This window comes from Qipengyuania sp. ASV99, from assembly GCF_047872805.1.
Taxonomy (GTDB): Bacteria; Pseudomonadota; Alphaproteobacteria; order Sphingomonadales; family Sphingomonadaceae; genus Erythrobacter.
The window spans coordinates 113,827-336,919 of sequence record NZ_JBLQUK010000001.1 but is presented as its reverse complement, the minus strand read 5'-3'; the positions used below and the strand labels follow the sequence as shown (position 1 = coordinate 336,919).

The window sequence follows — 223,093 nt, the reverse complement described above, 5'->3', positions numbered from 1 at the left end:
CAGCCGGGGATCGAGGTGACACCGATCCATTCGATGTCGGGCGATCATGAGGTCAACGCGGTGTTCTTCACCGATGCCCGCACTCGGGCGGAAAACCGCATCGGCGACGAAGGCGCAGGCTGGTCGATCGCCAAATTCCTGCTGGAAAATGAGCGCGGCGGGTCGTGCTTTGCCCCGCGCCTGTTGCAAAGCATCGACCGGCTGGCTGAGCTGGCTGAAACCCAGCCTTCGGGCGTGAACGGCGCGATTGCCCACGATCCGCGCTTCCGCGACCGGCTTTCCCGCGCCCGGCTCGAAGCCGAAGCGCTGGAGTTTACCGAATTGCGGATCCTTGCCGAACTGGCGAAAGGCCGCGCGCCGGGCCCGCAAACCTCGCTGGTCAAATTGCTGGGCGCCAATATCGGGCAAGAAGTTGATACGCTGCGGCTTGAACTGCTGGGCCATGATGCGCTGCAATTGCCGTTGGAGCGTCCGCTTTACGGCAATGAAGCGCCCGAACCCGTCGGCAGTGAATATGCGCAGACCGCGATGGGCCGATATCTCAACAACCGCGCCTCAACCATTTTTGGCGGGTCGGATGAAGTGCAGAAGAACATAATTGCAAAGACCGTGCTGGGTCTGTGATTGGTCGTCATTGCGAGGAGCCGGAGGCTCCGCGGCAATCCAGTGCGCCAGGCGGGCGGCGTTGGATTGCTTCGCTTCGCTCGCAATGACGAGAACCTAGAGGAAACTAAAATGGACATTTCAAAGCTCATGTTCCGCGACGGCCTGATGCAGGGCGAACGCATCCTTGTCACCGGCGGCGGCACTGGCTTGGGGCGCGAAATGGCCGAAGGCTTCCTGAAACTGGGCGCAGAGGTTTACATCTGCGGTCGGCGGCAGAACAAACTGGATGAAACCGCTGCCGAATTGATGGGCCTTCACGCCCAAACTTCAGGGGGCAAAGTCGTCGCCCATGCCTGCGACATCCGTGATGCTGACGCGATCCATGCCATGATCGACGCAATCTGGGCCGACGGCGGTGCGCTGACCGGCGTGGTCAACAATGCGGCGGGCAATTTCATCAGCCGGACCGAAGATCTGTCGGTCAATGGATTCAACGCGATTGCCGACATCGTGATGCGCGGCACTTTCTATGTGACGCTCGACGTGGGCAAAAGGTTGATAGCGGAGAAGAAACGCGCCAGCTTCCTCTCGATCCTCACCACCTGGGTATGGTCGGGCAGCGCGTTTGTCGTCCCCTCTGCCATGTCCAAGACCGCGATCAACGCCATGACGCAAAGCCTGGCGACCGAATGGGGCCGCTATGGCCTGCGGTTTAACGCAATTGCGCCCGGACTTTTCCCGACCAAGGGGATGAGCGCGCGGCTGAACCCCGGCGGGTCGGGCGGCAATTCGAACAATTCGATGAACCCAATGGGCCGCGCAGGCGAAATGCACGAACTCGCCAATCTCGCGGTGTTCCTGATGGGACCGGGGGCGGAATATGTGAACGGTCAGACGATCGCGATCGATGGCGCAGGCTTTCAGGCGACCGGCGGCACATTCTACCCCATGCTCCACGCGCTGGGCGATGCCGAATGGGACCAGATGCGGGCGATGATCAAGGGCACAAACGAAAAAGACAAAGCCGACCGCGCGACGAGCTAAATGCCTGAAACGGGGCCAACATTCTGGGGGTGAGGACAATGGCGCTGAACGATTTTGCGGGGAAAATCGCTGTCATCACCGGCGGTGGGACAGGAATGGGACGCGAGCTGGCGCTGGCCTTGGCGGCGGAGGGCTGTTCCGTTGCGATGTGCGATGTGTCAGCGGCCAACATGGCAGAGACGGAGCGCCTTTGCCGCGCCGCCGCGCCGCAAGGCACCATGGTGCATTGCACGCGCGCCGATGTCTCGATCGAAGCGGAGATGAATGCATGGGCCGATGAAGTGCGAACCGCGTTTGATACCGACAAGATCCATCTTTTGTTCAACAATGCCGGGATCGCCGGTGGCGGCAGTTTTGTTGCGGGCGAGCGCGCGGCGTGGGAGCGGACGTTCAATATCTGCTTTTACGGGGTCATCCACGGCGTGCGCGCATTTCTGCCGCTGCTGAAAAACGCGGATGCGGGCCACATCGTCAACACGTCGAGCGTCAATGGCTTCTGGGCAACGCTGGGTCCGCAGCGTCCGCACACTGCCTATTCGGCGGCGAAATTCGCGGTGAAAGGTTTTACCGAGGCGCTGATCGTCGATCTGGCGAACAACGCGCCGCACATCACCTGCTCGGTTGTTATGCCCGGCCATATCGGCACCGACATTGCGGGCAATTCGATGCGCATACAGGGCGGGGTCGAAAAGGAGCTCAAATTCATTCTGGAATCGCAAGGTGTCGATCCGGCAAGTTTGAGCGAGGATCAGATCATCGAACTCGCCAATTCGGGCTTTCGCGATAACGCGCCCATGTCCTCAGCCGAGGCGGCAAAGGTGATATTGGACGGAGTGCAGGCCGGACAATGGCGCATACTGGTTGGCAAGGATGCCGAAGCGCTCGACCAAGCGGTCCGCGAACGTCCGGAACAGGCCTACACTCAGAGTTTCATGGATGAGTTGAAGGCCAGCGGCCATTTTCAAACCATTTAGGGCGGTTTCCTACACCGAGGCGGGGTGATACCACGGCATCCGCTCTTTCTCATCGTCAGCTGCGCTAGGAACGCGAAGGCGCTCTGCCAAAACGCATTTTTGTTGGACAAGTGTCAACCGGTGCCCGCACCGGTAAAATCAATAATTTCCGATGTTTACACCAAATCTCCCGGTTGACACCATGGCCGATGTGTCAACCGTATTGTCAATATAATACACTGCCTCACTAACCCGCCGCGCCATCCGCCGCACCATCCGCCAGAGCCTGCGCGGTCTTGTAATCGGGTTTGCCATTGTTGAGCCTCAGCGACTGATCTGTGAAGACATAGAGGCGCGGAATTTTATAGCCTGCCAGTGCGGCGCGGGCATGGGTGTCGAGCGCGTCTTTTGCCGCGTCGCCCTGCACCACTGCCACCACCTTTCGCCCGAACCGCGGATCGGGCAGGCTGACCACCCGCGCATCCTTGACGCCGGGATGATCGAGCAAGACCGCCTCAACCTCCTCGGGAAACACTTTTTCGCCGCCAGTGTTGATGCACATATTGTCGCGGCCGATGAATTCCATGCTGCCGTCGGGTGCCCAGCGCGCGCGGTCGCCGGTCATCAACCAGCGCTTGCCGCCAATTTCCGGAAAGGTCGCCGCGTTCTTTGCGTCCTCACCCAGATAGCCCAGCGGCAGCGGCCCGGTGCGCGCGACGATGCCCACGCCTTCGTGACCCTTGGGAATCTCTTGGAGATTTTCGTCGAACAGTTTGGTCTCGCGACCCGGCAAAGGCTGAAACTTGCCGCCTCCGGTGGAGCCTTGCGCCGTAGTGATGACGACGCCCGTGCCCGAGCTTTCCGACGATCCCAGCGCGTCAATCACCACCAGCGCAGAATTGTGCGCGATCAACCGCTTTTTGAGGTGCTCGGAAAACACCGCACCCGAAGAGATCACCGAACGAAGGCTGGCCAAGACCTCCTCGCCATCCCCGCGCGCGTCCAGCCGGTCGGCCAGCGGCAAGGCAAAAGCGTCGCCGACGATAAAGACGCCGCGCGCGCCGATCCGCTTGATTTCATCAAGCGCCAGATCAGCGTCAAACTTGTCCGCCGGAAGCAGCGCCAGCGTGCCGCCTTTCAGCAGATGGATCACGCCGGTGAATTGCCCCGCTCCGTGCATCAAAGGCGATAGCAGCAGCATGGGAGAGGCGCTCGCCGGATGATCGGGGCCGATTTTCGCGGCTTCCTCTGCCTGCGCCTCCAGCGAGGTTGCGACGAACGGTGGCTCGCCAAACCCGCGCTGCCAGACCGAAATGCTGAAGGCTTGCCAGGCCTCTTCCATTGGCCACATCACCGCCTTGGGCATGCCGGTGGTGCCGCCGGTTGCGGTGAGGAACAAGGCGCGGCGGTCATCATGGACCGCGAAATCGGCGGGCAGTTCGTGGTTGCACAGCGCTTTCCACTCGGCGCCCTCGACATCAATGGTGAGCGTTCCCTCGGCCATTGCCCGTGCCCCGGCATCCACAAAGTCGCTGTGGGTGAACAGAGCTTTCAGCCCGAACCGGGCGAAGATGTCGGCAAGTTCGCGGTTCCGGTAATGGTAATTGACATTGACCGGCACCACTCCCGCCTTGATGCACCCGAAATAGGCGAGCAGATAATCGGGAGTGTTGCGCAGCATCTGTCCGGCAATGTCACCCGGTCTCAACCCGCGCGAGAGCAGACCCGCGGCAATGGCGTCGCTTTGTGCGTCAAGCTCGGCCCAAGTGACAACGCGCGCACCGTGGATCAATGCGGGCCGGTCAGATTCGATTCGCTGCGCCAGCGCTTTCAATGCTGCGCCGAAATTTTCGCCCCGCCAAGCCTCGATTTGCGTCGCCATGATCATTTTCTCCGCCAATATGCCCGCCTAGCCAGCCGAAACCCCCGATGCCCCTGCGTAAAGTATGAGGTGAATCTCACAAAATAGGGTAGTCTTGTGACAAACAATAATCAGGAGAGGAGTGAGCCCTACAATGGCCGCCAATGTCGTCGAACTTCGCACGCCCAACGGAACCGAAAATCTTGAGCAATTGCTCGACCAGGTCACGATACGATGTCCTGAGGATATTCATGATGCCGCCGTCAACCTTGCGCGGATAGCCCAGGAACGCGGAATGCAGATCGCGGTTTGTGACGACATTTCCTCCAAAGAACCGATGATCGATGCCGATGGCACGATTCTCAACGCGGATATTTTCCGCTGGCTCGATGATGGCGCGCGGTGGTGGGAAGATCACCGTCTGGCGCTGCATTCGCCGCTGCCGCGCGCATGCCGTTATGAAAGCGAGCCGTTCTGGGTGAACCGCCACGGGTTCAACCTCAAATGGCCCAATTCCTATCTCGATGAGCTTGACCTTGGCGATTTTGAAAAGCGTTCACTGTGCAAGGCCGCAATCGTGATCCCCGTGCATCTGCCGTTTGGTCAGATTTCGGCCAGCAGTTTGATCAGTATGGACCGGGACCGGGAAGATTTGAGCGAGGAATTTGCGAAATATGGCTCGCTGTTTGCGCAGCTCGTTCGCAGGTTCGTCGCCGGTTATGTGCAATCGATCCGGACCAAACGGCGCATCCCGTCAGACTGCGTTCTGTCAAAACGCGAGGTTGAATGTCTGCGCTGGGCGGCGATTGGCAAGACTGACAAGGAGATCAGCATGATCCTTGATCGCAGCCACGCCACCATCCGTTATCACATCCACCGCGCGGGTGAGAAACTGGACAGTGTGAACCGCGCACAGACGATCTTCAAAGCGGGACAATTGGGGTATCTGGGCGCAAGCTCCTAATGCCGCATAGGCGCAGCCGCTGCGAAAACTGGCGCTAACCCAGTTTCCGCAGCGGCTCGCTGCCGTCCCATCCCGCGCCAGCTGCCTTGATCATGGCGAACAGGCCGGGGCCGCCTTCGCCTTGCTGGAGTATTTCCACCAGGCTGCCCGGCCCTTGCCCTGGATCGACATAGATCACGCGGCTGTCGCCCAGCGATCCTTCGATCACGATCTCTGCGTTTTGTTCAGCGCAAGTGCGGTATGCTGCCTCGATATCGTCCACCAGAATGCAGACATGGTGCAGCCCCTCCACCGCACCATATTCGCCGGAATAGATCGACGGGTGGCTGTCGCGCGGGCGAATCAGCTCAATCTGAATATCGCCCCAGTACGCCAGCGCAAGGTCGAACGCGGCATCGGTCGGTTCGCCCTTGTATTTCATCCCTTCAAGATGGATGCCTTCCATCAGGAAAAACGGCCCAACGCCCATTGTTTGGGTCCAGTGCTTCACCGCAGCGTCAAAGTCATCCGGGACAAAGGCAAGCTGCATCACCTCACCAAGGGCTGAAATACCGTTATTGAGCGCCATGATCCTCTCCAATCCGCTAGGGTGACCCGGCGGCAAACCTGTGTGATATTCTCAGCTACGAACACTGCGTAAAATGCGAGTAACGGGAACGAGGCCGCAGATGAACGAGATCAAGACCATGACACAAGACGGCCGGTGCCCCGGCATCAGCTACACCGATATGCTGAACGGGGACACGCGCACGCCGCCCGATTACCTGTTTGAAGAAAGCACGATCGACATGGGCAATGAGCCACTGTCGGTTGAACCTTATATCAGTGAAGAATTCGCCGCACTCGAACGCGAGAAAATGTGGCCGAATGTGTGGCTGTTTGCTGCACGTGAGGATGAAATGCCCGATCCCGGCGACACCGTGGTGTTCGAGATTGCCGGTAAGAGCTTTCTGCTGATCCGGCAGAAGGATGGCTCGGTTCGCGGATTCTACAACGCCTGCCTCCACCGCGGGCGCAAGCTGCGCACCGAATGCGGGCCCTCGGTACAATTGCGCTGCCCATTCCATGGCTTCACTTGGCGCAATGATGGCGGTCTGAAGGAAATTCCGTCCGAATGGGATTTCGAGCATCTAAAAGACAAGAACATGAACCTGCCCGAAGCCCGGATCGAGCTGTGGCAGGGTTTCGTCATGCTGACCGAAAACCACGATCTGCCTGATTTCAAATCTTGGTTGGGTCCGGCTGCTTCGCATTACGAACGCTATGATTTCGAGAATCGCTACACCGGCATGTGGGTGCAGAAACGCATCCCGGCCAATTGGAAAGCCACCGCAGAGGCGTTCATGGAGGCATGGCATTCAATCGTCACGCATCCTCAATTGCTGCCGTTTCTGGGCGACGCCAACACGCGTTACGATCTGATTGGCGATCATTTCAACCGGGCGATCACCCCTTCCGGGGTTCTCAGCCCGCATATGAAGGGCAAGGATTCGAACTATGTCTTGAGCAAGATGAACGAATTTTCCGGCGGCGCGGATGCGGACACCAATCGCCGCTTTGCCGCGGGTGACAATCCGGGCGACTTTGATGCTGCTGATCCGCTGGGCGCGCGCAAAGTGCTGGCCGAAGCAGGGCGCAAAGGCTTTGCTGAACAATATGGCTATGATTATTCGGAAGCCTCGGACAGCGAGATTCTGGACAATTTTACTTACAATATCTTCCCCAACTTTGCCCCGTGGATTGGATTCCTGCCGACCCTCGTCTATCGCTGGCTGCCCGATGAGACGCCCGATTCCTGCGTCATGGAAATCCGATTGCTGTTCCCCACACCCAAAGGCGAAAAACGCCCGCGCGCGGTTGAGAAGACCTTTATTCCCGATGATGAACCGTTTGCCTGGGCCGCGAATATAATGGGGCCGCAGCTCGCCAATGTGTTCGATCAGGACATGGCCAATTTGCCACATGTCCAGACCGGCATGAAGTCGATGAAGGACGGTCTGATGGAACTTGGTTCGTATCAGGACAGCCGGGTGCGCCATTTCCAGACGACATTGAAGAAATATATCGACGGCGAACTTCCCGCCGCTACTTAGCTGCCGTCATGACCCTTTCTGTCGATCTTTCGGGGCGCACCGCGCTCATTACCGGCGCGTCCTCCGGCTTGGGGGCGCGTTTTGGGCGCATCCTTGCCGCGAATGGAGCGCGCGTGGCGCTCGGCGCGCGGCGTAAGGACCGGCTGGATGCATTGGCGCAGGAAATTGGCGACAATGCCTCCGCGATCACCATGGACGTAGCGCGGGAGGCTGACATCATTGCCGGCTTCGACGCTGCCGAAGCGGCATTTGACAGACCAGTCGACACTGTGATTGCCAATGCCGGGATCGACGGCGCGGGCATGATCACCGCCATGTCGGAAGAGGACATCGAACACACACTGGCAATCAATCTCAAGGGCGCAATGCTGACCGCGCGTGAGGGGGCCAAGCGGATGATGACGCAGGGGGTGACCAAGGGACGAATAGTAATGGTCGCCTCGATCACTGCGTTCGAACCCTCTCCCGGCCTTGTCGCCTATGCCGCAAGCAAGGCAGGCGTTGTGCAGGCGGCACGCAGCATGGCACGCGAATGGGCGCGCGCAGGCATCTGCGTCAACACCATCTCCCCCGGATATATCCGCACCGCCATCAACGACGCGTGGTTCGATACCGAACCGGGTAGGAAACAGATCGCGCGCTTCCCCAAACGGCGATTGATGGGAGAAGAAGGGCTCGACGGCCCGCTGCTGTTCCTATGTTCTGATGCGGCGGAGTTTGTCACGGGCAGCAATTTCGTGCTCGATGATGGGCAGACACTGTGAGGTATCGGCAGTGAACCGCCGCCAAATCTCTCTCGCCGCGGGGATTTTGCCAGAGGCAACCCCGGCGCAGCTCATCGAAGCCGCAGCAGCGAGCGATTTCGATTTTGGCGGGATGTGGGCCGAGCGGGAGACCTGGACACCTGCGACCACCCGCGTGATTCGCAAACAAGCGCAAGAAGCGGGCGTAGAATTGCTCGATCTCGAAGTCGCATGGATCATGCCAGGCGCAAGCGATCCGTGGCTAGTTGAATTGGTTGACATCGCCGCTGAGCTCGGCGCGCGCAATCTGCTCTGCGTTTCCAGCGACCCGGACCTTGCTGCCACAACCGCCAAGTTTCAAGCCATGGTTGACCGGGCTGAAGGCACCGGCGTGCGCATCAATCTTGAGTTTGGCATGTTCACCGAGGTCAAGACGATCCACATGGCCCGCGCTATTCTCGAAGCTGTAGAGGGTGAGGCAAAGGCGCTGCTGATCGATACGCTCCACTGGGCACGCTCGGGCGGGACGGCAGAGGATCTCGCGGCGATCCCGCGCACATGGCTGAGTTACTGCCAGCCCTGCGATGCGCCTATGGATGGGCCTGACCTTACCAATTTCGACGCCATAATCGACGACGCGATCAACCGCCGGATGCCCTTGGGGAAAGGCGGACTGCCGCTCGCCGCGATGGTCGATGCGCTGCCGGACACCTTGCCGATGGCGGTCGAGGAGCGCTCTGCTGTGTTGCGCGATGCCTTCCCCGACCTCAACGAACGCGCCCGCGAAGTCGCCCGCACCAGCCGAGCATGGCTGGATGCACGAGGTTGACGGTTTCGAGCGTCTCGCCAAAGCAGCCAAGAATTATTGCAGCGTCATGATCTCTTCGCTGCCGTCGCTGCGGCCAAAGAACTGCATCAGCTGAACCAAGAGCTCGCACCGGGCGGTCAGAGTGTGCGCTTCAAGCAAAGCCTGTTTTGATGCCGGATCAAATGGAGCAATTTGAGAAACGCCATTGATCAGCGACTGGTCATCCAGCCGTGCCACCGAATCCCAATCGACGCTGTAACCCTGCGCATCGGCAAATTCGCGTGCCTCGCGTTCGAAACCGCCGCGCTGCGCATGGCTAAGCACTTCAGTGTTATCATCCTCGATCAATTCTCCTTCGACCTGCCGGAAAGCGGTGGTGACGTCGAGTTCTTGCAGCAGGCGGAAACGCGATCGGCCCTCAAGGATCAAATTGTAACGGCCGTCCTCCATCGCCTCAATCTCGCCAATTCGGCCAACGCAGCCAATTGTGTATAGCGGTGAGCCCTCAACCGGGCGCTGCGGCTGGATCATCGCAATCTGGCGGTCGCGCGCCAGTGCATCGCTGACCAATGCGCGGTAGCGCGGCTCAAAGATATGCAGCGGCAATTGCAGGCCGGGAAACAGCACGGCACCGGGTAGCGGAAATATCGACAGGCGAGTGGGCATCAGGGCTGCGTCCTAACCGAACAGGATCTTTGACAGGCGGCGGCGAACAGCGATCACCCATTCATCCTCTAGCCCGGTGGCCTCAAAAATCTGGACCAGCTTCGCCCGCGCCGCGCCCTCATTCCAGCCTCGGTCGGCGGCGACCATGGCAAGCAAGACATCCGCCGCCTCGTCACGCGATGCGGCGGCAAAGGCAGCTTCAGCAAAGGCCATCTGGGCCTCCATGTCTTCGGGATTGGCGCTGGCCGTGTCGCGCAATTGCGAAAGCTCCCCATCATCGACCCGGTTTGCGGCGAGGTCGAGCGCGCTTCTGGCAGCGGCAATGGCCGGGTCGCTGGCCAATCTCGGGTCGGCGTCGATCGCAGCCATCACCTGGCGGGCTTCATCGGGCTGGCCCAGCGCAATGAGTGCGCGAACAAGCCCAGCATGAGCCGGGGCGTTCTCGCTCGCAAATTCAGTAACCTGCGCAAAAATGCCAGCCGCGCGCTGGGCATCGCCGCCCGCCAACGCATCCTCGCCCATTTTGACGAATTGCGCGATTTCTTCTGCCGTCGGGCCTTGCGGCGCGCCCCCATCCAGCGCCCCAGGCTGAACGGGCAATTGTGCCAGCAACTGGTCGAGAACTTCTTTCAGCTGGCTTTCGGTTCGCGCGTTGGTCAGGTCGGCGACGGGCTGCCCCTGAAACATGGCATAGACCGTAGGTATGGATCGCACCTGAAACTGACCGGCGATGAATTTTTCCTCATCGACGTTGATCTTGGCCAGAATGACGCCCTTGTCTGCATATTCTGCCGCAATCTTCTCAAGCGTCGGGGTAAGCGCCTTGCACGGCCCGCACCATTCTGCCCAGAAATCGAGGATGACGAGTTTGGTCTGCGAGGGGTCGACAACGTCCTTGCGAAATCGCTCCACTGCTTTTTGCTCTTCGAGATTAAGACCCATGCTGGCCAAGGAAACGCTCCTGCTGCTGATTGCGATTGCACCGCGTGATTGCGATGTAAGCCCCTATGTGGGGCACCTTGAGCTATTGTGAACCTTGGCGCGAGTGCTGACTAGACGATGCTAAGGCTTCGCGCGAAAAAGAGCACGAATTTTACACTTGCAGGGTGCTCACCCCCCTGCTAATCGCCCGCCTCTCCAGCAGCGATGCGCGGCTTTCGCCATCCTGCAAGACGTCATTGAGCGGGCGTAGCTCAGGGGTAGAGCACAACCTTGCCAAGGTTGGGGTCGGGCGTTCGAATCGCCTCGCCCGCTCCAGTATTTTCAGGAAGCAGTTGAATTTTGCAGGCCCGGCGAGGTGTGCAATCAGCTGGGGGTGTCCAGCGATGCCGAGCCCCTGTGTCAGGCTTTCGCCGCCACCTCGGCTGCGTCGAAGTAATGGATGCGCAGTTCCTTCAGCAAGCCGTCCTCAAAACTCCCGCATTCATTGACAGTCTGGCTGAAAGTTTCACCGGTTCGCTTTGACGTCATGGTTAGTGTTAGAACCGTCACAGCATGCGTTGTCCCGCCGGCTATGTCGTGAATATCGACCTTGGCCTCGGCCCAGGTGCCGTACATCGCCATGGCGCAGCGTTGCAGCGCGTCACGGCCGCGCCATTCACCGCCAAACGGCAGGCATTCTGCCTCGTAAAGCACGAAATCGGGGTGGAGCAGGCTTTCGACCTTATCCCAGTCGCGCGCGCCCGCCGCCGCATAGACCGCCGACAATAGCTCGCGCGGAGTTGCCATCGGACTACGAGGCCCCCATCATTCTATCGTCCCGATGACGTCGCCGACCTTATAGCGCGCGCCCTCTTCGCCGGTGGGGCGAATCACGCCGCTCTCTTGCGCCTCAATCTCGACCGTCGTCTTGTCGGTTTCGGCGGTGTATATTATGTCCCCTTTGGCGACCTGTTCGCCGTCACCGAACATCCATTCGGCCAGCGTCACTTCGGTCGCGCTCATGCCCAGTTTGGGGATGCGGATTTCAGCAGCCATTTACGCCTTCCCCACCGATGCCTTGATCTGCTCGACAATCTCTGACTTGTTCGGGATCCATGCCTGCTCAAGGTGGCTGGCAAACGGCACGGCGGAAAACGTGCCGCCAATCCGGCGCACCGGCCCTTTGAGATTGTCCCAGCATTTTTCCTGAATGTTCGCGGCAATCTCAGCCCCTGTTCCGAATGGCCGAACCGCCTCATGCAGGGTCAACGCGCGGCCCGTCTTGCGCACCGAAGCCAGCACAGTCGCCTCATCATAAGGGGCGATGGTGCGCAGGTCGATCACCTCGACGCTGACGCCTTCCTTATCCATTTCGCCCGCCACTTCGAGCGCGTCGAGCACAGTGCGGCCATAGGTGATAAGGCTAATGTCACTGCCTTCGCGCGCAACTGCCGCCTTGCCGAGCGGGACGCGATAACCTGGGCCGGGATCTTCCGCTTTGAGGCCGTAACACAGGATGTTCTCGATAAAGATAACCGGGTCATTGGCATCGATGGCAGCGCGCATCAGCCCGCGCGCGTCAGCAGGGTTGCTGGGCGTGACGACGTGAATGCCTGCGACATGAGCAAACCACGCTTCGAGCATGTCCGAATGCTGGCCGCCAAAGCCCACGCCAACGCCGGTTGTAGTGCGGATCACGATTGGACACGGGGTCTGCCCGCCCGACATAAACCGCAGCTTGGCAGCATGATTGACGATCTGATCCATGCACACACCGACGAAATTCATCAGCATGATCTCGGCAATCGGTCGCTGGCCAGCAAGCGCCGCACCCACTGCCGCGCCAATGATTGCAGTTTCGGAGATTGGTGTCGCGCGGATGCGGTTCTCGCCATATTTCTCCGTCAGGCCAGAGGTAACCTTGAACACCCCGCCCCCCTGCTTGGCCGAGACATCTTCACCGAGGCAGAATACGCCGTCATCTTCGGCCATTGCCTCGTCAATTGCGAGGTTCAGCGCCTGCGTCATGGTAATCTCGGCCATCAGGAGACCTCCTCCAGCACATCCTTGTAGATTTCATCGGTATCCGGCAGCGGCGCATCGAGTGCATGCCGAACCGCGGCGTCGATTTCGGCGTCGATTTCGGCCACGATCTTGTCCAGTTCTTCTTCGGTAAATTGCCGTTCAAGCATTACTGCGCGCAGTTTGGGCAGCGGGTCTTCGGCCTGCATTTCGGCAATGTGTTCTTGCGGCATATAGGAGAAGTCGGAACCGAAGAAGTGCCCCATCATGCGGTAACACATGGCTTCGACCAGCACCGGGCCCTTGCCGGAACGGGCGTGCTCCACAGCATCGACCATTGCAGGATAGACCTGGTTCACATCATTGCCGTCAACTTTGACCCCCTTCATCCCGTAGCCCGCAGCACGGCTTGAGATGTCAAGGCTGTCAGTGTGGTCGGCATAGGCGGTGTGTTCGCCGTAACGATTATTCTGGCACAGAAAGATCACCGGCAACTTGTACAGCTGGGCCATATTCATCGCTTCGTGAAAACCACCGATATTGGCCGCGCCGTCGCCAAAGCTGACCAGCGTTACTCGGCCATCCCCGTTGTTCTGGCTCGCCATGGCAAGTCCGTTGGCGATCGGCAGGCCAGATCCGACCACCCCGGTCGTCACCATGATCCCGGTTTCCGGGTCGGTGATATGCATGGTGCCGCCCTTGCCCTTGCAGGTGCCGGTTGCCTTGCCAAGGCATTCACCCCACCATTTCTCGATCGGAATGCCCTTGGCAGTCTGTTCTCCCTGCCCGCGATAGGTGCAGACGACGTAATCCTCTTTTTCAAGCGCCGCCATCGCCGCTGCCGACACCAGTTCCTGCCCGCGCACACAGTAATACATTACGGCGACTTTGCCCTGCATCAACAATGCTCGGAATTTCTCGTCCGTTCGGTTCACCTTCATGGTGCGCGTGTAAATATCGAGCAGCTTGTCGCGGTCGATCTCTTTGGCAATTTCAGCCATGGGAAAGGGCCTTCCTTTGAGGGGTCTGAATTGAAATTAATTGCAACTTAGAACTGCACCCTTTGCGTGAACCCGCCGTCGACCACGATGTTGGAACCGGTCATATAGGGCACTGCGGGGCTGGCGGTGAAGACGATAGCCTTGGCCACTTCGCCGTCGTTGCCGAACCGGCCCATCGGCATTTTTGCCAGCGTTGCCTCGAACAATTCCGGCATGACGCCTTCTATCACTTCCCAATTACCGCCCGGATAGTAGATCGCACCGGGCGAAACGGTGTTCACGCGAATGCCCTGCGAGGCAAGCGCCTGGCTAAGCTGCGAACCGTAAGTGATCAGCGCCGCCTTCATGGCGTTGAAGGCTTGCGGCGCGATGAAGGTTTCAAGCGCGGCGGTTGAACTCATGAACACAATCGAACCGCTGTCTGACTTTGCGAGATGCGGGGTCAGTGCCTCGACACCGTTGACTGCGCCCATGATGTCAAAATCGAGCGTTGCCTGCCAATCGCCGGTACCGCCGGTGCCAGAGGTCGAGGCAGTGTGGATGAAAATGTCGCATCCGCCCAGCTCGCCAGCGGCTTTTTCCAGCCAGGCTTTATAAGCATCCCCGCCAGAGGCCATGTCGAACACTTCGGCAAACACCTTGCCATCGCCCTCGGCATCAATGGCCGCTTTTGCGGCTTCGATCTTGTCTTCCTTGCGGCTGAAGAACGCGACGTCGGCGCCTTCGGCGGCGAACAATTTGAGCGAAGCGAGGCCGAGCCCATGCGCGCCGCCGTTCATGATGACTTTCTTGCCCTTAAGTCCCAGATCCATCTTCCGCTCTCCCAGCTGGTTGTGTGCTGGCACAGGGATAGCCGAGCAAGCAGTGCAGGCGTATCGTCAAAAGTGTGGGGAGTTGGCACCTTGGCTAGGCATCTGGTGCGGTCGGGCGATAAATCAGCCACTATGAATGGTGCCACGAGAGAGAATTGAACTCTCGGCCTCGTCATTACCAATGACGCGCTCTACCACTGAGCTACCGCGGCGCCGGATCAAGACGCGCGCCTATCGATGGGCGCGCGGGCAATGTCAAGCCAAGCTTGAACGATTGCCTGCATAGCGGCAAGGCGTTTCGCATGAGTGAAGAGACAGGCAAGAATATGTCGCGCGAAGAGCGATTGGCGGCGAAACTGCGCGAAAACCTGCGACGGCGAAAAGCGCAATCGCGCGAATTGGGCGATTCGCAGCCGACGAAGCTTTCCAAACCGGACGAGCCCAGCTAACCCGCTGCGCTTCTGATGTCTTGCGCAGGGCTCACCGCGCTGCCCGCGTTTCGGAGTAACGATGCCAAAGCTTATTCTTGTTCGCCACGGCCAGAGCCAGTGGAACCTCGAAAACCGCTTTACCGGCTGGTGGGATGTGGACCTGACCGATAAAGGCGTTGCAGAAGCCAAGGCCGCGGGCGTGCTGATGGCGGAAAAGAGCGTCGTACCAACGGTCTGCTTCACCAGTGTTCAAACCCGTGCGATCAAGACGCTCAATCTGGCGCTCGAAGAAATGAACCGCCTGTGGCTGCCGGTGACTAAGGATTGGCGCCTGAATGAGCGGCATTATGGCGGCCTTACCGGGCTCAACAAACAGGAAACCCGCGACCGGCATGGGGATGAGCAGGTGCACATCTGGCGGCGCAGTTTTGACGTGCCTCCGCCCCCAATGGAACCCGGCAGCCCATTCGATCCCGGTGCCGACCCGCGTTACAAGGGCATTGCGGTTCCCAATACCGAAAGCCTGAAACTGACGATTGAGCGCGTGTTGCCCTATTGGCAAAGCGACATCCTCCCGGTGCTGGCCAGCGGCGAGACCGTGATCATCTCTGCACACGGCAATTCGCTGCGCGCGTTGGTCAAACATCTTTCGCAAATCTCGGATGCGGACATCACGGGTCTGGAGATTCCCACAGGGCAACCAATCATCTATGACTTTGACAATGCTATGGTGCCGGGTGAACGGTATTTTTTGAAAGACGCGTGAGGGGGCTGCGCATGGCCAGGGAAAACAGTGGCAAAATCGCCATCGTGATGGGCAGCCAGTCAGACTGGCCAACCATGCGGCTGGCCGCTGAAATTCTCGACCTGCTCGAAGTGGAACACGAAGCGCGGATTGTATCCGCACACCGCACCCCCGACCGGATGAGCGCCTTTGCCAAGGGTGCCGAGGGAGAGGGTTTTGATGTGATTATCGCAGGCGCGGGCGGCGCGGCGCACCTACCCGGCATGATCGCGGCGATGACACATCTGCCGGTGCTGGGCGTGCCGGTGCAATCGAAAGCCTTGAGCGGTATGGATAGCCTGCTCTCAATCGTGCAAATGCCCGCAGGTGTCCCGGTCGGAACGCTGGCAATTGGCGATGCAGGGGCCAAGAACGCAGCGTTGATGGCGGCGGCGATACTCGCCCTGTCAGACGAGGGCCTTTCGGAGCGACTGCAAGATTGGCGCGCAGCGCGAACCGCCGATGTTGACGAAGCGCCGGTGGATTAGTGGAAGTTTCAATCCCCCTTGCCCCCGGCTCGACAATCGGGATCCTCGGCGGCGGACAGCTTGGCCGGATGCTTGCCGTGGCAGCTCTCCAGCTTGGCTATCGCTGCATTGGCTATGCTCCCGCAGGCGACAATGTTGCGGCAGATGCCTGCGTGGATTTCTTCGAAAATGGCTGGGGCGATACCGCAGCGCTGGCAGCATTTGCCAGCCAGTGTGATGTCGTGACCTGGGAATTTGAGAATGTCCCGCTCAGCGCGATCAACGCCATTCCTGATTCTATGCTCGCCCCCAATCCAAAAGCGCTGGAGATTGCGCAAGACCGGCTGAGCGAAAAGCGCTTCGTCGAAGAATTGGGGGCAAAATGCGCACCCTACATGAGGGTTGAAGGCGACGCGGATTTTGCCCGTGCGATTGAGCATCTGGGCACGCCCGGCATCCTAAAGACCGCGCGCGACGGCTATGATGGCAAAGGGCAATGGCGGGTAGCATCGGCGCGTGAGGCCGAAGGGGTGCGCTTCCCCGGCAGGCCGTGCATTTACGAAAGCATGGTCGATTTCGTGGCCGAATTTTCGGTTATTCTGGCGCGTGCGAAAGATGGCACAATGCGCATCTGGGATTCGACCGCCAACGAACATGATGGCGGAATTCTGGTTCATTCGGTCCTGCCAGCCGGTCCGGCGGTCGAAAGCCAGGTCGAGGCCGCGCGTGCTATCGCCCGGCAGACGGCGGATGCGTTGGACTATGTCGGGGTGTTGACGCTGGAGTTTTTTGCCACAGAGGGCGGCCCGATATTCAATGAAATGGCCCCGCGAGTGCATAATTCGGGGCACTGGACCATCGAAGGCGCGGCCACCAGCCAGTTTGAAAACCACATTCGCGCGATATGCGGCCTGCCTTTAGGCGGCACTGAAACCCGCTTTGCCAGCGTCGACATGCGCAATATCGTGGGTGACGATGCGACCGGCGCTCACCGCATTCTGCTCGAAGCCGGCGAGCCGCACCTCCATCTCTATGGCAAACGCGAGGCCCGCGAAGGCCGCAAGATGGGGCACGTCACTCGGGTCGCGCACAAATATCCGTGAGACATGAAGTCGTCCTTATCTACGCCCGCGCTGCCAATGGTGCGATTGGCCATGAAGGGCGGCTGCCATGGCAGCTTCCCGCTGATCTCAGGCGGTTCAAGGCGCTAACGCTGGGCAAACCCATGATTATGGGACGCAAGACCTTTGAAAGTCTGCCCGGCTTGCTGCCCGGACGCCGACACATAGTGCTTACTAGACGCGAAAGGTGGAACAGCGAGGGCGCAAAAGTCGTGCAAACCGCAGCCGAGGCGCTTTCAAAAGCGGCGGAAGGCAACGAGTCCGGTGAAATAGCAATTGTCGGCGGCGCTGCGATCTATGACGTGTTCCGCCCCATGGCGCACCGCATCGAAGTCACCGAAATTCACGCCGACTATCCCGGTGACACCTTCATGAAGCCGCTGGGCGATGACTGGCGCGAATGCGCGCGCGCGGATCATCCGGCCGAGGATGGCAAGCCCGCCTATTCCTTTGTCACCTATCGCCGCGCCGATGATGCCAACGCAGATAGGCCCGCCTGATGCGCTGGCTCGATCACCGCGATACCGTGACCGAAGCGCTGCGCGGAGCGGTGATCGCGCTGGGCAATTTCGACGGCTTCCATCGCGGGCATCAGGCTGTGGCTGGCGAAGCGATCCGCTGGGCGCACGCTGAGGGCCGTCCTTCGATCATCGCGACCTTTGACCCCCATCCTGTGCGGTTCTTCCGCCCGGATGTGCCGCCGTTCCGCCTGACGACGCTCGAACAGCGGCAAGAGCTCTATCTGGCGGCGGGCGCCACCGCGATGCTGGTGTTCCACTTCGATGCGGAACTGGCAGGGACGAGCGCGGAGGATTTCATCACACAAATCCTGATCGGCCGTTTCGGCGCGCATGGCGTGGTGACGGGCGGCGATTTCACTTTCGGCAAGATGGCCAAGGGCAATGTCGATCTGCTGCGCACCTTCGGAGCCGAAAACGGCCTCGAATCGCGCGTGGTCGAAGCGGTGGAGGAAGCGGGCGTCATCTCCTCCAGCCGCATCCGCGAGGCGCTGCGTGAAGGCGATCCGCAGCTCGCCGCGCAGCTTTTGTCGCGCCCCTTCGCAATCCGCGGGATCGTGGAACACGGGGACAAGCGCGGGCGCACCATCGGCTATCCCACCGCCAACCTTTCGGTCGAGAATTACCTGCGCCCCCGATACGGCGTCTATGCCGTGACGGGCAAGGTGCTTGCCACGGGTCAGGTGCTGAAAGGCGCGGCTAATATCGGCATCCGTCCGCAATTCGAACCGCCCAAGGAGCTGCTCGAGCCGTATTTCTTCGACTTCTCCGGCGATCTTTACGGGCAGGAAATCGAGGTCGCATTCCACCATTTCCTGCGCGGCGAGGCGAAGTTTGACAGCCTCGATGCTTTGATGGCGCAGATGGAGAAGGATTGCGACGAAGCGCGAAGGCTTCTAAGCGCGCCCCGAAAGTGATTTTGGCCTGATGAGCAACGACACCGCGAAACGCGACTACAAGGACACCGTCTTCCTGCCGAAGACGGACTTCCCGATGAAAGCCGGCCTTCCGCAGAAGGAACCGGGCATTGCGGCGCGCTGGCGCGAGATTGGTCTTTACGAAAAACTGCGCGAGGCCCGCCAGGGGCGCGAGAAGTTCATCCTCCACGATGGCCCGCCCTATGCCAATGGCGATATGCATATCGGCCATGCGCTGAACCATATCCTCAAGGACATGGTATGCCGCACGCAGAACCTGATGGGCAAGGACGCGCCCTATGTTCCCGGCTGGGACTGCCACGGCCTGCCAATCGAATGGAAGGTTGAGGAGCAATACCGCAAGAAGAAGCTCAACAAGGACGAGGTTCCGGCCAAGGAGTTCCGCGCCGAATGCCGCGCCTATGCGCAAGCGTGGGTGGATGTGCAGCGCGAGCAGCTGAAGCGGCTGGGCATCATGGGCGATTGGGACAATCCCTATCTCACCATGGATTTTCAGGCCGAGGCGACGATCGTTGCCGAGCTGTGTAAGTTCGCCGAAGCCGGAAACCTCTATCGCGGGTCCAAGCCGGTGATGTGGTCCCCGGTCGAAAAGACCGCGCTGGCCGAGGCCGAGGTCGAATATGAGGACATCACCTCGACCCAGATCGACGTGGCGTTCGAGATTGTTGAGTCGCCGATCCCCGAACTGGTCGGCGCCCACGCGGTGATCTGGACGACGACGCCTTGGACGATCCCGGTGAACCAGGCTTTGGCTTATGGGCCGGAGGTTGAATATGTTTTGGTCGAAACGCTCAGCACTGGGGTTGTCGGCTGGGGCGATCAAAAAGAAGCGGCCGATGCGAACCTGAATCGCGGCTACTTCAACCGGAAGTTTATCGTCGCAAGCGCACTGCTAGAGGATTTCGAGCAAAGGATAGGTAGATACCTGACTACGATACTTGCCTCCGAAGGGCATGAGGCTACCGCGCGGATGAAGTTCCTTAAGCACCAAAACTTCAAGGGCTCCGACCTCGCCGGCACCCTCGCCCGACATCCGATGCACCACCTCGGCGGGTTCTACGCCGCCTCGCGCCCGCTGCTGCCCGGCGACTTCGTCACCACCGACTCTGGCACCGGCCTCGTCCACATGGCGCCCGATCATGGCGAGGACGACTTCGACCTGTGCAAATCGGCCGGCATCGCCCCCGTTTTCGCGGTGATGGACGACGGGCGCTACCGCGACGACTGGCCATGGCTGGGCGGCGCGGATGAGCGGCGCATGAGCGTCATCAACCCCAAGTTCAACGCACCTGACGGGCCGATCTGTTCGGACCTGCGCGAAACCGGCGCGTTGCTAGCGGCGAGCGCGGATTACGCGCATTCCTACCCGCACTCGTGGCGCTCCAAGGCCAAGGTCATCTTCCGCTGCACGCCGCAATGGTTCGTGCCGATGGACAAACCGCTTCCCGTCACCCCAGCAAAAGCTGGGGTCTCAGGCGGCAGCGCTCCAACGCCCGAGATGCCAGCTTCCGCTGGCACGACGTTGAGAGAAGTTGCGACGTCCGAAATCGCCCGCGTCGAATTCATCCCCGGAAAGGGCCGCAACCGCATCGGCGCGATGGTCGAGGGGCGGCCCGACTGGGTGCTCTCCCGCCAACGCGCATGGGGCGTGCCGATCACTTTGTTCGTGCGGCCCGATGGCTCGTACCTGCAAGACCCCGAAGTCAACGCCCGCATTGTCGCAGCGGTGATGCAGGAGGGCGTCGATGCGTGGGAGGAAGCGCGCAAGGCGGAATATCTCGGCGCGGGCTACAACCCCGACGAATACGAGATGGTCACCGACATTCTCGACGTGTGGTTCGATTCTGGCTGCACCCATGCCTTCGTGCTCGAATCCGGGCGCTGGCCGGACCTCACATGGCCCGCCAATCTCTACCTCGAAGGCTCCGACCAGCATCGCGGCTGGTTCCAGTCCTCGCTGCTGCAATCCAGCGCCACGCGGGGCCGTGCGCCCTACGATCAGGTCTTGACCCACGGTTTCACCATGGATTCCAAGGGCCGCAAGATGTCCAAGAGCGAGGGCAACACCATCAGCCCGGTCACGATGATGGAGCAGACCGGCGCGGACATCATCCGCCTGTGGGCGCTGAGCGTCGATTTCACCGAGGATCACCGCATCGGTGATGAAATTCTCAAAGGCGTGGGCGATCAATATCGGCGGTTGCGCAACACTTTTCGCTACCTGCTCGGAGCGCTCGATGGCTTTGTCGGCGATATGTCCGACACCGGTGAGATCCCGGAGTTGGAGCGGTATGTCCTGTCGCTCCTCTCCGAACTCGACGGAAAGCTGCGCAAGGCGGCCACCGAGTACGATTTCAACAGCTACACCCGCCTGCTGGTCGATTTCTGCAACGAAGACCTCAGCGCGTTCTATTTCGATATCCGCAAGGACACGCTCTATTGCGAAGGGCCGGACAGCGATCTGCGCAATTCCTATCGCGTGGTGCTCGATCTGCTGTTCCATGCGCTGGTGCGCTATGCCGCGCCGGTGGTGGTCTTCACCGCCGAGGAAGTATGGGCTGCGCGCTATCCCGAGGACGGGGAACAGGGCGGCAGCGTCCACCTGCTCGAATGGCCGGTCGTGCCGAGTGTGAGTGCAGACCGCGGCAAGTGGGACGCTCTGCGAGTTTTGCGCGAACGCGTGACCGAAGCAATCGAGCCGCTGCGCCGCGACAAGGTGATCCGTTCGAGCAATGAAGCCGTTGTTATCGTCCCCGCTGGTGCGGTGCCCGATGGCGTAACTGACAATGAACTCGCCGAATTGTTCATCACGGGGACAGTCACACGTGGCAATGGAGTAGCGGTGAGCGTCACCAAATCCTCCGACCACAAATGCGGCCGCTGCTGGCGCCTGCTGCCTGACGTGTCCGAAGACGGCGCGCTGTGCGGGCGCTGCGATGATGTCGTCGGCGCAATGGATGCCGCCCAATGAGCGGCCCCTTTACCCGCATCCGGCTGATCGGGCTGGGAATTGCCGCTTTGATCGCCGCGATCGATCAGATCGTAAAGTGGTATGTGGTCGGCCCGCTCAATCTGCGCAGTGTGCAAAAGATTGACCTGCTGCCATTCTTCGATCTCACCTATACCGAGAACCGGGGCATTTCGCTCGGCATGTTGCAGGCAACCAATATGGAAATGCGCTGGCTGTTGGTTGGCCTAACTGCAGTCATCGCGCTGATTGTGTTGGTGTGGTTGATGCGCGAACGCAAATTGGGCGACATTGTGGGTCTGGCGCTGATCCTCGGCGGGGCGATTGGCAATATCCGCGATCGCTACGTGCTGGGCTATGTCATAGATTATGCCGACCTGCATATCGGCTCGTTTCGCCCCTTCCTTGTTTTCAACATCGCCGATGCCGCTATCACCATCGGCGTCGTCATTATCCTTGCCCGAAGCCTTTTCCTGCGCGAAAAGGATGAAAATTCGGATGGCAACACCGTCCCTGCGGAGAATTGATCATGCGTAATCTCAAATCGGCCATTCTGCTCGCATCGGGCTGCGCCATGCTCGCAGCTTGCGGGGGCAGCGGCATTTTCAACCGCGAACGCCCTGATGAATTCGCGGTTCAGCGACAGGCCCCGCTGGTGGTGCCGCCTGACTTTTCTTTGACCCCGCCGGCTCCCGGCGCACCGCGCCCATCAGAAGGCACCGCGGCAGAGCAAGCGCTTGAAGCCTTGTTTGGCGGCCCTGCGCCGCGCAGTCAGGTCGAAACCAGCGCGCTTGATCGTGCAGGCAGCGCCGCTCCCGGTATCCGTTCGCAGGTGGGCGATTCAGGCACCAATGTCGTCGCCAAAGGCAGCGTAACCCGCGACATCATCGCCGCTCCCGAAGGCGACGGCGCATCGGCACAGACACTGATCCCTTCGTAACAGCGTCCTGCCAAACCCGCTCAATCCTGCGCCATTTCCGGTTCGAGCTTGCTGACGAGGATCTTGTCGATACGGCGGTTGTCCATATCGACGATTTCAAAGCTCCAGCCCTGATCGACGAAGCTTTCGCCTTCCTGCGGCAGTTTTTTCATGACGGACAGCACATAACCTGCCGCCGTGCCGAATTCACGCGATTCGCCATATTCCAGTCCCAGCCGGTCGGCGAGCGCATCCGCATTGAACGCGCCTGAGACCAACAAGGATCCGTCCTTGCGCTCGATAATCTGCGGCGCATCACCCTGATCCTTGTCGCTGGCGAAATTCCCGGCAATCGCGGTCAGCAGGTCGACCGGCGTCACGATTCCTTCGAAATGGCCATATTCGTCATGCACCACGGCCATGGCGATACCCGCCGATTGCAGCACGCGCAGAGCGTCCATCGCGTCTAGCTGATCGGGCACAACTTCGGCCTTGTGCATCATCGCGCGGATCGACACCGGCTTGCCCGCCACGAGCGCGGCGAGAACTTCGCGCACTTTTACTATGCCGAGGATCGTATCGGGAGAACCTTCTGCCACCGGCAGCAAGGAATGCGGGCTTCCCTCGATGGTTTGTTTTATCTGCTCAGCATCAGCGTCGGCCTCAATCCAGTCAATCTCGGTGCGCGGCGTCATCATTTCGCGCACCGGACGTTCAGCCAGCCGGACCACCCCGGTCAGGATCTGATGCTGATCTGCTTCGATCACGCCCGACCGTGTCGCATCGGCAAAGATCATCTGCAATTCCTGCGCCGTTAACGAAGGCTGGCCCTTTGCCGATATCCCGATCAGCGCAATGATCGCGGCGGATGATTTATCGAGCGTCCAGACAAGCGGCGCAGCGGCCCGTGCTAGCAGCGCCATGGGGCGCGCCATCAACAGCGAGATTGGCACCGCGTTGCGCAAAGCCAGCTGTTTGGGGACCAGTTCGCCGACCACCACGCTGAAATAAGTGGTCAGCGCGATCACCGAAACGAACGCCGCCTGACGCGCAGTGTCCGGTTCAACACCCAGCAAGGCGATGCGTTCGCCAATGGGGGCCTCCAGGCTGGCGCCAGATAGAGCGCCCGTAATGATCGCGATCAGAGTTATGCCGATCTGCACGGTCGACAGAAACCGCCCCGGATCGCTCGCCAGCGCAAGCGCTGTCATGGCGCTGGCTGAACCACTATCAGCCTTGGCCTGAAGCTTGGACGTTTTGGCCGAAACGATAGCAAGCTCTGACATCGAAAAGACGCCATTGAGCACAATGAGGCCCGCGATGATCACGATGTCTGGCCAAGGGAAAGGTGTCACGATCGCATCGCTAGCAGAATTGTTGCCGCTTGCCAGCCGCCGCGCAGTCAGTTTTCGCAGATCTGAACCGACTACAGCAATTTACAATCCGTTCATGTCTGCGCAAATCGCGGACATGCATGCGCTATTCAGGAACATTTGGGCGACAGCGCCGCTTGATTTTGTGTATGCTGTTTCCATCAGGAGGACTGAACAATGAAGACATCTCGTATCCTGCTTTCGAGCACCGCCGCATTTGCGCTACTTGGGACAAGCGCCTGTGTCACCGACCCCAACACTGGCGAACAGAAAGTATCGCGCACCGCAATCGGCGCAGGGCTGGGCGGCACGCTCGGCTATTTGCTGGGCGGCGCAATTGGCGGCGATGCTGCGCGAATCATTGGCGCAGGGCTGGGCGGCTCGGCCGGTGCCGTTCTGGGCAAACAGTTCGACGATCAAATCCGCGAGCTTGACGAAGAGCTCGAAGGAACCGGCGTCGATGTCGAAGAAGTCGGCGATCAGGACGCGATTCTCGTCCGCCTGCCCGATGGTGTGACCTTTGCGCGCGGATCGGCTGACATCAATCCTGGTTTTTACGATTCGCTCAATTCCGTGGCGAACAGCCTGATCAACTATCCCAACAGCCTGGTCGATGTGTATGGCTTTACCGACACGACCGGATCAGACGCTCTCAATCAGCGGTTATCCGAACAGCGTGCGCAAGCGGTGGCGAATTACCTGGCCGCGCGCGGTGTTGCCCGCAGCCGGCTTGAAACGCGCGGCTACGGGGAAAGCTATGACTATCTGCGGGTCAAAACCGCAGACGGCGTTAACGAACCGCTTAACCGCCGCGTTGAGATCAAGATCATCCCGATCAGCCAGGATGACGTCAACGCAGCTCGCGCAAATTGACGTTACGGGGGCGCCAGTGAGCGCCCCCGAACATCCCGCAGGTAAATTGCCTTAACGCAGGGCTTTGGCGCGCTCAGCCAAGCGATCGACCGCTGCGGCATGGATGCCCGGAGCGCAGACCAGCACGCCGAAATCGCGCGGATCGTGCTTGTTGTAGGCCAGCGGCTGACCAAAGGCGTCGGATACTCGCGCCCCGGCCTCGCGCGCAATCAGCGTCGCTGCGGCAATGTCCCATTCAAAGCCCCACCGCAATGTGGCCAACAGGTCGGCGCGGTTGTCGGCAACCATGGCGATCCTGAGCGCGATCGAATTGGGTTTGTCCACCAGAACCAGATCGGAATCCGCGCTCGGCAATTGATCGGCAGGCACGCGCGCGCCCGCGAACACACTTCGCGCACTCGCTTTGAGCGGCACATCGTTGAGCCACGCGCCTTTCCCGGCGACGGCAAACCACTCCTCTGAGCGGGCGGGTGCGGCCAGCATTCCGATCAACGGGCGACCGCTGCTGATGAGAGCGACGGATACCGCCCAGCCAGAGCGCCCGCGCACATAATCGCGGGTGCCGTCAATCGGATCGACCAACCAGATGAGATCGCTGGCGGTGCGCGCCTTGTCGTCGGCGGTTTCTTCGGAAAGCCATGCGGCGGATGGCAGCAACAGGGACAATTCGCGGCGCAGAAACACATCGACGGCAATATCTGCCTCGCTGACGGGGTCCCCGGGAGTTTTGTCCCAGCTTTCCAGAATATAGCCGCCGCCGGGCCAGCGCGCATGGGCGATACGGCCCGCCTCGCGGATAATTTCCTGAAACCGGCCCTGATCTATCATTTTTGGTTATTCCTGCGCTGCGCCCTCCTGAAGCGCTCTTCTGCACTTTTCAAGTGCGCCGAGACGTGCTTAGGCGCTCCGCAACCAACCTCTCCCCAGGACGCCTGTCCGCCGACAGAGTGGCCGGGGCCTGACAGATTAAAGGGATCATCGCTCATGAACGTCCATGAATATCAGGCCAAGGAATTGCTCAAGGAACATGGCATCGCGGTTCCGGCAGGTCATGCCGCACTCACCGTCGAAGAGGCGCTTGCCGGGGCAAAGGCGCTTCCTGGCCCGCTCTATGTCGTCAAGGCACAGATCCACGCGGGCGGGCGCGGCAAGGGCAAGTTCAAGGAGCTGCCAGCGGACGCCAAGGGCGGCGTTCGCCTCGCCTTTTCGCTCGATGAGGTGGAAAGTCACGCCAAGGAAATGCTCGGCAACACGCTGGTGACGATCCAGACCGGTGCGGATGGAAAGCAGGTAAACCGCCTGTATGTGACCGACGGCGTTGACATCGAAAGCGAATATTACCTGGCCATGCTAGTCGATCGTGCCTCAGGCCGGGTTGCAATGGTCGCCTCTACCGAAGGCGGCATGGATATTGAGGATGTGGCGCACAACACGCCTGAGAAAATCACCACGATCACGATTGATCCCGCGCAGGGCTTTATGGCGCATCATGGCCGCGCGGTGGCTTTCGCGCTCGGCCTGACGGGCGATCTCAACAAGAAATGTCAGAAACTCGCCGCGCAGCTTTACGCCGCCTTTGTTGCAAGCGATTGCGAAATGCTCGAAATCAATCCGCTGGTTGAAACCAAGCCTGATGCCGATGGCAATGCCGATCTGCTGGTGCTGGACACCAAGATGAGCTTTGATGGCAACGCGCTGTATCGTCATCCCGCGATTGAAGCGATGCGCGACGAGACCGAAGAAGATCCCGCCGAAGTCGAAGCGAGCGAGTTTGACCTCGCCTATATCAAGCTTGACGGCAATATCGGCTGCATGGTCAATGGCGCAGGCCTTGCCATGGCGACGATGGACATCATCAAACTGAACGGGGCGTTCCCGGCCAATTTCCTTGACGTTGGCGGCGGCGCGACCACGGAGAAAGTAACCGCAGCGTTCAAGATCATTCTGAAAGACCCGGCTGTCGAAGGCATTCTCGTCAACATCTTTGGCGGGATTATGAAATGCGACGTGATCGCCAACGGCATTGTTCAGGCGGCGAAAGATGTGAACCTCTCGGTTCCGCTGGTCGTGCGCCTCGAAGGCACCAATGTGCAGCAGGGCAAGGAAATCCTCGCCAATTCAGGCCTGCCGATTGTCGCCGCAGATGATCTGGGCGACGCCGCACGCAAGATTGTCGCCGAGGTGAAGAAGGCCGCGTAGGCGCCTATTTTTCTGACTGTCGCATGGCGGCGAACTGAAACAAAAGCTCGCCGCCATTGCTCATCCGCACCGCTGCGACAAGGCCTTCGCCCGGCGCATCTGGATCGGCGCAGCGGAGTGTCAGCGCGTGAAAATAGGCCGCGCAGGGTTCTATCGCCACAAGCCGAAAGGTGAGCATGTCGGCTTTTTCTTCCCACCCGGTAAGGTCGGCGTTGAAGTGCTTGAGGCGCAGCACCAACGTGCCCTCTTCCTCCAACAGGTACATATGCTCGGTAAAGCGGATCGCGCCTTCATCCGTTTGCTGAACGAAGGTCCCGACCATGGTGGTGCCCCTTGGCGGGAGCCAGCTTTCCATCGCAGGCGCGCCGCCAATGCCGTCGCCGGTCCATTGCCCGACCAGCCAATCCACCTGATCAAGCGTTGCGGGCGGTGATACGAACCCGGTTTCGCCAACCCGCGTCTCTTGCGCCGATGCAGCAAACGAGGATGCACCCAAGCAAGCGCACGCAAGCACCCTGATCGCTGCTATGAAAGCGCTATGAACCATCGCAAATCTCCCTTGCATTAAAGATGATGGACGAGACGGCCTGATCTTGGCAAGGCTCGGCAAGAATTCGAAATCGGATGGCGCGCACTCTGCTTGACGTTTACGTAAACGCGAGATAGGGCGCAAGCCGAGAGTTTAGACAGGAAGGACAACCCATGAAAATCCTCGTCCCCGTCAAACGGGTGATCGATTACAACGTGAAGCCCCGCGTCAAGGCGGATGGCACCGGCGTTGATCTTGCCAACGTCAAGATGAGCATGAACCCGTTCGACGAAATCGCTGTCGAAGAGGCGATTCGCATCAAGGAAGCGGGCAAGGCCGAGGAAATCATCGCGGTTTCGGTTGGTCCGGCCAAGGCGCAGGAAACGTTGCGCACCGCGCTCGCCATGGGTGCAGACCGCGCCATCCTGGTGGAAAGCGATGAAGAAGTTGAACCACTGGCAGTGGCCAAGATCCTCAAGGCAATCGCCGATGAAGAACAGCCCGGACTGGTATTGCTCGGCAAGCAGTCGATCAGCGACGACTCTAACCAGACCGGACAGATGCTCGCCGCGCTGATGGGCCGCCCGCAAGGCACCTTTGCCAACACTGTTGAAGTCGATGGGAGTAGCGTAACAGTAAAGCGCGAGATCGATGGCGGGCTTGAAACGGTTAAGTTGTCGCTTCCGGCGATTGTAACCACAGACCTGCGCCTGAACGAACCGCGCTATGCTTCGCTGCCGAACATCATGAAGGCCAAGAAGAAGCAGCTCGATGTCAAGACGCCCGGCGACTACGGGGTCGACATCACCCCGCGCCTTACCACCACCAATGTCAGCGAACCACCGGTTCGTCAGGCCGGAGTGAAGGTCGAGGACGTTGCTGCGCTGGTTGAGAAAATCAAGGCGCTGGGCATCGCCTGATCGGCGGCCCGGTGAAAGAAGGATTTAGGACATGAAAACTCTGGTTCTGGTCGAACACGACAACACCAAAGTGAACGATGCGACCCTCGCGGTCGTGACCGCTGCGGGCAAATTGGGCGAAGTCACTGCGCTAGTTGCTGGCGAGAATTGCGGCTCGGTTGCCGAAGCCGCAGCCAGGATTGCAGGCGTTTCAAAGGTCGTGAAGGCCGATGACGCCGCCTATGGCGCGTTTCTGGCTGAAAACGTCGCGCCACTGATTGCCGGTTTGATGGCGGATTATGACGCCTTCCTCTCGCCAGCAACAACCTCGGGCAAGAACATCGCCCCGTGCGTTGCTGCGCATCTCGATGTGATGCAGATTTCGGACATTCTTTCGGTTGAAGGGCCCAAGACCTTCACCCGGCCGATCTATGCTGGCAACGCCATCGCCACCGTCGAATCCTCCGATCCCAAGCTGGTTATCACCGTGCGCGGCACCGCTTTTGAAAAAGCCGAGCCCGAAGGCGGTTCGGCTGCAATCGAGGACGCAAGCGGCCCCGGAGACGCCGGCATTTCGAGCTTCGTCAGCCGCGAAGTCGCCAAGAGCGAGCGCCCCGAACTCGCCAGCGCCAAGATCATCGTATCGGGCGGACGCGCGCTGAAGGACAGCGAGACTTTCGAAGCCGTGATCAACCCGCTCGCCGATAAACTGGGCGCAGCCATCGGTGCATCGCGCGCCGCCGTCGACGCGGGCTATGTCCCCAATGATTACCAGGTAGGCCAGACCGGCAAGATCGTCGCCCCCGAAGTCTATATCGCAATCGGCATTTCCGGCGCGATCCAGCACCTTGCGGGCATGAAGGATTCAAAGGTCATCATCGCGATCAACAAGGACGAAGACGCCCCGATCTTTCAGGTCGCTGACATCGGCCTGGTTGCGGACCTGTTCAACGCTGTGCCGGAATTGACCGGGGCGCTGTAAGGCTTTCGAATTTCTGAAGGTTGCAGAAAACCTCCGCCGAGCTAACCTGTACGGCGGAGGTCTTGTTATGGGTCGCATACTTTCTTGGGACAATACGGGCTGGATAGCAGTTGTCGCTACGCTCACTGCTTTCCCGGCTAACCTTGTGGCGCAAAATGGGCCTGACAGGGTCGAGCGACTCATGCCGAACTCAGATTGGAATATCGATTTCGGCGAAGACTACTGTCGCCTAGCGCGCACTTTTTCGGACCGCGAGGATCAGTACCTCCTCTACATCGAGCAAGCCGGGCCTGCAACTGGGTTTGGCATGACGCTAGCCGGTCCGAAGATCCGCCAATTCAGACAGGTCATCACACGCCTTAAGCTCGAAGAGGATGAAGGTTTTCCGCAAACTGATAGCCAGCGCGGAGAGGTGGTTGGCTTTGGCCCTGCGGCCATATTCTCAAGGATCGAAATCAATGACGTAACGGAAACTGAACCAGAAGGCGCGCTGCGCACACTTCCCCAGATCGATCTCGAGGAAGCTTCTTCCATAACCCGCGTACAGTTCGGGCATGGCGGATATGCTTTGTCATTCGAGACTGGCGACATGGGGCCGCCCTTACAGGCGCTTGACGTGTGCTCTGCCGACTTCGTACGTGCATGGGGACTTGATGTTGAGCAGCACAAGCAGTTCACCCGATTAGCGCGCTGGACAAACGAGCAAGAGGTCGCCCGCGAGATTCAGAAGTACTACACGCGCTCAGCACTTAACCGTGGCGAACAAGCAATCATTAGGATGCGCGTCATCGTCGATGAAGATGGAAGTGTATCAGAGTGCAAGCTGTTCGAATCCACCGAGACCGAGCGGCTCGAAAGTAAAGCGTGCGAGGAAATGGAAGATGCGGAGTTCGAGCCTGCACTCGATGCCAGCGGACAGCCGATGCGCTCCTTTTATACTACCAACATCATTTACCGCATCACCGAGGCGAACGCTCACGGCTGAATTGCAGTCGCCTCAAAGAAGCGTCGTAATAAAATGCAGCGTCATCCCCACCAGCCCGCCCACCAGCGTACCGTTGATGCGGATAAACTGCAGGTCGCGGCCCACCGCATTCTCGATCCTGCCGGTGATGGTCGTCGCATCCCAGCGCTTCACTGTCTCTGAAACCAAAGTCACGATGCCGCTGCCATAGCGGGTCGCAACGCCCACCGCGGTGCGCCGGGCAAAGCGGTTTATCTGGGTTTGCAAGCGTTCATCCTGCTTCAAAGCGCGTCCCAAATCCGCCAATCCGCTGCGCATTTCCGCGCCCAGCCCGGTATCGGCCTCTCGCGCGCGCCGAATCAGAGATTGCCGGATGCGTTCCCACACCCCCATCCACCATTCCGCGACCGCCGGATTTTCTATGAGGTCGCGCTTCATCTCTTCCACCCGCTCGCGCGTTTCGGGATCGTGCTGCAAATCATGCGCCAGCTTTTCGAGGCCTTCTTCGACCTTGGCGCGCAGGGGATGTTCGGGGTCGACCAGCACCTCGGCGAGCAATTTGTAGAGCCCGTCAAGGACATTGCCCGAAATCGTCTTGTCCAGCCCGGCCCAGCGCAGCACCCCTGCAACCCGCGCATGGATGATATCGCGGATCGTGTCTTCATTGTCCTCCAGCGTCAGCCCGGCCCAGCGGATCATACCGTCGATCAGCGGCAAATGACGCCGATCCGTCATCGCACTTTCCAGCATCCTTCCGGCCAAGGGCGAAACGTCGATCTTCGCCAATTGAGCGCCCAGTCCCGATCGCACCTGCGTGCCGAGCCTGTCCGGATCAAGCGATTCGAGCACTTCGGCAAGCAATTCCGCTGCGCCGCCAGTGATCCGCGAGCGCGCATCGGGGCCGGCTCCCTCAGGGCTCGCGACCAGGAAATCGCCAATCGCGCGGGCAACATTCATGTCCGACATGCGCCGCGCCACCACCGCGGGCGTGAGGAAATTCTCGCGCAGGAACTGCGCCATGGTGTCTGCAATCCGGTCCTTGTTCATTGGGATGATTGCGGTGTGCGGGATCGGCAGGCCGAGCGGGTGGCGGAACAGTGCGGTCACCGCGAACCAGTCGGCTAGTCCGCCCACCATCGCCGCTTCAGCAAAGGCGTTGACATAACCCCATGCGGGGTGATCGCCGACCAGGCCGTGAGTGGTGAAGAACAGCACCGCCATCGCCGCCAGCATACCGGTCGCGGTCCAGCGCATCCGCCGTGCACGATCAGCGGTGAGCGGCTCTCCGCCAAACATCAGGGGAACAGGTCGCGGTTTGGCCATGCTCGCGCCTATCTGCCCCAATTGGCACGAAAGGTCACGCGCTTGCTCAGCCTTGGCGTGCTACTATTCGGCAGGCTCGGCCCCCGGTGGCAGGCGGGTTGCCGGTGTCGCGGCGGGTTGCGGCTGACCTGGGAACGGCACATTGGGCCCGCGTTCTGCTTCGCCCGGGACCGGATTGCCATCATCGCCGGGCTTGTAGGTAAGCAATGTCCGTCGCAGCCACGGCCCCACGCGCCGCTCAAACCCGTCGGCAAGGCTGAAACCAGCCGGCACGATGACCAGCGTCAACAGAGTCGACATGACCAGCCCGCCGATCACGACCCAGCCCATCGGTTCACGCCATGCACCGTCGCCGCCGCCCAGATAGCCATTGACCACCACCGGCACCATGCCTGCGGTCATCGCAATAGTGGTCATGACAATCGGCTGCGCGCGCTTGTGCCCGGCCTCCATGATCGCTTCAAACTTGTCTGTTCCGCGCGCCATCTCTTCAATCGCGAAATCGATCAGCAGAATGGAGTTTTTGGAGACAATGCCTAGCAGCAGCAGAATGCCGATATAGACGGGCATCGACTGCGCCATTCCCAGCAACCATATCAGCAGGATGCCGCCCAAAGGCGCGAGCGCCAACGAGGTCATGTTGACCAGCGGGCTCATCAGCCGCTTGTAAAGCAGCACAAGGCACGCAAACACCAAAAGGACGCCGGTGATGATCGCGATGATAAGGTTCTGGACCAGCTCAAGCTGCCATTCATCCTCGCCCACCACGTCGCGAATCACGCCGGTGGGCAATTCCTGAAGGATCGGCAGAGCATCCACCTGGGTCTGCGCCTCACCTTTCAAGACACCGCTCGCGAGATCAGCGCCAACCAACACGCGGCGGTTCTGGTTGTAGCGCTGGATCGAGGTCGGGCCGGAACCAAAGGTAATATCGGCCACCCGCCCCAGCGGAACGGTCGCTCCGCTGATCGTTTGAACGGGCAAATTCTCGATCGTGGTAAGCTGGCTCCGCGCATCCTCGGACAATTTGACCCGGATCGGGATCTGACGGTCGGACAGCGAGAAACGCGCCGCGTTCTGTTCGATCTCGCCCAAAGTGGCGATGCGGATTGTTTGCGACAGCGCAATCGTGCTGACCCCCAGCTCCGCCGCTATTTGTTCGCGCGGGGTAATGATGATTTCAGGCCGGTTGATATCAGCGCTGATCCGCGGCGCAACAAGCGTGTCGAGCCCGCGCATCTGTTCCACCAGAGCAGCCGCCGTTTGGTCGAGCAATTCGGGGTTGGACCCGGCGAGCATAACCGTGAGATCGCGGCCCGATCCGAAACCGCCACTTTGCGAACGAAACCGCACACGCGCGTCGGCAATTTGCGCAAGCTGAGGTGCGAGTTCGCGCTCGAACTCGATCGACGTGCGCTCCCGATCATCGGTCAGCTTGATGAAAATGGTCGAATTGCCCAGCCGGATTCGCTGAAGGGTGCGCTCGACTTCGGACTGTTCGTTCAGCAAGGCATCGACCTGGTCCGACACCCGCTTGGTCGTCGCCAGAGTTGTGCCGGGGACCATTTCGATTTCAACGGCGGAATTCTCATCATCAATGGTAGGCTGAAACTGCGCCGGAATCTGACCGAACAACAGCACCGTCACGAGTAGCGAGAACCAGCCCACGCCGAGCATCCAAACGCGGTGATCGTAAAAACGCGCGGTGAGATATTTCGCCGAATCGCCAATTCTGCCGCCAGACCGGCCCAGCAATTCAATCAGCTTAAGCATCAGCCAGCCAGCAGCAAAGGCAATTGCCGACACGAGCAAGACCTGCACAATCTCGAATATCTTGGCGACGATCTTGTAGATGCTTGAATTGGGATCGCTTGAAACCGCCACCGCCATGGTTTTAGGCACTTCGAGTCCGCTCAGCGCACCAAAGCTTGCAAACATGGCAAAGCCGGATGCTGCGAGGATCGCAATAACAGCTAACAACAGCGCAAAAACATAGAGCACGCGCGAACGCGGTCCCTCAATCCCGGCACGGCGCGCCTGCAACTTGCCGGTGTCGAGCGTCCAGGTGAGCATCGCCATATAGCGGTCCATCATCGGACCTTCGCCATGTGCGCCGGCGCCTTTTGCGGAAAGGAAATAGGCCGCCATCAGCGGGGTAATCATCCGCGCCACCGCAAGGCTCATCAACACCGCGATCACCACAGTCAGCCCGAAATTCTGGAAAAACTGCCCCGACACGCCCGGCATCAGGCCGACCGGCAGGAACACTGCGACAATACAGAAACTGGTGGCGACGACCGGCAGGCCGATCTCGTCGGCGGCGTCGATGCTCGCCTGATAGGCGGTCTTGCCCATTCGCATGTGCCTGACGATGTTTTCAATCTCAACGATCGCATCGTCCACCAGCACCCCCGCGACCAGAGCCAGCGCGAGCAGCGAGAGAAAGTTCAGGTTGAACCCGAGCAGGTCCATAAAAAAGAACGTGGGGATCGCAGAAAGCGGAATGGCGACCGCGCTGATAAAGGTCGCGCGCCAATCGCGCAGAAACAGGAACACGATCACCACGGCCAGCAGCGCGCCTTCGAACAGCGCTTCCATCGAGCTTTTGTACTGGTTGTCGGTATAGGTCGTGCTGGTGAACATCTTGACGAAGCGGACGCCTTCGGTCTCGGCTTCGATCTTTTCCATTTCGGCAATCGCTGCATTATAGACCGCCACGTCAGAGGCACCCCGCGCGCGGTTCATGAAGAAATTGACGACTTCGCGGTCCCTTACTTCACTAATCGAGGTCCGCTCACCATGACCGTCGCGCACCGTTGCAACATCGGCCAGGCGAACCGTGCGCCCACCACCAAGCTGGATCTGGCGCTGCGACAGTTCATAGGCGGTGTCGTCATTGCCCAGCACGCGCAAAGATTGGCGCGTGCCGCCAATCTCTGTGACGCCGCCCGCAGCATCGACATTGGCCTGACGCAGCACCGAATTGATTTGCGAAGCGGTCACGCCCAGCGCCTGCATCTTGGCCGGGTCAAGAATCACTTCAATCTCACGGTCGACCCCGCCAAACCGCTGAACCTCCGCCATGCCGTCGATCGCCAGCAGCCGTTTGGCTACCGTATCGTCGATGAACCAGCTTAGCTGTTCGATGGTCATGTCGTCGGCTTCGACCGCGATATAACCAATCGCTTCGCCAACCACATTGACCTTGGAGATTTGCGGTTCGAGGATGCCGTCGGGCAGGCTGGCACGAACGGTGTTAACCGCGGTTTCAACCTCGTTGACAGCCTCGATGATATCGGTGCCGATTTCAAATTCGACAAAGGTGTTCGAGTTGCCTTCACTCGCGGTCGACTGAATTGAATTAACCCCGTTGATCGACCGAACCGCGCTTTCAATGCGCTGTGTGATCTGGTTCTCGATCTCGGTTGGGGCCGCGCCGGGCTGCGAGATATTCACGTTTACCGCAGGAAATTCCACGTCGGGATTGTTCGTTACGTCCATCCGCGAAAAGCTGATGATGCCGGCGAACAACAGCGCGGTGAAAAGCACCAACGGGATCACGGGATTGCGGATCGACCAGGCTGAAATGTTGCGGAAATTCATAAATGTCTCGCCTGTATTGTTCCTGCGCGCCTGATTAGGCGGCGCTAATCGCTTTGCCGGCTCGGCTGGACGGTCTCACCTGGATTGAGGAAGCCGCCAGCGCGCAGCACCACCAGTTCGGTGCCGCTCAATCCTTCGGTAATGGCGATGCCATCTGCGGTGACCATGCCGGTCGTCACCGAGGTGCGGACAGCCTTATTTTCCGCGTCAACGACATAGACAAAGCTGCCTTCGTCATCTGCGAGTACCGCGCTTTCGGGAACCACCGTCGCTTCAATCGTGCCGCTGTTGATCCGCGCGGTGGCAAAACCGCCGGGTCGCAATTCGGGAGCATAGCTGAGCGCAATGCGCGCCGTGCCTTGCCGGGTTTGCGGGTCGATCACCGGCGAAAGCTGCCAGACCTGCCCGACGAATGTCTTGGGCGATCCGGTCGGCACAACATTCGCGCTGACACCCTGCGACAGGCTTGCGAGCTGGGTTTCACTCAGCTGGGCCATCATCTCCATTTCTCCGCCGCTGGCAATCGTGAACAGCGCGGGCGAGCCGGCGCTAACGGTCTGGCCCGGCTCGACATTGCGTTCGAGCACATAGCCCGAAGCCGGAGCGACAATGTTCAGCCGCGCGGTGCGCGCGCGCAGTTCGGCGAGCTGCGCCTCGGCCACCCTAACCCGCGCCACCGCAGCGTCGCGGGTCGCGGTCAAGCGGTCAACATCCGCTTTTGATACAAAGCCGCGCTCAACCAATTGCAGCGAGCGATCAAGATTGGCCTGCGCCAATTGCGCATCGGCGCGTGACACTTCGATCTGTGCCGATTGAGCGGCGGCCTGTTGATTCTGGACCGATCGATCGATCACAGCAAGGACCTGCCCCTGCTGGACCCAATCGCCGGCATCGACCCGCACCGACACAACCTGACCCCCTTCGCCGACCACTCCGACCGGCATCGGACGGCGCGCCGCCAGAGTGCCCGGCGCCTCAATCACGCCGCTTATGGTTGTCTTGCCAGGGGCAATTACAGTGACCACGGGAGCCTGCGTGCCATCATCGACGGCCGCCACTGGCTCACCGCCGGACATGACAAAATAGGCTGCGATGGCGGCCAACAATGCTACCAACCCGATCCCGGCAATCATCAGGATCTTTGGCGTGGACGACGAAAGCTTCTGCTCTTGGCGAGCGCCCACATCCGCAGGAATATCATCCTGCGTCTCTGCCGTGATTGACGTCTCGTAATTCATTGCGGTTCCCTTGTGCGGGGTGGCCTGGACAGCCGTATGAACCCCAACCGATCGACTATTGAAGCCATGCCAGCTTCAAAATGAGTGTATTATAGATATAAGTCACCCTTCGCAATCCCTCATAGGCTCGGGGCCTGAAAGGGGCAATGCGCGGTTCGACTGATGACTTTGAGCATAGACGAATAACCGATGCCGTAATTCGGGCACGGCGCCCTGTTGCAAGCAAAAGGCGGCACCGCCCGTCGGGCAGCGCCGCCTCATTTCATGCTGTTTTCAGCCGTGGCGTAGTCAGCCGCGCACTTTGCCGCGCTGAATCAGATTGAGCACGCCAAGCAGCACAATCGCCCCGATCAGGGCTGACACAATGCCCATCACGTCAGGTGGCCAGCCGCCGATCGAACCATTGCCGAGAACAAACGAAAAGACGGAATTGCCAATGAATGATCCGACAATACCGACCACGACATTCCAGAATTTGCCCATTGCGGCGTCGCGGTTCATCACCATGCTGGCGACCCAGCCGATGATACCGCCCATGATAATGAACCAGATAAAACCAAAGATTGCAGACATATGCGTTCCCCTACTCGCCCGCACATCACGCATTTTTGCGCGAATCCCAATGCGGGTCTGTATTCCGGCTAGCGCAAAACCGCTGGCGAGAGAACCTTGACAGAGATTTTCGGGATTGGCGAAGCGGTGCTCAGCCGCACTCAGGCGACCTCAGCGGCCCAGGGTCAGCGTCTAATATTTGAGCTGTCGTTCATACAGGTCGCGGTAATGCTGAATGCGAGTGACACGCAGACCCTGCATCCCAGAACGATCAACCGCGCGCTGCCAGGACGCAAACTCTTCGAGCGTCAGCCCATAGCGTTCGAGCACTTCGTCGATGGTGAGCAGTCCGCCATTGACCGCCGCCACAACCTCAGCCTTGCGGCGCACGACCCAGCGCTTTGTCTTGGGCGAAGGAAGGTCGTCCACGGTCAGGGGTTCACCGAGGGGGCCGATGACCTGTGCGGGGCGGATATTCTGGTTCTCAATCATTCAGTGTCTCTCGCATCACCTGTTAACGCATGCCCCCTGCCGCGCAGCTCTTCCTGAGGATAAGGAAGAAGTTCGCTAGGCGGGATTATGCAGGGCGAGCCTTTGCCGTGCTCTAAAGCATCAGGGTTAACGTCTGGTTCGTTACAGTCACGGGTCCGGAAATAGCGGGCGGCAGCCTCAGAAAAGCTCTCCACATTGCCATTGCCTCTTGCATCGTCGCGCAACACCCGGCGCAGATCACGCGCGGCATTCAGCCGGGCTGTCACTTCGCGCCAATCGATGCAGCGCAGGGCATCTTCGTCAGAGAATCGGGTGCTCTGCGGTATGCCAAGGGGTTTGGACTGTTCGAACATGCAGCACGGTATATCGAGAGGTCGTCAAGATGTGGTAAAACCGGGATTTACCTGCGATTAGGAATACTGCCTGCGGAAAGTGCATTCCTGGGCATGCCCCGCCCTATGTGTTGACCCCTCAAGCGCTCCGTCCCCACATGCTGGCGAAATGTCTTCTCATCGCCTATATCACGCGGCACTATGACCAGCGCTGCCACTTTAGAACCCAACACTGCCTTCGGGATTGATGCCGCTGCGCTGTTTGATCTGCCGCGCGCCGCAGCCGATTGCCGAATCGTCGTCGCCATGAGCGGCGGGGTCGATTCGTCCGTAGTCGCCGCGCTCGCTGCCGATACTGGAGCCGAAGTGATTGGCATCACGCTGCAATTGTATGATTACGGCGCCGCGACAGGCCGCAAGGGCGCGTGCTGTGCGGGCGATGACATTGCTGATGCCCGCGCAGTGTCAGACCGGCTCGGCATTGCTCATTACGTGTTCGACCATGAAAGCGCCTTCCGCGAAGATGTGGTCGAACAGTTTGCCGATGAATATCTCGCCGGGCGCACGCCTGTGCCCTGCATTCGCTGCAATATGGGGCCGAAATTTACCGATCTGTTCCGCATGGCGCGCGAACTAGGCGCGGATTGCCTTGCAACCGGGCATTATGTCCGGCGGGTGGAGGCGCCCGGCGGACCGCATCTGTACCGCGCGGCGGATCCGGCGCGCGATCAGTCATACTTCCTTTATGCCACGACGCAGGAACAGCTCCGCTATATCCGCTTCCCACTCGGCGGATTGCCCAAGACCCAAGTGCGCGATCTGGCTGAGGCTGCGGGCCTGCGCAATGCGGCAAAGCCTGACAGTCAGGACATCTGCTTTGTGCCGGATGGCAATTACGCACGCATCGTAACGAAGCTGCGCCCCGAAGGCGGGGTACCCGGCGCGATTGTCCATGCCGCGAGCGGCGAGGTCTTGGGCACCCACAAGGGAATCGTTCATTACACCGTCGGCCAGCGCAAGGGCCTCGACATCGGCGGCCAGAGCGAGCCACTCTATGTTACCGCGCTGGATGCAGAAAGGCGCGAAGTGCGCGTCGGGCCAAAGCGGATGCTGGCGGTGGAAAGCGCTGTGATTACCGAGACGAACCGGATCGGCGAATTGACGGCGGATGAACCATTGACCGCCAAGGTCCGCTCTTTGGCAAAGCCGGTACCGATTGCACTCGAGGGGCCACTGGGAGGCGGCGCTTCGGTGACCATGCGCTTTGCCTCACCCGAATTCGGCGTTGCACCGGGTCAGGCGGCGGTGATCTATGCAGGCGAACGCGTGATTGGTGGCGGCTGGATTGATTCGACCGTTTCCGTAGCAGACTAGGCGCGGCGCCTAACCTTCCCACTTTTCCAGAACGCAGCCATAGCCTTCGCGGTAAGTGGCGGTGTTCGCAGTAACCAGCGGGAAAGTCGCGGTGACGCTGCGGGCCTCTGCGTCATCGCTGAGCGAGACCAGTTCCATTCCGCCAAGCTTGTCTTTCTCGCAATCTTCAAGACTGCGCCCCGCGACAAAGCGGCATGAACACGCGACCCGCGCGGCATAGGACGTGCCGACATTGGCATAGCCGGTGATCGGCGCGCGGTTGAACCACAAAGCTGCGGCAATCGCGGCAATCGCCGCCACCAGAACAAACACCGCAATCCGCGAGGTGCGCGAGGGTTTTGTGACGTTATTAGCCATTGCTTTGTTGGAACCCTTGTAGAATTGACAGCCGGATGACCTTGCGCCTGCCCCCCCATATCGCTGCCGCCGCGCTCCTGCCAGCCCTTGCCGCAATTGCTGTGTCCTGTTCCGAGGCCCCAGACCCCGCGCCGCCGCCGCTGAGCGCAGAGGCGCTTGCCGCTGTGTCGGAGGACGCGGGCGCGCCAAAGGATCAGCTGGCGCGCGAAGTTGATGATCTGTTCACTGCGGAAGGGCTGGGCGAAACCCGCGCGGTGCTGCTCTTGGCCGATGGCAAGGTCGCCGCCGAACGTTACAGCGCAGGCTATGACGCCGACACGAGATTTGTCAGCTGGTCGATGGCCAAGACGGTCACTTCGGTGCTGATCGGTATGCTGGTCGCGGACGGGTTGCTCAGTGTGGATGAGCCTGCGCCGGTCCCGCTGTGGCAGCGCAGCGGCGATCCGCGTGCCGACATCACTCTGCGCCATTTGCTCCAGATGCGATCCGGCCTGCGCCACACCGAAGCGGGCGATCCACCTTACGATTCGTCCGAGGTGCGGATGCTGTTCCTCGACGGGCGCGACGATATGGCGAAATGGGCGAAAGAACAGCCGCTGGAGGCAGAGCCGGGGGAAAGGTTCGAATATTCCTCCAACACCACCGTGATCCTCGCCGATATCGCCGTGCGCGCGCTGACCGAAAGCGATGATCCCGGCGCGCGCAGGCAAGCGCTCTCCGGCTATTTGCAAGAGCGGCTCTTCGGACCGCTGGGCATGACCTCGATCGTAGCCGAATTCGATGCCTCGGGCACTCTGATCGGCGGCAGTCTGATGCACGCCACGGCGCTCGATTATGCTCGGTTTGGCGAGTTTCTTCGCGGCGGTGGCCGCGCGCCAGGCGGCGAGCAATTGGTGCCAAGCCGCTGGATCGAGGCGATGGTCACGCCCAGCCCCGTCAGCCCGCATTATGGCTATCAGACCTGGCTCAACCGGCCGATCCCCGGCGCCGGACTGGGCGAGCATCCCCTGTTCCCCGACCGCGCGCCCGATAGCCTGTTCGCGCTGATCGGACATATGGGCCAATATGTCCTCGTTTCGCCCGATCAACGGCTGACGCTGGTCCGACTCGGCCATTCGACCAGTGCCGAGCGTCCGCCAATGCTCGATCAGGCAGCGGATATTCTGGCGCTTTACCCTCAGAGGTAGAATATCCCTTCAACCACCGTCACGCATGGCCCGCCGAGCCACGCGCGATCGCCGTCGAGCCTGAGCGTCAGGTCGCCGCCGCGTTGGCTGGCCTGATAGGCGGTGAAGCTCTCGCGCCCCAATCTCTTGGCCCAATAGGGGGTAAGGACGGCATGGGCAGAGCCGGTCACGCTGTCTTCATCCACTCCGCCGCCGGGCACGAACACGCGGCTGACCACATCACTCGCATCGCCGGGAGCGGTGGCGATGAACTGATCCGCGCCGAGTCTTTCAAGCCCGCGAATATCGGGGGCTAGGCTGCGCACTACGGCTTCACTTTCGTAGAGGAACACATTGTAGCCGAGCGCGGATCGGTGAACCGCCTGCGGCGTTGCTCCCATCAGCGCGACCGCCTCGGCATGTTCGGCTGGTTCAGTCACAATCGCGGGCAGCGCCAGCGCATAACCCGCCCCATCGCGGCGCACTTCGAGTATTCCGGATTTGCGCGTGCGAAAGGTGATCCCGTCACCCCCATCGCGGTTCAGCAGCACATGCCCACTCGCCAGCGTCGCGTGGCCGCACAGCGCGATTTCATAGGTCGGCGTGCACCAGCGCAGTTCCCAATCCGCCGCGCCAGTCGCATCGCGCACCACAAAGGCCGTCTCGGCGAACAGGTTCTCCGCGCCAATCGTCACCAGCACATCGTCGGGCAGCCATTCGTCGAGCACCATCACCGCCGCCTGATTGCCGCCAAAGGGCCGCGCGCTGAAGGCATCGACGTGCCAGTATGGGATCTTTTGCGTCATGGTTGGCCTTTACGGATAGAGCAGCGTGTCGGTCCACTTCAGGGCGTCAGCGGCACCCTCCAGCGTGAACAGACGACGATCGTGTAACCGGTTGTCGCGGTCCATCCAGAATTCAATTCTTTGCGGGGCCAAAGTGAAACCTGTCCAATGCGCCGGACGCGGCACTGCACCCGCTGCTTCATACTGTGCGGTCAACGCAGCCACACGGTCGAGATAGCTCTGCCGGTCGGGCATCGGGCGCGACTGGTCACTTGCCGCCGATCCGACCTGGCTCTTGAACGGGCGCGAGTGGAAATAGGCATCGGCGCGCTGCGGCGTCACCTCAGTCAACGGACCTTCGATGCGGATCTGGCGGCGCAGGCTTTTCCAGTGAAACAGCAGCGCGGCTTGGCAGTTGGCGCGAATCTCTTCGCCCTTGCGGCTGTGGGCATTGGTGAAGAAGGTGAAGCCGCCCGCACCGCTTTCTGAAGGGCCGTGCCCTTTCAGCAGCACCATCCGCACTGACGGCATGCCAACGGACGTGGCGGTGGCCAGCGCCATGGCGTTGGGATCGTTGGGCTCGCTCCCCTGCGCCAGCCCAAACCACGCATCGAACAGCGCGTAGGGGTCAGCGCCCGACATGATTGCGCTATCGGCGGGCTGATGGCCGGTCTGGCCAGAGCTATCGATCACTCTATCGATCACTGGGGCGCTCCTGTTGCTGACACACCTGACACACTGTCCAGAGCGCGAAAATGCCGTTCGCGAAAATTGCCGCGTGGACACAGGGTTCTTGCCCAATTGGCACCAGAAATAGCTGAGCGGTGTTCTATCATGCGCGGCGAAATACGCCTTTACTCCGTTGTAGGAAAGCCCGCGATCTCTTGCAAAGAACACAAGCAATCTTGCTCTATCGGAGCGCCTCACCTAGCTAACACACCATGGCTGATCCTTATCAAACCCTCGGCGTGCCGCGCACCGCTTCTGAAAAAGAGATCAAGAGCGCCTATCGCAAACTCGCCAAAGAGCTGCATCCTGACCGGAACAAGGACAATCCGAAAGCCTCGGAGAAATTCTCTGACGCGACCAAGGCCTATGATCTGCTGTCAGACAGGGACAAGCGCGCCCAGTTTGACCGGGGGGAAATCGACGGCGAAGGCAATCCGGCAAACCCCTTCGCCGGGATGGGCGCGGGCCGCGGATTCGGCCGCAATGCTTACGGCGGCGCGGGCAGGCCGGGGGCTGGCGGATACCGCGATCAGGAATTTGGCGGCTTTGGCGCAGACGAAATGGACCTCGGCGATCTGTTCGAAGGGTTGTTCGGCGGCCGCGCGCGCCAACAGGAACCCCCGCGGCCGCGCGGTTTCGGCCAGCGCCCACCTCCGCCGCCGCCCAGACGCGGCGCGGATATTCAATACCGGCTGGCAGTCCCGTTCGTCGAAGCAGCCTCTGGCCGGGATCAGCGGATCACGCTGGCCGATGGCAAAGCGATCAATCTGAAACTGCCCGCCGGGGTCGAGGACGGCACGCAGATGCGATTGAAAGACAAAGGCCACACTGGCCCCGGCGGCCATGGCGATGGAATCGTGATGGTCGAAATTGCCCCGCATCCCTTCTTTCGCCGCGACGGCGACAATATCCGCATGGACTTGCCGATCACGCTCGATGAAGCGGTCAACGGCGGCAAGATCAAATGCCCGACCGTCGATGGGCCGGTGATGCTGACGCTCAAACCGGGCGTCAGCGGAGGAACGGTCATGCGCCTGTCGGGCAAGGGCTGGACCCGCAAACCGGGCGCAGGATCGGCTGCGGCAAAGGGCGCTGGCCCGGCGCGCGGCGATCAACTGGTCACGCTGGAAATTCAGATGCCGGTGGACATTGGGGCGCTGAAGGAAAAACTGGGCGACTGGACCGATCCGGCGCGGCCGCGTGAAAAATTCGGGCTATAGGGCAAGGGTCCGGGGATCGAACGACGCATTGAGCGAACAAGAGGACATTCCGCCGCCGACCAACCGGCCGCCGCCGTTCAATCGGCCGTATTCCTCGCAACAGGTGCAGCCCTCAGATGCCTTGCGCTCATATTCGCCAGAGGCGCGGCGGAGGCGCGCGCAGTCGCAGCCTTTCCATTTCGCAGGCCAAGGCGAGGACAATGCGCCGCCGGGGGTGCTGGGGTTCATCGCGCATTACACCGGGCCGGGCACGCGGGTGTTTGAAACGATCCGCCGGGTGCTGGTCGGCACTTACAATGATGGGTTTATCCACGCCGGGAACCTGGCCTATCTGTCGATGCTGGCGATTTTCCCGTTCTTCATCGTCGGGGCAGCCTTGTTCGAATTGGTCGGCGGACGGACGCGCGCACTCGAATTGGTCACGACAGTGCTGACCGCCATGCCGGGCGCGGTCAGCAATGCCATCCGCCCCGTGGCCGAGGAAATCATCTTTGCCCGCGACGGATGGCTGTTGTGGCTTGGCGCGGGCTTTGCATTGTGGACAGTGTCGAGCCTGGTCGAAACGATCCGCGATATTCTGCGCCGCGCCTATGGAACGCAGGCGCTCTATGCATTCTGGCGCAACCGGCTATTTTCCGCTGGGCTGATCGTTGGCGCCGTGGTGCTGCTGATGGTATCGCTGTTTGCACAAGTCGCCATCGGCGCGGTTCAGCAGGTCATTATGGCCAATTTTCCTCAGCTTTCCGATGCTGCCGGGGCCCTGCGATTGTCGCGGATCGTGCCCGCGCTGGGCCTTGCCGGATCGCTTTATCTGTTGTTCTTCACGCTGACCCCGGCGGAATATCGCGCAAAGGCCTATCCCAAATGGCCCGGCGCGCTGTTCACTGCGCTGTGGTGGCTCGGCGTGTCGACCGCCTTGCCTCCGGTCCTGCGCAGCTTCTTTTCCTATAGCCTGACCTATGGCAGCATGGCCGGGATCATGATTACGTTGTTCTTTTTCTGGCTCGTCGGGCTTGGCCTCGTTATCGGGGCGGAATTGAACGCAGCGCTGGCCGAACCGGAACGCGAGTTGGGCATCGGCGCGCAGAGACAGACAAAGGAGACGGCGACATGACGCAGCTGATGCCGGGATTGATGGCAGGAAAGCGCGGGCTGATCATGGGGCTTGCCAATGACAAGTCGCTGGCATGGGGTATCGCCCGGCAGCTTGCCGATCATGGGGCGGAGCTGGCGTTCTCCTATCAGGGGGAAGCTTTGGCAAAACGCGTCAAACCGCTGGCCGAGCAGCTGGGCAGCGATTTCACGTTTGAATGTGATGTATCCGATATGGAGTCATTGGATTCAGCTTTCGAAACGCTCAAGGCGCGCTGGGACACGCTCGATTTCGTGGTCCATGCGATCGGTTTTTCGGACAAAAACGAACTGCGCGGCAAATATGTCGACACCAGCCTCGACAATTTCCTGATGACGATGAACATATCGGCCTATTCGCTGGTCGCGGTCACACAGCGCGCGGCGGCAATGATGCCGCCTCTGCGTGAAGACGGCGGCGGCGGCGGCAGCATCCTGACGCTGACCTATTACGGCGCGGAGAAAGTTGTGCCGCATTACAACGTCATGGGGGTCGCCAAGGCCGCGCTGGAAGCGAGCGTGCGCTATCTCGCCAACGATCTCGGCCCCGCAGGTATTCGCGTCAACGCGATCAGCGCCGGACCGGTAAAGACGCTTGCGGCGAGCGGGATCGGGGATTTCCGCTATATCCTCAAATGGAACGAATTGAACGCACCGCTGCGGCGGAATATCACTATCGAGGATGTCGGCGGAGCGGGTCTATATTTCCTCTCCGGCCTTGCCTCAGGCGTGACCGGAGAGGTCCATCATGTCGACGGCGGATACCACATTGTCGGCATGAAACAGGAAGATGCGCCCGATATCGCGCTTTCTTAACGGCTACTTTCTTGTGTAACTCCGGCACTGCGTGTAGGCGGACGGTCTCTGGTGGAGGCGGCGACACATGCGTGTGCGCCTGTGCTTCATCTTTTGGTTCGGTGGTCGCTCATGCTGGACAATACCTCGGCGTCAATGCCGTTCGCTCTGCGTGCCAGAGCGGCGGTTGATCGTTTGGATGAATTTTCGCGCAGCCAGAAGCGGATTCTGGTTGGTGCCGGTGATGCCGTGCTTTGTGTGCTGGCCGTCTGGATCGCCTATTACCTGCGGCTCAACGAATGGCGCCTGTTCACGGAGGACGTTGCAAAATTAACAGTGGGCGCGCTGGTTTTCTGGTTCGCCGCGGCATTCGCGAGTGGCGTTTATCGCGAGTTCTTCCGCTTCTCCGGCAGCGGCACTATGATGCGAATCGCCGGAGCCGTCGGCATCATGTTGGCCCCGATGGTGATTGTCTTTCTGATCGTTCTTATCCCCGGAGTGCCGCGTACGCTCTCAGTGCTGCAACCCATCATTTTTTTCCTGCTGCTCGTGCTCAGCCGGATTATGATCCGCTATGTCATCATGGACTTGGCCGCATTTGGCGGGGTTCACGGCAATGCCCGGCGAATCCTGATTTACGGCGCCGGTGCACCGGGCATGCGCCTGGCCAGCGCGATGCGGCATGAGCCGGGGTTCAGGATCGAAGGTTATGTCGACGATGACGTGTTGATGCGCGGTCAACGGCTGGACCGTCTCAAGGTCTATCATTCCAGCGATTTGCCGACACTGGTGCGGGACAAGGAGATCAGCGATATCTACCTCGCTCTCCCTCGCCTGACGCACAGCGCCAAACAGCAAATCATGGAAGGCCTTGGCGAACAACCGGTACAGATCATGGCGCTGCCCAATGTGCGCGACATCATCGAAGGCGGTGTTTCGATCAACGAATTCCGGGAAATCGATATTGCCGATCTGCTCGGGCGGTCACCAATCGCTCCCGACAAAAGGCTTATGGCGCAAACCATTACGGAGAAAACCGTAATGGTTTCGGGGGCAGGCGGCTCGATAGGCAGTGAGCTTTGCAACCAGATCGCGCAGCTTTCTCCGAGCAAGCTGGTGCTGGTGGAGCTAAGCGAATTTGCGCTATATTCGGTTGATAATGCCATCCGCGATTTGGCCAAGTCCATCAGGGCAGATTTCGAAATTGTGCCGGAACTTTGCAACATTTCTGACCGAGCTTCAATCAATCGCATTTTGGAACGGCACAGTCCGGATACCATTTTCCACGCGGCGGCCTACAAGCATGTCCCGCTTGTAGAAGCCAATGTGATCGGCGGCGCACGCAACAACATCATTGGCACTCTCAATATCATGCAGGCGGCACTGGCGCGCGAAGTTTCCAATTTCATCCTGATAAGCACGGACAAAGCTGTGCGTCCCACAAACATCATGGGTGCGACCAAAAGGGTGTGCGAACAGATCCTTCAAGCGCATGCGGCCCGGCCTGAGATTTCCGGCAAGACAGTGATGACGATGGTAAGGTTCGGTAATGTCTTGGGGTCATCGGGATCGGTCGTGCCCCTGTTCAAAAGACAAATTAGGCAAGGCGGGCCGCTGACCATCACTGACAAGCGCATCAACCGCTATTTCATGACAATCCCCGAAGCGGCGGAGTTGGTCATTCAAGCTGGCGCCATGGCCGAGGGCGGAGAGGTCTACGTGCTCGACATGGGTAATCCGATCAAGATAATCGACCTTGCCCGGACGATGATCCGCTTGTCGGGATTGCAGGAAATATCCGATGAGCGGCCGGATGGCGACATCGCGATTACCGAGATCGGATTGCGGCCGGGAGAGAAGCTCTATGAAGAGCTCCTGATTGGCGATGACCCTTTGCCAACATCGCATCCGCGCATCATGCAGGCACGCGAGAAGCACATGCCATATGATGCCTTGATGGAGGCGCTTTCACATTTGGCTAAGGCGCTCGACGATGGCCGTGCTGCAGATGTCCGCAAGATCATCGCCGAAATGGTGCCTGAATACGTTGCAGCCCAGAATTGACCCTTTCATGCCAGATGGCAATCGCGCAAAAGCCCCTCTACCGATCAAACCGAATTCGCCGGAGAATTAGTCGTTGAATTTCCACCCACCTTTTGCCGCGCTGGCATTGGCAACCTTGCTGCTGGCCGGCTGTGCAAAGCCTGTGCCCTTGCAAAGCACTGAGTTTGTATCGGTTCTCGAATCCAACGAACTGCCGACACCGGTAGAAACCACCGCGAAGCTGGGCGCACTCGACAAGGTGCGAATTGAAGTTTTCGGAGTCGAGGAGCTCACCCGCGAGGTTCAGATCGATGGTAGTGGACGGATGTCCTATCCCTTCATCGGATCGATCGAAGTCAAGGGCCAGGCCCCGGCAGATGTGGAGCGCCTAATCGCACAGCGATTGAGCGAGGGCTACGTTCTCAATCCTCAGGTTTCGGTGAATCTGGTCGATACCGTAAGCCAGACCATCGCGATCGAAGGCGAAGTGAAAAGCCCCGGCATTTATCCTGCCGCGGGCGAACTTACTCTGCTGCGAACGCTGGCTTTGGCAGGAGGGCCAACCCAATTTGCCGAGCGCGAACAGGTCGTCATTTTCCGTGAAGTGGGCGCGGACCGGTATGCCGGCGTCTATGATCTTGACGCTGTGCGCCGCGGACAGGTCGCAGACCCGCAAATATTTGCCAATGACACGATCGTCCTGGGCGATAGCCCTCGCCGACGCACCATCGATCAACTGGTCACCATCGCACCGGCGCTCGCCTCGCCGCTCGTCATCCTTTTCACGCGAAATTAAGCTGCCACCATGAACACACCTTTCGCCTCGCTTTCACAGGACAAGGCCGCCGTGCGGCTGAATGCCGATCAGGTAACCGCAGAACCGATCTTGCTGCGCTATTGGGATATCGTTTTCCGGCGGCGCTGGTTGGTGGTCGTTATTGTTGCAGCAGCGGTTGCAGCCGGATTGCTGGTGACATTGCTGCAAACGCCCGCTTTCACCGCAGAAGCTCGGGTCGAAATTCGCCGTTCGCAGGACAACGTCACCAATGTAGAAGCGGTGACGCCGCAAGAGGCGGACCAGGATCTTGAATTCTACCAGACCCAATATGCTCTGCTCGAAGCGCGCTCGCTCGCTGCGCGCGTGATCCGTCGCCTCAATCTGACCAGAACCGATGATTTCTTCGATACTTTTGGAGTAGAGCTCGAAGAGGGGTTGATGCTCAGTGATTCCGGTGTCGCCGCACTGTCTCGTGAACAGGTGGAAAAGCGCAACCGTGAAGCGGTGGAGCTTTTCCTGAGTCACGTCGGTATTTCACCCATTCGCGGCTCGGCGCTTGTTGATCTGCGCTTTACATCGCCCGATCCGGCGCTGTCGCGCGATATCACCAACGCCTGGGCCGACGAATATATTCAATCCAATCTCGACCGCCGCTTCGCCTCCTCGGTAGAAGCGCGCGAATTCTTGAGCGAGCAACTGCAAACGTTACGCGGACGCCTGGAAACTTCGGAACGTGATTTGGTGAATTATGCCGCCAATTCGGGCATCGTGACACTCTCTCAGCAGCGCACTGCCGAAGGCAGAACGGAAACCGAAAGAACGCTGACGATCGCCGATATCGAGGCGCTCAACACCGAATTGGCGATGGCGATTGCGGACCGGATTCGCGCCCAAAGCCGGTTACAGCGCGGTGTCGACACCGCGATTGTCGAAAACGCCACACTGAGCAGTCTGCGCCGCGAACAAGCGGAGGTGGCGGCTGGTCTCTCTAGCCTTGAGGCGCGTTTTGGGCCGGAATACCCGCCGCTGCAATCGCTTGAAGCGCAGCTGGCCCAACTGCAACTGTCTATTTCCCAAGAGGAAGACCGCATCAGCGCAGCGGCCCGAACCGACTTTTCGCAAGCGCAGCAGCGCGAGCAAGAATTGCTTGGCCGAATTGACGGGCTCAAGCGGGATCTGGTGACCGAACAACAGGCATCCATCCAATACAATATCTACCAGCGCGAAGTGGATACCAATCGGCAATTGTATGATGGCCTGCTGCAGCGCTTCAAGGAGATTGGCGTGGCAGGCGTGGGCACCAACAATGTGTCGATCGTCGATCGCGCCGAATTGCCTCAGGCTCCCTCAAGCCCGAATTTGCTGATCAACCTGCTCGCATCGTTGATAGGCGGGCTCGCGATTGCTGCTGGCGTGGTGTTCGCGCTGGAACAGATCGACAAATCCTTGCGCGATCCGACTGCGGTGCGCGAATTGGGCATGACCTTGCTCGGTGTAATACCCAAGACCGATGGCGATGATGTCGTGGAGGCGGTGCTTGATCGGAAATCGGCAATAAGCGAAGCCTATGTCGCGGCTCAGACAAATCTTGGCCTGCTGACCGACCATGGCCTGCCTGATTCGTTTATCCTCACCAGCACCCGCCCCGGCGAAGGCAAGAGCAGTTCCGCAGTCGCGCTTGCGATCACGCTGGCGCGGACTGGCAACAAGACGGTGCTGGTCGATGCTGACATTCGATCCCCATCGGTGGCCTCTTATCTCAACATTCAATCTGAAACCGGGCTGACCAACTACCTGACCGGCGGCGGCGATCTGGATTCGCTGCTAATCGAAACTGAACATGGCAATCTTTCGGTCATTGCTGGCGGACCACGTCCGCCGAACGCAGCTGAGCTGTTCTCTACCCGCAAATTCAGCGAACTGATCGACGAACTTAAGCGCAGGTTTGATGTTGTGGTGGTCGACGCGCCGCCGATGTTAGGACTGGCAGACGTCCCCCTCATCAGCAATTCGGTTGATGGTATTGTTTACACAATCGAGGCCGACGGCGTGCAAATGCGCGGGATTCGCAATTCGATCGAAAGACTGCGGATCGTCAATGCCAATGTCTTTGGCGCCCTCGTCACCAAATACAAGCAAGAGGGCCGCTCCGGATTCGGGTATGGTTACGGGTACGGCTATGGCTACGACTATGGCTATGGTGACAATGAAGCGGACAAGAAAGCCTGATCTGTCATGTCCGACCGACTGCACAATCGCTGGTTGATCGGCAGCCTGACAGCTGCGCTGGCGGCGGTGATGCTGCTGTCTGCGGCGTCCAAAGTGACGGAACGGGCCGACCCTGATCTGTCACGAAGCTTGTTTCCGCTTAATTCAAATGCACTTGTGGCTTCGGCAGACCGCGATTTCATCAATGGGGCCAATGCCCGCAATCAAGCAGTCGAAAAAGGCGGCGCTGACCTCCTCAGCGCTTCCACCAAGGCTAGGCAATCGCTGGCGAACTGGCCGCTTAACCCACGCGCCCTGCGCATATTGGCGCTGGCTGAGGATTGGACCGCGCCCGAAGCCGAATTGTTACTGGCCGGGGATGCGCTAAGTCGGCGCGATACACAGACTCAGATATTCCTGATCGAACATGCGGCACGAAACGGCGAGATCAAACAAGCGATGGAACATTACGACGCCGTTCTCAGGCGACGCAGCGGCTTTCGTGATCCGGCGGCTCGTAATCTCGTCCGAGGGATGTCCGAGCGTGAGATCCGTGATGAAGTCGCTCAGCAATTGAGGCTCAGCCCTCCATGGGAAAGCCTGCTGTATTTCCACGCATTGCGCACCCCGGAAAGCCATTCGGGCTTTGTCGAATTGCACCGCATGCTTGCAGGTCAGGACGTAATCCCGGCGGAATTCAGCGCAGATTTCGCCGCTGCGTTGGCCGCGCATGGTCGCTTCGATGATGCCGTAACCATTGCAGAACTGGTCGGCGAAAGTCGTCTTGAGGTCACCCCCCGCTTAACCGACGATGATTTTATCATGGAGCCCAGATATCCCGGATCGTGGGCCACCGGCGACGATGGTGCGGTATTCCTCCAACCGCTCAACGGAGGCACCGCGCTGTTGAGCCTGTCAAGCGGAGCCACAGGGACCGTCGCCTACCGGCTCGTGGCGCTCCCTTCTGGAAAGTACTCCGCAGCGCTGGCCATCGAACCCCAGAATGGCAGCGGCTTGACAGCCGCCGCCCCGCCTGAGGCCCGTTTGGCCTGCGCACAGGCTGGCCCGGTTCCAACGGGCTCGCTCGATTTGACAGTCACGGAAAGCTGTCGTTTCCAATGGCTTTCCATCTATCTTCCCGAAACGCAGGCTCGACCTTCTGATGTTCTCCTCAAAACCATCACAATCACTCCCGAGGGATAAGTCTGGCTGGCTGACCCGGTTTGATCGGGCGTCAGTTGTGTCCCTGCTGGTAATGGGTTTCACCACTTTGATTTTCCTGACCGGCGGCAGCGCCCGTGCTGACACAGCTTCGCTGGTGTTGCTAAGACCAATGGTGGTGCTGGCATTAGGATATGCGATTTACCAATGGCTCGGTTCTGAGCGCACCGGGTTTGCTGTTCCGGTCGGCGCTCTGCTGGCACTGGCTGGCTTTGCCTTGGTTCAGCTTATTCCGCTGCCGCCTATGATCTGGACATCTCTTCCCGGTCGAGAGCCGCTTGCTGAAGCGCAGGACGCGGCTCAGATTGCCCTTACATGGCAGCCTGTTTCAGTGGTTCCGATGGCCACCATCAATTCCTTTGGGGCGGTTCTGGTGCCGCTAGCGGGCCTGATTTTGCTAGCGATAAGTCCTGAAAAAGTGCGCAGCAACACGCTTAAACTGGTGACCGGATTGATGCTTATCTCTGCGGCTCTCGGCCTGCTTCAAGCGCTCGCACCGTCACAAGCGATACTATATTTCTACCGAATTACCAATGAGGGCTTTCCCGTCGGCTTGTTTGCGAACCGTAATCATCATGCAGTAATGTTAGCAGCCACCATTCCATTCGTGCTCGCCTATGGTGAAAAATTTGCGAGGGATAGAGCTGGGCCTTTCGATTGGATTGGGCGAGGGCTGGGTCTGGGCCTCGTCGCACTGGCCGTGATGACCGGGTCACGTATCGGCACGCTGTTGGCGATGGGAGCGTTTCTGGTTACGGTTACGATCTTCGCCAATGCGCGCCTGTCTAGCACCTCGCGGCCAGCAAATCGTTCCAAGAGAATTGCAGTAACCTTGATCCCCTTGGGGCTAATCCTGACGGCGACCTTGCTGTTTCTAACCGGGGTTGGTGCCGGGTTCGAAAGGCTGGCGGATAAGGACAGCTTTGACGATCTGCGGTTTCAAATTCTGCCAGAAATTTCCGCCATGTTAGGTCAAGCGCTTCCGTTTGGCTGGGGGCTTGGCACCTTTCCAGAAGTGTTTGAAGTTTACGAAAGAAACGAACTAATCCAGCCTGCCTACATCAATCACGCGCATAATGATTGGCTGGAAATCATTATCGAAGGTGGATTGGTCATTCCGCTAATTCTTGCGGTGATTGCGCGCTGGATTGCCCGGATCGCGTGGGCTAACCGAAAGCAGATCGCGCACCCAATTGCCGCAGCGAGCCAGATGCGTTTCTGCGCGCTACTGGCGATACTGGTGCTGGTTGCGGGCAGTTTGTTCGATTACCCTCTGCGGACCCCAGCGGCGGCGCTGGCCTTTGTGGTGTTTCTTGTGACCTTTACCGCCCCGCCATCGGCCGCCGAAGGACGTGGCCGCAGGTGACGTTGGCGCTTGCCTTTGTAGCGGTTTTTGCCAGCCTGCTGATGCCAGCCCTCTATTCGGGCGCCATTCTGGTGCAGGCAGGATTCCTCATCTCGTATCGCGGCATAAGGGTAAGCCCAAAACTGCCAGACGGATCCGGTTCAATTCTGATGCTGTTTCTCGTATTTGCAGGCCTTGCTGTTTTGGGCCCAATCCTCAGCTACGGTGTTGGCTGGGGCAATTTGGACGCGCTAAAGTTTCTGTTTGCCACCGCTAGCTTGGCTATTGGCCTGATGCTGGGGGTTGAAAAAGATGACCTTTCGCGCGCAATCCCGATCTTTCTAGGGGTGATGACGGCAATCTATGCTGGGCTGTATTTCACCGATGCACAGCTTAGTCAGGAAGCGCTGCTCTACCCACCAGATAACAACCACTCGGCATCGATGCTGGCAGTATTCCTGCCCTTGATCGTAATGCGAATGAAGCGTGGCGTGCGATTGTTTTGCTTTGCTCTATTGTTTGCGTTTGCCATTTTTGTCGCATCGCGATCGCTGCTGGCCTTGACTTTAATTGCATCCGCGCTGTCGTTTGAAAAAGTCCGCAAGCAGCGATTTCTGATAATGGTGACCGTGGCGCTCGCCTTGGCAGTGCTGTTTTTGCGCACGTTTAGCCTCGACAATTTTTCGGACCGTTTGCGTCTGCAAATCATCGAAGTCAGCTTGCATTTTGTCCAGACGCGCGGTGCCTATGCGTTCAATTTTGGCGAGGCAGCCTTCGCGGATTTTCTGAACATTTATCCGATCTATCAGAGACTGGAAATTCAACACGCCCACAATCTGTTGCTGCAGGTGTGGGCCGCCTATGGATATGTCCCGCTTTTCGCCTTTATATTATTCCTTACCGCGTTCGGGACTCTCGGCTGGCGCCAGCGAAACTATCTGTTTTTATTCAGTTTCATGATTTTTCTTGCGATTGGGATGATGGAAGCAATCATCACCGATATCCGCGCCTTTGGCACGATCATGTTCGCGTTGGGTTATACTTATTCGCGCGGTACGCAATTCGGCACTGCCGACATTGAAACAAGTGTTCCGGAAATAGATGACGGGATGAAATTCCACGCCAGCGCAGCGCCAGACCGCCGATAGCGGCTTCAATAGGCATTCATTTTTGCGAGCAATTCCGGGCCAAAGTTGATGGACCGCAGCGCCTCAACCAATTTCTTGTCTGCAGTGCCATCGCCATAGATGTTCATGGCCGAAGTGTCGGCCTTCAACGCTTTTGCAATGCCTTGCGCCAATTCACCCGGCTCCGTGCCTTCGCAATCCACGGTGTTGGCGTTGCGCTCGCGGCCGTTTTGCCTCGAACCGATGTTGAGAAACGGTGTGGCCAAGCTGGCGGATTCTATAATGCCTGATGATGAATTGCCGACCAGAATGTCTGCCTCACGGATAGCGGCCAGATAATCGGCGCGCGGGAGATGGTCGATCACCCTTACTTCGGGATCGCCGCCAAATTGATCGAGCATCGCGCCGATCGCCTTGCCCCCTGCATCGGAATTCGGGCGAAGCACCAATTGGCAAAAGCCAGCCTTACGGACCGCTTCGATGACCGCGTGCGCCTGTTCGGCCGCTCGGTGCGCTTCTTGAACAACGGGATGGTAGATCACCAGCGCAGCATTGCGATCTTTCGGAAAGCCGCAGCGGTCAGAAAAATCGAATTCGCGTGCAGCCAATTCGCAAATTCCAACTAGCCCGGGCGCGCCTATCGTCATGACATTGTCGGAATGCTCCCCCATGCGAATGATGCGCTCTGCGGCAAACGCGGTGGAGCACAGGTGAATATGCGAAAGCTTGGTAATGGCGTGTCGGAAACTCTCATCCAGAGTTCCGGACCGCTCTCCGCCGCCGACATGAATGATCGGGATGGAAAGGTGCATCGCCGCCAATGCGCCCGCCAGCATTTCGCCCCTGTCACCCAACAGCATGACCGCATCGGGCCGGTGGCCGCTCCAGAATTTGGTCAGCTCTGAAAGCTCTGTCGCCATAGCCAGAGCCATCTCTCCGCCATCCTCCCCGCTCAGTGGCACAGCGATCCGTGCCGCGATTTTCAGACCTGTCTTCTCCACATCGGCGACGGTTTCGCCATATCCCGGCGCGAGATGCTGAGCTGTGGCGACAATCCGACACTCGAAATCGGGCGCATTATCCAGCGATTTGAGGCAAGGCAGCATAAGGCCGAAATCAGCACGGCTTCCCGTAAGATAATCGATCAGCATCGCATTATCGGACCATGGCTTTGGCCGGGTTCCCAACCACCACGGCGCCCGGTTCAACATTGCTGGTGACAACGGCACCCATGCCTATGACAGCCTTCGCGCCAATTTTCAGCCGGTTGCCCGGCTGACCCGGACGGATCAAAGCGCCGGTACCAACATAGACGTCGTCGCCAATTTCAACATTGCCGTTCACTTTTGCTCCAGGGGCAAGCGTCACGCGGTCGCCAACAATGCAATCATGCGCAACATAGGCATAAATATTGGCCTGAAACAGATCGCCGATCACTGTATCGGACGTGACCATGGAAAACGGGCACAACACCGCGCCTTGGCCAAAAGTCACATTATCAAGAACCATGGCATTGGGGGCGGTGAGAGCGCCAATGGCAACACCGGTATCGGTGCATTTATCCGCCAACTTCTGACGCAGCTCTCCGCTGCCTACAGCGAGAACAATCTCGCGCGATTGTGCCTCTGCCTTGGCAAATTCACCAAGCGTCATCACGGAATACTGCCCGTTTGCGTCGCCCGCAGCGGCGTCATCAACGAAAACCGTGCGCCAGGTTCCGATGGGATAGCTTTGTGCGGCGAAACGCGAGAGGATGGGCATCACCTCGCGGCCAAAGCCCCCGGCACCGTAGACGCCGAAGAGATTGGTGTTGGTCATTCGCCGCTCCCTCCCAAATCACTCAAATTGACAAAAGCGTCCGCCAGAACTCTCCTCGTCAGCCCCCGACCAATCACGAGATCTACAAGATCGGGGGCAAGCCCCGTGCCCGGTCGTTTGGCGCAGAGATCGCCAGCGGTGAGTGTATGGCCTTCAGCCAGGTCGCGAGCATAGACAAGGCTCTTGCGGGCAACTGCGCGCGTTGAAAGTTCGGCATCGACCGGGCGCTTTATCCCGTTGCCCAAACCAATTTCCAGAGCCCGTAGCGTCTCAACCATCGCTTTGAATTCCATTGGCTCCATCGAAGCCGCATGATCCGGACCCGCGCCAGAGGCATCGAGCGTAAAGTGCTTCTCCAGTACCGACATTCCCAAGGCTCGCGCGGCAATTGCTGCGCATTGGCCAAGCGTGTGATCGGACAGGCCGACCGGGCAATTGAACGCAGCAGCAAAGGTCTGCAGCACGCGCAGATTCTGATCTTCAAGCCGCGCCGGATAGTCGGAAACGCATTGCATCACGGCAAAATCACACGCTCCGCGCAATTCATCAAGCGCCCGATCCACCTCCGCCAAACTCGCCATCCCGGTCGAAAGCAGGACTGGCAATTGTGACTTTGCAGCTTGTCTAAGCAGCATCAGATTGTTGATTTCTCCAGAAGGCCATTTGAGGCATGACGGAGCGAGCGAAATTACGAAATCCAGCGATTCGGCGTCAAATGCCGTTGTCAGAAACTCTATGCCGACCGTATTGCAATGCTGTTTGAGGTTCGCAAAATCAGCAAAATCCAATTCTAACTTTTGCACCATTTCAAATTGTGTGCCGTCACCGGTCTGCCGTTTCTGGTAATCGGCTTTGGGCGCATCGCGCAGGATGTTTGCATCGGTTTTGAATGTCTGGAACTTGACCGCATCGGCGCCGCATTCATGCGCCGCGTCTATCATCTTATGCGCGATATCAAGATCGCCATCATGGTTGACGCCAATTTCGGCGATGATGAAGCAAGGATCGCAATCAGACAGGGTTCGCTTGCCAATGGTGATGGCGCGATCAGGCTGGGGCATTGGAATGGCTCGCTTCGTATTTGGTGGCTGAAAGGTTGAGTCGCGAAACAATCACGCAGGCGGCAATTGCGCCGAGACCACCCGCAATCGCTGGCGAGAGTGCGAGCAGGGGCGCAGATCCGGTGGCAAGTGCGATGCCCTGTGCGGCCAATCCACCGATCAAAATGGACGCAGCAATTGCCAGAACGGTCAATTGGTGCTGGACCGTTGCCAGCAGGCGCTGGCTCATCTCAATCAGGGGAGTCAGCGCTATGAGAGGCAAGAAAGGCGCGCTAGCGAGCAGAATTTGCATCAATTGCGATGACGCCAGAATCTCCGGCAAATCAGCCAGCTGGCCGAGCAAAAGCGTGCCCGCCATGATGGCGGCGAAAATTGCAAAATTGAATGCGGTGTAGATAGCAATCTGCCGCTTACTGCCATGCGTGCCGCGAGTGACGATCTGCGCGAAAAACCCTGTTCCAAGCACAAACCAGATCGACGTAATGATCAGCTGCGGAACCTTGAGCCCATATGCGATTACCGTCGCCTGACCTTCGCCCAACTCGCGGGCAGCCATTGGCGCGGATATAGCGATTGCAGAAATTGCCAGCATGGCGGAACCTCCGGCTAGCGTTCGGCCCAACCGCGCACCAAACAGCGATGTTGAGGCCGCAGCGATTCCCGTTTCCTCCCCTTCGCTCGATCCCATCAGTAACGCGGCGAAAATCACCGCTCGGAAGATAAAACTGGCGGCGAGCCCGATGGCATAGGTGACAATGCCAAGATCAAAGATCAGCAGTGCGGCAACCAGCGGCAGCGAAATAATGAGATTGCCCGCAATCACCGGCATACGTTGATTGCGCGAAAGGAAAAGAGCGACCTGATATTCCGCGAGCAGGGAAAAAGGCACAATGAACGGCACGACAAGGGCGACTTGCCATGCGCTTGATGTTCCTCCTGTGCCCAGTACAGCGACATAAATCAGGCAAAGCGCCAGCGCCGCAGCGCCCGCTGCCATACCAGCGCGGAGCCCTTCCGCCATCAGCCCAATGGTGTTCGCGCGTGTTCGGAACTTCCCAGCTATCGGGGTAAGGCTGGTGACGATGCAGATGCCCAAGGCTCCCGACATCAGGCCGACCAGGCCGTAGAGAATGACAAACACGTCGAGCTCAGCTCCGATGCCAAGCGATTCAAGCAGGATCAATTCCCGCACAAATCCAATCAGCTTGGACGCGAAGGTGATCGCCAACAAGATCGCCGTTGAACCAAGAAACCGTGTCATCGGTGAATGCCCTTGCTCAGTGCAAGGTGCGCCTCGGCGCGATCGAAATCGGTGGGCCAGTCGATATCGATCCCTTCGCCCGGCCCATCACATACCAAGGGCAGGCAATGCGCCGGCAGAAAAGACCGTTGCTCACGCAGAACTGCGGAGCGGATTGCATAGAATGAGCCTGTTAGCGCCCATGCCCGGGGCAGATCCTGACTGCGTTGCGAAGCGACCGGCGCGCCAGCCGTTTCGATCAGCGATACATTGCCATTGTTGTCCTCTATCAGGCAATGCAGCGGGTGATGGGATGGTGCGGCGACGCCCACCACCGCCGCGGTGGCTGGGTTGCCCAGCAACAGCCCAAGTCCAGCGTCGATCCGGCCCTCTGCACGAAAGGGAGAGGTCGGCTGCAACAGGCACAATGCCGCCCAGTCTCGCCCCTCGGAACGTTCACTTTCCAGCGCATGTGTGGCGACATCGACGCTGCTCGCATGATCCCCCGCCAGATCCTGAGGCCGTTCGAGCACAGCGATCCCCTGCGCCTGTGCAAGCGCCATCAATTCCTTGTCATCGGTTGACAGCAACACCTTTCCCACCGCGCGCGATGCCAGCGCGGCCTCGAATGTCCAAACGGCCAAAGGCTTGCCGCCAAGGAGGCGCGTGTTCTTGCCCGGAACCCTGCGGGAACCCGCTCGCGCCGGAATCAGGGCAAGCACATCATGCTGCATCGGACAGCTTCTTCTGTGGTTTTGCCTCGCCCAGAAATTGGCGCGCCCAAATTTCAATGGCCATCAATGCACGAATTTCGCGGGTGCGATTCTCGGTTCCGGCGATGTGCGCATCGAGATAAGATGCCATAACGGTGGGATCAAAGATGTTGCGCGTCAATGAATTCTGGCCAAGCAAGGTCTCCCGCGCAGCAGTGGCCAACCGATCCTTGAACCATTCCCCGATCGGCACGGTGAACATCTGTTTTTTGCGATAGGCAAGATCAGCTCCGATCATCGGGGCCACAGCTTTCTTGAAAAGATATTTGGTTTCACCATCGCGCAGCTTGAAACCTTCGGGCATGGTGAAGGCAAATTCCATCATCCGATAGTCCAGCATAGGCGTCCGGGCTTCAACCCCGACAGCCATGCCCATCCGGTCCGGCTTTACCAGATTGTTGCCCGGTAACAGCAATTGCATATCGATGTTCAGTGCCTGGTTAAGACGGTCCCAGTGCCGACTGTCGTCAAAATGCCCGGCAACCAGGTCGCGCGCGGCGTTTTCGTCAACCTTTTGTGCGAAGGCAGGCAGATAAAGCCGACGTTTCTCTGCCGCATTGAATAACGAGATATTGTTGAGATAGGCTGCGCGGAATTCCCCTTCATTCTCGTTTTCAGGGCGAGATGCGAAGAAACTGCGGTATTTGTCATAGCCAGCAAACAATTCATCACCGCCATCACCGGTCAGCACAACTTTCACATGACGCGAGGCCAGTTCGGAAACCCGCCGGGTCGGCATGAAGGATACATCTCCGTGGGGTTGATCGAGGTGCCAGATGACATTCGGCCATTGGCTGACCATGTCGGATTCGACGATTTCGGCGATGTGATCTGTACCAAACCTTTGCGCAGCCAGTCGGGCGCTAGCGGTTTCATCAAATCGCGGATCATCAAAGCCAATCGAAAATGTGCGAACCGGGCGATCCATATTGCGCGCCATGAAACCGACGACCGATGTGGAATCGACCCCGCCCGAAAGAAAAGCGCCAAATGGTACATCCGAACGCAGGCGGAGACGAACTGCATCTTCGAAAAGATCAAGGAACTCACCCGTCCAAGCCGCTTCGCTACGCTCCGCCAGATCGCGCTGAGTAAGTGACCACCAACGCTTGATCCGCAAGTCTTCTCCGGCCCGCAATTCTGCCATGCAGCCCGGCGGCAAGTGCTGGATGCCAGCGAAGGCAGTGTAGGGGGGCGGGACGTAATTGAAGGTCAGAAATAGGTCGAGTGCCTGCAAATCGAGCTGCGGCTCGATCCCGGCAGCAAGGATTGCCTTGATCTCAGATGCAAACACGAAACCTTCGGCCGACTGTGTATAAAACAGTGGCTTGACCCCAATTCGATCCCGATAAAGGCGCAGGGTCCGATCCCGATTGTCCCAAATCGCGATCGCGAACATCCCGTTGAGGCGGCTAACAAAATCCGCACCCCAGTGAAGATAGGCGCGGAGCAGAACCTCGGTATCGGAATGGGTGTCGATCCGAACACCCTGCGCGCGCAGCTCCCTCGCCAGCTCAATATAATTGAATATCTCGCCGTTCTGGACGACTGCCACGCAGCCGTCGTCAGAGACAAACGGCTGATCGCCGCGCTCAACATCGATAATTGCAAGCCTCTGGTTGGCCAAGGCAACCCGTCCGTTGCAGTAAACGCCATCACCATCGGGGCCGCGATGCCCCTGCGAACGCGACATTGCCGCGATCCGATCAATTGGGACGCTACGGCCAGAAAAGGACCAATATCCTGAAATTCCGCACATCGTCAGTAGGTCTTTCGGAAAATCACGGTGCGAACCGTTTCAAGCAGAATTGCCAGATCGCGCGGCAAGCTTGCCGTGGAGACATATTCAAGATCGAGCGCCAGACGATCCTGCGCACTGGCGGTTGACCGCAGCCGTGCCTGGGCAAGCCCGGTGATGCCGGGCCGAACCAGATGGCGGCGGCCCCAGTCTTCAGCGGAGTAATTATCCCGCTGCATTGGCGTGTCAGGTCGCGGTCCGACCAGGCTCATATCTCCGCGCAGGACATTGAACAGCTGAGGAAGTTCATCGAGGCTGGTGCGCCTGACGAAATGGCCCGCTCTCGTAATGCGCGCGTCCCCCCGACTGGTCGAGTAACCGCCGCGCTGCGCTGCGTCCTGAACCATGCTGCGAAGTTTGAAGATTGTGAAGGGTTCGCCCATTTGACCGATGCGTGTCTGTCGGAACAGCGCCGGACCGGGGCTATCCAACCTGATCCAGATCATCAATCCGATCAACACAGGCAAGAGCAGGATCAAGGCCGTCGCGCTGACAAGAATGTCCATCAAGCGCTTCACACCGCATGCTCCCGCGCTGTGCGAATCTTATCGACAATTGCATCAACCCTATTGCCGAGTTCGGCCGTATTGGCAGCCCGCTGTGCCGAGGTGGCGCGATGCGCGGCATCATACAGATCGAACAGCTTGCGAATTTCGCGCTGCATGGTCTCCGCATTTCCGGTAGTCGTATCGCCGGGCGCAATGCCGGGGCGGGCGAACGTGCGGGAAAGATTCACCCGAGTCGAGCCAAGCCGCGCATGTTCGCGGATGATGTACTCTGCGGGCAAATCACCCTCGCCAACGCGGGCAATGCCGCCAAAGCCGAATGGCTTGCCAATTTCGCGCAGGCATTCGCAGCCACGTTCGAGCATCCCGTTGGTGAGCGGCTCAAACATGAAATCGAGCCCTAACGAGATGTGTAGGTCATTGAGCCCAACGAAGGTTTCATCCACCGCATCGCAGCCCGCGACCTGACCAAGAATTTCAAAGGCCTCCGCCGTTTCCACCAAGGGAATAAAGCGGCATCGCCTAGCAATCAAGGCGCCGACCCTTTCGATTTCGTCAAGACCCCGAAACATTGGCAGCATGATCGAACGTGCGCCTTGCGCGATTGCAATATCGATTTCCTCCCTGCTGCCGTCAAATAGCGGGTTGATACGGACCATCAGATCGGCATTTGATAGCGCCGCTGCTACCGGCGCAATGTCCTCGAATGTGTGTTTGCTGATCCATGTGTCGCGGAATTTTTGCCGCTCGAATTTGCCGTTGCGCTCAAGATCAACCATCACTCTGCCCACGCCAGATTGCTCGGCAAGTTGGGCCAATTGCGGCGATGCGGTGATCAGAACAGGGCAAAGCTTGGTCACTGCACTGCTATCCTGCGATCAGATAGCGAAGCTGTTCGGCAATCCGGGTAACCGTCGCATCGGCCATGCTCGAGCCTGATGGGAGGCACACTCCGCATTCAAACAACTCGTCGCTGACCGAATGGTTCTCTCCGTGCGGTACATATTCGCAATCTGCGAAGAGCGGCTGACGGTGCATCGGTTTCCACAGCGGGCGCGCTTCGATACCGACGACCTTCAAGGCCTCAACAAGATCTCCTGGGCAGGTGCCGCATTCCCGGTTGATCGTTGCAGCCGTAAGCCAACGCGTCGAGAAGTAGCCTTCGGGCTCTGGCATCCACTCTATGCCTCGAACACCGGCCAGCACGGATTGATAAATTGAAAATATTTCCCTCCGGCGGCGCACGCGTTCGTCCAGCACCTTAAGCTGGCCGCGCCCAATCCCGGCCAGAACATTGCTGAGGCGGTAATTGTAGCCAATCACCTTATGTTCGTAATGGGCAGCCGGTTCGCGCGCTTGCGTGGACAGGAAACGCGCGCGCGCAATCAGTTCTTCATCATCCGAACAAAGCGCCCCGCCACCCGATGTCGTGATGATCTTGTTGCCGTTGAAGGAATAGGCCGAGAGCTTGCCAAAACTGCCGGATTTGCGCCCGCGATACGTCGCGCCCAGCGATTCCGCTGCGTCTTCGAGCACCGGTATGCCATAGGCGTCACAAAGCTGCGTGAGCGGGTCCATATCGGCCGATTGCCCATATAAATTCGCGATGACCACCGCGCGGGGGAGCCGCCCGGCAGCCTTGTCACGCGAAAGCGCCCGTTCAAGCGCGGCGGGCGACATATTCCAGGTTGCGGTTTCTGAATCGATGAAAACCGGCTCTGCGCGCTCATAGCGGATCGGGTTTGCCGAGGCAGCGAAGGTGAAGCTGGGACAATAAACCCGGTCGCCATCTTTCACGCCGAGCAAGATCAGACCCAGATGCAGCGCGGCGGTTCCCGAACTCAGCGCGGCAACGTGACCGTTCTCGCTGTAATCGGCAAGCTCACGTTCAAATCCTTCGACCTGCGGGCCAAGCGGGGCAATCCAGTTTGTATCGAAAGCTTGTTGGACAAACTGCTGTTCAAGATCGCCAAGATGCGGGGTCGAAAGCAGCACTGGCCCGCCAAAGTCGCGTCGTTCAAGCAACCACGGCCTGCCTTCGGCATCGAGCCTGGGTATCGCGGAGACCTTGTGAGCGGCGAAAAGCGATTGCAGGCCGGCAAGCGGCGTGTTCATTTGCGCCGTCACAGGAACAATCGCTGGCAGACTGGCAAGCAGCGCATTCTGATCGCTTCCGTCAAGGATCATGCGGCGCAGATCGCCATCGGTGACGAGGCGTTTAAGACGTCCTTCGTCGTCAAGCAGCAACAACGGTCCGCCACCCGTCTCGTTCAGCCGGCGCATCGCCTCGCCCAATGAACAATCGACCGTAACGCAAAGGGCGGCGAGCGAGGCGGTCATATGTGCTGACATCGGTCCGGTCACTGGCGAATGTCCCATTGCTGCGCAACACTGGCGCCCCAAAAATCGTCACGGCTTGGCGTAGGCGCATCACAGTGCAGCATAAACAGCCTCTGTTCGTGCGCCCAGAGTGTCGCGCATAAACAGGCGGCGGGTGCGCTCCAGCCCGTGCCAACCCATAGTTTCGCAGGTGTCGAGATCACAACTCAAGTCATGCAGTGCGTGGGCGACCTTGCCAATCTCGCCCAAGGGCAAGAGAACACCACCCTCTAAATCAAGAACAACCTCCGGGATGCCGCCGATCGCAAAGGAAACCGCTGGCAAGCCCCTAGCCTGTGCTTCGGCCAGAACGATACCAAATGTCTCTTGCGGCGAAAGGTGCAGAAAGACGTGCGCCCGGTCCAGTTCCGGGAAAACATCGTTCAGTGCCCCTGCAAACCTCACCCTGTCACCCACGCCGGAACTTTCCGCAAGAGCTTCCAGCGCCGCCCGCCGGCTCCCGTCACCGATCAGGACCAATTCCAGTTCCTTTTGGGGTTCAAGCGCGGCAAGTGCGGCAAATGCCTGAATCGAGGCGCGCTGACCCTTGTCACCATTCATCATGGCGATTCCGGCAATCCGGAACACTTTGTCCTTGCGCCGGCTCTGCCAGAGCGCCTCAAACTGCTCCTTGCCCGCCAGCAAATGTGCGGATGTGAGAACGCCGTTATGGACCGTTGTGATCCGGCCTTCGGGGACACCATGCGCAATCAGATCACGTTTCACAAAATCAGATACAGCGATCAGGTGAAACGGCATGAGCCTCAGCAGCGCCTCCTTGCCAGCCCCCAGCACCGTATTCACCACTTTGACCCCGAAGCCGCGTGTCGCGGCCCAGCCCAGCAGCCCGGCCTGCGCGTTAAAGCTGTGCAGTACAGATATCCCGTTCTGGCGAACGATGCGGCGCATGGCGACCGCGCCTTTGCCCATGCTAATGGGAGAGCGATCACCCAGATTCAGGCCAGGGACAATATGGACCGGGAAATCGGCCGATGTGAACCTATCGATCATCGCATCGCTGCCAACCGCGATTTCGACGTGCCAGCCACGCTCACGCAAAGCGCCAGCAACGCCAAACATCAACACCCCCGGTCCGGCCAAACGCACATCGGACCGCGTCAGCAAGACGCGCTTAGGCTTGATCGATCATCTCCTCGAGCACGGCAATAATATTGCCAATACTGTTTTCAGGCATCGAAAACTGGGATGCGACCCCCAGCGCCAAGGCGCGGTCGATAACCATTTCCAGCCCGGTAACGTGTTCATTGGCCATGGCAATGCCATAATCCTCAAACCGGCAAAGCTCTGCAATGGTTGTGCCTTTTTGCAAGACGACCGGAATACCTGCGAGCGCCGCTTCGATGCCGACTGTCGATCCATGTGTGACCACCACGTCGCAGGCCAACAAATCCTCTGCCAGCGAAGTGCCTGCGGAGATTTCCGGACCAACTGCGTCCGCCTCTACCTCGTTCGGATGTAAGCGAATTCGCAGTTTCAGGTCGGCTCGATCCGCAGCTATCAGGCGCAATTGGGCCATCACCTGCTCTTTGTGCTGCGCATCTTCAGGCGGAAGCGGTTGAGAGGCGTAGAGTATTGTGCGAACTCCCCTGAACCCGATCTGATCTCGACGAATACGAAGGTCAGCCATTGCGTCAAACGCAGGGTTCCCCGTTACGACCACTTTGCCTGGAGCATGGCCAGACTGGATCAGGATGGTTCGTACCGCCTCGCTAAGCACGCAGATGCGATCAGCGTAATGGGGCTGATGCAGCCAGTGGTTCGATGCGCTCGCCAGCGTATCATTCAGCACAGCCGCCGCAATACCGCGCGATTGCGCACCATCGATCAACGCCTTTTCCGCGCGGGGCGAATTCGTGGTCATAACGATATCGGGCTGCACAATATCAAGCAGCCTCGCCGCCATTTCGCCATGCGCAAAAGCGGCACGGCCGTGCGCTCGATAAAGCGCCTTTGCCTTGTCCGATCCATGCTCTGCCACCAGAGCAAAATAGCCAAGTCCGTGATATGCATAGGTTTCATTGACTGACACCGGGCCGCCTGGTGTCACATTCCCCGCGATAGCCGCCCCCAACTCGATAATCTCCGCTTCGTCGGCGTGAACAAGGTCTGCGGCCTGCCAGACGGTGAAGCCGGAAGCAGCAACTTTGGTGTAAGCGGTCGTCAGCGCGAGGAAATGAACATCCCAGCCTTTTGCATGCAATTCCTGCGCGACAGGGAGGCATGTGTTCACATGGCCTCCACCGTAAGCTGCGCACAAAATGGTGGGTTTAGACCGGATCACTTGCTCACATCGTTGTAAAATCAGGGACCGTTGCGCATCGCACTAATGCAAAAGGCTGTGCCCCGCCGACTTAGCTTTGCCATCTGTGATAGGAAAGGGCTACTGGCTCCGGATCAGTGGTATCCGGGCAGGTTGATTGGCAAGATAACAGGTCAAATGGCAGGAGAGCGAGTGCGGACAGTTTTCATCACCGGGACGGCCGGGTTCATCGGGTACCACCTTGCTCAGCTTTTGCTGGAGGAAGGGTTTCGGGTCGTCGGTTATGACGGGATGACCGATTATTACGACGTCCGGTTGAAACAGCGGCGGCATCAGATGCTGCTGCAACACCCGCATTTTCAATGCACTACCGGGATGCTCGAAGATTTCGAGGCATTGCATGCGCTGACGATCGAGACACAGCCCGATGTGATCGTTCACCTCGCGGCGCAGGCGGGGGTGCGCTACAGTCTCGAAAACCCGCGCGCCTATGTCGATGCCAATCTGGTGGGAACCTTCAACGTGATGGAATGCGCGCGCGAGCTGGGCGTGGGTCACTTGCTGATGGCGTCGACCAGCTCGGTTTACGGCGCGAACACCGACATGCCCTTTGCCGAGACGCAGAAATGCGACACGCCGCTGACGCTGTATGCTGCGACCAAGAAAGCGAATGAGGCGATGGCGCATTCCTATGCCCATCTGTGGGACTTGCCGGTCACCATGTTCCGGTTCTTCACCGTCTATGGGCCGTGGGGCCGGCCCGATATGGCGCTGTTCAAATTCACCCGCGGGATCCTCGAAGGGACGCCCATCGATATTTACAATCACGGCGAAATGTTCCGCGATTTCACTTTTGTCAGCGATCTGGTGCGCGCCATTCGGCTGTTGATCGACGCCGCGCCGGTGCGGCCTGAAAGCCCGGACGATATACCCGCGTGGGATTCGTTGTCCCCCGCCGCGCCGTGGCGAGTGGTGAATATTGGCAACAATGACAAGGTGCGGCTGATGGATTTCGTCTCCGCGATCGAAGCCGAATGCGGGCGCGAGGCGGTGCTCAATCTCATGCCAATGCAAAAAGGCGATGTGCCCGCGACCTGGGCCGATGCGAGCCTGCTGCGCGAATTAACCGGCTATGCTCCGCAAACCGGCGTGCGCGAGGGGATCCGCCAATTTGTCGCCTGGTACCGCGACTATTACCAAGTCTAACCGGCTAACCTACGGTCGACGAAGCTGTAAATCGCTGGCGGCGTTTCCCAGATTCCGCGCGTATCGACAATCTCTCCCTGCGGCCGGGTGCTGCCTTTGAACATCTGGTGATCGACCAGCATCACGTGAATATCGGCCCGCGCAGCTTCGGCGAAAGGCACCAGCCGCGCCGCGTTTAGCGATGTGGGCAGCGCCTCGATATTGGGCTCCACCACCGCCAAGGGCCCGGCGTGCCACTGGGCCAGTTCCTTCGCAATTTCGAGCGCGGGGCTTTCGCGCAAATCGTCAATATCGGGCTTGAAGGTCAGACCGTAAACGGCGATTTCGACCTCGGATGCGGACTTGGCCGGATGCGCGGCCAGATGCGCACCGAGCGCCGCCTTGATCTGCTCCAGCACCCATTCCGGCTTGGCCGAATTGACCCCGCGCGCAGCCTGAATCAGCGGCGAGACAGCAGGCGCACTGGATACGATGAACCAGGGATCAACCGCGATGCAATGCCCGCCCACCCCCGGACCGGGTTGCAGGATATTGACGCGCGGGTGGCGGTTCGCCAGCGCGATCAATTCCCACACATTGATGTCCAGTTCGTCGCAGATCAGCGACAATTCATTGGCAAAAGCGATGTTGACGTCGCGGAAACTGTTCTCGGTCAGCTTGGCCATTTCTGCCGCACGCGGCCCCGATGCGATGACGCAGTCGCCCGTCACAAACAATTTATAGAGCGCCGCCGCCTTGGCCGAACAACGCGGCGTCATGCCTCCGATGACCCTGTCGTTGGAGATCAGTTCCTGCATCACTTTGCCCGGTAACACCCGTTCAGGGCAATGCGCGATGCGGATATCGGCATCCTCGCCTGCCTGCTGCGGAAAGCTGAGGTCGCGGCGCGCCTCTGCCAGCCAACCCGCCATCGCCTCAGTCGCGCCCACCGGTGAAGTCGATTCGAGGATCACCAGATCGCCGCGCTTCAAAACCGGCGCAATCGCGGTGCAGGCGGCGTGGATATAGGACAGATCGGGGGCATGGTCATCGCCGGTGAAGGGGGTTGGCACCGCGATCAGAAACGCATCGGCGGGTTCGGGAACAGTGACGGCGCGCAGATATCCCTTGGTCACCGCTGCGCTCACAACCATATCGAGATCGGGTTCGATAATGTGAATTTCGCCGCGATTGATCGTGTCCACCGTGTGCGCGTTCACATCGACGCCGACGACTTCGATCTTGCGCGAGGCAAACATGGCCGCGGTCGGCAGTCCGATATAGCCGAGCCCGATGACCGAAACCTTGGTGATGGGTTTTCTCATGATCTCACCGATTGCTGCCCGCCGAAGGGCCGTCAAAGAACTGCACGATGGCGTCGCTGATCCGGCCAGCGGCCCGGCCATCGCCATAGGGATTGTGTGCCTGTGCCATCGCCGCATAGGCCGCGGTATCATCAAGCAAGGCGCTGGCCTCGCGCACAATCAGATTGCTGTCGGTCCCCACCAGCCGGACCGTGCCCGCGCTCACCGCCTCGGGACGTTCGGTGGTGTCGCGCATCACCAGCACTGGCTTGCCGAGCGAAGGCGCCTCTTCCTGCACCCCGCCCGAATCGGTCAGGATGATGTCGGCGCGGCGCATCAGATGGACAAACGGGAGATAATCCTGCGGTGCGATCAATCTGACCGTGTCCAGCGCGCCCAGCCGCTGTTCGACCGGGCCTTTTACATTGGGATTGAGATGCACCGGATAGACAATCTGCGTGTCGCCGCGCTGCGCCAGAGCGGTCAGCGCATCGCAAATCCGTTCAAACCCTCCGCCAAAACTTTCGCGGCGGTGGCCCGTGACCAGCACCACCCGCTTGTTCGGATCAAGTCCAAGAACGGTGTCCAGCGCGCGGGTTTGTTCAGGGTCGCGGTCAAGTTTGCCGACCACATCGAGCAGGGCGTCGATCACCGTGTTGCCGGTCACTGTGATATGATCCGCAGGCACATTTTCGGCCAAGAGATGCGCGCGCGCGCCCTCGGTCGGGGCAAAATGCAGCCGTGCAATGGTGCCAGCGACCTTGCGATTGATCTCCTCGGGCCAGGGGGAATAGATGTCGCCGGTGCGCAGCCCTGCCTCGACATGGCCGACCGGAATGCGCGCGTAATGGGCGGCGAGCGAGGCTGCCAGCGTCGTGGTCGTATCACCGTGGACCAACACCAGATCGGGCCGTTCCGCCTCCAGCACCGGCTTTAGCCCGGTCAACACCCCGCCGGTAATCTCATACAGGCCCTGACCCGGCCGCATCAGGTCGAGATCGTGATCGGGGACAATTTCGAACAGCGCCAACACCTGATCGAGCATTTGCCGGTGCTGCGCGGTCACGCAAACCCTCGCTTCGAAGCGCGTATCGGCCTGCAACGCCTTGACCACCGGAGCCATCTTGATGGCTTCGGGGCGGGTGCCGAAAATCAGGAGCGTCTTGATCGGTTTTCCCATGCGCTTTCAATTCCATGTGCCACGCCGGAGAACGGCGCAGCAGCGACGGCGTATGGCAGCGCGCTAACAGGGATCGGTGGGGGAAGGGTTAATGCGGCGGTTATAATGACCGTTCCGCCGCATTCGCCATGCCTCAGATGGATTTATTCGCCGGGGTCAGGGGTAACGACGCTGGGCAATTCGCCTTCGCCGGGCAGCGGGCCGTCGCGCTCGCGCTCCAGCCGTTCGAGATATTCACGCTCAATCTGTTCGACGCGCGACTGCTCGGCGGCGGCAGTGCTGTCGATGGTCGAAAGCCGTTCTTGCCGGGCGGCTTCGATCAATTGGCCAAAGCGGACGCTTTCTGCCCCTTCGCGTTCGGCATAGGCGCGGTCGATGAATTGTTCGGTGCAGCCGGTGAACCCGCCCGCGCCTGCCGGATCGCAGGACAGGGTGCCAAACGCACCAATATAGCGGATGCTCTCGACCTTGCGTGCGTGCGAGATATTTTCGGGCGAATCGCTTTGCCGCAGGTTTTGCGGAATGCGGTAACGATCGGCCTCGACCAGGATTTCGCAGACCACAATCTCATCGGCTGTGGTCGGCTGCGGGCATTCATCCTCGCTGTAGGCGATGACCATATTGACCCGGTCGCCGCCCTGATTCTGTGCCGCAGCGGGGGCAGCAAAAGCGAATGCGGCGGCCAGAGCGAAAGGCGCAATGTGCAACGGGTGAACCATGATGTTTCCTCTCGATAGCGCGAACAAATGCGCCGAATTCTGTGTCTGCTTTAAATAGCAGGCGGTGAACCGCTTCTGAAGGGGGCGCAGCGCCGCATGGCAGGATGCGGCGCTAAATCCGCTCACTAACCTTGATTGCAAGGCGGCAGCCAAGCCGGATCGCGCCCGCCAACAAAGGATAGGCAGGCGCATTTTCCGCACCATGCGCCAGTGCGGCATCGCGGTGTTCGCGTTCTTCCTCGCGGAATTCAGCGATCATATCGGCCAGTTCCGGCTCCGCTCCGGTTTCGGCCAGACGGTCGAGCTGCTGCGAATAATGCCGGTCTATTTCTTCTTCGACCGCAGCAGTGCAGGCCATTGCCGCTTCCGGACCAAGCAGCGCCGTCCCTGCGCCCAGCGCATAGCCGGCTGCCGACCAGAACGGATGCAGCGCGGTTGGGCGCACTCCGCGTTTGGCCAGCACTTCGTCAAAGCGCGCACGGTGCACCTCTTCCTGCTGTGCCATATGGCGGATTTCGGCAGATTGCGGGCCCCTGTCACCCATCACTGCAAGCTGTCCGGCGTAAATCCGGGTCGCGCCGAATTCGCCAGCCTGATCCACACGGATCATGCGGTGAAGTTCATTCCTGTCCATCATCTGCTCCTGAAATCTGTTTCCGGCCTACTTCCTATACGCAGCCAGCGCCACAATGGCTCCGCCGCCAATGCCGGAAATCAGGAAATTCCAACCCGCCAGCGACACGCCAAACAGGTCCCAAGGGGCAACATCGCAGCGCACCAGCGGCGCGGCAGAAACGTCCATCACGTCAATCGCGGATCGCAAGGTGGCGCATCCGGTGATGCCCTGCCACCAGCCATATTCGACGCCAGCATGAAACCCGCCGATCAATCCCGAAGTGATGATCGCCAGCCCCGCCAGCGCCGTCCATACCCGCTGCGGAGCCATGAAAAACGCAAGCATCGCCAATCCGATAGCGGCAAAATGCGGCCAGCGCTGCCACCAGCACATTTCGCATGGGAACAGACCCAAGCCATATTGCGCGATATACGCCCCGGCCAGCAACCCAGCCGGAATCGCCAGCGCCAAAGCGCGCGCTTGCTGCAAACCGTTCATGCCAGACCTTTACAGATTACCCGATCAACGCCGCAGCGCGACAGAGCTGGCGGTGGTGCGGCGCAAGGTTTCCAGCGCATAATGCAGCTGAAAATCTTTGACGCCCTGTTCCTCAAGCTGCTCTGCGGTCAATTGGAAGCGGGGATCGTCGATCTTGTCGTCCTCCATCTCCTCATCAGCAATCCCGAGTTCGTTGATCAGATGCCCGCGCAAATCGGATTCGCGCGTTTGATAGCGGGCGCGCAGCGCGAAATCGGGGTCGGTCAACTGCGGCACGCGGATGTCCGGGTTGATCCCGCCTTCCTGCACCGAATTGCCCGACGGCGTGAAATAGCGCGCCGTGGTCAATTTGAGCGCGGCATCCGGGCCCAGCGGCAACAGCGATTGCACCGAACCCTTGCCAAAGCTGCGCTGACCCATGATCAGCGCGCGGCGGTGATCCTGCAACGCGCCTGCGACAATCTCCGAAGCCGAGGCTGAGCCTGCATCGATCAGCACGATCAGCGGAATCCCTTCTGCCATATCGCCGCGAAACACGGTTTCGGCATCGTAAAGGATAGTCTCGCCGCGCGCCCTTCCGCGCTGCGACACGATCCGTCCGGAATCGAGGAACAGATCAGACAGGGCAACCGCCTCATCCAGCGAACCGCCCGGATTGCGGCGCAGATCGAGCACCAGACCGCCCATCCGGCCGGCCGCCTCGGTCTTCATCGCTTCCCAAGCGCGGTAAACATCCGCGCCAACATCGGCGGAAAATTCATTGACTGAAATGACCCCGATATTGCCCGGCTGAAGCTCAAAGGTGACCGGCTCAAGCTCAATCACTCCGCGCGTCACGTCCAGTTCGAGCGGTTCGTCGCGGCCAGGGCGAAAAATGGTCAGCCGGATCGACGTGCCCGCCTTGCCGCGCATCCGCGCCACTGCATCGTCCAGATCGCCGCCGTAAATCAAATCGCCGTCAAGATGCGTGATAAAATCACCCGCCTTGATCCCCATCTGATCCGCCGGACTACCCTTGAACGGAGAGATCACCTTGACCGCGCCCTCTTCGAGAATGACTGACAGGCCCAATCCCGAATAATTACCGTCGATCATCGTCTCAAGCCGTTGAAGATCGCTGCCATCGAGATAGGCGGAATGCGGATCAAGGGCGGCCAGCATCCCGTCGATCATGCCGCGCACCAGCACTTCATCATCGACCGGCTCGACATAGCTGGCCTGAATCCGCTGATAGACTGCAAACACCTTGGCCAGTTCCGGCCCCGCGCGGCCATCGACCTGCGCCATGGTGACGGTGGTTGCAGGGATCAGCGCGACGGCAGTGACAAGCGCGGCGCTGCGAAGCAAGGCGGCTATTTTCATGAGGTTCTCAAGGCTCCTTTGGGCATGATCGTATAACTTTGCGCGGCTGAACGCCAGATGAGACGAAAACCGCGACTTTGTCCGTCCCGCTGCGGGGCATCCGGGGGCCTCAAAGTTAGTGCACATTTCCAAGCATAGGGTCGGGCACAGCGCAATTAACTGAGATAATTGAGCGGGTTAACGGGTTGGCCATTGCGCCGCAATTCGATCGTAATCGCCGGGTCCGCGCGCCCCGCCACCCCCAACGGGCCGCCTGCTATGACCTCATCGCCGACCTCAGCCTCGATCCGGTCAAGCCCGGTGACGAGGCTGGTCCAGCCGCCTGCATGTTCGATGATCACGATTCGGCCAAATCCGCGATATGGCCCGGCAAAGGCCACGCGGCCAGATGCCGGGGCGACCACTTGCGCGCCCGGCGCAGGCGCCAGTTCGATACCGGTGGAGCGCAGCCCGCTGTCGCGCAGCACTCCGAAACCGGCGATGGTGCGGCCCTGCACCGGCAATTGAAATCCGGTGAGCCGGGTGCTGGAGGGGCTGGGCAAGGGTAAGGGGGCGGCGTCGCTGCTATCCACGCCGCTTGCAGCCCCGCCAGCAATATCGCGCGGGCGCATCACCGGTCCGGGCAGCGCGGCCAGTTCGCGGCGCAGGCTGGCGGCCTCGTCGATTATGTCGACCAGCCCATCCAGATCGCGCGCTTCCTCAGCCAGCGCCAGCGCGCGTTCGGCTTCGCGGGCGGCGTTGCTGCGGGCCTGACGTGATGTGAGGCGCTGCCGGGTCTCAAGCGCGGCGAGCTCTGCGCGGCGGGCCTGCAGGGCCTGTTCGCCCGCGCCAAGGTTGGTGAGCGCTTGCGCAGCGGCGCGCTCCAATCGGCGGCCCTCCTCCAGTTCACCGCGCAATGCCGAGGTGCGGCGGCGGATTTCGGGAACAGCGGAATCGAGCACCGCCCGGACATAGACCAGATCCTTGAGCGAACCCGGTTGCAGCGCCGACAGCGCGAGCGGCCGGCGCGCGGTCATCTGGAGCGCTCCGGTCAGCCGGACCAAGGGCTCCTGCCGAACGGAAAGCCTGCGCGAAAGCGCCGTGCGGTCCGCCTGCGCCAATGAATAGCGCGCCTGCGCGGCGAGAATATCAGCCTCTGCCGCCTGAATTTGCGCTGCCAGCGATGCTGCCTCGCGCGCGGTCTTGTCGGCGGCTTCGGTTGCGGCCTCGGCTTCGCTGGAAAGTCGGTCGGCGCGCGCCAGCGCGCGCTGGCTTTCGCGCGTCGCGCGTTCCAGATCAGCCTGCGCCTGCGCCGGTTCGATCAAGGCCACATCGCGCTGCGCCCGGCTGACAGGCACGGCGACAATCGCCGCAGTGATGACCCCGGCAAGGGCAGCAAAACCGAGTGACAGGCGCATGGACATAGCGTCACCCTGCCCGATGATACGGGTGTCCGGCAAGGATGCTCGTTGCGCGGTAGAGCTGTTCCATCAACATCGCGCGGGCCAGCAGATGCGGCCAGGTCGCCCGGCCGAACGCCAGCAGCAAATCCGCCTCTTCCCGCTCGGCATCCGAATGGCCATCCGCCGCACCCAGCATGAACCGGGTTTCGCGGATGCCGTCATCGCGCCAGCGGCCCAGCAATGTGGCAAAATCCTCAGACGCCATGGCGCTGCCGCGTTCATCAAGCAGCACCGTGCGGTGCGGGGACAGCGAATCGGGAATGCGTCCGCCCGTTTCGGGCAATTCAGTGTGCTTGACCGGCCAGGTCAGCCGCTTTTCATAGCGCCGCACCAACTCCTCCTCGGGAGAGCGGGCGATCTTTCCGCGGGCGATCACGTGGAGGAGAATGGTGCGGGCTCCTTCTTTGTGTGCACCCCATCCGGGGTGCGCAAAAAATTACGCCCGGCCCTGATGCGCCTCGCCGCCTTCGAACGACCACATCCGTTCAAGATTGTAGAAAGTGCGCACTTCGGGACGGAACAGGTGAACCACAACATCGCCCGCATCGATCAGCACCCAATCGGCTGCGGGCAGGCCTTCGATCCGCACCGGGCCGTGGCCAGCCTGTTTGACTATTTCGGCCAGTTTCTGCGCCATCGAAGCCACCTGCCGGGTGGAACGCCCGCTGGCGATCACCATGAAATCGGCGACCGAGCTTTTTCCTGCAAGCGGGATCGAGACGATTTCCTGCGCTTGATCGTCGTCAAGCTGGCTCATCACCAGATCGTGCAAGGGATGGTCCGTTGTTGCGTTGTCAGTTGTGTCATGGGGCATGGGTGGAACAGCCTTTAGCGGGGTCGCCGAAGCGGCATGGGCCTGCGGGGTGGACAAGCGTCAGTCTCCTGATTGTGTGGGTGAAATGAGCGGGATCGCCCCAAATGGCAAGGAACAGTACAGAAAGGCCGGGGCCTCTCATTCGTCAAAACCTTCGGGATCCTGCCAATCCTGTATGCGGCGAAAGGTCAATCTATCACGCACCGCTGCGCCTCTGTATACAGAGGCCCATTCGCTGTTGGCACGGCGAATGGCCGTGGCAGAGCGAGGGTCCGGATCGAAACGCATGAACACCAGTGCCGGTGCGCTCCATTTCTCTTGTCGCCTGATGCTGGCGGCAGACATTCGATAACGTCTGAGCCAGACCATGGCGGGGCTCGTCATGGCATCGGCGTTATAGCCGGGCCGCGCGATCACTGCAATCGGCATGGTGCGGGCAATTTCGCGCCACCCCTTCCACAGGTGAAACTGGGCCAGATTGTCCGCCCCCATCAACCAGATGAAGCGCCGCTTGGGATAGCGCCGCGTCAGTTTCTTGAGGCTGTCCACGGTGTAGCGCGTGTCCAGCTCCAGCTCGATCGCGCTGGGCACAATCGGGGCACGGCGCGACAGGGCCTCTGCCGATTTGAGCCGGGCGCGCAGCGAGGCCATGTCGTCGCTGGGTTTGAGCGGATTGCCGGGCGACACCAGCCACCACGCCTGATCCAGCCCCAGGGCGTTGATGGCAAAGCAGGTGATCCGCCGATGCCCACCATGCGCAGGGTTGAAACTACCGCCTAGCAATCCGGTGAGGCCGGGATATTCTGCTGCTCCGGCGCGCGCACCGCGCCGTGAAAGCCCTGCGACCATCGTCAGTCCCGCCGGTGCTTCAAGGTCGCGCCTGACCGGTGCCGCGCACCAGCCATTTGTAGGTCGTCAATCCCTCCAGCGCGACCGGCCCGCGCGCATGCAAACGTCCTGTGGCGATCCCGATCTCTGCGCCCAGCCCGAATTCCCCGCCATCGGCAAATTGCGAAGAGGCGTTGTGCATCACGATGGCGCTGTCGACGCGGGTCAGGAATTCCTCCGCCGCAGCCTCATCATCGGTTACAATCGCATCGGTATGCGCCGATGAATGGTGAGCGATATGCGCCAGCGCCCCGTCCAGCCCGTCAACCATGGCGACCGACAGCACTGCATCGAGATATTCGGTGCCCCAATCCGCATCGCTAGCGGGTTTGATCCGATGGTCGAGCGCGCGGATGCGGTCATCGCCGCGCAATTCGCAACCCGCTTCGATCAGGCTGCTCACGAGCGCCTTACCGTCGCCAAAACCGGCATCGATCAACAGCGTCTCCATCGCGCCGCAAATGCCGGTCCGGCGCAATTTGGCGTTGATCGCGATGGCCTGCGCCATGGCGGGGTCGGCGGCGGAATGGATATAGGTGTGATTGATCCCGTCGAGATGCGCGAGCACCGGCACGCGCGCATCGGCCTGAACCCGCGCGACGAGGCTTTTGCCCCCGCGCGGCACGATCATGTCGATCACCCCGGCAGCGGTCAGCATCGCGCCCACTGCCGCGCGGTCCTGCGTCGGGATCAATTGCACCGCAGCCGCCGGCACGCCGCCTTCGACCAGACCGGCGGTCAGGCTGGCCATGATCGCGCGGTTGGAATGCACCGCTTCGCTCCCCCCGCGCAGCAGCGCCGCATTGCCTGCGCGCACGCACAAGGCGGCGGCATCGGCGGTGACGTTGGGGCGGCTTTCGTAAATGATGCCGATGGTCCCGATGGGGACCCGCACCCGGCTCAGTTTGAGGCCATTCGGCCGCTCCACTGTATCGATCACCTCGCCCACCGGGTCGGGAAGCGCGGCAACCGCTTCGACCCCGGCGGCGACATTTTCCAGCCGCGCTTGATCGAGCGCAAGCCGGTCGAGCAACGCCTTGCTCAGACCGCACGCGCGCCCGGCTTCCAGATCTCTGCCGTTTTCGGCAAGGATGGTCGCGGCGTTGGCGCGCAAATGCTGCGCGGCGCGCATAAGGGAATCGGCGCGCGCGGCGCTGGACATCTGGGCGAGCGCGCGCTGGGCGGCGCGTGCCGCCGCGCCCATCTCAGAGATAAGAGCCTCGGGAGTATGCGTCTCGGCGTCGGCAGCTGAAAAGAGGGAGGAGAGGTCGGACGCAGGAGTTGATGTGCGATTCATAACGCGCCTGATAGCAGGCGAAGCGCGCGCTGTCAGGTTGCTGTCAAAGGCGGACAAGGCACAGCGATCAGCGCGCGAATCACCACCGCGGCTGGGCGCTGAGTTGGCGCGATTCGCCCGATTCCGTCGACTTGGCTGGATTGTATGGAAACGACATCCGCGGATTCTGGCCAAAGATTGCTCCGATATGAACGCTTCATCCTGATTTCCCATCGGTTCGGCGGTTCGCAGGACCTGGGGATTCGATTCCTTGGCGGGTGATTGGTAGCGCCCTGCGGCAAGCGATAACAAAAAACGGGGCCGCTTTGTCAGAGGATATGTCTGAGTCCACCTTCAGGGTGAAGCTGCGCGAGTGGTTCCCTGACCGCGAGTTTTTTATGCGGTCGCAAGGTCAGGTTCGTTTCATCAAGATTTCGTCGAAATTGCAGATGGGCGCGGCTGCGGCTGCGGCGCTCTTGGCGATCGGCTGGGCTGGTTCGATGGGCGTGATGGCGTGGAACAATTACGTCGCCGAATCCAACCTCGCTTCATTTTTGGATGAGAAAGCACAGGTCGCCAGCGCTCAGGAACGCCTGAAAGATTACAGCGACAATATCGATCATGTTGTCGATGATCTGAAGGCTCGGCAGGATGCGCTCGATGCGATGGTCCCGATGCTGCCCGAAGACCTTCAGGCGGTCGACACCAATGTCACCGATTCCAGCGAAGAGACCGCCGAAACCATCGAGAAAATCGGCGCGATGTTCCCCAGCGCGCGTGGGCTCGCAGAGATTGAAGCGCGCCAGCTGGCGTTTGTCGAAAACGTCACCCGCTATGCTGATTGGCGCGCCCGCCGGGCCGAGGCGGCCTTGCGCAAACTCAACCTTGATCCGGGCGCCATGGCCGCCGCCGCGCGCGACGATGTCGAAGCCGCGATGGGTGGTCCGCTCGAAGTGCTGGCAACCTCTGCCGACGGCTCGCTTGATCCGCGATTTGAACGGCTGGGACTAAGCCTTGCGCGGATGTCGGCGCTCGAACTGGCGCTCGACGGGGTGCCGCAGGTCGCGCCCGCCGCCGACCGCCGGATCACTTCGGCCTTTGGTTATCGCCGCGACCCCTTCACCCGCCGCGCAGCCATGCACAGCGGGATTGATTTCAAGGGCGCGCATGGCTCTCCGATCTTTGCTGCGGCTGATGGTACGGTCACCTTTGCCGGGCGCAAATCAGGCTATGGCAATGCGGTGGAGATCACCCATTCCAACGGATTGATGACCCGTTACGCGCATCTTTCGCGGATTGACGTGGTAGCGGGGCAGTCCATCGACGCAGGCGCGACGCTGGGTGGCCTTGGCAGCACCGGCCGGTCTACAGGTCCGCATCTGCATTTCGAAGTCCGCTTGAACGGACGCGCCATCAATCCACGCCCCTTTCTGGAGACCGCCCCCGATGTTCTCAAAGAAGCCCGCGGCAGCGCAGCAACCCGCAGCGCCGCAACCCGCCCCCGCCCCTAGCCCCCGAGGGAAATCCAACATGAGCGGCAATTCGACATTTTCGGTGATTGGTTCGGACGTTACGATCAAGGGCGATGTCCACGCTTCGGTCGATTTGCATGTCGATGGCAAGATCGAAGGTGATATCCAATGCGCCAGCCTGGTGCAGGGCGAAGCGAGCGTGATCAACGGTGCCGTTACCGCTGAAAGAGCGCGAATGTCGGGCAAAGTGGCTGGATCGATCACTGCAAAAGAACTGGTGATCCTCAAGACCGCTCAGATCGAAGGCGATGTGCATTACGACGCGCTGACCATCGAACAAGGCGCGCAGGTCGATGGCCGGTTTGCCCCCAACACACAGCGCAAAGCGGCGACGGCACCCCAAACTGCCCCTGCCGCAACGCCCGAATCCAAGCTGCAAATCGCCAGCTAATCGGCCTCAGAGAACTTCGGCGGGCGCTATTTGTGGGCGGCCTCAGAGGACTTCGGCGCGCGCTGCCTGTGGGCGGCCTCAGAGGACTTCGGCGCGCAGGGCCTTCCGGTCCAGCTTGCCGATGATCGTCCGGGGCAAGGCCTCGCGGATGACCACCTGATCGACCCTTTCGTGTTTGCCCACGCGTTCATTCAGCCACGCTTTGAGCGTGTCGCCGCCGATTTCGCTCCCCGGCTCCAACGTGACATAGGCGCGCGGGACTTCGCCGCGATATTCCTCCGGCACCCCGATGACGAGCGCTTCCTTCACCGCTTCATGCGTCAGGACCACGTCCTCGACCACGCTGGGAAAGACCTTGAACCCGCCGACCGAGATCATGTCCTTGATCCGGTCGACAATCTCCAGAAAGCCGTCCGCATCCATCGTCGCCACATCGCCGGTGCGCAAATAGCGCGTGTTCCCGCGCACGGCGAAGACTTCGGCATCAGCCTCTGGCCTGCCCCAATAGCCGCGCATGACCTGCGGGCCGTGGATCGCCAACTCACCCGGTTCGCCAGCAGGCGCGAGGCGGGTCGGGTCTTCCTTGTCGAGCAGCACGATCTCGGTTCCCGGTACCAATTGCCCGATGGTGCCTCGCTTGCGCGTGCCTTCGTAGGGGTTGACCGACACCACTCCCGCGCTTTCGGTCAGGCCGTATCCCTCCACCAGCCGCACCCCGGTCACCGCCTCGAATTTCTCATGCACCGGGCCGGGCATTGGCGCGCCGCCTGAAATGCAGACCTTGAGGCTCGACAGATCGGTCTTGGTCAGGTCCGGGTGATCGAGCAGCGCCTGAAACATCGTCGGCACGCCGGGAAACCCCGTGGTGCGGTATTTCTGGATCGTCTGGAGCACCTGCGCGGCGTCAAACCGGGGAACCATCGCAATCGAAGCGCCCGCCGCGACCGCGTGATTGAGCAACGCAGTGTTGGCAAAGACGTGGAAGAACGGAAGCGCCCCCATGAACACTTCTTTGCTGGGATCGTCGAACGGATTGATTGCGGCGATTTGCTGCGCGTTCTGCGACAATTGATCGTGGCCCAGCATCGCGCCCTTGGGCCGCCCGGTGGTGCCGCCGGTGTATTGCAACAGCGCCAGGTCGCTGGCGGCAACCGGAGGAAACGCTGCCGATGCGCTGCCCTGCACTTGTGACCAGCGGCGGATCGCCGGACCCCAGTCAGGACGGGCGATCTGGCTGCGTTTGAACAGCCTGAGCGCCGCACCCTTTGCCCAAGGCAGCATTTTTACCAGCGACCCGACGATCAGCGTTTCCAGCGCGGAATTGTTCAGCACTTTGGCGGCAGTGCCATACAATTCGGGCACATCCAGCGTCACCAGCACACGGGTGCCGCTGTCACCGACCTGCCAGCTCAGTTCCTCGACCGAATAGAGCGGGGAGAAATTGACCACCACCGCGCCCGCCATCATCGCCCCGTAATAGGCAGAGGCGTAGATCGGGACGTTGGGCAGGAACAGCCCGACCCGGTCGCCCTTTGCGACGCCCATCTCGATCAGGCCTGCGGCAAACCGCTGCGCCTCGTAATAAATGTCCTGATAGGAATAGGTCCGCCCCAGGAAATGCAGGAACGGCGCATCGGGCGCGCGTTTTACCGCGCGTTCCAGCATCTCTGGCAGCGAGAGCGATGCAAACTGCGCGTCGCGCGCCACCGGATGGTGGTAGGGGGAAAGGGAGTGAGCGGGGGCAGTATTGACATCCATGTCAATAATCATGGCGCAACCGCCCGCCACGCACAAGCCGGAGCGCGCGGCATCAGCCGATTTTGTCGCGCCCTGTCATTTGGCCGTCATCTGGCCCTCACCAGGCCGTCGCCCAGTCCCGGCTTCAGTCGTCGGAAGCGTCGTCTTCGCGCGGCGGCTGGGCATAGCCGCTGGAGGAAGGCTGCACACCATCGGCGGCTTCGGCTTCGCGTTTCCGGGCAAGCCATGCCTCGGCTTCGGCTTCCTGCGCGGCTTCAGAGGCGGCTTTGACATTGGCGTCGCGTTCGGCGCGCAATTCCTCGATCAACCGGTCTTTGTTGGTGCGGGTGTCACTGCCCGCAGCGACAACGGTTTCAGCCTCTGCGTCGTCGCTGACTGCAATCCGCTTGGCCGCTTTGGCAACGACCGCATCCAATTCGCGCTGCGAACACAGGCCCACGGTCACGGGGTCTTTGGGCTGAATATTCTGGATGTTCCAGTGCGAGCGCTCACGGATCGCCGAAATCGTGTTGCGCGTGGTGCCGATCAGCTTGGAGATTTGCGCATCCGAAACCTCGGGATGGTTGCGCAGGATCCACGCGATCCCGTCGGGCTTGTCCTGCCGTTTCGACACAGGCGTATAACGCGGGCCCTTGGTCCGGGTCACTTCGACCGGGGCCTTGTGCATTTTCAGCGAATAGGACGGGTCGGCCTGACCCTTTTCAATTTCAGCTAGCGTCAATTCGCCAGCGTGAACCGGATCGCGTCCGGTGTATTTGCTGCCCGCCAGATCATCGGCCATCGCCTGCACTTCAAGGATGTGAATCCCGCAAAATTCGGCAATCTGTTCAAACGACAGGCCGGTGTGATCCACCAGCCAGGTGGCGGTGGCATGCGGCATCAACGGGGTGGGCTGTTTTGACCCTTGGGCCATGGGAATCTCCGTAAAAATAGAAGGGCCGCCCCTTTCGGAGCGGCCGCTGTATGCAGCCCAGATAGGGCAAAGCCGAACAAACGGCAAGGAGAGGTTGCAGGTGGGGCTCAAACGCAGAGCTTAAAGCGCGGGCGCGGCCTGCAGCGAAACGCATTCCTCTTCCTCCAGCGCGACCAGCCCGCTGAGGAATTGCCGGGTCGCCGCCTCCCACGAATAACGCGCGCCATAGGCGGCGCATTCGGCGCGGTCGCAATAACGCGCCGCGTCTATGGCGCGGCTGAGGTCGTCCGACAATGCGCCCGACTTTTCGGTGACGATATCGACCGGCCCGGCCACCGGATAGGCCGCAACCGGGGTTCCGCAGGCAAGGGCTTCGATCATGACGAGCCCGAATGTGTCGGTTTTGCTAGGGAACACAAAGACATCTGCACCGGCATAGAAACCAGCCAGTTCGGTCCCCGTGCGCTTGCCCATGAAACGCGCTTCGGGAAATTTCACCTCCAGCGCGGCGCGCGCCGGACCGTCACCGACCACCACCTTTGTGCCGGGATAGTCGCATTGCAGAAACGCCTCGATGTTCTTTTCAACCGCAATGCGTCCAACATAGAGCAGGATCGGCCCTTCGAGATCGGCATATTCGGGCGGGCGCGGCGCATCGGGAGAGAAACAGCTCAGGTCGACCCCCCGGCTCCAGTGGTTGAGATGCGTGAGGCCCTGCTCCCGCAATTGCTTCCGAATCGTCTCGGTCGCCACCATGATCCGCTGCGCCGGGCGATGGAACCAGCGAATATAGGGCCAGAACACCGATGCAGGCAGGCCCGTGCGGCTGGCGAGATAATCAGGAAACTGCGTGTGATAGGCGGTGGTGAAAGGCACCTTGCGGTTCTTGCAATACCGCCGCGCGGCAAAACCCAGCGGGCCTTCGGTGGCGATATGCACGGCATCGGGCCTGACCCGCGCAAGCTGGCGCCCGACCGCGCCGGGTGCGGTCAGCGCGAGCCGAATTTCGGGATAGGTCGGCGCCGGATAGGACCGGTATTGCTCGGGCGAGATAACGGTAACTTCGTGACCCCATTGGCGCAGCATGTCGCAGGTGGTCGATAGGGTCCGCACGACGCCGTTGACCTGCGGAAACCATGCGTCGGTAACGATGGCGATTGATTGCGGCACCGCGCCGTAGGTTTCGGGACAGGTTTCAGGGATGATCTGCGTCTGTTTGTTCACGCGGCCTCCCGTTCGGATTCCTTTTCAGCGGCGACCTGATCTTGAAGCTCGGGTTCGGGCAGTGTTGCAGCGGCGGCCGCTTCCTCGGCTGCGGTGCGGGCGGCGATCTCGTCGGCCCAGTTGAGGATTTCCATCCGGCCGTCGTGATGTTCGACCAGCGCGTTGCAGCCTTCGACCCAGTCGCCATCGTTCCAATATTCGACGGTTCGGCCATTGTGTTCGAAATTGCGCATTTCGGCGGTGTGAATATGGCCGCAAACGACCCCGTCCACGCCGCGCTCTCCTGCGGCGCGGGCCACGACCTCTTCGTATTTGCCGATGAACTCGACCGCATTCTTGACCTTGTGCTTGGCCGCTTTGGACAGCGACCAATAGGGTCGGCCCAAGGCTTTGCGCACGCCGTTCACGAACACGTTGAGCTTCATCATTGTAACATACGCCCAATCACCGACGAATGCGAGCCAGCGGTGCGAAAGCATCACGGCGTCAAATTCATCGCCGTGCAGCACCATCAAGCGGCGGCCATCGGCGGTGTCGTGAAAGGCGGCGCGGCGAATCTCGATCCCGCCAAAATTCAGCCCGGTAAACTGCCGGAACATTTCATCGTGATTGCCGGGGATATAGATGATCCGCGTGCCGCGCTTGGCGCGTTTGAGCACCCGCCAGACGATGTCATTGTGTTCGGATGGCCAGTAGAATTTCTTCTTCAGGCGCCAGCCGTCGATGATGTCGCCCACCAGATACATCACTTCGCTGTCGGTGTGATCGAGGAAATCAATCAGCATCCCGGCATTGCAGCCCTTGGTGCCGAGATGCACGTCGCTGATCCAGATCGTGCGATATTTGGTCCGCGCGATTCCCTCCGGCTCGGGCGTGGAGAGGCCGGTGAGCGGGGGCATCGAAGGGAAATTCGCGATATTGCCCGGCGATTCAACAGCTTCGCCGGTTTCGCTGGAAAGCTTGGGCAGCATAAAGTCGGTCATGGGTGGCCTCGGACTTCGTTTTGCGTCGGGCATGGCATGACAGTGATTTGTTACAGGCGATTCACAGCGGCGTGACGGTTTTGCGTAAATCCACAACTTCGTGACGCTTATATTGCAGCGCAGCATCGGTTTTGGTGGCCTGCGTCCCGGTATGAGACGCAAATTGGCCGAGCGATCTATTCGGCCGCAACCTCCAGCACGATCTTGCCAATATGCGCGCCCGATTCCATCCGCGCATGCGCCGCTGCGGCGTCTGCCAGCGGGAAAGTGCGGTCCATGACCGGTGCCAGTTCTCCGCCGGTGAATAGCGGCCAGGCGTTTGCGGCAATCTCATCCGCCAGCGCCGCCTTGAACGCATCGGAGCGCGGGCGCAGCGTCGATCCGGTCAGCGTCAGGCGGCGCATCATCACCATCGGCATGAAAAGCTCGGCCTTGGCCCCGCCCAGCATGGCGATGGTGACGTGACGACCGTCTTCGGCGAGGCATTTGAGATTGCGCGCCACATAATCGCCCGAAACCATGTCGAGCACCACATGCACCCCCGCTCCGCCAGTGTGCGCCGCGATCGCCTCGACGAAATCCTGTTCGCGGTAATTGATCGCCAGATCTGCGCCGACAGCACGCGCGGCATCGCATTTGGCTTCGTCGCCGCAGGTCACGATAACCTCCATGCCAAACGCCTTGGCGAGCATGATTGCCATCGTGCCGATCCCCGATGTGCCGCCATGGACCAGCAGCCGCTCACCGTCGCGCGCCAGCCCGCGCTCGAACACATTGTGCCACACGGTGAACAGGGTTTCGGGCAGCGCGGCGGCGTCTTTCAACTCCATCGCATCGGGCACCGCCAGACAATGTTGCCACGGCGCGGCGCAATATTCGGCATAACCCCCGCCCGGCGTCAGCGCGGCGACCCGCGCGCCCAGCATTTCGGGGGGCACGTCAGCACCGATGGAAACCACTTCGCCTGCGACCTCCAGCCCCAGCAGCGGCGAGGCCCCCGGCGGCGGCGGATAGGCTCCGGCGCGTTGCAGACAGTCGGGGCGGTTAACCCCGGCATAGGCGACCTTGATCAGGACATCGCCCGCGCCGGGCACGGGCACCGGCATTTGCGCAGGGTGCAGCACTTCGGGACCACCGGGGGCGGCGAAGCTGGCCACCAACATAGTCTCGGGAAGAACCGGCGGTTTCGCCTCTGCCATCTCTATTGCCCCCTGTTTATGACGAGGGGCGAATACCGTTCATGCGCATTGACAGCAACCCGCCAGTCTTGCGATGTTGCAACCAATGGAAGACGACTCCCGCCCCGCTGCCAAAGGCGACGCCGCCAGCCTGCTGGCACGAGAGGATCTTGCCCCCTATTCACAGGATGAATTGTCGGCGCGGATTGCGCAGCTCGAAGCGGAAATCGCGCGGGTGACCGCGCACCGCGACAAGGCCGCCGCGCATCGCCGCGCTGCCGATGCGCTGTTTGGCGGCACGGGATCGTGAAATCTCGCCGCGCGAACCCACCCCTTTCCCAAGGTGCAGACATTTTGGATTCGCAACTGCGCCGTTTTGCCCCATATAGTTATCGCACCCCTGTTTCGGCTCATTTTTACCGAGCCTTTATCTCCCCCCAGTAGAGACCAGACCATGCCCAGTTTCGCTCAAAATCTCGAGAGAACCCTTCACAACGCGCTTGCCCATGCGTCGGAGCGGCGGCACGAATATGCCACGCTGGAACATCTTCTGCTCGCGCTGATGGATGATGAAGACGCGGCGCAGGTCATGGCGGCCTGCGGGGTGGACCTGGCTGAGCTGGGCGAGGTGGTGAAGCAATATCTCGATCAGGAATATCAGTCGCTCAAGACTGAGGAAAATGTCGATCCGCAGCCGACCGCCGGTTTTCAGCGGGTGATCCAGCGCGCGATCCTGCATGTGCAAAGCTCGGGCAAGGATACCGTGACCGGCGCCAATGTGCTGGTCGCGCTGTTTTCCGAACGCGACAGCTATGCGGTCTATTTCCTGCAGCAACAGGATATGAGCCGGCTCGATGCGGTCAGCTATATCAGCCACGGAATCGGCAAAGGTGGCCGCCAGCTTGAGGCGAAAACCCCCGAAGGCACCGATGACACCGGCAGCGGCCCGGCCGCGCAGGCCGACAATGCCAAGGAAGGCGGCAACAAGAAAGAAACCGCGCTCGATCAGTTCACGGTCAACCTCAACGCCAAGGCCGAGGCAGGCAAGGTCGATCCGCTCATCGGACGCGGACCCGAAGTGGACCGCACGATCCAGATTCTGTGCCGCCGGTCAAAGAACAACCCGCTTTATGTCGGCGATCCCGGCGTCGGCAAAACCGCCATCGCCGAAGGGCTGGCACGCAAGATCGTCGAAGGCGACGTGCCCGAGGTGCTCAACAATGCGGTGATCTATTCGCTCGACATGGGGGCATTGCTGGCAGGCACGCGCTACCGCGGCGATTTTGAGGAGCGATTGAAACAGGTCGTCTCGGAACTCGAAGCTATGCCCGACGCGATCCTGTTCATTGACGAAATTCACACCGTTATCGGCGCAGGCGCGACCAGTGGCGGGGCGATGGACGCCTCCAATCTGCTCAAACCGGCTTTGTCGAGCGGATCGATCCGCTGCGTCGGTTCGACCACTTACAAGGAGTTTCGCAACCATTTCGAAAAGGACCGCGCGCTGCTGCGCCGGTTCCAGAAAATTGACGTCAACGAACCCACGATCGAGGATACGATTCTGATCCTCAAGGGGCTTCGCACCGCTTTCGAAGATCATCACAAGGTCAAATACACGCCCGACGCGCTGAAAACCGCGGTTGAATTGTCGGCGCGTTATATCAACGACCGCAAATTGCCGGACAAGGCGATCGACGTGATCGACGAAGTTGGCGCAATGCAGATGCTGGTCCCGCCCAGCCGCCGCAAGAAGAAGATCACCGCCAAGGAAATCGAACAGGTGATCGCGACCATGGCGCGCATCCCGCCAAAATCCGTCAGCAGCGACGACAAGAAAGCACTCGAAAATCTTGGCCGCGATCTCAAACATGTGGTGTTTGGTCAGGATGAGGCGATCACCCGGCTGGCGACCGCGATGAAGCTGAGCCGCGCGGGGCTGCGCGATCCGGACAAGCCGATTGGCTCGTTCCTGTTCAGCGGGCCGACCGGGGTCGGCAAGACCGAAGTTGCGCGCCAGCTCGCCAGCATCATGGGGATCGAGCTGAAACGTTTCGACATGTCCGAATATATGGAGCGCCACAGCGTTTCACGGCTGATCGGCGCCCCTCCGGGCTATGTCGGTTACGATCAGGGCGGGCTGCTCACCGATGCGGTCGATCAGAACCCGCATTGCGTGCTGCTATTGGACGAGATCGAAAAGGCACACCCTGACCTGTTCAACATCCTGCTTCAGGTGATGGATAATGGCCGCCTGACCGACCACCACGGCAAGACGGTCGATTTCCGCAATGTCGTGCTGATCATGACCACCAATGCCGGCGCTTCCGATATGGCGCGCAGCGGGATCGGGTTTGGCGACGTGTCGAAAGAAGACGCCGGGACCGAAGCGGTGCAGAAGATGTTCACCCCCGAATTTCGCAACCGGCTCGATGCGATCGTGCCATTCGCCTATCTGGGCAAGGGCACCGTGGCGCGGGTGGTCGACAAATTCATCCTGCAGCTCGAATTGCAGTTGGCCGAACAGAACGTGCATATCCAGTTCGACAGCGATGCGAGGAGCTGGCTGGCGGACAAGGGCTATGACAAGCTTTACGGCGCGCGCCCGATGGGCCGCCTGATCCAGGACAAGATCAAACAGCCGCTGGCCGAAGAATTGCTGTTCGGCAAGCTTGCCGATGGCGGCGAAGTGCATGTCAGCGTCAAGGATGGTAAGCCGGTGTTTGAGATGACCCCGGCCCCGCCCAAGGCAAGACCCGCGAAAAGGCCGACATCAAAGAAAAAACCGCCAGCGAAAACGGCACCTGCGAAAAAGGCCGCGCCAGAAGGCGACGCAAAGCCCGAACCCTCAGGCAGCGACAAGGAAAGCTGATAGCCTTTGGATGGCCGCCGAAAACCCGCCCCCACGCCCTCGCAGAAGCGGGAAGGGGGGCGAGGCTCTCGGGCTTGATCGCTGTTCGCAGCGAAGGGTAGGCCGGAGGCGGAACTCACAACGATTTCCGCCCGTTATGCTTGCATGACTGCCCCCTTCTCCTGGATCAGGCCCGAGCCGTGGGGCATCCACATTGTCCCCGCCGATGTCTGGATCGATCCGGGCCGTGCGGTGGACCGGGCGCTGGTTACGCATGGCCACGCCGACCACGCGCGCGGCGGGCATGGGCAGACCTTTGCCACGCCCGAAACGCTCGCCATCATGGAACTGCGCTACAACACGCGGGCGGGGGCCCTGCCGGTGGGGTATGGCGAGACAATCCGCTTGGCAGGCGGGGTCGAGGCAACCTTCATCCCCGCTGGCCATGTGCTGGGCAGCGCGCAGATCCTGCTTGAACACGCAGGCGAGCGGGTGGTCATCACCGGCGATTACAAACGCGCGCCCGATCCGACCTGCGCTCCGTTTGAAGTCACCCCTTGCGACATTTTCATCACCGAGGCGACATTTGGCCTGCCGGTGTTTACGCACCCGCCGATCGAGGAGGAGATTGGCAAGCTGCGGAAAGCGCTGGCCGACAATCCCGGCGGGTGTGTAGCGGTCGGCGCCTATGCGCTGGGCAAGGCGCAGCGGGTGATCGCCGAATTGCGCCGCGCGGGTCACGGCGCACCGATCTATCTCCACGGTGCGATGGAAAAGATGTGCCGGCTTTACGAAGAACACGGAGTCACGCTGGGCGAACTCAGACTTGTGAACGATTATGCGAAGGAAGATCTGCGCGGCCATATCGTCATTGCCCCGCCCGCTGCGCTGGGTGATCGCTGGAGCCGCCGCCTGCCCGATCCCCTTACTGCCATGGCGAGCGGGTGGATGCGGGTGCGCGGGCGAGCGCGTCAACGCGGGGTCGAACTGCCGCTGATCATCAGCGATCATGCCGACTGGAACGAGCTGACCCAGACCATCGCAGAGGTGAACCCGCAGGAAACCTGGATCACCCATGGCCGCGAACAGGCACTGCTGCGCTGGCACGAATTGCATCAACGCCGCGCGCGGGCCCTGGCTCTGGTGGGGCGTGAGGATGGGGACGCCGAGGAATGAAGGCCTTTGCCGCCTTGCTCGATGCGCTGACCTGCACCGCCAGCCGCAACCGCAAACTGGCGCTGATTGCGGGGTATTTGCGCGCAACGCCCGACCCGGACCGGGGCTGGGCGCTGGCGGCGCTCACCGGCGAGCTCGATTTCCCTGCGGTCAAAAGCTCGACCATCAGAGGGCTGATGCAGGACCGGATCGACCCGGTGCTATGGACGCTCAGCCGCGATTTCGTCGGCGATACGGCGGAGACGGCTAGCCTGCTGTGGCCGCAGTCAGGCAATCCCGCCAGCCCTCCGCCCAGCTTGTCGCAGGCAGCGGAATTGCTCGCTTCGTTCAATCGCAAGACCGCTGCGGCGGGGCTTGCCGAATTGCTCGACCGGCTTGACACTGGCGAGAGGTTTGCGCTGATCAAGCTGGCCACCGGCGGATTGCGCATCGGGGTCTCCGCGCGGCTCGCCAAGACCGGGTTTGCGCAGGCCTTTGATGTGCCGGTTGAGGAGGTCGAGGAATATTGGCACGCACTCAGCCCACCCTATTCGCAGCTGTTCGACTGGGCGGCGGGTGGCGGCGCACCGCCCGATGTCGCGGGCACGCCGCGTTTTCGCCCTTTCATGCTCGCCCATCCGCTGGAGGATGCGGTTGTCGATCTGAAAGACTACGCCGCCGAGTGGAAGTGGGACGGGATCAGGGTGCAGATTGTGCGCGCAGGCGCGGAAACCCGGCTCTATTCGCGCAGCGGCGATGATATTTCGGCGAGTTTCCCCGAATTGATCGGCGCGCTGCCGGTGGACGCGGTGCTCGACGGAGAATTGCTGGTGCGCGGCAATGTGCAGGGGGGTGGGGCGCAGGGGAGCGGGGCTCAGGGGGGCGAAGTCGGCGGCGCGGCGAGTTTCAACGCGCTTCAGCAAAGGCTTGGACGCAAGCATGTCAGCAAGAAAATGCTGGCCGAGGCCCCGGCCTTCGTGCGGCTTTACGACGCGCTGATCCTGCGCGGAGAGGATTTGCGCGGGCTTCCCTGGAGCGCGCGCCGCAACGCGCTCGAAACGCTGATGCCGGAACTGCCGGAAAGCCATTTCGACCTCTCCGCTCTGGTCGAGGCGGATGACTTCGCCGAGCTTGCCGAAATTCGCGAAGGCGCGCGTGACGCGGCGATCGAGGGGCTGATGCTAAAGCGCCGCGACAGCCCCTATATCGCCGGGCGCAAGGCGCATCTGTGGTACAAATGGAAACGCGATCCGCTGTTGGTGGACTGCGTGCTGATGTATGCGCAGCGCGGCAGCGGCAAACGGGCGGGGCTCTATTCGGATTACACCTTTGGCTGCTGGGACGACGATCCCGATGCAGGCAGTGCATTGCTGCCGGTGGGCAAAGCCTATTCGGGCTTCACCGATGCCGAACTGGCGATGCTGGACAAGCGGGTGCGCCAGACAACGACGGCCCGTTTTGGCCCGGTGCGCGAGGTTGAACCCACGCTGGTGTTCGAGGTCGCGTTCGATAGCGTCCACGCCAGCAAGCGCCACAAATCCGGCCTCGCCATGCGGTTCCCCCGCATCCACCGCATCCGCTGGGACAAGCCATCGCATGAGGCCGACCGGATCGAAGCCTTGCGCGCGCTGATCCGCGACTGACCACAATAATACCGCCGCCTATCTTTGCTTGCGCCATAGGGGTGCGAGGCATAATTGCATTTCATGCAACCCAAGATCCTGACGACGATGCGGGACTATTCACCGGCATTGTTCGTGTCCGATGCGCTCGCTGGCCTGACGGTGGCCATGGTGGCGATTCCGCTCAGCATCGCCATTGCGATTGCGTCTGGGGCTGACCCGGCCAAGGGATTGGTGACCGCGGTCATCGGCGGGCTGCTGATCTCGCTGCTTGGCGGCAGCCGGGTGCAGATCGGCGGACCGACCGGGGCGTTTATCGTGGTGGTGTTTGGGGTGATCGCCGATCATGGCTATGACGGTTTGGTGCTGGCGACCGCGATGGCAGGCGTGATCCTGATCGTCGCGGGGTGGCTGAGGGCGGGACGGCTGATAGCGCTGGTGCCCGAAGCGGTCGTCAATGGGTTCACCATCGGGATCGCGTTGATCATCGCCTTCAGCCAGCTTGGCGATTTGCTGGGGCTGGATTTACGCGGGGTGCCCGCCGATCTTGCCGAAAAGGCACCGGCAATCTGGGCGGCGCGCGGCGATATCAACCCGCTGGCGGTGGTCACGGGCATCGCGGCGATGGTGCTGATCGTGGTCTTGCGGCGCGCTTTTCCGCGCTTTCCGGGGCTGGTGGTGGCTATGGCGGTGGTGTCGGCAGGCGTAATGCTGGCCGCTATGCCGGTTGAAACCATCGCCGGGCGTTACGGCGAATTGCCGCGCGCGCTGCCCTGGCCCAGCGTCCCTGACATCACCTTTGCCAAAGTGGCCGAACTGCTCCCCTCAGCCTTGGTCATTGCGTTCCTTGCGGCGGTGGAATCGCTGCTTTCGGCAATGGTTGCCGACCGGATGATCGGTAGCCAGCACCGCCCCAATGCCGAGGTCAGCGCGCAGGGCTGGGCCAATCTCGGCTCGGCCTTGTTCGGCGGGATGCCCGCGACCGGAGCGATTGCGCGCACCGCCACCAACGTCAACGCCGGGGGCAAAACGCCGGTCGCAGGGGTGCTGCATGCGGCGTTCATCCTGCTGATCATGCTCGCTGCAGCGCCGCTGGCGGGGTATCTCGCGCTGCCTGCTCTCGCCGGATTGCTGCTGATCACCGCATGGAACATGAGCGAGCCGCACAAATGGCGCAGCTATTGGGCAGCGCCGGTCGCGGACCGCGCCTTGTTATTGCTGACGCTGTTGCTGACGGTGGCGGCTGATCTCACCATTGCGATCGGCACCGGCGTGGCGCTGGGCTTGCTGCTGCGGCTGTCAAAATCGCGCAAGCTTTTTGGCTGAGGCGGCAATTGCCGGTTGCATGGAACGCTCCCCGTTATTAAGTTGCATTTTGAAACGGGAGATTCTCTATGTCGATCAAAGACCAGATTACGCCAGTGTGGAACCAGATGCTCGGCAGCCTCGATGGCTGGCTGGCCAAGGCAGAGGCGCATGGCCAAGGCGATGCTTTGATGCAGGCCAGCCTGACGGCCGATATGTATCCGCTGGCCGCGCAGGTGCGGTTTGTCTGCAACATGCCGGGCGAGGCTATGGCAAAGCTGGGCGGCATCGACTTTGCCTCAGCCGATGAAAGCCCCGCTACGCTGACCGAAGCGCGCGCCCGCATCGCCGCCACCCGCGCGGCGATTGATGGATGGAGCAAGGGCACCTTTGTCGCCGATGATGCACCGGTCGCGCTGGCGCTGCCGAACGGCATGGCGTTCGATCTGACCGCGCAGGAATATGTCCGCGATTGGGCGCTGGCGCAGTTCTATTTTCACATCATGGCGGCCTATTCGATCCTCCGCAAAGAGGGGCTGGAAATCGGCAAGATCGACTATGTGCCCTATATGCTCAAATATAGGCGCCAGCCTGCCAGCGCCTGAACCGCTTTCCTACACAGGGCATTGTGTGCCACGGCAGACGAGTTCTTTGACATTGTAAGCGGTCAGCCCATTCGGAAGGCGCGGGCGAAAAACGAGTTGGAAAAGTGTCAAGCAGGCACTTTTCCGATTTCCCTTTGTTTTTCCGATATTTGGTCCTGAAATACGCGCTTGACACCCTGTCCAATGTGTCAAGCGGATCGGGGTGTTATTCGGAATTCTAATCGCCATCCACACGGAACAGTTTTTGCCGCGAAGTCCCACCGCGCAGCAAAGTGATTCGCGTTGGCGCGGTGTCCAGCGCCTCCGAGAGCAAGGCCAGAACTGCGGCATTGGCCGCGCCTTTATCGGGCACGGCGCGGACCTTCACCTGCACGCTGCCTCCGGTGATCGTGATCGATTGTTCGCGCGCGCCGGGGGTAACCCGCACTGCGAGACAGCCTTCTGCGTCAATGCAGGCGCGCAGCGCCGCCGCCTCTGGCAAGTCCGGCCGGGGCCGCGCCATCACTCAAACGCTTTTGCCACTGCCGCTGCATGAGCCTTGGCATTTTCGGCATAATGCGCGGTCCCCATCCGCATCCCGGCCATTGCAGCGTCGGAAAGTTCCTTCATTCGCGTCGCCGGACGCCCGGCCCACAATTCGCGCGGGGCCATAATCTTGCGCTCCGTCAGCATCGCGCCTGCCGCCAGCATGGCGTCGCTGCCGATCACCGCCTTGTTCATGACAATCGCACCAAGGCCGACGAAACCGCGATCGTGGATCGTGCAGCCATGCACCATCGCCATATGTCCGATCAGCGCATCATCACCGATCACCAGCGGGCACCCTTCCTCATCACCGGGGCGCGGCGGATCACAATGCAGCACACTGCCGTCCTGCACATTGGTGCGCTCGCCAATGCGGATGGTGAACACATCGGCGCGCACCACGCAATTGTACCAGATTGATGAGCCTGCACCGATTTCAACGTCGCCGATGATCGTCGCACCGGGAGCGATGAACGCGGTGTCGTGGATCTTCGGGGCCTTGCCGTGGATTGGTATGATGTTGGCACCCGGAAATCGCGGGTCTTGGGCGGTCATGAGCTCTTCTCCCATTGCGCTTTGGTGAGCGAATACTGGATCGTTGGATTGTCCTGTGCGGAGAAACCGGGATCGGTAAAATCAAGATCGGTGCGGCGTTCCATCCCGAGCTTTTCCATCAACCGCCAACTGCCCCGGTTGGCGTTGCTGGTCAGCGCGACCAGATGCGGCGCGCGAATCGCGCCAAACGCCCAGTCGATAACCGCGCGCATTGCTTCTTCGGCATAACCCTGCCGCCAGCGATCTTCGCGCACCAGCCAACCGATTTCGTGATCGCCGGGGTTGGGGGCGAGCGGATTGTCGACCCGTTTCATCCCGCAATGTCCGACCATTTCGCCGCTGGCTTTTTCGATCAACATCATGAAACCAAAGCCATAATGTTCAAACAGCGCTTGCGATTTTTCGTGCTTGGTGCGGATTTCATCAAGCGTCTTGACCCCGCCCAGATGCGCCATCACCGTGGGGGTGTTGAGCAAGCGGTCCTGCAATTCGGCGTCGCCCTCTCCGATCCGGCGCAGGATCAGGCGCTGGGTTTCAATCACGGGTTCAGCCACGGTCGCGGTCCTCTCGCACCGTGCGGTCGATGGAATAGACAATGATGGAGCCGCTATCAGGATCGAAATCATCATTGGCGAAATCAAGATCCTCGCGCCGTTTCATCCCAAGCCGCAGCATCAGGCCCCAGCTTGGCGTGTTGCCCGCGACGGTCAGCGCGATGATTTCATCCGCGCCAAACCGGTCAAAGCCGAGGGCAAGCGCGGCCTGCGCGCCCTCTTTGGCATAACCCTGTCCCCATGCGTCCTCGCGCAGACGCCATCCGATCTCCATCATGCCAATCGGGCCGCCCGCCTGATTGGACCGCTTTAGCCCGCAAAAGCCAAGCAAATGGCCGTCTTCCTTGCGTATGGCTGCCCAGAAAGTGTGACCATGGTCGCGGCGATAGGAAAGCAGCCGGTCCTGCGCGGCGATGCGCTTGGGTTCATCGCAGACCCCGCCGAGCCAGCGCATGACTGCTGGCGTATTTGTGCTCCGCCAGAATTCCGGCCAGTCCTCATCCCGCCAGTCGCGCAGCACCAGCCGAGCGGTTTCATGGCGGAATTCAGCCATTGAGCAAACGCGCGGCCACCGGCGCGTGATAGGTCAGAATGCCGCTGCATCCGGCGCGTTTGAACGCCAGCAGCTTTTCCATCAGCAGCGCATCGCGGTCACCAATCCCGGCGGCCTGCGCGGCTTCGATCATCGCATATTCGCCGCTGACCTGATAGGCAAAGACCGGCACGCCAAAGCGCTGTTTGACCCGGTAGATAATGTCGAGATAGGCAAGGCCCGGTTTGACCATGACGCTGTCGGCGCCTTCGGCAATGTCGAGTGCGACCTCGCGCAAGGCCTCATCGCTGTTGGCGGGGTCCATCTGATAGCTTTTCTTATCACCTTTCAGCAGTCCGCCCGATCCCACCGCGTCGCGGAACGGTCCGTAAAAGGCGCTGGCGTATTTGGCAGCATAGCTCATGATCTGGACGTTTTGATGCCCGCCCATTTCCAACGCCATGCGGATGGCGTGAATGCGTCCGTCCATCATATCGCTTGGCGCGATGATATCCGCGCCCGCTTCGGCCTGGTTGATTGCCTGATCGACCAGTGCCGCGACCGTGGCGTCATTGGTGACATAGCCTTTTTCATCGAGCAGCCCGTCTTGTCCGTGGGCGGTGTAGGGGTCGAGCGCGACATCGGTCAGCACGCCGATTTCATCACCGCAAGCGTCCTTGATCGCACGGATTGCGCGGCACATCAGATTGTCCGGGTTGTGCGCCTCGGCACCGTCGTCGCTGCGCCGGTCGGGTTGCGTGTTGGGGAACAGGGCGACCACCGGGATGCCGAGCGCGACTGCCTCCTTGGCCCGGGCCACAATCCCGTCGACCGACCAGCGCGAGACGCCGGGCAAGGTCGCAATCGGTTCCTCCGCTCCGCTGCCCTCGGTCACGAACAGCGGCCAGATCAGGTCCGCCGAGGTAATCAGCGTTTCGCGGTGGAGCTTACGGCTCCAATGGCTTGCGCGGGTGCGGCGCATGCGGATGTTGGGATAGCTGGCTGTCGTCATGCGGCGGGCTTGCCGCAAAACGCGGCTTCAATCAACGGCGCTCGCAAGGTCGATTTTTTCGATCTCGCGCAGCGGTTCTTCGATTTCGCCCGCGAGCGGTTCAAGGTCCTCCAGCGCGGCGCCGGGTTCGATCGCGCGCAGAACAATCAGGCGGCGGCGGAAGTCAATCAGTTCGGTCCCGTCGAGCACAGAACGGGTGACGAAATCGACGCTTGCCGGATTGATCGCCCGCCCGCCGCGATACATTTCATAGTGCAGGTGCGGACCGGTCGACAGTCCGGTCGACCCGACATAACCGATCACTTGCCCACGCCGGACCTGTTGCCCGCGCGAGACCGCCATCCGGCTCATGTGGCAATAGCGCGTGGCGAGCCCGCCGCCGTGGTCAATCCGCACGGCATTGCCGCAGCCGCCCGCACGTCCGGCAGAGGTCACACGGCCATCGGTTACCGCCACGATTGCGGTGCCGTAACTGGCGCGGAAGTCCATGCCAGAGTGCATTCTGCGGTATCCCAGAATCGGGTGCCGCCGCATCCCGTAACTCGAAGAAATCGCTCCGGGCACCGGGGCAACCAGACCGCGGCGCTGTTCCCCAACCCCGGATGCTTCGTAAAATCGGCCCTCCGCGCCCCAACGCATCAATTGTGTCTTGGGCTCGCCCCCGCGTTCAATCCCGGCATAGAGCAATTGCCCGGCCTGCCGCTCTCCCGTGGCGGCGCGGCGATAGGCGATGATGACATCGAAATCATCGCTGGAACGCACCTCGCGGTCCATGTCGATCTGATCGTCGAGCGCGCGCAGATAATCCTGAACCGCGCTGGCCGGGACACCGGCGGCACGCATCGAGCGATAAAGGCTGGAGCCCACCTTTCCGCGCACGCGCAAAGGCGTGTCATCAACGCGGATGACATTGCGGGCGAGCGAAAGAGCGCCGCTGCGGGTGCCATCTGGCAAAGGATCGGGGCGGGCAATCTCCAGCTCAAGATCGAACCGGGCGCGAAACTTCAGCGCGTCGAGTGGGCGCGGCGCCCCTGCCTCTGCGCGGCGGCCCAGCACGATGTCAATCTGAGTGCCGGGCTCAATCTCGGACAGCGCCATCGCGCCGCCGATCAGTTCGCTGACACGGCCAATGTCGGTTGCGGACACGCCGGCGCGGCGCAGCATGCTGGCAAAACTGTCTCCGGGGGCAAGCGTGGCAATCAGTTCGATCTGCGGGCGTTCGGGCGCGTTCTTGAGCGGGATCACATCGGCAGTCGGTCCCATTCGCCGCCCGCTATCCGCACCGAGTGCCAGCGGCATGATCATCTGGCTGCGGAATTCATCGCGAATACCGGCGTCCTGCGGCATGGGCGCGCGCGCTTCGAGTGGGGTCAGGCTGGGCCAGAACGCCACCGCTACCGCCCCCAGTGCGAGCATCGTGCCGAGCCCGCGAAACCACCGGCGGCTGCCGATATTTTCTGCCAGATCGGGAGCGAGGTCGATCCGGTCAAACCATACCCCGACACCCAGCTTCCATTCATCATAGCGTTCACCCCAACCCGTAACCCGCGAGAGGACCTGATGCCGGACCTGTTCACCCTTGCTGGGGGAGGAAAGCTGGCGGGAGCTGTGGAAATAGGGGGCAAATTCGCGTGCGGTCTCAGCGTCTATTCGATCACCGGCACCCCGCGCCGGAGCGCGGATCAGCACGCCATCGCCTGGCCCGGAAACCGGTTGCGGAGCGTCCGCCTGGGAGAGATCGCCTGAATGATCCAATCGTCAAACCTTCAATCGCATTTGCGCACGGAAATTGAGCGGGGACCGCTCACGCCGCGCTATTGCCCGCAAACCATGGCCAATCAAAGTAAATGTGCACTTAACCAGCGACCAGATGCGCCTCAGATGCGATAAGGTGTTCTGCCTAAGCTGCAAGACCAGACCACCGGTCACGAACCGCGAATGACCTATTGCTCCGCTTCGGCAAGCCTGACACAAGAACGCGCGTGACATCTTCCGCTATCGTAAAGCCCGCTATCGCAAGGAAGCGCGATCAAGGGCGTGTGCGCGCTGTGCTTGGCCCGACCAACACGGGCAAGACGCATCTCGCCATTGAACGGATGTGCGGTCATTCATCGGGCATGATGGGCTTTCCGCTGCGGTTGCTGGCGCGCGAGGTTTATGACCGGGTGCGCGCGATAAAGGGCGATCAGGCCGTGGCCCTGATTACGGGAGAACAGCGCATCGAACCGCCCAATGCGCGGTATTTCTGCTGCACGATCGAAGCGATGGACCGGCTGGGCGGCGGGCACGCCTTTGTCGCCATTGACGAAGCGCAGATCGGCGCTGATCCTGAACGCGGTCATATCTTTACCGACCGTTTAATGCATGCGCGAGGCCGCGAAGAGACGATGATCCTCGGTTCGGCAACGCTGCAGCCGGTGATGCGCAAGTTGATCCCCGATGTCGAAATGGTGGGACGACCGCGGTTTTCCACGCTTACTCATTCGGGCACCGCCAAATTGTCGCGCCTGATGCCGCGCAGCGCGGTCGTCGCCTTCTCGGTGGAACAGGTCTATGCCATGGCAGAAGCCCTTCGCAGGTTTCGCGGCGGTGCAGCGGTGGTGATGGGTGCTCTTTCACCAGAAACGCGCAACAAACAGGTCGAATTGTTCCAAAATGGTGATGTCGATTATATCGTCGCCACCGACGCCATCGGAATGGGTCTCAATCTTGATCTGCACCACGTCGCCTTTGCCGCGCTTACCAAATTCGATGGACAGCGAAAGCGGCGGCTGACCCCGGCGGAGATGGCGCAGATTGCCGGACGGGCCGGGCGGCATCAACGCGACGGAAGTTTCGGGGCGCTAACCGGCGGCGGAAGCCGAACGGGCGCGCCGCTTGAATTCACCGACGAAGAGATTTTTGCGATCGAAGAGCACAAATTTGCGCCTCTTACCCATCTGTTCTGGCGCGAAGCTGATCCGCGTTTTGATAATCTGGAATTGCTGATCGGCGATCTGGAGGCGCGCCCGGAAGGCGAAATGCTGCGCGGCGCTCCCGAATCGATCGATCTGGCGGTGCTGAAACGGTTGTCCAGCCAACCACTGGCTAAAGATGTACGCGGCCATGGCAGCGTGCGGCGGTTTTGGGAGGCATGCTCGCTCCCCGATTTCAGGCAAATCGGGATCGATCCCCATGCGCGGTTTGTCGCGCGGCTGTGGCAGGACCTTCGAGGCGGCTATCTCGGCGCGGATTTTGTTGCGGCGCGGATCAGTGAGCTAGACCGGGTGCAGGGCGATATCGACACATTGCAGGGAAGAATTGCCGCGATCCGTTCGTGGGCCTATATCTGCCAGCGGCCCGATTGGGTGCTGGCGCGCGATGAAATGGCCGCCCGCGCGCGCGGCGTCGAAGCAAAGCTTTCCGATGCGCTGCACGCGCGTCTCACAGAACGGTTCGTGAACCGAAGGACGACAATCTTGATGAAATCGCTGGGCCAGGATGGCACCGCTCTTCCCGTTACACTCGAACCCACCGGCGCAGTGAGCGTTGAAGGGGAAGTTATTGGGCGGCTTGAGGGGTTTCGCTTCACCGTCGACCCCAATGCAGCGTCCCAGGACCGCAAAATGTTGCTGGCGGCAGGTGAAAAGGCGCTCCCCGGCATTCTGGCGCAGCGCGCGGGTTGGCTGCTTTCCGATGGGTTGGGAGAGCTGGCGATCGAGCGCGGGGCAATCAGCTGGAACAGCCAGCCGATCGCCGCGATTGTCATGCCCGATGATTTCGCTGGGCCTCGGATTGAATTCAGGCGTGAGATTGCGGCCTTGCCTGAAGCCGCAAGGTCGGCACTGGTGACGGGTCTGCTGGAATGGCTCGGCAAACAGCTTGAGCCGCTCGCACCACTGCGCAAGCTCGCCGAAGCGGCTCGCGACCCCGAAGCCGGCAGCCAGGCCCGCGCCCTGTTGATCACGTTGATCGAGGCGCGCGGGGTGGTTGGCAGGGATAATGCGGGACTGGAACATTTGCCGAAGGAGATGCGACCGTTCCTCCGCAAGCTTGGGGTTACATTCGGCGCGCTCGACATTTTTGCTGCGCCGCTGCTCAAGCCTGCACCGCGCCGGTTGCTGCATGCTTTGGGCCTCGACAAACGGCCTCTGCAAGAGATGATGCTGCCAGTCTTACCAGAAGCGAGGGCGATCCCGGCAGGATACCGCTTGGCCGGCGGGCAATTGATCCGCGTGGATCTGGCAGAGAAAATTCTGCGAACCGCATTTGACGCGCGCGCCAAGGCAAGCGGCGGCGCGGTCAAGGAGCGCAATCCGCGCTTTCGGCTCGATCTGGCTCTGGCAGTGTCGATCGGGCTGGAGGAAGAGAACGCCCGGCGACTGTTGGGCAGCGCCGGGTTCCGTCTGCAACGGGCAAGACCCCTAGCCGAGGGCGCATCGGGGCCTGCAGCGCCCGACAGCTGGACGTGGCGGCCGCGCCGCGCAGATGAAGAACCGCGCGTCAATGTGCGCCGTGGCCGCGGTGCAGATAAGACGAAGGGGCAGGGGCGAGAAAAGCATGACGCTCGCGGTAAAGGTGCGCGTGTCCAAGAGGCTTCAACCCCGCGACGCGACACCCGCAAAGGTGGTGGCAAGCCGGTGGCTAGGACTCAAACAAAGCCAGACACCATGCCTGATATTGGCCCAGCCCGTGCGAGCGGCGCATTCGACAAATTGGCGGATCTGCTCCGCAGATGAGCGTGCCGGGCGCTGCCAGTATGCGGCTTGACCGGCTGCTGGTTTACCTGCGTTTTGCCCGCACCCGTTCGGCGGCACGCGGCATGATCGAAGGGCGGGCTTTGCGCCGCAATAGAATCCATGTGCAGCGCGTTAGCGAGAATGTTGGTATTGGCGACGTGCTGACCTTGATGATCGGGAATGAGGTTCGCGTGGTGGAAGTTTTATCGCTGCCAGAACGGCGCGCTTCGCCGGCAATGGCCAAGTCTCATTATCGGGAGCTTGACCCTCAGGGATAATTGCTCTTAGCAGCGCTCCGCACGCGAACATCGCCCGTTTGACCTCAAGTTTCGGAATGAAAGACGCCCAATGACTTATGTCGTCACCGATGACTGCATCAAATGCAAATACACCGACTGTGTGGAGGTGTGTCCAGTTGATTGCTTTTACGAAGGCGAAAACATGCTGGTTATCAACCCCAGCGAATGTATCGATTGCGGCGTCTGCGAACCCGAATGCCCGGCCGAAGCGATCTTGCCCGACACCGAGGACGGCCTTGAACAATGGCTTGAGCTCAATACCAAGTTTTCGGCCGAATGGCCCAACATTACCGGCCAGAAGGAACCGCCCGCCGACGCCGACGACCACAAGGGCGAAAAGGGCAAGTTCGAAAAATATTTCAGCCCAGAGCCCGGCGAAGGCGATTAGGAATTCTGGGTTTTACGATTCAAGGGCCTATCGATTATTGACAGGCTGCCACTCCATCAATCGGTGATGCATTCTGCGACTCGCAATATTGTTGCGAATGTGTTATATAATGCTGCAACCGCGTCGGCTGGTCCCGGCGCTGGCGGCAAAAACCAGAAAGGCCATAATCCAGCACTCTTCAGCTCCGACCGGATTTCGCCCGGTTCTGGCAGGTTTTTACCTGACATCCAGAATCGTTAGCGGCTTATCCGACGGCGTCTATGCTGGCAGGCCAAAAGAAAGGAACTCGCATGGCAAGCAGTGCGCCCGCCTTCACCGTTGGCGATTATGTAGTTTATCCAAAGCACGGCGTTGGCCGCGTGATCGAATTGCAGAACGAAGAAATTGCTGGGATGCAGTTGGAGCTTTACGTCCTGCGGTTTGAAAAAGAGCGCATGACCCTGCGCGTTCCCACCAACAAGGTGGAAGCGATCGGCATGCGCAAGCTGTCCTCGGACAAGACCTTGAAAGAGGCGATGGACACGCTGAAAGGCAAACCTCGGGTCAAGCGCACCATGTGGTCGCGCCGCGCGCAGGAGTATGAAGCCAAGATCAATTCGGGCGAGATAGTCCTAATTGCGGAGGTCACCCGGGACCTGTTCCGGCCCGAAGATCAGCCCGAACAAAGCTATTCGGAGCGTCAGATTTTCGAAGCCGCCTCCAGCCGCCTTGCGCGGGAACTCGCCGCGATGGAAGAAACCAATGAGGCAGCCGCTCTGGAAAAAATCCTCAACGTGCTGCGCGAACATGCACCGCAATATTACGAAAGCAGCGAAGAAGCCTGATTTAGCCTCGTTTTCGCTCTGACAAATGTGAAAGGCCGTCCACTAGGGCGGCCTTTTGCTTTGGAACGCGGTGGGCCACCAAGCCAAAACCTTGCGCTGGGTTCGTTAGTGTATTATATCGGCAATACGCTTTCGTATTTCAGGAAAATTGGCGGAGAATATAAATGTTCGACAAGATCTTGCAAAGCCTTGCGCCGATCGCGGCGCTGGCGATGGGTGCCGGACTCAGCGGTTGTGACAATATGAATGTTACCATCAATGGTGAGGAAGGCGTGCCTTTGTCCGAACTGGACATGGCGGGTGCGGCTCCGACCGAACTGGTACTGGCGACCAATGTGACTGTCATCATTACCGAGGGCGAAACGCTGGATATTTCGGTAGAGGGCGACAGCGAAGGCGCACTGCGGTTTGTGCTCGACCAGGATTCGATTGGCGTGATGAGCGATCCCGACCTCGAAATTCGTGACGGCAAGGCGACCGTCCGAGTGACCATGCCCGCCCCGCAGAGCATTACGATTGCAGGATCGGGCTCGGTTGAAACCGGGAGCGTCGCTGAAACGGCAGAACTGACCATCGGCGGTTCGGGCTCAATCCTCGCCAAAAACATCGCCGCACAATCGCTCGAGATAAGAATCGGCGGTTCGGGTTCGATCAAGGGATCGGGCACCGCCGAAAGGCTTGAAATCAGCATCGGCGGTTCAGGCGATGTCGCTATGCCTAGCCTGAATGCAAATATTGCCGAAGTCTCTATTGGTGGGGCAGGCGATGTCGAGTTCTCCTCCGATGGCGAAGTCGAGGCCACGATTGCTGGCGCTGGTGACGTGCGCGTGACCGGTTCGGCAAAGTGCACAGTCAGCGCGATGGGCTCCGGCACACTCACCTGCGGACCAGGACCAGCTGCCGCCGCCGACGAAGCCCAACCAGTCACAGATCTGGACGCTCAGTAACCCTTCCATGCTGTTCGCTTGAACGGCAAGACTTGCAAAATCTGAAGGAGCGCGCATGAGGAAATTCATGCGCGCTCCCTTGATTTTCGGCTTGGCTGCCATCTCGCTCACTCTTTCTGGTTGCCTGGTGAGGGCTGCGGCGGATGTCGTGACGGCACCCGTGCGGGTGGGCGCAAAGGCAGTCGACCTTGCCACCACCAGCCAATCCGAAGCGGACGAGACTCGCGGGCGGGAAATCCGTCGGCGTGAAGAGCGGTTGGGCGAGCTTGAGCGCCGCTATGCCAAAGAAATCGACAAATGCCGCGATGGCAATGATGAAGCCTGCGATGACGCGCAGGCTACCTATGCTGAAATGCAGGCGATAATGCCCAGTGTGCCGGTTGAACCAAAAGACGATTAATCCAGTGGCGCCGCTGCGCGGTGCAACCGGTCATTGATGGCGCGTCCAACTTCACCGTAAGGTATCGGAGCAACCGCAATTGCGGACTTGTCGGAGGCAGCAGCGCGGTGCAGACAATCATACAGGCGGGCAGCTGCCTCGTTGAGATCGCCCGAAGGTGATAGATTGCAGTCACCTGCCACTTCGCCAAAGCCGATAAAAAATTCACCTTCTGCCGCACCGCCCACGCTCAGCCGCATGGGCTTTCCGGGAGAGTAATGGCGCGCCATCTGACCAGGGGCCTCTATCCCCGCATCGACATTGGGGGTTTCGGGGCCGAGAATACGCTCCAACGTTTCCTTGGTCACCGGGCCGGGACGAAGCAGCGACCAACCGCCGTCCTCGGCACCAGCACCGGCACCACGAAGCGCAACTATCGTCGACTCAAGACCTTTTTGGCTGGCCCCGCCATCCAGCACCAGTGGGCATCGCTCGCCCAGCGAGACGGTGACATGATCGGCCCGGGTCGGGCTGATTTCCTCGCTTCGGTTGGCTGATGGTGCGGCGACCGGAAACCCGGTTTGCGCCAACACGGCCTGCATCACTCGATGCGCAGGTTGGCGCAGCGCAATTCTCGGCAGTCCGGCTGTAACCGCACCCGCGATCCGCGCGCCCTCACGCAGCGGCAGGATCAGCGTCAACGGCCCAGGCCAGAACCGTTCGGCCAGATTGCGAGCACGATCATCAATCACCGCAATTTCTTCAGCCTGGGCAAGGTCGCGCACATGCACGATCAAAGGGTTGAAATCCGGTCGCCCCTTGGCCCAATAAATCTTTGCCACCGCTTCAGCGCTGTCCGCCCGCGCTGCCAACCCGTAAACCGTTTCAGTGGGCAGCGCGACCAGCCCCCCCGATTCGAGAATTTGCGCGGCCCGGGCAACGCCTTCGGCATCCGCCAGCACCACATCCGTAACGTTCTTGCCGCTCATCGCATGGCCGCTATATTCTTCGGTGATCTGTGCCAATAGGCACGTGCAGTTTACCACCCCGCAACACACCAACGCAGGATTGAAATCACCCGTGACACCCTACACCCCGCCCACTCACGACCAGCTGCTTGCCATCCGCGTCAATGCCGGGATCGAAGAGCTCGCACAGTCGGAGAAATTCGCGCAGGCCGAAGCCGATCTGGTCGAAGCCATCGTCGAAGGGGTCGGTCAATTCGCCGCCGGAGAGTTCGCCCCGCTTAACCGAATCGGCGATCTCGAGGGCGCAAAGCTGGAAAACGGAGTGGTGCGGCTGCCCGATGGCTTCAGACAAGCCTATGGCAGCTATGTTGAACAGGGATGGAATGCGATTGCGAGCCCGGTTGAATTCGGCGGACAGGGCCTGCCGTTCACTTTGGGTTGCAATGTGCTCGAAAACCTCGGTGCCGCCAATATGGCGTTCAACCTGCTGCCGATGTTGTCGGTAGGCGCGATTGAAGCGCTTGAGCATCACGGCAGCAAGGACCAACAGGCAAAGTACCTGCCCAATCTCGTCAGCGGGAAATGGTCTGGCACGATGAACCTGACCGAACCCGCCGCTGGCAGTGACGTTGGCGCGCTGCGCTCCACCGCAGAACCGGTCACCGCTGGACCCCATGCAGGCAAGTACCGGATTGCCGGGCAAAAAATCTATATCACGTGGGGAGAGCACGATCTGGCTGAGAACATCATTCACCTCGTGCTCGCTCGCCTTCCGGGCGCGCCCGAAGGTTCGCGCGGCATTTCGCTGTTCGTTGTGCCCAAATTTCACGTGAATGGCGACGGGTCGCTTGGCCCCCGCAACGACCTTCGAGTGGTCAGCCTTGAACACAAACTAGGCATCAACGCTTCTCCCACCTGCGTCATGTCTTACGGTGACAATGGTGAATGCATCGGGGAACTCGTCGGCGCGGAAAATCGCGGATTGGCCGCAATGTTCACGATGATGAACAACGCGCGGATCAATGTTGGTAATCAGGGCGTGCAGATTGGAGAGCGAGCTACGCAGCAAGCGCTCGCCTATGCGCGTGACAGAGTGCAGTCGGCGCGCGCTGGGTCTCCTGACAAAACGCCGGTGCCAATCATAGAGCATCCCGATGTGAGGCGGATGATCTTGCGAATGATGGCGCTGACCGAGGGTGCGCGCGCGTTGCTCTATTATTGCGCTGGGCAAGTTGATCGCGCGGCACTTGGCAATAGCGCGGCAGGCAATCGCGCAGAGATTCTTGTGCCTCTGTTGAAGGCATGGGGAACCGATATCGGTGTGGAGGTTGCCGGTATCGGAATTCAGATTCACGGCGGCATGGGCTTTATCGAGGAAACCGGCGCCGCGCAGCATTGGCGCGATGCGCGCATTGCCCCGATTTACGAAGGGACCAACGGCATTCAGGCCGCCGACCTAGTGACCCGCAAACTGGGCCTTGATGGCGGAGAAACGATGTTGGCACTGTTTTCCGAAATCGCCCGCGATGCCCAAGACGAACCGGGTTTGGCGGCGCTGGCAGAGGATTGTGCGAAGGTCGCTGGATGGATGCGCGATACAGCGAGCCTCGATGATCGTCTTGCCGGGAGCGTCCCGTTTTGCACAATGGCCGCCATCGTTGTTGCGGGCTGGCAGCTTAAGCGGCAGGCCCGCGCGGTGGCCGAGGGTGCTGCACCGGCACTGGCGCAAAGCAAGCCAGCCACCGTGCGCTTTTTCCTCGATCGGATCGTCCCGGAGGCGGCTGGGCTTAAGGCTGGGGTGCTGGCGGGGGCCGGGCCGCTTTATGCTCTTTCTGCCGAAAAGCTTGCGGGTTAGTCGCAGATGAATGCGTCCCGCAATGCGCTGGACCGGATTGCCGCCGCGCTCGAGCGGCTTTCACCGCCACCGGCACCGCGTTGCGATTGGATGACGTCACCCGCCTATGTCTGGGATGGCAGCTCGGCAACGGCGATCACAGCGCTGGACACGGTGCCGCTCGAAAAGTTGCGCGGCATTGCTGAGCAGAAGTCTGCACTCCTCGTGAATCTCGAACGGCTTTCATCCGGGGCCGCTGCGCATGACATGCTGCTATGGGGTGCTCGCGGGATGGGAAAGTCGGCTTTGGTCCGAGCAGCGGTGAACGATGTCCAGGCCCGGCTGCCTGACGCGTTGGCGCTGGTTCAATTGGCATCGGGAACGCTGGCAAGTTTCCCGGATCTGATCGCAAATCTGCGCGGTCAATCACGAGCCTTTGTGTTGTTTATCGACGATCTCGGGTTCGGGCCAGATGCTCTGCAGGACAATCTTGCGCTGCGCAGTTTGCTCGATGGCGGCGTGATCTCGCGCCCGGCAAATGTGCGGCTTGCCGTGACGTCTAACCGCCGCGGAATTGTTGAACGCGCTGCGGATGAAGCCAATGCACTGCATCAGCGCGATGAGCGTGACAATGCTCTGGCGCTGGCGGACAGGTTTGGATTGACGCTTGGGTTCCATCCATGTGACCGGGTGACGTATCTTGAAATTGTCCGCGCCTATGCCGCGCCTGCTGGTTTGGCTGTAGACGAAGATGAGGCGCTGGCATGGGCGATTGCGCGCGGCAATCGCTCTGGCCGTTCGGCCTATCAATTCGCCTGTGAGCTAGCCGGACGGGCAGGAGCAGCCCTTTGATTGAAGATTGCAGAGCCGCGCTATTATTCGCGGCGCCCTACTGTGCCGCTCCCCGGCGCAAATAGTCTTCCTCGAAACTTGCTCGCGGATCAATCAAATCGCGCTGTGGGCGCAGCGGCTCACCGGTAAGGCGCGGAATACCTGCACCTGCGGTGCTTTCGGGCGCGAATGTGCGCCAGATTATCCCAGCCGTGTCATCAGAAACCAACAGCGAACCATCACCCGCCCATTCGACCCAAGTCGGGCGCCCTTTGGTCGTGCCGTCATCATTGAGGAACCCGGTGAGCACCGGAACCGGCTTGCCCTGCGGATTGCCGCGTTCGTCAAAATCGACATAAACCACGTCATATCCCGATGGCGGCTTACGGTTCCACGATCCGTGCCGTGCGATAAAGGCGCCGCTAGCCATGGTATTGCCCATCCGGTGCCCCTCTGCATTGAAGACGAGGCCAAGCGCCGCGACATGCGGACCCAGCGCATATTGTGGATTGCGCGAATATTCGAGCAGATAAGCGGGCATAGGAGCTTCCACCCGGCGGTCGATATTCTCGCCATAATAGATCCATGGCCAGCCATATTGCGCCCCGACCGGAACATTGGTCAGGTAATCGGGCACCAGATCAGACCCCAACATATCGCGTTCGTTGACGGTAGTCCAAAGCTCACCCGACCAGGGGCTGAAAGCGAGACCATTGGGATTGCGCAATCCCGCCGCGAACTGACGCGAACTGCCCGCCGCCAGATTGTATTCCCAAATCGTCGCACGGCCTTCTTCGACCGCCATTCCAGCCTCGCCAATATTACTGACCGATCCGACCGCGATATACAGGCGGTCACCATCGGGATGCATCTCAATATTGCGCATCCAGTGGCCTCCACCGCCCGGCAGATCCATCAATTTGCGCGGGGCGGCGGTTACGGCGTCGCTGCCAAGCTCATATTCAAAGGCAAGCAGTGCGTTGTGATTGGCGACATACAATGTGCCATCATGCCAGCTCATGCCCGATGGCGAATCAAGCCCCTTTGTCAGGATGGTGCGTCGCAACTCTGCAACTCCATCGCCGTCTTCATCGCGCAGCAACACCATTTCGTTGGGCGATGCGCCAGCGGCCCCGGCCTCGGCAAACAAATAGCCTTCAACCCAGCCACGGATAGTCGCCATGATCCCGCTTTCGCCACCATCTTCTTTGGCCGGGGCACGGGTCAGTGTGACGAGTACATCGCCATTGGGAAGGGCATGAATAACCCGCGGATGATCGAGCCCCTCGGCAAAGCGATTGACGGTAAGACCAGCGGCAGCCTCCGGCGCGTGACCTTCATCCCAGCCAACTGGCTTGGCTATCTGCACCGTCGGAAAGTTCTCAGGCTCGGGCTCTTCGAGCGTCGGGTCGGTCCCAGCTACCGTCTCAACCGTCAATTCGGCGGTGTTACCCTGCATCAGATAAACCAGGCCGGCTCCCGCTACGACAGCGAAGACGAGCACGGCGATTGCGAGTTTGCGTAGAATTCCCATGGGAGACGCGATACGTTAGCCACTCGCCGACGACAACCGGATAACGCCAGAGGATTCTCTATTCGTGTATGATTTCAAACCTGACCCCGACCTGACTGCGAGCGAACGCTATCGTCAATTATGCGACGCCGCCGACGCGCTGACAGCAAGCGAGCCGGATGGAATTGCCAACATGGCCAATGTCGCGGCGCTTCTCTGGGAGTTTGTGCCCGGGCTCAATTGGGCGGGCTTTTATCGGATGGGCAAGGACGCAAAGGGAGCTAAGGAACTGGTGCTAGGCCCGTTCGTGGGTCGCCCAGCATGCATCCGCATTCCGGTCGGCAGCGGCGTATGCGGCGCGGCAGCAAGGCTAGCTGCGACACATCTGGTGGAGGATGTTCATGCATTTCCCGGTCATATTGCTTGCGACGCGGCCAGCCGGTCCGAAGTGGTTGTGCCGGTGATCCGCGATGGGGAGGTGGTTGCTGTGATTGATCTTGATAGCCCTTTGCCCGCGCGCTTCACCGCCGAAGACGCGGCGGGCCTGGAAGCGCTGGCAGCAATACTTGCCGCGAGGATTTGATGCCGATCAGGGCGCTGATTTTCGCGGATTCGCCCCGAAACGAGACAGCGCCGCCTTGCTGCTTGGCCGCGCAGCTGCGCGAGTGGTAAGTTTTTCGTTAACCAATTGATCTGCCTCGCGGTTGCGAGTCGCGTCACGCAAACGGGGAAATATGATGAAGCTGACTGCCATGCCACGCCGCACCGTTACCGCTGCCGGGGTGGCATTCGCCGCGCTGGCGCTGCCCAATACCGCGCAGGCACAAGACAGGGAACCGATGAGCCAGGCTGAGGTGCAATCGCTCCCCTCGCAATATCGCACGGGACCTTCCGTCCAGGATTTTTCCGAGACCGTCGTCGGCCCAGATGGGGCCGAAACGATCGTGCGCACTCGGCAGATTGAGAGCATTGCAAACTATCCCGGTGGACCTAGCCATGGGGGCGCCCATTCCGGACCCTATCCACAGGGATATGGCTACAGCAGGCATGGCGGCTACGCTGCGGCAGGTTATGCGCCAGCCGGATCTGTGTTTGAGCGTGATCAATGGATTGCTGAATGTGAGCGCCGGACCAATGGGCGCGGCGACAGCGAAAAGGGCGGGATCATCGGCGGGCTGCTGGGCGCGATAGCCGGCGGGATCATTGGCAACCGTGTATCGGATGGTGAGCGGCTTGGCGGGACATTGATTGGCGCGGGCGTTGGCGGCCTCGGCGGGCTGTTGATTGGCAGCCTGATCGGCGGCGGCAGGGACGATCGCGGCGACTACGATTGCGAAGCGGCGCTTGACAGCTATCTGTCCCAATATGGCTATAACGGCTATCATGGAGCACACGGCACGGTGCATTCAATCACGGCGCATGGTTATCCGGCCTACGCTCATCATGGCCAGCAGCAATACGGCTACAGCTACGCACCACCGCAGCAAATCGTCTATGTCCCGGTTCAGGTTCAACAGCATCAGCGGGTCATCGTGCGTGAAACGGTCCGCGAAGAGATCGTGCCCGGTGCGGTGAGGGAAATTCCGCGTCCTGCTCTGCGTCCGGCCGCGCCGCGTTACATCAAAGGCGATTGATCAAAGCGCGCGATCAGATTGTCATTCAGGCCTGATCGCCGCGATCACCGGGGCCCGGCCACTTGGTGGGCGATCGTCCGGTATAGGTTCATCGGAAGCCACTGATGAATCTGCGGGTGCCAGTTTGACCGCGCCGAACCGAATAACATCCTCTTCGCGGTTGAGCGCGAATTCGCTGCGCCCATCGTTTAACGTCAATGACTGCGCAACCTTAAGGCTTTGGGCTGCGTCTTCGGCAACCCGCAGGCGGTATTGGCCATAGGGGACGCGCTGGAACAGGAAAAACCCATCGAATTCGCTGATCGTTTCGGCTGCGACCGCGCCGCGCCGATCCACCAGTTCCAATCGCACGCCGGATTGCTCGGTCGCCGATAGGCTGAGCAAGGTTCCATCGACTTCTCCGGTTGGAGAGATCGCGAGTTCGATCTGCGCGACAATGCCCGGACGCGGCGTCACCACAATCCCTTTGGTCGATGGTGCTAGGAACGGGTCCTCCAGTGAGCTTTCGTCGATGCCGACCAGCACCGGTTGGAAAGGTCGCAGATCATCGACAATTGCACTGCCATTCGCGCCGGTCATCGCATCTGTTCGGCGAAGGCCCGCTTCGACCAGCACATCAGGCAATAGTTCTTCATCCGGATCACGGCGTGAATTGCCATTGTCGTCGCGGAACACGGTTACAGCGGCCTGACCACTGCGCGCGAGTTTGGTTTCGCTGGCGCGCACACCTCCTGAAACCGGATCAGGGCCAAGGCTGAAGGCGAGCTGCACCGCCGCACCCACTCCGCCGCGCGATGTCACAAAGGCATCGCCGCGTAATGAGAATTCCTCGAACCGGCGGGTGTAACCTGCGGTTAAGCGGAATTCGTCCTGCGCTGCGGTGTAATCAAGCTGCCCCTGCAATTCCGCGTCTTCTCCCAGATCGGTGTCCACCCGCACGGTCGCGCTTTCCAAACCCTTGTCACGCCCGGAAGTCTGGAAAGTTGCGTTCCCGCGCACACGGAAGTCCTTAAACCTTGCATTGGCGAGCAGGCGTATCTTTGTATCGCTGCGCGCGGGCGAAGCTGCCCCGCTGGTGCGCATCTGGTGGCTAAGCTGCGCCGAAAGCGCGATACGCCCCGCCGTGACCGAGGTTGTTATTAGGAATTCGTTAACTTCTGAACCGTCTTTGAGCTTTGAATGCGAAATATCGGCCTGAATCGGCAGGGAAATGCGGCCCAAGCTGAGCGACGTGTCAAAATTGAACCCGCCGCGGTAATCGAGGCGTTCCTCAACAAACTCACTGGCGAAATTTCCGAACGATACAAGTGCATTAGCACCAATATTGAAGCGTCCAATCTGCCCAAGCGCGTTCGCCTCGGCTACCGCACCGGCGCCAAACTGATGTGCAGCAGCCAATTCGAGCTGCATAGCGCCTAGTGTTCGTATGACCGCCCCCTCCACATATCGGCGGCGAGCTCCGTCAAAATACAGGCTTTGCATGCCAATCGCAGCGCTGGTCCTCTCATCAATGCCGCGCTCCACGCCGACGCCCCAGCGCCATTTCCGCGGTCCAGCCTGAAAACTATTCCCAAGATCGAAAAGGTCGCGGTTATCCTGCAGCAGACCTGCCCAGTAATAAGTCTTCCCAGGCTCAACCTGATTGAAACCGATCGGAACGTCGATCTTGTCCCGCCGGATCTGTCCCTGTGGTCCATAAAACACAACTTCTAGCTGGTTGCGGCCAAAGTACAGTTCGACATCTATGAACTCATACCGCCCATCGCCGCGATCATCCTGGAACGCGATCAACTGACCGTTGCGATACAATTCCGCATCCCAGCCCGCTGGCAATGTCCCACGCAAAGTGGTGGCAGAGAAGCTCGAATTCTGGCCCAGCGGGCGATTGCTGATGAATGCACCGCGGCCAATTGCGGTTTGACCGGTCAAACGGCCGGGAAGCGTCTCGACGTCACCTGCAGCCACCTGGGTTGCACCCAACGGGCCGAGCAAGCTGGCTGCGGGATCATAGCGATAGGCACGCAGACGTAAGGCTTGCGGCTTAAGCTGGTCATCGGTGGCTACCCGAGCGAAATAGCTCGCACCCAGCGCCTCTCCTGCGGCGTAGAGCTCAATCCGGCCCTCTTGCCCGCCGCGCGTGCCACGACCCGTTCTCACGCCAGCCTGGGTCACAAAATCCACCGAGGGAGCACGCCAAGCGCGATATTCCATATCGGCGCTGGCATATTGCGACAAATCAAACTGGGCCGGCCGATTGCGAAGTCGCGCGGCGCGACTTCTGCGTTCGATCGCCTGCATAAAAGGCAATTCATCCTCGGTTTCAAGGCGGACGACCGCATTGAACAGATCAGGCTGGAATGTGATGCCAAACCAGCGCGACAGGGCGTTAGTGTCAACGCACCAGCCCTCGGGAGTGTCGTAAATGTCCTGAGCCACGGGCGCGCGGCCAGTGTTCATGTTTTGTACTGTATTGGAAACCCGGTCGAGCGTGAACTGCTGATCCTCCGCAAACAGCCATCCAGTCGCGCGGCGCGACTTCTTGTCAATTCGGATGGGCAGGTCGAGCGACTGGATCACATCTGCCAGATCAAGACACACGCCGCGATCGGTTTGGTAGCCGCGAACATCGAGATTGAGCTTGTAATTTCGGATAACCAATTGAAGAAACAAGTAATCATCTTCATTCGCGCGCCATGACGTCACGGGAGTAGTCACTGAAGCACCGGTTTCAACTCCGCTCGGCGCTGCATGATCCCGGTCTTGCGCAAATGATGGTGCCGCACCTCCTGCAAACGCAGCAAGCGCTGCTGCGAGGCTCGCAGCAGCGCCTAATGTTGTTTGGCGAAAAGCGTACATGATCGAAGATTCCGGCAGTCATCCTGCCAGGTCGGTCGGCGCCCTAGCCGACGAAACTGTCCACAGCGGCTAGCAAGGCGCCGCCGGCTTCGGGGTCTTCGCGATATTCGATGCGGATCTGGCCCGTGAAGCTGGCCGCCTGTTCAGGGGTCAGCAGCACCCGAACCTGACGCTCGCTAAGCTCAGGGTAGACCGCAAGGCCGCGCAGGAGCACTATTGGCTCTTCAACCCCGGGTTTGGTCACTTTCAAGGTGCCATAGGTTGAACTGGCCCCAGCCCGGCTGATAGTCATCGCGAGTTCAGGGCCATCTTCACCCTGAACAATGCTCGGCTGGCTTATCGCAACCTGCGCTTCGACCCTGCCATGGCGCACGATGATGGGGATGGTAACACCGTAGATCGGTATGAGCTGGATCGACACGCCTTCGGCGGGCGTATCAGTGGCCGTCACCGCGCGCGGGCGCGGGATCGCCTTGAACGACATATGGACGCGGTATTCACCGTCTTCGAGATCGGCGCCAGGGCGGGCTGCAAGGCGCACTGCCTGCGGTTGACCGGGAGGCAGTGTGATGCGACGCGGGGCATAACGGATCATGTCCAAGGCAGCCGTCTCTGCAGCATTGGCATCGGCCGCTTCGACCGGGACGAGCCGGCCATTTTCGAGCATGCGGCGCAGTTCGAGGCCAATCCGGTACGTCGCCTCTTCGGAGCCAATATTGCTCAGGATGACTTCGGTGCCGCGCGATCCATCGAGAATGATTCGTGTCGGCGCGACCAGCAAATCGCCCTGCGCCGCAACCGGGGTCGCCAATGCCAATGTGGAGGCGGCAAACAGGGCTACGCTTCGACTGGCAAATTTTCCGAAGGGATTGAACGACATCGCTTGACTGACTCCCGTGGTGGGAACAGCGGATTCTCGTCGGCTGCCCCAAGTAGTTTCACGAGGTTTGGTAAGCGATTAAGGTTAAAAAGGATTAAACCTTTGCCCCGATTGAGGGCAATTCGGTTACGCGCCAACAGCAGAAAGCCGCACCCTTGGGGGAAGGGTGCGGCTCAAACTGCTTAAGCGAAGCTGCGCGGTACAGCGCGGGGATTAAGATCAGGAATATTCGACCGAAACGTCGAACGTGCCTTCGAAAACGCCAGCGGTCTCGCTGCCGTCGAGTGTGATCGATCCGCCCACGTCAAAGGTCGCTTCGCCGGTGCCATCAAGCGTAACCGAACCACTGGTTGCGGTGAAGGCGTCCAGTACGATCACGTCCGCAGCATCCGTGGCAACGCCGCCAACACGGACAAGATCAACGCTCGAAGTTGCCGATGGCAGGTTAACCGTCACATCTTTGTTGGCGGTGCCTTCGACTGTGAAACCAGCTACCGAAGTTGTGCCCGAGCAAATAATATTGGCGGCGGTGCAATCAAGCGTGCCGTCAGCAGCGAGCGTAACTGCGCCTGCGCCGCTTACAACCATCGCACCGAAATCGAGGCCGGTGTCATTGGTCAGCACGAGAGCGTCGAGAATTTCTGCGGTTGCATCGGCGGTGGCCGTGTCAGCGTGAGCAACCGAGCTCATTCCCAGTGCGGCGAACATAGCGGCGCCTGCTACTCCAAGGCGAATGGTCTTTTTCATATTTTGGTCCTTTTCAAGCGTGGTCATTCCCGTTGCACGCACGATCAGGTAGCTGTTGCGAATCGCCCCGTTTGATCATGCTTGCCAAACGGGACCCGGCCCGTTCGCATGACCCAAGTAGGATTACGGAGTTCAGTCTTTGTTTTTGAGTATGGTTAACAAGCCAGCAATCTCTTGAGCTGAAACTCGAGTAATTCCAGGGATACTGCGGTTGGCGGGCAGTTTGTTCGGGTAAACGGCCTTAAATATCTCCGCCAGTCAGGCGCTGACAGACCAGATCCAATTGATCGAGAGTGCGGTATTTGATCGTGATTTCGCCTGATCGCGGGTCTGAATCGGCCTTGATTCGCACAGCCAGACCCAGAAATTCTTCCAGATGCCGCTGGACGGCGACAATATCGGCGTTTTCTGCTGACGGGCTGAAATTCTGGTTCGATGATCCCTTTGGCCCACCCTCGGAATTCAATTTCTTCGACATCTGGCGAACCAGCTTCTCAATCTCTCGGACAGAAAGGCTGTCATTAGCCGCACGCCGCGCAAGGCTCGTAGCGTCTTCCTGGCCAATCAGGGCCCGCGCATGCCCCATCGACAGGCGCCCGGCCTCCACCAGATCGAGCACAGCCTCCGGCAACGCCAGCAACCTTTGCATATTGGCGACATGGCTGCGCGATTTTTCGACCATTCGGGCGATTTCTGCCTGCGTCATCCCCTCATCTTCGGAAAGTCGGTGGTACGCCCGTGCTTCCTCAACGGGGTTGAGATCCTCGCGTTGGAGGTTTTCGATCAAGGCCAGCGCCATGACCTCTCGGTCATCAAGTTCCCGAACCAGCGCCGGGATCTCATGCAAGCGGGCCTTTTGAGCCGCGCGCCAACGGCGCTCACCCGCCACCAGCTGATACTTTCCCGCGCCGCGGGGACGGACGATAATTGGCTGAATCACCCCGCGCTGAGAAATCGAAGCGGCCAATTCATCGAGTGCGGATTCGTCAAAATGCTTGCGCGGATTGCCAGGCAGCGGTTCAATCGCCGAAACCGGCAACGATTTGAGCAGCGAATCCGAAGCATCATCCGTGCCGTCGAGGGCAGACGATTTGCCACCCTTGTCGCTGCGCACGAGTGGCTCTTCGCGCTGAGTTTCGCCCATCAGCGCTCCTAACCCCTTGCCGAGCTTTTTCTTTCGGTCTGCCTGACTGCGCGGCGGCACGGAAAAGCGGATCGGATCGGAAGTATTCTGGCTCACGCAGCTTGCCTTTCAGGAGGAAATCGGGAGATCAATTCACGCGCCAGTGCAATATAGGCGCGGCTGCCGACGCAGGAATGATCGTAAACCAGTGCGGGAAGGCCGTGGCTGGGCGCCTCGGACAGGCGCACATTGCGAGGAATAACGGTTTCGAACACCAGCTTACCTAGACAATCGCGCACATCATCGGACACCTGATCGGTCAGCCGGTTGCGGCGATCATACATGGTAAGCGCGATCCCAATGATGTCGAGCGCCGGGTTGAAGCGTTGCTGAACCCGCTCAACTGTTTGTAAAAGTTGGCTAAGTCCTTCCAACGCAAAGAACTCACACTGCAGCGGCACCAGCAAAGTATCAGCCGCACACAGCGCGTTGAGGGTCAACAGGCCGAGCGACGGTGGGCAATCGATAAAGCAAATCTCATGCCCGCCGTGATTGGCGAGCGCGGTCCGCAGACGCGCGGTGCGCTCTTCGACAGAAACCAGCTCCACCTCCGCTCCGCTCAAATCGACCGTCGCCGGCACAATGTCGAGGCCAGGAATAGTGGTTTCGATCACGGCATCGCTAAGCGCAACCTGATCGACCAACAAATCGTAGCTTGAAACCGCGCGAGAACCTGCATCCACACCCAGCCCGGTCGACGCATTACCTTGAGGGTCGAGGTCGATCAGCAACGTGCGCCATCCAGTCGCCGCCATCGCGGTGGCCATATTGATCGCAGTGGTCGTTTTCCCCACTCCACCCTTTTGATTGGCAATGGCAATTGTCAGCATGGCGTGTTTCCCGTGTTGCCCCAAATTGGGGCGCTTGGTGCTTTTGGCACATTATGTGGATCATCGGCTCACGATGATTCCCGCCTCCGGATCGGTCAAGGAGTGTTTCACGTGAAACATTTTGCGAATCGCAGGCGCTGCCTGAGACAATTCGTGCGCCGCCGAGCGACCCTTGGGCAAGAGATAACGAGTCTCGCTTGTGGAGAAGGGTGCGGATAAAGCGATCAACCTATCCAGTGGGGCAAAGGCCCGTGCCGAAATGACCCGTGCGGGAAAAGGCTCCACCCGCTCAATCCTCTGCGCAAGGATAGTGCAATTGTCGAGCCCGAGTTCGCCCACGCAATCTTCCAAGAACCCCGCTCGCCGCGATCGGGATTCCACCATAATGACATTGATCTGCGGACAAAGAATCGCGATTACCATCCCGGGGAGTCCAGGCCCCGAGCCTAGATCGAGCCATGGTCCTGGTCTGCGGTGAACATATGTTTCACGTGAAACATGTTCGAGCAATTGTGCGCTGTCGGCGAGGTGACGGACCCAGAGATGCTCTTCGGACGCCGAGCTGATTAGATTCTGCTTCTGATTTTCGCAAAGGAGCAATTCCGCATAGCGATCGAGCCGCAAGTTCGCCTTTGTGTCGGCCCAGGCTTTGACATAGCTGCGCGCCTCGTCCTCTCCCGATATCCCCTGAAAGACGCTCACGCTGCACGCTGCCAGCGGCGGGCATGAACCAGCAGCGCCGAAAGCGCTGCGGGAGTGATGCCGGGGATACGGCCGGCCGCAGCGAGACTGGTTGGGGCTGCCGCCGAGAGCCGCTCGACCATTTCATTGGAAAGGCCGGGGACATCTGAATAGGGAAAATCGGGCGTCAGCGGCAATTCCTCGCTCGCCCGGAGATCGCGCAATTCCGCCTCTTGCCGTGCCAGATACGGGGCATAGGCAGCGTCTTCGGCCATTTCCTCAATCAATTGCGGGTCCGCCGCCGGTTGTTCTCTGACCAATGAGCTTAGTGCGGCCAGAGTGACGCCTTCATGCCGCAACCACTCGGCCACACTCTTCGCACCGCTGTCTCGCCTTACTTTGAATCCAAGATCCGCAATGTCCTTGCCCCGTACCTGCTGCGCAAACAGACCCATAAGCGACGCTCTGGCGCTCTCACGCGCTTCAAACCACAGCTTCCGCGGAGTTCCAATGCAGCCAGCCTCCAGGCCCAAGGGTGTGAGCCGAGTGGAGGCATTGTTGGCACGCAGACGCAGGCGGTATTCCGCCCGGGATGTCAGCATCCGATACGGCTCACTTACCCCTTGCAAAGTAAGATCGTCGATCATCACCGCGATATAGGAATTGGCCCTGTCGAGCGCCGGCCCCTGTTTGTCCAGCGCAGCGCAGGCGGCTTCCAAACCTGCCACAAGACCCTGCGCAGCGGCTTCCTCATAGCCAGTCGTCCCGTTAATCTGCCCCGCGCAATAGAGACCAGGAATTGCCCGCAATTGCAGGTCGGGTTTCAATGCGCGCGGATCGATATGGTCATACTCCACCGCATAGCCCGGCACGGCCATTTCGACTTGGCCCAAACCCGGCATCGCACGCAGCATGGCAAGCTGCACATCGACCGGCAGTGAGGTGCTGATCCCATTGGGGTAAACAAGATGCGTCGTCAGGCCCTCAGGCTCAAGAAACACCTGGTGCCCGTCCCGATCGCCAAACCGGTGGATCTTATCCTCAATCGACGGGCAATAGCGGGGCCCGGCGGCATCAATTGCTCCTGTAAACAGCGGCGATCGATGCAAGTTGGCGCGGATAACATCGTGTGCTGCCTGTGTGGTGCGCGTAATGCCGCAAAAGACCTGCGGGTTTCGGCGTGCCGGCGTGAGCGGCGACATGGTCCAGTTTTCGTCATCGGAAAACTGTTCTTCCAATTGTGACCAATCAATCGTCCGCCCATCCAGCCGCGGCGGCGTTCCGGTTTTGAGCCGAGCCATTGGCAACTCGGCTGCACGCAATTGTTGCGCCAGTCGGTGGGCCGCATTTTCGCCAATCCGTCCGCCTTCAAATCGCTCTTTACCGCGAAAGAGCACGCCGCCGAGGAAGGTTCCGGTGCATAGCACCACGCGCTCTGCCGAAATCGCGGTGCCATCAGACAATTCAAGGCCCGCCACCGCGCCGGATCGTAAGGTTAGCGCGGCGGCCTCCCCTTCGATCAGGCACAGGTTTTCCTGCACGCGCACAATTTCCTGAACGGCAGCCTTGAACAGCACCCGATCTGCCTGAACGCGCGGTCCCCACACTGCGCTTCCTTTGGACCGGTTGAGCATGCGGTAATGGATTGCGCCTGCGTCAGCCGCGCGCGCAATCACGCCGTCCAGCGCATCAACCTCGCGCACCAGATGGCCCTTGCCCAAGCCGCCAATTGCCGGATTGCAGCTCATCGCACCGATTGCTTTCAGGTCGAAACTGACCAGACCGGTGCGCGCGCCCATCCGAGCAGCGGCGCAGGCCGCTTCGACACCGGCATGGCCGCCGCCAACAACAAGGACATCAAAAGAACGCATGGTGCGCCAGATAGGGCCTCTGCAGCGGCGCGTCAAAGCTGTTTCACGTGAAACAATAGTCACGAGATAACCCCGATCACTTGCCTATGCAAAATCTGCCGAACAACGAATCAAGCATGTCTTCTGTGGTTGCGCGGCCAATCAGTCGATCGAACGCCAAGCGCACCCGGCGCAGTTCCTCGCCAATCAGCAGCAGGTCGGTCTGCCCCATTGCCGCATCGAGTCCCGCTCGCGCCTCACTCAGGCGCAGCGATTGGCGCGCATTCAGGGCGGCGTCGCCCGGCTTTGGCATTGCAACACGCGCCGCGCCAACCAAGTCGTGAAGGAGACCCTGGAGTCCCTCCCCGGTCACGGCCGAAACACGGTGACGCGGAGCATCCTTCGGCAAGCAATCCTCCGTGTCGATCCGAGCAGAGATTTCCCAGCCACTTGGTGGACCTACCCCTTCGTTACCAAGCCAGAGAATCACATCGGCCTTTGAAAATTCCCCCAAAGCGCGTTCAATCCCGATCGCTTCAATGGATTCAGCACCCTGATCACGCAGACCGGCCGTGTCGACAAAAGTGAAGGGTACCCCCATTATCCCCACAGAACGTTCAATCACATCACGCGTCGTGCCCGGAATGGGTGAGGTGATGGCCGCCTCACTTTCTACTAAAACGTTGAAGAGAGTAGATTTTCCAGAATTCGGTGGTCCTGCCAAAACCACTCTGAAGCCTTCCCTGAGCTTGTCACTTCGTGGCCGGTCAAGGAACGTCGCAATTTCTCGCGCCAGGTACTCAATGTTCCACGTGAAACTTTCGGGCAACTGCCCCACATCATCCTCGTCCGAAAAATCGAGTAAAGCCTCTAACTGCGCTGACAATTCGAGAAGTGCGGTGCGCCATTGCTCGACCTTACCTGAAAGCACACCTGTCGCATTGGCAACCGCTGCTGCGCGCTGCAATTCCGTCTCCGCTGCCAGCAGATCAGCAAGACCTTCGGCCTCTGCCAAATCAATGCACCCGTTGGCAAAGGCCCTGCGGGTAAACTCCCCTGCCTCAGCCGGGCGTAGGCCATCGCAGGCTGCAAGAGCCGCACAGACCGCGCCAAGAACTGCCCTGCCGCCGTGGCAATGCAGCTCCGCGCAATCTTCGCCTGTCGCCGAGGATGGGCCGGGGAACCACAGCACCAATGCCTCATCGAGCGTTTCACCCGATGCGCCGCGCAATTTGGCAACAGTGGCGTGGCGCGGGACAAAATCCCTTCCGGCGAGCTGTTGCAAGGATCGTCCTGCGGCCGGTCCGCTGATCCGGATAACACCGATTGCCGCTGGTGCAGCGCCGCTCGACACGGCAAAAATTGTTGACGATTCTGAAAGCATGGCGAGCAGCTACCCTCAAACCCCGCCGTTACTCAATCGTTGGTCCCATCGTTCGGCGCAGGCTTCGAGCTGCCTTTTGGAGAAGCAGCACCTGCGGCAGACCGCATTCCGCTTTCCATAAAACTTTGGAACAATTTCATACCGACCTGCCCCATTGGCGCCAGCGCCTGAGCGTATTCCTGCAATTGATCGGGGCTGCTGACGCCCTTCATGGCTTTGGCTATATTTTCGACATAGATGCTGTTCGCCGGACTCACGTCGGGAAGCCCCATAAAGCTCCGAGCCTCCTCGGGGGTGCACTCAATTTCAATATTGATCTTCATGGCGTACGCTCCTGTCTCTCTATCCATTTGGGCTTGGCAAGCGGGCAAGGCAATAGTTAGGACTGCGCGCGACCACACAATGCAAGCGAGGTGCCCTGATGTCCCTAAACACTGCAATCCCAACTCTTGAAGGTGATGCCCAATTCGGCGCTTATGTCGCGCGTAGCAAAGGCCCGCTTAAAGGGGCAATTGTTGTCATTCAGGAAATCTTCGGCGTGAACGACGGCATCCGCCAAAAATGCGACAAGTTCGCCGCTGAGGGGTATATTGCCATCGCACCGGACCTGTTCTGGCGCTTAAAGCCCGGAATCGAGCTCGACCCGGATGTTGAGCCTGAGTTTCATCAAGCACTTGATTGGATGGGGAAGTTCAACCAGGACGCGGGGATCCGAGACATTCAAGCAACTATCAACCACGTGCGAGCCGCCGAAGGCACAAGCAAGGTGGGATGCGTTGGATACTGCCTTGGTGGCCGGCTTGCATTCATGACCGCAGCGCGCACCGATATCGATGCAAGCGTTGGCTATTATGGAGTCGGGATCGACGGCTTGCTCGAAGAAAAGCAAGCGATCGCCAACCCGGTGTTACTCCACATTCCCACAAAGGACGGTTTTGTCGGGCCGGAAACACAGGCTGCCATGCACGCCGGACTGGACGATCACCCCAAAGTAACCCTTTACGATTACGAGGGCCTAAATCACGGTTTCGCAACCGAAATTGGTAATCGCCGAGACGAAGCTGCGGCCAGTCTTGCCGATGGCAGAACTTCAGCGTTCTTCGCTAGGCATCTGGGCTAAAACAATGGACAGCCACACCGCGCTAGATCGCTGGCACGAAGTTGCCGCACATGGCAGCAAGCCAGACGACCTTGCTGCAATCATTCACGAAGACGCGGTGTTTCACTCCCCGGTGGTCCATACTCCGCAAGTGGGTAAGCCCATAGTGGTCGCCTACCTCTCCGCAGCAGGCCAGACACTCGGCAACAAATCATTTCGCTATGTCGGTGAAGTCGTCGGCGATCACCGGGTTGTGCTTGAATTCGAAACCGAAATCGACAGTGTCCAGATCAACGGGATCGACATGATCACCTTCGATCAAGACGGATTGATCACGGAATTCAAGGTGATGGTGCGGCCCCTAAAGGCGATCAACAAGGTTTGGGAGATGATGGCCGCACAGCTCGAACGTCAAAAAGCGGTGCCCGGCTGATCGAAATCAATTCAGAACTGCGAAATTGAGAATCATTTTTCGCACATCCTTATCAAGACCTTCGGGGAGATCCTGTTCCAGCAACTGCTTACGATTGGCGATACTTTCGGAGATTATCACGCGCTTCATCGCCCATTGCGGGCAGGTGCGATCTTCAATCCTGGAATTGTGGAGCACGGAGACGCCGTTGTGCCGCGGGTCGTTGCTGATACGGGACATCAATGCGTCGAGCGCCTCGGCTTCACCTTCAAGCAGCTGAAGGAAATTGCGACCGTTATAGAGCAACAAACCGGTGAAGCCGCGCGCAGGATTATTGCGGGCGCTGGTCGCCAGAATCGCATCCATTTCGTCACGCGACAAATTTGGTGCGGTGCTGATGTAAAGATACTGGCTGAGCATTCGCGCCCCTCCCCTTGATGAGCCGGTTCTCTACTGATTCATCGTGTCAAAGAAATCTTCGTTGGTCTTGGAATCCTTCATTTTATCCAGCAGGAATTCCATCGCATCTATGGTGCCCATCTGCATCAGGATGCGGCGCAGGACCCACATTTTGGAAAGCTTGTCCTTCTCGACCAACAATTCCTCCTTGCGGGTGCCAGACTTGCCGACATCGAGAGCCGGGAAGATGCGCTTGTCCGAAACCTTGCGGTCGAGCACGATCTCCGAGTTACCGGTGCCTTTGAACTCCTCAAAGATCACCTCGTCCATGCGGCTGCCAGTGTCGATCAACGCAGTGGCGATGATCGACAGCGATCCGCCCTCCTCGATGTTGCGAGCAGCACCGAAAAAGCGCTTCGGCCGCTGGAGCGCATTCGCATCGACACCGCCGGTAAGCACCTTGCCCGAACTTGGCACGACAGTGTTGTATGCCCGGCCGAGGCGCGTGATGGAATCAAGCAGGATGACAACGTCATGCTTGTGTTCAACCAGTCGCTTGGCCTTTTCGATAACCATTTCCGCAACTTGGACGTGGCGGTTAGCGGGTTCATCAAAGGTTGAAGATATCACTTCACCCTTCACACTGCGCTGCATATCGGTGACTTCTTCAGGCCGCTCATCGACCAGCAGCACCAGCAAGAACACCTCAGGGTGGTTGTCGGTGATTGCCTTGGCAATGTTCTGCAGCAGCACCGTCTTACCCGTGCGCGGCGGCGCCACGATCAGGGCACGCTGACCTTTGCCCTGCGGCGAGATGATGTCGATCACCCGCGCGGACTTGTCCTTCACTGTGGGGTCAAGCGTATCCAACGACAGCTTCTCATCGGGGTAAAGCGGTGTCAGATTGTCAAAATTGGTGCGCATCCGCACCGCATCAGGGTCTTCGAAATTCACCGTGCTCAGCGTCGTCAGAGCAAAATAGCGTTCCTCACCCCTCGGTGCACGAATTTCTCCCTCTACGGTGTCGCCGGTGCGCAGCCCCCATTTGCGGATCTGGTTGGGAGAGACGTAAATATCATCTGGCCCAGCCAGATAATTCGCTTCCGGGGAACGCAAAAAGCCAAAGCCATCCTGCAGCACCTCAATGGTGCCGATCCCCATAATCTTCTCTTCGTATTCCTCATCCTCGGCAAGTTCGCGCAGGATGCTGAACAAAAGATCCTGACGCCGCATGGTCGAGGCTCCCTCAACGCCGAGCTCTTCCGCCATAGCGACCAATTCAGCCGGGGTCCGTGCTTTCAAGTCTTTGAGATGCATGGGTAAAATAATCCAGAACGAGAGATGGGTGATGAGGGTGGCTCCCCGAAAAAGGGAGCCCGTTAGACGCAGGCAGGCCGAACAATTATCGTTCCGCCAAATAAAAATACTTATCGAGACGGCAAGGTACTGGGCTTGGAGAAAGCAGACCCGGCTCCGCAAATACCGCAGGGCCAATGCCGATCAGAGTTGCAAATTATGCTTTGCGCGCAGCAAGGTCAATCAGCGATTGCAAAAATAGGACCGCGAATTTGCCTTAGAATGGCCTGACATAGACCAGCACCGCGATCACCACGAGCAGCAGACCGGGCACTTCACCGATCAGACGCAGCGCCTTTTCGGTGAGCGGTCGCTCGCCTCTCGCCATCTTTTTCGTCTGCGCCACCAACCAGCCATGATAGCCGCTTAGCACGATCACCAGCATCAGTTTAGCATGCAACCAGCCTGCACCGCGAAATGCGTCCAGCGCATAGGCAAGTGTCAGTCCCAACACCCAGACAATTATCAGACTGGGCGTCAGGATAATCTTGCGCAGCTTGCCCATCCGCTCGGCCCATTTGGCTTCGCCTTCAGAACCCGCTGCGTGATCCAGCATGTAAATGCACTGCCGCGGCAACATGAAGAGCCCCGCCAGCCAGAACACCATGAAGACCACATGGCCAACCTTTAGCCAGGGATAAATTGTCAGAAGAGTTTCTTGCATCAATATTCCCCGTTGCCATTAACCGCGCAATTTCACCCTCTGACAGCGCGGAGCAAAGCCTCGACATGATCGATCGGCGTAAACTGACCTATCCCATGGCCCAGATTGAAAACATGCGGCCGGTCCTCGAACGCCTCGATCACGGCCCTGATACGCTTCGGCAATGCAGGCCCGCCCGCCTCTAGCAAGAGCGGATCAAGGTTGCCCTGCACTGGCATGCCTTCAGGCAGAACCGCATGTGCCCATGCCGGATCAAGCGTTTCGTCCAGGCCAATTGCGTCGACGCCAGTTTCGCGGGAATAGGCGGCAAGCTTGGCACCCGCACCCTTGGGAAAACCGATCACCGGCGTATCCGGGTGCGATTGTTTAAGCGCCGCTGCAATTTTCGCATTGGGCGCGATAACCCAGCGTTCAAATTCATCGGGAGCAAGGCTGCCAGCCCAGCTGTCAAACAATTGCACCGCTTCTGCACCGGCATCGATCTGTCCGCGCAAATAGGTGATGGATACTTCGGAAATAGCATCGCAGATCGCCTGCATCCGCTGCGGATCACGGTAAGCGAGCAATCGCGCGGGGCCCTGATCCTTGGAGCCCTCGCCTGCGATCATGTAAGTCGCCACCGTCCAAGGAGAGCCTGCAAAGCCCAGCAATGTCACAGAATCGCTGATCATCTTGCGGGTTTGCCGCAAGGTTTCGTAGATCGGATCAAACCGTTCAAAGGACGCGGTGAAATCGGAAAGCTGCGCTTCGATCAACGTCGGGCTCAACTTTGGCCCTTCGCCTGCGAGAAATTCCAACCCCTGCCCCATCGCATGCGGAACGATCAAAATATCGGAAAACAGGATTGCCCCGTCAAAACCAAACCGGCGGATCGGTTGGACGGTAATCTCAGCCGCCGCCGCGCTGTCATAGACCAGCTCAAGGAAACCGCCCTTCTCGGCGCGCAATTCGCGATATTCGGGAAGATAGCGGCCCGCTTGACGCATCAGCCAAACGGGAGGAATATCTTGAGCGGAACCCTTCAGGGTGTCGAGCAATGGACCAGGCATGGCTTTCCTCTAAACAAATAAAGAATAATTATAAATGGGTTGTTGGAGTCTGTTGGCCCTGTGGATAGCGGGAATTCCCCGCCTGTGCCCATTCTTTCCCGGCGCGAGTGGATTTTTACAGTTGCGCGACTCCGTTTGAATCCGCCGTCAAGCGCGATCTATCCCCACTCTTCCCAGCCTGTCGACAACGGCGTTCTCCTGTCGAGAAGTAGCCAGAGAAAATCGGTGGCAGTGGGCAGCAAATTCTCTCCCGGACTTGTCGGCTGTTTCCTCCCGTGGTTTATGCCACACTTGTCCACACGCTCCGTTTCGATCACCGAGATTTTCCGAATCAGTCGATGAACCGTTTGAATCTTCACCTTGTATCGGATTCAACCGGTGAAACGCTGGAGATGATTGCCAAAGCGGCATTGGCGCAGTTCGATGACCCTATGGTGAGCCGCCATTTCTGGCCGATGGTGCGATCCCGCCAGCATCTTGACCGGATTGTACCCGATCTGGTGGAAAATCCGGGGCTTGTGCTGTTTACCCTCGTCAATCCGGAAACCCGGTCCCGGTTGGAGGAACATTGCCGGCAACTGGGTCTGCCTGCAGTGCCGGTGCTGGATCAGGTAACCGCAGCGCTGGAATCGCAATTGGGTCAGGAAGCGCATGGCCGGCCCGGTCGTCAACACGCAATGGATGCCGATTACTTCAAGCGCGTCGAAGCGATCCAGTACACAATCGCGCATGACGACGGCATTGCCTATGAAGATTGGGAAGAAGCCGACATTGTCCTTGCCGGGGTGTCGCGCAGCTCAAAAACCCCGACCAGCATCTATCTCGCCAATCGCGGCTATAAAGTCGCCAACATACCACTGGTCGTTGAAAGCCCGCCTCCTAAAGCGCTGTTCGGACTGCGCCACCCGCTGGTCGTTGGCCTTACAACTGCGCCCGAACGACTGGTGCAGATTCGCCGCAACCGCTTGCTGTCTCTGAATGAAGGCACGGAAACCTCCTATGTCGACAATGACAGGGTCAAAGCGGAGCTTCAGTTTGCTCGGCGGATGTTCGCTGACAATGGTTGGCCGGTGATTGATGTCACGCGCCGATCGATCGAGGAAAGTGCGGCAGCGATCATCCGGCTCGTGCAAGAGCGTGAGCGTCGTGACAGGTCGGTTGATGGAGTTTCAAAACCGATATGAGCGCAGAGCGCAACCCAACCCGCCTGATCCTTGCCTCAAAATCTGCTTCCCGCCGCGCGATGCTGGATGCCGCTGGCGTGAACTATGACGCCATGCCTGCTGATCTTGATGAACGGGCGGTCGAAGATAACTTGCGCGGCGCAACTCCGCCCGAAATCGCTGAGGCGTTAAGCGTCGCCAAGGCCGCAGCATTGGCGGTTCGATATCCTTCCGCGCTGGTGCTTGGCAGCGATTCACTGGTCGTGGTGGGTGGACGCCGGTTCGACAAGCCGGTGAACCGCGATGAAGCCGCTGAACATTTGCGGTTCTTTTCCGGAAAGGCGTTGGAACTCCACAGCGCTGCCGCCCTGGTCCGCGGAGAGGGCTGCGAATGGAGCCATGCCAGCGTTGCGCGATTGCTCGTGCGTGATTTGTCGGAGGATTTTATCGCGCATTATCTTGGCCTTGAATGGCCCGCGATCAGTCACACCGTCGGTGCTTTCCGGATCGAAGGTCCTGGGGTGCAATTGTTCGAGAGCATTGAAGGAGATCAGTTCACTGTGCTCGGGATGCCGTTGCTGCCGCTGCTCAGCGCGCTGCGCGAGCAAGGGGTGTTGATCGCATGAAACCCTATGCCGAGGTGATCGGTGATCCGATTGCACAGTCCAAATCGCCTGCGATCCACAACTTCTGGCTCGGCAGGCTTGGGATCGACGCCGAATATCGCGCCTGCAATGTTCAGGCTGACGAACTGGCTGATTACCTAGCCGCGCGCCGGACCGACCTCGCGTGGCGCGGATGCAATGTCACCATGCCGCACAAACAGGCGGTAATACCGTTGCTTTACAATGTCGAACCACTCGCCGAAGCGATCGGCGCGGTCAACACGGTCTATCCCGCGTTTGACCGCTCGCTCACCGGCACCAACACCGATGCGGCAGGCTTCCTTGAGCCATTGTCCGGCACACTTGGAAAAACGCACCTATTCCGAATGGCGCGAATTTTTGGAACCGGCGGTGCGGCGCGAGCGATCATCACCGCGCTGGCAAGCCAAGGATTCACGCTGGTGTTGGCGGGCCGCGATCCGGGAAAGGCACGCGCTTTGCTTGATGAGCTTGCACCGGAGGGGGAGCACCACGCGATTGATCTGGCGCATTTTGCAGAACCGACCGACTTTCCCTTTGACGACCGCGAATCTTGCCTCGACCTGGTGGTCAACGCCTCGTCATTGGGGATGCAAGGGCAGCCATTGTTAGCCTTTGACTGGAGCCACGCGCCGCCGCGCAGCATTGCCTATGATATTGTAACAGCTCCGCACGAGACACACTTCTTGCAGGCTGCGCGAGATCAGGGCCTGCACACTATAGACGGGCTTTCCATGCTGATCGGGCAGGCTGCGATAGCATTTGAGGTGTTCTTTGGTCAGCCAGCCCCACGCGAACACGATGATGAACTGCGCCGGATTCTGACAGCATGAGCGGCCAGCGCATAATCGGCCTCACCGGTTCTATCGGTATGGGCAAATCGACCGTTGCGGCAATGTTTGCGCGCGCCGGTGTCCCAGTCTTCGATGCCGATGCCGAAGTTCGCGCCATGCAGGGGTTGGGCGGAGAATTGAACGCCGCGATCGAGGCAGTGTTTCCCGGTTCTACCGGACCCGACGGGGTCGACCGCGAAGCGCTCGGCAAGATTGTCTTTGCCGATCCTGAAAAACTCGCCGCGCTCGAAGCGATTGTGCACCCGGCGGTGGGCGAGCGCCGCGCCCGCTTTCTTGCCAAGCATGCTTCTGCCCCATTGATCCTGTTCGATATCCCATTGCTGTTCGAACGCGGCGGACATGCAGCTGTTGATGTGATCGTTGTGGTTTCGGCCCCTGCAGATGTGCAGCGGGAGCGTGTGCTGGCCCGACCAGGCATGAGTGCGGAGAAATTTGAACACATTCTTGCCTTGCAAATTCCTGACGCGGAAAAACGTGAGCGGGCGGATTATATAATTGGCACTGGCACATCTTTGTCAGTGACGCAGGAACAGGTGGAACGGCTGATTGAGACGCTTTTATCCGATCGCTAGAACAGTGATACGCGCGCACCCCTCTTGCGCTAATGCGCGCATGGGTGAATAACCTGCGAAATGCGGGAAGTGATTTTCGACACGGAAACGACAGGCCTTGACCCCAAAACCGGGGACCGGATGGTAGAAATCGGGTGTGTCGAGATGATCGGACGGGTTGAAACCGGCCGGACATTTCACGCTTATTACAACCCCGAACGCGATATGCCTGCTGCCGCTGAGGCGGTGCATGGCTTGTCTGCGAAATTCTTGTCAAGCAAGCCGTTGTTTGCTGATACATTTGGCGAGTTGCTCGAATTTCTCGGCGATGCGCCATTGGTTGCGCACAATGCGGGGTTTGACTTCGGTTTTCTGAATGCTGAACTTACCCGGATTGGGCGTGTCCCGATTGCCATGGACCGGATGATCGACACCGTGGCAATTGCCCGGAAAAAGCACCCTGGTGCCAAGCTCTCACTCGATGCCCTTTGCTCGCGCTATGGCGTGGATCGAAGCCACCGTGTCAAGCACGGCGCGCTGCTCGACGCCGAACTGCTTGCTCAGGTCTATGTCGAATTGACGGGCGGACGCCAGATCGGTCTCGAACTTTCCGCCGAGGCTGTGCCCGCCAATCTTGACCCGGCGGAGGGCAAATCCTCAGACGGATATCCGTTCACCAGCGCAGCCGCGCCGGTTCGCAGCCGCGCTCCGCGTCTTCATAGCCCATCAGCCGAAGAGCTAGCGCGTCATGCAGAATTCGTGGCCGGAATTAACAACGCAGTATGGACACGGTGACCACTAGTTTCACATAGAAGGAGAACAGACGACGATGGACATCCGTATTTCGGGACATCAGGTCGACACCGGCGCCGCGCTGCAAGAGCACGCAGCTGATCGGCTCGGCGGAGCGGTTGAAAAATACTTCGACCGGGCGTTGTCGTCGCAAGTAACGTTTGGAAAATCCGGCAGCAGTTTTACCTGTGACATAGTCACGCATGTCACCCATGGAATGATCCTGAAAGCTCAGGGAATTGCCCATGATGCCCACCTTGCGCTCGACGATTCGGTTGCCAAGATCGAAAAGCAGCTGCGCCGCTACAAGCGGCGGCTGACCGATCATCATGAGCGTGCTTCACAAGTGCGGGCTGAAGAAGAGGCCGCTTACACCATCTTTGCAGTGGAAGAGCCCGAAGTTGAAGTTGTTTCCGATGCACCGCCGATCATCGCTGAAACCAGCATCGACGTGCCCGAGGGCAGCGTCGCGGATGCTGTGATGATGCTCGATCTGCGCAACACGCCTGCTTTGTTATTCAAAAATGCTGGCACTGGCAGGCATAATATGGTTTATCGCCGCGAAGACGGATCAATCGGATGGGTTGAACCGCGTTAGGACCGTAAAAACCTGACTACGGTAGGGAGCCGTAGAGCAACAAGGTGGGTCCCCCATGTATGACTGGACCCGTGCTGTCGCGCGCATTGCACCATCTGCGTTGTGTTGATTTTGGCTCACTTGACCGAGTATTGTCTCGCATGCTTGGGAGTCCACATTTGATCGGGATTTCGATTTCGCAATGGACGTAAACATTTCAATTTTGCCCGAAGCGGTAGCCTTTGCCAGCGCGGAAACGGGCCATGAAGTCTTGCATCGGCTTTCGGCACTATACGCCGACGTCTACGGCCTTGATGCTGAAGAAATAATCGAAGGGCTGGAGCAGCGCGAAGCACTCGGCAGCACCGGGTTTGGTCGCGGGGTGGCGATTCCGCATTGCCGCAGCAATGCGGTAAAACGGCCAACGATGGCAGTGCTCAAGCTGACGCGGCCAGTTGATTTCAGATCGGCTGACGCGATCCCTGTTACGCTGGTTTTCGGCCTTGTTTCACCAGAAGGCGCTGGGGCAACCCACCTTCATGCCCTCGCGGCGATTTCCCGCCTGGTGCGTGATGAGGCGATGCTGAGTGCATTGCTGGACGCGCCCGATGCAGAGGCGATGTTTGCAGTCCTTACCAATCAATTCCTCCGCGATGCCGCCTGAACAAGCAGGAGCAGACCTGCATTATCGGGCTCTGGAGCGGCTTTATGCGACCGCACCGGTCAATTCCGTTTTCAACTCGAAGCTGGAAATCACTGGCGAAGGGCAATCGCGCCTGACCTTTCTCGTCACGCGAGACGTCTATCATGCTGCGGGGGCGGCGCATGGGACGATCTATTTCAAGATGCTGGACGACGCGGCCTTTTATGCCGCAAATACATTGATGACCGACCGGTTTCTGCTCACTACCAGCTTTAATCTCCACTTTACGAAGCCTGTGCGCAAAGGCGAAGTCATTGCCGAAGGTCGCTGGATCAGTGGCAGGCGCCGTGTTCTTGTTGCCGAAGCCCGGCTGATTGATGAGGCGGGCGATGAGATCGGCCGCGGCACCGGCACTTTCATGCGATCACGGATCGCACTTTCCAGCTTGCCCGGTTATTCGATGTGATGTGGGCCTGACATGCGTCCTCCTAATCCACGCTGATGACCACGCGACTGCCTGCACATCTAGAAGTTTCAAGCCTGATCCGCCTTGCCGAATCGCATGGGGGCAGCGCCATGGTGCTTGCCAAGGGTGAGCGCGATGCCGGGACGGTGTTAATTGTAAGCATGTGTCGCGGCAGGGACGCGCGGCTATTTGAAAGAATGCCGCAATTGGATGGAAGCCGACCATTCGTTGCAACGAAATCAGAAGACATTGAAAAACCAAAAGAATTTTTTGATTACCTTGAGCGACGGAAGCGTCAGGACCCTGATATCTGGATTTTGGAGGTGGACGTCGCCGATGCGGAACGGTTCATCGCACTTCTGCCGCATTAACTTGACCTAGTCCCCTTTGCGACTATTTGCCGCGCTGCTTCCAGACGCGGAGGCCAATGCAGCGGCAATTCGGTCGCTTGATTGGCACGCAGACGGGGGGCAGCCGACAGGCCAGATTGGACCACCCTCTATCCCCGCGAACCATCGCGGCGTGTCCCAGCCTGTGACGGAGCTCGCTCACCGCACAAATAGTAATTGTCTATGAGTCGCAAGACTTACTCTCTTAGCGCGGCCGCGATTGTTGCGACCGCAAGTTTGAGTTTCTCCAGTGCCGATGGCTCAGAAGCCATCGCCCAAGACGCCGCCGCAATCCCGGCCGCGCAATCCGAGGCGGCACTCGCCGCCCCTGAAGTGGCCGAAATAGTCCCCGAGCAGCCAGCCTTTGTGTCCCGCGAAGTGGTTCAGCCGCTTCCCAAAGAGGATCAAAGCGACCTTGCCCCTGCGGCGGTCAACGCTTCGTCGCTGCATGAATTGGTTGGCATGGTCGATGATCAGAAAGAATTGACTGAACAGATGCGCTGCCTGGCTGGTGCGGTTTATTTTGAATCGCGCGGTGAACCGCTGGCCGGACAGCTGGCGGTCGCACAGGTCATCATCAATCGTTCCGAAGATCGCCGCTGGCCCGCGAGTTACTGCGGCGTTGTGTACCAGCGTTCGCAGTTTTCCTTCGTGCGCGGCGGCCAGATGCCGAATATCAACACATCCTCCCAAGCATGGAACCGGGCCAAGGCGGTTGCGCGCATTGCGCACGAAGGCCTGTGGGAATCCGAAGCATCTGATGCCGTCTATTTCCATGCGACCCATGTCAGTCCGCGGTGGAGCAGGGCCAAGACCCGGCTTGCGCAGATCGACACGCATGTCTTCTATCGTTGAAGACTGATCAGACCGTGAAAGAGCCCCTGCCCGACAGGGTGGGGGCTTTTTTGCACGAGCGCCAGTTTCAGGCGCGCAGCACCGCCCAAGTTGGTGCGTGATCGCTGGCCTTCTCCCGCCCGCGATGGTCACGATCAACCCCAACCGCTTGAAGGCGGTCGGCAAGTTCTGGGGAAAGCAAGATGTGGTCGATCCGAAAGCCATGATCGCGTTGCCAGGCGCCTGCCTGATAATCCCAATAGGTCCATACCCCCCCGCGAGGGTTGTGGGTGCGCAGCGCATCGGTCCACCCATCTGCAATCAGCCGCGCGTAGGCGGAGCGCGATTCGGGCTGCATCAATGCATCATCTGCCATGGCTTTGACGGCATAGACATCGTCATCCTCTGGAATCACATTATAGTCGCCTAAGACAGCAGCCGGGACCTCTTCAGCCCAGATTGCCGACAACCGAGATCGCAGCTTGCCCATCCAGGCGATCTTGTAGTCGAATTTCGGACCGGGATGCGGATTGCCATTGGGAAGATAGATGCAAACTATTCGAACCGCGCGATCATCCTTGGTAATGTCTGCTTCGAGATAGCGCGCCTGCTCGCCTTCTCCGTCTTTTGGGCCATCAATGCCCAAGCCGCGCCGTACTTCCTGCACGCTGTAACCGGCCTTAGAATCAACGAGAATTGCGACGCCATTAAAGCTCTTCTGGCCGTGCCAGATTGCTTGATAACCCAGCTCTGCAAATTCCTGGGCAGGAAAATCGTGGTCCTGACATTTGGTTTCCTGAAGACAGGCGACCGCTGGCCGCGTTTCCGAAAGCCATTCCTTAAGCCGCGGCAGACGCGCTTTGGTACCATTGATATTGTAGGTGGCGATTTTCATGCCCCATCCATGCAGGATGAAGCGGCGTGCGTCCATTGGAAGCTTGGGTCAGCCCAAAAACGCTTTAAATCCCGAAGCTTGATCCGCAGCCGCAGCCTGCCGCCGCATTGGGATTTTCAACCCGGAAGGCCGCCCCGCCCAGCGATTCGACAAAATCGACGGTGCTACCGCCGACCAGATCGAGGCTGATCGGATCGACTGCCAGCTTTACCCCGTCGGTTTCGCTGACGCTGTCGTCACTCTCCGTCGCATCGGCGAGGTCGAATTTATACTGAAAGCCGGAACAGCCACCCCCTTCGACCGATAGCCGCAGGATGGCAGGCTTGGCTTGCTTTTCAGCAATCCAAGCAATGCGTTTCGCCGCCGCCGGTGTCAGGGTCAGATTCTGGATCATCGTTTCAGCCATATCAGCGATTTAGGATCAACGACATCGATCCTCAAGGTGTCACGCGGTTTGGATGTAATCGCGCAAGGCGGCGGCTTCGTGTTCAACTTCATCTATTTTGTTCTTCACCAGATCACCAATGGAGATGAAGGCAACAAGTTTTCCGCCATCAACCACCGGGAAATGCCGGAACCGGCGGCGCGTCATCAGCGCCAGCGCATCATCAATCCTTGTGCTCGGTTCAACCGTAATCGCCGGCGAGGTCATGATCGCTTCGACTGTCAGGTCAAGGCACTGGCTGCCCTTTTCGGCAAGTCGGTAGATGATGTCGCGTTCTGATACGATCCCGGCAACCTGCCCATCACGCATCACGGGCAAGGCACCGATCCGTTTTCCTGCGAGCAGCCTGACAGCTTCGGCAACAGGCGTTGTCACATCGCAGGAAAAAACGTCGGAAGGATCCCGGTTACCAATTATCTTGGCAATGGTCATGTTGGCGTTCCTCTCTCTCGAGCGATGAAAATGCCATCAATCGTCCAAAAAGGCGAGTCCTGCCGTCGGAACCCGTGATTTGCTTCTTATTGCTGACCTGCTGCGTATCTTGCCCATTGCCAAGCGAAGAAGGGATGCGCATGTGAACGTCATGGTCAAGAAATCCCCCCTCGATGACCCAGAAAATGCTGCGCACGCCTGGGCACGCTACCGGCGAATCATGAAAATCCTGATGGCAGTAACGGTCGCAACCGTGCTGATCGCTGTCGGGCTGCTTTATGCATTCAATGGCGCGATTTCGGTGCATTTCTACATTGCCGCGGCGCTGGGGATCAGTTTCACCATGCTGCTTGGTGGCGGGTTGATGGGTCTGGCGTTTCTTTCCAACGGAACAGGGCATGACGCATCGGTTGATAATCGCCTTCCCAGCGCCGATGATCTCTGGTCACCTAAGGATAAGGACAAGGATTAGCTAGACTGCGGGACGAGCGCTCAGGCGATATTCTTCGACGACATTTCCGCCGATCAGGTGCTCTTCGATTATCCGTTCGAGAACATCAGGGCGGCATGAATGGTACCAGACGCCGTCGGGCCATACGACGGCAATCGGTCCGGCCGAACAGATTTGCAGGCAATCCGCTTTTGACCGCTGTATCCCGCCGCCCGGACCGCGTGGGTGCTGCGCTGACCGTTTGGGTCCGACCAGACCGCGCTCTTTGAGGCGATCCTTGAGAAATTGCCAAGCAACCGCCCCTTCCTCGCGGGAGCAGCATTTCTGTTTTTCGGACACAGCGCAAAGAAAAATGTGGCGTTTGACCCCGCCTTCACCGCTGCCATATTTCTTTGTCTGCGCAGCCTTTGCCGCCTGCAAATCCTCATAGCTCATGGTTCGGTGACAAGCTCTTGCTGCAACCAGCGATCGAGCCAGGCAAATACGGTGCCATGCCATTGCAACGAGTTTGCAGCGCCCAGCACCCAGTGGTTTTCATCCGGAAACACCAGCAATTGCGAGGGAATGCCGCGTTCCTGCAAGGCGGTGAAGCTTTGCAGACCCTGCGTGTAAGGCACCCGGAAATCGCGCTCTCCGGTAATCACCAGCATGGGGGTGCGCCAATTATCGACATGGTTGACCGGGTTCCAACGCTCATAAGTCTCGCGCGCTTCCATGTAGGAGCCGCCGAAATCCCAACGCGGGAACCACAATTCCTCTGTCGAATAATACATGCTGCGCATATCGAACAGGCCGTCATGCTGAACGATGCAATCGAACCGGTCGGCCCATTGTCCGGCGATCCAGTTGACCATATATCCGCCGTAACTAGCCCCCATCGCACAGGCGCGCGATCCGTCGATCTGCGGGTCCAGTTCCAGCGCCGCGGCGAGACCCCTCTGCAAATCTTCGAGCGGTTTACCGCCCCAGTCGCGGTTGATCGAATCCATGAACGCTTGCCCATATCCGGCAGATCCGTGAAAATCGACCGAGATCACAGCGTAACCTTGGCTGGCGAGCACCCGCGGGTTCCAGCGTGTTGACCAGCCGTCGTTGAACGAGCCCTGCGGCCCGCCATGGATGTATAGGATCGCGGGAATGGGTCCTTCCTGGTTCTCCAGACGGGTAATCTGACCCCACACCGTGTCGCCCGCCGCTCCGGCAAAGCTGAACCGGCGGGTCATGGTGGAGGCCATCTCACCCATTTTGCTGGTGACGACATCGGTCAGCGGGCGGGCACGGCCCTCCCCCGACGCAAGGTAAAGTTCGGCTGGTGCGCCAATCGAATCGCGTGTGAAAAGCAGGCGTCCCCCGGGCAAGGGGGTGAGGTTGCCAATATGCGCCTCATTACCGGGTATCAGATCGAGTTCGGTCACTTCTCCCGATACCGGGTCAATCTGGAACGCAGGCGTATCAAGGACATGCGCTGCAGTGGCAAGCAAATGCGTTCCGTCCGCGTTCCATGCAAGTCCGCCAAACGAAAGATCGGTGTCTTGCGTCAAAGCGCGCGTTTCGCCTGTATCCAGATTGCGCAATTGCACCACCAGCCGGTCCGATTCGTAGCCGGGCCGCGCCATGGCGAGGTAGGCCAGATATTTGCCATCGGGCGAAGGTGCGGGAGACGAATCATGCGCAGTGTTGGCCGCAGTCAATCCGGTCGGTGCGTCGCCCGAAAGATCGGACCAATAGATATCGAGATCGGTCGAGGTTGCTTCATCCGCTCCCGCTTCGCGCGTCACGAAATAGAGGCCAGAGCCATCAGGAGCCCAGGCAATGTCCTCGCCTCCGCCAAATGGCATGGTTGGGGTGTTGCCGGTAATCGCTCCTCGCGACGAACCGCCGTCGACCGGGACGCCGTCACCAGCGACTTGACCATCTTCGAGGCCGAAAACGAAAACCCGGTTGAACACGCCGGGCGTGATCCAGCGATCCCAGTGGCGATAAAAACCGGCATCCCCTTCATAAAGGCGACCTGATCCGGGCTGCTCTGGCTCTGGTTCGCATCCGAAGCGTTCGCAATCACGGGCGATCTCAGACCACAGCGCGATCTTATCGCCGCTAGGGGCGATCTTGAACCCGGCGATATCAGTCCCCGCAATATCGGCGACCAGCAGGGGCCCGGTGACATTGCCGTTCCCCTCTAGCGCGACCCGCCAGACGCGGGTCTGCTCAGTCGCGCTTTCATCCAAATGTTCATTGCTGAGGAAATACAGGAAATTGTCCGGCCCAAAACTGAGCGCAGAGCCAGAGATACCCAGATTGATCTCAACCGGGTCGGCACCGGGCACCGCGAGGTCCAGCAGGTAATGGACAGGCGAACGTTTGAGCGTTTCGGCATCGGTGCGCGTTACCGAATAGACGGCATAACGCCCGAACGGGCTGGTCGTCGGCGCGCCCAGACGCAGCATTGTGATAAGATCGCGCGCAGTCATCGGCGCTTTTTCAACGCCGGGCGGGGCATCGTTCTGCGCGGTTTCCGAATGATCATCGGCGGCAAGCGGGGCGCAGACGATCAGCGACGCTGCGGCAAAAAATGCAGCTCTTAGTGTGTTCCAACCCATAATCGGATCGTTAACCGGTGTTCAGTGCTGTTGCCAGCGAAACCATCGCATCGCTGTTGCAATTGGCGATCAGGATTCAGCCGCGTTTGCCGGCAATCCGGGCGATTTCAGCCTGCACCATCTTTTCAACCATGCCGGGGAGGTTCTTGTCGAGCCATTCTGCCAGCATCGGGCGCAGCAATTCGCGGGTCATCCCTTCGAGCGAAGTTTCGCCCGAGCGCACGATTTGTGGCCGAGCGCCGGGTTCCGCAAGCATCGCCAGTGCCGCGAGGTTTTCCTGCATTGCGCCGCGCACTTCTTCCTTGATCAGCGGCACGTCAGCGTCATCATCCATGTCGACGACTTCCGAAAGTTCCATCTCTGCAAGGTCGAGCACCTCTTCCGCGTCTTCCAGATCAAGGGGTTCAGACGGATTGGGCGGCATGCGATCCAATTCCTCTGCAGCCTCGACCCGGCGTTGGCGCGCCGCCATCGCCGAATCGCGATTGTCGCGGGCGATCACTTTTTTGATCGATTCAAGAATCTCTTCGACCGATGCTTCGCTATTATTCGCCAAAACCCTGCCCCCGCTCTGCGCGTTAACCATTGCGAATCGCGCTATTGGCGCGGATCCTCAGGCTCCAATACGGGGCCAATCAAAGCCTCGGAAGCCTCAATGTCAACGGTTCTGGTAGAATTTGCCGAAGGCTCAGGGTCGCGGTCCCAGTCCCAAATCCGGCCATCAACCCGGTCAAAATTGACTTGCGGGTCATACAGCGGGCCGCCTGTATCAAGGTTGAGATCGCGCGCCTCAGCTTTGCCCATCGCGGCGAGCAATGTGAAACCGGCGACATAGGCGTTGCGCCGCGCGGTAACGAGCTGCGCCCGAGCGGACAGCAATTCCTGCTCGGCATTGAGCACATCGATAATGGTGCGGTTTCCGATCGAATTCTCTGCCCGCACTCCTTCGAGGCTAAGCTCTGCTGCTGCAACAGCCACCTGAGAGCTTTGGATCACCGCATTGGACGCTTCCCAATTCGAATAGGCAGACCGGGTCTGCGCAATCACGCTGCGCTCCGTCAGAATCACCTGTTCCAACGCCGCCGATTCGCGCGCCCCAGCTTGTCGTTGACGCGCGGCTGGCAAACCACCCTGAAACAGCGGGATGGTCACGCGAACACCGGCATTGGCGGTTGTTTCACTCTGGCTGAATGTCGAGGCCACCGGCCCACCCAGCGTACCAAAAAAATCGCTGTAGTCGTAATTCGCGAAAAAACCGATTGTCGGCAACCGGCCGGCGCCTGCGACCTCGTAATCGTAGCCGGCCGCATCAGCGCGTTCCTTTGCAGCGATCAGGTCCGGGTTGTTCTCTAACGCAGTTACGACTGCTGTCCCGACGGTTTCGGGTAAGCCGGGCAGTGGCGGTGGCGCTTCCAGCCCCATGGGCGCGCGTCCAATCAATTGAACATAGGTCTCGCGCGCATTGACGAGATTGGCATAGGCGGTGCGCAAATCGCCCTCCGCAAGTGCCAATCGGGATTGCGCCTGAGCAACATCGGTTCGCGTCAGATCACCAATCTCAAAACGGTCGCTGGTGGATTCGTAAGTTACGCGCAACACTTCGACCTGATTTGCCGAAAGCTCAGCCAGAGCCTCGGTGCGCAGCACGTCCATATAGGCCGCTACAGCCTGGCTGAAGACGGCGCTTTCGGTGCCGCGCAAATCTGCCTGCCCTGCTGCCACGCGTTCTTGCGCGGCGTTGATGCCATTGCGCACCGCGCCCCCGGAATAGACCGGAACCTGCAATTGCGCATTAACCCCCAGATTGCGTTCTGGAGCGGTGAAGGAATTGGTAGACCGCCGCAGAAATTCGATATGGGTGGCGGTGGCGTCGACCCTGGGAAGGCCCTGAGCGCGTTGAATTTGCACGTCTTCATCGGTGGCCCGCTGCGAGGCGCGGGCACCCTCTATCGTGGGGTTGGTGTTGTACACCGCGACGAGCGCCTCACGCAGAGTCTCTGCCTGCGCAGAGCCTGCCAGCCCTCCGAGAGCGAGCGCGCCGAGACAGGATGCGGCCTTGACGGAACCCAACAGGCGACCTCGGTTCTGCATTAAAACGTCCAGCTTTTCGGCGCGTCAAAGGCGCTAAGAACGGGGATTCCGAGGTCCTCGACCGGTTGCAGCGCCACTTGCCCGGCAATCCTGCGGCCAGCAGCAAGCCGTGTCACCTGGCGCAGTAAAACACCTGATACGACCCTGCCACCGTCTTCAACCTTACTGGCAAGCGCCTCTGGCAGCTGTTCCATCGCGCCATCAACCAGCACCAGAGAAAACGTCTCATTCGGAAGCTTTCCTGCCGCCGCATCGCGGGCGCCTACCACAGTAACTTCGCCAACAAGCGGGCGCAGCAATTCGGCCAGGTATCCGGTTCCCGCTTCGACCACCAGCGCGCGGTCCGAGGGGAGCGGCGCTGCTTCGAGCAGGAGTTTGCCATAGAACAGCGGCGCAGCAAGGTGTGCGCTGTCAGACAAGGCAATCGAGCGGTCGATATAGGCGAGCCCGACCTTGTCTTCGGGCAGAAATTCCTCACGCGGGACAGCCATCATCCGCGCCAGCACAAATTCTTCATTCACGCCGCTGGTGCGCAACTGGCTGTCAATCATCGCCTTTCGTGCTGGGGCGGTATCGCGCGTCATTGTCAAATTGCTCATAATGTCATGCTGCCCAATGCGTATCCTGAGAGACTGTATTAGTATTGCAATACAGTCCGTCAACCCTTCCTAGCTACCGCGAGTGACACTTCCAAGCGTTTTGCTGCCCTGATCGCGCAGCTTCCCTTTGACGTGCTACCGGGCGGCGTCATAAGGAGGCAGCTGGGGGACCGGGACCCAGTTTCGACCGATACCAGGAGGGCTTCGATGAGTGACATTGGAAAAAGCGGTGCAGCGGGCACAGTCCATAACGATGGGCAATATTTTGGCGCCTTGGGTGAGGTGCGCATCGAAACCGACTCGCTCGGTGAAGTGGCCGTTCCGGCGGCGGCGCATTGGGGTGCGCAAAGCCAGCGCAGCATTGCCAATTTTGCGATTGGCACAGAAACGATGCCTGCGCCGCTGATCCGAGCGCTGGGGATTCAGAAACAATCGGCGGCGAAGGCGAATATGGATCTTGGCGTGCTCGAGCCAAAGCTGGGCGATGCCATCGTGGCCGCCGCCGCCGAGGTTGTTGATGGCACACTTTCCGATCAATTCCCGCTGAGCGTATGGCAGACCGGTTCGGGCACGCAGTCCAACATGAATGCCAATGAAGTGATCGCCAGCCGCGCGAACCAGATCCTGACCGGCCAGCATGGCGGCAAGTCGCCAGTCCATCCCAACGATCATTGCAATATGGGGCAAAGTTCCAACGACACTTTCCCCACAGCGATGCATATTGCTGCCGCCAGTGAAACGATTGACCGGTTGATCCCGGCGCTGACCCATCTGCACGCTGCGCTGGATTCGAAGGCGCAGGCCTATGCCCACATCGTCAAGATCGGCCGGACCCATTTGCAGGACGCGACGCCGCTCACTTTGGGTCAGGAGTTTTCCGGCTATGCAAAGCAGATCGAATACGGGATCGCCCGGCTGAAAAGCGCAATGCCGCGGGTGCTTGAACTGGCACAGGGCGGCACTGCGGTTGGAACCGGGATCAATTCAAAGGCTGGCTTTGCCGAGAAATTTGCCGAACATGTTGCGGCGATAACCGGGCATGATTTCGTCACCGCGCCGAATAAATTTGAATCGCTTGCGGCGCATGATGCTCTGGTTGAACTGTCCGGCGCGCTCAACACGGTTGCAGTTTCCTCGATGAAGATTGCCAATGATATCCGCTTGCTGGGATCGGGGCCGCGCTCTGGCCTGGGAGAAATTGCTCTGCCCGCCAACGAGCCGGGTTCCTCGATCATGCCGGGCAAGGTCAATCCGACCCAGTGCGAGGCGCTGACCATGGTGTGCGCGCAGGTGATGGGCAACAACACGACCGTTAGTGTCGCCGGATCGCACGGCCATCTGGAGCTTAACGTGTTCAAGCCGGTGATGATCAACGCTGTGCTCCAGTCGATTCGCTTGCTCAGCGATGCGGCGCGCAGCTTCACTGATAATTGCGTGGTCGGGATCGAAGCAAACACGGCGCGGATCGATCAACTGATGAATGAAAGCCTGATGCTGGTCACCGCGCTCAATCCGCATATCGGCTATGACAATGCGGCCAAGATCGCCAAGAAAGCCCACGCAGAAGGCACCACGCTTAAGCAAGCGGCGCTCGAACTGGGGCTTTTGACCGAAGCGCAGTTTGCGGAATGGGTGGTTCCTGCAGATATGATCAAGCCAAGGGATTAAGCGCAATCGGGCGGCCCTATTGCCCTGCTACAGGGGCCGCCCATTCGACCAAGCGGGTTTCCTGACCGACGACCGGTTGGCGCTTTCGCGCGCAAGTCGCTATTTGACGGGTCGATGACAGATTACAGCACCACAGCCGCAGCGTCTGCGCCGGTCAATTCAGGTCCAATCAGCGTGCCGTTCCGCACGGTGCTGATGTCGATGGTTGTGCTGTGGGCGACGTATTTTGTGCTCATAACCGCACGCAGCTATATCCTTGACCTCGACATGCAGTGGGAGATGGCCGTCCGGCGGGTGCTGGTGACGATCGCCGGCATTGCGTTGACATTGGTGCTGTGGGCGCTGCTGCGGCTGGTCGATCGGCAGGCCTTGTGGGTCAAGATCACGGCGGCGGGCTTGTTTGCCATTCCGGTGGCGATTTCCATCGGGCACATCAATCAATATGCGTTTCAGGATCTTCAGGCCGAGCTGGAACAGAGATACGTCGAAGAGCGCGGCTTTCGTTTCGATGACGAGGGAAATTTGCTGTTCGATCTGCCCGAAGGCGTTCAGGTCAAGGCGCCAAACCCGGATGGCTCGGGCATGCCGCAAGTGTCCGAATCGCTGATCGTCGCGCCCGCTGAAATGCGCGAGGACAGCTGGAAGGCGGTGCTGGAAATTGCGCTGGGTCGCTATTTCCTCCTGCTTGCGTGGGCCTCAACCTATTTTGCCTTGCTCGCCGGGGTTCAGGCGCGGGCCGCCGAAAGGCGCGAACAGCAATTCCGTTCCGCAGCCAAGGCGGCTGAGCTGCGCTCATTGCGGTATCAGGTGAACCCGCATTTCCTGTTCAACACGCTCAATTCGCTGTCTGCGCTGGTGTTAACCGGCAAGGCCGACCGGGCCGAGAAGATGATCCAGACGATCAGCCGCTTTTATCGCCACAGTCTGGCCGATGAACCGACCAGCGATGTTTATCTGGTCGACGAATTTGACCTGCAAAAACTCTATCTCGATATTGAAGCTGTGCGCTTTCCCGAACGGCTGCGTTGCGAGTTTGACCTGCCCGAGGGTCTTGAAGAGGCCCGCATACCCGGGATGATCCTGCAACCTTTGATCGAGAACTCGGTCAAATATGCGGTATCTGCCGTAACAAGACAGATCAAAATCACGGTGGCCGCGCGCGAGGAATTTGATCGTTTGGTCGTGACCGTCAGCGATGATGGCCCCGGGGTGCCCGAAGGTGCGGCGCATGGCTTTGGCATTGGTCTTGCCAATGTGCGCGACCGGCTTGAGGCCCGCTTTGGCTCAGACGTTACATTTGCATCCGGGCCGATTCCGGGGGGATACAAATCTGAAATGCGCATCCCGCTTTCCAGACCGATGAAGAATTGACCCATAGGCGCGCCATGACTGAAACCGGCACTGAACTTCCCCCGCTCCGCACCCTGATCGTCGATGACGAGCCGCTCGCGGTGGAGCGCATTCAGGTAATTTGCGCCGAGCTCCCCGCCATTCAAGTGGTCGGGACCGCCAGCGACGGCGCGGCGGCGTTGCGGCTGACCGAAAAGCTGGAGCCCGATCTGGTGCTGCTGGACATGACCATGCCCGAACTGGATGGCTTGGGTGTCGCGCGCAAATATTCCGAGCAACGCAACCCGCCAGCGGTCATTTTTGTCACTGCGCATGATCATTTTGCCGTCGAGGCCTTTGATCTGGAGGCGATCGACTATGTTCTGAAACCGGTGTCGGCGGACCGGCTCGAACGGGCCATCGAAAGAGCGGTTTCGCGGCGCGGAGACCGCAAACCCGCGCCGGGCAAATGGCTCGACGAGCTATGGGTGCCGCACCGTTCTGAATTGCTGCGGATTGCTGTCAGCAGCGTTCATCAAATCGATGCCGAGCGTGATTATGTGCGCCTGCATGTGGGCGATCAGGGCGAAACCGGTGAAACGGCGCGCTCTTACCTGCTACTGCAAACCATCGCCGGTTTGGAAGCCCGGCTCGATCCTGAACAATTCATCCGCATACACCGGTCGACAATCCTGCGGCGCGACAATATTCGCGGGCTGCGCCATGACGGGCTGGGCGTGTGGTCGGCAGAGCTGCAAAATGGCGAGGCGCTGCGGATCGGGCGGACCTATCTTTCGCGGGTAAAGGCGATGGCGGGCCGCTGAATCGCCGCGCCAACCCCCGCAATTCCGCCGGATCTGACAAAAAAGCGGCCCGAACCCCAGGGACTGGAAAGGGTTCGAGCCGCAATGTCTGCGCTTTTCATGGGCGCAGGGTTTGAACGCAGTTTAACCGCCGCGCCGCTGGTTTTCGATGATTGCGGCGACCTGCTGCCGCGCGCTGCCGCGGGCCTTGGCAGCGCATTCGCGCGCTGCATGGCTTGGAATGCGGGTGCCGGTGTTGATATGATTGACGCGGCAGACTTCGCGCGCGGCGCGGTCAATCCGCTGTTCGAGCATCCGCTGACCCTCGGCCGTGTCCAGATCGATACCAGCGATGCTGACGTTCTGAGACACTCGCTCTTGCGGGTCGGCAAGCGCCGGGGAAGTGGTCATAATGAGGCCAAGGGCGGCAGTGGCAATTGCTAGGGACTTCATGGTTTCTCTCCTGCTGGCAAGGGCGGCGGCGTTCGTCGGGGTTCGAACTCTCTTTTGAAAGAGCGGGGTAAGTCATCCGCCTTGCTGTGTTAGAGAGATAGGGCACCAATGCCGGGCGGTCATCTGGTGGTCGACCAACCTATTGCCGATGGTCGATTGACGACGCGCAGGATGACCGATGGTCAAGTCACCCCGACAAAGCGCGCATTTCAACCGACGTGCGATTACGCCATACTGTCATTCATGATTCTGGCGCTTTCGATCATGTTCTTTCTTGGCGTGGGTAATTTCGCCTTGCATCAGGCGGTGCTCGATAGCGGACATCCGCTGGTTGGGCAGATGCCGGGCTTTGTCCAATCGCTTGGCGGACGGCTGACATTGGTGGCGGAGTTTCTGGTTCTGCTCGCAGCCATGCTGCTTGCCGCCAATGGCTGGGAGGGGCTGGTATGGGCATACGGATTTTATAGCGCGCTCAATGCGCTTTCTGCCTGGCTGATATTGAGCGGGCGAATCTAGCGGCCATGGTCCGCAACCGGCCCCGATTTGCATTGCGCTTTTCTGCCAATCTCGCTTTGGCAGAAGCGTCATGACCACGCGCCTGTTTCACGTCAGCGATATTCACTTCGGGGCCGAAAACCGCGCCGCGCTTGCCAGCGTGGAGCGCGCGATCTCCGCCGAGACACCCGACGCGCTGATCTGCACCGGCGACCTTACCCAGCGCGCCAAGCACAGCGAATATGCGGCGGCGGCGGCATGGTTTGAAGGGCTCGGGGTGCCGGTGGTGCTTGAACCGGGCAATCACGACATGCCCTATTACAACCTGTTTGAACGGTTTGCAGATCCCTATCGCCGATATCGCCGTTTGGCGCGCCGGGTCGTGTCGCCGTTCGAAAGCGAAGATGTGGTGCTGGTCTCGCTCAGGACAACCGTCCGGGCGCAGCGCCGATTTCCGTGGTCAGATGGCGTCGTCACGCCCCGTGCGCTGAGCACCACGTTGAAGCGTCTGGCTTGCCTGCGCAGCGATCCGCGTCACGTGATCGTCACCGCACATCATCCTTTGCTGGGACCGGAGGGGAAGGCGCGCAACCCGACCATCAGAGGCAACCGGGCCTTTGCGGCGATTGCGGAGGCTGGGGCCGATGCGGTGCTGACGGGCCATGTTCATGTGCCTTTTGACGAACTCCGGGAGAGCGGCGGACACAGCGCCAGAATGATTGGCGCCGGAACCTTGTCGACGCGGCTGCGCGGCGATGCGCCGCCGTCTTATCGGGTCATCACCTGTCAGCGCGGCGGCGCAATGACCACCGAACTGCGCGAACTGACCTCCGCATTGCGTTAGGATGGGCCGGGCGGGCCTTAACCCTGCTTCGCTGATCTCTGTTAAGAGATTATTTGCGATAAACTGGGGCGCGCAATTCGCAGGTGAGACGCGCACACCAGTTGGAGGACGTTCGATGGACCTGCTCAAAGCGATGGGTTTTGCCGCAGTCATCACCGGCTGCCTTTCCCTTGTCATCGGCTCGCAAGGAACGAGCGCCGGACAACTCGCTATCCATTCCATGGCGCTCGGCGATATGAAGATTTATTGGTCGTGGCCGGTATTTCTGGCCGGGACCGGCCTGTTCTGGGGTATTTTGCTGCTGCAACGCTGACAGACAAAGTGCGCCAATAAAAAAGGCGACCTTCGCATCCGAAGGCCGCCCTCTTTATTTGCCGGATTTGCGGCCGGTTTAACGCTTGGAGAACTGGAAGCTCTTGCGGGCCTTCGCGCGGCCATATTTCTTGCGTTCCACCACGCGGCTGTCGCGGGTCAGGAAACCAGCAGCCTTCACGACGCCGCGCAGTTCCGGTTCATATTTGGTCAGCGCCTGGCTGATGCCATGCTTGACCGCACCGGCCTGACCCGAAAGTCCGCCGCCCTTTACTGTGGCGATCACATCATACTGACCCTGACGATCGGTGATCGAGAAGGGCTGATCGATGATAAGGCGCAGCGTCGGCCGGGCAAAATACACTTCCTGATCCCGGCCATTAACGATGACCTTGCCGGTCCCCGGCTTGACCCAGACGCGAGCGGTCGCATCTTTCCGGCGACCGGTAGCATAAGCGCGGCCCTGTGCGTCAAGTTCCTGCTGACGCAGCGGCGCCGATGGCTGAGCCGCCTGGTTCAGCGCAATTTGCGCCGCGTCCGCAGCAGGAGCATCGCCTGCAATATTCTTCAGATCGGCAAGATCGGAAACCGTGCCCGTTGCGGCAGGGGTTTCGCCAGAGTTTTCGCTAACCATTACGAATTGACCTTGTTCTTGCGATTCATGGAGGCGACGTCGAGCACCGTGGGGGCTTGACCGTCATGCGGATGCTCAGTGCCATTATACAGGTGCAGCGCTTTCATCTGCACCCGGCCCAGAGGACCGCGCGGAACCATGCGTTCAACCGCTTTTTCAAGCACGCGCTCTGGAAACTTGCCTTCCAGAATCTTGGCAGGGGTTGTTTCCTTGATACCGCCGGGGTGACCGGTGTGCCGGTAATAGACTTTTTTGGTCGCCTTGTTGCTGGTGAACTTCACCTTGTCCGCATTGATGACGATCACGTGATCGCCGCAATCGACATGCGGGGTGTAGCTCGGCTTGTGCTTGCCGCGCAGGTGATTGGCAATAATCGTCGCGAGGCGACCGACAACCAGGCCGTCTGCATCAACCAGATGCCATTTCTTTTCGACCTCGGCCGGCTTTATCGACCGGGTCTGTCTGCTGATAGCCTTCATGGCTGAACGTCCTTGAACCAAAGGGTTGAGTGAATGTGATGCCGGCCGATGTCCGGCGGAAAGGAGAATCGGCAGCGGAAAGCGCGCATTTGTCGAACCATACGCCGCAAGTCAACAAAAACCGGGGGTTTGCGAGGAGGTATAATAATACCATAGGCCCAGGCGGCATCTTCTCCAGCTACAATTCAGACAATTCCCACTGCTCGATTGCAAGTTGTTCGGACTGCCCAATGCGGGTTGTGATGCGTCTTTCAGCGCGGCTCAACCAGCCGTGTTCAATTGCGGGAATGGCATCATACGACACTTCAAATTCACCCGTCAGTCCGCCAGGCAACTCGATTGGACGAACCATCCGCATGGGCTTTCCGGAGGGAAAGAACAAATCGTCTGGCAACCGATCAAGCAGCGTCGTCCGCGCACGCTCCAGCTCTCGCAGGAATTGTCGATGGGCCGCTTGCTGCGCCGCAGCCGCGCCGCGCTCTGCAATGATCTTCTCCGCTTCTCTGAGCGCGGCAGCCAGATCGGCTTGAATTGTGTCAGCCCCGGCGGCGACGATCATCCCTTCGCTTGAAAGCATGATCGGCCACATATCTGCGGTTGACCGCGATTGTTCTATCGCCGCCAGCGGCGCCAGCGATTCGGGCGCAGCGACCTGCGCGTCGATCTGAACGCCGCCAATCGCTATGACGTCTCCTTCATCGCGGAACTCGACGCGCCATTCTCTGGTGACGATCAGCCGTTCTGTTCCGATCAGGCTTCGTTCTAGCCGCCGCAAAAGCCGCATGGGCCGTTCGGGTATAGGCACGCGCGCCATCGCCACCCCGCGGCGCGGCCACAAGGCAACCGCGCCCGCGCAACCCAGAATGACGCCTGATCTAATCACAGCGCGGCGGGATAGCGCCATCGTTTTCATCCCTCTTGTTGCACGATCGACGCGCTATGCGCTTCAATCAGGTGTCGCCAAGCGTGTCGCCTAACCAATTCATAGTGGCCGGATGCGCAGCATCGCAACACCATCCGATAATTGACGGTGCATCATAGGGATGCAGCTCTCCCAACCGCGAGATCAACGTGGCCAGCTTGCCCGAACTTGTTTTGAACATGACGGCGGTTTCGCGCGCAGCGGAAATCTGCCCTTCCCAAGCAAAGAGCGATTCAACCTCTGGCAGAATATTGGCACAAGCGATCAACCCGTCTGCAAGCAATTGTTCCGCAGCGAGACGCGCAGATGCGGCATCGGGGAACGGGCACCAGACGAGCGCGGCCAGCGCCCCGTTCATTTCGGTGTCCGGGATTGCTGCAAAACTCCGTCGCTATGCATGGCCCAAGCGGTGCAGGCGACCAGCAGCGCCCCATTAAGTTGATGCGCGGCAGCAATCCACAATTCAACCTGTGTCAAAACCGTGGCGATGCCCAGCAAGACCATCACGCCAAACGCGCTATGCAATGCGACCGAAGCGCGCCGATCTGACTTGCGCACGCGCCGGGCGAGGTAAACCAGCGCAATAACCGCGACCCAAGCCCACCAGCGGTGGAGGAAATGCAGAAGGAACGGATCATGGGTAAGCGTCCATAACGCCCCGCGCGCGGAAGAAAACTCGGGCACCAATCGGCCGTTCATCAAGGGCCAGTCATATGCGGCATGGCCCGCGTTCAACCCCGCGACCCAAGCGCCGAGCAAAAGCTGGATGAAAAGCACCGCCGCAACCAGCGCCGATTGCCGAGTGAGCGGCGCGGGACCCGCACCAGGGTCGCGCGCAATTCGGCGCATGTCGCGCGCCGTCCAGACAAGCGCAGCGAGCAGCAGCAAGGCTGTCAACAGATGGAGCGACAGGCGGAAATGGCTGACATCGGTCATGTCTCCGACCAACCCTGATTGCACCATCAGCCAGCCAAACAGCCCCTGAAGCCCGCCCAGACCGAGCAGCGCGATCAATCTTACCTTGAAGCCGGCAGGAATTACCCCCCTCATCCAAAACCAAACGAGCGGCAGCGCATAGATCAGGCCCACCGTCCGTGCGAGCAGCCGGTGAAACCATTCCCAAAAATATATGAATTTGAAATCGGAAAGGGTCATTCCGGCCAGACCCGCCTCAAGCCGGTATTCTGGCGTTGCCTGATACTTGGCAAATTCCGCCATCCACGCCGTTTCTGTCAAAGGCGGGAGAATGCCGGTTGCGAGTTCCCACTCGGTGATCGAAAGCCCGCTTTCGGTAAGCCGCGTGATCCCGCCGACGAGCACGATGATGATGACAAACGCCGCCACCAGTTCAAGCCATCGGGCAATCGCCAGCGGACGAGCAACGGTTTGCCCCGCACGGTGCAGATCGGCCTGAAGGGCTGCGGATTCCATAACAGCCGCGTCAATGTGCCGCGAAGCCGCCGCTGGCAAGCCCGTTTGCTGCAATCTGCGATGCGTTCAGCACAATTGCGCCCGCAGGCTTCGGGTCTTGCGAAATGTGATAATGTTACATATATCGCGCTGGTCACCATGCAAAAGACAGATTTTCCGATTCGGCCCGAGGGGCGCCGCCGCCTCGATCACTTGGGCATCGGGATCGCTGGCCTTTGCGCTTTGCATTGCCTGGCGACAGTGATTGTGGTTTCGGGATTGGGTCTGGGTGGGCATTTTCTGCTGGCACCGGAGATTCACCGCGTCGGACTTGCGCTTGCGTTGATTATCGCTGCAGCGGCGATTGGCTGGGGCGCGCTCAAGCACAGCAATCTTGCGCCTTTCGTCGTGGCAGTGATGGGGCTGACTTTCATGGGCGGGGCATTGGTGGTGCCGCATGGTGACGGCGAACTCACGCTGACCTTTATCGGGGTGACGCTGGTGTCGATTGGCCATTTGCTCAACCTGCGGGCGCGGGCGACACTCTGAACTATCGGCTTTGCGGCCCCAATGAAAACCTTAGGTTGCACCGCAGCGCAGCGGCTCTATTTCAGCCAGCATGACCGACAACAAGAAAATCATTTTGAATGGAGAGCTCAGGATCACTTCGGCTTCGACGATTGCCGATCTCGTCCGCGAACTCGATCTGGACCCGCAAAAGGTTGCGGTGGAAAGCAATGGCGAAATTGTCCCGCGCTCCACGCTTGAGGCTGCGCCATTGGCAGCAGGTGACACGCTGGAAATCGTGCATTTTGTCGGCGGAGGGGACCAAGTGAGTGCGCCGGACGATACATGGAGCGTTGCTGGACGGACTTTTTCATCCCGGCTGATTGTCGGAACGGGCAAATACAAGGATTTTGCGCAGAACGCCGCCGCTGTTGCTGCCAGCGGCGCAGAAATCGTCACGGTTGCTGTGCGCCGCGTTAACGTAAGCGACCCCAAGGCGCCGATGCTCACCGACTATATCGACCCCAAGAAGATCACCTATCTGCCCAACACGGCGGGCTGCTTCACAGGCGAAGACGCCGTGCGGACGCTACGTCTGGCGCGCGAGGCAGGGGGCTGGGATCTGGTCAAGCTCGAAGTGCTGGGCGAAGCGCGCACGCTGTACCCCGACATGCGCGAGACGTTGAAGGCGACCGAGGTGCTGGCCAAAGACGGGTTCCTGCCGATGGTTTATTGCGCCGATGATCCGATCGCCGCCAAACAGCTCGAAGATGCAGGCGCGGTCGCCGTCATGCCACTGGGCGCGCCGATCGGGTCCGGCCTGGGGATTCAGAATCGGGTGATGATCCGGTTGATTGTCGAAGGGGCGAAGGTGCCGGTGCTGGTCGATGCAGGGGTCGGGACCGCCTCAGATGCGGCGGTTGGCATGGAACTGGGCTGCGACGGCATTTTGATGAACACGGCAATTGCCGAGGCGAAGGACCCGGTTCGCATGGCCCGCGCGATGAAACTGGCGGTTGAGGCGGGGCGCGAAGCCTACCTTGCCGGGCGCATGGGGCGGCGCAAATATGCTGATCCCAGCAGCCCGCTTGCCGGGCTGATCTAGAAAACTCCATATCGGGCACAAATCCTGCGCCCATGGTTACTACGTATTAACCAAGATAGCGGACAACCGTCTTCCATTCAGGGAGACGAACGTGACACTTGCCAGCACATCCACCATGTCGATCGGTGAAATGCGCGAATTTGCAGGGCTGGAGCCATGCGAGCAGCGTTATATCAAGCGCAGCCTCGATATTGGCCTCGCACGCTCCGATGCGTTTCGTCTGTGGGGGCGCAATGAAGCGGAAAGCAATGCGATCCGCCGCCAATATGTGGCCTATCAGGACCTAAAATCACTGCGCGGCTTGATCCCTGAGGAAGGGACTATGGGCGAGATCGAGCGGATGCTCGGCAAATTGGTGCGGGTTGCCGCCTTTGATCTGGAACAGGAGAAACTCGTCAGTTTCTCGGCATTCCGGTTTTTGTACGAACGCCTGCTGGGTGCCCAAGCGCGGCCCTATCTTCCGGCTGCCTTTTGCGCCGCTGCGGCTCTGCCTTTGATCCGGCCCGACCACCGCAAGGTGCTGTTGCAAAGCCTGAGCGAAGCCGCCGCCACCGCGCCCGGGTGGTCGATGCGTGAGCCGTGCTTTTATCCCGAATATATCGAGGATGTTGAGGCGGCGTGAGTGAAACTCTTCCAATTGCGTTGGTAGAGCCGAAAGAAGATCTGGCTGACGCACATCAGTGGTTGGCGCGTGTCCTGACCAGCTCTGCCCAAGCAGAACAGGCGATCGGGCATTTGTGCCTGCGGCTTGACCTGCCGATCAAGAATGGCCCGTTGAGCAGTATCGACCAATTGCGTGCCCGACTCGAAAAAAGCGATGCCCGGCGCATCAAGAATTTGATAAAGCGCATTGACCGCTGGCGGAGCCTTCGTCCGCTAAGACACGTGCTCGCGCATTGCACATTGCAGGTTCTTTACGACGAGGACCGCAACCCTTTTATCGTTACGCGGCATTTGCCCCTAGACAGAGAAGATGTGACCCCGGACCGCTTGTGGATCGATGCAGAACGAATGGAACTGCTCCGCGTCACTGCAAATGATGGTCGTTCAATCAGCGATCAGGTGCGAAACATCTTGAGTGACGCAAAGTTACTCGCCGATCTGCAAAAGCCCTAACCCCGATAAAGCCCGTCAATCTTGTCCTTATACCGGTCGCGGATCTTGTGGCGGCGGATGGATTGTTTCGGGGTCAATTCTTCATTGTCGATCGTGAACATCTCATCGGCAAAGGCAAACTGCCGCACTTTCTCGATCACCGACAAATCGGCATTGGTCCGGTCAACCGCTGCGCGCACCGCGTTTTTGAAGGCGGGAAGCTCCTGCAGCGCTTTCAGGTCGAATTTCTCATCATTCGCGCGCGCCCATTCCAGCGCCCATTCGGCCTCGGGCACGATCAGCCCGACGATATAGGGCCGTTTGTCGCCGCTCACCATGGCCTGAGCGATTTCGGGCTGTAATGTCAGCATGCCTTCGATCTTTTGCGGCGCGACATTGTCACCCTTGTCATTGACGATCATGTCTTTTTTGCGGTCGGTGATGACTATCCGCCCCTTGTCATCGAGATGGCCGATATCGCCAGTGTGCAGCCAGCCATCGACAATCGTGCGCGCGGTTTCGGCATCGTTTCGCCAATAACCTTGCATCACCAATTCGCCCCGGCACAGGATTTCGCCGTCCTCTGCAATCTTTAGCTCGACTCCGCGCATCGGCGGGCCGACCGTATCCATCTTGAGCCCCGCCGCGGGGCGATTGCAGCTCATGATCGGTCCGGCCTCGGTCTGGCCGTATCCCTGCAGCATCACCAGACCCATAGCATCGAAGAAATTGCCGACTTCGGGGTTGAGCGGCGCGCCGCCCGACACCATTGCCTTGATGCGCCCCCCGAACTTTGCCCTGATCTTGGGGCGCAGGGTCTTTTCGACGAGGAAATTGATCGGCCGGTCGCGCTTTCTGGCCTTGCCGTCGCGTGATTTCTCGCTGATTTTCAGTGCGCTATCCATCATGAAATTGGCCAGACGGCCCTGTTTCTCGACCTGCTTCATGATCCGCGTGCGCAGCACTTCGAACAGGCGCGGGACCACGACCATGATTGTCGGCCGCACCTCCTCGATATTGGAGGCGAGCTTCTCCAGCCCTTCGGAATAGAAAATCTCGCCGCCCAAAGCGATGGGAAGATACTGCCCGGCGGTGTGCTCATAAGCATGGCTAAGCGGGAGGAAGGACAAGAAACGTTCGTTTTCTACCCCGAAATCATTGATGACGATTTCTCCCGCGCCAGCAATGTTGCAGAGGATTGCGCCGTGGTGCTGTCTTACTCCGCGCGGCGCCCCTCCGGTTCCGCTGGTGTAGATGATGCAGGCGGTGTCGGCCCGGCTGATCGATCCAATTCTCGCAACCACCGAAGCGCGCGCAGCGACCGCGTCCCCTGCGATCAGATCGTCCCAAGCGTGGTATTCTACACTGCTCGCCTGTTTGCGGTGAAGGTCATCAATGCCGATTATATGCTCGGCCAGACCGGTCCGTGCAATTGCGCCGACCAGCGGGGCGAGCAGTTTCTCATTGGCAACGAACACCGCTCGTGCGCCCGAATTGTCGAAAATATGCGCATGATCGCGCTGTGTATTGGTGATGTAGGTTGGCACCGAAATGCATCCTGCCGCCATGATGGCGAGGTCCGCGATACACCATTCAGGGCGGTTCTCAGAGATCAGCGCGACCCGGTCTCCATCGTTCAGTCCGAGATGGCGGAGGCTTTCGGCGAGCAGGCAGACTTGATCAGCGACTTCGCGCCAGCTTTGGGTTAGCCAGGCACCGCCCTGCTTGCGGCCCAGGAATGGCGCATCGCCACCCTCTTCGGCGCGCTTCAGGAACAATTCGACAAGGTTGCGCGCGCTATCGATATCCTGAAGAATCTGGTCATCCGCCGGATTGACCACGGGCGAAATATTGGGGGCGTGCACGGACAAGAGTTCCTCTTCCCGCTCCTTCTGGGCTGCTTTCAGCCTCTACAGAGCTTCAAATGTTATACTCATCGCTTGGAATTAGTGGCTCTGCGTCGCAGCGGCAAGCGTCGCTGATGCTGGGCCTGCTCAATCCTTAAGGAGGATGCTCAATCGTCCGGCGGATTATTCGTATCCCAGCATTGCGGCGACGCGCGGATCTCCGGCCGATTCCCAGCCATCCGGAGTGCGGCGCAAGGCGTTTGCCTTTCCGCGTGGGGAAAGCAGGCGCAGCTCACCGTGGCCCAACGCCTGCAATTCATCGGCCATGGCAGCAACTGAGCTGCCCTCTTCGGTGATAATTGTCGAACCGAACGCCATAATCAGTGGCAGGCCCAATGCCTCCTCTGCGGTCATTCCGAAATCGAGCACTCCGATGATCGAGCGCGCCACCTGAACCGGGATAGTTGGCCCCCCAGCCGCGCCGATTACGAGAATGATTTCGCCGTCCTGATCAAACACGATGGTCGGAGCCATCGAAGACCGGGGGCGTTTGCCGCCCTCGACCCGATTGGCGACAGGAACGCCGTTTATCGCGGGCGAGGAGCTGAAATCGGTGAGCTCATTGTTGAGGTAGAACCCGCCAAAATGCAGCCCCGACCCAAACGCCCCTTCGACCGTGGAGGTGTAGCTGACGGCATTGCCTTCAGCATCGACGATCGAGAAATGGGTGGTTCCGCTTTCTGGTGGTTCGTTGCCGTCAGCGCGCGCCAGCGGCGCGCCCTGCGGAACACCGGGTTCGGCGTTTGCCATCGCGGCACCTGGATCAATCAGCGCGCTGCGCGCTGCGATATAGGCGGGATCGACCAGCCCAGCGACAGGCACTTCGACGAAATCCTGATCGGCAAGGTAAACTTCTCTGTCGGCATAGGCGATGCGCTGCGATTCGAGGAAAAGGTGCCAGAATTGCGGACTTTGAGGGCCCAGTTGAGCAAGGTCAAAGCGCTCCAACTGACCCAGCATTTGCGCAACTGCAACCCCGCCAGAACTTGGTGGACCCATGCCGCAAATTTTGTACACGCGGTAGCGGGTGCAGACCGGATCGCGCTCCTTCGCGGCATAGCTGCGCACATCTGCGGCGGTCATGCGGCCATCGCGCGGCGTTTCTGCCGCGACATAGTCGGCCAGCGCCTCCGCACCGGTTTCATACATTGCCGAAGGGCCCCGCGACGCAATTCGTTCAAAGGTTTCGGCAAGCTCTGGCACCTTTATCAAGGTGCCGACCGGCAGCGGCGCTCCGTCAGCACCGAAGAAAATTGCGCGGGCGGCTTCGGTGTTGCTGGCGCGCTCTGCGGCGCTCGACAGGGAATCGTTGAGGCGGCGGTTCATCAAAAAACCGTCGCGAGCCAGCGCGATAGCGGGCGCAAACAAATCCGCCCAAGGGACCTTCCCGTAACGCTCATGCGCCTGCGCAGCCAAAGCGATATTGCCGGGTATGCCCACGCTAAGCCCGGATATCACGCGCTCTGTATAGGGGAGCGGTTCGCCGTCTTCATCCAGAAAGCGCGCGCCGGTTGCGGCTGCCGGTGCCGTTTCGCGTCCATCGAAGGTGACAACGCCGTCGTCTCCGGCGAGGACCATGAACCCGCCGCCGCCGATGCCGGAACTTTGCGGTTCGACCACCGTCAGCGCAAGCATCACCGCAATCGCGGCGTCGGTTGCAGATCCACCTTGAGCAAGGATTGCTTCACCTGCTGCGGTTGCACGCGGATCAGCGGTGCTGACCGCGCCTTGCGAGGCAACGGGCGCAGGTTCGCTGACCGCAACGGGTGGCGCATTATATCCGGCACAACCTGAGACAAGGAGAGCGAAAGGTGCGAGCAAAGCATATGGTCTGAACATAACCGGGCGTGCTATTCGCTTCCAACCGCCTCTGCAATGCTGGCATAGCCATCACGCCGCATTAATCGTTCCAAGCCATCGGCGATTCGCGCACCCAGGCCCGGCCCATGATAGACCATTGCAGAATACAACTGGATCAGACTGGCACCGGCGCGAATGCGCTCCCACGCATGATCCGCGCTGGCGATGCCGCCAACCCCGATGAGCGGGATTGCGCCGCCTGTCGCCTTGCGGAAATCGCGCAGTCGCTCAAGCGCCAACGATCGCAACGGGGCGCCTGACAGCCCGCCCGCCTCTCCGGAATGGTGCGAAGAAAGCTGCGGGCGTGATACGGTGGTGTTGGACACAATCAGCGCATCGAGGCCCTTGTCCAGTGCAATCCGCGCTATCGCATCAATATCCGCGGGCTCAAGGTCGGGCGCGACTTTGAGAAAAATGGGCGGAAGTTCAGTGCCCCCTGCCGCTGCGCGCGCTTCGATCACTGCGTCGATCAACCCGGTCAGCGCTGCCTCATCCTGCAAGGCGCGCAGCCCAGGTGTGTTGGGGCTGGAAATGTTGACGGCAAGATAGCTTGCCAGCGGGGTCATCATCCGCGCCATTTTCGCATAGTCTGCGACGCGATCATCGGAATCCTTGTTCGCGCCGATGTTGATCCCGACGATCCCCGGCCTGCCTTGTCTCGCGTTTAGCCGTTCCAGTGCCGCCTGTGCCCCGGCGTTGTTGAACCCCATGCGATTGATAACAGCTTTGTCCTCTACCAGCCGGAACAGCCGGGGTTTGGGGTTTCCCGCCTGCGGCAAAGGTGTGATTGAGCCAACCTCGGTAAAGCCAAAGCCAAGGCCGAGCAGGGCGTCGGGAACCTCAGCGTCTTTGTCGAATCCCGCGGCAACGCCCACCGGATTGGGAAAGTCGAGCCCGGCGATCTTGATTGCGAGTCGACCGGGCTGCGCCAGCGAAGAACGCGCACCTCTTGTCGGGAGAGCCTTTAGCGTTGTGATGGCCAAGCGGTGACCAGTTTCCGAATCGAGCGTAAAGATCGCTGGCCGGACGAAGTCGAATAATCTGGGGCGGAAGGGCATCGGTTGGGCCTAAGCAACAAAACTGGGCCTAAGCAACAAAACAGCGATTATGTCGAAAGGATCCTCGCGCGCCATCCCGCTAGGGGCGAAGCGCGCAGTGCCAATTTCGGCCACAAGAATATGACAATTCCCGTTAGCCTGCCCCATTTCAAGAGCTTGTCGTTTGCATACAATTCTTTGCGAATGCCTCACGCTAGGCATTCTTTGCGACCCGAAGGGCTCGGAGCAGCAATGCGAAGAGTTCCTCAACTCAAATGGGCGGCCATTAACCGTGGCCGCCCTTTTTTTGTGTCAAATCAGCCTCAGCCGCGTTACATGCACGACAGCGGGGCGCACAAAATGGTTGATTTCCAAGACTCGATCAGAGCTGAAAACGGCATGGATACCGCGGAGCCGGGGCTTGAGCTTACCGCAAGCTCGCTAATCCAAGTCGATTATTTCGCGCCGCCTGCCGCGGTTAGTGACTTTGTCACGACATTGTATCATTTCCGCTGCGACGAACGGAAATTCCGCGATGTTCAACCATCATCGGTCGGACACCTTGCGCTGTTTCCCTATGGCAAAGGCGAAATGCACTTTCGCGCCGGTCACCGCGATCCGAATCATGAAGTTGCGCTGATGACGCCGCTTTCGACCGCCAATCCGATATTTGTCGACGGCCCATTTCATGCGATTGGCGCGGCGCTGACACCGCTTGGATGGGCGGCGCTGACGGGCCTCCATGCCGGAGAGCACCGCGATCGATTGCGCGCCGCCAGCGAAGTGCTGGGCGATGAAATTGCAGTGCGGGGCAGCGAGCTCAATGCAAAATACCGCGCGGGCGAGATGACCGGGCATGAATGCGCGCTTGCCCTTGGCGATTATATCGGCGGCAAGGTCAAACCGATCAATTCCCGCCATGCCGAGCTTATCAAAGTTGTGAACACCTGGCTTGGCTCTGCGCTTAACCCCGATCTCAGAGATCTGCTGGCAAGGGCCGCCTATTCGGAGCGGCAGGTTCAGCGCCTGACCGAGCGATATTTCGGTCTTTCGCCGCAAGCGCTGGCGCGCAAATATCGCGCGCTGAGAGCGGCGGCGCTGCTGTCCTTCCCGAAATTGACCCCGGAATTCGAAGCCGAACTGGGGGAGGCGTTCTTTGATCAATCGCATATGATCAGAGAGATAAACCGCTTTGTCGGACGCACGCCCGCGCGTCTAAAAGACCCTGACAGTCCGTATCTGACAGAAATGATTGCACCCAAGAATTTGCGCGAGCTGGGTTCCTGACGGATGGCTTGGGGCACCAATCCCGCCCAGTGACGTTGTCGCAACAAAAAATTGAACGAGGAGAGAATCCATGCGTCGCCTTCAAGCTACCAGCAACCACCTGATCTTCGTATCTATATCGGCATTGGCACTTGCAGGTTGCAACATGGCGCAAACTCCGCTTGCCACATCTGCCCCGCCTGCGCCCGAGCCTGTTCCAACGTTCGCTGAAACAGCACCCGAGTCGCAGACGACGCTTGCGGAACTGTTCGAAGATTATGATGGTGCGGCGCTGGCGCTGTCTCCTGAAAGCAAATCCTATCGCGGGATACGCGATGCTGATTACGGTCGCTGGGATGAGGTTTCGGATGAGGCCGACGAAGCCGCATTTCGCCTGTTGCAGGACACTTCTTTGGCAATGCAGCAAGGATTTGAACTCAGCGAATTGTCAGAACAGGACGCATTGTCCTATCGCCTGTTCGAAATGCTTGCTGAGCGCCGCGCCTCGCTCCAGCCGTTCCGGGAATATGAATTCCTGTTCGATCACCGCCGCGGCGCGCACACTGGCATTCCGGCATTTCTGATCAACATCCACCGCGTCAGCAGCCTTGAAGATGCCGAAGCCTATGTCGCGCGCATCGAAAGAATAGGTCCGCAAGTCGATGCGTTGATCGCAGAATCGCGCGAGCGTGCGGAGCGCGGGGTGATGCCGCCGCTTTGGGTTTACCCTTATGTCATCGCCGATATCGAAGAGCTGATCGCAGCGGGCGACAACAATGCGGTTCTGGAAGATTTCGACAAGAAACTCGCGCCGCTAACCCCGGATCTGCGCGACGGCATGGAATCTGCGCCAAGTGTAACAATTGCGCTTGCTGAAATGGCGAAGTCCTCGTGGAACTCCTCAGCGCTGCCTGCCTATCGCCGGCTGCTCGCTGAAATGCGCCGCCAGCAATCGGTCGCGCCGACCGACGACGGTATCTGGCGTTTGCCGCGCGGAGATGAATATTACGCCGCGCTGCTCGGCAGTTACACCACCACCGACCTTTCTGCCGATGAGATTCACAATATTGGCCTGCGCGAAGTGGACCGCATTCACGGCGAGATGCGCGCAATCATGGCGCAGGTCGGATTTGAGGGGAGCCTGCAGGAATTCTTTGAATTCACCCGTAGCGATGAACGTTTCTACTACACAACGCGCGAAGAATATCTGGCCGATGCGCAAGCGCGGATCGACGCGCTGGGCGAGAGGCTGCCCGAATGGTTCGGCGTGCTGCCAACCGACCCTCTGGTGATCAAACCCGTGGAGGCATTCCGCGAGAAAAGCGGCGGCAAGGCGTTTTATCAAAGCCCTGCGCCGGATGGTTCGCGCCCCGGCACATATTACGTCAACCTCTACAATCTGCGCGACATGTCGAAGAATGAGCTAGAGGCGCTGGCTTATCACGAAGGGTTGCCGGGCCATCACCTGCAGCGGTCAATCCAGACCCAGCTTGGCGATTTGCCCGCGTTTCGCAGGTTCGGCGGGGTCACCGCCTATTCCGAAGGCTGGGGTCTGTATTCCGAGGAACTCGGCAAGGACATGGGATTTTACACCGATCCCTATTCCGATTTCGGGCGACTTGGGATGGAATTGTGGCGCGCTTGCCGATTGGTGGTGGACACCGGCATCCATTCCAAACGCTGGACTCGCGAAGAGGCCATCCAGTACCTGACTGACAACACGCCCAATCCGCAAGGCGACATCGTCAAGGCGATCGAGCGGTATATCACGACGCCGGGTCAGGCCACGGCCTATATGATCGGCAAGCTCAAGATCATGGAGCTGCGCGAAGGCGCCCGCGACGAATTGGGCGACCAATTCGACATTCGCGGCTTTCATGACACCATCCTGAAGAGTGGACCGGTTCCCTTGTCGATCATGGAAGAAAATGTCGACAAATGGGTGGCTGAAGTGCGGGCCAGTTCTGATGGAGGGCCGGAGAGCGGCGGCGACTGATGGATTCTGGTGCGTCTCCACCTTTCAAATTTGAGTTTGTAGCACCGCCCGACGATTTGAAGAGTCGGGTGAACACCTTCTTTGTCGTCCACACGGACGCGGGCCGGATTGATGAGGTTATGCCTGCCTATTCCGCGCAGTTGTTCATCTTCCTGCGCGGAACCGGGGCCATGCAATATGCCGATGGCAAGAAAGCATTAGCCGCGCCCGCTTTCTTCAATGCACCGCTGCTGCGGGCGGCACCCTTTTCGCTGGAAGGGCCGGTTTGCTGTGCGGGTGTGTCCCTGACGCCGCTGGGGTGGGCATCATGGACCAATCTGCCGGCTGACCAAACCCACGACCGCATCGTTGCCGCGCAGGAGGCACTTGCTCCGGAAGCCGCAGTCAGGCTTTTGGCTCTAGCTGCAACCGATCCGGGGGATGTGCTTACGGTTTTCGATTCTGTCGCTGATCTCATGCGGGAAACCTGCCGCGATATCAGGCCCGCCCATGAGGCGATGATCGCTGAAACGACCGCATGGCTAGCAAGTGCATTCAACCCGGAGATTGATGATCTTTATCAGCGCCTGCCGATGTCGCAGCGTCAGGCGCAGCGTCTGTGCAGGCGGTTTTTCGGCGCCCCGCCCCTGCAGCTCTTGAAGAGATTCCGCGCAGTGCGGGCCGCCGCTTTGCTTTCGCAAAAGAATTTGCCCGACGCGGCGCGCGATGAAGTCATGGCGGCCTATTTCGATCAGGCCCATCTGATCCGCGACCTGCGGCGTTACACCGGGCGCACTCCGCGCCTGTTACAGGACGGCCCGCTGGTTGCGGGCACGCTCGATCCGGCTGGGCATGGCCCGGCTGCGACCGCGCTCAGGGAGTGGCTTGCCCCTGAATAGTCGCGAACGACTCGCATCTGCTGGATTTCCGTTGAATTGCGGGCGGATGGACCCTAGGTCTTAATAAGATTGAATTGGTCCGATTTATTATGCGTCTCTCCAACCTTGCCGATTATGCTGTCATCACGATGTGTCAGGCTGCTGCCCATTGCGGCAATGGCCGGGTCAGCGCGGCCGAACTGGCGAGCGAAACGGGTCTGCCGGTGCCGACGGTGCAGCGCCTCGTATCAAGGCTGACGGCTGCGGGACTGCTGCGATCCTTGCGCGGGGCGGGAGGCGGATTGCAGCTTGGCCGCCCGGCGGCGGCGATCACCATTGCCGATATTGTTGAGGCGGTCGAAGGCCCCATCGCCCTTACTGCCTGCATCGAAGAAGGCGCGTGTGACCACGAAATCGGCTGCACGATGAAACCGCACTGGCCGATTATCAATCAAAAGCTGCGGGCGGCATTGGCAGAGATCACCCTTGATCAGCTGCGCCATAACGCCCCTGCTCCCCCTCCCATTCCAGTCAAAGAGCATGCGGCATGACCGATAATCTCGACCTCAAGACTCCAGAAACCGATCAGGACGCCAGGGATGCGGCCGCTGCGGCGGCGGACTATGAGCACGGCTGGTCCTCCGATATTGAAACCGAATTCGCGGAAAAAGGGCTGAACGAGGACACCGTCCGCTTCATTTCCGGCAAGAAGGGCGAACCGGAATGGATGCTCGACTGGAGGCTGAAGGCGTTCCGCCTGTGGCAGACCATGGAAGAGCCCGATTGGGCCAAGGTCGGCTATCCGAAGATCGATTACCAGAACGCCTATTATTACGCTGCGCCCAAGAAGAAGATTGAACTCGATTCGCTCGATGAGCTCGATCCCGAGATCAAGCGGATCTACGACAAGCTCGGCATTCCCTTGGGCGAGCAGGAAGTGCTCGCCGGGGTGAAGGGCGCAAAGAAAGTTGCGGTGGATGCGGTGTTCGACAGCGTCAGCGTCGCCACCAGCTTCCGCGAGGAATTGAAGCGTGCAGGCGTGATCTTCCTCTCGATATCCGAGGCGATCCGCGAATATCCTGACCTCGTAAAGACGTGGCTGGGCCGCGTCGTGCCGGTGCGCGACAATTACTTTGCGGCGCTCAATTGCGCGGTCTTTTCGGACGGCACGTTTGTGTATGTGCCCGAAGGCGTGCGCTGCCCGATGGAGCTTTCCACCTATTTCCGCATCAATGCCGAAAACACCGGGCAGTTTGAACGCACGCTGATCATCGCCGAAAAGGGCAGCTATGTCAGCTATCTCGAAGGTTGCACCGCCCCGATGCGCGACGAAAATCAGCTCCACGCCGCCGTGGTGGAACTGGTCGCGATGGACGATGCGGAAATCAAATATTCGACCGTGCAGAATTGGTATCCCGGCAATGCAGAAGGCAAGGGAGGGATCTACAATTTCGTCACCAAGCGCGCGCTGTGTCAGGGGGATCGTTCAAAGGTCTCATGGACGCAGGTCGAAACCGGCTCTGCGGTGACGTGGAAATACCCCTCCTGCGTCCTCAATGGCGAAGACAGTGTGGGCGAGTTCTACTCGGTCGCGGTCACCAACAATTTCCAGCAGGCCGACACCGGCACCAAGATGATCCACAACGGCAAGAACAGCCGCTCGACGATCATCTCCAAGGGCATTTCGGCGGGCAAATCGTCGAACACCTATCGCGGCCTCGTCCGCGTCGGGCCGACCGCCAGCGGCGTGCGCAACTTCACCCAGTGCGACAGCCTGCTGCTCGGCGATCAATGCGGCGCGCACACCGTGCCCTATATCGAGGTCAAGAACCCCAGCGCGCAGATCGAGCACGAGGCGACCACGTCAAAGATCAGCGACGAACAGCTGTTCTACGCGATGCAGCGCGGGCTGGACGAGGAAGAGGCGGTGGCGCTGATCGTCAACGGCTTTGCCAAGGATGTGCTGAAAGAGCTGCCGATGGAGTTTGCGGTCGAAGCGCAAAAGCTGCTGGCGATTTCGCTTGAGGGGAGCGTGGGGTGATGTCTGACGAATGGATTATGTCAAAGGAAGAAGCTCGATCTGATGCCGAGGAACTCGGTGTGCTTGAACGAGCGATAATTCTGAAAGCGAATGAGCATCGCGGCACCTACTTGCGCATAGTCACCAACACGGAATGGCCGACACCGGAAGCCAAATTGGCTGCTCGCAACCTTGCAAACATGCAGCTCGTGAACATTCGACAAAGCCGGTTGGGCGGCAAATTCAATGATAATGTTGTGACGCTGACAAAACATGGATCGAAGGTTCAATCCGTCCTTCGCATTATGGACGAGGTAAAATGACTGACCGCAAAACCCTCGCCCTCAACCCCGAGGCCGCCACCGCCGAAGCCCCCACCCTCAACAAAAAGGGCCGCGGGTGGAAGATATCCGATGCTCGCCTCGACGAACTTCACGACCGGGCGCGAGAGATGAAGCGTTTTGCTTCGCCCGCGCACAAGGCGCTCGCTGAGAAATTCGCGACTGCGAACCTTGGGCGCTACACTTTCAAGCGCTTTGCTGTGGTCGGCTCCGCCATCGTCGATTTCAACTGCCACAATCTCGGGATGGCGATCATGATCGACGAGGAAGGCCAGGACGAAGCGCTGGCCAAGCGCCGCGACAAGAGCCTTGAAAGCGTCGGCATCCGGGTGATGCGGATCAAGGCCGCGCATATCCTTGAGAATATGGACGGCGTGCTTGATCGCATCACGCTCGGCATGCGGATGCGGATCGACGACAAACGCCACCGGCGCAGCGAACACCGTGAAACCTACGAATCCAATGGCAAATCCACTGACAGATCAAATCGGGACCGAAGCGAATGAACAGCCTCCTATCATTGATTGCCTCCATGATGATGTTGCAAGGCGTCGGGCAGGCGCCCGTAGCCATCGAGAACGATGCGCCCGAAACGTGGACGCTGGAATATCCGCGCATCATCCAGCCGTTTGTCGAGGATTATCGCCGCTGCCTGACCGGGCAGATGCGCCGCGTGCGCGGTGAGGCTGACTTTGAGGCGCAGCACCGCTCGGACGTGCCGCGCTGCGAGGACGCCGCGACTGAGGCGCAGGCCGCCGCCGCCGCCGCGCTCGCCCAGCGCAGCGAATATGCCGATTATGGCACCAATGACGTGCGCGAAATCTTTGAACACATTGGCCGTATCCACATCGCGCGCGGTGCCGATCTCGATCAACAATTCACCTATCTGATGCGCACGGCGCAGGCGGCGCAGGACACTTATGAGGCGGAACGGCCCAAGGGCCTCGTGCTCGAATTGCGCGACGCTTCGGTCGTGAAGGCGCGCACCGATGCGACCGCCGCCGCCGATGCCGCCGCCGCAGCAGCACAGCAAAGCAAGGGAGCCATCGGTGCTAACAATTGAGAATCTCCACGCCGAAGTTGACGGAGCAAACGGCAGGACGGCCATTCTGAAAGGGCTGAGCCTGGAAATCGCTGCGGGCGAGATTCACGCGATTATGGGGCCAAACGGGGCCGGGAAATCGACGCTCGCCCATGTGCTCGGCGGGAAACCCGGCTATCACGTGACCGGCGGCAGTGTGACCTTTCGGGGGCAGAACCTGTTCGACCTCGATCCGCATGAACGCGCGGCCACCGGGCTATTCCTCGGTTTTCAATATCCGGTTGAGATACCCGGCGTCTCCAACGTCCAGTTTCTGCGCGAGGCGGCCAATTCGCAGCGCAAATATCGCGGCGAGGAACCGCTTTCGGGCGGGGAATTCCTGAAACTGGCGAAGGAAAAGGCCGCGCTGCTGAAAATGGACGTGGAAATGCTCAAACGGCAGGTCAATGTCGGCTTTTCCGGTGGCGAGAAAAAGCGCGCCGAGATGGTGCAGATGGGCATTCTCGATCCGGCCTTTGCGGTTCTGGACGAGACCGACAGCGGGCTTGATATCGATGCGCTGCGGGTAGTCGGCGACGGTATCAATGCAATCATGCGCCAAAAGGACGGGGCCCCGGACAAGGCGGTGCTGCTGATCACGCATTATCAACGCCTGCTCGAAGTGGTGAAACCCGACAAGGTCAGCGTGCTTGCCGGAGGCCGGATTGTTCAGACCGGCGGACCGGAACTGGCGCTGCGGCTCGAAGCAGAAGGCTACGACGCGGTGATGGCCGATGCCTGAAGCGGCAACCTTGCCAACCCGCCGCGAAGAGGCGTGGCGCTATGCCGACATGGGCGCACTGGCGCGGCTCGGCGTGGGCGCCATTGACCAATGGCAAGAGATTACGCTGGGCACGGGTGAGACGCACCGCGAATGTATGGTGGTCGGCGGCAATCAGCCCGAACTGCGCCGCATCCGCCTGACATTGGGGGACGGCGCGCGCGCGGAACTGTTCGTGACCAATGCCGGGCAGGACTACACCCGGGTTGAGGCTGAGGTAACGCTTGGCAGAGGCGCACATTTTGAATTTGGCGGGGTCACGATTGGCGGTGGCGATGCGGTGCGCGAATTCGTCACCAAGGTTGTCCACGCTCAGCCCGAAGCCACCAGCAATCAGACCGTCCGGGCGGTCCACTGGGACACTGGGACCGGCAATTTCCTAGGCGAAATCAAGGTCGCGCGGCACGCACAGAAGACCGACGCCGCACAGGATTTCAAAGGTTTGCTGCTCGAAGCCGGGGCCAGCGCCAACGCCGTGCCGCAGCTCGAAATCTTCGCAGACGATGTGAAATGCGCGCATGGCGCAACCGTCGGCCAACTCGATGAGGCGGCGCGCTATTATATGGCGGCGCGCGGGCTTTCTCCTGAAACTGTGCAGCGCCTGTTGGTGCAAGCCTTTATCGGAGATGCGTTCGTTGGTCTGGAAGACGAAGCCCGCCGGGAAGAATTGTTGAGCGCGGCGCTGCAAGCGCTGGAAGGGGCCTCTCTGTGAACGCTCCCACTATTATGAATGGCGCGGTTCGCGCCGATCTGCGCGGAGATTTCCCCGGCCTGGTGAACAAGGACGGTTCGCCGTGGCACTATCTCGACACCGCCGCAACGGCGCAGAAACCGCGCGTGGTCATCGACGCCATGGTGCGGGCGCTGGGCGAGGATTACGCCACGGTGCACCGGGGTGTTTATTCCCGCTCTGCCGACATGACGATTGCTTATGAAGCGGCGCGGCAACGGATCGCGCAATTCATCGGAGGCGCAGAAGGCCAGATAGTGTTCACGCGCGGCGCGACCGAAGCGATCAATTTGGTCGCGAACAGCTGGGGGCGCGCCAATCTTCAGCCCGGCGACCGCATCATGCTGTCGCAATTGGAGCACCATTCCAACATCGTGCCGTGGCAAATGATTGCCGAGCAAACCGGCGCTATCATCGATGTTGCTCCGTTGACGGCCGACCACCAGATTGACCTTGATGCCGCAGAGGAAATGCTGACCGAGCAACACCGGCTGGTCGCTTTTGCCCATGTTTCCAATGTTCTGGGCAGCGTTCTGGACGCCCCGCGCGCCGCCGCAATGGCGCATCGGGTCGGCGCTAAGCTGCTGCTCGATGGCTGTCAGGCGGTGCCGCACATGCCCGTGGACATGCGCGCGCTTGGCTGTGATTTTTACGTTTTCAGCGCGCATAAGCTTTATGGCCCGACTGGGATTGGCGCCTTGTGGGCCCCGGCGGAGGTTCTCGAAACGATGCCGCCATGGGAAGGCGGCGGTTCGATGATTGACCGCGTGACCTTTGCTGGCACAACCTACGCAGACCCTCCGCAACGATTTGAAGCTGGCACTCCGGCAATTGCAGAAACCATCGCCTTTGCCGCCGCAGCCGATTATGTCGCGGAGGCCGGGCTGGCGGCGACGCAGGAAACCGAGCGCGCGCTGGTCGCCCGTTTGCGCCGCGAGCTTTCCGCGATGAACGATGTGACGGTGTTCGGGCCCGCAGACAGCGCCGGGATCGTCAGCTTCCTGATCGACGGCATCCATCCGCACGATCTTGGAACGATCCTCGATGAAGCCAATGTTGCGATCCGCGCCGGGCATCATTGCGCGCAGCCCTTGATGGATTATCTCGCCATCCCGGCCACCGCACGGGCGAGTTTCGGAATCTATTCAGTGCCGGAAGATGTCGATGCACTGCTCGAAGGCATTGCCCGCACCCGGCGGATTTTTGGAAGAGGCACAAAGCCATGAACAAGCCAAACGACGAACGCGATTTTATCGCCGCTCCAGCGCCGAACGATAATGTGATCGCGCAAAAGCCGCCGCGCGCGCGGGTTTCCGACGCCGTCGAACTGCAAGAGGAACCTGCTGCCGCGCCCAAACGCGAGCGGGATTATCTCGATGGTTTCCTGCATCAAAAGCCGGCGCAAGACCCCGTCGGCGGCGCAGGCAGCGATCTGCAAGCCGCCGTTATCGAGGCGCTGAAGGAGATATTTGACCCGGAAATTCCGGTCAATATCTACGATCTCGGCCTGATCTACGGCGTTGAGGTCGATGAAGAGGCGGACGCCACGATTACCATGACGCTGACCACACCGCACTGCCCAGTGGCCGAAACCATGCCGGGAGAGGTCGAACTGCGCGCTTCGTCGGTTCCCGGTATTCGCGATGCCGAGGTTGAGCTGGTGTGGGATCCGCCATGGAGCCCGGAAAAGATGTCCGACGAAGCGCGGCTAGAATTGGGGATGCTGTGATGAACACCGAAACCAAAACCCGCCAGATCCCTGCCGCCGTTGTCCTGACCAAGCGCGCCGAGGAACGCATTGCGCAGCTGATGAGCCAAGCGCCCGGCGATGCGATTGGAGTCAAGCTTTCCACTCCGCGCCGGGGCTGTTCAGGTCTTGCCTATTCGGTCGATTATGTCACCGAAGAGGCGAAGTTCGATGAGAAGATCCAAACCCCCGGAGGCACGTTCTACATCGACGGGGCAAGCGTGCTTTATCTTGTCGGATCGACGATGGACTGGCGCGAGGATGACTTCACCGCCGGTTTCGTGTTCGAAAACCCCAATGCCAAAGGCGCTTGCGGTTGCGGCGAAAGCTTCATGGTGTGAAGCAGGAACGGCCGCGCATCATTCGCCTTCGTCGATGATGCGGGCCAGCAGGCGGCGCTCAAGATCATCCACCTCACCATCGGCATTGATCATCGCGTCGAGCCATTCGCTTTCGTAGTCGGTGACGGCTTCGCCTGCCGCGGCCAGCGCTTCATAACCCGAGCCGGAGGCCTGTTTCTTGCCGAAAACCTTGCCTAAATGGTTGCGCACATGCGGCACTTCGCGTGCCATCTGGCCAAAGAACCGTCCGACATTGGCCCGGTTGTCAGCGATAAACGCCTGCAATTCGCGCGCGCGGCCATGTTCGAGCTGAGCATTTTGCAGCGCAAAGCCCTTGAGAAAATTCGCCACGCCATCGACGAACAGATCGCCCCATTCAGCGGCGTTTTCTTCGGGCAGCGTCTCGTCCTTGAGCCGGAACAACATTTCCGCGTCATAGCGAGTAACAGCCGCTGGGCCGTGACCGCCGCTGGCGAAGATGACCCGGCGGATGATCCGGCATTCGGCGGCGCTGATGTGGGTTGCTGAAAGCTCGCCGCCGCAGCGGGTCGGGCCAGTCCCGCTCAACACCTCGCGTTCGATCTGTGCCAGCACATAGTTCTTGAGCCGATCAGGGGTGTTCTCGGCACGTTCGAGAATGCGCACCATTGCCTCCAGCTCGGCCATGCTTTCGACCGCGCCGTCGGCATCGATTTGGCTGATTAGCCATTCGGCTTCTTCATCGTTGCATTGCAGGCGGGGAAGGGTGCCGTTCAGCACAAATTCGCCAATCGCCTCGACGAAGAAGTCGCACCATTCCTCGCCGCGTTCGGTAAGCGCATGGTTGATCGCAAACAGCGCCTCGGCTTCTTCGCGGGTGATGATCCCGTCGCCCCAGCCTTCGCCGCGCAAAGCCAGCACATCCTGGGCTGTTACCTCTCCATCAGCGGCTACGCGCTGCGCAATCTCTGCAAAATGCGTGGTCATGTGCCGGTATGTCCCTTCAGGCCGGGTATCTTCAATGCGGCCTAGGGTATGGCATGAATGTGCTTAAAGTCGGGTTACCGCCGCGCAATCAGCGCTGCGCCTCCACCGCGTCTTCAACCTCTGCGATGCATTGCGCCCGGTCTGTTGCCGCGCCATTTTCCCGCGCGCGCGTTTCGACATGGGTTGCGACAGGATCGGCATTGGCCGCCAGTGGGTAGAGATAGATGTCGAGCACGCAGGTGCCCGACACATATTGCAATTTGCGCGCGTCGCCTTCTGCCAGATCGATCCGCGCCATGCCAAAGCGCTGGGTCAACGATGCTGCGGGTTCACCGATGATGCCCACCAAGCCCGCCTCGCGCGGGATCAGCCGCGCACGAACATCGGCGGATTCGGGTGTGGCAACAGGCGCCGCAACGGATGTTACAACTCCGCTGCTCGGCCCGGTCGTGCAACCAGCCACCAACATTGCGGCGCTCAAAGAGACGATAATTCTACGCAAGCCAATCACCTTTCTCTCTCTCATCCTGCCGCGTCATTGCGTCATGCGCCAGATGCGTTCCTGCCGCTGCCCCCAGAATTGGCGCCAGGAGGTTGACGAACGGCACCAGCATGATCGCCGTGACAACCCCGCCGAGCATAAGCCGCTCCGCGCGCGGGACCGGGCTCTTCGCCGCCGCTTCGCCCTCACAATGCCGCAGCCACGCCATATCGGTCAGCTCCCTCCCCAGCAGCCAGGCGTTGACCGATAGAAACACCAGAGCCGCGCCCACGCCAGTCACCAACAGCACCAGCGCCACCGGCAGGGCGAGCGCGTTGACTGCGACTGTGCGCCCAATCCCGCGCAGCGCATTGGCCAGATCGCGGCGAAACGGCAAGCTTCGTGCTTGTCTCGCGCGCGCCGGATAATGCTTCACTTCGACCGCTGCGACGATCTCATCGGCGAAGAATTGCAACACTGCGAGCGCCACCACGCGAAACAGGAGCCACGCTGCTACTGCGGCGATCAGCACCGCAGCTGTGGCGCTGGCAAAGCCTCCACCCGACAGGCCTGCTGCTTCGAATCCTGCGACCAGTGCCGCCCAGAGCCCCACGCCCATTGCCGCAAACACCAGCAGGGTAACCAGCACCGTTTTGGCGAGCACACCCAACACAGCACGATCGGCAAGCTGGCCAATCGCTCTCCCGAGGCTGATGAGCACCGCTTTCATGGCGCTGCGATGGGGCGGGGCGGCGGCCAAGTCAAACCTCCAATCTTTGACCTTGGCCTGATGCGCTCATCGGGCTAGGCGCGCTGCCAATTGGATCACACCTTCGCAACACAGGAAACACCCTTTGCCCGATAGCCTCACCGAAGCCCGTTATGACGTCATCGCCATCGGCAATGCCGTCGTCGATGTGATTGCCTCTTGCGAAGAGGGCCTGATCGAAGAGCTGCAGCTCAATCGCGGCGGCATGACCTTGATCGACGAAGCGCGCGCGGATGAGCTTTACGAAGCCATGCCGCCTGCGCGCGAGCTTTCGGGCGGATCGGCGGCCAACACGCTCGCCGGGTTGTCGACGCTGGGCTTGCAATGCGCCTTTATCGGTCAGGTCGCCGACGATCAGTTGGGCAAGGTGTTTCGCCACGACATGCGCGCCACCGGCATTGATTTCGACACTCCGGCGCGGGAGGGCGAACCGGCGACGGGGCGCGTGCTGATCTTCGTCACCCCTGATGGCGAGCGCACGATGAACACCTTCCTTGGCGCGGGCCAGTATCTCCCCGCTGCGGCGCTGGATGAGGAGCTGATCGCCAGCGGCGCGATCCTCTATCTCGAAGGCTATCTGTGGGACCCGGAAGAACCGCGCCGCGCGATGCGCCGCGCGATTGACGTCGCCCGCGCAGCCGGACGCAAGGTTGCGTTTACCGCATCCGAAAGTTTCGTCATCGAACGTCACGGCGATGATTTCCGCGCCATGATCGACGACGGGCTGATCGACATCCTGTTCGTCAACGAAAGCGAACTGGCGACGCTCACTGGAGAGGCGGATTTCGACGCCGGCTTTGCAGCAATCTCGCCCAAGGTCCCGGTGCTGGTTGCCACCCGCAGCGAGAAGGGTGCGGTTGCCGATGCGCATGGTGAGCGGGCGGCCGTGGCCGCAGTGCCGGTTGTCAAAGTGGTCGACACCACCGGCGCAGGCGACCAGTTCGCAGCGGGGTTTCTGGCGGGCTATGCGCGCGGCGAACCGCTTGAACGCTGTCTCAAACGCGGCGCGATCGCCGCTTCCGAGGTCATTTCGCATTACGGCCCGCGGCCCGATGCTGATATGCAGGCGTTGATGCGTGAGCGGCTGTAGCGCAAAGCCCACGCCGCCTGACACACCTGACACACTGTCCAGAGGGGGAAATCCGCTCTCATAGCAGCGCCCTTCTCACCCCCAAGCAATGCGGGCGTGCCAAAGGCGCAAACTGACGATGTGAAAGAGCCGGACGGTGTAACCGGACGGCCATATCAAGCCGCAGCTTTGTAGGAAAATCATTCCTTCGGCACGTAATCCGCGCGGCGCAGCGTGATCATGTAAGCGGCGACTTCGTCGACACGCTCTTTGGTAAGGTCGAAATCCATCGCTTCAGGGTAATTATGTGCATCCACGAGCCATGCGCGGATGGTCGCCTTGGTCACGCCCGGGCGGTTCGCCACCGATTCAAAACTGGGGGCTTGCGGATTGGGAGAGAGGTAGGGCGGCTCCACCGCATGGCACCCGCCGCACGCCGCTTCGACGAAAGCGGGCGGGGCGGGCTGAGCTGAGGCGGCCAACTGAAACTTCGGCGCGGTGCTGCACGCGGCGGTGAACGGCAAAGCGGTGAAGGCAAAGACGAGCGAGGCGACGAGAGCAGGGCGATGGGTCATGGCGGCCTTATCGACCATGCCTGGCCAGACCACCTTGATCAGGATCAAGGCCTATCTGTTCTACCCTGCAACATTTCGGGCGCATGGAACCAAAACGAATTGGACACCCATTGCAGTTTCGAATTGAAGAATGCTGCGAGGCAGCCGCAATTGTGATTCTTATCACATCGCCAGTGCGATGACCTTATCGGGGAGTCTCCATACTGCGATATTGGATTGAAGTTCCTGCATGGAAAAAGAGAAGTCTTCACGAGCACCTGCGATGACCTCGTCGGCGTCTTCATCTTCGCCGTTCATCCGCAATGCGGCAGCCAAAACGAACCGCGCATGCAGGGAATCTTCCTGCCTATACAGTTGGGCGAACCTCAGTGCCTTCGAACCGTCTCCCGATGTTATTGCGCACAGTGCTGGACCCAACCAGTACCACGGTGGATGACCTGGGTTCAAAGAGATTGCCTTGCTCGAAAGCCCGTCCGACAGTTGGCAATTTCCCAAGGCAGCGTAGAGCCATGCCGCGTCGGCAAGAATTTCTGTATTGTTCGGACTCATCCGCAAGGCTCGCTCAATCGATACACTTGCGGTCGCATCATTGCCGCTGAAATACTGAGCCAAGGCGAGCTGCGAATATGCCATCGAATTCGTCGTATTCGCTTCTACGGCCCGCTTGGCAAAGCCTAGCGACTGTTCTGGATAACTGTCCGCCCCTGTTTGCGAACGACGCCCAGCGATTAGACGCCCCTCCTCTCCATAAATGAATGAAAGTAGGGCCAGCGCGTCAGAATAACGCGGGTTTTCATGAATGGCATCATTGAGGCAAGAGCGAACCTCTGCTCGCTCTACTGGTTCCTTCGTACGCATGTAATCATAGGCGCTAAGCTCGCAGAAATAATCATTGAGATCTACATCGCGCTGGAGTGTGATATTGTTACGCATGGCCTCATGAATTACTCCATAAGGCTGACCCAATTCAGCAGCAATCGCGAGCGCAATATCGCTTTTGACTGTCAGAAAATTGGTGGTACTCAATGAAGTCAGCTCACTTCGTTGTGACCAGACCACTTCTTCATCGCTTGTTCTGAGGAGGCTCGAATTTACAAGAAACCCTGTGTCATCCACCGTGATCGTACCTAGCAGAACAAAGTCTGCTGCCCGGCGATCCTTAGACGATTCAAATTCTCGATCTTTGACTGTGTCATGGCCAAGAACCGCGAGGTTAGGGAGCTGGGACAAATAAGACACAATCTCGTGCTGGAGACCCGAGCGCAATTGTTCGGCAAGAACCAGTTCGGTGCCATTCACTTGAAAGGCCGCGACAGCGACCGATGGACCTTCAGGTTGCCTCGCAGCCTGTTCAGGGTTGAAATTGGGCACCAAGTGATCCCAGAAGAGCATTGCAACAATGAATGCAATCAGAGCAAAGATTATCGCCCGTTCTGGCGTAACATCGGTGCCCTCCCGCGATTTAAATTTGCTGGCGGCTGCGTTGGTTTTGTTTATCTTCTTTGGCGCTTGGAACTTTGGCACATAGGCCCCTGGCCTAAGTATAATTACAGGGTCGTCAGCCGCCCCATCTAACGTATAGTAATCACTTAAAAGGCTTCTTAGCCGGGACATATGAACGCGAACAAGTGAGTCTTCGGACGGATCGAAATCAGAATCTCTGCCAAAAACGTCGATCCCTATGCCGTATCCTTTCAATTTGTCAGAGCGGCCGGCGAGCGTCTCTTCGACGAGATAAGACAGCAATTGACACTGCCGTGGCGAGGCCAAAAACTGAGGGCTGGCCAAAACATTTTCAAGCGAACGCCTGATAGCCTCTTCCGAGTATTCCCCTACCTGCATCGTTTGCGGACCGTATTGCGCCTGTTTAACCCGTGCAACTGGTTTGTCCGGCGTCGAGGTTGCCAACAGCTAAGCCGGTGCCAGCACTCTCATCATACGTTCTGCGCCAAACTCGCTGAGCCAGATCGCTATTCGACAGGAGTCAGAGGGAGCATACATACCATCGACCAGGCCATTGTTTTCGAGCCTTGCGAGGGCTCGCCAAAACTCTGGCTCTTTCAGCGTGAGCGATGCCCGTAACACTCCAGAATAAACCATTTCATCGCGCAAATGCGCTTTGGTCAGATCCAGTAGAAGCGCCCAATCGATCGCATCTTCGTTGAGCCCCGGAAGATAGCGCCGCCTCGCCCTCTCAACGCGGATAAGCCGAGCGACCTGCTGCTCGAGCAAATACACATCGAGCACGGGCCCATTCGAAAGTTCGCTCGCTTGCCTCTTCAGCTTGGGTTCGCGCCTGGAGAGATATGCCAGCCCGTCGGTGCGCTCTCGAAAACGTTGGAGATCAAGGGCCACAGCCGTAATTTGATTGGTCAGCGCAGTTTTCGATGAACGAGTTCGCATAAGCGGTCTCTCCGATTCGAGGTTTTTTTGCATTGCCTTACTCTCCACACAGGCTTCACGAGAAGGTAAGGTTAATCGGAGTTAATTGGCGTTAATTATATTGTTTAACTGTTGAAAGATCGGGGGAAAACCAATGGTGACCACCTGCAAATCAGCTACTGGTTTTGGTGTCAGAGGCACCGCATAGCGGTCGTCATTCTCTGCCCGTGCCAAACTGCCGCTCAATTCGGGCGCGGGAGCGGGCGCTCGGTTTCGGCTTCGCGCGCGACTTCTTTCCAGCCGATGTCGCGGCGGCAAAAGCCGGTGGGGAAGGTGATCGCGTCGACCGCTGCATAGGCGGCTTGCTGCGCCTCGGTGACATTCTTGCCGGTTGCGGTGACGCCCAGCACGCGGCCGCCGCTCGCAACCAGCGCACCGTCTTTCATCGCGGTTCCGGCGTGAAACACCTTCGCGGCGCGCCCGCCGTTTGACGCTCCGGCCGCTCCCAGATCAATCGCGCCGCCTTTTGTGGGGGTGCCGGGATAGCCCTTTGCCGCCATCACCACGGTCAGCGCGGTTTCATCGGCGAAATCAGGCTCTGCCGCATCCAGTTCCCCCTTGGCACAGGCGAGCATCATCGCGGCAAGGTCGCCGCGATAGCGCATCATCAGCACCTGACATTCGGGATCGCCAAAGCGGGCGTTGTATTCGATCAGTTTAGGGCCCTCCGCCGTCAGCATCAGCCCGGCATAGAGCACCCCCGAATAAGGCATCCCCGCCGAAGCCATCGCCGTGACCGTGGGATGGATGATCTCTGCCATGGCGCGCGCCTGCAATTCCGGCGTCAGCACCTGGGCAGGGGAATAGGCGCCCATGCCCCCAGTGTTGGGGCCGGTGTCGCCTTCGCCCACCTGCTTGTGATCCTGCGCCGTGCCGAACGGGACCACGGTCTTGCCATCGGTGACGGCGAAAAAGCTCGCTTCCTCACCCTTCAGGAATTCCTCGATCACTACCTCTGCGCCTGCATCGCCGAATTGACCGTCAAACATCTCGGCCAGCGCGGCCTCGGCTTCGGCCCGGTTGGAGGCGATCACCACACCTTTGCCTGCTGCCAGCCCATCCGCCTTCAGCACATAGGGGGCAGCGAAACCGGAAAGCGCCGCGCGCGCCTGTTCGAGCGTGGAGGTGCGAACATAGGCGCCGGTGGGGATATTGGCGCGGCGGCACAGATCCTTGGTGAAACCCTTGCTGCCTTCAAGCTGCGCAGCGGCCCGCGAGGGGCCGAAAGCGGGTATATTAGCAGCGCGCAGACTGTCGACCAGACCATCGACCAGCGGCGCTTCGGGCCCAATCACAACCAACCCGATCGCGCGGCTTTCGCAAAAGCGAACCACCGCTGTGTGATCGTTCACGTCAAGCGTGATGCATTCGGCATCCTGCGCGATGCCTGGATTTCCGGGGGCGGCGTAAAGCTTCGTTAGGCCGGGGGATTGCGCCAACCGCCATGCTAACGCATGTTCACGACCGCCTGACCCAAGCAAAAGGATATTCATGGCCCGCGCCCCCACCGATACAAACATTCCCGGGCTGGTAGCGCGTGCATCGCCGGGCGACAATGCCAGCCCGCTGTCGATCAGCGAGATTTCCGCGATGCTCAAACGCACCGTGGAGGACCGGTTTGGCCATGTCCGGCTGCGCGGCGAATTGTCAGGGGTGAAGCGCGCTGCTTCGGGGCACATGTATTGCGCGCTGAAAGACGAGAGCGCTCTGCTCGACGGGGTGATGTGGCGAGGCAATGCCGGGCGGATCGCCTTTGTTCCCGAAGATGGGCTTGAAGTGATCGCCACAGGCAAGCTGACGACCTATCCGGGGCGCTCGAAATATCAGATCGTCATCGACAGTCTCGAACTGGCGGGCGAAGGCGCGTTGCTCGCGCTGCTCGAAAAAACGCGGCTCCGGCTGGAGGCTGAGGGGGTGTTTGCCGCAACCCGCAAGCGCCGTCTGCCGTTTCTTCCGCGCACCATTGGCGTGGTCACATCGCCAACCGGATCGGTTATCCGTGATATTCTCCACCGGCTGGCAGACCGGTTTCCTAGCCATGTGGTGGTGTGGCCGGTGCTGGTGCAGGGACAAGGCGCGGCGGAGCAGGTTGCTGCGGCAATCCGAGGGTTCTCCGCGCTTGAACCGGGCGGAGCAGCGGCGCGCCCCGATGTCGTGATTGTCGCGCGCGGGGGCGGTTCGGTTGAGGATCTGTGGAGCTTCAATGAAGAGATCGTGGTGCGCGCGATTGCAGATTGTACCATTCCGGTTATTTCGGCTGTGGGCCACGAAACCGATACGACGCTGGCAGACTTTGCCGCGGACCGGCGCGCGCCAACCCCAACTGCGGCGGCGGAAATGGCAGTGCCGGTGCGGGCCGATATTGCCGCGTCGCTTGCCGATTTCGCCAATCGCCAGCGCCGCGCGGTGCATCGCCCGGTCGAGCTGGGACGCGAACGGCTGGAGGCAAGGCTGCGTCGAATGCCTAAGGCCGAGGCGCTGCTGCAACCGCATGCGCAGCGGCTGGATGAACTGTCCGAACGGCTGCGCCGCGGGCTGAGGGACCGCGCGGGCAAGGGGCGCGAATTGCTGGCCGGGACTGCCGCACGGCTGTCACCCCGGATGCTGACCCGCGCGCTGGACGACCGGCAGCGGCAGCTTGCCGGGGGGAGGCTGGTCCCGGCGCTGATCGAGCGGCCGATGATTGGCGCACGCGAGCGGCTGGATGCACTGGTGCGGGTCGCCAGTCAGTTGCACCCCGAAAAGCCGTTGGAGCGAGGTTATGCCATTGTGCGCGATCCGCAGGGTAGGGCCCTGACCGGCAAGGCGCAGGCAGAGGCCGAACGCTTGCTGACGCTGCAATTCCGCGACGGCACGCTGGCAGTCGAGGTTGGCGACAACCCGGCTTCCCCGGCGCCCGCTCCGCAGCAACCGCACAAGGCGGCGAGCAAATCGCGGCAAGCCACCCCGCATCCTTCCCCGTCGCGCCAAGAGGATTTGTTCGGCTAGGAACCCCGTGTTAAGGAGCGCCCTATGTTGATGTCATCCAGCGATAAAGCCGCCAAACTCTATTACAGTCCCGCCAGTTTTCGAGTGCTGCGTCCGGGCCGTCATGTCCTGTGTGCAGTGTCCGGAGAGCCCATCCCGCTCGAAGAGCTGCGCTATTGGAGCGCCGAGCATCAGGAACCCTATGCGACCGCCGAAATCGCCACCCGGCGCTTACTCGGCCAGATTTAGGCAGGAGCATTGGCAAGCGGATCGATAAGGCGGGGCTTATGGCTTCCTGCTGCATTGGGGTTTGCGGCATTGATCAGTTGTGCAAGCGGCGAGACCGCTGCGCCGGAAACGCCGCAGGCCAATGCCAATGCCAATGCCAATGCCAATGCCAATGCGATTGATGGCGCACCCGCCACCCCCATTGCCACCCCAACAGCGCCGCAAACCCGCCTTTCCTATAGCGGACAACTGACGCAAGGTGGGTATATCCGCGGCCGGCTGGGTGTGGGTGATTGGACCGCGACCTTGGGCGATGCTCCGCTTGAGATTGGCGCTGACGGAAGCTTTTTCGCCGCGTTCGACCGCGATTCGTCCGATACGATCACGCTGACCGCGACACTTGGCAGCGGCCAGATTATCCGCGAGGTGCTCTCCATCAAGCCGCGCGACTGGCAGATCGAACGGGTGAATATTGCGCGCCAGCCGGGCGGCCCCAGCGCCAGCTTTATGGAGCGCCGCCTCCCCGAACTGGAAGCGATCAACGCTGCCCGCGCTCTGCAGACGGGGGCAAGTGGCTGGAAGCAGAATTTTATCTGGCCGGTCAAAGGACGCATCTCGGGACGCTTTGGTCGTCAGCGGATATATCGCGGAGAGCCGGGCAGTTACCATTCGGGCATTGATATTGCGCCGGGTGACGGCGTGCCCTTTGTCTCTCCGGCGGACGGCGTGGTGGTTCTGGCGCGGACCGGATTCAGTCTAGAGGGCGGGTTGATTATCATCGACCACGGGCACGGTCTCAACAGCGCGTTCCTCCACGCCAGCCGGATCGTCGTGGCAGAAGGCGACACCGTGGTTCAGGGCCAGCATATTGGCAATGTCGGATCGAGCGGGCGGGCAACCGGGCCGCATCTGCATTGGGGTCTGAAATGGAAAGATGCGCGCCTTGACCCACTGCTTTTCACTGGCCCAATGGACTGAACGCGCGCCAGACCAAACGGTGGATTGACGCAGACATGGCAAACCGGGATGTGGCGGGCGTGAACAATCCCCCTTCATTCCTGCGCATTCTATTGATTGGCGCAGTCGCGCTGGGTCTCGCGCCGGGGACATTTCTGCGCAGCCAGATCGACCCCGACCCTGCTGATCCGGGGATCGCAATCACTGCCCTCAGCGACCACAATGGCATCACCGGTACGCTGGAAGTCACCGGCCTGTGGCAATTGCGCGCGAAGCATCCTTTCTTCGGCGGATTTTCTGCCTTGGTTGCTGATGATAACGGCGGATTGCTAGCCGGGAGCGACCGCGGCTGGACGCTGCGAATCCCGGTGGAAGGCGGAGAACCCTCTGCCAGCGCCGCCGAATTCAGCTATTTCGCGCAGAAGCGCGATTCGTTTGAAGAAATGGTCGATCTCGAGGCGATGTCGCGTGACCCGGCCACGGGCATCCTGTGGAGCGCCTATGAGAATTTCAACGCGCTCCAGCGGGATACGCCGGACGGTGCCACCGCCCGCCGCGCGCCACCCGAAATGCAGGGGTGGAGCGCCAATTCCGGGCCGGAGACAATGGTGCGATTGGCCGGCGGCGCGTTCATCCTGCTGGGCGAAGCGCCGGAGCAATCGGGCTTGAGCACGCGACCCGGCCTGCTGTTCGCCAGCGACCCGATCGATGTGCTGACCCCGATCCAATTCCGGTTTCGGAGCCCGCCCGGATATTCGCCGGTCGATGCGACCGCTTTGCCCGATGGCTCCGTCCTGATCCTGCTGCGCCGCGTGCAAATCAGCATTCCGGCGGTTTTCGACACTGCGATCATGCGCGCCGACCCTGCGGCCATCACACCGGGGGGCGAGTGGAGCGGCGAGATCATCGCCCAGCTTTCAGGGCCGGTGCTGGGCGAGAATTTTGAAGGCATCGCCTATGTCGCCGGCGAAAGCGCGATTTACCTGATCGCTGACGACAATCTTTCAATGTTTCAGCGCAGCCTGCTTCTCCGCTTGGGCTGGCGTGCTGCGAATTCGCCACTGTGAATCACACAAAAGGGCGCGCGAAACAGCTTCGCGCGCCCTTTTGTCAGCCTCCGGGATTACCTCCCGCTGCGTAAATGTCAGGCCGCTACTGCAGCTTTCTTCAGCTCGCGCTTTACCTTGAGTGCGCGCTCTGAAAGCTTTTCGTCATTGGTCTTGAGCAGCCAGTTATCCAGCCCGCCATTGTGTTCGACCGAACGCAGGCCATGCGTCGATACGCGAAACTTGAAGCTGCGCTCCAGCTTTTCGCTCATCAGCGTAACCTTCTGCAAATTTGGCAGAAAGACGCGCTTGGTCTTGTTGTTGGCATGGCTCACATTGTGGCCGACCTGGCGACCTTTGCCGGTCAGTTCGCAAATCCGCGACATGATATCTCTCGTCTGTTCAAATGGGCGGGCAGTGACCGAATACGAATCGCCTGCAAAAGCGGTCCCGTTCTTCGTGTGTCCCGGAAAGCGGCGCGGATAGCGGCGCGGCGGCGAATCGTCAAGCACAGTTGCACGCGGCCCGTGCTGGCGATAGCGCGGGTGACATGACCCTTTGGCCTATTCCTGCTCCGATGCAAGCCGCGCTGAATGCCGCCCGCGCGGCTGCCGAGGCGGGCGAAGTCCCCGTGGGCGCTGCGGTGGTCAGCCAAGGGGAGGTGATCGCGCTCGCCGCCAATGCCACCCGCAGCCCCCCCGATCCGACCGGCCACGCCGAAATCCGCGCCCTTCGTATGGCGGCAGAGGCGCTGGGGCAAGACCGGCTGACTGGCTGCGACCTCTATGTCACGCTGGAGCCTTGCGCGATGTGCGCAGGAGCCATCAGCCACGCCCGCATCGCGCGGCTATATTACGCCGCCAGCGATCCCAAAGGCGGCGCGGTCGAACACGGTGCGCGGGTCTTCGATCAGAACACATGCCAGCACCGGCCCGAAATCTATTCGGGCATCGGCGCAAACGAAGCGGCAGAATTGCTACGCGCGTTTTTCAGGGAGCGGCGGTGAGGATCAAGGCTTTGTCCGAGCGCTGATGCAAACCGATACAAGCCAATGCTTGCCGCCTGGGCGTGCCCAGCCATAAGTATTTGCGAAATTTGGGCTTCATAGCGGAATCGGTAAAACAATGAAGATGAACCGGGTTGCGCTGCTGGCGCTTGTTCCTGCGCTCTATGCTTGCGGCGGCGGCGACAGCAGCCCTGCGCCGGTGGTTGGATCGTCGCCAACTCCCAGCCCGACCCCCACCCCATCTCCATCTCCAACGCCAACGCCAACGCCATCTTCGGGCTTCGTGCGGACCGCCGACATCGTCTATGGCGCTGGGCCCACCACCGGCGGCCAGATGCCACTTTTTCTCGATTTCTACAGTCCCGACGCATCTTGCGCATCGCCGCGCCCGACGGTGATCTTTGTCCATGGCGGGGGTTTTGTTGGCGGCAGCCGGAGGGGCGCCAATGTCGAGGCAATCGCACAGGAACTAAACCAGCGCGGCATCAATCTAGCCTCGATCCAATATCGCCTGCAGGGCGATATGCCGCAAATATCGGCCGAGTTTGCCAGTTTCGAAAATGGCTTTCGGACGATTGCAAATGGCGAGCCGAGCGAGCGAATAACGGCCTTTACCGCAGCGGTGGAGGATGCGGTTCGGGCATTGCGTTGGACGCAGGACAACGCCGACCAATATTGCATTCAGCCCGACCGAATTGGCCTTTGGGGATCGTCGGCTGGCGCCTACACGGTGCTCCACGCGGCCTATTCATTGGATGAATTTTCAATCCAGAGGCCCGCAATTCGCGTCGTGGTCGATTATTGGGGTGGTCTTTTCCGGGACACCGATCTTGAAGCGAATGAGCCTCCGCTGTTCATCTTGCATGGCACTTCGGATGCGACGGTTCCCTTCTCTGAGGCTACCGAGTTGACCGAACGCGCGGATGGCGTTGGCACGCCCGTCACCCTTTATTCGGTAATCGGTGGCGGTCACGATTTTAACGGGAGCGGATTTTTCGAAGTCGAGGTGGACGGGCAATCCATCGCTGCCAAAACCGCAGAGTTTGTTTCCGAACATCTGCGGGATGGTGGTTCCCCTGTGTATGAAAAGCGCGAATTACAGCGTTAGGGCGATTTTGAGAGCAGGCCAATCTACGCATGCCCAGCGCCAGCTCCGTGAATCCCGCCCTAATCCGCCTTTGCCCGCGACAGCACCAGCGCGGCCACAGATAGCAGCAGGATCGCACCCGCTTCATAAAGCACGTTTTCAGGGGCCATATCCTTGCCCTGCAGCACGATCAGCCGCGCAATCGCGGTGATGGCGATGAAGATCGGATAGATGAAGAACGTGCCCTTGCCGGTGTAATAGACCGCGATCATCCCGATCACTTCGGTGTAGAGGAACATCAACAAGATGTCAGCCAGGTTGATCTCGCTGCGCTGATAGACGGAAACAACCTCCGCCCCGGCGGCGAACACAGTCATCCCGGCGACCAGCACCAGCAACAGGCGCTCGACCAGCACAAATGCACGCCCCGCGTTTGTCTGGCGGTCGGTGGGAACCGTGGGGTGATCGGTGACGGGCTGCGGGTCGGCCATGCCAGATTGTAGCGTATGAAACCTGCTGCTGGCCAGCGCTGCTTTCAAAGGCCCCGCCAGATCAAAGCCCGCGCCAGATCTGGGCCTTTGCCCCGTCGCGCGCGCCGTACCGCCGATCATCGCAGCGCGCCGGGCGGAAGCGGGGGCCGTAACACAGCCGGATTTCCTCAAGCCAACCCTCGCTGTTGAGCTTAACGCCCACATGCGCGGGCTGCCACATGCGTCCATTGGCATCGGCAAAGGCCTGACGGATGCGCCCTGAGGTCAGGCCTTCCTCGCGGCTGATCCGGTCGTAATCGGGGATCCGCAGGCTCTCCCACAGGACGCGGGTGACAGCCAAATAGGTTTCGGGCCGCCGGGTCATGCAGGAACCGTGCTTGGCCCATTGCCGAGCGATCAGCCGGGCGGAGGGCATCATGCAAATATGGCTGCGCGCGATCGCCGGGGTAACCGGAGCGGTGGCGGGGCACCATTGCGGGTAGGTGCGGCTGCCCTGCGGCCAAAGGCCATGCACGACGAGGCCAAAGCGGCCATTGTCGCCCGAACATTGCGCCGCGTGCGCGCGGCTTTCCTGACGCAAGCGGCAAAAGGCGGGCGACCAGCTGAGCGCAAGGGTGTAGCCGGTGATGGGGACCACGCGCGGCCGTGCCTCGGGCGTGATCTGCGGGACGGTGGAGACTTGCGGCGCGCGGCATTGGTAGGCCTGCGCGTGGGCGGTGGCGGGCAGGCACAGGAATGTAGCGAAGGCCAGAAGGAACCTATTCAAAGACCGCATGTGCACCCTCCTTCAGTTGCGCGAACCAGCGCGCTGATTGGGGGAGAAACAGCAAGAGCACGGCAAGCCATGTGATGACCCTGACCGTGATGCTGAATATGTATTGCGAGTTAAGCTGCAACAGCAGATCCAAATGCCGTGCATTCAAATGCATCAACCAAGTGATCGCACCCCAAAGCACAAATATCGTTATGAGCCAGCGCGCGATGCGGCTTCTAAACAGCCAGATCGCAACGATTGGGATGCAGACAATCGTGAACTCGGCGGACAGCATCACAATTAGCGCATCATCACTCAGCCACTCTCCGGTGATCGGATTGAAGCCACCAAAGTTGTAGTCACCGACCCGGGACAGTCCGCTTATCAACTGCGCCAAGCCAGAAGAAAGCAGCAGCGCCGCAAAAAGATGGATCGGCCACGGCCTCGGCCCTTTCGCGATCTTCATACCAGCGCGAAATCCAGCCCGACATCTGCCGCCGGCGCGCTTTGTGTGAGCCTTCCCACCGAGCAATAATCGACTCCGCTGGCCGCCTTGGCCGCGATGGTTTCGAGGTTAATGCCGCCGCTGGCCTCGGTCGCGGTGCGGCCGGCGACCAGCGCCACGGCCTGTTTGAGCGTCGCGGGCGACATATTGTCGAGCAGCAGGTGATGCGCGCCCGCTGCAATCGCTGGTTCGATCTGGTCAAGCCGGTCGACCTCGCAGATGATCGGTTTGACGCCTGCATCGCGCGCGCGCCGCACCGCTTCGCCAACGCTGCCTGCGACCGCGACGTGGTTGTCCTTGATCATCGCCGCGTCCCACAAACCCATGCGGTGGTTCTGCCCGCCGCCTTGCCGGGTTGCGTATTTCTCAAGCAATCTGAGCCCCGGCAGGGTCTTGCGCGTGTCGAGCAGGGTGCAGGTCGCGCTACCCTGCTGCATTGCCTCGACATAGGCGCGGGTCATGGTCGCAATGCCGGACAAATGCTGCACGATGTTGAGCGCACTGCGCTCGGCGGTCAACATTGCGCGAGCATTGCCAGTGAGCCGCATCAGGTCCGTGCCCGCCGCAACCGAATCGCCGTCGCTGGCGAGGGATTCGATCACGCATTCGGGATCGAGATGTCGGAAGAACGCCTCAGCCAGCGGCAACCCTGCCACCACAATCGCATCGCGGCTGTCCATTACGCCGGCAAAGCGGGCATTGGCGGGGATCACGCTGTCGGATGTGACGTCCTTGCCGCCGCCCGGAAGCCCCTCTCCTAGGTCCTCCGCCAGCGTTTCGCGGACAAAGCGGTCAAGGTCGAAGCCGGGGAGGGTAAAGGTCATGGCTTCTCAATAAACGGACCCGCAAGGTCCGCAAGCCCGACCGGGTGCCCGCAGCGGCCGCGGCAATGCAGTGCGTCTAGTGAGGAGGTGCGCGCGGATGCGCTCTCCTGCAAAATCAATGCACGAAACGCGCCACCACATCGCGATACGACCGCGAAACCTTCACCTCTGCGCCCGATTCGAGCACCAGGAAACATTCGCCATTGGTGTGCGGTTTGACCTGCCGCACCAGATCGAGATTGACGATGGTGGAGCGGTGGACACGTTGAAATTTACGCGGGTCAAGGCGGCGCTCCAGATCCTTCATCGTTTCGCGCAGGATCAGCGAATTGTCGCCGGTAAAGATGCACATATAATCGCCCGCCGCATCGATATGCTCGATCGAATCGACCTCGACGCGGAAAATCTGGCCGCGATCCTTGACGTTGATGAGCTTTTCGAAGCGGTCAGCGCTTTCGCCTGTATCTGAGCCAAAATCCGCCGCCCTTTCGGGCGCAACTTCAGCCAGCACATCCAGCAGATGTTCGGCGTCTTCGGAAGACTTTTTCTCCGCGATCCGTTGCCGCACTCGCTCAATCGTATCGGCCAGCTTGTCTTCGTCGACCGGCTTCATCAGATAATTGACCGCATTGGCTTCAAACGCGCGGATCGCGTGCTCTTCATAGGCGGTGACGAAGACGAACAGCGGGGGTTCGATCTCCATCACCCCTTTGACCACGGAAAAGCCGTCAAAACCGGGCATCTGGATGTCGAGGAACACCAAATCCGGCTTTTCGGTCTTGATCTTGCGGATCGCCTCGCGCCCGTTGGAACAGGTGTCGATCACTTCGACATCTTCGAACGGTTGAAGCCGGACTTGCAGGCCCTGAATGGCGAGTTTCTCATCATCGACGAGGATGGTGCGGATGGTCATTGCGAATTTCCAATGGAACGTTGGGGGTTGAGGTTGATCACATTGTCCAAAGCTTCTTCGGGGGAAGCGGGGGGCTCGGGCTCTGTGGGTGGGGATGAGGGCGGCGCTGTCCCAGCAGCGGGCCGACGGCGCGTCGGCAAAGGTTCCCGCAATTCGGCGGGCTCATATGGGATTTCGATCAGCACAGTAAAACCGCCACCAGGCTGCGAACTGGTTTCGAACAAATGGTTCTCACCGTAACCCTGCATCAAGCGGTTGCGAATATTGGCGAGGCCGACCCCGGTTGACGTCGCCGAAGTGGCGGGCCGCGCCGCGCCGTCGCTGTCGTATTCGAGCATGCTTCGCTGAAGTGGTTCATCAGCGCCCGGACCGGTGTCCTCGACCGCGATCCGCAGCCTTTGCCCAACCACCCGCGCCGAAAGCGAGATGCGCGCGCCTTCTTCTTGCGGGCTCACAGCATATTTGACCGCGTTTTCAATCAGCGGCTGCAGCAGCATCGAAGGCAGCCGCGCATCCATCGCCGCCTCTTCAATATCGAAATGAGTACGCAGACGTTCTTCAAAACGCATGCGCTCAATATCGAGGTACAGCTGCAGGGTTTCCACTTCCTGCGCCAGCGTAACCTGACTGCCGGGTTCGGTAATCAAGGTGTGCCGCAGAAATCCCGACAAGCGCGTCAGCATCGCATTGGCGGGCTCGGTCTGTTTCAGCAGCACCAGCGTACTGATCGAGTTGAGCGTGTTGAACAGGAAATGCGGGTTGAGCTGATACCGCAGCATCGCCAGCTGCGCCGTAGTTGCCTGCGCCTCCAGCCGTTCGAGCCGGTCAGCCTGTTCCTCCACCGTCAGAAAGAAATTGATCGCGTAATACAAGGCGCTCCACCCGCCCAGCAGCGTGAGCGGAATATAGGTGATCCCGACAAAACGCTGAACAAAGCTGGTTTCGGGAGAGGCAGCGTAATAAAGTTCTTGCACCCAGGCATCGATCACCGCGTGCAGCACCACCGCCACGAACAGCGCAATCGCGGTGCCGCCCCATGTCACCACCGGGCTGCGGTCGATCAACTGCCGATAGATGACCGACAGCACCAGGCTGATCGAAAAGCCGGTGATCGTCGTTACGAAGATCAGCACCAGCAGATTGTAGGGCAGGCCATTGGCCAGCGCATTGAGCGCGCGCAGCAGAAATGCACCGCCCCAGCCCGCCAGCTGGAGGTTCCAGAAGGCGCGGTTCTTGCTCGCAAAAAACGGCGCAGGCTGGATGCGCATCATCGACATGGATATGTCATGTAGCGCAAAAATTCGCCGCTGGCAGGCCCAAAGCATTCACGGCGGATGAAGCGGGCGCAGGCCGCGAACCATTGGGCGCAATATTTAAGGCGGAATTGGCGTTCAAAGCCCCTGTTCCGGGTCCACTTCGCGGCGGAAGTGCACCGACCAATCGGCCGCACCGTTGCGAGCCATCAGCGCATTAATCTGCGGAATTTCGGCGGCGATGAATTCGGCGCGTTCATCCCAGCCATCATGCGAACGGTTGCGCAACAATCCGCCATCGCCGCGCGGCCCCCAGGTCTCCATGAATTGCTGCGCCGCGATGGGATCATAGCCTGCATTGGCGAGCAACCACGGCATCAACCGGTCGGCCTCGCGCTCTGTCCGGCGAATATTGCGGCGGCCGCGGCCATTGCGGTCGAGCCATTCTTTATGCCCCAGCAGATTATGCGCCAGTTCATGCGCGACAACGCCTGCAAACACTGGCTCTTCATAAGCAAAGGCGGGAAATTCGATCCCGATCACGACCCGGCCGCCATCCGCGACCGCGCGCGTGCCTTCACCCATCAGTTCGAAGCGCGTGGCGCAGACGTCTACCGGCTTGACCTGTGCGGTTTCGCCATTGGCAAAGCCAATGGTGATCTCCGCATGGTTTGCCAGCGCGCTGTCGATAAAGTCATGCGCGCGGGTCAGGCGCGGCCAGTAAAGCCGCTCCTCCGCTTCCCATGCATTGGGATCGGTTCGGTTGATGAGCGTCACTTCGCGGTTGGCGGGAAATGCGCCGGTCGCTGCGGCGGGAGAACCTAAGGCGGCGGTCTGCACCGCAAAATCGCCGTTCAGCGCAAGCGCGGCGCGGGCGACCTGCGGGGCGCCATAACTGGCCAGATCCTGCAATTGCAGTCCGATGGAGGGGATCACGCTGTCGCAGAACAGCGCGTTGCCGCGCACCATTTTCCACCCGACATCCTGCAATCTCTGGTCAAACGCCTGAAACCGCTCAATTGCGGCGCGTTCCTGCGCCAGATCGATCCGGTCCCAATCAATCTCTGCACCGCCAGACACCGGGATCACCGCCAGCGCCAGACCGAATGCGGCAATTCGTGCGGCACCAATCCCGCGCATCAATCGCCCGCGTTTTCCAGCGCTTCCTTGAGCCGGTCATACCCGACCGCTCCGGCAAAAGGCGTGCCTTCGGCAATGAACGCGGGGGTGCCGCTAAACCCGAGCGAGCGCGCAAAGGTGAGGTTGCGCACCAGTTCCACCGATACCGCTTCGCTGGCGGCATCATTGCGGGCGCGCTCCATATCGAGGCCAACGCCCTGCGCGGCCGCTTCAACCGTGGCGGGGGAAGCGGGGCCGACCGCGAACATTCTTTCGTGAAATTCCCGGTATTTGCCCTGCATCGCAGCGGCGAGCGCCATGCGCGCGGCCTCTTCGCTGCCTTCGAAGATGGGCCATTCGCGCATGATGACTTTCAATTCGGGATCTTCGGCAACCAGCCGAGTCACATCCTTGAGACTGGCTTCGCAATAGGGGCAATTGTAATCGGTAAATTCGATCATGACGCGCGAGCCCTGCGGGTTGCCGATCACCGCGCCGGGAAACGGTTCGTAAAGTTCTTCGCCCAGCGAAGCGAGCCTATCGCGCGCCTGCTCCGCTGCAAGCGCCTCTGCGACATCCTGAAGGATTGTCGGATTATCCATCAGATAGGCGCGCGTGCGATTGTCCGCGAGCCCGGCATAGGACCACGTGGCCGCGCCCAGAAAGCCAAAGGTAAGCGCTAGCAGCGCGGTGAGCAGCGTGTTGCGAAGTGCAGGTTCCATCGCCAGAGCTCTTAGCGGCTGTCGCGGATGCGTTCCAGTTCGGCGCGCGCCTGCAGGGCAATATCCTGTGCGCGGATCCAATCCGGCGTGCCGCGCGGCAGCCCCGCCTCTGCGGCCTGCGCGCTACGCAGCGCTTCGGGAAAGCGCTGGCTCATCACCTGCTGTTCCGCGCTGGCCAGCCGCGCGCGCGGAATATCGCCGCGCGCCGCATAGACCACGCCCAGTTGATACCAGGCAAAGGGGTTGAACCGATCCTTGGCCACAGCCGCGCGCAGCACCTGTTCGGCTTCGGGATAATTGCTTTCATCCTCTGTAGCGATCAGCGCATGACCGAATATTCCGGCGATCAGCGGCTGGTTCAGGGTCAGATTGGTTGCGCGGCGCAGCGGCACCAAAGCTTCCTCTGGGCGGCCCGATTCGAGCAGCACCTGTCCTTTAAGCTCCAGAAAATACGGATTGTCCGGCGCAGAGGCGAGCAGTGCGTCAGCCTCGGCCAGCGCTTTCTCGACTTGCGCATCTTTGTGATAGGCATAAGCGCGGGCATAGCGCGCGGGCACACTGGTATCGCTGAGCGGATATTGCTGAAACGTGCGCTGCGGTTCGGCCAGATAGCCATAGAGCTTTGCCTGAGCGGCCAGAAACCGGGTTTGCAAATCGGGGTCGTTGGGCGTGTCCCAGGCCGGATCCTCGGTCAGCAATCCGCGCAGAATTTGAATGCGGTCACCCGACAGCGGATGGGTGCGGCCATAGGCGGCCTCGTCAGCTTGGCTGAAACCGCGCCTAATCTCGAAATTGCGGAGCTTTTCGAAAAAGCTGATCATCCCGCGTCCGGAAATGCCCGCGCCTGAAAGATAGCGCGCGCCCGCCAGATCGGTTGAGGCTTCCTGATTGCGGTTGAACGCCAGAAAACTGCCGAGCGCGGCCTGTTGCCCCGCCATGATCGCGCCCAGCGCCGCGTCGCCTGCTCCGGCCAGCGCGGCCCCGACCCCGAGCAGCAGCGACAGGATCGTAATCCCCTGCGCCGCGCGCCCGCGTTCATTGAAGCGCACCACATGTCCGGCAGTGATATGGCCCAATTCATGCGCAAGCACGCCCTGCACCTCATTGGCACTATCGGCGGCGTTGATAAGGCCCGCGTGGACATAGATCACCTGGCCACCTGCAACAAAGGCGTTGATCGACGGATCGTTGATCAACACGATCTCGACATTTTCAGGCTCAAGCTCGGATGCCTCGATCAGCGGATAGGTCAGATCGCGCAGCAGCGCCTCAGTCTCCGCGTCGCGCAGGATCGATTGCGCCGCAGCGGGTTGGATGGCGAGCGCGCAAGCAGCGATCAGCGCCAGCGCATAAGCGAAAAGTTTGTGGGCGGGGCGCATTACGGGGATGCTAACGCGATTCGCCCTGAACGGGAACTGAAGTTTCGCGTGTTTCGATCACCGGCTCATTTCTCTTGGCCGAAGCAGCCCGCGCGAAGCGGGCGATCAGTTCGGCAACGTCGCGCCGCGTTCGCCACGGCGCGGCAAGCGCAATGAGCGGATCATTATGCTCCATTTCGGAGTAGAATGCTGCTGTGACCTGTGCGCCGCGACTTTCAAGCGCCTGCACGAGAAAGCGAGTGTTGCGCGGTTTGACCAGCGAGTCTTTTTCCCCGTGGATCAACAGCATCTGCGGCGCATCGGTGCGTATATGGCGGTTTGGCTGGGTAATCTCGGGATCAACCACATGACCAAAGGCGGCGAGGGTCGAATCGCTCGTCAAAGGGACAAAATCATAGGGACCGGACAGTCCCACCACGCCGTTGACGATGTCCGGCGATAGCCCTTCGCGGCCCAGCCATTGCTCCTCGAGAGCGACCATCACGGCAATATACGCTCCTGCGGAATGGCCCGCGATCATGATCCGTTGCGGGTCGCCGCCATAGGCCGCAATCTCGCCGTGGGTCCAAGCCAGTGCGCGCGCCGTGTCTTCGAGCATGGCGGGATAGGCCCCGGCTTCACCCAGCCGGTAGCCGACGAGCACCACGATGAAACCTTCGGGGACAAATGCGCGGGCGATAAATCCATAATCGATCGGATCGCCGCTGCGCCATGACCCGCCATGTGCGAACACGATGACGGGGAGCGGAGCGTCCGCCGGGTCGCGGCGATCCGGCCCCCAGACTATAAGCTTTTGTTGCTTGTGCGCTCCGAGTGCGATGGCCGCCTTGCGTTCGGTTCCGCGCGAGCCTGCGGTCAGTCTGTCCACCGCGCTCAGCACGGCCGGACCATTGCGCGAAATCGCGTATCGCAGCGCCAGACCCCCTGAGAGCGCGCTGACTGCCAAGCCGCCCAATCCCGCCAGTGCCCACATCATGATGCGCTTCCTTCTAATCGCGCGCGCCCTGGCTGGTGGTGCGCACCAGACGTTCCACCCCGCCCGCGCAATCCAACCCGGCACTTGCCAGAAAGCTTTCCGCAGCGCGGTAATCGCTTCCTGACCAGAAAGGAACGCCCGCTTTGCCGATCATCTCGCGGGCGTGAAGCGCTTCATCGCTTAACGGCTGACCCGTGACCGAGCGGATGAACACTGCCGCGATCCTGCCGGGAAAAGCAGCGGCGATACCAGCAAAAGCGATGAGGTCCTTCTGTGTATCATCGCCAATCAGCGCAAAACGCAGATGCGGGAAGGTGACGAGAATCCGCTCAATCGCCTCGCGCTTGTGCGATCCGTGCCCTTCTTTGCCCAAGGTGCGCCGGTTGAAGCCCCAATCACGCAGCAGCACCGGGCCAAGCGGCAGGCCGCGTTCGCGTTTGAAGGTGACGAGATAGGAAAACAGGTTCCACGGGCTCGAAGAGACGTAGAAGACAGGGCGCACCCGCGCTTCCGGGGTCAGCGCGTCAATCGCGGCACCCGGCTCGCGCGATCCCGCCGGATTGCCGCCAATTGCCGCGTAAAACGCGGACGCGCCAGGAACGAGAATGCGCTCGCTTGGCATTTGCGCCATCACCCTTTTCCAATTGCGCGCGATGGCACGCAGATTCCCGGTGATGCCGGTTTCCAATATCGTGTCGTCAATATCGGAGATGACGCCGTTCTGTGTTTGAGTGCCAGGCGTAAGGATATAGGCTGCGGCCTCCCCATCGCCGCCTTCGCGCGTGTGCCAGCGGACAATCGCGCGTTCCCAGCGGGTGCGATCAGGCTGCGGGCATTGCGGGCTCAATGCAAGGTCGAACCGGACGTAACCCTCTGGCCCGGTCTGTGATTTCTGACGCAAGACGCGGCCATCGGGTAGCCGATATTCCAGCTCAACCGGCAGGCCGGGCACTTCCTTTGATAGATACTGGCCCACCATCGTGGCAAAATCACGCCAGAAGCTGCGCTTTTCGAACACCGGTTCGCGCGACCGGATTGCGCGAGCATTCAGATACAGCCGCCCAGAGTTGCGAAAGCCGAAAAATGGCTGGACCCGAATGGGACCGCGCCGGGAGAGGGGACCGACAGGCATAGCGCATAGCGCCTAGCCGCCCTTGTGCGCGCCGCCAAGCCCAAGCCTATGAGGCTGGCCTGTCGCAGCACTTGCCGACGAATGCGGTTTAGCCGACGAGCCTCTTGCCCGCGCGTTCGATCAAGGCAAGATCATCGGCAATTTCGCCAATCAGAATGGCCCTGCCATTGCGGTCACGGCGCAGCATCACCAGCGAAAACTCCGGCCCATCGCCCGAAAGGGCTTCAAGGGTCAGTTCTTCGAGTTCGCGCAATTTGCGTGCAAGCTGGGCGCGGACATCGCCCTCGCTTTCGACTTCCTTGCCGCTTTCTTCGCGGCGCAGTCGGCGCTCTGCGCCCACAACACCCTTAAGCCCGCCGTCCGCCTCACCAAGGTATTGGGAGAGACTGCCGCGCGCGAGGCCGAGCCGGTGCGCATGCGCAAGCACGGCGGCGTATTCGGTCAGCCGGGTCTTGTCGTAATCGTGGCCAAACACCAGTTTGACGATCGGGGTCATCGGTGCGCGGTCCTGCACGGTGAGGCCGCTGTCATCGATCAATTCGGCATATTCTTCGGGCTCGTCCAAAGCGGCAATCGAGAAATCATAGGCGCGTCCGACCGCTGCATAAAGCGCATGGCGGCTGCGGTCTTCCGAAGCTCGCGCGGTTTGCGCCAGCTCGCGCGCTGAGGCGAGGCAATCGTAGAGTCCAGCGCCTTCAGGTAGATCAGCGACCGCCGCAAAGCTCTCAGATGCGGGTTCTTGCGAAGCGGATTGATCCTCTCCAACCGATTGAGCATCCTCGACCCGGTAATCATCGGGATCGAAATGCACTGCATCGAGATCGACCGCCTTTTTGGCCGGGGCTTCAATATAATCGGCCAGCGAGGCAAAGCTGTAAGACGTGCGGCCATCGTCCTCGTCTTCGATTTCCTCCCCGAATTCATCCACTTCGGGATCGTCGAGCGAATATTGTCCGAAATCGGGGACGGGCAGATCGTCAGATTCTTCATGCGCGGAATCGGTATCAAAACCGTCGCCGAAAGGTTCGCCAAACGATGCGACATTGTCAGTACCGGGAGGGGTTCCTGATTCGACCCGCGGGTCATCTTGCCCATCATCGCCCTGTGTTGAGGCTTCGTGTGCGGGCGAATCGGCCCATTCGATCAAGGGGTCGGCATGATGTTTTTGCGGCTGACCTAGATCGCCGTCGGGCGCATCTAGATCTGCGTCGAGCGCCTGATCGATCTCGAGCAAAAGTTCATCGGCAGTGGCGGCGTCGGCAACCTCTTTCCAGTTGATGACGCCGTAAATGAAATCGATCGTTTCAAGGTCGCTCGAAAAGGGCAGCAAGATGCCGCGATACAGGATTGATGCGCCGCGCTGGTTCACGAACTCCGCCTCAAAGCCGATCGGGGCCTGGTTGGCGAGGATCTGCATGTAATGGTCGGTAATGCGGCTGAGCAGCGAGCGCGGCGGAACGTCCGAAAGCCGGGCAATCGGCGCCCCCGTTTCGGTCGCCACTGTCCCGCATTCCAGCGCGAGCTTCTCGCCCAGATATTGCACACCCGGATTATCGATTCCGGTCGAAAAATCGAGCAGAACGCTGTTGGGTCCGAAATCGCTCAGATCGCGCGGCTCAAGGTCCTCAATCGAAGGAAAGGCTGCATCGCCAAGCAGACTTGCCCAATAATTATAGGCACGCACCTGCATCCGGCGTTCATCCTGGCCGATGGCTTCGGGCGGCAATTCGCGCGAAACGCCTTCGCGCGGGGCGTTATCATCGCGCGCGTCCCAATCCTGATTTTCATCGGATGCATGATCGGTATCGAATGTGCCGCGCAGAGTGTCCATGGCTTGGCTGGTGCCCCTTGAATAACGCCTGTTCCACGCGGTTTTGGCGCGACATGGTAAACATTGCGTTAAGTCGCGCCGCAAAGTTGGGGTGCATCTGGAGCAAAGCCAGGCCTGACATTACCGGGCACAGGAAAGCGGCGCGGTGGCCTTACAGGAAATAGCGCATCTGAATGGTGAGCCGCTGCGAGGCCGCGCCAATCGTCAGCACAGCATCATTCCAGTCAGGCGGTGCCATGCGCACCGGAGCGTCGCGCGAAAATCCGTACCCCTCGCGCGGAGCCATACCCAGCACCCGGTCCGCTTTGCCATTGTTGTTTTCATCATGCAGCAGCGCGATAGCATATTCGCCCGGCTCGACGTTATCGAACCGGATGGTCACGGTCCTGCCTGCGGGAACGACCGTACGGTGCGAATTCGGATCGCGTACGCAGCGCGGGAAAATGCTTTTCACCGTGGTCATGCAGGCGCGCACCACGCCTTCGCTGGAACGCAGATCGGTGACGGTGATGGTGACGCTGCCCGCCGCCGCCGGGGCGGCAAATCCGGCGGTTCCGGCAACGCAGGCAATAGCGGCCAGCCAGGTCAATCGTGTCATGGAGCGGCCGATTTGCCGTGCGCAGTCAGGCGCCGGGATAGCCCCCGATCGGTCCCGCAAAACCGGTCCCAGAAACGGAAATAGAGGCCGAAATTGCATCTGTATTCCTCATGATGGCGTTCGTGATGGCTGGCGCTTATCACCCAGTTACCCAATGGCGAATGAACAAACCGGCGCGGAAAAACTTCCCACCCCAGATGATTGACCACTCCCATGATGGTCGCGATAGCCAGCACCACCCCCAGCATCGCGATATGCACCGGAACCAGGAACACCAGCAGCGGAATGACAATCGCCCCGCTGATCGATTCGATCGGATGAAAACTCATCGCGGTCCATGCTGTCGGCGGGCGGCTCTGGTGATGCACGCCGTGCGCGAGCCGAAACAGCGCAGGGGAGGCATGCATGGCCCGGTGGCTCCAGTAAAACCAGCTATCCTGTGCGAACAGATAAATCAGCACCGACAGCGGCAGATACCACAGCGGATAGTCGCTCCACTGCGCATAGATCAGCGTGTAATCATGGTGCCGCCACAACCAGAACACCGCGCCCGCAGGCACGCCATAGATGAACGCAGCGATCAGCGAATAACGGATTTCCGAAGCGATCTGTGCACCCTGCCCGGAATAAAGGCCGGGCCTAAGCTGCTGTGTCAGCCAGGCAAATAGCCCGCTCGCCAGAAAATAGCGCAGCGCCACCATCACGCTCATCGCGGTGCCCGCAATCAGGAACGCGAGCGGGATCGGCGTATCGGCTGGAACCATCACCAATCTATGGCGCAAATGACCCCGCTTAAACAGCGCGATTTATTCCTCACCTCCCGCGCCCGAACCCGGCGCAGCGTCGCATTGCGGATCAAGTAGCAGAGTGTGGCGGCGCAATGCGATCCGCGCCAAGCGTTCAATCAGTGCCTTGCGCCGCAGTGCGGCAACCGGTTCGAGCGGGGCGTGGCGCAGGATCTCTCCGTCGTAGCCATCGGCGACAATGACCCCGCAGCGCTCCGGTAGAAACGCCCCTGTTTCAAGCGGCGCACGGTCGAGCGTCGGGGGCAATGCCCAAAAAAATCGATCGCAAAATTCGAGATAATCGGGCCACTTGCCATCGCCCAAAAGATCGCCGCGCGAAACCTTGATCTCGACAATCACGATTTGGCCCTTTGCGTCGATACCCATGAGATCGGCGCGGCGACCATTTGCCAGCGCCACTTCGCCAGCGCACCAGATCGCGTTGCGCGCAAACAATCGCATAACCCCGCGCGCCACATCAGCCGCAGTCACCGTAGGAGAAGCCATCGAAAAAGCGGCGCCTGAAGACGAATCAAGCAAAGGAACGGCGGAGTTGGTCATCCACCACGACTGGAACAGATCGCGAACAAGGTCAAGTGCAGTATAACCGATCCGGTTGGGGATCAGGCCGCTGCCGCAGGCTCTGCGTCATCCGGGATCAACGCCAGCACCGCTTCGCGCGCCAGAAAGAATTCGCGCCACAGCGCCAGCGCCGGGACGCTGGCATCCAGGCCGCGCGCCGCCATCCTATCCAACGCAGCAAGGCCGGGGCGCATCATGGCGTCCATATCCTCGATCCCCTGCTTCGCCATTGCGCGCTGCCATTCGCCCGCCTCGCCGAGCAATGCAGGGAACACGGCAAGCTCTTCGTCCAATGGTTCGGGTTTAAGCCCCGCAACGCTCGCCAGCTTTGCTGCGTTTGTGTGCAGATCGGCCCATCGCTGCATCAGCGCAGGCTCATGCTGGACCGGACGGGCCGCAACATCGCGCATTTTGCGCATCTGACTTGGAGGCAGCGCTGACATGGAACCTGCATAACGCCACGGCTCTTGCCGAATGGTTAAGGTGCCTTGCCGCGCTGTTGATGTCCGTTAAGCATGAAGCGATCCCATAGCGGATAATTCGGCTGGCTTCCGCAGTGCACTCTTGCTAAGCGCCGCGACCAACGCGAGGGTAAACTCCGCAACACGCACCCGTAGCTCAGCTGGATAGAGCGCTGCCCTCCGAAGGCAGAGGTCACAGGTTCGAATCCTGTCGGGTGCGCCATGTTTTTCGATCGCGGGCCTTACTGGGTTGTGTGGTGACAGTCTGACTGCTTTGTCGGCGGTGTTTGGCGGATTTGCTCAACTTAACATTCGTAAATTCTTGTAATTTTCTCGGCTTTGCCGCCACATCCTCTTGCCGTTGCGACGCTTCGGGCGTTTAGCATCGTCAAATTGGCCTGTGGAGCAGGTCGCTGCGGCGACAGGATCGAACAGCGGGGCGGATATGAGAATTGCGATTGCAGATGACGACCCGGAACTGCTCGAGCAGCTAGGCACCGCTCTGGACGCGACTGTCCATCAGTGTGAGCGGTTCCGGTCGGGCACCGAACTTGCGACATTCCTCAAACGCGAAACCTGCGATGTGGTGCTGGTCGACTGGAACATGCCTGGGCGGACGGGACTGGAACTGGTTAAATGGGCAACTTCCAGCCTGCAGTCCCCACCCGCATTCATCATATTGACGAGCCGTTCGGACAAGAGCGATATTGTCGCGGGGCTTGAGGCGGGAGCGGTCGATTATGTGGTCAAACCGGAAAGCGAGGAAGTTATCCTCGCTCGGATCGAGGCGGCGCATCGGCGGCTAAATGCAGGCGGTCCTCAAAGGTTTGGCAGTTTTGGCGCATATAAAGTGGACCGGGTCACCAAGCAGATCACACGCGACGGCGAAGTGTTGAGCCTAACGAACAAGGAAGCCGAACTGGCCATTCTGTTCTTCGACAACCTCAATCGGCCTTTGTCGCGAGCCTATATCTTTGGCGAGGTCTGGGGCAGCGTGCCGGAGGTTGAAAGCCGCACGCTCGACCTGCATGTTTCGAGAATACGTGCCAAGCTTGAGCTGCGACCCCAGCACGGCTTTGCCATTCAGACGGTATTTGGATTTGGATACCGGATGGACCGCTCACTCGATGGCAGGGCAGAAGCGGGCGAGGCCCAATGACGCAATTGCGGAAATTGCGGACTCGCCGCTCCCTTGCTGCATGGGGCATGCTGAGCGGCTTTGGTCTAATATTGTGCGCCTGTTCGGTTTCCTCCCCGCTAGCGGTTCGTTCCATCGCCAGCGATGGTTTGGCACCGGAAGCGCAGATTGCGATCACGCTACCCGATGATGGGAGCGCTCCGCTTACCCATCAATTTGCAAAGGCGCTGATCGCGGCACTTGAAACCAGTGGTATGGAAATATCGCCAGACGGACGATTGATCGCTGATTACGCCGTTTCCGTTAGTCCTGCTCAAATTGGCTTGCGCGAAGCGGGCGGGACAACAGAGGTGCCAACCAATCAGCCTGAATGGATCGCAGAACCTCGGCCCAGAAAGAGGTTTGATGAATGCGATGCGCAGCAACTGCGCGGAACGTTATTGCTGATCGACCGATCAACTGGGCAAACCCTTTATCGCGGCCAGGGTGCTGCCACCGAATGCGAATTCGGGGAGGACAAGATTCGCGAGTTAGCAGTAAAACTGGTCGCCGATCTCGCTGCGCGCCGGTAACCAGCCGTGACAGCGCCGATCACGACCTCAGATTGATTGTGAAGCGTGTTCCTGCGCCTTTGCGCGAAGCAACTTCGATCATGCCGCCATGCGCATCGACAACCTTTTTCACTAATGCCAGCCCCAGTCCTGCGCTGGGCCCGGCATCGCTTGAATGCGCGCCGAACCGGGCAAAGGGATCTTTGATGCGGACTTCGGGAAGTCCCGCGCCCTGATCCGCAACGCTGATTTGCAAGTCACCGCGATTAGAAGCGCCCAAGCTGACATCGACGACTGTGTTCTCGGGCGAATATTTGACTGCATTGCCGATCAGATTGTCCAGCATTCGGGCAATTAACGAGGCATCGACATCAGCAAAGCGAGGTTCGGCAGGCAGGTGCTGCTCTATCCGGATGCGCTTTGCCGCCGCCAGGACGTACGCGCGGTCGCAGGCCTCCTCGATCAAGGCTCCGATATCGCTGTCTTCGAAATGCAGCTGCGAAACCTCCAATCGCGCCAGTTGCACAAAATCATCTGCCAATTTCAAAGTCCGTTCGGCCTGCGTCCTGATCCGTTCCATCGTGTCATGGCTTTCCCGCATCCCAGCAGATCTTCGAGCAAGGCCGATAATGGCAACCTGCGGGGTGCGCATATCGTGCGAAAGGAATTCGAGCATCTGCCCGCGTTCCTGATCGAGCCGCCGAAGTTCGGAGATCTCGCGCAGCGCAAGAATGTTTTGGGCTGAAGCACCCCTTGCCAGACCGCGCTCAGACGGTTGAGGCGAGCCTGCGTCAAGATGCGAACGGGCGATCAGGAACGTTCGCCCATCGTCGGTTGTCAATTCGCTGCCCTCATTGTGGACCGAGGCGCGGGCGAACAGGAACAATTCCGCCAGCGTTTGTTCGCCCTGGCTTTGCCAGCTGGGAAACAATTGCTCAGCCCTTTCATTGAGCATCTGCACTCTGCCCTGATCGTCCAGCACGATCATTGCATCAGGAGCGGCCTCAATCACCTGCCGGATATGGGCAAGCGAATCCTCCACCGCGTGAATCAGTCCGCTGATCCGTTGAACCTGTCGGGCCAGATATTCCATGCCGCGATGGCCCTCTGGCGCCGCTGAACTGCCCATCATGCGCAGCGCCTCAGAATCAAGATAGCGGCTGACATGGCCAAGCCTCCGCCAACTCCATAGCGGATAGGCAAGCACAATCATGATGATTGCCGGGGCAGCAGGCAGCCAGATACGGGCCCACACCAGCAAAGCAGCGCTAATCGCCAACAGCATGACGATCAGGACAAGCGCGGCATACAGGCCGTACCGCGGGGCCAGATACCAGAATGATGCGAACAAGGCGATGAGAGCCACTGTCGCTAGTGTATTTTGCCAAAGCGCGTCCAATGGATCGATCGCGGAATTGGTCATCAGCGCACTCAACAAATTGGCCTGCGTTTCAACCCCGGTCATCAACGTGACATCCCCCGCGGCGACCGAATATCTATCGCCAAGTCCTTGGGCGGTGGCTCCGATCAACACGGTCTTGCCGGCAAAAAATTCAGGTAAAACCGCGCCTGATATCACGTCGCTGGCGGAATGTTTGGCGATGGACCCTTCCGAATGAAACGGGATAAGCGCGGACTTGCGTTCCGTTCGGCCCTCCGCACTGTCGCCCATTTGGGCCAAAGCCTTTAGCGCAAGGTGCTCGAACTCCCCCTTGTCGGTGGCGAAAACGAGATCGAAGCGCCGCAGGATTCCATCGCCATCGGGCTCTGCCACAACGTGGCCGGTGCCAGCTGCTGCTGCAACGAATTGCGGCAGAGGATAAAGCGGATCAATCCCCGCGACCGAATTGGTGCGGGCCGTGAATGTATGCGGCAACAGCACGTTGCCGGCTTTTTGCATAGCGCTTTCAAGCGCGGCGTCATCTTTGCGGGAGCCGGGTTCGAGGAACAGAACATCGAGCACGACGACCCGCGCCTCTGCCGCATCGAGCCGGTCCAGCAATTGTGCGTGATGACGGCGCGGCCAAGGCCAGGCTCCGATTTCCGCAAGGCTGCGGTCGTCAATCACGATCAGTGCAATATCGTTTGGCATCGGTGCGCGCGCGAGTGGCGCAAGTTTGTCGAGCAGCTGGTTGTCGATCCGCTGGGTTATTCCGCTCGATTGCAAAGCCACCGCGCCAAGGATCGAAAGCGCGAACAGACCGGCCCATTCGGAAAGCAATCGCCTCATCTTCATCGCTGGATCGCCATCATCCGGCGCGCATCATTCCGCAACAATCAAGGATTGCGGTGCGGCCCAGACCTTCAGGAAACCCTGATCCAAACCGGCTTCGACCGCCGCCACCCGCCACACATATTTTCCCGGAGGCAAATCAGTCAACGTCACTTTTGTCATCGTGAGACCCATTTCGTCCACCAGCAATCTCTGGGGATCGTCCTCTGACCACAATTGAAAGGCGAATGTCGCATGCTCGCCGCCTTCGGGGACCCAGGCAAAATTGAAGCCGTTGTAATCTGGTGCCTCGACTGCGGTGCCGCTTACCCCCAACCGCTTACGAATGAACGAATAACTTTGCGATTTGCCTTCCAGTCCACTGGCCGCGATTGGCTGGGCACGCACAAAAAACCGGCCGTTTGCAATGCCGGGGAGCACCACACTTTCATCGCTTTCAACCTGCTCGGAAATGACATCAATGAACCCTGCATCGCGCGCAAGTTGAACCCGATATCCGACCGCTCCGCCAACCGGTTCGAGCGCAAATTCAAGGTCTGCCCCGGTCTGGACCGCACCGGGATTGAGGACCGCAGGGGCGGGCAGCAATTCTTCGGGCTCGCTGACTCCGGATGGGGTGCTCGAAACGCCGAAGCCGGCTGGGGCGGCCCGTTCCTGACCTGCGGCCGCAACGCGGACCTCACCTTCGGTCACTTCGGTTAGGCTGAATTCGCCCACTTGCGCATCATAGGCGACGCGAAACTCGGTCCCGCGGACCGCTGTGACCGCCAAAGGTGTTCGCATCCTGAGCCGGTCCTGCCCTTCCAGTGTGGGGGAAATGGCATTGGCTCGTCCGCGCGAAACCGCAAAGTCTACGTCCAGCGTGTTGCCCAGAACATAGCGCCGCGCCTTGATCAGCCGTGCGCTGGTGTTGGAAGGCAGCGAGATGCGCCCGCCAAACTGGCTGCTGAAACTGATAAACCCGTTGGGTCCGGTTTCGATGGTCTGTCCCTCGCGCAGCGCTGTGCCTACGGTTGGGGCATTTCCGGCGATCCGCACCGGCCCTGAAAAAGCGGCAACACGCAATTCTGCCGGGTTATGGCGAAGCAATTGGCGCGGAATAATCAATGTCCGGTCGATGTTCAGCCGGCGCGGGTTGCGCACCTTATTAATACGCTGAATTTGCCGGGCGGCCTGGGTGGTCACGAGATACCGCCCGGCAATGCCATAAAGCGTATCGCCGGGAGCGACGACATAGGTAACATTGTCTGCCTCGTTTGCAGACGCAGACGCTGGCGCAATAGCGCCAACCGCACAAAGACAGGCGAGGGGCAGGGCTCTGGCTTCTTTGAACATCTCTTGTGGATCCTCGATTGCCAAGGATGATCGCATAGCTGCTTCAGTGCAACCAGCTTTGGCGCCCAGTGGTTACAAGTATTTACGCGGTGTCAAGGCGTTGCGTCACACCGCGCGAGGGGCTTTGGCCAGGCTCTTGCGGTCAGCAAATTCAAACTTGCCCGGCACATTCCCGGCGGCCACCTCGGTTGCGGCCGGCGCAGCCCCTGCCCCGGCACTTGCGTTCATCAGCGCGGCGCAGGCGCGGGCGAACATCGCGCCATAGGGTTGAAACAGCGCCGATACTGGCGGTACAGCGCGGTCGAGCGAGGAATTGTCAGTAAGTGATAGAATCGACAATTCGCGCGGCACAGCGATTTTCAATTCGCCTGCCACCTGCAGAAACGCGAGCGCGACCTCGGGAGTTTCGGCAATGATCGCGGTAGGGCGGATAGTCGGCATGAGCCACCCGCGAGCCAGTTTTAAGGCTGCGACGTAATCCTGCGCGCCCTTTGCGACGAAGTGCCGGTGCGCCCGGCTGCCCGCCCGTGCCAGCGCATTGCGATACCCCTCGAGTCGGCGCAGCGACCGTTCGGGCTCGGTTACACCAGCGACAAATCCGACCTGTCGGTGGCCGAGATCAACCAATCGCTGCGCCGCGGCCTCGCCAAAGATTGTCTCGTCAAGACCGGGGACTTTACGACCTTTTTCAAGACGTTCGCCAAGACAGGCGCTGGCCACTCCCCGTTTTTCAAGCGCGCTGAAAACTGCGATACTTTCATCGAGCGGCGGCATGACAATCACGCCGTCAGGCTGGACTGAACCCAGCACCGCGGCCAATCGGCGCGCCAGTTCTGGATTGCTCCCCGCACCCGCTGTGCCTGTCTCCAATTGTTCGAACAGCAGGTGATACCCCTGTTTCGAACAGGTCTCGATCCCGGCAAGCAGCATTTCGCCAAGCGGCAGATGGCCGCCCGCCGCGCGCGCCGCTCCGCGTTCGATCAGCGCCAGCAGGGTGTAGCTGCGGGCACCACCCATCCGGCGCGCAGCAAGGTTGGGGACATAACCCAATGCGTCGATCGCGGCCTCGACCCGCTCGCGCGCGTCGGCGCTCACATTGGTTTTCTGATTGATGACGCGCGAAACGGTCTGGCGCGACACCCCGGCTGCGTTTGCGACATCTACGATCGTTGTGCTGCTGCGGGCCAACGCAAGCCTCTCCTTTGCGCTCGGTCTAGCGCACTATAGCAACCCCTCGTCGGAGCATCCTGAGGCATTCGCGTTGCGCTTTCAAGAAAGCTGACGGAGCTACGCGTCTGTAGGATCGTTCACATTGATCGGTGCGCAGGAAAAGCGCAAGCAGAGGGGTGATTACTCAAACCCGTTGGCGATGAATTCAAGCGCACATCCTGCGAGCATCGCGACACCGCGCGGCAACGCGGCTTCATCGACATGCATGCGCGGCGAATGTATGGCACAGCATTGGCTCCAATTGTCACCTTCTGGAGCCACGCCGAGGAAAAACATTGCGCCGGGCACCTTTTCGAGAAGGTAGGAGAAATCCTCTGCACCCATGATCGGTGCGGGAAGGTCGTGCCATCCGTCACCTCCGCTAAGCGCCCGCGCCACTTTCGCACCAAGCTGCACCGCGCGTTCATCACATATGGTGACGGGAAAACCCTGAACGATCTCACAATCAGCCTCAACGCCGTGCGCGCGAGCGGTGTCTGTGGCGGTTTGTGCCAGCGCCGTATGCACCTTTGTCCGGTTTTCCGGCGACAAGGTCCGGATGGTGCCTTGCAAGATGGCGTCGTCTGGGATGACGTTGAACGCCGTGCCTGCCTGCAGCCGGGTCACGGTCACCACCACCGCGTTGGCGGCATTGAACCGGCGGGTTACCATCGCCTGCACCGCGCTGACAATTGCGGCAGCCGCCGGCACCGGATCGGCGCAATCATGCGGCATTGATGCGTGCCCGCCTTTTCCCTTGACCGTGATAGTGAACTGGTCTGCCGCGGCCATCAAGGCGCCCGCGCGCCCGGCCAGCACGCCAAATTTGGCGTTGGGCATGATATGCAGGGCAAAGGCGGCGTCGGGCAGCGGGTCGATCAGCCCGTCATCGAGCATGAAGCGCGCGCCGTGATGGCCTTCTTCGCCGGGCTGAAACATGAAATCGACCGTTCCGGCCAGCGTCTCGCGCCTCTCGGCCAAGACCCGAGCGGCTCCAGCCAGCATCGCCGTATGCGTGTCATGCCCGCAGGCATGCATGCGGCCTGGGATGGTCGAGGCGAATTCCAGCCCGGTTTTCTCATCCATCGGCAGCGCGTCCATATCTCCGCGCAGGAGCACGCGCGGGCTATTCTCTCCCGCTTTCGCGCCGGTAAGGGTTGCCACCGCGCCTGTGGTCGAAGGCCCGGTCCGCCATGCGAGAGGCAGGTCGACCAAAGCATCGCGCACCTTGGTCATGGTCAACGGGCAATGCAGGCCCAATTCGGGTTCTGCATGGATCGCGCGGCGCAGCGCGATGGTTTCGGGTGCCAGCGCGCGCGCGGCTTCGATCAGTGTGTCGGTCAGCATAGTCGTAGACTAGCGCGAAAAAGAGCCAGAACCAGCGGGAATGTTGAATTTACCGTTCATCCGTCTGCGTCTGCGTCTTGTCGCAAATTCCAACATCTTGGCCCGCCATGCCCTTGTGAAAATCGCGCTTAGAACGATGTAACCACCTTGCGACACTGGGCGAATATTACAGCGCCAAGTCAAGATGGCAGTAGCATTGTGGCTGTCTGACAATTAAAGGTCCATTATGGCAACGCCGATCTACGAATTTGCTCAGCTTCCGCATGTGACCCCGCGTGCTAGAGTGCGTGCGTCCGCGCGGCGCGATCGCGCGCCCGGCGAGACACCGAATGTCGGTGTGATCTACAATCCGCGCAGCCATGGCAATCAGGGCGCAGACTTCGATTGCGGAATTTGCCCTCAAGTTCATATCGCAAAGCCCGGCGACCGTTCACAACTGCCTGAAGCTCTTGCCGAATTCGCGGCGCGCGGGATTGATCTTCTGGTCATCAATGGCGGCGATGGAACCGTGCGCGATGTGCTAACCTGCGGTGCGGGCATCTTTGGTGAGGACTGGCCCGCCATCGCGGTGTTGCCCAAGGGCAAAACCAATGCCTTGACCGTCGATCTGGGGGTTCCAGCGGATTGGTCGATGCAAAACGCCCTTGATGCCTTTGAGCGCGGGGGCCGCATTCACCGCCGTCCTATCGATGTCTCGCCAATCGGTGAACACAAGGGCAATCGGATCCTTGGCTTTATTCTCGGAGCGGGTGCCTTCACCACTGCGACAAGGGCTGGGCAAAGCGCCCACCGGCTGGGCGCATTCAATTCGATGGCGGTTGCGGTGACGACGCTTTGGGGCGTTCTGCAGTGCCTGTTTGCGTCGCGCCAAAACCCTTGGCGGCGGGGTGCGCGCATGGCGATCCATCTGGGAACCCAGCTATCGCCCATGGCGCATAGCGAGCACGGCGATCCGCAGTGGCGGCAATTGCTGTTTTCTTCCACGCTGGAGACACTGCCGGCGGGCATCAAGCCGTTTGGCAGGCTGCGCAGCGGGCTGAAACTGGTCGCGCTTGACCAGATCACTCGCCGAACGACGCTTTTGATCCCCACAATATTGCGCGGCAGGGCGCCCACTGGACTGCGCGAACGCGGCATTCACCAGATCACCACGCCGCAGTTCACGCTCGAAATCGAAGACCAGTTCATCTTTGATGGAGAGGCGTTTCCCGCGGGCAAATATCGCGTCGCGCAGGGGCCAGAGCTTGAATTCGTAACGCCTTGAAGCGACAAGTGCGGCCCATGGCCGATGAAAATCCCAATCTGACCCAGCGCATCTCTGCGCAGCTTGATACACCGGTTGATTCTGCAGTCAGGGAGTTTGCACAGGAACTCGCCGAGCAGGCCGAGGCAAGCGCCGTACTGTTTTATGGGTCAAACCTGCGTACGGGCTCGCTCGACGGTGTGCTCGATTTCTATGTCCTGCTGCCGGACGCGGAGCGGGAAGGGCTCTTGCCGAATATCTGGCCCAAGGTCAGTTATCATGAGCGCGAATTTGCGGGCACAACTTTGCGTGCCAAAGCAGCGACAATGGCGCTGTCGACCTTTGCCAAGGCAGCAGCGGGCGATCTGATCGATACCACGATCTGGGCGCGCTTTGTTCAACCTTCAGCGTTGGTGTGGCAGTGCGATGAAGCCGTGCGGGAACAAGTGGTGGATGCAGTGCGATCGGCGGCTATTGTTTCAGCTCGCCTTGCTGCGGTTCTGGGCCCTGCAAGCGGCGCCGCAGAAGATTTTTGGCGAGCCCTGTTTCAGGCGACCTACAAAGCCGAATTCAGAGTTGAAAAGGCCGGGCGGGAAAATGACATCCTCAACGTCAATGCGGCGCATTTTGCCGGGCTTTTGCCACTGGCGCTTGATGCGGGAGGCGTCGCCTACACACAGCGTGCAGACCGGATCACACCTTCGCTGCCAGCCACCGAACGAACCCGGGTGAAAAGCTGGTGGTCGCGCCGCCAAAAACTGGGAAAGCCGCTCAACCTGGTTCGGCTGGTCAAGGCGAGCACGACTTTCGATGGTGCGGCGCGTTATGCCGCGTGGAAGATCGAACGGCACACCGGCATGGCGGTTTCGGTCACCCCGTTCCGGGAGCGCCATCCATTATTGTCCGCACCGGGAGTGCTGTGGGCGCTAAGAAAGCACCGTAAACGGGCTGGAAATAGCGCTAGCTAAAGTACTTCATCGTAATTGAAATCGAGCTGACCCCGCTGCTGACATTGAAACGAGTCTTGTCCACGCCCGGTCGGCCCAGGTTGAAAATATTGATTGATGGGTTGTTCGACATTGCGCCGCCATCCTCGCTGATGTCGGTTTCATTGTTGTTGTTGGCGTCATGGCGCACGGCAATGGCATAGGTGCCGCTCTTGGGCACAGGCATACAGAGCGTCATACGTCCGCGCCTTGCGGGGATTTCGATACGATTGAGCCAGCGCCCTTTTTCAAGCCAGTCTGCGCTGGTCCCGTTATAGACCTGCGCGCGGACTTTGCCGGTGGAGCTTTTCACACCCTCAATGGTGACCCGCACTGCCGGGCCGGCACCGGGCGCGCAGGCGCGCATGTCATTGGTGATCGTGTTGCGATAGTCGCTGATCCCGGATGCAGGCGCCGCTGATGTAACAGTCGGCACAAGTCCGCCAACTGCCAACATCGCGGCCACTCCAGTGCCGCAAACGATACTCTTGATCCTCGAATTCGAAGCCATTGTGTTCTGCCTGTCAGTATAGGTGGAGCGACGCGCAAGGCCCTTTGTCCCATGAAGTTTCGCCGCAAGATTTCTTCCCGAATGCCCACAGCGTTCTTAATTGTCGCTGAACTGCGCGGCATTGATCTGGAAATGCAAGTGTGCCGCTTGCAAGTGCGCCGGGGAAAAGACCTTGTGCCGTGCTTGCTGCGCGATTCGCCGAAAGGGTAAGGCAAGCTGCAGAGGAATAGCGCAGCCCATCACCATGCCACCACCCCTGATCTCTCCCAGCATCCTTTCGGCCGACTTCGCCCGGCTTGGCGAAGAGGTGCGCGCGGTTGATGCGGCGGGTGCGGACTGGATCCATATTGACGTCATGGACGGCCACTTCGTGCCAAATATCACGATTGGCCCCGATGTGGTGAAGGCACTTCGCCCGCATTCTTCAAAACCCTTTGACGTCCATCTAATGATCGCCCCCGTTGATCCGTATCTGGAAGCTTTTGCCGACGCCGGTGCGGATATCATCACTGTCCATCCAGAGGCGGGGCCGCATATCCACCGCACGCTTCAGGCGATCCGCGCACTGGGGAAGAAGGCTGGAGTGGTCATCAATCCTGGCACACCCGTAGAAACACTCGATAACATCATGGACATGGTCGATCTGATTCTGGTCATGAGCGTCAATCCCGGTTTCGGGGGGCAAAGCTTTATCCCGTCGCAGCTCGAAAAAATCACCCGTATCCGCGCGATGATCGATGCTGAAGGGCGCGAGATACATCTCGAGGTTGACGGCGGTGTCAATCCCGAAATCGCCAGATTGTGCGTCGCAGCGGGCGCAGATGTGCTGGTTGCAGGATCGGCGACGTTTAAAGGCGGGGCTGGCCAATATGCCGCCAATATTGCCGCGCTGAAAGGGGCCAGCTGATGGAAACCTTGTTCGACGACCGCAGCTTTGAAGCCAAAGGGACCGACGCCAAAGACGCTTTCGAGCAGAATGACGGCGCAGCTGATCGCCCGGCACTTGCGCTTGGGCCGGGCAGGGAATCGCAGAGCCAGGACCACCCGAGCGCGGATGCCCGACCTGCATTCCCGGCTGAACCCATAGACAATTCGCGCGCTTTGGCGCTGAGCGATGTGATCGCTCCGCGCCAACGCCCTGGCGAAGCGTTGATCCGGCTGGCGTACCGTATAGGCGTGCCCGGTCATACGCTGGTTGCGCCGTTTCGCCGCCCTGCCGCGATGCGGGTTCTGGCGACGGTTGAAAGCCCGACTACCGGCAGCCGCGCGGCCGGAATTGCGCTGCGCGCGGGACATTTCCTCGTTCACGGCGTCAAACAGCCCATCGGTCAGCTCGATTTCGACAGCTCTGCGCGGCTTTCGCCGGGCATCGAGCGCGCCGTTCACAGCTTTTCGTGGCTCGCTGACCTCGCTGCAAGCGCGCCGCGTGAGGATTGCACGGCGATTGCCGAGCGGATCACCGGCCGCTGGCTCGACGCCAATCCATCGCCGCCCAAGGGCGGTGCCAAGGGTGCTGCGTGGGATGTCGAAAACGCCGGAATGCGGCTGCTTGCATGGCTCGTGCATGCGCCGCTGGTGCTGACCGGCCAGACGCCCGATCTGAAGCCGCGCTTGCTTGACGCAATTGAAGAAACCGCAAGCTGGCTGGACCGCAAGGCGCTGCGCAGCGGCGCGGGACTGGGGCAGGTTGCGGGCTGGGCTGCGGTAACTGCGGCTGGGTTGCTACTCCCCGATGGCAAGCCTCGGCGGCTCTATGGGGAGGCGGGGCTCGTTCGCGCGCTGGGCGATCTGGTGGCGGAGGATGGTGGGGCGCTGTCGCGCTGTCCGTCGGCGCAGATGGATGCAATTCAAGTGCTGACCGATCTGATTGCCTGTTACGAGGCGGTGAGTTGCGCGGTGCCTGATGCCATCCTTGTCATGCGCGAATTGCTGGTGCCGCCGCTGCTGGCGCTGCGCCACGGGGACGGGGCGCTGGGCAATTGGCAGGGGCAAGGCGCGATTCCAGCCGACCGCGTTTCGGCGCTGATCGCGGCCAGCGGTGTACGCACACGTCCGCTGAACGATCCTCAACATTGGGGGTATCAGCGAATTCGCGGCGGGCAGACCACGGTTCAATTTGATGCCGGTCCGCCGCCGCGTGCGCGGCACACGCGCTGTGGTTGCGCATCGACGCTGGCGTTTGAAATGTCCGATGGTCCATCGCGCGTGATTGTCAATTGCGGCGGCGCGGCGCTGGCAGGCGGGCAGGTGCCAGCGCGCATCGGGCAAGCATTGCGCGCCACTGCAGCGCATTCGACGCTGGTGCTTGATGATGCCAACAGCACCGCCGTGCTGCTTCACGGCAAATTGGGCCGGGGTGCCGAGCTGGTCGAGGTGGAGCGGCGCATCATCCATCAGAATGGCCGTGAGGCCACCCGGATAGAAGCCAGCCACGATGGTTATTCCGCGCGCTTTGGCCTGACCCACAGCCGGATTCTGACCTTGCGCAGCGATGGCAGCGAGCTTTCAGGCGATGATATCTTGTTGCCCGTCAAACGCAGCGGCAAACGCGGCATGGTCGGCTTTGCGATAAGGTTCCATCTTGGGCGCGGGGTCGAGGCACATCTTTCGCAGGACGGCCGAGGCGCCAGTTTGCTGACGCCCGATGGCAGATTGTGGCAATTCCGCCTTCGCGGCCAGAGCGGTGAAGAAGGGGCCGTCGGCGGGGCTGCTGGTGCCGATGTCAAACTGACCTGCGAGGACAGTCTTTGGGTCGATGGCGAAGGCCGGCCCCATGCGGCGGAGCAATTGGTGATAGAGGGGCTGACATCGCGCGGCGGCGGGCAATTCTCCTGGCTCCTCAAGAAAATGGGATAGGTTTCCAAGATGGCATCGACGATTATCAAACGGGCGCTGCTTTCGGTGTCCGACAAGACCGGTTTGGCGCAGCTGGGCGCGGTTCTGGCCGCGCGCGGGGTGGAACTGGTCAGCACCGGAGGCTCAGCCAAGGCTCTGCGCGAGGCTGGGCTGGAGGTGCGCGATGTGTCCGATCTCACCGGCTTTCCCGAGATGATGGACGGGCGGGTGAAAACCCTCCACCCCAAAATCCACGGCGGCTTGTTGGCGCTGCGCGACAATGACAAACACCTTGCCGCCATGGCAGAGCACGAGATTGGTGCGATCGATCTGGTAGTTGTCAATCTCTATCCGTTTGAAGCGACCGTCGCCAAGGGCGCTGAGCGCGCTGAGATCATTGAAAATATCGACATTGGCGGGCCGAGCATGGTGCGCTCTGCCGCCAAGAATCATGGGTTTGTGACAATCCTCACCGACCCGGCGGACTACGCGGCGTTCGAACAGGAACTGGCGGACAATCACGGCGCCACTTCCGAAGCGTTCCGGATTCGCATGGCGGGCAAAGCCTATGCCCGGACTGCAGCCTATGATGCTGCGATCGCCAATTGGTTCGCGTTTGGCGATGCCTTTACCCATCCACTGGGCACAGAAGCGTTGCAGGCGACGCCTTTTGCAGAGACCTTGCCGCTCACATTCAAGCGCGCAGACCTCTTGCGTTACGGCGAAAACCCGCATCAATCGGCGGCAATCTATGTCCCGCAGGTCGCCGTCGCACGCGGCGTGGCGCAGGCCAAACAAATGCAGGGCAAGGCGCTCAGTTACAACAATCTGAACGATGCCGATGCCGCATTGGAGCTCGCCGCCGAGTTTGCAGGTCAGGCACCGGCGGTCGTGATCGTGAAACACGCCAACCCTTGCGGTGTGGCACAGGGGGTGTCGCTGCTTCAAGCGTGGACCAACGCGCTTCAATGCGACAGCGTTTCGGCCTTTGGCGGGATTGTGGCGGTCAACACCGAACTCGACGGCGAAACCGCAGCAGCGATTGCCGGAATTTTCACCGAAGTGGTGATTGCGCCAAAGGTCACCGCCGAAGCGCGCGAAATCTTTGCCGCAAAGAAAAATCTGCGGTTGCTTGAATGCGGCGACCTGCCCGACCCTCGCCGGGGTGGGTTGTTCATGAAAAGCATCGCGGGCGGCCTGCTGATCCAGAGCCGGGACAATGGCGCAGTTGGCCAGGCTGATCTGAAGGTGGTCACAAAGCGCGAACCGACGGCGCAAGAGCTCAAGGATTGCCTGTTCGCCTGGACCGTTGCGCGGCACGTCAAATCCAACGCGATTGTCTATGCCAAGGACGGCGCGACCGCCGGAATTGGCGCGGGCCAGATGAACCGTCGCGATTCCGCGCGCATCGCTGCGATCAAGGCGCGAGAGGCGGCGGACAGCTATGGCTGGGGCGCACCCCTGACTATGGGCAGCGCGGTTGCATCCGATGCATTCTTCCCGTTTGCCGATGGCCTGATCGCCGCCGCAGAAGCGGGCGCGACAGCGGTGATCCAGCCTGGCGGTTCAATCCGCGACGACGAAGTGATCGCGGCGGCCGACGCAGCAGGCCTCGCCATGGTGTTCACCGGGATGCGCCATTTCAGGCATTGATCCAGGCAAGAGCGGATCAGGGCGACCGCAGGCGCGGGTGGACGACTGCGCATCTTTTTCTCGGCGGGCGGCGTAACTATTTCGTCCAGCAACGCGAATGAACGCATGAACCGGCCATTCATTCTGGCGCAAGCGGCCTGCCCCTAACCGGGCCGCGCACCAGAATACAAAGGCCTGAGAGACCCGCCATGACCCTTTTCGCACCCGACCTCTATCGCAATTTCGGCATTGGATTCCTAGTCGGCGCGGCAATCGCCGGGGCGGTGACTGTCGACCATTGGGGCAGCCGGATCGAATCGCCCGCGCGCGCCGCAGCGCCGCTCGAAGCGCCCGCTCCGGCGGATGAGTTTCTAATTGCACCTCTGGAGAATTCCGCATGAACCGCGCCTCATCCCATTTCGGCCCAATCCGCTTTGGCGTGCTGACAGCGGCGGCCCTGGCCGGGTTTGCCATGGTGATGCAGCCCGCGCCGCTGCTGGCGCTTGAAGAGCCGGTCAATGCCCCCGTCCCACAACGCATCGCCAAAGAAGGCGCGGGACTTAAGACGGCAATCTTTGCAGGCGGCTGTTTCTGGGGCGTCGAAGGCGTGTTCAGCCACGTTAACGGCGTGAAATCAGCGGTTGCAGGTTATCACGGTGGCACCGCAGCGACTGCAAGTTACAGCCGCATCACATCGGGCGGCACCAATCACGCAGAATCGGTGCGGATCACCTATGATCCCTATGTCGTGCGCTATGATGAGTTGCTGCGCATATTCTTTTCGGTCGTAGCAGATCCAACCCTGCGGAACCGCCAGGGCCCCGATGTGGGCGCGCATTATCGCAGCGCCTTGATCCCGACGAGTGCGGAACAGCGCGCTGTCGCGCAGGCCTATCTGGCCCAGATGGGCGAATCGGGCGTATGGAGCGGGCCGATCGTCACTCGGATAGAGGCGCAGCGGACATTTTACCCGGCGGAGGCCTATCATCAGGACTTCATGGCAAAGAACCCGCGCCACGGATATATTCTGCGCTGGGACAAGCCCAAGGTCGATGCGCTGCGTGCGATGTTTCCCAGCGATTACAGCGCGCGTTTCCTGCGCGACGGATGATCCAACGCACGTCTGGCGCAATTGCGCAGGCCGCCCTATATTGCCAGCATGGCAAGCCAGCATAACCATCATGCCCATGAAGAACATTCAGGCGAAGACCTGATTCTCGCCGCGCGCGGAGCTTTGACCGCAGCAGGCGAGCAATGGACCAGCATGCGCGAAGCGGTGTTTACCGAGCTTGCCCGGCATGATCGCCCGGTTTCGGCCTATGACATTGCCGACAATTTGTCCGCAGCGCGCGGCAAACGGGTTGCGCCCAACAGCATTTATCGGATTCTTGATCTGTTCGTGGGCAAGAATCTTGCGATGCGGGTGGAAAGCGCAAACGCCTTTCTCGCCAACAGCCATCCTGGCTGCGAGCATGATTGCATCTTTCTGGTCTGCGACGAATGCGGTGAGGCCAAGCATGTCGATGACGAAGACGTCAGCCGCAGCGTGCGCGCGCTGGCCAAGGCCCGGAATTTCAAGGCCGAACGCCCGGTGCTGGAGATTCGCGGCCTGTGCCAGATGTGCGCCTGACGCGGACGGTCTTTAGTCACAATTCGCCGCCGATCCGCCGACAAAACGCCCCGTATCTGCGATAAAGCGTTTATCGACAGGCGAGTTTCAAGCGTGTAGGACTTGAGGCATGAATGCATCGCCCAAAACTCCTTTGCTCGATCAAGTGCCTACGCCTGATGAGCTCCGCCGGTTGAAGCCTGAGCAATTGCGGCAATTGTCCGACGAATTGCGCGAAGAAATGATCGACGCCGTCAGCGTTTCCGGCGGCCATCTGGGTTCGGGACTTGGCGTGGTCGAATTGACGGTTGCGCTCCATTATGTGTTCAACACGCCGGACGACAAGCTGGTCTGGGATGTTGGGCATCAATGTTACCCGCACAAAATCCTGACCGGGCGGCGTGACCGGATTCGCACCTTGCGGCAGGGCGGCGGGCTGTCCGGCTTTACCAAGCGCAGCGAAAGCGAATACGATCCTTTCGGCGCGGCGCATTCTTCGACCTCGATTTCGGCGGCGCTCGGCTTTGCTGTTGCCAATAAGCTGAACGACAGGCCGGGGCGCGGGATCGCAGTGATCGGCGACGGCGCAATGAGCGCGGGCATGGCCTATGAGGCGATGAACAATGCGGCGCAGGCGGGCAACCGGCTGATTGTGATCCTGAACGACAACGACATGTCGATCGCTCCGCCGGTCGGCGGGCTATCCGCCTATCTAGCGCGGATGGTGTCCTCCAGCGAATATCTCGGCCTGCGCAGTCTTGCCAGCCGCGCGGTCAAGAAAATGAGCCGCCGGATGCACGAAGGCATTCGCAAGGCAGAAGAATACACGCGCGGGATGGTGACCGGCGGCACCCTGTTTGAGGAGCTGGGTTTTTATTACGTCGGCCCGATTGACGGCCACAATCTCGACCATCTGATCCCGGTGCTGGAAAATGTCCGTGACACTTCCGAAGGTCCGGTGCTGATCCATGTCGTGACGACCAAGGGCAAGGGTTACAGATTTGCCGAGGAAAGCGCCGACAAATATCACGGCGTCCCCAAATTCAACGTCATTACCGGCGAGAAAAAGAAAGGCGCTGCTGGCCCACCAGCCTATCAGGATGTGTTCGGCGACACGCTTGCCAAACTGGCTGAAACCGACAGCCGCATCTGCGCGATCACCGCCGCGATGCCATCGGGCACCGGGGTGGACCGCTTTGCCAAGGCCCACCCTGAACGCAGCTTTGACGTCGGTATTGCCGAACAGCACGGCGTGACCTTTGCAGCCGGACTTGCCGCGCAGGGGATGCGGCCGTTTGCGGCGATCTATTCGACCTTCCTTCAGCGCGCCTATGATCAGGTGGTGCACGATGTAGCGATCCAGAACCTGCCGGTGCGCTTTGCGATTGACCGCGCGGGTCTGGTGGGCGCGGATGGCTGCACCCATGCGGGCAGTTTCGATATCACCTATCTGGCGACGCTGCCCAATATGGTGGTGATGGCCGCCGCCGACGAAGCTGAACTGGCGCATATGACCTACACCGCGGCCGAATATGACGAAGGCCCGATTGCCTTTCGTTATCCGCGCGGGAGCGGAACGGGAGTGCCAATCCCCGACCGCCTCGAAAAGCTGGAGATCGGCAAGGGCCGCGTGGTGCGCGAAGGCACCAAGGTTGCCATCCTGTCGCTTGGTGCGCGGCTAGAAGAGGCCAAGAAGGCCGCGGACACGCTGGAGGCGAAAGGGCTTTCGACCACGGTTGCCGACCTGCGCTTTGCCAAGCCGCTGGATCATGACCTGATCGCGCGGCTGATGCGCACGCATGAGGTGGTGGTGACGGTCGAGGAAGGTGCAATTGGCGGGCTGGGCGCGCATGTGCTGACCTATGCCACCGATGAGGGGCTGACCGACGCTGATGGCGGCAACGGTAACCTCAAGCTGCGCACTTTGCGGCTGCCGGATTCGTTTCTGGATCACGAAGACCCGTATAAACAATATGAGGAAGCGGGCCTGAACGCGCCGCAGATCGTGGATTGCGTGCTGAAAGCGCTGAAATACAATTCGTCGAGCGTAGAAGAGGCGCGGGCCTAGACAGGGTTTTCTCACCGGCGAGCGGCTCTAGCTTCCACACCCGACCAGATGTTCAAGAGGGGGGCTGCCTTGACTATACCCGAAATCACTATCGCCCAGCCAGAAGATCGGGCGCGGCTTATTCAGACCGCTGTGCTGGCGTTTGTTACCGACCCCATAGCGCGCTGGATCAGCGCGGGCGCAGCGTCTTTTCTGGAGGCAACCCGCGACTTCTTTGACGCTTTTGGAGGCGCAGCATTTGATCGCGGCACCGCTTGGACCGCCAATGACGGGCAAGCGGTCGCGCTGTGGCTGCCGCCTGGCACCGCTCCGGATGGAGAGCGCATGGTCGGGGTTCTCCAGGAGTTTACATCCGAGGCCCTGTTCGAAGAAATGATGGTCGTGATTGGTCAGATGGAGCGTTTTCACCCGCATGAAGAGCACTGGTATCTGCCGATCATTGGCTGCGACCCCATGTATCTGGGCGAAGGTCTGGGCGGGATGCTGATGAAAACAGCGTTGGAACGAATCGATGCGGAGGGGCTGCCAGCCTATCTGGAAAGCTCCAATTCCCGCAATGTCAGCCTGTATGAACGTCACGGATTTGAAGTGATCGGCGAAATCCAGCACGGCAGTTCACCGGTGATGCTGCCCATGTACCGCGCCGCACGGCGTTAAGCGGCGAGCCCTTTCGGGGGCCCAGCGATCAACGCGGGCGAGTGATGTTCAGCGCCGAGACTTTTGGTTCGTCCGCTGTATCGCCAGGCTCCCCGAACTCACCGGTGCCTTCGACCTCTTCAAGGATCGCTGGCGGCTCTGCTGGCTCCTCGCCTTTCAGCAATGCGATATCGCGCTCGCGGCGATAGAGATAGCTGTCGCGGCGCGCAGCATAGGGATCAACCGTCTCTCCGATCCGCGCCAATTCCTCATCCACCTCAAGCCGCGCATCCAGCGAATTGATCACGAAATAGGGTGCCGCATATTCGATCCGGTTGAACGGTGCGCCCACCGCCACCGGCAGCACCGCCTGATCAAGCGTGCTTCCGATCAGGTCGCGCACACTGGTCGCGCCGGTCAGCGGCAAATAGAGATAGGCGCCTGATCCTACGCCATAAAACCCCATGGTGTTGGCAAATCCGTTGCGCCGATAGGGCAGGCCAATCCCCGGTTTTGCGGCGATGTCGACCAATCCGCCCACACCCAGCGTGGAGTTGATCGCCAGTCGGCCCAAAGTCTCCGCCGCTTTGCCGAATTTGCCCTGCAACAGGAAATTGAGGATATTCGCAGGCTCACCCAGATTGCGCACGACATTGCCGAGGCCGTCGCGCACCGGATCGGGCAGGCCATCACGATACGCATAGGCGATCGGCTCTACAAAAGCCTGGTCGAGGTCTTGGGTGATGCGATAGCTGGTCTCGTTGAACTCCCCGACCGGGTCGCCTTCGGTTGGGCCATATTCGCCCTCAACGATGATCTCGTTCTGCGCGGGTGGCTGTGGCGCGTCTTCTTCCGGGCCAGTGCCTTCCGGGGGATCTTGCGATTGCTGGGCGCTGAGCGACCAAACCAACGGCAGAACGACCAGATCCGCTTCCGCAACCGGCGCAGCGGCGACCGCGACAACAGCTGGCGATGACACGCCGAGCGCCGCCGATCCAGCGGGCACGGCCGGGCTCAGCAATAGGGGCGATGTCAGCACAAGCAGTGACGCAAGTGGCATTCAGTTTCTCCTGCCCGGTGAGCCATACCCCATCAGTATTGCGCTATGCTGAATCTGCCCGGAACGAGCATCTTGTTATCATCATCAGGGAAGACGACACATAAGAGGTTTTTCGTGCCTGAATTGCGGCAGGCCGCTGCCCGCAGCGGGTTTAGAACCAGCGCCACAGCCCAGCAGGTATTCCCCCAAGCGGAAGGTGCAACCAGCTAAAAAAGATGAAGAAAATCAGACCCAGCGCCCATGGCAACGCTCCGGCCCCCAGCAAACCGGCAAACCGCGGCCAATAGCTGGTCCGGCTTTCCCAGACCGCCCAAGCCTCACCCATCAACGCTTCTTTCTTGCGGTCCTGCAGCTTTGCCCCGACCAGCGCGAGCACCCCAATTGCCAGAGCGGTGATCATGGTCCGCATGCTCCAGAACAGCACGATGTGCGACAGCGCCCACAGGGCAAAGCCCCACATCATCGGGTGCCGGGTAACTTTGAACACACCCTTCGGCACTGCGCGGGCCTGTTCCTGTGCCATCGGAGTAGGAAGTGCGGGATTGCCCATCACCGATCCAGCAAGCAGCACCATCGCTGGCAAGGTCAGGATCGTTGCGATCAGCCAACCAATTTCGCCTGTCCCCGTCAAATCAGCGGGCGGCGCGTCCTTGAAAGCGAAATAGACCCAAGCGAGCGTCGCTGCACTGACCAGCGCATAGACGATCTGAAACCCCCGATCGCCCAGCACCTCAACCATTGGAGCGCGCAAAGGGTGTGACATGATGAAATGCGTGCCGACAAAGGCTGTGTTTGCAGCGATGAGCGAGACGATAGCACTGTCCATGGGGACTGCCATATCATCAAGCGTGCGCAAGACCTAGCGCGATAGTCCAGTTGGAATGATCGTCGCTTGAGCGACCGCCACGTGAACAGGTGCGCTGCCAGCGCTTTCGGCCCATACGTCGCCGCGCACGATCACTTGCCGCTTTCCTGGTTTTACGACTTCGCCCCTTGCTCGCAATCTCTCGCCCTTTGCCGGGCGGAGGAAATTGATCGTGTAGCCGCCGGTCACGACATCGCCCGCAACAGATGCGCCTGCCCAAGCGCAGGCATTATCAGCCATTAGCCCGACAATCGCACCATGAGCGAATCCGTGATGCTGGGTCATGTCTGAACGCAGCACGAGCAGCAGTTCGCTCTTACCCTCCCAGACAAGGATCGGCTCGACGTCGAGCCAGTTCGAAAAGCCCGATTGCTTAACAGCAACGCGCTTCATGTATTCAATCGAAGCGGCAGGGCTATCAAAGCGAGTCACAGGCATGTTGTTGATCCCATAAAGTCTGTTTAACAGACTTTATGCCTATTGCTTCCTTCTTGCGCAAGTCTGATAAACAGACCCATGAAGGATCATCCGTGAAAAACTATCAAGTATCGCATTCCCCGTGTCCCATTGGTCGCGCCGCGCGCATTCTGGGTGATCGCTGGACGATGCTGATTCTGCGCGAGGCATTGTTGGGAGCAACGCGGTTCGAGGAGTTCAGGGAGCGACTGGACATCAACCGCGACGCGCTCTCGTCGCGGCTAGGCATATTGCAGAAAGCTGGACTGATGACGCGCGAGCCACCTTCGGGCAAGCGCGCCCTTTACATCCTCACCGAGGCTGCGCTCGCTTTGGTTCCCACTTACAACGAACTGGCGGAATGGGGCAGGCAACACCTGTTTGCGGAGGGCGAGGCTCCGGCCCGCTGGCCAGAGTCCAGCCGAGCCTTTAACCCAGCCTCCGCCAACGACACCTGAAAGCTACCAATCATAGGCCTTGGGCAGGTCGCTTTCATCGAGATCACGGTACCTGTCGCGCAGCCGGCTTTGATGGTTCTCAAGCGATTGTGCGACACCGCCAATATAGACGCGCGTCGGGATCGATCCCACCTCCAGTGGGTCGCCGTTCCAGATCACGACATCGCCAAACGACCCAGCGGCAAGGATTCCGGCCTCGCCTTCAAACCCGCTAATCGCCGCCGGCACAGAGCTGATCGCGGCAAAGGCCTGACCCCAGCTCAACCCGGCAGCGCCCGGAATGCGGCCCAGGGCAACCAGATTGCCCGCAGCCTGCGAAACGTTGCGCGGGTTTTCGCCGGAGTTTGCGCTGATCGCGACCTGGACCCCGGCGCGCGTCATGCGGCCGATATTGCTCTGGGTGGCGGCGAGCACTTCAAAGCTTTCGGGCAGATCATCCAGCGCGTCAGCAATAACCGGCACGCCCGCTGCGGCGATCGCGTCTGCCACCAGCCACCCCTCGCCCGCACCGACCAGCACCAGATTGAGCCGGGGGAAATCGTCGCGCAACGCCAGCACCGCGCGGATATCGGAGGCGCGGTCCACTGCTACAAAAAGTTTCTGCGCACCGGTCACCACTGGGACCAGCGCTTCTGCATCAAAACGGCCCAGCAGCACTTCATCGTCAATCGAAATTTCCGTGGTCTGCGGAGTTCCGCGAGCGCCGGTGAGCGCCTGTGCCTCGCGCAGGGCGGCGCGGAACAGGACATGCGCCGACGCCCGGCTCCCGCCTGATAGCCGCGCACCGCTTTCGCCCAGTGCCACCATCTGGAACGCACGTTCGCCCGTCACCGGATCGCTGTCTCCATCCAGATCGATAATCGCGCCTTGCCCGGCAAAGATCGAACCCGAAGGCATGGTGGTGGTTGCCGCGCGCGTGATCCCGGCGGCGCGGTGGACCAGAATATGTTGAGAATTGGGATTGACGATTGGCGCCGTGTCGAGAGCAGCGCTGAAGGGCGCCGAGCCGGGGCTTTGGTCGTTGGATTCGCTGACCGCGCCAACATCCGAAAGGCCCAGCGTTGTGACCGCCGCGAACAGGCCGGGCGTGACCCACCCGCCTTGCGCATCGACCGCCTGATCGGTTTCAAACGAACGTCCATCGCTCGTCCCGGCGTAAACAACCTTGCCATCCTCTACCACAACCACGCCGTCATCGATGGGGTCGCTGCCGTCGCCAAGGACAAGTTTTGCGTTGAAAATGACGACATCCTGCGCCGTTACCGGAGCGGAACCAAGCACAATGGCCGACGCCGCGAGTGTAAGAAGCCGCTTCATTTCACGTCTCCTTCGCCGGGCTGTCCGAGTTCGAAATCGCTTACCGGTCTGCGGCTGCGATCCATCGCATCATACATCAGCGCGCCGTCGATCCATACCCGTTCCGGCCGCGAATAGACGCTGAGCGGGTCGCCGTTCCATAACACCACATCGGCCATTTTGCCGGGTTCAAGGCTGCCGGTCATTTCGTCAATTCCCATGGCCTTGGCCGCGTTCAGCGTGATCCAGCTGATGACGGCGGCATCGGGCAAGTCGATCCCGAGCCGCAGTCCGGCTGCCTGCGCCTTGGCGGCTTCCTGATTGAGCCGCTGGATGCCGTTTTCGCTGTCGGAATGGATCACCACACAGGCCCCGGCCTGCTGCAGGTAGGCAGCATTTTCGAGAATGCCGTCATAGGCTTCCATCTTGAAACCATACCAATCGGCCCAGACCGCACTGCACACGCCATTTTCGCGAAGCAGGTCGCCGATCTTGTATGCCTCAACTGCGTGGTGGAAGGCGGTGACGCGGTATCCCATCTCCTTGGCCATATCCATCACCAGAGCCATTTCATCGGCGCGGTAGCAGTGATTATGGACCAGAATGTCGCCTTCAAGCACACCGACCAGCGTTTCCTTACCCAGATCACGGTCGGCGTCCTCGTTGTTGGCATAGTCGATTGCATCAAGCCAGGTCTGACGGTTGACCGCAAAATTGCCCATGCGGGTCGAAGGCATGCGCCCGCGATTGCCGTAAACGCGCTTGGGGTTCTCACCGCAAGCCATCTTGAACCCATAGGGCGCGCCGGGGAACTTCATTCCCTGAACTGTGCGCGAGGGCACGTTTTTGAGCGTGACGCTGCGCCCGCCCATCAGGTTCGCCGAGCCAGGCAGGATCTGCAGCGAAGTGATCCCGCCATTGGCCAGCGCACGGCTGAAACCGGGGTCCTGCGGCCAAACCGAATGTTCTGCCCAGACCTCGGGAGTGGTCGGGCTGGTCGCTTCGTTCCCGTCGCTATGCGCGTCCACGGAGGGCGTGGGGTAATCCCCGAGGTGTGAGTGGATGTCGATGATGCCGGGGGTTACGAATTTGCCGCTGGCGTCGACCACGTCATAGCCATCGGTTGGCAGATCGCTGCCGCCCACGGCCACGACCTTGCCAGCGCGCAGCAGCACCGTTCCGCCCTCAATCATCCCGCCTGCGCCGTCATAAACTGTTCCGCCGACCAGCGCAGTCGGGCGTCCGGGATAGGGCCGGTAGGTCGAAGGAAAGGGTCCCTCGTCCGGGGTCATGGCGGCATAGCGGGGGGCGTCGTCGCTGGCCTTGTCAGTCGTAGCGCTTCCTGATCCGCCAGCTGTGCCCGTTGTGGCGCAAGCGGCCAAAGCCAATGCGCTGGATAGCGCAACCAATGCCTGGGTTTTCATCGTCTTTCCCTTGAACATGCAATTGCTATGCGGCTGTTATGCAGTTGGCCGAGTGGCAGGATGGACCCCGCCCTCCTGCGCTTCGAGCCCAGCGGCGGGCGCTCCAGTAAGGTGGTCATCCGCATCCTGAAGCGTGTCGAGGTGCATGAGTTTCTTGACAAGACCTGAAATCAGGATGACCACGACCCCAACACCCATAGCGATCAGACCGATCTGCCAATAGATATCCATCGTCGCCTGACGCGACATGACACCATCTTCGCCGCCTGTTGCTGCACCGATCATCCCGGCGACATAATTGCCGCCCGCCGTCGCAAAAAACCACGCACCCATAATCAGGCTGGCCAGATGTTTGGGGGACAGGCGGTTCATGGCAGACAAGCCAACTGGGCTAAGGCAGAGTTCGCCGGTGGTGTGGAACAGATAAATGCCGAAAAGGAAGATGACTGGAACTTTGGCGTCTATTCCCACCGAAGCCGCGCCCCAGACCAGAACAAGAAAACCGAAGCCCAGTTGAACCAGACCCAGCCCGAATTTTGCCGGCGTCGAAGGTTCAAGCCCGCGGCGACCCAAGAACGTCCAAAGCCATGCGAACAAAGGTGCCAAGAGAATGATGTATATCGGATTGATCGATTGGAAAATCGGAGCCGGAACCCCGCCCAGATCGACATAACGATCGGTAAACAGATTGAGCGATCCTCCCGCCTGTTCGAACAGTCCCCAGAACAATGGCTGAAGCGCGATCAGAAAAAGCACCGCATACATTCGCTCGCGCGGTTCCTTGTCCAATTTGAACGCTTCAAACAGCACATAAGCAAGCAGCAACGCGCCCGAAAGCAGCATCAGCCCGCCAACGACAGACTGGTACTGGATCAGCACCCACATGATCGCCACGCCTACTATGCCGACGCCATACATGACCATTTCGGTGTTCATCGCCAGCGGCTTTGGTGGCTCACCCTGACCCAGCAGCAAAGGCTTGCCGAGCACGAAGACGGTCAGGCCCAGCAACATCCCGATACCGGCGGCGCCGAAACCGTATGCCCAACCCAGCGTGATACCGAGATAGCCCGCGATAATCGTGCCGATCGCAGCGCCGACATTAATCCCCATGTAGAAAATGGTGTAGGCACCGTCGCGCCGAACATCGGTTCTCGGATAAAGCTGTCCGACGATGACCGAGATGTTGGCTTTGAGAAAGCCGGAGCCGACGATGATAAAGCTTAGCGCGAGCCAGAAGATGTTGATTGTCGGATCGTTTTGACCACCGGTTCCTTCGAAAGCCATGAGGAAATGGCCGAAGGTCAGCAGCACGGCACCAAACAGAACTGCCTTGCGTTGACCGAGGTACCGATCAGCAAGCCAGCCGCCTAGGACAGGTGTAATGTAGACAAGGCTGACATACGCACCATAAACGATGTTCGATGCGCTATCGTTGAACAGCCAGTGCTGCGTGAGATAGAAAATCAGCAGGGCTCGCATGCCGTAATAGGAGAAACGCTCCCACATCTCGGCGAAGAAAAGAATATACAGACCTTTGGGATGACCGCCCACTTCCGGCGATTTGCGCGTGACAGCAAATGCCCCTGCGGCAAGAAAAACCATCAAGACGACGGAGGCGATCGCAGCGATCCAATCCCCTTCGTTCCAAAGCGACATATCTTTCATCTGCGTGATCCCCGAATTTCCAGCGGCCTCTCAATGGGCCGGTCATGGCGGCGCAACGTAGCGCCTCATTCGCCCATGTGAAGCTTTTGTTTCGCCCTTGGCTTATGATCTTACCGAACCGGCGAAACTTGACGCGCATGGCTGTATTATGGCACTGATGCACCTAGCGAGATAAACATGACCCAATCCAGACCCGTCTACCTCAAATTGCGCGATCAGATCGCGGCGGCCATCATTCAGGGAGACTACCCCGAAGGCGCAATGTTGCCCTCAGTTCGGGCGCTCGCCGCAGAGCAGGGCGCGAACCCGCTGACCGTCGCAAAGGCGTATCAGC

Annotated in this window: 229 protein-coding genes and 3 tRNA genes (2 of these 232 running past the window's edge); 110 read left to right on the top strand and 122 right to left on the bottom strand. The window is 60.1% G+C overall.

Annotated elements, in window-relative coordinates; genetic code table 11:
* The 3 genes from ACM64M_RS01670 to ACM64M_RS01660 all read left to right on the top strand — a co-directional run.
* On the top strand, positions 1-624 hold the 3' portion of the coding sequence (locus tag ACM64M_RS01670) for an acyl-CoA dehydrogenase family protein (RefSeq protein WP_416226897.1). 585 nt of this gene lie to the left of the window's left edge; 624 of the gene's 1,209 nt are visible here — the last part of the coding sequence; the start codon falls outside the window, past its left edge; its stop codon occupies positions 622-624.
* 111 nt (positions 625-735) lie between these two features.
* On the top strand, positions 736-1,650 hold the full coding sequence (locus ACM64M_RS01665) for an SDR family oxidoreductase (RefSeq protein ID WP_416226896.1): 915 nt from the start codon (positions 736-738) through the stop codon (positions 1,648-1,650).
* Between the two features lie 38 nt (positions 1,651-1,688).
* The gene (locus ACM64M_RS01660) at positions 1,689-2,624 is read left to right on the top strand and encodes an SDR family NAD(P)-dependent oxidoreductase (RefSeq protein WP_416226895.1); all 936 of its coding nucleotides are present in this window, start codon (positions 1,689-1,691) and stop codon (positions 2,622-2,624) included.
* A gap of 226 nt (positions 2,625-2,850) precedes the next feature.
* Here the strand turns inward: ACM64M_RS01660 and ACM64M_RS01655 are convergent, their stop codons facing one another.
* Positions 2,851-4,485, bottom strand: a complete 1,635-nt coding sequence (locus ACM64M_RS01655; RefSeq protein WP_416226894.1) for an AMP-binding protein — start codon at positions 4,483-4,485, stop codon at positions 2,851-2,853.
* 133 nt (positions 4,486-4,618) lie between these two features.
* On the opposite strand from ACM64M_RS01655, the gene ACM64M_RS01650 reads away from it, so the two are divergent.
* Positions 4,619-5,428, top strand: a complete 810-nt coding sequence (locus ACM64M_RS01650) for a helix-turn-helix transcriptional regulator (protein WP_416226893.1) — start codon at positions 4,619-4,621, stop codon at positions 5,426-5,428.
* Positions 5,429-5,462: 34 nt separating this feature from the next.
* Here ACM64M_RS01650 and ACM64M_RS01645 read toward each other — a convergent pair whose 3' ends face one another.
* On the bottom strand, positions 5,463-5,996 hold the full coding sequence (locus tag ACM64M_RS01645; protein ID WP_416226892.1) for a VOC family protein: 534 nt from the start codon (positions 5,994-5,996) through the stop codon (positions 5,463-5,465).
* Positions 5,997-6,096: 100 nt separating this feature from the next.
* Here ACM64M_RS01645 and ACM64M_RS01640 point away from each other — a divergent pair, with 100 nt between their 5' ends.
* Genes ACM64M_RS01640 through ACM64M_RS01630 form a run of 3 tightly spaced genes read left to right on the top strand, consistent with a single transcriptional unit; the run spans position 6,097 to position 9,093 of the window.
* Positions 6,097-7,521: an aromatic ring-hydroxylating oxygenase subunit alpha gene (locus ACM64M_RS01640; protein WP_416226891.1), complete on the top strand. Its 1,425-nt coding sequence runs from the start codon at positions 6,097-6,099 to the stop codon at positions 7,519-7,521.
* An 8-nt stretch (positions 7,522-7,529) separates the two neighbouring features.
* A complete protein-coding gene (locus tag ACM64M_RS01635) occupies positions 7,530-8,285 on the top strand; it encodes an SDR family NAD(P)-dependent oxidoreductase (protein WP_416226890.1) in 756 nt (251 codons plus the stop codon).
* 10 nt (positions 8,286-8,295) lie between these two features.
* Positions 8,296-9,093 carry a sugar phosphate isomerase/epimerase family protein gene (locus tag ACM64M_RS01630; protein ID WP_416226889.1) on the top strand — a complete coding sequence of 266 codons (798 nt, stop codon included), beginning with the start codon at positions 8,296-8,298 and terminating at the stop codon, positions 9,091-9,093.
* A gap of 33 nt (positions 9,094-9,126) precedes the next feature.
* On the opposite strand, the gene ACM64M_RS01625 is transcribed toward ACM64M_RS01630, so the two are convergent.
* Together ACM64M_RS01625 and ACM64M_RS01620 are read right to left on the bottom strand one after the other, a co-directional pair.
* Positions 9,127-9,738 carry an LON peptidase substrate-binding domain-containing protein gene (locus ACM64M_RS01625; protein WP_416226888.1) on the bottom strand — a complete coding sequence of 204 codons (612 nt, stop codon included), beginning with the start codon at positions 9,736-9,738 and terminating at the stop codon, positions 9,127-9,129.
* Between the two features lie 12 nt (positions 9,739-9,750).
* On the bottom strand, positions 9,751-10,680 hold the full coding sequence (locus ACM64M_RS01620) for a tetratricopeptide repeat protein (protein WP_416226887.1): 930 nt from the start codon (positions 10,678-10,680) through the stop codon (positions 9,751-9,753).
* Between the two features lie 240 nt (positions 10,681-10,920).
* Between ACM64M_RS01620 and ACM64M_RS01615 the strand changes: the two genes are divergently transcribed.
* A tRNA-Gly gene (locus ACM64M_RS01615) sits at positions 10,921-10,995 on the top strand.
* Between the two features lie 84 nt (positions 10,996-11,079).
* Here ACM64M_RS01615 and ACM64M_RS01610 read toward each other — a convergent pair.
* From ACM64M_RS01610 to ACM64M_RS01585, 6 genes are all read right to left on the bottom strand, one after another.
* Entirely contained in the window at positions 11,080-11,466 is a 387-nt protein-coding gene (locus ACM64M_RS01610; RefSeq protein ID WP_416226886.1) for a nuclear transport factor 2 family protein, read from the bottom strand.
* An 18-nt stretch (positions 11,467-11,484) separates the two neighbouring features.
* Positions 11,485-11,715, bottom strand: a complete 231-nt coding sequence (locus ACM64M_RS01605) for a biotin/lipoyl-containing protein (protein ID WP_416226885.1) — start codon at positions 11,713-11,715, stop codon at positions 11,485-11,487.
* Positions 11,716-12,702 carry an alpha-ketoacid dehydrogenase subunit beta gene (locus ACM64M_RS01600; protein WP_416226884.1) on the bottom strand — a complete coding sequence of 329 codons (987 nt, stop codon included), beginning with the start codon at positions 12,700-12,702 and terminating at the stop codon, positions 11,716-11,718. It abuts the gene before it with no gap.
* Positions 12,702-13,682 (bottom strand): thiamine pyrophosphate-dependent dehydrogenase E1 component subunit alpha, encoded by a 981-nt coding sequence (locus tag ACM64M_RS01595; RefSeq protein ID WP_416226883.1) that lies wholly within the window; start codon positions 13,680-13,682, stop codon positions 12,702-12,704. The genes ACM64M_RS01600 and ACM64M_RS01595 overlap by 1 nt, the downstream gene beginning before the upstream one ends.
* Positions 13,683-13,729: 47 nt before the next feature.
* Entirely contained in the window at positions 13,730-14,494 is a 765-nt protein-coding gene (locus ACM64M_RS01590; RefSeq protein ID WP_416226882.1) for an SDR family NAD(P)-dependent oxidoreductase, read from the bottom strand.
* A 137-nt stretch (positions 14,495-14,631) separates the two neighbouring features.
* Positions 14,632-14,706 (bottom strand) — tRNA-Thr (locus tag ACM64M_RS01585).
* A gap of 90 nt (positions 14,707-14,796) precedes the next feature.
* On the opposite strand from ACM64M_RS01585, the gene ACM64M_RS01580 reads away from it, so the two are divergent.
* The 9 genes from ACM64M_RS01580 to ACM64M_RS01540 all read left to right on the top strand — a co-directional run bounded on the left by ACM64M_RS01580 (position 14,797) and on the right by ACM64M_RS01540 (position 22,661).
* Positions 14,797-14,943: a hypothetical protein gene (locus ACM64M_RS01580; RefSeq protein WP_416226881.1), complete on the top strand. Its 147-nt coding sequence runs from the start codon at positions 14,797-14,799 to the stop codon at positions 14,941-14,943.
* 61 nt (positions 14,944-15,004) lie between these two features.
* Positions 15,005-15,691 carry a 2,3-diphosphoglycerate-dependent phosphoglycerate mutase gene (gene gpmA / locus ACM64M_RS01575; RefSeq protein ID WP_416226880.1) on the top strand — a complete coding sequence of 229 codons (687 nt, stop codon included), beginning with the start codon at positions 15,005-15,007 and terminating at the stop codon, positions 15,689-15,691.
* An 11-nt stretch (positions 15,692-15,702) separates the two neighbouring features.
* Positions 15,703-16,197, top strand: coding sequence for a 5-(carboxyamino)imidazole ribonucleotide mutase (gene purE, locus ACM64M_RS01570; protein WP_416226879.1), 495 nt, complete (start codon positions 15,703-15,705; stop codon positions 16,195-16,197).
* The gene (locus tag ACM64M_RS01565) at positions 16,197-17,279 is read left to right on the top strand and encodes a 5-(carboxyamino)imidazole ribonucleotide synthase (protein WP_416226878.1); all 1,083 of its coding nucleotides are present in this window, start codon (positions 16,197-16,199) and stop codon (positions 17,277-17,279) included. Before purE ends, ACM64M_RS01565 begins: the two co-directional genes overlap by 1 nt.
* The gene (locus ACM64M_RS01560; RefSeq protein WP_416226877.1) at positions 17,276-17,797 is read left to right on the top strand and encodes a dihydrofolate reductase; all 522 of its coding nucleotides are present in this window, start codon (positions 17,276-17,278) and stop codon (positions 17,795-17,797) included. Before ACM64M_RS01565 ends, ACM64M_RS01560 begins: the two co-directional genes overlap by 4 nt.
* Positions 17,797-18,732, top strand: coding sequence for a bifunctional riboflavin kinase/FAD synthetase (locus tag ACM64M_RS01555; RefSeq protein ID WP_416226876.1), 936 nt, complete (start codon positions 17,797-17,799; stop codon positions 18,730-18,732). The genes ACM64M_RS01560 and ACM64M_RS01555 overlap by 1 nt, the downstream gene beginning before the upstream one ends.
* Before the next feature lie 10 nt (positions 18,733-18,742).
* A complete protein-coding gene (gene ileS / locus ACM64M_RS01550) occupies positions 18,743-21,724 on the top strand; it encodes an isoleucine--tRNA ligase (RefSeq protein WP_416226875.1) in 2,982 nt (993 codons plus the stop codon).
* The gene (gene lspA, locus ACM64M_RS01545) at positions 21,721-22,248 is read left to right on the top strand and encodes a signal peptidase II (RefSeq protein ID WP_416226874.1); all 528 of its coding nucleotides are present in this window, start codon (positions 21,721-21,723) and stop codon (positions 22,246-22,248) included. The genes ileS and lspA overlap by 4 nt, the downstream gene beginning before the upstream one ends.
* A gap of 2 nt (positions 22,249-22,250) precedes the next feature.
* Positions 22,251-22,661, top strand: coding sequence for a DUF3035 domain-containing protein (locus tag ACM64M_RS01540; RefSeq protein WP_416226873.1), 411 nt, complete (start codon positions 22,251-22,253; stop codon positions 22,659-22,661).
* Positions 22,662-22,681: 20 nt separating this feature from the next.
* On the opposite strand, the gene ACM64M_RS01535 is transcribed toward ACM64M_RS01540, so the two are convergent.
* On the bottom strand, positions 22,682-23,995 hold the full coding sequence (locus ACM64M_RS01535; protein WP_416226872.1) for a hemolysin family protein: 1,314 nt from the start codon (positions 23,993-23,995) through the stop codon (positions 22,682-22,684).
* A 195-nt stretch (positions 23,996-24,190) separates the two neighbouring features.
* On the opposite strand from ACM64M_RS01535, the gene ACM64M_RS01530 reads away from it, so the two are divergent.
* Positions 24,191-24,886, top strand: coding sequence for an OmpA family protein (locus ACM64M_RS01530; protein WP_416226871.1), 696 nt, complete (start codon positions 24,191-24,193; stop codon positions 24,884-24,886).
* Between the two features lie 51 nt (positions 24,887-24,937).
* Here ACM64M_RS01530 and ACM64M_RS01525 read toward each other — a convergent pair whose 3' ends face one another.
* Complete coding sequence (locus tag ACM64M_RS01525; protein ID WP_416226870.1) at positions 24,938-25,714, bottom strand: 3'(2'),5'-bisphosphate nucleotidase CysQ; 777 nt, start codon at positions 25,712-25,714, stop codon at positions 24,938-24,940.
* 156 nt (positions 25,715-25,870) lie between these two features.
* Between ACM64M_RS01525 and sucC the strand changes: the two genes are divergently transcribed.
* Complete coding sequence (gene sucC / locus ACM64M_RS01520) at positions 25,871-27,085, top strand: ADP-forming succinate--CoA ligase subunit beta (RefSeq protein WP_416226869.1); 1,215 nt, start codon at positions 25,871-25,873, stop codon at positions 27,083-27,085.
* Positions 27,086-27,089: 4 nt separating this feature from the next.
* Here the strand turns inward: sucC and ACM64M_RS01515 are convergent, their stop codons facing one another.
* Complete coding sequence (locus ACM64M_RS01515) at positions 27,090-27,581, bottom strand: DUF6265 family protein (RefSeq protein ID WP_416226868.1); 492 nt, start codon at positions 27,579-27,581, stop codon at positions 27,090-27,092.
* Positions 27,582-27,787: 206 nt separating this feature from the next.
* On the opposite strand from ACM64M_RS01515, the gene ACM64M_RS01510 reads away from it, so the two are divergent.
* The 3 genes from ACM64M_RS01510 (at position 27,788) to ACM64M_RS01500 (ending at position 30,480) form a co-directional block, all read left to right on the top strand.
* A complete protein-coding gene (locus tag ACM64M_RS01510) occupies positions 27,788-28,534 on the top strand; it encodes an electron transfer flavoprotein subunit beta/FixA family protein (RefSeq protein WP_416226867.1) in 747 nt (248 codons plus the stop codon).
* 31 nt (positions 28,535-28,565) lie between these two features.
* Positions 28,566-29,495 carry an electron transfer flavoprotein subunit alpha/FixB family protein gene (locus tag ACM64M_RS01505; protein ID WP_416226866.1) on the top strand — a complete coding sequence of 310 codons (930 nt, stop codon included), beginning with the start codon at positions 28,566-28,568 and terminating at the stop codon, positions 29,493-29,495.
* 181 nt (positions 29,496-29,676) lie between these two features.
* Entirely contained in the window at positions 29,677-30,480 is an 804-nt protein-coding gene (locus ACM64M_RS01500; protein WP_416226865.1) for an energy transducer TonB, read from the top strand.
* Between the two features lie 12 nt (positions 30,481-30,492).
* Here ACM64M_RS01500 and ACM64M_RS01495 read toward each other — a convergent pair whose 3' ends face one another.
* From ACM64M_RS01495 to ACM64M_RS01470, 6 genes are all read right to left on the bottom strand, one after another.
* Positions 30,493-31,755 carry a DUF445 domain-containing protein gene (locus tag ACM64M_RS01495; RefSeq protein ID WP_416227345.1) on the bottom strand — a complete coding sequence of 421 codons (1,263 nt, stop codon included), beginning with the start codon at positions 31,753-31,755 and terminating at the stop codon, positions 30,493-30,495.
* A gap of 90 nt (positions 31,756-31,845) precedes the next feature.
* On the bottom strand, positions 31,846-35,385 hold the full coding sequence (locus ACM64M_RS01490; RefSeq protein ID WP_416226864.1) for an efflux RND transporter permease subunit: 3,540 nt from the start codon (positions 35,383-35,385) through the stop codon (positions 31,846-31,848).
* Between the two features lie 44 nt (positions 35,386-35,429).
* Positions 35,430-36,623: an efflux RND transporter periplasmic adaptor subunit gene (locus ACM64M_RS01485; protein ID WP_416226863.1), complete on the bottom strand. Its 1,194-nt coding sequence runs from the start codon at positions 36,621-36,623 to the stop codon at positions 35,430-35,432.
* Positions 36,624-36,911: 288 nt separating this feature from the next.
* Complete coding sequence (locus ACM64M_RS01480; RefSeq protein WP_416226862.1) at positions 36,912-37,196, bottom strand: GlsB/YeaQ/YmgE family stress response membrane protein; 285 nt, start codon at positions 37,194-37,196, stop codon at positions 36,912-36,914.
* Positions 37,197-37,367: 171 nt separating this feature from the next.
* Complete coding sequence (locus ACM64M_RS01475) at positions 37,368-37,667, bottom strand: DUF1153 domain-containing protein (protein WP_416226861.1); 300 nt, start codon at positions 37,665-37,667, stop codon at positions 37,368-37,370.
* A complete protein-coding gene (locus tag ACM64M_RS01470) occupies positions 37,664-38,020 on the bottom strand; it encodes a hypothetical protein (protein WP_416226860.1) in 357 nt (118 codons plus the stop codon). Before ACM64M_RS01470 ends, ACM64M_RS01475 begins: the two co-directional genes overlap by 4 nt.
* A gap of 180 nt (positions 38,021-38,200) precedes the next feature.
* Here ACM64M_RS01470 and mnmA point away from each other — a divergent pair, with 180 nt between their 5' ends.
* On the top strand, positions 38,201-39,373 hold the full coding sequence (mnmA, locus tag ACM64M_RS01465; protein WP_416226859.1) for a tRNA 2-thiouridine(34) synthase MnmA: 1,173 nt from the start codon (positions 38,201-38,203) through the stop codon (positions 39,371-39,373).
* Between the two features lie 9 nt (positions 39,374-39,382).
* Here mnmA and ACM64M_RS01460 read toward each other — a convergent pair whose 3' ends face one another.
* Positions 39,383-39,730, bottom strand: coding sequence for a hypothetical protein (locus ACM64M_RS01460; protein WP_416226858.1), 348 nt, complete (start codon positions 39,728-39,730; stop codon positions 39,383-39,385).
* A gap of 35 nt (positions 39,731-39,765) precedes the next feature.
* On the opposite strand from ACM64M_RS01460, the gene ACM64M_RS01455 reads away from it, so the two are divergent.
* Positions 39,766-40,917: a serine hydrolase domain-containing protein gene (locus ACM64M_RS01455; protein WP_416226857.1), complete on the top strand. Its 1,152-nt coding sequence runs from the start codon at positions 39,766-39,768 to the stop codon at positions 40,915-40,917.
* On the opposite strand, the gene ACM64M_RS01450 is transcribed toward ACM64M_RS01455, so the two are convergent.
* Both ACM64M_RS01450 and pdxH read right to left on the bottom strand, forming a co-directional pair.
* Positions 40,908-41,702, bottom strand: a complete 795-nt coding sequence (locus tag ACM64M_RS01450) for a PhzF family phenazine biosynthesis protein (protein ID WP_416226856.1) — start codon at positions 41,700-41,702, stop codon at positions 40,908-40,910. The genes ACM64M_RS01455 and ACM64M_RS01450 overlap by 10 nt on opposite strands.
* Before the next feature lie 9 nt (positions 41,703-41,711).
* A complete protein-coding gene (pdxH, locus tag ACM64M_RS01445; RefSeq protein WP_416227344.1) occupies positions 41,712-42,323 on the bottom strand; it encodes a pyridoxamine 5'-phosphate oxidase in 612 nt (203 codons plus the stop codon).
* Between the two features lie 299 nt (positions 42,324-42,622).
* On the opposite strand from pdxH, the gene ACM64M_RS01440 reads away from it, so the two are divergent.
* The 9 genes from ACM64M_RS01440 (at position 42,623) to ACM64M_RS01400 (ending at position 54,299) form a co-directional block, all read left to right on the top strand.
* Positions 42,623-43,630: a DnaJ C-terminal domain-containing protein gene (locus ACM64M_RS01440; RefSeq protein WP_416226855.1), complete on the top strand. Its 1,008-nt coding sequence runs from the start codon at positions 42,623-42,625 to the stop codon at positions 43,628-43,630.
* Between the two features lie 28 nt (positions 43,631-43,658).
* Positions 43,659-44,744: a YihY/virulence factor BrkB family protein gene (locus ACM64M_RS01435; protein WP_416226854.1), complete on the top strand. Its 1,086-nt coding sequence runs from the start codon at positions 43,659-43,661 to the stop codon at positions 44,742-44,744.
* An 8-nt stretch (positions 44,745-44,752) separates the two neighbouring features.
* A complete protein-coding gene (gene fabI, locus ACM64M_RS01430; protein WP_416227343.1) occupies positions 44,753-45,577 on the top strand; it encodes an enoyl-ACP reductase FabI in 825 nt (274 codons plus the stop codon).
* 51 nt (positions 45,578-45,628) lie between these two features.
* On the top strand, positions 45,629-47,620 hold the full coding sequence (locus tag ACM64M_RS01425; protein WP_416226853.1) for a polysaccharide biosynthesis protein: 1,992 nt from the start codon (positions 45,629-45,631) through the stop codon (positions 47,618-47,620).
* Between the two features lie 73 nt (positions 47,621-47,693).
* On the top strand, positions 47,694-48,395 hold the full coding sequence (locus ACM64M_RS01420; RefSeq protein WP_416226852.1) for a polysaccharide biosynthesis/export family protein: 702 nt from the start codon (positions 47,694-47,696) through the stop codon (positions 48,393-48,395).
* Positions 48,396-48,404: 9 nt separating this feature from the next.
* Positions 48,405-50,606: a GumC family protein gene (locus ACM64M_RS01415; protein WP_416226851.1), complete on the top strand. Its 2,202-nt coding sequence runs from the start codon at positions 48,405-48,407 to the stop codon at positions 50,604-50,606.
* A gap of 6 nt (positions 50,607-50,612) precedes the next feature.
* Complete coding sequence (locus tag ACM64M_RS01410; protein ID WP_416226850.1) at positions 50,613-51,788, top strand: hypothetical protein; 1,176 nt, start codon at positions 50,613-50,615, stop codon at positions 51,786-51,788.
* 52 nt (positions 51,789-51,840) lie between these two features.
* The gene (locus ACM64M_RS01405; RefSeq protein ID WP_416226849.1) at positions 51,841-53,172 is read left to right on the top strand and encodes an O-antigen ligase family protein; all 1,332 of its coding nucleotides are present in this window, start codon (positions 51,841-51,843) and stop codon (positions 53,170-53,172) included.
* Entirely contained in the window at positions 53,169-54,299 is a 1,131-nt protein-coding gene (locus ACM64M_RS01400) for an O-antigen ligase family protein (protein WP_416226848.1), read from the top strand. The genes ACM64M_RS01405 and ACM64M_RS01400 overlap by 4 nt, the downstream gene beginning before the upstream one ends.
* A gap of 5 nt (positions 54,300-54,304) precedes the next feature.
* Here the strand turns inward: ACM64M_RS01400 and neuC are convergent, their stop codons facing one another.
* From neuC to ACM64M_RS01345, 11 genes are all read right to left on the bottom strand, one after another.
* Positions 54,305-55,429 carry a UDP-N-acetylglucosamine 2-epimerase gene (gene neuC, locus ACM64M_RS01395; protein WP_416226847.1) on the bottom strand — a complete coding sequence of 375 codons (1,125 nt, stop codon included), beginning with the start codon at positions 55,427-55,429 and terminating at the stop codon, positions 54,305-54,307.
* A gap of 4 nt (positions 55,430-55,433) precedes the next feature.
* Positions 55,434-56,096, bottom strand: coding sequence for an acetyltransferase (locus ACM64M_RS01390; RefSeq protein WP_416226846.1), 663 nt, complete (start codon positions 56,094-56,096; stop codon positions 55,434-55,436).
* Positions 56,093-57,157 carry an N-acetylneuraminate synthase family protein gene (locus tag ACM64M_RS01385; RefSeq protein ID WP_416226845.1) on the bottom strand — a complete coding sequence of 355 codons (1,065 nt, stop codon included), beginning with the start codon at positions 57,155-57,157 and terminating at the stop codon, positions 56,093-56,095. The genes ACM64M_RS01390 and ACM64M_RS01385 overlap by 4 nt, the downstream gene beginning before the upstream one ends.
* Positions 57,144-58,418: a hypothetical protein gene (locus ACM64M_RS01380; RefSeq protein ID WP_416226844.1), complete on the bottom strand. Its 1,275-nt coding sequence runs from the start codon at positions 58,416-58,418 to the stop codon at positions 57,144-57,146. Before ACM64M_RS01380 ends, ACM64M_RS01385 begins: the two co-directional genes overlap by 14 nt.
* Positions 58,415-59,131 carry a cytidylyltransferase domain-containing protein gene (locus tag ACM64M_RS01375; RefSeq protein ID WP_416226843.1) on the bottom strand — a complete coding sequence of 239 codons (717 nt, stop codon included), beginning with the start codon at positions 59,129-59,131 and terminating at the stop codon, positions 58,415-58,417. The genes ACM64M_RS01380 and ACM64M_RS01375 overlap by 4 nt, the downstream gene beginning before the upstream one ends.
* Positions 59,121-60,929, bottom strand: a complete 1,809-nt coding sequence (gene asnB, locus ACM64M_RS01370) for an asparagine synthase (glutamine-hydrolyzing) (protein ID WP_416226842.1) — start codon at positions 60,927-60,929, stop codon at positions 59,121-59,123. Before asnB ends, ACM64M_RS01375 begins: the two co-directional genes overlap by 11 nt.
* Positions 60,930-60,931: 2 nt before the next feature.
* Positions 60,932-61,486 (bottom strand): sugar transferase, encoded by a 555-nt coding sequence (locus ACM64M_RS01365; RefSeq protein ID WP_416226841.1) that lies wholly within the window; start codon positions 61,484-61,486, stop codon positions 60,932-60,934.
* The gene (locus ACM64M_RS01360; RefSeq protein ID WP_416226840.1) at positions 61,483-62,334 is read right to left on the bottom strand and encodes a hypothetical protein; all 852 of its coding nucleotides are present in this window, start codon (positions 62,332-62,334) and stop codon (positions 61,483-61,485) included. Before ACM64M_RS01360 ends, ACM64M_RS01365 begins: the two co-directional genes overlap by 4 nt.
* Positions 62,335-62,341: 7 nt before the next feature.
* Complete coding sequence (locus tag ACM64M_RS01355; RefSeq protein ID WP_416226839.1) at positions 62,342-63,826, bottom strand: aminotransferase class I/II-fold pyridoxal phosphate-dependent enzyme; 1,485 nt, start codon at positions 63,824-63,826, stop codon at positions 62,342-62,344.
* Between the two features lie 78 nt (positions 63,827-63,904).
* Positions 63,905-64,939: a glycosyltransferase family 4 protein gene (locus ACM64M_RS01350; RefSeq protein ID WP_416227342.1), complete on the bottom strand. Its 1,035-nt coding sequence runs from the start codon at positions 64,937-64,939 to the stop codon at positions 63,905-63,907.
* Between the two features lie 46 nt (positions 64,940-64,985).
* Complete coding sequence (locus ACM64M_RS01345) at positions 64,986-66,104, bottom strand: hypothetical protein (protein ID WP_416226838.1); 1,119 nt, start codon at positions 66,102-66,104, stop codon at positions 64,986-64,988.
* Between the two features lie 222 nt (positions 66,105-66,326).
* Between ACM64M_RS01345 and ACM64M_RS01340 the strand changes: the two genes are divergently transcribed.
* A complete protein-coding gene (locus ACM64M_RS01340; protein ID WP_416226837.1) occupies positions 66,327-67,340 on the top strand; it encodes an NAD-dependent epimerase/dehydratase family protein in 1,014 nt (337 codons plus the stop codon).
* Here ACM64M_RS01340 and wecC read toward each other — a convergent pair.
* The 11 genes from wecC to ACM64M_RS01285 form a co-directional block, all read right to left on the bottom strand.
* On the bottom strand, positions 67,337-68,644 hold the full coding sequence (wecC, locus tag ACM64M_RS01335; protein ID WP_416226836.1) for a UDP-N-acetyl-D-mannosamine dehydrogenase: 1,308 nt from the start codon (positions 68,642-68,644) through the stop codon (positions 67,337-67,339). The two genes, ACM64M_RS01340 and wecC, sit on opposite strands and share 4 nt — an antisense overlap.
* Before the next feature lie 4 nt (positions 68,645-68,648).
* A complete protein-coding gene (gene wecB, locus ACM64M_RS01330; RefSeq protein ID WP_416226835.1) occupies positions 68,649-69,803 on the bottom strand; it encodes a non-hydrolyzing UDP-N-acetylglucosamine 2-epimerase in 1,155 nt (384 codons plus the stop codon).
* 143 nt (positions 69,804-69,946) lie between these two features.
* Positions 69,947-70,522 (bottom strand): hypothetical protein, encoded by a 576-nt coding sequence (locus ACM64M_RS01325; RefSeq protein WP_416226834.1) that lies wholly within the window; start codon positions 70,520-70,522, stop codon positions 69,947-69,949.
* Between the two features lie 112 nt (positions 70,523-70,634).
* Positions 70,635-71,156, bottom strand: coding sequence for a demethoxyubiquinone hydroxylase family protein (locus ACM64M_RS01320; protein WP_416226833.1), 522 nt, complete (start codon positions 71,154-71,156; stop codon positions 70,635-70,637).
* A gap of 27 nt (positions 71,157-71,183) precedes the next feature.
* Positions 71,184-71,636 (bottom strand): disulfide bond formation protein B, encoded by a 453-nt coding sequence (locus ACM64M_RS01315; protein WP_416226832.1) that lies wholly within the window; start codon positions 71,634-71,636, stop codon positions 71,184-71,186.
* 24 nt (positions 71,637-71,660) lie between these two features.
* The gene (locus ACM64M_RS01310) at positions 71,661-72,998 is read right to left on the bottom strand and encodes a S41 family peptidase (RefSeq protein ID WP_416226831.1); all 1,338 of its coding nucleotides are present in this window, start codon (positions 72,996-72,998) and stop codon (positions 71,661-71,663) included.
* A 155-nt stretch (positions 72,999-73,153) separates the two neighbouring features.
* Positions 73,154-74,401, bottom strand: a complete 1,248-nt coding sequence (locus tag ACM64M_RS01305; protein ID WP_416226830.1) for a murein hydrolase activator EnvC family protein — start codon at positions 74,399-74,401, stop codon at positions 73,154-73,156.
* A 4-nt stretch (positions 74,402-74,405) separates the two neighbouring features.
* Positions 74,406-74,828 (bottom strand): 23S rRNA (pseudouridine(1915)-N(3))-methyltransferase RlmH, encoded by a 423-nt coding sequence (locus ACM64M_RS01300; protein WP_416227341.1) that lies wholly within the window; start codon positions 74,826-74,828, stop codon positions 74,406-74,408.
* 48 nt (positions 74,829-74,876) lie between these two features.
* Complete coding sequence (rsfS, locus tag ACM64M_RS01295) at positions 74,877-75,254, bottom strand: ribosome silencing factor (protein WP_416226829.1); 378 nt, start codon at positions 75,252-75,254, stop codon at positions 74,877-74,879.
* Positions 75,255-75,392: 138 nt separating this feature from the next.
* The gene (locus ACM64M_RS01290) at positions 75,393-76,103 is read right to left on the bottom strand and encodes a nicotinate-nucleotide adenylyltransferase (protein ID WP_416226828.1); all 711 of its coding nucleotides are present in this window, start codon (positions 76,101-76,103) and stop codon (positions 75,393-75,395) included.
* Positions 76,104-76,122: 19 nt separating this feature from the next.
* Positions 76,123-77,439, bottom strand: coding sequence for a glutamate-5-semialdehyde dehydrogenase (locus tag ACM64M_RS01285; RefSeq protein ID WP_416226827.1), 1,317 nt, complete (start codon positions 77,437-77,439; stop codon positions 76,123-76,125).
* Between the two features lie 317 nt (positions 77,440-77,756).
* On the opposite strand from ACM64M_RS01285, the gene ACM64M_RS01280 reads away from it, so the two are divergent.
* Positions 77,757-78,929 (top strand): M23 family metallopeptidase, encoded by a 1,173-nt coding sequence (locus tag ACM64M_RS01280; RefSeq protein ID WP_416226826.1) that lies wholly within the window; start codon positions 77,757-77,759, stop codon positions 78,927-78,929.
* Between the two features lie 19 nt (positions 78,930-78,948).
* Positions 78,949-79,341, top strand: a complete 393-nt coding sequence (locus tag ACM64M_RS01275; RefSeq protein WP_416226825.1) for a bactofilin family protein — start codon at positions 78,949-78,951, stop codon at positions 79,339-79,341.
* A gap of 78 nt (positions 79,342-79,419) precedes the next feature.
* On the opposite strand, the gene ACM64M_RS01270 is transcribed toward ACM64M_RS01275, so the two are convergent.
* The 5 genes from ACM64M_RS01270 to ACM64M_RS01250 form a co-directional block, all read right to left on the bottom strand.
* Positions 79,420-81,099 (bottom strand): long-chain-fatty-acid--CoA ligase, encoded by a 1,680-nt coding sequence (locus tag ACM64M_RS01270; protein WP_416226824.1) that lies wholly within the window; start codon positions 81,097-81,099, stop codon positions 79,420-79,422.
* A gap of 124 nt (positions 81,100-81,223) precedes the next feature.
* A complete protein-coding gene (locus tag ACM64M_RS01265) occupies positions 81,224-82,012 on the bottom strand; it encodes a DUF1013 domain-containing protein (protein ID WP_416226823.1) in 789 nt (262 codons plus the stop codon).
* Between the two features lie 120 nt (positions 82,013-82,132).
* Positions 82,133-83,182 (bottom strand): glycosyltransferase family 4 protein, encoded by a 1,050-nt coding sequence (locus ACM64M_RS01260; protein WP_416227340.1) that lies wholly within the window; start codon positions 83,180-83,182, stop codon positions 82,133-82,135.
* Between the two features lie 50 nt (positions 83,183-83,232).
* Positions 83,233-84,135 carry a UDP-2,3-diacylglucosamine diphosphatase gene (locus ACM64M_RS01255; RefSeq protein WP_416227339.1) on the bottom strand — a complete coding sequence of 301 codons (903 nt, stop codon included), beginning with the start codon at positions 84,133-84,135 and terminating at the stop codon, positions 83,233-83,235.
* 260 nt (positions 84,136-84,395) lie between these two features.
* Positions 84,396-85,418 carry an NAD(P)H-quinone oxidoreductase gene (locus ACM64M_RS01250; RefSeq protein ID WP_416226822.1) on the bottom strand — a complete coding sequence of 341 codons (1,023 nt, stop codon included), beginning with the start codon at positions 85,416-85,418 and terminating at the stop codon, positions 84,396-84,398.
* Positions 85,419-85,503: 85 nt separating this feature from the next.
* Here ACM64M_RS01250 and ACM64M_RS01245 point away from each other — a divergent pair, with 85 nt between their 5' ends.
* The 6 genes from ACM64M_RS01245 to ACM64M_RS01220 all read left to right on the top strand — a co-directional run bounded on the left by ACM64M_RS01245 (position 85,504) and on the right by ACM64M_RS01220 (position 92,932).
* Complete coding sequence (locus ACM64M_RS01245) at positions 85,504-85,707, top strand: DUF1192 family protein (RefSeq protein WP_416226821.1); 204 nt, start codon at positions 85,504-85,506, stop codon at positions 85,705-85,707.
* Positions 85,708-85,851: 144 nt separating this feature from the next.
* Positions 85,852-88,266, top strand: a complete 2,415-nt coding sequence (gene clpA / locus ACM64M_RS01240; RefSeq protein WP_416226820.1) for an ATP-dependent Clp protease ATP-binding subunit ClpA — start codon at positions 85,852-85,854, stop codon at positions 88,264-88,266.
* Positions 88,267-88,410: 144 nt separating this feature from the next.
* Positions 88,411-89,421 carry a ligase-associated DNA damage response exonuclease gene (locus tag ACM64M_RS01235; RefSeq protein ID WP_416226819.1) on the top strand — a complete coding sequence of 337 codons (1,011 nt, stop codon included), beginning with the start codon at positions 88,411-88,413 and terminating at the stop codon, positions 89,419-89,421.
* Positions 89,418-91,043 (top strand): cisplatin damage response ATP-dependent DNA ligase, encoded by a 1,626-nt coding sequence (locus ACM64M_RS01230; RefSeq protein ID WP_416226818.1) that lies wholly within the window; start codon positions 89,418-89,420, stop codon positions 91,041-91,043. The genes ACM64M_RS01235 and ACM64M_RS01230 overlap by 4 nt, the downstream gene beginning before the upstream one ends.
* 63 nt (positions 91,044-91,106) lie before the next feature.
* Positions 91,107-92,348 carry a SulP family inorganic anion transporter gene (locus tag ACM64M_RS01225; protein ID WP_416226817.1) on the top strand — a complete coding sequence of 414 codons (1,242 nt, stop codon included), beginning with the start codon at positions 91,107-91,109 and terminating at the stop codon, positions 92,346-92,348.
* Positions 92,349-92,416: 68 nt separating this feature from the next.
* Positions 92,417-92,932: a DUF1993 family protein gene (locus ACM64M_RS01220; protein ID WP_416226816.1), complete on the top strand. Its 516-nt coding sequence runs from the start codon at positions 92,417-92,419 to the stop codon at positions 92,930-92,932.
* Positions 92,933-93,149: 217 nt separating this feature from the next.
* Here ACM64M_RS01220 and ACM64M_RS01215 read toward each other — a convergent pair whose 3' ends face one another.
* The 6 genes from ACM64M_RS01215 to ACM64M_RS01190 are packed head-to-tail and all read right to left on the bottom strand — an operon-like array spanning position 93,150 to position 97,865.
* On the bottom strand, positions 93,150-93,434 hold the full coding sequence (locus ACM64M_RS01215; protein ID WP_416226815.1) for a DUF167 domain-containing protein: 285 nt from the start codon (positions 93,432-93,434) through the stop codon (positions 93,150-93,152).
* Entirely contained in the window at positions 93,434-94,012 is a 579-nt protein-coding gene (locus ACM64M_RS01210; protein WP_416226814.1) for a gamma carbonic anhydrase family protein, read from the bottom strand. The genes ACM64M_RS01215 and ACM64M_RS01210 overlap by 1 nt, the downstream gene beginning before the upstream one ends.
* On the bottom strand, positions 94,009-94,566 hold the full coding sequence (locus tag ACM64M_RS01205) for a GNAT family N-acetyltransferase (protein ID WP_416226813.1): 558 nt from the start codon (positions 94,564-94,566) through the stop codon (positions 94,009-94,011). Before ACM64M_RS01205 ends, ACM64M_RS01210 begins: the two co-directional genes overlap by 4 nt.
* The gene (locus tag ACM64M_RS01200; protein WP_416226812.1) at positions 94,559-95,119 is read right to left on the bottom strand and encodes a GNAT family N-acetyltransferase; all 561 of its coding nucleotides are present in this window, start codon (positions 95,117-95,119) and stop codon (positions 94,559-94,561) included. Before ACM64M_RS01200 ends, ACM64M_RS01205 begins: the two co-directional genes overlap by 8 nt.
* Positions 95,112-96,110 (bottom strand): porphobilinogen synthase, encoded by a 999-nt coding sequence (hemB, locus tag ACM64M_RS01195; protein WP_416226811.1) that lies wholly within the window; start codon positions 96,108-96,110, stop codon positions 95,112-95,114. Before hemB ends, ACM64M_RS01200 begins: the two co-directional genes overlap by 8 nt.
* 27 nt (positions 96,111-96,137) lie before the next feature.
* Complete coding sequence (locus tag ACM64M_RS01190) at positions 96,138-97,865, bottom strand: M23 family metallopeptidase (protein WP_416226810.1); 1,728 nt, start codon at positions 97,863-97,865, stop codon at positions 96,138-96,140.
* A gap of 227 nt (positions 97,866-98,092) precedes the next feature.
* Between ACM64M_RS01190 and ACM64M_RS01185 the strand changes: the two genes are divergently transcribed.
* The 6 genes from ACM64M_RS01185 to ACM64M_RS01160 all read left to right on the top strand — a co-directional run bounded on the left by ACM64M_RS01185 (position 98,093) and on the right by ACM64M_RS01160 (position 103,686).
* A complete protein-coding gene (locus ACM64M_RS01185; RefSeq protein ID WP_416226809.1) occupies positions 98,093-100,828 on the top strand; it encodes a helicase-related protein in 2,736 nt (911 codons plus the stop codon).
* Positions 100,825-101,106 (top strand): S4 domain-containing protein, encoded by a 282-nt coding sequence (locus ACM64M_RS01180; protein ID WP_416226808.1) that lies wholly within the window; start codon positions 100,825-100,827, stop codon positions 101,104-101,106. The genes ACM64M_RS01185 and ACM64M_RS01180 overlap by 4 nt, the downstream gene beginning before the upstream one ends.
* 70 nt (positions 101,107-101,176) lie before the next feature.
* Positions 101,177-101,515 carry a ferredoxin FdxA gene (gene fdxA, locus ACM64M_RS01175; protein ID WP_416226807.1) on the top strand — a complete coding sequence of 113 codons (339 nt, stop codon included), beginning with the start codon at positions 101,177-101,179 and terminating at the stop codon, positions 101,513-101,515.
* Between the two features lie 290 nt (positions 101,516-101,805).
* Positions 101,806-102,339: a CarD family transcriptional regulator gene (locus tag ACM64M_RS01170; protein WP_416226806.1), complete on the top strand. Its 534-nt coding sequence runs from the start codon at positions 101,806-101,808 to the stop codon at positions 102,337-102,339.
* 164 nt (positions 102,340-102,503) lie between these two features.
* Positions 102,504-103,286, top strand: a complete 783-nt coding sequence (locus ACM64M_RS01165; protein ID WP_416226805.1) for a GIN domain-containing protein — start codon at positions 102,504-102,506, stop codon at positions 103,284-103,286.
* A gap of 67 nt (positions 103,287-103,353) precedes the next feature.
* Positions 103,354-103,686, top strand: coding sequence for a hypothetical protein (locus ACM64M_RS01160; protein WP_416226804.1), 333 nt, complete (start codon positions 103,354-103,356; stop codon positions 103,684-103,686).
* On the opposite strand, the gene ACM64M_RS01155 is transcribed toward ACM64M_RS01160, so the two are convergent.
* Positions 103,683-104,654 carry an L-threonylcarbamoyladenylate synthase gene (locus ACM64M_RS01155; protein WP_416227338.1) on the bottom strand — a complete coding sequence of 324 codons (972 nt, stop codon included), beginning with the start codon at positions 104,652-104,654 and terminating at the stop codon, positions 103,683-103,685. The genes ACM64M_RS01160 and ACM64M_RS01155 overlap by 4 nt on opposite strands.
* A 91-nt stretch (positions 104,655-104,745) precedes the next feature.
* Here ACM64M_RS01155 and ACM64M_RS01150 point away from each other — a divergent pair, with 91 nt between their 5' ends.
* Both ACM64M_RS01150 and ACM64M_RS01145 read left to right on the top strand, forming a co-directional pair.
* A complete protein-coding gene (locus tag ACM64M_RS01150; RefSeq protein ID WP_416226803.1) occupies positions 104,746-106,488 on the top strand; it encodes an acyl-CoA dehydrogenase in 1,743 nt (580 codons plus the stop codon).
* Between the two features lie 6 nt (positions 106,489-106,494).
* Positions 106,495-107,319 (top strand): DUF815 domain-containing protein, encoded by an 825-nt coding sequence (locus ACM64M_RS01145; protein ID WP_416226802.1) that lies wholly within the window; start codon positions 106,495-106,497, stop codon positions 107,317-107,319.
* Positions 107,320-107,356: 37 nt separating this feature from the next.
* On the opposite strand, the gene ACM64M_RS01140 is transcribed toward ACM64M_RS01145, so the two are convergent.
* Positions 107,357-108,832: a PQQ-dependent sugar dehydrogenase gene (locus tag ACM64M_RS01140; RefSeq protein ID WP_416226801.1), complete on the bottom strand. Its 1,476-nt coding sequence runs from the start codon at positions 108,830-108,832 to the stop codon at positions 107,357-107,359.
* Positions 108,833-108,896: 64 nt separating this feature from the next.
* Here ACM64M_RS01140 and ACM64M_RS01135 point away from each other — a divergent pair, with 64 nt between their 5' ends.
* Positions 108,897-109,394: a GAF domain-containing protein gene (locus tag ACM64M_RS01135; RefSeq protein WP_416226800.1), complete on the top strand. Its 498-nt coding sequence runs from the start codon at positions 108,897-108,899 to the stop codon at positions 109,392-109,394.
* A 151-nt stretch (positions 109,395-109,545) separates the two neighbouring features.
* On the top strand, positions 109,546-110,445 hold the full coding sequence (locus ACM64M_RS01130) for a glycine zipper 2TM domain-containing protein (RefSeq protein ID WP_416226799.1): 900 nt from the start codon (positions 109,546-109,548) through the stop codon (positions 110,443-110,445).
* A gap of 21 nt (positions 110,446-110,466) precedes the next feature.
* Here ACM64M_RS01130 and ACM64M_RS01125 read toward each other — a convergent pair whose 3' ends face one another.
* From ACM64M_RS01125 to ACM64M_RS01085, 9 genes are all read right to left on the bottom strand, one after another.
* Entirely contained in the window at positions 110,467-113,160 is a 2,694-nt protein-coding gene (locus ACM64M_RS01125; RefSeq protein ID WP_416226798.1) for a carboxypeptidase regulatory-like domain-containing protein, read from the bottom strand.
* A 184-nt stretch (positions 113,161-113,344) separates the two neighbouring features.
* The gene (locus ACM64M_RS01120; protein WP_416226797.1) at positions 113,345-114,118 is read right to left on the bottom strand and encodes a molecular chaperone; all 774 of its coding nucleotides are present in this window, start codon (positions 114,116-114,118) and stop codon (positions 113,345-113,347) included.
* Positions 114,119-114,400: 282 nt separating this feature from the next.
* Entirely contained in the window at positions 114,401-114,928 is a 528-nt protein-coding gene (locus tag ACM64M_RS01115; protein WP_416226796.1) for a DUF4402 domain-containing protein, read from the bottom strand.
* A 241-nt stretch (positions 114,929-115,169) separates the two neighbouring features.
* Positions 115,170-116,072, bottom strand: coding sequence for a ParB/RepB/Spo0J family partition protein (locus tag ACM64M_RS01110; RefSeq protein ID WP_416227337.1), 903 nt, complete (start codon positions 116,070-116,072; stop codon positions 115,170-115,172).
* 92 nt (positions 116,073-116,164) lie between these two features.
* On the bottom strand, positions 116,165-116,941 hold the full coding sequence (locus ACM64M_RS01105; protein WP_416226795.1) for a ParA family protein: 777 nt from the start codon (positions 116,939-116,941) through the stop codon (positions 116,165-116,167).
* Between the two features lie 60 nt (positions 116,942-117,001).
* Positions 117,002-117,643, bottom strand: a complete 642-nt coding sequence (gene rsmG, locus ACM64M_RS01100; protein WP_416226794.1) for a 16S rRNA (guanine(527)-N(7))-methyltransferase RsmG — start codon at positions 117,641-117,643, stop codon at positions 117,002-117,004.
* A complete protein-coding gene (gene mnmG, locus ACM64M_RS01095) occupies positions 117,640-119,493 on the bottom strand; it encodes a tRNA uridine-5-carboxymethylaminomethyl(34) synthesis enzyme MnmG (RefSeq protein ID WP_416226793.1) in 1,854 nt (617 codons plus the stop codon). Before mnmG ends, rsmG begins: the two co-directional genes overlap by 4 nt.
* A 76-nt stretch (positions 119,494-119,569) precedes the next feature.
* Positions 119,570-120,856 (bottom strand): tRNA uridine-5-carboxymethylaminomethyl(34) synthesis GTPase MnmE, encoded by a 1,287-nt coding sequence (gene mnmE, locus ACM64M_RS01090; RefSeq protein ID WP_416226792.1) that lies wholly within the window; start codon positions 120,854-120,856, stop codon positions 119,570-119,572.
* A 32-nt stretch (positions 120,857-120,888) separates the two neighbouring features.
* Positions 120,889-121,179 carry a DUF6489 family protein gene (locus ACM64M_RS01085; RefSeq protein ID WP_416226791.1) on the bottom strand — a complete coding sequence of 97 codons (291 nt, stop codon included), beginning with the start codon at positions 121,177-121,179 and terminating at the stop codon, positions 120,889-120,891.
* A gap of 98 nt (positions 121,180-121,277) precedes the next feature.
* Between ACM64M_RS01085 and ACM64M_RS01080 the strand changes: the two genes are divergently transcribed.
* Together ACM64M_RS01080 and ACM64M_RS01075 are read left to right on the top strand one after the other, a co-directional pair.
* A complete protein-coding gene (locus ACM64M_RS01080; protein WP_416226790.1) occupies positions 121,278-121,976 on the top strand; it encodes a dienelactone hydrolase family protein in 699 nt (232 codons plus the stop codon).
* A 4-nt stretch (positions 121,977-121,980) separates the two neighbouring features.
* Positions 121,981-122,388: a nuclear transport factor 2 family protein gene (locus ACM64M_RS01075; RefSeq protein ID WP_416226789.1), complete on the top strand. Its 408-nt coding sequence runs from the start codon at positions 121,981-121,983 to the stop codon at positions 122,386-122,388.
* A 6-nt stretch (positions 122,389-122,394) separates the two neighbouring features.
* On the opposite strand, the gene ACM64M_RS01070 is transcribed toward ACM64M_RS01075, so the two are convergent.
* The 4 genes from ACM64M_RS01070 to hemE all read right to left on the bottom strand — a co-directional run bounded on the left by ACM64M_RS01070 (position 122,395) and on the right by hemE (position 125,835).
* Entirely contained in the window at positions 122,395-122,787 is a 393-nt protein-coding gene (locus ACM64M_RS01070) for a BLUF domain-containing protein (protein ID WP_416226788.1), read from the bottom strand.
* A gap of 30 nt (positions 122,788-122,817) precedes the next feature.
* Entirely contained in the window at positions 122,818-124,083 is a 1,266-nt protein-coding gene (gene rho / locus ACM64M_RS01065) for a transcription termination factor Rho (RefSeq protein WP_416227336.1), read from the bottom strand.
* 256 nt (positions 124,084-124,339) lie between these two features.
* Positions 124,340-124,786, bottom strand: coding sequence for a CopD family protein (locus tag ACM64M_RS01060; RefSeq protein WP_416226787.1), 447 nt, complete (start codon positions 124,784-124,786; stop codon positions 124,340-124,342).
* A gap of 32 nt (positions 124,787-124,818) precedes the next feature.
* Positions 124,819-125,835 carry a uroporphyrinogen decarboxylase gene (hemE, locus tag ACM64M_RS01055; RefSeq protein WP_416226786.1) on the bottom strand — a complete coding sequence of 339 codons (1,017 nt, stop codon included), beginning with the start codon at positions 125,833-125,835 and terminating at the stop codon, positions 124,819-124,821.
* A 338-nt stretch (positions 125,836-126,173) separates the two neighbouring features.
* On the opposite strand from hemE, the gene ACM64M_RS01050 reads away from it, so the two are divergent.
* The 10 genes from ACM64M_RS01050 to ACM64M_RS01005 all read left to right on the top strand — a co-directional run bounded on the left by ACM64M_RS01050 (position 126,174) and on the right by ACM64M_RS01005 (position 132,769).
* On the top strand, positions 126,174-127,019 hold the full coding sequence (locus ACM64M_RS01050; RefSeq protein WP_416226785.1) for a pyruvate, water dikinase regulatory protein: 846 nt from the start codon (positions 126,174-126,176) through the stop codon (positions 127,017-127,019).
* Entirely contained in the window at positions 127,016-127,624 is a 609-nt protein-coding gene (locus tag ACM64M_RS01045; RefSeq protein WP_416226784.1) for a Maf family protein, read from the top strand. The genes ACM64M_RS01050 and ACM64M_RS01045 overlap by 4 nt, the downstream gene beginning before the upstream one ends.
* Positions 127,621-128,475: a shikimate dehydrogenase family protein gene (locus ACM64M_RS01040; protein ID WP_416226783.1), complete on the top strand. Its 855-nt coding sequence runs from the start codon at positions 127,621-127,623 to the stop codon at positions 128,473-128,475. The genes ACM64M_RS01045 and ACM64M_RS01040 overlap by 4 nt, the downstream gene beginning before the upstream one ends.
* Positions 128,472-129,068 carry a dephospho-CoA kinase gene (gene coaE / locus ACM64M_RS01035; RefSeq protein WP_416226782.1) on the top strand — a complete coding sequence of 199 codons (597 nt, stop codon included), beginning with the start codon at positions 128,472-128,474 and terminating at the stop codon, positions 129,066-129,068. The genes ACM64M_RS01040 and coaE overlap by 4 nt, the downstream gene beginning before the upstream one ends.
* 60 nt (positions 129,069-129,128) lie before the next feature.
* Positions 129,129-129,842, top strand: coding sequence for a DNA polymerase III subunit epsilon (gene dnaQ / locus ACM64M_RS01030; protein ID WP_416226781.1), 714 nt, complete (start codon positions 129,129-129,131; stop codon positions 129,840-129,842).
* 34 nt (positions 129,843-129,876) lie between these two features.
* The gene (gene hpf, locus ACM64M_RS01025) at positions 129,877-130,437 is read left to right on the top strand and encodes a ribosome hibernation-promoting factor, HPF/YfiA family (protein ID WP_416226780.1); all 561 of its coding nucleotides are present in this window, start codon (positions 129,877-129,879) and stop codon (positions 130,435-130,437) included.
* Positions 130,438-130,618: 181 nt separating this feature from the next.
* Positions 130,619-131,080 carry a PTS sugar transporter subunit IIA gene (locus ACM64M_RS01020; protein ID WP_416226779.1) on the top strand — a complete coding sequence of 154 codons (462 nt, stop codon included), beginning with the start codon at positions 130,619-130,621 and terminating at the stop codon, positions 131,078-131,080.
* The gene (locus ACM64M_RS01015) at positions 131,070-131,525 is read left to right on the top strand and encodes a PaaI family thioesterase (RefSeq protein ID WP_416226778.1); all 456 of its coding nucleotides are present in this window, start codon (positions 131,070-131,072) and stop codon (positions 131,523-131,525) included. The genes ACM64M_RS01020 and ACM64M_RS01015 overlap by 11 nt, the downstream gene beginning before the upstream one ends.
* Before the next feature lie 35 nt (positions 131,526-131,560).
* Positions 131,561-131,896 carry a DUF1491 family protein gene (locus ACM64M_RS01010; protein WP_416226777.1) on the top strand — a complete coding sequence of 112 codons (336 nt, stop codon included), beginning with the start codon at positions 131,561-131,563 and terminating at the stop codon, positions 131,894-131,896.
* 255 nt (positions 131,897-132,151) lie between these two features.
* Positions 132,152-132,769, top strand: coding sequence for a cell wall hydrolase (locus ACM64M_RS01005; RefSeq protein WP_416226776.1), 618 nt, complete (start codon positions 132,152-132,154; stop codon positions 132,767-132,769).
* 67 nt (positions 132,770-132,836) lie between these two features.
* On the opposite strand, the gene xth is transcribed toward ACM64M_RS01005, so the two are convergent.
* From xth to ACM64M_RS00990, 3 genes are all read right to left on the bottom strand, one after another.
* Positions 132,837-133,643 carry an exodeoxyribonuclease III gene (gene xth / locus ACM64M_RS01000; protein WP_416227335.1) on the bottom strand — a complete coding sequence of 269 codons (807 nt, stop codon included), beginning with the start codon at positions 133,641-133,643 and terminating at the stop codon, positions 132,837-132,839.
* Positions 133,644-133,707: 64 nt separating this feature from the next.
* Positions 133,708-134,037 (bottom strand): HesB/IscA family protein, encoded by a 330-nt coding sequence (locus ACM64M_RS00995; RefSeq protein WP_416227334.1) that lies wholly within the window; start codon positions 134,035-134,037, stop codon positions 133,708-133,710.
* A 51-nt stretch (positions 134,038-134,088) separates the two neighbouring features.
* Positions 134,089-134,520, bottom strand: a complete 432-nt coding sequence (locus ACM64M_RS00990) for a CBS domain-containing protein (protein WP_416226775.1) — start codon at positions 134,518-134,520, stop codon at positions 134,089-134,091.
* A 220-nt stretch (positions 134,521-134,740) separates the two neighbouring features.
* Between ACM64M_RS00990 and ACM64M_RS00985 the strand changes: the two genes are divergently transcribed.
* The gene (locus ACM64M_RS00985) at positions 134,741-134,992 is read left to right on the top strand and encodes a hypothetical protein (RefSeq protein WP_416226774.1); all 252 of its coding nucleotides are present in this window, start codon (positions 134,741-134,743) and stop codon (positions 134,990-134,992) included.
* On the opposite strand, the gene ACM64M_RS00980 is transcribed toward ACM64M_RS00985, so the two are convergent.
* The 5 genes from ACM64M_RS00980 to ACM64M_RS00960 form a co-directional block, all read right to left on the bottom strand.
* Entirely contained in the window at positions 134,993-135,406 is a 414-nt protein-coding gene (locus ACM64M_RS00980) for a (2Fe-2S) ferredoxin domain-containing protein (RefSeq protein ID WP_416226773.1), read from the bottom strand.
* Positions 135,403-137,571, bottom strand: a complete 2,169-nt coding sequence (locus ACM64M_RS00975; RefSeq protein WP_416226772.1) for a prolyl oligopeptidase family serine peptidase — start codon at positions 137,569-137,571, stop codon at positions 135,403-135,405. Before ACM64M_RS00975 ends, ACM64M_RS00980 begins: the two co-directional genes overlap by 4 nt.
* A 76-nt stretch (positions 137,572-137,647) precedes the next feature.
* Entirely contained in the window at positions 137,648-138,127 is a 480-nt protein-coding gene (locus ACM64M_RS00970) for a DUF2497 domain-containing protein (protein ID WP_416226771.1), read from the bottom strand.
* Between the two features lie 41 nt (positions 138,128-138,168).
* The gene (locus ACM64M_RS00965; RefSeq protein ID WP_416226770.1) at positions 138,169-139,662 is read right to left on the bottom strand and encodes a TolC family outer membrane protein; all 1,494 of its coding nucleotides are present in this window, start codon (positions 139,660-139,662) and stop codon (positions 138,169-138,171) included.
* The gene (locus ACM64M_RS00960) at positions 139,662-140,213 is read right to left on the bottom strand and encodes a protein-L-isoaspartate O-methyltransferase family protein (protein WP_416226769.1); all 552 of its coding nucleotides are present in this window, start codon (positions 140,211-140,213) and stop codon (positions 139,662-139,664) included. The genes ACM64M_RS00965 and ACM64M_RS00960 overlap by 1 nt, the downstream gene beginning before the upstream one ends.
* A 321-nt stretch (positions 140,214-140,534) precedes the next feature.
* On the opposite strand from ACM64M_RS00960, the gene fumC reads away from it, so the two are divergent.
* From fumC to ACM64M_RS00945, 3 genes are all read left to right on the top strand, one after another.
* Positions 140,535-141,929: a class II fumarate hydratase gene (gene fumC / locus ACM64M_RS00955; RefSeq protein WP_416227333.1), complete on the top strand. Its 1,395-nt coding sequence runs from the start codon at positions 140,535-140,537 to the stop codon at positions 141,927-141,929.
* A 114-nt stretch (positions 141,930-142,043) separates the two neighbouring features.
* On the top strand, positions 142,044-143,300 hold the full coding sequence (locus ACM64M_RS00950) for a sensor histidine kinase (RefSeq protein ID WP_416226768.1): 1,257 nt from the start codon (positions 142,044-142,046) through the stop codon (positions 143,298-143,300).
* A 14-nt stretch (positions 143,301-143,314) separates the two neighbouring features.
* Positions 143,315-144,082 (top strand): LytR/AlgR family response regulator transcription factor, encoded by a 768-nt coding sequence (locus ACM64M_RS00945; RefSeq protein WP_416226767.1) that lies wholly within the window; start codon positions 143,315-143,317, stop codon positions 144,080-144,082.
* A 123-nt stretch (positions 144,083-144,205) separates the two neighbouring features.
* On the opposite strand, the gene ACM64M_RS00940 is transcribed toward ACM64M_RS00945, so the two are convergent.
* On the bottom strand, positions 144,206-144,514 hold the full coding sequence (locus ACM64M_RS00940; protein ID WP_416226766.1) for a UrcA family protein: 309 nt from the start codon (positions 144,512-144,514) through the stop codon (positions 144,206-144,208).
* Between the two features lie 126 nt (positions 144,515-144,640).
* On the opposite strand from ACM64M_RS00940, the gene ACM64M_RS00935 reads away from it, so the two are divergent.
* The 3 genes from ACM64M_RS00935 to ACM64M_RS00925 all read left to right on the top strand — a co-directional run bounded on the left by ACM64M_RS00935 (position 144,641) and on the right by ACM64M_RS00925 (position 146,166).
* A complete protein-coding gene (locus ACM64M_RS00935) occupies positions 144,641-145,030 on the top strand; it encodes a hypothetical protein (RefSeq protein ID WP_416226765.1) in 390 nt (129 codons plus the stop codon).
* A gap of 70 nt (positions 145,031-145,100) precedes the next feature.
* The gene (locus tag ACM64M_RS00930) at positions 145,101-145,853 is read left to right on the top strand and encodes a metallophosphoesterase family protein (protein ID WP_416226764.1); all 753 of its coding nucleotides are present in this window, start codon (positions 145,101-145,103) and stop codon (positions 145,851-145,853) included.
* A gap of 115 nt (positions 145,854-145,968) precedes the next feature.
* Entirely contained in the window at positions 145,969-146,166 is a 198-nt protein-coding gene (locus ACM64M_RS00925) for a hypothetical protein (protein ID WP_416226763.1), read from the top strand.
* 78 nt (positions 146,167-146,244) lie between these two features.
* Here the strand turns inward: ACM64M_RS00925 and rpsI are convergent, their stop codons facing one another.
* The 5 genes from rpsI to ACM64M_RS00900 all read right to left on the bottom strand — a co-directional run bounded on the left by rpsI (position 146,245) and on the right by ACM64M_RS00900 (position 149,631).
* A complete protein-coding gene (gene rpsI, locus ACM64M_RS00920) occupies positions 146,245-146,799 on the bottom strand; it encodes a 30S ribosomal protein S9 (RefSeq protein WP_416226762.1) in 555 nt (184 codons plus the stop codon).
* Positions 146,799-147,278: a 50S ribosomal protein L13 gene (gene rplM, locus ACM64M_RS00915; RefSeq protein WP_416226761.1), complete on the bottom strand. Its 480-nt coding sequence runs from the start codon at positions 147,276-147,278 to the stop codon at positions 146,799-146,801. Before rplM ends, rpsI begins: the two co-directional genes overlap by 1 nt.
* A gap of 178 nt (positions 147,279-147,456) precedes the next feature.
* The gene (locus ACM64M_RS00910) at positions 147,457-148,182 is read right to left on the bottom strand and encodes a hypothetical protein (RefSeq protein WP_416226760.1); all 726 of its coding nucleotides are present in this window, start codon (positions 148,180-148,182) and stop codon (positions 147,457-147,459) included.
* A gap of 46 nt (positions 148,183-148,228) precedes the next feature.
* Positions 148,229-148,558 (bottom strand): divalent-cation tolerance protein CutA, encoded by a 330-nt coding sequence (gene cutA / locus ACM64M_RS00905; protein ID WP_416226759.1) that lies wholly within the window; start codon positions 148,556-148,558, stop codon positions 148,229-148,231.
* The gene (locus tag ACM64M_RS00900; RefSeq protein ID WP_416226758.1) at positions 148,555-149,631 is read right to left on the bottom strand and encodes a COX15/CtaA family protein; all 1,077 of its coding nucleotides are present in this window, start codon (positions 149,629-149,631) and stop codon (positions 148,555-148,557) included. The genes cutA and ACM64M_RS00900 overlap by 4 nt, the downstream gene beginning before the upstream one ends.
* A 138-nt stretch (positions 149,632-149,769) precedes the next feature.
* Here ACM64M_RS00900 and ACM64M_RS00895 point away from each other — a divergent pair, with 138 nt between their 5' ends.
* From ACM64M_RS00895 to ACM64M_RS00880, 4 genes are all read left to right on the top strand, one after another.
* On the top strand, positions 149,770-150,159 hold the full coding sequence (locus ACM64M_RS00895; RefSeq protein WP_416226757.1) for a MerC domain-containing protein: 390 nt from the start codon (positions 149,770-149,772) through the stop codon (positions 150,157-150,159).
* A 70-nt stretch (positions 150,160-150,229) separates the two neighbouring features.
* Positions 150,230-151,222 (top strand): sulfur carrier protein ThiS, encoded by a 993-nt coding sequence (gene thiS, locus ACM64M_RS00890; RefSeq protein WP_416226756.1) that lies wholly within the window; start codon positions 150,230-150,232, stop codon positions 151,220-151,222.
* 115 nt (positions 151,223-151,337) lie between these two features.
* A complete protein-coding gene (locus ACM64M_RS00885) occupies positions 151,338-151,844 on the top strand; it encodes a hypothetical protein (protein WP_416227332.1) in 507 nt (168 codons plus the stop codon).
* Positions 151,841-152,338, top strand: coding sequence for a hypothetical protein (locus tag ACM64M_RS00880; RefSeq protein WP_416226755.1), 498 nt, complete (start codon positions 151,841-151,843; stop codon positions 152,336-152,338). The genes ACM64M_RS00885 and ACM64M_RS00880 overlap by 4 nt, the downstream gene beginning before the upstream one ends.
* Here the strand turns inward: ACM64M_RS00880 and ACM64M_RS00875 are convergent.
* The 3 genes from ACM64M_RS00875 to ACM64M_RS00865 all read right to left on the bottom strand — a co-directional run bounded on the left by ACM64M_RS00875 (position 152,335) and on the right by ACM64M_RS00865 (position 157,142).
* The gene (locus ACM64M_RS00875; protein ID WP_416226754.1) at positions 152,335-154,182 is read right to left on the bottom strand and encodes an AMP-dependent synthetase/ligase; all 1,848 of its coding nucleotides are present in this window, start codon (positions 154,180-154,182) and stop codon (positions 152,335-152,337) included. The two genes, ACM64M_RS00880 and ACM64M_RS00875, sit on opposite strands and share 4 nt — an antisense overlap.
* Positions 154,183-154,347: 165 nt before the next feature.
* Positions 154,348-156,063 (bottom strand): gamma-glutamyltransferase, encoded by a 1,716-nt coding sequence (ggt, locus tag ACM64M_RS00870; protein ID WP_416226753.1) that lies wholly within the window; start codon positions 156,061-156,063, stop codon positions 154,348-154,350.
* 11 nt (positions 156,064-156,074) lie between these two features.
* Positions 156,075-157,142, bottom strand: coding sequence for a quinone-dependent dihydroorotate dehydrogenase (locus ACM64M_RS00865; RefSeq protein WP_416226752.1), 1,068 nt, complete (start codon positions 157,140-157,142; stop codon positions 156,075-156,077).
* A 339-nt stretch (positions 157,143-157,481) separates the two neighbouring features.
* Here ACM64M_RS00865 and ACM64M_RS00860 point away from each other — a divergent pair, with 339 nt between their 5' ends.
* The 13 genes from ACM64M_RS00860 (at position 157,482) to ACM64M_RS00800 (ending at position 168,281) form a co-directional block, all read left to right on the top strand.
* Entirely contained in the window at positions 157,482-158,408 is a 927-nt protein-coding gene (locus tag ACM64M_RS00860; protein WP_416226751.1) for a helix-turn-helix domain-containing protein, read from the top strand.
* Positions 158,409-158,478: 70 nt separating this feature from the next.
* Complete coding sequence (locus tag ACM64M_RS00855) at positions 158,479-160,383, top strand: DUF885 domain-containing protein (protein ID WP_416226750.1); 1,905 nt, start codon at positions 158,479-158,481, stop codon at positions 160,381-160,383.
* A 68-nt stretch (positions 160,384-160,451) separates the two neighbouring features.
* A complete protein-coding gene (locus tag ACM64M_RS00850; RefSeq protein ID WP_416226749.1) occupies positions 160,452-161,261 on the top strand; it encodes a helix-turn-helix domain-containing protein in 810 nt (269 codons plus the stop codon).
* Between the two features lie 89 nt (positions 161,262-161,350).
* On the top strand, positions 161,351-161,791 hold the full coding sequence (locus ACM64M_RS00845) for an SUF system Fe-S cluster assembly regulator (RefSeq protein WP_416226748.1): 441 nt from the start codon (positions 161,351-161,353) through the stop codon (positions 161,789-161,791).
* A complete protein-coding gene (gene sufB / locus ACM64M_RS00840) occupies positions 161,788-163,281 on the top strand; it encodes a Fe-S cluster assembly protein SufB (RefSeq protein WP_416226747.1) in 1,494 nt (497 codons plus the stop codon). The genes ACM64M_RS00845 and sufB overlap by 4 nt, the downstream gene beginning before the upstream one ends.
* Complete coding sequence (locus tag ACM64M_RS00835; protein ID WP_416226746.1) at positions 163,281-163,583, top strand: hypothetical protein; 303 nt, start codon at positions 163,281-163,283, stop codon at positions 163,581-163,583. The genes sufB and ACM64M_RS00835 overlap by 1 nt, the downstream gene beginning before the upstream one ends.
* Positions 163,580-164,107, top strand: a complete 528-nt coding sequence (locus ACM64M_RS00830; protein WP_416226745.1) for an endonuclease domain-containing protein — start codon at positions 163,580-163,582, stop codon at positions 164,105-164,107. Before ACM64M_RS00835 ends, ACM64M_RS00830 begins: the two co-directional genes overlap by 4 nt.
* Entirely contained in the window at positions 164,104-164,664 is a 561-nt protein-coding gene (locus ACM64M_RS00825) for a hypothetical protein (RefSeq protein WP_416226744.1), read from the top strand. The genes ACM64M_RS00830 and ACM64M_RS00825 overlap by 4 nt, the downstream gene beginning before the upstream one ends.
* Positions 164,651-165,424 (top strand): Fe-S cluster assembly ATPase SufC, encoded by a 774-nt coding sequence (gene sufC, locus ACM64M_RS00820; protein WP_416226743.1) that lies wholly within the window; start codon positions 164,651-164,653, stop codon positions 165,422-165,424. The genes ACM64M_RS00825 and sufC overlap by 14 nt, the downstream gene beginning before the upstream one ends.
* The gene (locus ACM64M_RS00815; protein ID WP_416226742.1) at positions 165,417-166,175 is read left to right on the top strand and encodes a SufD family Fe-S cluster assembly protein; all 759 of its coding nucleotides are present in this window, start codon (positions 165,417-165,419) and stop codon (positions 166,173-166,175) included. Before sufC ends, ACM64M_RS00815 begins: the two co-directional genes overlap by 8 nt.
* Before the next feature lie 14 nt (positions 166,176-166,189).
* Positions 166,190-167,419, top strand: a complete 1,230-nt coding sequence (locus tag ACM64M_RS00810) for an aminotransferase class V-fold PLP-dependent enzyme (RefSeq protein ID WP_416227331.1) — start codon at positions 166,190-166,192, stop codon at positions 167,417-167,419.
* On the top strand, positions 167,416-167,922 hold the full coding sequence (locus tag ACM64M_RS00805) for an SUF system Fe-S cluster assembly protein (protein WP_416226741.1): 507 nt from the start codon (positions 167,416-167,418) through the stop codon (positions 167,920-167,922). Before ACM64M_RS00810 ends, ACM64M_RS00805 begins: the two co-directional genes overlap by 4 nt.
* On the top strand, positions 167,922-168,281 hold the full coding sequence (locus ACM64M_RS00800; protein WP_416226740.1) for a HesB/IscA family protein: 360 nt from the start codon (positions 167,922-167,924) through the stop codon (positions 168,279-168,281). The genes ACM64M_RS00805 and ACM64M_RS00800 overlap by 1 nt, the downstream gene beginning before the upstream one ends.
* 18 nt (positions 168,282-168,299) lie before the next feature.
* Here ACM64M_RS00800 and ACM64M_RS00795 read toward each other — a convergent pair whose 3' ends face one another.
* The 3 genes from ACM64M_RS00795 to ACM64M_RS00785 form a co-directional block, all read right to left on the bottom strand.
* A complete protein-coding gene (locus ACM64M_RS00795; protein ID WP_416226739.1) occupies positions 168,300-169,247 on the bottom strand; it encodes a hypothetical protein in 948 nt (315 codons plus the stop codon).
* A gap of 88 nt (positions 169,248-169,335) precedes the next feature.
* Positions 169,336-169,710, bottom strand: coding sequence for a hypothetical protein (locus ACM64M_RS00790; RefSeq protein WP_416226738.1), 375 nt, complete (start codon positions 169,708-169,710; stop codon positions 169,336-169,338).
* A 31-nt stretch (positions 169,711-169,741) separates the two neighbouring features.
* Positions 169,742-170,458, bottom strand: coding sequence for an EI24 domain-containing protein (locus ACM64M_RS00785; RefSeq protein WP_416226737.1), 717 nt, complete (start codon positions 170,456-170,458; stop codon positions 169,742-169,744).
* A gap of 124 nt (positions 170,459-170,582) precedes the next feature.
* Here ACM64M_RS00785 and ACM64M_RS00780 point away from each other — a divergent pair, with 124 nt between their 5' ends.
* The gene (locus ACM64M_RS00780) at positions 170,583-171,587 is read left to right on the top strand and encodes an adenosine kinase (protein ID WP_416226736.1); all 1,005 of its coding nucleotides are present in this window, start codon (positions 170,583-170,585) and stop codon (positions 171,585-171,587) included.
* Positions 171,588-171,766: 179 nt separating this feature from the next.
* Here ACM64M_RS00780 and ACM64M_RS00775 read toward each other — a convergent pair whose 3' ends face one another.
* The 4 genes from ACM64M_RS00775 to purD form a co-directional block, all read right to left on the bottom strand.
* Positions 171,767-172,189 (bottom strand): hypothetical protein, encoded by a 423-nt coding sequence (locus ACM64M_RS00775; RefSeq protein WP_416226735.1) that lies wholly within the window; start codon positions 172,187-172,189, stop codon positions 171,767-171,769.
* Positions 172,190-172,303: 114 nt separating this feature from the next.
* Positions 172,304-174,049, bottom strand: coding sequence for a FlgO family outer membrane protein (locus ACM64M_RS00770; RefSeq protein WP_416226734.1), 1,746 nt, complete (start codon positions 174,047-174,049; stop codon positions 172,304-172,306).
* 3 nt (positions 174,050-174,052) lie between these two features.
* The gene (locus ACM64M_RS00765) at positions 174,053-174,577 is read right to left on the bottom strand and encodes a hypothetical protein (protein WP_416226733.1); all 525 of its coding nucleotides are present in this window, start codon (positions 174,575-174,577) and stop codon (positions 174,053-174,055) included.
* A 188-nt stretch (positions 174,578-174,765) separates the two neighbouring features.
* On the bottom strand, positions 174,766-176,076 hold the full coding sequence (purD, locus tag ACM64M_RS00760) for a phosphoribosylamine--glycine ligase (RefSeq protein ID WP_416226732.1): 1,311 nt from the start codon (positions 176,074-176,076) through the stop codon (positions 174,766-174,768).
* Here purD and xseA point away from each other — a divergent pair.
* From xseA to ACM64M_RS00740, 4 genes are all read left to right on the top strand, one after another.
* Positions 176,075-177,571 carry an exodeoxyribonuclease VII large subunit gene (xseA, locus tag ACM64M_RS00755; protein ID WP_416226731.1) on the top strand — a complete coding sequence of 499 codons (1,497 nt, stop codon included), beginning with the start codon at positions 176,075-176,077 and terminating at the stop codon, positions 177,569-177,571. The genes purD and xseA overlap by 2 nt on opposite strands.
* 24 nt (positions 177,572-177,595) lie before the next feature.
* The gene (locus tag ACM64M_RS00750) at positions 177,596-177,799 is read left to right on the top strand and encodes a DUF2093 domain-containing protein (protein ID WP_416226730.1); all 204 of its coding nucleotides are present in this window, start codon (positions 177,596-177,598) and stop codon (positions 177,797-177,799) included.
* A 69-nt stretch (positions 177,800-177,868) separates the two neighbouring features.
* Positions 177,869-178,756: a M23 family metallopeptidase gene (locus ACM64M_RS00745; RefSeq protein WP_416226729.1), complete on the top strand. Its 888-nt coding sequence runs from the start codon at positions 177,869-177,871 to the stop codon at positions 178,754-178,756.
* A 59-nt stretch (positions 178,757-178,815) separates the two neighbouring features.
* Positions 178,816-179,802 (top strand): esterase-like activity of phytase family protein, encoded by a 987-nt coding sequence (locus tag ACM64M_RS00740; RefSeq protein WP_416226728.1) that lies wholly within the window; start codon positions 178,816-178,818, stop codon positions 179,800-179,802.
* A gap of 77 nt (positions 179,803-179,879) precedes the next feature.
* Here the strand turns inward: ACM64M_RS00740 and rpmB are convergent, their stop codons facing one another.
* The gene (gene rpmB, locus ACM64M_RS00735) at positions 179,880-180,167 is read right to left on the bottom strand and encodes a 50S ribosomal protein L28 (protein WP_416226727.1); all 288 of its coding nucleotides are present in this window, start codon (positions 180,165-180,167) and stop codon (positions 179,880-179,882) included.
* Positions 180,168-180,331: 164 nt separating this feature from the next.
* Here rpmB and ACM64M_RS00730 point away from each other — a divergent pair, with 164 nt between their 5' ends.
* On the top strand, positions 180,332-180,787 hold the full coding sequence (locus ACM64M_RS00730; RefSeq protein WP_416226726.1) for a nucleoside deaminase: 456 nt from the start codon (positions 180,332-180,334) through the stop codon (positions 180,785-180,787).
* 118 nt (positions 180,788-180,905) lie between these two features.
* A complete protein-coding gene (locus ACM64M_RS00725) occupies positions 180,906-181,895 on the top strand; it encodes an alpha/beta hydrolase fold domain-containing protein (protein WP_416226725.1) in 990 nt (329 codons plus the stop codon).
* 59 nt (positions 181,896-181,954) lie between these two features.
* Here ACM64M_RS00725 and ACM64M_RS00720 read toward each other — a convergent pair whose 3' ends face one another.
* The 16 genes from ACM64M_RS00720 to ACM64M_RS00645 all read right to left on the bottom strand — a co-directional run bounded on the left by ACM64M_RS00720 (position 181,955) and on the right by ACM64M_RS00645 (position 196,157).
* The gene (locus ACM64M_RS00720; protein ID WP_416226724.1) at positions 181,955-182,365 is read right to left on the bottom strand and encodes a phosphate-starvation-inducible protein PsiE; all 411 of its coding nucleotides are present in this window, start codon (positions 182,363-182,365) and stop codon (positions 181,955-181,957) included.
* A gap of 61 nt (positions 182,366-182,426) precedes the next feature.
* On the bottom strand, positions 182,427-183,140 hold the full coding sequence (locus ACM64M_RS00715) for a ribonuclease T2 family protein (RefSeq protein ID WP_416226723.1): 714 nt from the start codon (positions 183,138-183,140) through the stop codon (positions 182,427-182,429).
* Positions 183,124-183,585, bottom strand: coding sequence for a hypothetical protein (locus tag ACM64M_RS00710; RefSeq protein ID WP_416226722.1), 462 nt, complete (start codon positions 183,583-183,585; stop codon positions 183,124-183,126). The genes ACM64M_RS00715 and ACM64M_RS00710 overlap by 17 nt, the downstream gene beginning before the upstream one ends.
* On the bottom strand, positions 183,582-184,448 hold the full coding sequence (nadC, locus tag ACM64M_RS00705) for a carboxylating nicotinate-nucleotide diphosphorylase (protein ID WP_416226721.1): 867 nt from the start codon (positions 184,446-184,448) through the stop codon (positions 183,582-183,584). The genes ACM64M_RS00710 and nadC overlap by 4 nt, the downstream gene beginning before the upstream one ends.
* A 115-nt stretch (positions 184,449-184,563) precedes the next feature.
* A complete protein-coding gene (locus ACM64M_RS00700; RefSeq protein WP_416226720.1) occupies positions 184,564-185,361 on the bottom strand; it encodes a LytR/AlgR family response regulator transcription factor in 798 nt (265 codons plus the stop codon).
* Positions 185,358-186,638 carry a sensor histidine kinase gene (locus ACM64M_RS00695; RefSeq protein WP_416226719.1) on the bottom strand — a complete coding sequence of 427 codons (1,281 nt, stop codon included), beginning with the start codon at positions 186,636-186,638 and terminating at the stop codon, positions 185,358-185,360. Before ACM64M_RS00695 ends, ACM64M_RS00700 begins: the two co-directional genes overlap by 4 nt.
* A 114-nt stretch (positions 186,639-186,752) precedes the next feature.
* A complete protein-coding gene (locus tag ACM64M_RS00690) occupies positions 186,753-187,754 on the bottom strand; it encodes a hypothetical protein (protein WP_416226718.1) in 1,002 nt (333 codons plus the stop codon).
* The gene (locus ACM64M_RS00685) at positions 187,754-188,455 is read right to left on the bottom strand and encodes a DsbA family protein (RefSeq protein WP_416226717.1); all 702 of its coding nucleotides are present in this window, start codon (positions 188,453-188,455) and stop codon (positions 187,754-187,756) included. The genes ACM64M_RS00690 and ACM64M_RS00685 overlap by 1 nt, the downstream gene beginning before the upstream one ends.
* Positions 188,456-188,466: 11 nt before the next feature.
* Entirely contained in the window at positions 188,467-189,834 is a 1,368-nt protein-coding gene (locus ACM64M_RS00680; protein ID WP_416226716.1) for a M48 family metalloprotease, read from the bottom strand.
* Positions 189,835-189,844: 10 nt separating this feature from the next.
* Positions 189,845-190,810 (bottom strand): alpha/beta hydrolase, encoded by a 966-nt coding sequence (locus tag ACM64M_RS00675; protein WP_416226715.1) that lies wholly within the window; start codon positions 190,808-190,810, stop codon positions 189,845-189,847.
* 13 nt (positions 190,811-190,823) lie between these two features.
* Positions 190,824-191,942: a phosphatase domain-containing protein gene (locus ACM64M_RS00670; RefSeq protein ID WP_416226714.1), complete on the bottom strand. Its 1,119-nt coding sequence runs from the start codon at positions 191,940-191,942 to the stop codon at positions 190,824-190,826.
* An 88-nt stretch (positions 191,943-192,030) separates the two neighbouring features.
* Positions 192,031-193,773, bottom strand: a complete 1,743-nt coding sequence (locus ACM64M_RS00665; RefSeq protein WP_416226713.1) for a hypothetical protein — start codon at positions 193,771-193,773, stop codon at positions 192,031-192,033.
* Between the two features lie 151 nt (positions 193,774-193,924).
* Positions 193,925-194,371 (bottom strand): DUF2141 domain-containing protein, encoded by a 447-nt coding sequence (locus ACM64M_RS00660; protein ID WP_416226712.1) that lies wholly within the window; start codon positions 194,369-194,371, stop codon positions 193,925-193,927.
* Positions 194,368-195,135 (bottom strand): sterol desaturase family protein, encoded by a 768-nt coding sequence (locus tag ACM64M_RS00655; protein ID WP_416227330.1) that lies wholly within the window; start codon positions 195,133-195,135, stop codon positions 194,368-194,370. The genes ACM64M_RS00660 and ACM64M_RS00655 overlap by 4 nt, the downstream gene beginning before the upstream one ends.
* A gap of 42 nt (positions 195,136-195,177) precedes the next feature.
* A complete protein-coding gene (locus ACM64M_RS00650; protein WP_416226711.1) occupies positions 195,178-195,663 on the bottom strand; it encodes an MmcB family DNA repair protein in 486 nt (161 codons plus the stop codon).
* A gap of 116 nt (positions 195,664-195,779) precedes the next feature.
* Positions 195,780-196,157 (bottom strand): hypothetical protein, encoded by a 378-nt coding sequence (locus ACM64M_RS00645; protein WP_416226710.1) that lies wholly within the window; start codon positions 196,155-196,157, stop codon positions 195,780-195,782.
* 188 nt (positions 196,158-196,345) lie between these two features.
* Between ACM64M_RS00645 and ACM64M_RS00640 the strand changes: the two genes are divergently transcribed.
* The 3 genes from ACM64M_RS00640 to ACM64M_RS00630 all read left to right on the top strand — a co-directional run bounded on the left by ACM64M_RS00640 (position 196,346) and on the right by ACM64M_RS00630 (position 197,909).
* Positions 196,346-196,422: transfer RNA gene (locus ACM64M_RS00640), tRNA-Arg, on the top strand.
* A 177-nt stretch (positions 196,423-196,599) separates the two neighbouring features.
* Positions 196,600-197,358: a response regulator transcription factor gene (locus ACM64M_RS00635; RefSeq protein ID WP_416226709.1), complete on the top strand. Its 759-nt coding sequence runs from the start codon at positions 196,600-196,602 to the stop codon at positions 197,356-197,358.
* A gap of 47 nt (positions 197,359-197,405) precedes the next feature.
* Entirely contained in the window at positions 197,406-197,909 is a 504-nt protein-coding gene (locus ACM64M_RS00630) for a hypothetical protein (protein ID WP_416226708.1), read from the top strand.
* A gap of 19 nt (positions 197,910-197,928) precedes the next feature.
* On the opposite strand, the gene ACM64M_RS00625 is transcribed toward ACM64M_RS00630, so the two are convergent.
* From ACM64M_RS00625 to ACM64M_RS00610, 4 genes are all read right to left on the bottom strand, one after another.
* Positions 197,929-200,124 (bottom strand): CHASE2 domain-containing protein, encoded by a 2,196-nt coding sequence (locus ACM64M_RS00625; RefSeq protein WP_416226707.1) that lies wholly within the window; start codon positions 200,122-200,124, stop codon positions 197,929-197,931.
* A gap of 27 nt (positions 200,125-200,151) precedes the next feature.
* Positions 200,152-201,456 carry a FecR family protein gene (locus tag ACM64M_RS00620; RefSeq protein ID WP_416226706.1) on the bottom strand — a complete coding sequence of 435 codons (1,305 nt, stop codon included), beginning with the start codon at positions 201,454-201,456 and terminating at the stop codon, positions 200,152-200,154.
* Positions 201,457-201,561: 105 nt separating this feature from the next.
* Positions 201,562-202,644, bottom strand: coding sequence for a LacI family DNA-binding transcriptional regulator (locus ACM64M_RS00615; protein WP_416226705.1), 1,083 nt, complete (start codon positions 202,642-202,644; stop codon positions 201,562-201,564).
* A 162-nt stretch (positions 202,645-202,806) separates the two neighbouring features.
* Positions 202,807-204,012: a M20 metallopeptidase family protein gene (locus tag ACM64M_RS00610; protein ID WP_416226704.1), complete on the bottom strand. Its 1,206-nt coding sequence runs from the start codon at positions 204,010-204,012 to the stop codon at positions 202,807-202,809.
* A 226-nt stretch (positions 204,013-204,238) separates the two neighbouring features.
* Between ACM64M_RS00610 and ACM64M_RS00605 the strand changes: the two genes are divergently transcribed.
* Together ACM64M_RS00605 and ACM64M_RS00600 are read left to right on the top strand one after the other, a co-directional pair.
* Positions 204,239-205,276 (top strand): diacylglycerol/lipid kinase family protein, encoded by a 1,038-nt coding sequence (locus tag ACM64M_RS00605; RefSeq protein ID WP_416226703.1) that lies wholly within the window; start codon positions 204,239-204,241, stop codon positions 205,274-205,276.
* Positions 205,277-205,293: 17 nt separating this feature from the next.
* A complete protein-coding gene (locus ACM64M_RS00600; protein ID WP_416226702.1) occupies positions 205,294-206,223 on the top strand; it encodes a hypothetical protein in 930 nt (309 codons plus the stop codon).
* On the opposite strand, the gene ACM64M_RS00595 is transcribed toward ACM64M_RS00600, so the two are convergent.
* Positions 206,216-206,752 carry a DUF2141 domain-containing protein gene (locus tag ACM64M_RS00595; RefSeq protein ID WP_416226701.1) on the bottom strand — a complete coding sequence of 179 codons (537 nt, stop codon included), beginning with the start codon at positions 206,750-206,752 and terminating at the stop codon, positions 206,216-206,218. The two genes, ACM64M_RS00600 and ACM64M_RS00595, sit on opposite strands and share 8 nt — an antisense overlap.
* A 244-nt stretch (positions 206,753-206,996) precedes the next feature.
* Here ACM64M_RS00595 and rpe point away from each other — a divergent pair, with 244 nt between their 5' ends.
* The 8 genes from rpe (at position 206,997) to ACM64M_RS00555 (ending at position 215,553) form a co-directional block, all read left to right on the top strand.
* Entirely contained in the window at positions 206,997-207,659 is a 663-nt protein-coding gene (gene rpe / locus ACM64M_RS00590; RefSeq protein ID WP_416226700.1) for a ribulose-phosphate 3-epimerase, read from the top strand.
* A complete protein-coding gene (locus tag ACM64M_RS00585; protein ID WP_416226699.1) occupies positions 207,659-209,608 on the top strand; it encodes a heparinase II/III domain-containing protein in 1,950 nt (649 codons plus the stop codon). The genes rpe and ACM64M_RS00585 overlap by 1 nt, the downstream gene beginning before the upstream one ends.
* A gap of 9 nt (positions 209,609-209,617) precedes the next feature.
* A complete protein-coding gene (purH, locus tag ACM64M_RS00580) occupies positions 209,618-211,240 on the top strand; it encodes a bifunctional phosphoribosylaminoimidazolecarboxamide formyltransferase/IMP cyclohydrolase (protein ID WP_416226698.1) in 1,623 nt (540 codons plus the stop codon).
* Positions 211,241-211,428: 188 nt separating this feature from the next.
* Positions 211,429-211,620 carry a hypothetical protein gene (locus ACM64M_RS00575; protein ID WP_416226697.1) on the top strand — a complete coding sequence of 64 codons (192 nt, stop codon included), beginning with the start codon at positions 211,429-211,431 and terminating at the stop codon, positions 211,618-211,620.
* On the top strand, positions 211,617-212,330 hold the full coding sequence (gene msrA / locus ACM64M_RS00570; RefSeq protein WP_416226696.1) for a peptide-methionine (S)-S-oxide reductase MsrA: 714 nt from the start codon (positions 211,617-211,619) through the stop codon (positions 212,328-212,330). The genes ACM64M_RS00575 and msrA overlap by 4 nt, the downstream gene beginning before the upstream one ends.
* Positions 212,331-212,378: 48 nt before the next feature.
* The gene (locus ACM64M_RS00565) at positions 212,379-212,849 is read left to right on the top strand and encodes a Fur family transcriptional regulator (protein WP_416226695.1); all 471 of its coding nucleotides are present in this window, start codon (positions 212,379-212,381) and stop codon (positions 212,847-212,849) included.
* A 109-nt stretch (positions 212,850-212,958) separates the two neighbouring features.
* Positions 212,959-214,896 (top strand): 1-deoxy-D-xylulose-5-phosphate synthase, encoded by a 1,938-nt coding sequence (gene dxs, locus ACM64M_RS00560; protein ID WP_416226694.1) that lies wholly within the window; start codon positions 212,959-212,961, stop codon positions 214,894-214,896.
* A gap of 69 nt (positions 214,897-214,965) precedes the next feature.
* Positions 214,966-215,553 carry a GNAT family N-acetyltransferase gene (locus ACM64M_RS00555; RefSeq protein ID WP_416226693.1) on the top strand — a complete coding sequence of 196 codons (588 nt, stop codon included), beginning with the start codon at positions 214,966-214,968 and terminating at the stop codon, positions 215,551-215,553.
* 28 nt (positions 215,554-215,581) lie between these two features.
* Here ACM64M_RS00555 and ACM64M_RS00550 read toward each other — a convergent pair whose 3' ends face one another.
* The 3 genes from ACM64M_RS00550 to ACM64M_RS00540 all read right to left on the bottom strand — a co-directional run bounded on the left by ACM64M_RS00550 (position 215,582) and on the right by ACM64M_RS00540 (position 217,850).
* Positions 215,582-216,592 carry a VacJ family lipoprotein gene (locus ACM64M_RS00550; protein ID WP_416226692.1) on the bottom strand — a complete coding sequence of 337 codons (1,011 nt, stop codon included), beginning with the start codon at positions 216,590-216,592 and terminating at the stop codon, positions 215,582-215,584.
* A gap of 151 nt (positions 216,593-216,743) precedes the next feature.
* The gene (locus ACM64M_RS00545; protein ID WP_416226691.1) at positions 216,744-217,430 is read right to left on the bottom strand and encodes an NnrU family protein; all 687 of its coding nucleotides are present in this window, start codon (positions 217,428-217,430) and stop codon (positions 216,744-216,746) included.
* Positions 217,431-217,451: 21 nt separating this feature from the next.
* Entirely contained in the window at positions 217,452-217,850 is a 399-nt protein-coding gene (locus ACM64M_RS00540) for a PaaI family thioesterase (protein ID WP_416226690.1), read from the bottom strand.
* A gap of 137 nt (positions 217,851-217,987) precedes the next feature.
* Here ACM64M_RS00540 and ACM64M_RS00535 point away from each other — a divergent pair, with 137 nt between their 5' ends.
* Complete coding sequence (locus ACM64M_RS00535; protein ID WP_416226689.1) at positions 217,988-218,371, top strand: winged helix-turn-helix transcriptional regulator; 384 nt, start codon at positions 217,988-217,990, stop codon at positions 218,369-218,371.
* A 3-nt stretch (positions 218,372-218,374) separates the two neighbouring features.
* On the opposite strand, the gene ACM64M_RS00530 is transcribed toward ACM64M_RS00535, so the two are convergent.
* From ACM64M_RS00530 to ACM64M_RS00520, 3 genes are read right to left on the bottom strand one after another with little or no spacing between them, the layout of a single operon-like run.
* A complete protein-coding gene (locus ACM64M_RS00530; protein ID WP_416226688.1) occupies positions 218,375-219,688 on the bottom strand; it encodes an amidohydrolase in 1,314 nt (437 codons plus the stop codon).
* Entirely contained in the window at positions 219,685-221,091 is a 1,407-nt protein-coding gene (locus ACM64M_RS00525) for an amidohydrolase (RefSeq protein ID WP_416226687.1), read from the bottom strand. The genes ACM64M_RS00530 and ACM64M_RS00525 overlap by 4 nt, the downstream gene beginning before the upstream one ends.
* 36 nt (positions 221,092-221,127) lie before the next feature.
* On the bottom strand, positions 221,128-222,759 hold the full coding sequence (locus ACM64M_RS00520) for a peptide MFS transporter (RefSeq protein WP_416226686.1): 1,632 nt from the start codon (positions 222,757-222,759) through the stop codon (positions 221,128-221,130).
* Positions 222,760-222,936: 177 nt separating this feature from the next.
* Here ACM64M_RS00520 and ACM64M_RS00515 point away from each other — a divergent pair, with 177 nt between their 5' ends.
* Positions 222,937-223,093 carry the beginning of a GntR family transcriptional regulator gene (locus ACM64M_RS00515; RefSeq protein ID WP_416226685.1) on the top strand. 182 nt of this gene lie beyond the right edge of the window, so only the first 157 of its 339 coding nucleotides appear in the window; it begins with the start codon at positions 222,937-222,939; its stop codon lies beyond the right edge, outside the window.

What these genes read in the sequence shown, in the direction of transcription:
- ACM64M_RS01665 (WP_416226896.1), top strand. Translation starts at nt 736, where the DNA reads ATGGACATTTCAAAGCTCATGTTCCGCGACGGCCTGATGCAGGGCGAA.
- ACM64M_RS01660 (WP_416226895.1), top strand. Translation starts at nt 1,689, where the DNA reads ATGGCGCTGAACGATTTTGCGGGGAAAATCGCTGTCATCACCGGCGGT.
- ACM64M_RS01655 (WP_416226894.1), bottom strand. Translation starts at nt 4,485, where the DNA reads ATGGCGACGCAAATCGAGGCTTGGCGGGGCGAAAATTTCGGCGCAGCA.
- ACM64M_RS01650 (WP_416226893.1), top strand. Translation starts at nt 4,619, where the DNA reads ATGGCCGCCAATGTCGTCGAACTTCGCACGCCCAACGGAACCGAAAAT.
- ACM64M_RS01645 (WP_416226892.1), bottom strand. Translation starts at nt 5,996, where the DNA reads ATGGCGCTCAATAACGGTATTTCAGCCCTTGGTGAGGTGATGCAGCTT.
- ACM64M_RS01640 (WP_416226891.1), top strand. Translation starts at nt 6,097, where the DNA reads ATGAACGAGATCAAGACCATGACACAAGACGGCCGGTGCCCCGGCATC.
- ACM64M_RS01635 (WP_416226890.1), top strand. Translation starts at nt 7,530, where the DNA reads ATGACCCTTTCTGTCGATCTTTCGGGGCGCACCGCGCTCATTACCGGC.
- ACM64M_RS01625 (WP_416226888.1), bottom strand. Translation starts at nt 9,738, where the DNA reads ATGCCCACTCGCCTGTCGATATTTCCGCTACCCGGTGCCGTGCTGTTT.
- ACM64M_RS01620 (WP_416226887.1), bottom strand. Translation starts at nt 10,680, where the DNA reads ATGGGTCTTAATCTCGAAGAGCAAAAAGCAGTGGAGCGATTTCGCAAG.
- ACM64M_RS01610 (WP_416226886.1), bottom strand. Translation starts at nt 11,466, where the DNA reads ATGGCAACTCCGCGCGAGCTATTGTCGGCGGTCTATGCGGCGGCGGGC.
- ACM64M_RS01605 (WP_416226885.1), bottom strand. Translation starts at nt 11,715, where the DNA reads ATGGCTGCTGAAATCCGCATCCCCAAACTGGGCATGAGCGCGACCGAA.
- ACM64M_RS01600 (WP_416226884.1), bottom strand. Translation starts at nt 12,702, where the DNA reads ATGGCCGAGATTACCATGACGCAGGCGCTGAACCTCGCAATTGACGAG.
- ACM64M_RS01595 (WP_416226883.1), bottom strand. Translation starts at nt 13,682, where the DNA reads ATGGCTGAAATTGCCAAAGAGATCGACCGCGACAAGCTGCTCGATATT.
- ACM64M_RS01590 (WP_416226882.1), bottom strand. Translation starts at nt 14,494, where the DNA reads ATGGATCTGGGACTTAAGGGCAAGAAAGTCATCATGAACGGCGGCGCG.
- ACM64M_RS01580 (WP_416226881.1), top strand. Translation starts at nt 14,797, where the DNA reads ATGAGTGAAGAGACAGGCAAGAATATGTCGCGCGAAGAGCGATTGGCG.
- gpmA (WP_416226880.1), top strand. Translation starts at nt 15,005, where the DNA reads ATGCCAAAGCTTATTCTTGTTCGCCACGGCCAGAGCCAGTGGAACCTC.
- purE (WP_416226879.1), top strand. Translation starts at nt 15,703, where the DNA reads ATGGCCAGGGAAAACAGTGGCAAAATCGCCATCGTGATGGGCAGCCAG.
- ACM64M_RS01555 (WP_416226876.1), top strand. Translation starts at nt 17,797, where the DNA reads ATGCGCTGGCTCGATCACCGCGATACCGTGACCGAAGCGCTGCGCGGA.
- ileS (WP_416226875.1), top strand. Translation starts at nt 18,743, where the DNA reads ATGAGCAACGACACCGCGAAACGCGACTACAAGGACACCGTCTTCCTG.
- lspA (WP_416226874.1), top strand. Translation starts at nt 21,721, where the DNA reads ATGAGCGGCCCCTTTACCCGCATCCGGCTGATCGGGCTGGGAATTGCC.
- ACM64M_RS01540 (WP_416226873.1), top strand. Translation starts at nt 22,251, where the DNA reads ATGCGTAATCTCAAATCGGCCATTCTGCTCGCATCGGGCTGCGCCATG.
- ACM64M_RS01530 (WP_416226871.1), top strand. Translation starts at nt 24,191, where the DNA reads ATGAAGACATCTCGTATCCTGCTTTCGAGCACCGCCGCATTTGCGCTA.
- ACM64M_RS01525 (WP_416226870.1), bottom strand. Translation starts at nt 25,714, where the DNA reads ATGATAGATCAGGGCCGGTTTCAGGAAATTATCCGCGAGGCGGGCCGT.
- sucC (WP_416226869.1), top strand. Translation starts at nt 25,871, where the DNA reads ATGAACGTCCATGAATATCAGGCCAAGGAATTGCTCAAGGAACATGGC.
- ACM64M_RS01510 (WP_416226867.1), top strand. Translation starts at nt 27,788, where the DNA reads ATGAAAATCCTCGTCCCCGTCAAACGGGTGATCGATTACAACGTGAAG.
- ACM64M_RS01505 (WP_416226866.1), top strand. Translation starts at nt 28,566, where the DNA reads ATGAAAACTCTGGTTCTGGTCGAACACGACAACACCAAAGTGAACGAT.
- ACM64M_RS01500 (WP_416226865.1), top strand. Translation starts at nt 29,677, where the DNA reads ATGCCGAACTCAGATTGGAATATCGATTTCGGCGAAGACTACTGTCGC.
- ACM64M_RS01495 (WP_416227345.1), bottom strand. Translation starts at nt 31,755, where the DNA reads ATGTTTGGCGGAGAGCCGCTCACCGCTGATCGTGCACGGCGGATGCGC.
- ACM64M_RS01490 (WP_416226864.1), bottom strand. Translation starts at nt 35,385, where the DNA reads ATGAATTTCCGCAACATTTCAGCCTGGTCGATCCGCAATCCCGTGATC.
- ACM64M_RS01485 (WP_416226863.1), bottom strand. Translation starts at nt 36,623, where the DNA reads ATGAATTACGAGACGTCAATCACGGCAGAGACGCAGGATGATATTCCT.
- ACM64M_RS01480 (WP_416226862.1), bottom strand. Translation starts at nt 37,196, where the DNA reads ATGTCTGCAATCTTTGGTTTTATCTGGTTCATTATCATGGGCGGTATC.
- ACM64M_RS01475 (WP_416226861.1), bottom strand. Translation starts at nt 37,667, where the DNA reads ATGATTGAGAACCAGAATATCCGCCCCGCACAGGTCATCGGCCCCCTC.
- ACM64M_RS01470 (WP_416226860.1), bottom strand. Translation starts at nt 38,020, where the DNA reads ATGTTCGAACAGTCCAAACCCCTTGGCATACCGCAGAGCACCCGATTC.
- mnmA (WP_416226859.1), top strand. Translation starts at nt 38,201, where the DNA reads ATGACCAGCGCTGCCACTTTAGAACCCAACACTGCCTTCGGGATTGAT.
- ACM64M_RS01460 (WP_416226858.1), bottom strand. Translation starts at nt 39,730, where the DNA reads ATGGCTAATAACGTCACAAAACCCTCGCGCACCTCGCGGATTGCGGTG.
- ACM64M_RS01455 (WP_416226857.1), top strand. Translation starts at nt 39,766, where the DNA reads ATGACCTTGCGCCTGCCCCCCCATATCGCTGCCGCCGCGCTCCTGCCA.
- ACM64M_RS01450 (WP_416226856.1), bottom strand. Translation starts at nt 41,702, where the DNA reads ATGACGCAAAAGATCCCATACTGGCACGTCGATGCCTTCAGCGCGCGG.
- pdxH (WP_416227344.1), bottom strand. Translation starts at nt 42,323, where the DNA reads ATGTCGGGCGCTGACCCCTACGCGCTGTTCGATGCGTGGTTTGGGCTG.
- ACM64M_RS01440 (WP_416226855.1), top strand. Translation starts at nt 42,623, where the DNA reads ATGGCTGATCCTTATCAAACCCTCGGCGTGCCGCGCACCGCTTCTGAA.
- fabI (WP_416227343.1), top strand. Translation starts at nt 44,753, where the DNA reads ATGCCGGGATTGATGGCAGGAAAGCGCGGGCTGATCATGGGGCTTGCC.
- ACM64M_RS01415 (WP_416226851.1), top strand. Translation starts at nt 48,405, where the DNA reads ATGAACACACCTTTCGCCTCGCTTTCACAGGACAAGGCCGCCGTGCGG.
- ACM64M_RS01410 (WP_416226850.1), top strand. Translation starts at nt 50,613, where the DNA reads ATGTCCGACCGACTGCACAATCGCTGGTTGATCGGCAGCCTGACAGCT.
- ACM64M_RS01405 (WP_416226849.1), top strand. Translation starts at nt 51,841, where the DNA reads ATGGGTTTCACCACTTTGATTTTCCTGACCGGCGGCAGCGCCCGTGCT.
- neuC (WP_416226847.1), bottom strand. Translation starts at nt 55,429, where the DNA reads ATGCTGATCGATTATCTTACGGGAAGCCGTGCTGATTTCGGCCTTATG.
- ACM64M_RS01390 (WP_416226846.1), bottom strand. Translation starts at nt 56,096, where the DNA reads ATGACCAACACCAATCTCTTCGGCGTCTACGGTGCCGGGGGCTTTGGC.
- ACM64M_RS01385 (WP_416226845.1), bottom strand. Translation starts at nt 57,157, where the DNA reads ATGCCCCAGCCTGATCGCGCCATCACCATTGGCAAGCGAACCCTGTCT.
- ACM64M_RS01380 (WP_416226844.1), bottom strand. Translation starts at nt 58,418, where the DNA reads ATGACACGGTTTCTTGGTTCAACGGCGATCTTGTTGGCGATCACCTTC.
- ACM64M_RS01375 (WP_416226843.1), bottom strand. Translation starts at nt 59,131, where the DNA reads ATGCAGCATGATGTGCTTGCCCTGATTCCGGCGCGAGCGGGTTCCCGC.
- asnB (WP_416226842.1), bottom strand. Translation starts at nt 60,929, where the DNA reads ATGTGCGGAATTTCAGGATATTGGTCCTTTTCTGGCCGTAGCGTCCCA.
- ACM64M_RS01355 (WP_416226839.1), bottom strand. Translation starts at nt 63,826, where the DNA reads ATGTCAGCACATATGACCGCCTCGCTCGCCGCCCTTTGCGTTACGGTC.
- wecC (WP_416226836.1), bottom strand. Translation starts at nt 68,644, where the DNA reads ATGAGAAAACCCATCACCAAGGTTTCGGTCATCGGGCTCGGCTATATC.
- wecB (WP_416226835.1), bottom strand. Translation starts at nt 69,803, where the DNA reads ATGGGAAAACCGATCAAGACGCTCCTGATTTTCGGCACCCGCCCCGAA.
- ACM64M_RS01325 (WP_416226834.1), bottom strand. Translation starts at nt 70,522, where the DNA reads ATGGTTCACCCGTTGCACATTGCGCCTTTCGCTCTGGCCGCCGCATTC.
- ACM64M_RS01320 (WP_416226833.1), bottom strand. Translation starts at nt 71,156, where the DNA reads ATGGACAGGAATGAACTTCACCGCATGATCCGTGTGGATCAGGCTGGC.
- ACM64M_RS01315 (WP_416226832.1), bottom strand. Translation starts at nt 71,636, where the DNA reads ATGAACGGTTTGCAGCAAGCGCGCGCTTTGGCGCTGGCGATTCCGGCT.
- ACM64M_RS01310 (WP_416226831.1), bottom strand. Translation starts at nt 72,998, where the DNA reads ATGAAAATAGCCGCCTTGCTTCGCAGCGCCGCGCTTGTCACTGCCGTC.
- ACM64M_RS01305 (WP_416226830.1), bottom strand. Translation starts at nt 74,401, where the DNA reads ATGTCCATGCGCCTGTCACTCGGTTTTGCTGCCCTTGCCGGGGTCATC.
- rsfS (WP_416226829.1), bottom strand. Translation starts at nt 75,254, where the DNA reads ATGCCCCATGACACAACTGACAACGCAACAACGGACCATCCCTTGCAC.
- ACM64M_RS01290 (WP_416226828.1), bottom strand. Translation starts at nt 76,103, where the DNA reads ATGGTCGCAGGGCTTTCACGGCGCGGTGCGCGCGCCGGAGCAGCAGAA.
- ACM64M_RS01285 (WP_416226827.1), bottom strand. Translation starts at nt 77,439, where the DNA reads ATGAATCGCACATCAACTCCTGCGTCCGACCTCTCCTCCCTCTTTTCA.
- ACM64M_RS01280 (WP_416226826.1), top strand. Translation starts at nt 77,757, where the DNA reads ATGTCTGAGTCCACCTTCAGGGTGAAGCTGCGCGAGTGGTTCCCTGAC.
- ACM64M_RS01275 (WP_416226825.1), top strand. Translation starts at nt 78,949, where the DNA reads ATGAGCGGCAATTCGACATTTTCGGTGATTGGTTCGGACGTTACGATC.
- ACM64M_RS01270 (WP_416226824.1), bottom strand. Translation starts at nt 81,099, where the DNA reads ATGGATGTCAATACTGCCCCCGCTCACTCCCTTTCCCCCTACCACCAT.
- ACM64M_RS01265 (WP_416226823.1), bottom strand. Translation starts at nt 82,012, where the DNA reads ATGGCCCAAGGGTCAAAACAGCCCACCCCGTTGATGCCGCATGCCACC.
- ACM64M_RS01255 (WP_416227339.1), bottom strand. Translation starts at nt 84,135, where the DNA reads ATGCCCCCGCTCACCGGCCTCTCCACGCCCGAGCCGGAGGGAATCGCG.
- ACM64M_RS01250 (WP_416226822.1), bottom strand. Translation starts at nt 85,418, where the DNA reads ATGGCAGAGGCGAAACCGCCGGTTCTTCCCGAGACTATGTTGGTGGCC.
- ACM64M_RS01245 (WP_416226821.1), top strand. Translation starts at nt 85,504, where the DNA reads ATGGAAGACGACTCCCGCCCCGCTGCCAAAGGCGACGCCGCCAGCCTG.
- clpA (WP_416226820.1), top strand. Translation starts at nt 85,852, where the DNA reads ATGCCCAGTTTCGCTCAAAATCTCGAGAGAACCCTTCACAACGCGCTT.
- ACM64M_RS01235 (WP_416226819.1), top strand. Translation starts at nt 88,411, where the DNA reads ATGACTGCCCCCTTCTCCTGGATCAGGCCCGAGCCGTGGGGCATCCAC.
- ACM64M_RS01230 (WP_416226818.1), top strand. Translation starts at nt 89,418, where the DNA reads ATGAAGGCCTTTGCCGCCTTGCTCGATGCGCTGACCTGCACCGCCAGC.
- ACM64M_RS01225 (WP_416226817.1), top strand. Translation starts at nt 91,107, where the DNA reads ATGCAACCCAAGATCCTGACGACGATGCGGGACTATTCACCGGCATTG.
- ACM64M_RS01220 (WP_416226816.1), top strand. Translation starts at nt 92,417, where the DNA reads ATGTCGATCAAAGACCAGATTACGCCAGTGTGGAACCAGATGCTCGGC.
- ACM64M_RS01215 (WP_416226815.1), bottom strand. Translation starts at nt 93,434, where the DNA reads ATGGCGCGGCCCCGGCCGGACTTGCCAGAGGCGGCGGCGCTGCGCGCC.
- ACM64M_RS01210 (WP_416226814.1), bottom strand. Translation starts at nt 94,012, where the DNA reads ATGACCGCCCAAGACCCGCGATTTCCGGGTGCCAACATCATACCAATC.
- ACM64M_RS01200 (WP_416226812.1), bottom strand. Translation starts at nt 95,119, where the DNA reads ATGGCTGAATTCCGCCATGAAACCGCTCGGCTGGTGCTGCGCGACTGG.
- hemB (WP_416226811.1), bottom strand. Translation starts at nt 96,110, where the DNA reads ATGACGACAGCCAGCTATCCCAACATCCGCATGCGCCGCACCCGCGCA.
- ACM64M_RS01180 (WP_416226808.1), top strand. Translation starts at nt 100,825, where the DNA reads ATGAGCGTGCCGGGCGCTGCCAGTATGCGGCTTGACCGGCTGCTGGTT.
- fdxA (WP_416226807.1), top strand. Translation starts at nt 101,177, where the DNA reads ATGACTTATGTCGTCACCGATGACTGCATCAAATGCAAATACACCGAC.
- ACM64M_RS01170 (WP_416226806.1), top strand. Translation starts at nt 101,806, where the DNA reads ATGGCAAGCAGTGCGCCCGCCTTCACCGTTGGCGATTATGTAGTTTAT.
- ACM64M_RS01165 (WP_416226805.1), top strand. Translation starts at nt 102,504, where the DNA reads ATGTTCGACAAGATCTTGCAAAGCCTTGCGCCGATCGCGGCGCTGGCG.
- ACM64M_RS01160 (WP_416226804.1), top strand. Translation starts at nt 103,354, where the DNA reads ATGCGCGCTCCCTTGATTTTCGGCTTGGCTGCCATCTCGCTCACTCTT.
- ACM64M_RS01155 (WP_416227338.1), bottom strand. Translation starts at nt 104,654, where the DNA reads ATGAGCGGCAAGAACGTTACGGATGTGGTGCTGGCGGATGCCGAAGGC.
- ACM64M_RS01145 (WP_416226802.1), top strand. Translation starts at nt 106,495, where the DNA reads ATGAATGCGTCCCGCAATGCGCTGGACCGGATTGCCGCCGCGCTCGAG.
- ACM64M_RS01140 (WP_416226801.1), bottom strand. Translation starts at nt 108,832, where the DNA reads ATGGGAATTCTACGCAAACTCGCAATCGCCGTGCTCGTCTTCGCTGTC.
- ACM64M_RS01130 (WP_416226799.1), top strand. Translation starts at nt 109,546, where the DNA reads ATGATGAAGCTGACTGCCATGCCACGCCGCACCGTTACCGCTGCCGGG.
- ACM64M_RS01115 (WP_416226796.1), bottom strand. Translation starts at nt 114,928, where the DNA reads ATGAAAAAGACCATTCGCCTTGGAGTAGCAGGCGCCGCTATGTTCGCC.
- ACM64M_RS01110 (WP_416227337.1), bottom strand. Translation starts at nt 116,072, where the DNA reads ATGGGCGAAACTCAGCGCGAAGAGCCACTCGTGCGCAGCGACAAGGGT.
- ACM64M_RS01105 (WP_416226795.1), bottom strand. Translation starts at nt 116,941, where the DNA reads ATGCTGACAATTGCCATTGCCAATCAAAAGGGTGGAGTGGGGAAAACG.
- mnmG (WP_416226793.1), bottom strand. Translation starts at nt 119,493, where the DNA reads ATGCGTTCTTTTGATGTCCTTGTTGTTGGCGGCGGCCATGCCGGTGTC.
- mnmE (WP_416226792.1), bottom strand. Translation starts at nt 120,856, where the DNA reads ATGCTTTCAGAATCGTCAACAATTTTTGCCGTGTCGAGCGGCGCTGCA.
- ACM64M_RS01085 (WP_416226791.1), bottom strand. Translation starts at nt 121,179, where the DNA reads ATGAAGATCAATATTGAAATTGAGTGCACCCCCGAGGAGGCTCGGAGC.
- ACM64M_RS01080 (WP_416226790.1), top strand. Translation starts at nt 121,278, where the DNA reads ATGTCCCTAAACACTGCAATCCCAACTCTTGAAGGTGATGCCCAATTC.
- ACM64M_RS01075 (WP_416226789.1), top strand. Translation starts at nt 121,981, where the DNA reads ATGGACAGCCACACCGCGCTAGATCGCTGGCACGAAGTTGCCGCACAT.
- ACM64M_RS01070 (WP_416226788.1), bottom strand. Translation starts at nt 122,787, where the DNA reads ATGCTCAGCCAGTATCTTTACATCAGCACCGCACCAAATTTGTCGCGT.
- rho (WP_416227336.1), bottom strand. Translation starts at nt 124,083, where the DNA reads ATGCATCTCAAAGACTTGAAAGCACGGACCCCGGCTGAATTGGTCGCT.
- ACM64M_RS01060 (WP_416226787.1), bottom strand. Translation starts at nt 124,786, where the DNA reads ATGCAAGAAACTCTTCTGACAATTTATCCCTGGCTAAAGGTTGGCCAT.
- hemE (WP_416226786.1), bottom strand. Translation starts at nt 125,835, where the DNA reads ATGCCTGGTCCATTGCTCGACACCCTGAAGGGTTCCGCTCAAGATATT.
- ACM64M_RS01050 (WP_416226785.1), top strand. Translation starts at nt 126,174, where the DNA reads ATGAACCGTTTGAATCTTCACCTTGTATCGGATTCAACCGGTGAAACG.
- ACM64M_RS01045 (WP_416226784.1), top strand. Translation starts at nt 127,016, where the DNA reads ATGAGCGCAGAGCGCAACCCAACCCGCCTGATCCTTGCCTCAAAATCT.
- ACM64M_RS01040 (WP_416226783.1), top strand. Translation starts at nt 127,621, where the DNA reads ATGAAACCCTATGCCGAGGTGATCGGTGATCCGATTGCACAGTCCAAA.
- coaE (WP_416226782.1), top strand. Translation starts at nt 128,472, where the DNA reads ATGAGCGGCCAGCGCATAATCGGCCTCACCGGTTCTATCGGTATGGGC.
- dnaQ (WP_416226781.1), top strand. Translation starts at nt 129,129, where the DNA reads ATGCGGGAAGTGATTTTCGACACGGAAACGACAGGCCTTGACCCCAAA.
- hpf (WP_416226780.1), top strand. Translation starts at nt 129,877, where the DNA reads ATGGACATCCGTATTTCGGGACATCAGGTCGACACCGGCGCCGCGCTG.
- ACM64M_RS01020 (WP_416226779.1), top strand. Translation starts at nt 130,619, where the DNA reads ATGGACGTAAACATTTCAATTTTGCCCGAAGCGGTAGCCTTTGCCAGC.
- ACM64M_RS01015 (WP_416226778.1), top strand. Translation starts at nt 131,070, where the DNA reads ATGCCGCCTGAACAAGCAGGAGCAGACCTGCATTATCGGGCTCTGGAG.
- ACM64M_RS01010 (WP_416226777.1), top strand. Translation starts at nt 131,561, where the DNA reads ATGACCACGCGACTGCCTGCACATCTAGAAGTTTCAAGCCTGATCCGC.
- xth (WP_416227335.1), bottom strand. Translation starts at nt 133,643, where the DNA reads ATGAAAATCGCCACCTACAATATCAATGGTACCAAAGCGCGTCTGCCG.
- ACM64M_RS00995 (WP_416227334.1), bottom strand. Translation starts at nt 134,037, where the DNA reads ATGATCCAGAATCTGACCCTGACACCGGCGGCGGCGAAACGCATTGCT.
- ACM64M_RS00990 (WP_416226775.1), bottom strand. Translation starts at nt 134,520, where the DNA reads ATGACCATTGCCAAGATAATTGGTAACCGGGATCCTTCCGACGTTTTT.
- ACM64M_RS00985 (WP_416226774.1), top strand. Translation starts at nt 134,741, where the DNA reads ATGAAAATCCTGATGGCAGTAACGGTCGCAACCGTGCTGATCGCTGTC.
- ACM64M_RS00980 (WP_416226773.1), bottom strand. Translation starts at nt 135,406, where the DNA reads ATGAGCTATGAGGATTTGCAGGCGGCAAAGGCTGCGCAGACAAAGAAA.
- ACM64M_RS00975 (WP_416226772.1), bottom strand. Translation starts at nt 137,571, where the DNA reads ATGGGTTGGAACACACTAAGAGCTGCATTTTTTGCCGCAGCGTCGCTG.
- ACM64M_RS00965 (WP_416226770.1), bottom strand. Translation starts at nt 139,662, where the DNA reads ATGCAGAACCGAGGTCGCCTGTTGGGTTCCGTCAAGGCCGCATCCTGT.
- ACM64M_RS00960 (WP_416226769.1), bottom strand. Translation starts at nt 140,213, where the DNA reads ATGATTGACAGCCAGTTGCGCACCAGCGGCGTGAATGAAGAATTTGTG.
- ACM64M_RS00950 (WP_416226768.1), top strand. Translation starts at nt 142,044, where the DNA reads ATGACAGATTACAGCACCACAGCCGCAGCGTCTGCGCCGGTCAATTCA.
- ACM64M_RS00945 (WP_416226767.1), top strand. Translation starts at nt 143,315, where the DNA reads ATGACTGAAACCGGCACTGAACTTCCCCCGCTCCGCACCCTGATCGTC.
- ACM64M_RS00940 (WP_416226766.1), bottom strand. Translation starts at nt 144,514, where the DNA reads ATGAAGTCCCTAGCAATTGCCACTGCCGCCCTTGGCCTCATTATGACC.
- ACM64M_RS00930 (WP_416226764.1), top strand. Translation starts at nt 145,101, where the DNA reads ATGACCACGCGCCTGTTTCACGTCAGCGATATTCACTTCGGGGCCGAA.
- ACM64M_RS00925 (WP_416226763.1), top strand. Translation starts at nt 145,969, where the DNA reads ATGGACCTGCTCAAAGCGATGGGTTTTGCCGCAGTCATCACCGGCTGC.
- rpsI (WP_416226762.1), bottom strand. Translation starts at nt 146,799, where the DNA reads ATGGTTAGCGAAAACTCTGGCGAAACCCCTGCCGCAACGGGCACGGTT.
- rplM (WP_416226761.1), bottom strand. Translation starts at nt 147,278, where the DNA reads ATGAAGGCTATCAGCAGACAGACCCGGTCGATAAAGCCGGCCGAGGTC.
- ACM64M_RS00910 (WP_416226760.1), bottom strand. Translation starts at nt 148,182, where the DNA reads ATGGCGCTATCCCGCCGCGCTGTGATTAGATCAGGCGTCATTCTGGGT.
- cutA (WP_416226759.1), bottom strand. Translation starts at nt 148,558, where the DNA reads ATGAACGGGGCGCTGGCCGCGCTCGTCTGGTGCCCGTTCCCCGATGCC.
- ACM64M_RS00900 (WP_416226758.1), bottom strand. Translation starts at nt 149,631, where the DNA reads ATGGAATCCGCAGCCCTTCAGGCCGATCTGCACCGTGCGGGGCAAACC.
- ACM64M_RS00895 (WP_416226757.1), top strand. Translation starts at nt 149,770, where the DNA reads ATGCAAAAGACAGATTTTCCGATTCGGCCCGAGGGGCGCCGCCGCCTC.
- thiS (WP_416226756.1), top strand. Translation starts at nt 150,230, where the DNA reads ATGACCGACAACAAGAAAATCATTTTGAATGGAGAGCTCAGGATCACT.
- ACM64M_RS00885 (WP_416227332.1), top strand. Translation starts at nt 151,338, where the DNA reads ATGTCGATCGGTGAAATGCGCGAATTTGCAGGGCTGGAGCCATGCGAG.
- ggt (WP_416226753.1), bottom strand. Translation starts at nt 156,063, where the DNA reads ATGTTCAGACCATATGCTTTGCTCGCACCTTTCGCTCTCCTTGTCTCA.
- ACM64M_RS00865 (WP_416226752.1), bottom strand. Translation starts at nt 157,142, where the DNA reads ATGCCCTTCCGCCCCAGATTATTCGACTTCGTCCGGCCAGCGATCTTT.
- ACM64M_RS00860 (WP_416226751.1), top strand. Translation starts at nt 157,482, where the DNA reads ATGGTTGATTTCCAAGACTCGATCAGAGCTGAAAACGGCATGGATACC.
- ACM64M_RS00855 (WP_416226750.1), top strand. Translation starts at nt 158,479, where the DNA reads ATGCGTCGCCTTCAAGCTACCAGCAACCACCTGATCTTCGTATCTATA.
- ACM64M_RS00845 (WP_416226748.1), top strand. Translation starts at nt 161,351, where the DNA reads ATGCGTCTCTCCAACCTTGCCGATTATGCTGTCATCACGATGTGTCAG.
- sufB (WP_416226747.1), top strand. Translation starts at nt 161,788, where the DNA reads ATGACCGATAATCTCGACCTCAAGACTCCAGAAACCGATCAGGACGCC.
- ACM64M_RS00835 (WP_416226746.1), top strand. Translation starts at nt 163,281, where the DNA reads ATGTCTGACGAATGGATTATGTCAAAGGAAGAAGCTCGATCTGATGCC.
- ACM64M_RS00830 (WP_416226745.1), top strand. Translation starts at nt 163,580, where the DNA reads ATGACTGACCGCAAAACCCTCGCCCTCAACCCCGAGGCCGCCACCGCC.
- ACM64M_RS00825 (WP_416226744.1), top strand. Translation starts at nt 164,104, where the DNA reads ATGAACAGCCTCCTATCATTGATTGCCTCCATGATGATGTTGCAAGGC.
- ACM64M_RS00815 (WP_416226742.1), top strand. Translation starts at nt 165,417, where the DNA reads ATGCCTGAAGCGGCAACCTTGCCAACCCGCCGCGAAGAGGCGTGGCGC.
- ACM64M_RS00810 (WP_416227331.1), top strand. Translation starts at nt 166,190, where the DNA reads ATGAATGGCGCGGTTCGCGCCGATCTGCGCGGAGATTTCCCCGGCCTG.
- ACM64M_RS00805 (WP_416226741.1), top strand. Translation starts at nt 167,416, where the DNA reads ATGAACAAGCCAAACGACGAACGCGATTTTATCGCCGCTCCAGCGCCG.
- ACM64M_RS00800 (WP_416226740.1), top strand. Translation starts at nt 167,922, where the DNA reads ATGAACACCGAAACCAAAACCCGCCAGATCCCTGCCGCCGTTGTCCTG.
- ACM64M_RS00795 (WP_416226739.1), bottom strand. Translation starts at nt 169,247, where the DNA reads ATGACCACGCATTTTGCAGAGATTGCGCAGCGCGTAGCCGCTGATGGA.
- ACM64M_RS00785 (WP_416226737.1), bottom strand. Translation starts at nt 170,458, where the DNA reads ATGAAAGCGGTGCTCATCAGCCTCGGGAGAGCGATTGGCCAGCTTGCC.
- ACM64M_RS00765 (WP_416226733.1), bottom strand. Translation starts at nt 174,577, where the DNA reads ATGCAAAAAAACCTCGAATCGGAGAGACCGCTTATGCGAACTCGTTCA.
- xseA (WP_416226731.1), top strand. Translation starts at nt 176,075, where the DNA reads ATGGCCCGCGCCCCCACCGATACAAACATTCCCGGGCTGGTAGCGCGT.
- purD (WP_416226732.1), bottom strand. Translation starts at nt 176,076, where the DNA reads ATGAATATCCTTTTGCTTGGGTCAGGCGGTCGTGAACATGCGTTAGCA.
- ACM64M_RS00750 (WP_416226730.1), top strand. Translation starts at nt 177,596, where the DNA reads ATGTTGATGTCATCCAGCGATAAAGCCGCCAAACTCTATTACAGTCCC.
- rpmB (WP_416226727.1), bottom strand. Translation starts at nt 180,167, where the DNA reads ATGTCGCGGATTTGCGAACTGACCGGCAAAGGTCGCCAGGTCGGCCAC.
- ACM64M_RS00730 (WP_416226726.1), top strand. Translation starts at nt 180,332, where the DNA reads ATGACCCTTTGGCCTATTCCTGCTCCGATGCAAGCCGCGCTGAATGCC.
- ACM64M_RS00725 (WP_416226725.1), top strand. Translation starts at nt 180,906, where the DNA reads ATGAAGATGAACCGGGTTGCGCTGCTGGCGCTTGTTCCTGCGCTCTAT.
- ACM64M_RS00720 (WP_416226724.1), bottom strand. Translation starts at nt 182,365, where the DNA reads ATGGCCGACCCGCAGCCCGTCACCGATCACCCCACGGTTCCCACCGAC.
- ACM64M_RS00715 (WP_416226723.1), bottom strand. Translation starts at nt 183,140, where the DNA reads ATGCGGTCTTTGAATAGGTTCCTTCTGGCCTTCGCTACATTCCTGTGC.
- ACM64M_RS00710 (WP_416226722.1), bottom strand. Translation starts at nt 183,585, where the DNA reads ATGAAGATCGCGAAAGGGCCGAGGCCGTGGCCGATCCATCTTTTTGCG.
- nadC (WP_416226721.1), bottom strand. Translation starts at nt 184,448, where the DNA reads ATGACCTTTACCCTCCCCGGCTTCGACCTTGACCGCTTTGTCCGCGAA.
- ACM64M_RS00700 (WP_416226720.1), bottom strand. Translation starts at nt 185,361, where the DNA reads ATGACCATCCGCACCATCCTCGTCGATGATGAGAAACTCGCCATTCAG.
- ACM64M_RS00695 (WP_416226719.1), bottom strand. Translation starts at nt 186,638, where the DNA reads ATGTCGATGATGCGCATCCAGCCTGCGCCGTTTTTTGCGAGCAAGAAC.
- ACM64M_RS00690 (WP_416226718.1), bottom strand. Translation starts at nt 187,754, where the DNA reads ATGCGCGGGATTGGTGCCGCACGAATTGCCGCATTCGGTCTGGCGCTG.
- ACM64M_RS00685 (WP_416226717.1), bottom strand. Translation starts at nt 188,455, where the DNA reads ATGGAACCTGCACTTCGCAACACGCTGCTCACCGCGCTGCTAGCGCTT.
- ACM64M_RS00680 (WP_416226716.1), bottom strand. Translation starts at nt 189,834, where the DNA reads ATGCGCCCCGCCCACAAACTTTTCGCTTATGCGCTGGCGCTGATCGCT.
- ACM64M_RS00675 (WP_416226715.1), bottom strand. Translation starts at nt 190,810, where the DNA reads ATGATGTGGGCACTGGCGGGATTGGGCGGCTTGGCAGTCAGCGCGCTC.
- ACM64M_RS00670 (WP_416226714.1), bottom strand. Translation starts at nt 191,942, where the DNA reads ATGCCTGTCGGTCCCCTCTCCCGGCGCGGTCCCATTCGGGTCCAGCCA.
- ACM64M_RS00665 (WP_416226713.1), bottom strand. Translation starts at nt 193,773, where the DNA reads ATGGACACTCTGCGCGGCACATTCGATACCGATCATGCATCCGATGAA.
- ACM64M_RS00660 (WP_416226712.1), bottom strand. Translation starts at nt 194,371, where the DNA reads ATGACACGATTGACCTGGCTGGCCGCTATTGCCTGCGTTGCCGGAACC.
- ACM64M_RS00655 (WP_416227330.1), bottom strand. Translation starts at nt 195,135, where the DNA reads ATGGTTCCAGCCGATACGCCGATCCCGCTCGCGTTCCTGATTGCGGGC.
- ACM64M_RS00650 (WP_416226711.1), bottom strand. Translation starts at nt 195,663, where the DNA reads ATGGCTTCTCCTACGGTGACTGCGGCTGATGTGGCGCGCGGGGTTATG.
- ACM64M_RS00645 (WP_416226710.1), bottom strand. Translation starts at nt 196,157, where the DNA reads ATGCGCAAAATGCGCGATGTTGCGGCCCGTCCGGTCCAGCATGAGCCT.
- ACM64M_RS00630 (WP_416226708.1), top strand. Translation starts at nt 197,406, where the DNA reads ATGCTGAGCGGCTTTGGTCTAATATTGTGCGCCTGTTCGGTTTCCTCC.
- ACM64M_RS00625 (WP_416226707.1), bottom strand. Translation starts at nt 200,124, where the DNA reads ATGAAGATGAGGCGATTGCTTTCCGAATGGGCCGGTCTGTTCGCGCTT.
- ACM64M_RS00620 (WP_416226706.1), bottom strand. Translation starts at nt 201,456, where the DNA reads ATGTTCAAAGAAGCCAGAGCCCTGCCCCTCGCCTGTCTTTGTGCGGTT.
- ACM64M_RS00610 (WP_416226704.1), bottom strand. Translation starts at nt 204,012, where the DNA reads ATGCTGACCGACACACTGATCGAAGCCGCGCGCGCGCTGGCACCCGAA.
- ACM64M_RS00605 (WP_416226703.1), top strand. Translation starts at nt 204,239, where the DNA reads ATGGCAACGCCGATCTACGAATTTGCTCAGCTTCCGCATGTGACCCCG.
- ACM64M_RS00600 (WP_416226702.1), top strand. Translation starts at nt 205,294, where the DNA reads ATGGCCGATGAAAATCCCAATCTGACCCAGCGCATCTCTGCGCAGCTT.
- ACM64M_RS00595 (WP_416226701.1), bottom strand. Translation starts at nt 206,752, where the DNA reads ATGGCTTCGAATTCGAGGATCAAGAGTATCGTTTGCGGCACTGGAGTG.
- rpe (WP_416226700.1), top strand. Translation starts at nt 206,997, where the DNA reads ATGCCACCACCCCTGATCTCTCCCAGCATCCTTTCGGCCGACTTCGCC.
- ACM64M_RS00585 (WP_416226699.1), top strand. Translation starts at nt 207,659, where the DNA reads ATGGAAACCTTGTTCGACGACCGCAGCTTTGAAGCCAAAGGGACCGAC.
- purH (WP_416226698.1), top strand. Translation starts at nt 209,618, where the DNA reads ATGGCATCGACGATTATCAAACGGGCGCTGCTTTCGGTGTCCGACAAG.
- ACM64M_RS00575 (WP_416226697.1), top strand. Translation starts at nt 211,429, where the DNA reads ATGACCCTTTTCGCACCCGACCTCTATCGCAATTTCGGCATTGGATTC.
- msrA (WP_416226696.1), top strand. Translation starts at nt 211,617, where the DNA reads ATGAACCGCGCCTCATCCCATTTCGGCCCAATCCGCTTTGGCGTGCTG.
- ACM64M_RS00565 (WP_416226695.1), top strand. Translation starts at nt 212,379, where the DNA reads ATGGCAAGCCAGCATAACCATCATGCCCATGAAGAACATTCAGGCGAA.
- dxs (WP_416226694.1), top strand. Translation starts at nt 212,959, where the DNA reads ATGAATGCATCGCCCAAAACTCCTTTGCTCGATCAAGTGCCTACGCCT.
- ACM64M_RS00550 (WP_416226692.1), bottom strand. Translation starts at nt 216,592, where the DNA reads ATGCCACTTGCGTCACTGCTTGTGCTGACATCGCCCCTATTGCTGAGC.
- ACM64M_RS00545 (WP_416226691.1), bottom strand. Translation starts at nt 217,430, where the DNA reads ATGGCAGTCCCCATGGACAGTGCTATCGTCTCGCTCATCGCTGCAAAC.
- ACM64M_RS00540 (WP_416226690.1), bottom strand. Translation starts at nt 217,850, where the DNA reads ATGAAGCGCGTTGCTGTTAAGCAATCGGGCTTTTCGAACTGGCTCGAC.
- ACM64M_RS00530 (WP_416226688.1), bottom strand. Translation starts at nt 219,688, where the DNA reads ATGAAGCGGCTTCTTACACTCGCGGCGTCGGCCATTGTGCTTGGTTCC.
- ACM64M_RS00525 (WP_416226687.1), bottom strand. Translation starts at nt 221,091, where the DNA reads ATGAAAACCCAGGCATTGGTTGCGCTATCCAGCGCATTGGCTTTGGCC.
- ACM64M_RS00520 (WP_416226686.1), bottom strand. Translation starts at nt 222,759, where the DNA reads ATGAAAGATATGTCGCTTTGGAACGAAGGGGATTGGATCGCTGCGATC.